Genomic DNA, 230,686 nt, shown 5'->3' with positions numbered 1-230,686 from the left:
GACAAGCTGCTCTTCATTGTTATGGTGGTCATTGAGATAAGTCATGAGATCAGCGTAAAACTGGCGTTTGTATGGAAACTTGGTCTCATGGTTAATATTGTCACCCTGAGGGAAATAACCGTTGAGAATGGTAACTGGCTGCCCATTATCGTCTTCAATCGTGACCATGATCATGCGTTTTTGATTATCGTCACTGTCTGTCGGAAAGCCTTTCTGAACGGATAAAGGTTCTTTTTTGCATAACATTGCAACGCCATAGTGCGCCTTTTGACCATGGAAGTAGACTTTGTAACCCATGGCTTCAACATCTTCTAATGGAAATGCTTCATCGTGAACTTTAATCTCTTGGAGACCAATGACATCCGGCTGATGTTTGTCGATAACTGCTTGGAGTTGATGCAGGCGGGCACGAAGTCCGTTGATGTTGAAGGAAATGACTTTCATTTAATTGAATTCCTCTTGGTATTCCTTACTATGCCTTGCTTTATAAGAGGTTGGTCAAATGTGCAAAGCGTATAAATATTGATGGATACTGACTTTTACTGGCGAATGTCGCCACTTTGTCGCCACTAAATGGCGAGGTTTGCAATAGGGTTTAGAGTCACAACCGACGCTAGATGATGCGGTGAAAAGTGCGCATATGTCATCGTTTGTTCAATTTTTGTATGTCCTAAAGCTTCTTTCAGATCCAAGATGTTACCACCTCTTCGTATAAACTCTGTAGCGAACGTATGCCTTAGTACATGAGTCGCTTGTCCACTGGGTAATTCGGGCAAAGCTTTAGTTAGCCATTTGTGCGCTGTGCCGTAACCAACCGTGAAAAGCCTCCCGCTTGATGTAGGGTTGAGCTCTTTGTAAAGGTCTTCTGATATTGGCAATGTTCGGTTTCGTTTGCCTTTGGTGTTTACAAACGTAATTTTTTTATCAAAAACGTGTTCACCTTTAAGTTGCACCGCTTCGTTAATCCTTGCGCCAGTGGCCAAACAAATTTTATAAATCAGCCTAAGCTCTTTATGTGCCCAGCTACCCTTGATGACCGCAAACAGTTTCACTATTTGGGATTCTCTTAGAAAGGTAAGATCCGTTTCGGGAAGCTTAAGCATATCGACTTGAGAGAGTGGGTTAGGGAGTGCCCATTCATTTAGCTTGATTAACTTATTGAACATCGATTTGAACGTGGCCAGATCTCGATTATTAGAAGAGGGGGCAATGGACTTTCCACTCCGCCCACGACCTTGGTTCTCTCTGTTTGCTCGATAGTAGGCAAATTCTTTTGAGGTGAGGTGAGAGGCGATTGGGTTACCCAGAGAATCACAGATTAAACCCAAACGGTGCTTAGAATGTAAACCAGACTTAAGGTGTTGCCCGTGCAATTGGTACCACAGTTCGATTAAGTCGCTTAACCTGCGGTGGTCAGGTCTCTCTCCTAGCCATGGCTTATCGTCTACTTCTCTCATCAAGTAGAGTTCATAAGCGCTAGCTTCACCTTTAGTCGCAAAACGTTTACGGACGCGCTTACCGCTGCGTCCGTTTGGGTAACACTCACATAACCAAGGCATTTTGCTGCCATCTTTTAAGTTCCGAATGCTCATTGAAAATCTATCGCTTCAATCCAGATAGAGTTATTTTCATTTTTGAACACAACTGAATGACTTTTGCCACTTTTCTTAGATCTTGTTGTCTTTGAAGAGATTCAAAGTCATCGCTAGTTGCAGTTTCGTAGAGGTCATTGATAAACTGCGTAATTTCATTTTCAATCTCTACTTTTGAAGATGCTGGGGATAGAGAAATTCGAAACGGAACCTGTTTCACTAAGCGGTTTTTGTAATGTTCCAGCATTGCAATATCGTGGTTTATCCTGATTTCTTGGAGGTTGTTTTTAACTTTATGCCGTTTATTGTAAGGGTGTAGCCAATACTCTGTAATAATGCGTTCGAGTGAGACAATCATCGTTTCTATCTCGACAATAGCTGAAACTAGTCGTTTTTCTCTGTTTACGATTTTCCAATAGACTAAGTTGAAGATAAATGCAGCAATAACAGAGGAAAGTGCCCCTACAAGTGCAAGGATATATGAGCCGTCTGGAAGTGAACCAATGTTGTCACTGATGTTACTCAGTTGGGACGTAAGAACTTCAATCCATTGAGATTGACTGTAGTTGCTAATCTCCATTGCTGAGCAACTGTCCACCTCTATTGTAGGAGGTAGACAATGGGGGAGCTCTACTTCAACTATTGATATTCTAGGTTCTAACGGTGTCATTAAACCAACTTATATTTACGATCTGGTTTAAACGACTCCAAATGTAAGACATTCGATGGTAAATGACACTCGCTAACTTCTTTAGGCGATGATTTAGGTGATTGTTCATAAATTTCGTATTCGTATATAGATTTGTCTATGAACGAACGAACGCGTTTTGCGTAGAATCCAAATATCGGATTGGAATACGCGAGGAAAAACCTGGTTTGTAAATCAACGGCACGGATGTATCCATATTTCACTAGTCCGGCGAAGCTTTCAGTCAAAAAAGATGAACCGTAGCCCTCCACATCATCATCTAGGATAAAGACGATTGGAGTATTAGTATAATGTGTTACGAGTAAAGGCTTTAAGACTCTTTCTCGAAACACTTCGGCGCTACGTTCATGAGTGTCCGTGAAGTAACGACTCGCAGGCTCATCATTAAATTGTTTGCCAATATTATACATTTTCATTTATTACCCTTTATAAAGTAATGCGCCATACAATGAGAGTTCCCTGCATTTGTAAAGAAAGAGCTGAGGTGGTTTTTTTCTCTTTTTGGTTTTCTATAGTAAGTCGGTAAAAGCCATGACTACTATAAATGCTTAACTCACCATTCCCTGTTTGCCGGATGAACTCCAGTAAATCAGGTAACCCATTTCCTCGGTCAGGCTCCCCAGTACTTGTCCTACCGACTTCTATTGAAGCCTCTAATAGAGCTCTCTCTAGTTGTCTCTTGTCTTTAGTTACGATTTTTGAGACATAATACTGCACTTTTTCTTTTAGTTTAGATGTTTCAAGAGTGTTTGGGATCCCAACACCTTGGTCGAAAAACGCTACTTTGAGTTCTTTAGATTTCAGGTCGTAAGACCCAGTTAAGTACCAGCATTTTTCTCTAGGTCTATGCTCACAGTTTTCTGGGTAAGCATGATGACCAACGTTTGTCATAGCCTCTTCTAACCCACTGTGAAGAAAAGTCCACGTGTCGATATCGCTTCCAATTAGTTCATGAAGACTACTCTTTAATGTTTTCGTAACTCCTTTAGGGGTACAGCTTTCTTTTTGATATTTAACTAGTCTTTTGTCAGAAGCGTGTTGGTTCACCGCTGGCTTTTTGTCAGGTTTGTTTTCAAAGAGATCAAAAAAACCAAGGTCATGAAACTGACTGTAAACAGCATCATTCCATTTTTTAATTGAAGGGCGTAGTTTGTTTCTGATGCTATCTTCCCAGTTTGATATCTCTGCTGTTAAAGCTAGAGCCGCTTCTGTTGAAATACTCCTAAGAGAGTCGAAGTTAACACTAGCTAAATTATATGCACCTCTAGGTAGTACTTTACCACCGTTTTTGTTTATCAACGATACAAGCTTGCCTATTGCATTGATATGTAAAACCGTTGAGTAGTAGTTCTGCTCAAAGTCCATGACCTCGGGAAGATAAATAATAACACCGTTTTTCCTATTGTTTTGGTGTTGGAGTCTTAAACCACCACTATTTGTGGCTTTGTCTATGAATGCATTGACAGGTTTGTACTCAGTTTTGGTAATTTTATGAGCAGGGCTCCCATTGTAGGGCTTTCTGGACTTTTTAGGTTGAGTTCGATGTTTAAAACTCCTATCAATATCGCGAAGTCGCTGTCTACTAGTTACTATTTTCACCAATTAAGCCTATATATTGTGGTTGTTATGATGTTTATTGGTTTGACCTAAATATCACTTCAAGCCTCTAACTCACCATCAAACGTGTGGTAAGTTAAAGTGATCTCGCCAAAATCTTTGTTCTTCTTTAGTTAGATTACTGGTTCTAATAAATTCTACCCAGTTCACAGAGTCTTCTAGGTGCTGTGCTAATGTAGCTTTTAAGCCTGAGGTTTCTGCTAATTGTTCAAACATTGCAAGTTCCTTTGCTCTACTGTCTAGATGTTTGTTCCTCTCTATCTGCTTTGTTACTAACGCTTTCTGAAGCACCATTAATGTTTTTAGCCAGCGAGATCGCATCTTGCATATTTTTTAAAAAATCAGGAACGTTGCTAACATCTGATTTTCCATCATGAAAAGTGAAGAAGTTTCTCGCAAGCTCTCTTTTAAGCTCCGAACGTTCTTGGACGGATAGCTCTGCTAGATAAGCGCCTATGCTTGATAGTTGGGTTCCACGTTGTCTGTATAGGTTTTCTTTAGTTCGGTGGCTTGCTGACTCTTTAAGCAGATAAACGAATGGGGCTGTTAATAACGTAATGGTCAAAAAGCGAACTAAAAACCATTGCGTTGATAACTGCTGATCCGTTGTGGTGACTTCACCGAAAAAGCCTAGATAGCTGTTAAACAGATACAGTGAGAACGCTATGACCGCCATTAGTCCCCAAACACCATATCTACGCAACTTATCTGCGGCTTCCTTTTCTTCATCTGCTTGATTTCGGTTAGCATTCGATTGGTGTGCGTTGCTGATATCTCCGAGAATTTGTTCAATTTCGTTTTTCTTGCTCTCAAAGTGCGCGATTTCACTTTCGATTCTCGAGTTTATACTCGTGACCTGAGCATCAACTTGTTTGTGAAATGTATTAGCTGCATCCCGAGAGGAACTCTGAATATCTGAAATGCTGGTTCTGGTTTGTTTAGATATTTCGTCAAAGTGTATATTCTTTTGGGCCGAGAAGTGCTTGTCAAAGTTCTCAATTAACTCTCTAGATACATCATTCAACCTCTCAAGTTCAACAGAGCTTGTCTTGCTAAGTTCTTCTATCCTTTGATCCAGACTGCGAGCCTTAATATCAATTCGATTGAAAATTTCTTTTTCATGTTCTGAAAGTAAAACTTTTGCGTCACTTAGAGCTTGTTTTGCTTCAGTTTGCAGTTGCTTAGTAAGAACGTCTTCTTGCTGGGTTAACTCATGTAAAATACTCAGATTTAAGTAAGAATGGCACTCATCAAGTAAATCTATACAATGTGAAATTAGTGACATTAGAGCATCAACTTTATCAACAGCCTCTTTCAATAGTAGCCGTTCTGTGTCACTTATAGCTGTGTCGTTCTGTTGATTGCTACTGCAGAATTTACGTGTTTTTATAGCGAGTTTTTCGTGGTTGTATAGAGTCCTAATACTTCTGTCGACCATCTTCAGCAAATCTATTGATGGCCTAGACTCAAGCTCATGGTTGAATTCATAGAGCGTGTTTGGGAACGAAAAGGTAGGCACAGCCTGTATGTTTTCGTCAGCCATCCTATATGCAGTTAGCACAGCTGTGTCATTAGCGAAAAGAAGAAACTCAGGGAGCTTTTCTTGAACTTTTTCTAAGACAGTTAATGCAGCTCGACGGTACTTGTTAGTAGTATCTTCAGCCATGCTTCAACTCCACCGCTACACGCCCTACAACTTTAATATCGTCTTCTGCGACTTCTACAGTTGTATCATCAAACACTACCGCAAGCTTTTTACCTGGTAAGCGTTGAATTCGGTTGAGTGAATACATTCCATCTATATCAATCAAATATTTTCCAGAAACAGGGTTTATTGATCCTTGGTCAACAAGGTAAATCGCCTCGTTCGTTTCAACTTCAATCAATTGAGCTGGATTGAGTTTAAAACTGTTTATTCTGCGAATGGCGTATGGCACTTCACCAGTGTTAAGCAATTTCCCTTCAGACAAAGTGAAACTCTCTAGAATAACCGTGCCTCTTTGAGGGTGAGTTAGATGTGCTGGTGTATGGGTACTGAAATAGGGGCGAGTAGTGCCATGTTTGTCTTTAACAGCTTGCTGTTCTTCTAGCGTCAAAGCAATTTCTTCAATAGGCACGCCAAGGGTCAAATGAAGTCGAACCATGAGTTCGTGTGAAGTTCTGTCGAATTTACTCCATGTGCTGAATGTTGACTTGGGTATGTCGAGAACATCTGATAGTTCCTGGTGTGAACGACAGTCTAATAGTTCTTTTAACTTGTCGACAAAAGGTGTGCCAGTTAGATAAGGCAATGCTGGAATTTGATTTTTTGGTTTCATATAGACGTAAAAGCCCTATCGGATCACAAAAAAAGCGAGATTGAGTTATTTTGAACTTGCTTTGCGTTCATTTGCGATCAATAATCTTTTTGCGGTCGGGTCAGTGCGAATGATGCCGACCGCAACGAAATGTTCATTGATTCAACCACGCAGGATATCACTATGTTGTCATATAGCCCAGTAGTACCCGTACCATTTGTGACCTTTGAAGAATACTCGCGTGCAACAGGCATCCCATTGCGCACCATTCAAGACTATGTCCGTAAGGGCCGGATAATCATAAAGAAAAAGGATCTGGGCAAAGAGAAGCCACTGATCAACTTGGTGGCAATGACTGAGCTAGCGACTCGAGAAGCCGTTGAGTTGTTGGGGTGAGTCATGAGCCTTTCCTCTCTAATTCCTACTAAAGACTATTGCCCGTTATGGCTGAACGTATTCGGCTGGGCGTGCGTCTTTTTTCCGCTGTTTGTTCAATAAGGATTGTTAAACATGGACGGAAATATCGCTATGTGCAGTTTACGTGAAGCCAAACAAAACGCGTTTGATGATGCCTGTTGTGCATTTGCAACCAGACACAACATGGCAAAAGTCGCTCGCGATATGGAAATGAGCGAAACCATGCTGCGCAATAAACTGAATCCGGCGCAGCCGCACAAGCTGTATGCGAACGAACTTGCGTGGCTTTGCTATCACTCAGGTGATTACTCCATTCATAACACTCTGTTCGGTGACTTAGGCACAGTGACCATCGCTTTGCCAAAAGACAACGAGCAAAAGAGCTTTATTGAACGAACTCTATTAAACAATTCGCTTTCTGGTGAGCTGTCTGGCGATGCAATGCAAATGTGTAATGCAGACCGCTTACCCCGAACCCGAAAAAACAAAACCCTTGCCAAAGCCCACGCGGCGTTAGGCAACTTGGTTTTGATGATTTCCGACTTAGAAAACCGCACCACAGGTATGACGCCACTGCTAAGCATGGGCGTCGACTTTATGGCCAGTGGCGTACCTGGCATCGCCTAAGGAGTCACAGTATGAGTCAGTTGGCAGAACAAACTGTTATCAATCAAATACCCAGTGCGCAAGAGAGCATTGCAAATGCCAAAGCACTATTTAACGGGCAAGCAATCCGCTGCAAGTTAGAGAAAACCTTCAACGAACTTCCAGATAAAACCCGAGGCTTGGTGCTTATCGCAGGGGGCCTACCAGCTAAAGATTATCAACGATCGTTCAATTCGTTCGATGACATAGAGCTTCAGAAAATTCGTATGGGCCTTAGCTATGTTAAGCAGATGGTCGTCGATTTAGACAATGCTCTGGGTGATGTTCGTCGACTCAAGCATTACCAGTTCAGCAGTACCCATTAAACCTAGCCAACCTTTGCCCCCGCGGTATTCCTAGCGAATGGGGGCTTTTTTTTCGTCTTAGCGTAGGAGCCCAAAAAGATGAAGAGCACCGTAGCAAAAGTCGCGATCAAACGCGCGATTCTTTCGACCATCAACAGCTTGTATGCATTAGCCATGGATAGTGCTGACGTTATCAGTATTCGAATTGAGTACTCATCCAAAATGAAACTAATGAACATTGTTGTTTTCTCTGACCACACCACACACAAGGCATACAACCTAGTGCTTCTGGATAACGATAAAGCACTCGAAGATTTGTTGGCCGTGGAAGACCAAATTATCGAAAGCGTTGCGCAGCTTCGCGACGAGCAAGAAGCGGAGGAAATAGTATGAGCAATGTTTACCAAGAACTATTCAACCAGTCTGTTGAACAGATTGCAGCCCGCTTTGAAAAAGGCAGCATAGCGCAGCAAGAAGAAATCGTGATCCAGCTTGATGCTATTGCTCAAAAGCTGACTCCTGTTCAAACCCATCGTCCGCTAAAAGACGTTCTCGCTGACATCAAACGGGCAATGCAAGGTGATCGTGCAAGCGTGTTCTTTGCTCATACCTATGTGAGCTGGTACCGCTCTCATCAAAACGAGAACGCCAAGCCTCAGCTCCACCATTGGTCACAGCTAGATATGAAAAATCGCAGCCTGTTTATTGAAATGCTGGCCTTGCGTGATCTTGGTCGTTGGGACGATGAAGCATTGTTTCAATTCGAACAGTACTGCTTGTCAGTCATTGATAAGTAAGGACTCTTTATGCAATACGCAGCAATAGCCCTTTGCCCAGATGGCGGAGTTATCCGCCATGAAGACACACAAGAAGTCGCCAACGTCCTGATTGGTGACTTTGAATCAATGACCGATGCCGTCAACCAAGCCTGCCGTACTTTAGACTGTTCGGTGATGCATCCAGTAGAGAAGGGCATTATAAGCAAGGGCCGCGGCAAAGGCGGGTACATGTTGGTGACAACTCAAGAGTTGGAGGCGGCATGAGTGAACCATTAATTACCTTGGATGATTTGATTGAAAGCTTTGAGCAGGAATGCAGCCGCGAATTTGGAAACCTGAATTTGGTAAAAGAGTTTATGACAGAAGTGGGCAATAGCTGGAAACTAAATAATTGGGGTTATTTTGCATGTTTAAAAGCCACCGTGTTATCCGATGGCTCTTTAAATGATGCTATCAGAATATATCGTCTTCATCGTCATCAAGCGGCTCAGGCTCGAAACCGTAGATTGCAGCGTATGGAGAAGTTATCGGCAAGCCTTCCTGAAGGTTAACCAGTCCCCAATCTTCTAATTCTTCGTTCAGGTTTTCCAAGGCTTCCTGACCGAAGACTGTGATAGAGCGGTACTGGCTTTGGGCTTTATCAGATATCAACGCAACTTTTAGTTCTGGTAGGTGCTCATTTGACTCATAGCTATCAACGAAAGAAACAATTGAATCGTCAAAGTCTAGTTTAAGTTCCGGTTTAAACAATTTTGTTTTCATAAAGCAACTCAATAGTTAAAAGTGATTCTGAGATTAACACATTGAAATCATTAATCGAACCAACTGAGATTGAACTGTGCAGTTTTGATAAGTACGGTTTCACTCAAGAACAAAACCGGGCAGCTTCTCTAGCGTGTCAACGTTGGGGAAGCTTGCACGTATATCCACAAAGGCCAAATCAGATTGACGACATTGTGTTGTCTAATCGAAGCAACGCAGAAAAGCCAGAGCCAGAAGACCTCAGCGTACTAGAACGCAAACTATTTGAAGCGAACCCAGACGACTTTGAATGGGCGAAATCAAAAATAGAAAAGCTACCAGACTACTTAACTAAGTACTTTGTTAATCGCTATATCTCTGCTTATAAAAAGAAGGGCCGTAAAGAGGCGAATACCTTCCTGCGTGAGCGACTTGGCCCTGCAGCTGATCGCGCCATTATGGTATTGCGCAAATACAAAAAGTTACCGACAACCCAAAAGGTTGCTTTGCTCAGTGAAGATAATGAAAGCACTGACCAAAGCGACTTAGCTAACAACAACCAAGCGTACTTTGACTTTGAACAAGCAGAAGCAAACCGCAAGCCAGTCAAAAATCGATTGTTGGCAGAGCTTGAGCAATCAGAACTCCGCGACATGGCTTTCAATATCTCTAATATTGTTGACCGCTTTAGATTGATAGAAGCGAGTAAGTATCATGCAAAAACAGCGCTAGGTACTGAAATGGCGGCTGTGTTCACCTATGAGCAAGTAGCTGAATTTGTAGCTAGCTCTTTTGGAGTGAAGCCACCTAGAAAGTACAAAGATCAATCTGAGCTATCAGCACTACAAGACATTTCAAAGATGATTAGCGAGAAGTGGTGGTGTAATCGCTTAAAGAAGATTCGCAAAATCATGCGTGAGCACCTAGCGATTGCAATGGGGCAAGTCTCTTCAAAAGCGTCTCCTTATGCTTCATGGGATTGTGTACGCGAGCACAAAGAGCAGCAGACCCAAAACTGGGAGTTCATTAAGCAGTGTGAATTGTTCGATGAAGCAACCGAAGAAGTGGCTGATCTGGCTCCAATGGTACTAAAAAGCGTATCTAACCCTGCCATTCGTCGCCACGAACTTATGACACGTTGCCGAGGTTGTGAAGACATTGGTAACGAACTTGGTTTGCAAGGGCTATTCCTTACGCTAACTACCCCATCCAAGTATCATAACTCATACAAGAAAGGCGGCTTTATTGGTCACTGGAATGGTGCAAGTCCACGTGATGCCCAAACATACTTAAACAATGTCTGGCAAAGAATCCGCGCTAAGTTAGGACGAAAAGACATCCGTTGGTTTGGTGTTCGTGTGGCTGAACCTCATCACGATGGCACACCACACTGGCATTTGTTGATTTGGGTTAAGCCTGAACACAAAGAGTTAGTTACAGAGATCTTTGTTGATTACGCAACTAGAGAAGACAAAGACGAGCTATTTGATAAACAAGGCAAGTTTGATCACTCGCCTCGTTGTGATGTGGGGGAGATTGACCCAGAGCTAGGCACCGCGACGGGCTATATCGCTAAGTACATTTCCAAGAACATTGATGGATATGCCATGGATGATGAAGTGTCAGACGAAACGGGCGAGTCAGTTAAAGATATGGCTAAGAATGTAAGTGCTTGGAAGAGCCGTTGGAACATTCGCCAGTTTCAGTTCTTTGGTGGTGCGCCCGTTACCACTTACCGCGAGCTACGCCGTTTTGCGAGCCAAAACAAAAAAGCCTTTATGGAATACCTCTTCATGCAAGAGCGTGTCGACCTACTCACTATTTACTCAATGCTGCAACGTGATCTTGTAGGACCAATCAAACCTAGCAAGCTGATCACCAATGAAGAGTTAATGAAAGTCATTGGTGACAGCTACCAGTCACGCATGAAGACCGAAGACGCAAACATCACAGACACTTTAAAAGCTGCTGACCATGGTAACTGGCAAGGTTACATCATGGGGCAGGGTGGCCCATTCGTTAAGCGTGATGATTTGCTGATCGTGAACTCTTATCAGGTTCTACCTTTCGCCTCGCCACATGGCGAAGACGTTCGCAAGATTGAAGGTTTCACCACACCCGAAGAAACCGTCAAAACACGCACCAAAGTTTGGACAATCATCAAAAAGTCAAAAGTTAACGAAGATGCTGAAGCGGGGGCTCTTGCTCTTTCTGGAGCCTCTGGCTCCTCTCGGAGTTCTGTCAATAACTGTACGGAGCCTCATCAAGTACAGGTCTGCGATCAGCTAACCCGCTTATTCGAACCAAGCAATAAAGAGGTGGATTCACCACCCAATATTGATGATGCAGCGCTAGCTGCTCTGCTAAAAGGCAGCTCAATTCGAATTGATGATGAAAGAATTATCCAAATTCGCCCAGCGGAGGTAGACGAACGCGGCAACACAAGACCAGCGCAGCTAGTCGAAGTCAGCCGTAAGCCTAAAGACAACCTAAGTTGGATGGATTTTGAAGGTTGGGACCAGGTATTAGCCAAACCAGAACAAGAAGAGTATCAACAACCCGACCTGTCGATTTTTCCAGATCGGGTCGATTGGCCGTTGGTGTGAATTTGGAAATTTATGTGGGTGTTAGATTTGCAAATTTTTGGTTTAACTTGCAATAGGTGGTTCAGAATCACACTGATCTAAATCATTCAGGATATCATCTTCATTTTCTGCTGCGATATCTAAAAAACTGTCTACGTCTTCTGAAGTGTAGTTTTTGTGTGCATCGAAGTTTTCAGGATTATTGGCATTTTCAGCAGTTAGAAATTCGATGATTACAAAGATGTAAGTATTATCAGGTGTAATGAAGCCTGAATAAACAATGCTTTCGTTGCTAGTACAATACCATTGCTTCGTATGCGGTTTCCAAACAGCTTTGGTATCAACGTGAACTTTGGTTAATCGATATCTATGAATGTCGGTTATTAGAGACTCAGGTCTTTCAAACTCTGTGTCTCGTCCAAAAGATGGGTGATCTGATGGGTAATTCATTTGGTCGCCCACTGAAGGCGTGATGAAGTTCTTTGGGTTTTGAGCTAAGCTCAATCGCTTGTAGGTTTCAAATTCGTCTCTAAGAATGGTTTGCTGCTGATTTAATGGTAGTAAGTCTCTATCAACGACAACCTTGAGCTTCATTTGAACCTGTATCCCTTTTTCTGCGAGGTGATCTCTCACGGCGTGCGCGAGATTGCTCTAATGTGTTGAAAGCCAGCATACGTTCAGCATCCGTAAAGACGATACGTCTTGGCGACTTACTTGCAGATTTCATTTGGCATTTCCTTGCAGCATTGGCTGCGTTATGTGTGGATAGGTACGCAGTGCGTACTTTCACTAACAATTGTTAACCAAATAGGTTAATCAGTCAATCCTATAAGTACAATATGTACTGTAAAGACTCGTAAATACCCGCAACAACCCGCAGTATTCAGAATTGGCTATGTCACTACTACCAATATAGCCATTGGAAATGGTTCTCAAGTATTGCGCCTTGTGTAATGCAAAAGCGGCCTATTTTTGATGACGTGATCCGATTCGCGAATCCAATCCTTGCAAAAAACACCTGCTTACCACTGTATTAATATACAGTAACATTTCATCGAAGTTGGTAAGGGTATTGATATGTCTGAAGAAAAACAAAGGGACAACGTACTGGCTGCGCTAGAGCTTATTGTCGATGGTGCGGCCTCTAGTGAGGCAACAGCGCTATCAAAACAAGCGGCAGCCTATTTAGCAGGGTTGGTATTGGCTGATCAGAAAGGGTTGATAGATGCAGAAAAAACAAAAGCCATCTTGAGTATTGTCGAGATGGCTTCTGAATCGGATTCTCCGAGTTTTAAGTGCTAGATCTATAGCATTGAAAGTTGTTGTTGTAGCTCGGCGCGTTGTTCTGGTGCTAGGGCTTTCGCCATATTAAACGCAAGTTGAGAAGTGGTTTTAGCACTTGGGCTAAGGGTGTGGCTGTAAGACAAGTTCATAACAAAGGAATGACCACACTCAGGGTCGCTACACGAGCAATACAAATCGGCGTATTTAGTACTCATCCTATTCGATTTTTGAATGCGACTTTTCTCGCCACATTCGGGGCAAAATACTCTCATAACATTGACCTAGCTGGCTGTGACTGACTTCGATATAGTATATGTTTAATATGTTTTTTTATACAGCGTTGTAGGTTTCGATAGATGATAGAAACAGTTATGAATATAGGTGTTGCTGAGTGGGCATCAATCTTAGCAATTGGTATTGGGCTGGCGCAGGTTTATAGAGTTTCTAGTAACTTTTTCAGTAAATTGCGTATGAATAGGATTAATAGCCACAAACTAGCACTTGAGAGCGGATTATTTACTTCATTCGAAAAAAGAGCAGTAGAAGAGTCATATGCGCAGGAGAGCTTTAGGCTTGTATTTGGTTTGTTAGCTCATCGAAAAATGAGGACTGCTCTATGTCAGTTCATCGAACAATCTAATGGTGCTGTAAACACTTTCCACATAAAAAAAGTTTACCCGGAAATTACTCTTGTGGACGACAGGTTACGCATTAGATGTTCAGTTGGTTTGTTATTGAGTACAGCATATGCAGTATTTGCGGCTGTTTCTTTGGGGGTTCTTGGTTCACTGTTGGTTTCCCATGCTTATCTTGACCACATTGAAGAAGGTAAGCAACTGAGCGCGTTTACTGTTGGAGTTCTTTTTATCTTTGTTTCAGCCTCGTTTGGAGTAGACGTAAATAAATATTCGATAGTGAAAAAGTTGCAAAAGGAACTGGCTAGACAGCAGTCACAATAGCAAAATGCTAGCTATTAGCTATAGAAGCCCTCTCTTGAGGGCTTTGTAAACATCTAGATCTCTAAAACCATCAAATCAAACTTCATGTGTAATTGCTTAGGCACTTCTGGGTCGCTATTCACCGCTCGCTCAAACACCTTACACACCGGAACAACCTCATACTTATCGTACATCTGGCTCACTTTGATTGGGTCGGGCATGTTCGCGCCAATTTGCGGCATCATCCCACCCATCCCCGCAGGAAAGCGGTGCCCGGTGAAAATATCTTGGGTAGAAATGTTCTTCACCCGCTCAAAATCGTCTTTAGTGGCGATGTCACCAACTGGAATGATCTGAACCCCTTTCTCTTTGCCGTTCGGAATATTGATATACATCGAGCGGAAGTTACCTGGGCCTTTTGCGCCTTGAAGGGCTTCTTGCAAACGTTGATCGTCTTCATCACTCAGGTTTGGGTCACTGGTGTAAAAAATGTAGCCCATATGGGCGCCGTTCTTGTAGTAAGCGCGTCTGAACAAGGTGGCATCTTTATTGAGCAGTGCACTTTGCAAACTGCCCAAGTAATCCGGTAAACCATAGATTTGTTGTTGCGGGTCATACTGGCCTGCAAAAATCACATCTTTAGCCTTATAGACCTTCTTCTTGTCATCCCTAAGCAGTTGCACAAAATCACCGTTCTTACGTTTACGTATGTGCATCATGGGCAAGGGAGTTAAGCCAATCACCTTTTTAAAGTGGTTTCTTAGCTTTAAAAAGCCAAAGTGACCAAACCCAAAGTAGTCCCAACTGGCGCGATTAAGCTCATCAGGCGACATACCGCCACCTTGAATAAATCGTCCACTCACATAGTTAGAACGTGCCTTTAGCAAAGAGCCATGGTGACCATTAGCGTTGGCAATATCCGCTAGTCCCTTTAGTGAAACAGGCGGTTCCCAGTAATCATCCATATCGTTGTAGAACAACTCACAGTAGTTGGTCATCCAAGAGTTAGAATCAACGGGCTGCGCGTTATCAAACGAAAAACAAGAAATGTTCTTCTCGCTTGAAGGGCTAGATTGTTCTGTGATCATTTGTTCTTTCATGCTGCATTGGCCATTACATATTTAGATTTAATCGGGGAGGAGTGATCGAGAGGTTCATTAATCACCGCGTGAGAAATAGCCCAAAACGCATCGGCGTGACCAACCAGCTCACTGCGGTCGGCCTTAAAAGTCATATTGTTGCCTGAATTGGTCGCTACGCGCTTAATCGCCATAAACGCCATCGCCATATCTTTGTGCTCTTCATCGAACTGAAGACGGTTCGCATCAATCACATCTATCATCTTCATCACAAGGCGATTCTTGTTCTCGTTCGAGTAGTGAATCGCGATCGCTTCACGCGGGTGCTGTTTGCTGAGTAGGTCATAAACCCCTGCACCAATACCCGTCACATCAATGCCGAGATAGGTCACGTTGTAGCGCTTAAATACTTCACCAATTTGTTTTGCCTGATACTGAAAGTTGAGCCCTTTCCAATAATGCTTCTCGAGCACACGAAACTTTTCACCAGGCAGAGCTGGCGGGGATACCACAACCAAACAGGCATTGTCTCGGGTTCGTGATGGGTCATAGCCTAACCAGACCTCACGTGCACCAAATGGGCGATTGGCTTTCGGGTCAAAGTCTTGCCACTGCTTGCTATCGACCATGCAGCGCATGACTTTGTTAAACTCGAATATAGAGGCTGCACCATCCACGAAAATACACATAAACAAGTTCTTAAACTCGTTGTCGCTGTACTCGTCGCGTAGTTCGTTTATATCAACAAGGTCGAACCCGAGCGCAACCGTATCTTCCATCGTAATGACATAGCGCCACTGTTTATCGGGGCAAAGTCGACCGCCATCGCGGTACTCATCAAAGGTAGGGAACTCGATGTTCTTGCGCGTTTCTTTGCCTTGGCGCCATTCATCACCCGTCCAAAACGGGTAGGCAGGGTGGGTTTTACTCGATGGCGTAGAAAAGTAAGTTCGTCGCCACTTCTTATGGGTTGCAATCGCAGACGAGACCTTCTTAACCTCGGCAAACTGACCAATCCAAAAATACTCATCGGTATAGAGGTGGCCTGAGTAGGATTGAGCGGTTTTGCCGTTGGTCGAGAGAAAGCGTAGGTGTGCCCCGTTTGATAGCACAATCGGGTTGCCGGTTAAGTCGATATCCCAAAACTCTTTGGCAATACGAATTATGTATGTACGAAATACTTCAGCCTGAGCGCGAGAGGCGGAAAGGAAGAGTTGATCGTCGCCAGTTAAAATCGCGTTTTCTAGCGCTTCACCAGAAAAGTAGTAAGTGGCGCCAATCTGGCGAGATTTAAGAATATTCCGAATACGTTGGTGAAGGTTTTCACGCATCACCTTCTGGAAGGCATAGAGCGAGTTGTGCCAATCGGTAAAGCTATCTTCAGTCAGTTCGCTGATGTCGTTTTTAACTTTGCGCCCGCGCTTCTTACTTTTTTGATTCCCATTACTAGATTTACCGCTATGGGTAGGTTGTCGCTCCGAGCTGGCTTGCGCGGCTCTCTCCATCTTAGCTTTGGCATCGGCATTCGCTTTGAGCAATTTCACATGATGCTCAATCAACTTATCCATCTCTTTAAGCTGCTGATCGGATTTTTCTGGTAAATCAATCAGCACTGCCAAACGGCGATTCACCATTTGTTCGACAGAGAGTTCATCAAGTAACAACGCCCAGCCGAATTTCTCCGCCCAGGTATAAACGATACGGTCGCTATTTAGCTCTAATTGCGCCGCGATTTGTTTAGGAGGAACGCCGCGAATATATAGCTGCTTCGCGTCTTCCTTTATCTGTTTTGAATAAGCCATAAGCGCATCATACGCCTGCTTAACATGCTCATTCACAAGCAAAAATTCGGACGAGTTCGGATATGGCGCGTATCCGAATTGTTCAGAATTTAAGTGGCTGAAACGCCCCATTCAAAGGCGTATTGTTAGCTCAAATCGAGTGGTTATTAACGAATTTGAGTACGAGAAATGCCAAAAGCAAGTGACTGGAAAATCATCGCAACTGAAGGGCCAACTGTAGACGGGCGCAAAATCACTCGTGAGTGGATTGAGCAAATGGCTGCAAGTTACTCAACAGATGAATACACCGCACTGATTTGGCCAGAGCACCGTCGCTTTTATGGTTACGGTGAAAACTGGGGAAAAGTCTTAGAGCTTAAAGCTGAAGAGAAAGACGGCAAAATGCGCCTATTCGCCAAGCTTGAGCCAAACGAATACATGCTTGTAGCCAACCGTAAAAAGCAAAAGCTGTTTACCTCGATTGAACCAAACCCTGATTACAAAGGTGAAGGGCGTTGTTATCTGATGGGCCTAGCTGCGACTGACTCTCCTGCATCCACAGGCACATCGCTCCTTCAGTTCTCGCGTAAACAGGGTGAAACCACCGAACTTGAATGCAGCGCATTAGAAGAAATCGACTTCTCATCCTGCTTTACCAAAAAAGACCGCTTCTTTGCGGCATTCAATGAATTTTTCTCTTCTGGCGATGAAGAGCCAGAAACGCCTAACGATCCCCAGAACGAGGATGAAGAAATGACCAAAGAGCAATTCGCTCAATTGATGGGAAAGCTTGAAGGTATTGAAACCAAACAGGCCGACCTTGAAAAACAGCAAAACGAGTTTAGTAAGCAACTAAACCCTGAGCCTGAAGCCGAAGTTAAACCAGAAGAGATCGAGAAAGGTGTTAGCGCCGAGCAGTTCTCTCAACTGAACGAAAAGTTAGACGGCATCATCACCCAACAAGCAGAGCTTGATAAGCAGTTCAAAGCTCTGTCTGAAGAAACCCCAGACCAGCGTCCAGACCCTTCTGGTCATGATGGTCAATCAATGGAGGTTGTTTAAATGCTGAATGCAACTTCAACCAAATACCTAGAAATGTACTGTCAGCAACTTGCCAAAGATAACGAAGTCGCTGATGTTTCGAAGCAATTTAATATTGCTCCACCGATGGAAACTAAATTGCGCCAAGGCATCCTGCAATCCGTTGGATTCTTGGGAATGCTCGCAGCAATGCCTGTTGACCAAATCAAAGGTCAGGTGGTTGATGTGGGTAACAGCGGATTAATCACGGGTCGCAAAACCAATGACCGCTTTTATGCAGAGCTTGGTCAAGGCGGTCATACCTACGAGCTTACCGAAACAGACTCAGGTGTGTTCATTACATGGGAAATGATGACCCAGTGGGCTAACTCAGGCAGTAAGAATGAGTGGGCGAAGCTAATGAATAATGCCATTACTCGCAACCTTGGCCTCGATACGCTGCGTATTGGCTTTCATGGTACTCACATTGCGACTGGTGATACCAATCCGACAACGTATCCATTGGGTCAAGATGTAAATAAAGGCTGGCTCACCATCGTCAAAGAGAAGGCTCCGGCACAAGTATTGGCCACAGCTACGCTAGACCCAACAGGTCAAGCGGCAGGTTCATACAAAAACCTTGATTCGTTAGCAAATGATCTAGAGAACACAGTGATTCATGAAGTGTTTCAAGGTGATGATGAGCTAGTGATCTTAGTTGGTCGTGATCTTGTCGCCGCAGAGCAGCACCGTTTGCTCGAATCGGCTGATAAGCCAACAGAACACAAAGCAGCCCAAAGCCTGGCGAAAACCATCAATGGTCGCAAGGTCTATACACCACCGTTTTTCCCACCAAAATCGATGTGGATTACGACGCTGAAAAACCTGCAAGTGCTCACGCAAAAAGGCACTCAATGGCGTAAGTCGCGCAATGAAGAAGACCGTAAGCGTTTTGAAACGTCTTATCTACGTATGGAAGGCTATGGTGTAGGCCGTTTTGAGAAATTCGCCGCGATAGAACAGGTCGATATTGTAGACCCTAATCCAGCACCATAAGGACTAGCCCATGGTAAGCCCACTCAAGAAACAACGTGACGCGATTTTACTGCGCGTCAAACGAAACGATGCCACAGCAAGCGGAACGGCTTCAACTGAGGCCGGAAGTTATGCGCTTTTGGCATCAAAAGATAGCCTACACATCAAACTGGTTGAGTTCGAGCAGGACAAACTCGTACTGAAAGAGTTTGCTTCAATCGATAAAAAGGTTGAGCACAAACGCAACGTGCTTATCCCCAAGTACAAACCAATGGTCGAAGCTTACTTAGAAGCAGGTGAAGCGTATCAAAACCCTATCTTCACTGATTTGATTGTGTGGTTGTTTGATGCAGAAGACCTCGATACGGCAATCAGTTGGTGTATCCAAGCAATTGAGCAAGGCTTACCAACACCAGAAAACTTGAAGTGCAACTGGCCGACCTTCGCTGTTCGTAGCGTACTTGAGTGGTCTGAAGCACAAGCTAGAAACGGCAACTCATTTGAGCCGTACTACGGCCGAATCAATGAGCAGCTACTGGAAGACGAATGGGATGTCCCAAATCAGCTACATGCTCAATGGCTCAAATTCGCTGCTTATGCATTGCTGACAGATGACGATAGAAAAGTAAAACCAAGCAGCATTGGCAACGTCGAACATCTTGAGCGCGCTTTGGCACTGATGGAACAAGCTGAAGACAAGCACAACAAGATTGGTGTTGCTACCAAAGTTAAAGAAGTGAAATCGCGACTCAAAGCGATTCAAGAGGGCACTAACCTCTAAAGCTCCTACGCCGCCGCGCCTCGGCTGGCGAGGTAACAATAACCCTTATGGTTCATTGTCATACCGTCGACCCAGTGGCTAGAGGCGCACCTATTTTGAACAAGGAATTGCAATGCTTACAGGCGGAAACAACGGCTATCAAAACACCACCATTACCAATAATGGTTTCTGGCCAGACATCAACGCAGGCGATTTTGAACGCCGACGTGGTACACCGCCAGCGCAGGATGCTGAGCGTATTGCTTTTGCGTTAGCCAATGCTGTTTCTGCCTGTAATTTAGAGTTAGCTAGCCTTGAAGCCAAGTACCAGGCAGAGGGGATTGTCAAAGCCGTCGATGTTCAATCCTTTCCGGTCGTGTCTGGAAAGAACAACGTAGTGATCCAGTATGAAGCGGCGGTGTTTGCTCGCGCTAAAGCCGATTTACTACCTGACTTCAGTACCGTTCACCAAAAGAAAGAAGGTGATCATCTATCTGAGCGAAGTGCTGAAACTAAAAACGAACTGCTGGCCGAGTGTGCGCGCATCATCCGCGCTATGAACGGCAAAACTAGAGCAACGGTAAGTTTGATATGAGCGAACAGTACCAAGCAGGCTACAAACTGCGTGATTTGAAAGCATTTATTGAAGCGCGAGTAGGGACCAAAGTCGCCAAGCGTATGAGCGCTGAAATGCAAGACATTGAACTGAAGTTGACGCCAAAGTTTATGGGGAATGGCAGTTCTCAGATGATGCTTCAGCGCTACAAAGCCGAGTTTTACTTTGATCGCTTCCCATACCAAGAGCAAAGTCCTGCTGTCCTGTTTGCCAATATTGGCGCCTGGTTGATGGATAACGATGAAGACCGTGAGCAGCAGTTGTCTGAGCTAAGCGACCCATACATCGAAGTCGTGATAGAAGACGCTAGCAGTGCTGAACTCATCATCGAAGTGATGTTCGAAGAGCCAGTCAAAGTGATTGAAGACCCACAGGGGCCAATTTACTGGGGCGGCAAACAATACCGACTTGAAGACTACGACATTTGGACGGCAACCAAGCTGCGAGACGTGGTGATAAACAGTGCTCCAGATTAAAGCTGACGAACGCAGCTTTTTGCGAGCCAAAGAGCAAATTGAAGTGCTCATGCTCGACAGAAAAACCAGAACCAGATTGCTGAAAAAATTGGGTGCTCAGTTAGCTAAACAAGCCAAAAAGAACATCAGAACCCAAAGCAATCCTGATGGCACAAAGTGGAAAGGTCGAAAGAAAGGGCGCAAAAAAATGCTGATGGGGTTCACCCGCAAAGTGAAGCACTTTCAGCGCAACAGTAATAAAACCTTGTTCGTCGGCTGGCCGACTGCTCGTGGAAAGGTCGCTTATCAACACCACCATGGGTTGGCTGAAGAAAGCGGATTAACCAAGCGAAAGCGTCAGGCAAAAAAGGACAAAGAGCCGAGCAAAGATGATAACGCCACTCGCGAGCAAGCCAAACATCTCCGTGATCTTGGTTTCAGGCTCAAACCACAAGGTAGGCAAAAGCGCGGTAAGAAACCAACTCTCAAGTGGATAACTGAAAACATGACTCTTGGGGAAGCGGCAAAAACCATTCAAGAGTTGGAGAACAAAACTCCCGCTAGAGATTGGCAAGTAGGAAGACCAGAACGACAGCTGATCGGCATTAGTCCTAAACGTATGGCAATGATGATTAAGCGAGAACTCAAACGCAATAGGAGTAAGTAACCATGGCATGGCCTACCGTTACCATCATTATTCAAAACCTTATGCAAGGGCCTATCGCCACTGTAGACAATCACTTCCTATTTGTGGGTTACGGGACTGTCACGGGCGAGGAGCGTCCACTCTATATGGTTGACTCGACCAGTGATCTCGATGATGTGCTTGAACAAGCAAGTGAAGAGTATCTGGCTAACCTCAAAGCGGCGCAGCTTAACGCCAAACAGAACTGGACAGCAGGTGTGCTCATTTTAGACCAAGGTGACAATTGGCAAGATGCGGTGAAAAAAGCCAACGAAGTCTCAAGTTTTGAAGCCACAGCGGTTCATATTCCTGCGGTCGATAAAGCCTTTATTGAATCGGCTATCACTCTGCGTACTGAACTTAAAGCCTCATTAGGTCGTGAGACCTTTGTGATTTGTCGCCTTCCTGCCATCAACAATGATGTCACCACGGGGAAAGCTTGGGAACAGTACATTGTAGACTGCACCGCGATAGTGACCAATATCGCCAGTGAGTACGTCACAGTGATCCCAACCTTGCATAAAGACCTCGACACTTTTGGTAAAGGCGTGGGACGCATGGCCAACGGGGAAGTTTCTATTGCGGACTCACCGGCTCGCGTGATGACTGGCTCCGTGGTCGGCAACACTGAGTTCTTAACCGATAAGAACGGTGACAGTTTACAGCTCGCTCACCTTAAAACATTGGAATCGAATCGCCTATCAGTGCCGATGTGGTACCCAGACTATCCAGGTCAATACTGGACAACAGGTAATACTCTCGATGTGCCTGGGGGCGACTATCAAGATATTCGTCATATCCGTGTAGCAATGAAAGCGGCGCGCTTTGTTCGCATTCGTGCCATTGCACGAATCGCCGACCGTAAGTTCAATTCAACGCCATCGGCCACCGAAGCAGCGAAAATCTACTTCACCCAAGACTTGCGACGTATGGCACGCACGGGCGATCCAGGTGAAATCCTGCCGCCACAAGAAGACGACATTCGCATTAAGTGGGTCACCAATGAAGAAGTTGAAATTTACATGCAGGTTCAGCCTTATGACTGCCCAGTAAAAATCACTGTCTACATCAGCGTTAAGAAAGGGGAGGTTGCCTAATGAGTCGCCGAATTTCTACCCGTAGTTTTGATACAAACTTATTTGGTGAGTTTATCCATGTGGAGAGCCTTACTGCCACGATTAGCGATTCGTCTGAAGTGGCGAAAAGTGGCGGTATTCCTGATGGTTACACTGACGGTGAAGTGAGCTGTGAAATCGAGCTTGAGCTTGATGCTAAGTATTTCAAAGTCGTTCACAGCGCAGCCAAGGCTGCAGGCAGCTACCGCAACTTACCGCTCGATGATTTGATGTGCTACGCCAACACAGGTGAAGAAGAGCAGAAAGTCGAGTTCTTTGGTGTGAAATGGTTGATTGAAGACATTCTCAACATCGATCCATCCAGCTCAGATAAGCACAAGCGCAAGCTTAAAGGGTTAGTGACCAGCCCTCTGTTCGTCAAGATTGATGGGGTGCCATACCTCAGCGAAGACGATACGCGCTACGTGCTGTAGGTGAAGGGTAAGCCAATGACGGATGTGATTGATCATGCAAGCGGAACAGAAACCCAATTCACCAAAGTGGCATTGGCTAACCAGTTGTTACGGTCTAGCCAGAATGCCCAAAAAGAGAGCGCGTTGGATTGCGAAGAGTGTGGCGAACCAATCCCAGAAGCGCGAAGAAAAGCAAGCAAGGGCTGTCAATTCTGCATTAATTGTCAGTCGCTTATAGAGCGGAGGTAACACTCCTTTATGTTGAAAGAATGGTTCGACAAGTTCACTAGTGGCCTAGCGTATCTCATGTCATTGCTAGGAATGGGCATCAGCAAAATGACCTATGAACATTGGTACTTTACGGGGTCGCTTGTCATCGGCGTGCTCGCACTCATTTTGAACTATTGGCACAAGCGCGAAATGCAGCGCATTGCCACAGAGAAAGGAGTTACGGTCAGTGAAACTGAGTAAAAAAATCACCTGCTCTGTACTGGGTGCCATTGCTCTAATTACAGGTGGTGTTGCGATTGAGACCACTCAGCCTGTTGGTCCGGTTGTAATTCAGCAGCAAGAACTGGGTGAGTTGCGTGTTAGCTCTGCTGCTCTTGAGCTGATTGGTAACGCAGAAGGATGTCGACAAGACCCATATCGCTGCCCTGCAGGTTTAGCCACTAACGGAATTGGTAACACACATGATGTGTCGAGTACTGCGGTGTCGTTAGAGCAAGTGGCCAAAGATTGGGTAAAGAATGTTCAAAGCGCCGAGCAGTGTGTGAGCAACGCAGAACACATTTCGGGTAAGGCAATGACTCAGGGTCAGTTCGATGCCTTCACGAGTTTCGTTTTTAACACGGGATGCACCAAGTTCCGGCGTAATGCCAATGGCACGTTAACTCAAATCTATAAACACATTATGCAGGGTAACTACCCCAAAGCGTGTGAACAGCTCAAGCGATGGGTGTTCAGCGGAGGTAAAAAATACAACGGACTGATCACGCGAAGAGGGCTCGAATATGCTCGGTGTACCCAAGTGGATTAAATGGCTATCAGTGGCGGTGGGATTAGTGGCAATGGTGTCCATGTGGTTATTGCTCAAGGCAAGTAAGGCTGAACAAGCCGCACTAAGGGCAAGGTTTGATGCGCTCAAAGCGGTGAACCAGACCAGTGAGTTAACCATCAATACGCTAAGGCATGACCAAGAATACATGAACACGTTATTGGTCAGTCGCACTCAAAAACAGCAGCAAGATAAAAGGCAGTTAGATGAACAAATCAGCGAACTGGAATCTCAACTGGAAAATGTGGAGTGCCACATTCCTGATAGTGTTACTCAGCGGCTGCAGCAGCCGTACTGATGCCATCCAAACTCGAGTCATTGTTCAACTACCGCCTGCGGGGCTGATTGTCCCGTGTGAAAAACCAATCGTTAAAGGTACATGGCCTGAAATCGTGATCGAAGATATTCCGCGGTTGAAAGATGCGTTTGGGCAATGTGCTGACCAAACACAAGAATATTTAAACTGGCGAGCCGAGCAACTAGCCAAGCAGCCAACCAACAAAGGATAACTCTATGTCTAATCAACCTACGTTCGCGCTGAAACCTGTTGTTGTCACGGTGGGTGAAACAGATTTTACCTTCACACCGACAGTGGCTGATGCCAACAACTACTCGAATGAAGTGATGCCAAGTAACAAGGTGGTGCCTGCCTATCATTATTTAATTCGTAGCGTTGAACCTAAGCAAAAAGATGAACTGAAAGCCTATTTAGATGCGGTACCTGGTTTGACGATGCAGCTATTCGCAACGGTCAGTGATGCTGCAAAAGGTGGCATTACCATCGCGTTAAAAAACTAACTGAGCGGGTTGAGCGCATCGAGCAAAACGGCATCGAACAAGCGCTCACCCTGCGTCGATTCTACTTACCCCATGAAGGGGACGATGAACAAAACCTCGCCAGAGCCATGTGGCTAGAAAAGCGAGAAAGGCAACGAATAGAGGCGGCAGTGCAAACGGCTATCGCCAATCTGTTCAATAGCAGGTAAGTATGGACGAAAAGCTATTAATGCAAATGGTCTTAGATGACCAAATTTCCAAACCCTTGCAAGGCATCACCCAAGAGATGACCGCCGCAACGGAATTGGGCAAGCAAGGCCTACAGAACGTTGCCACAGGTACCGCAGGTATTGTGGCGGCTGGCTTCGCTGTGCAAAACGCATTAATGCCGGCTATTGAAATGGATAGAAAACTCGGTGAAGTGGCTTCGCTTGGGGTTCAAGAAGATGCACTCAAGCAACTTTCTGCCACAGCTTTGGAGTTCTCCGCAGAATATGGCAAGTCTGCCACTGACTTTGTGGCCGCGTCTTATGACATTCAATCTGCTATCGCGGGTTTAGATGGTAATGAACTATCTCAGTTTACTAAAGCCTCGGGTGTTTTGGCCGCTGCCACTAAAGCCGATACCACAACCATTACCAGTTACATGGGCACCATGTACGGCATCTTTAAAAACCAAGCGGCCGAAATGGGTAAAGGCGAGTGGGTTGAGTTAGTCGCAGGTCAAACCGCCAGTGCGGTGCAGATGTTTAAAACCACGGGTTCAGAGATGAGCTCTGCATTCACGAGTGTTGGTGCCAATGCGACATCGGCTGGAATAGCTATGTCAGAGCAGATGGCGATTCTAGGTACTTTGCAAGCCACAATGAGTGGTAGTGAAGCGGGTACCAAATACAAAGCGTTCTTAGCTGGGGTGGCAAATGCTCAAGACAGGCTGGATTTATCGTTTACTGATAGCCAAGGGCAAATGCTGCCTATGTTGGATATTCTCGATAAGTTGAAAGGCCAATACGGAGAGACGTTAAGTGTCGCTGAAGCTGCCGATTTGAAGAAAGCATTTGGCTCAGAAGAAGCCGTCAGCATGATTAAGTTACTGATGGCGGATACTGATGGATTGGCATCAAGCATCGAAACACTTGGTAGTGTGCAAGGGATGTCGAAAGCCGAAGAGATGGCTTCAAAAATGACTGATCAATGGGAGCGACTTGAATCTTCTTGGTTTGCCGTTCGTGCTGCCGTCTTCGGTGTGATTTTACCTTCTATCAACGCCGTCGTGGGTTCGCTTGCTGATGGCATTGTGTGGATTACGGGTTGGACCGACGAATTCCCTTGGCTAGCAGAACTGTTTGGTTATGCCGCGATTGCTGCACTCTCTTTAGGTGGCGTAGTCGCAGGGCTGTCTCTTGCCATGGGAATAGGCCAGATGATGAGTGGTGGTTGGGCGGTCACTATGGGGGCACTCAATGGGGTATTGAAACTGCTGCGTATTAGCACTATCGCAATGACCGCAGCCACCTGGTTATTCAATACGGCACTATGGGCTAACCCGATGACATGGGTAGTCGCAGGTATTGTCGGTCTTATCGCCGTAGTGGGCGCCATGATTTATTGGTGGGATGACCTCAAAGCCTCATTTGGTGATACCGCAGTGTTCAAGTTCCTGTCTGACACCATCGATTGGGTGATCGAAAAGCTCAACATGATACCGGGTATCGATATTGACTTGAGTAGCTCTGGCAGCCCAGAGATTCAAGCTGCAACCGTGGCCGAAAATACTGAGCGGAAGCCAATTCCAACACTGGAAGATTTTGCGCCAAACGCGAATGTTCAAAGCAACGCTCAGTTACCCCCACAGATGGTAAAGAACATCACCGCTCAAAGGCCAACAGCGATGGCAGGAAATCAAACCCACATTGGCGAGGTGAACATCACTACTGAAGGGGGATTCACTCCAGAACAGATGGAAGAGTGGGAGGCGTTATCCAATGGCTGACAAAAAGTTTATCGATATTAAGGTGATACAAGGTGGTTGGAACGTCGACGCAGGTCAACAGCCTGAGCAAGCCAGTGATCTCTACAGCATCGCTCAAGATGTGAAACACCGCATCATGGAATCAGGACTCGCACGAAAGCTACTGGCAGAGCGCAACCCAACGTTACGTGCCGATGTCTTAGTGCAAATCGAACAAACTGCAGAGCAGGATGAGCGAATTATACCCGGTAGCGCGTATGCCAATGAAACCCAAATAGGCATCGTAGAGCTGACCGCTAAAGCGTTCGACTTTTCAGACGTGATTGACATTGAGGTGAAGCAATGAACAGACCAACGGTAGACTTTGTCGACGTCCTTGAACAAGAAGGCATCCCGACAACAGAGGCGGCCATTACTGAGCAGCTCGAAAAAGACGTAAAAGGTGCCGGAAGCCAAATCTCGAATGACTCTGAAATGAGTCCGTTTTGGCGTTGGGTTAAAGCGGCTGTTGTTTCACCTGTTTATTGGCTCATCACTACACTTTTGGCTAAACATATAATGCCGAGCCTGTTCGTTGCCACGGCGCAGCGTTGGGCGCTCGACTTAAAAGCTTGGGAGCTGGATGTTGAGCCTAAACCTGCCGTCAAAATGCAGGGCAATATTACTTTGACGAAAGCCAATAGTGCTGAAGAAAGCACTATAGTGGCAGGGGCGATTATCCAAAGCCCTTTGATAGACGGTGTGGTCTATCGCCTGTTTGTTACCCGTGACACTGTGATTGCAGCCGGTGAAGCGACAGGTGATGTTTTGTGTGAGGCGGAATTCGAAGGCCAAGCGTTCAATTTGTCTGCCGGTTACTACAGCATCATCCCAGAAGAAATCAGTGGCATTGTCTCAGCAGAGAACAAACCCGATTACATCACCACATTAGGCGCCGATATTGAATCTGACGACGAACTGGCCTTGCGCCTACAAAACGCTTTTACCAGTTCGGGCGCGTGGCATATCGATGATGTGTATCGCTCTATCATCACTGATGTGGCAGGCATTCGAAGTGATAATGTCTTTTTTAAGAATACGGGGGAGGTTGAGCCAGGAACAGCGACGGCTTATATCTTGATGGAAGTTGGCCAGGCACCACAAAACATTCTCGACCAGTTGAACACCCATATTATGACCGATGGACATCACGGCCATGGCGATACCTGACAAGAACGTCAATGTCGTGACAGAAGTGGTGTTCGCGGCCAACTTAGATGCGGATACGAAAACTAGCGAGAACCAGCAAATAGAGGACCGTATTCGCGCGGCATTTCGGGAGTCGGATGCGCATAAGAACATCACCCGAGCAGCTCCCAAGAGTCGTTTCTCTTTGTCTCGATTAGGCAAGGAAATCCACGAGGATTTAAACAGAGTCGAATCGGTGAGATTTATCGTCGATGGTGAAGTGCAAAAAGACATTGTTTCATCACTGGAGCAGCCACGTCTGCAAAGCTTAACCATTAGCGAGGTGACCCAATGAACATCCCAGAGATGATCAAGATTGTTCTGCCTTGGTGGCAAGATGGCGAATCCATCCCGAAAGAGAAAATTGAACCTTACTGGTTAACCCAAGGGGTGAAGCGGTTTTGGCTTCGCGTGTATGACTGGCTCACTTATCCAGTCAACCAACTTGATGCACTGACTTGTAGTGAAAAAGTGTTAGAGCTGATGGCGTGGGACAGAGACATCACCCGTTTTGATGGCGAGCCGCTGAGCCTGTTTCGTAAGCGCGTGAAATACGCCTTCGTTAATGCGAAAGACGCAGGCAGCGTAACTGGATTCAAACGCATTTTTGAACGATTAGGTATTGGCATTGTGGCGTTCAAAGAACGTGAAAGCGCGGTGGAGTGGGATGTGTGCACCATCGAACTGACGGATGGTGATATCTCAAACAACACCAAACTGATTCAAACCCTGATCGAACAATACGGCCGAACGTGTCGCCGTTATCGTTTTCAGGTGACGTTCCCAACAACGTTAACCATTGCCAGTGGCGAGTTCTCGCATAACTTCAGCCTGTTTTCAGCTCAGTCGAAACTGGCGGTAGAAATTAGCGTGAAGCCACAATCGATTGACCATCAACAACAGTTATTTATCGCCAGTCTATAACGGCTGACAATAGGGGAGGTTCCCAATGAGCCAAACGGCTATCCCGCTCGAATTTGAGCGTTATTTGCAAAATCAAATCAGTGTTGGCAAAGCGCCAGATATGAATGAGATGATTTTTGCCTACATCCCAGGTTTAGACCCCAGCCAGCCTATCGACCGAAGCCAAGGCTTGCCAGATGTTGCGCTATGGGTGCATCAGCAAGACATCGACCAAGTGGGTAAAATTGGTGAGAACGCACTGGCGTATTCAGTAGTGATTCCTAGTGCCATTGCTGAGTTCACTTTTAATGCGATTTATCTACGTGACAAGAATGTGCCAAATTCTTGCGGAATGGTGGTACACAAAGCCGAAGAAACCAAAGAAAACGGTATGGCGAGCACTAAATCATTGGTGCAAGCCTATGACGGAGCCGCGCAAATCGCCGGAATTACTGTTGATGCTTCGACTTGGCAGATTGACTACCAAGCACGTTTGAAAGGAATCGAAGAAGACCACCGTTTAGCTTGTCTAGATAACTACGGCCACACCGCCTTTGTTGATGGTTTTGATGTAATCCAACAAGCTGACCCAGATAAATACAAGGTTACACCCGGAGTCGTGTACGTCGGCGGTTTACGTGGTGTGTTGTCTGGTGAAGTGCTGCAAACCATCACCACCAAACCCAATGGTTTATATGTCGATGTCGTTCGCCAAGGTAGCGCACTGTCCGTGTGGCAAAATATCGTCACTATCACCGCTTCAGAAACGGACCTTTCTGACTACGTAGACAGCAACGGCAATCAACACTATGTAGCCAAGCTAGTGAGTATTAATGCCGATGGTTCCGTGGTTGATTGGCGGGTGAAAGGTGGTTTGGAAGGGCATGTATCATCCAATAACCCTCACTCTCAATATACAAAACTAGAACATTTAATTGGCTTAATTGGTGAGTTTCATAATGCAGGTACTATGGCTGGGTGGGTCGACTTACAAGGTGGTGAGTTATCGAGAACTACCGATAAGTTACTTTGGGACTATGCTGTGGCTGCAGGAATGATAGTAGCGCAAGAAATAAAAGACGCTGATCCTATGACTCACGCTATGAAATTTGGTGATGGTGACGGAGCAACAACCTTTACCTTGCCAAATCATCATTTGGGACATTTTGTCCGCGGCAACCCTTCTGGTATTAGTCATGGTGAAACGCAAGGAGACGCTATTAGAAATATCTCTGGTTCCTTTACAACAAACAACGGTTGGATGTTTAGTGGGGCATCTGGAGCTATTGCTCGTACAGGTGGTACAGCAGTGTTTGCCAATGCAACAACCTCTGCGGGAGCTTCTTCAGTATCTCCATCTATTCAGCTTGATGCATCTAGACAAGTTCCAACAGCACCTGAGAACCGCCCTTACACTGCAAACCTTTCTATTAAAATTCACCGAGGTTGGATGTAATGAAATTAGCCTATCACTACGATTACGAAAGCCACGCTTTTACGGGTACAAGTCAAATTCAGAAGGTGGCTGGATACGATGAATACATTGTACCGCAGTTCGCTACTTGGAATACGACTCCAGAGTTTGATGAAGAAACTGAACAGGCCAAGTTTGATGTGAAAAATCAGAAATGGTTCGTTGAATTTAAGCCCGTTGTAGTGACGGGTTACCATAAACAAACTCACCAACTAAAAGTGTTTGATGATGCATCTTTAGTCACGGACGAATATACGTTAGAAAAGCCGTCAACAAGATGGGACGAATGGACCAATGGTGCTTGGGTAACCAATCTAAGAAAAATATATATTTCTGATTACGCTCAAGTTGACGCTACTCGCGAATCTCTTTATCGAGCACAAACGGATCCGCTGGAAAATGAAGCGAGGCGTTTAGAGCGAAGTGGTGCAACGGCGCAAGAGCTGCAGGTTTACTATGACCGCATTGATGATTTGGTAGCCAAAATCAAAGCCGACAATCCATGGCCGGTAAACCCAGAGGTTTAGACTATGACTAACCTCACTTGGCCAAGCGCCGCCCAAACCATTCAAACCAGTGCTGAACAGGTAACTGACCAAATCGGCACAAACATGAATGAGGCGGTCAACCGCTTAACACTGCTTGAAAGTGACGCCAATTACGGGCGTCACTCTTTAAGTGCAGAGGCCGAAGCATTACTCGGTTTGCGCGGTGATCTTGAATCACTCATCGAGCAGGGCACAATTATCTCGGCAACGCCTTATCAATATGATGTCGGTCAGCAGTTAGAGTCAGGCTGTGTGCTCACGCCTCAACAAGCCAGAAATACCCTAGCACTCAAACTGCAAGACCAAATCGACACCCACAGGCCAAACACCAGTACTCACTGTATCGTGGTGATGGTCAGCGCGTCGAACCTAGCCAGCTTTGCCAGTCTACTAGACAGCGTAACTTCAGTGCTGTGCTTTCCGGATTGGATGCAAACCGCAAGGCAGGCTAAAGCGTTAACCACTAACGAGCAAAGCAAAATGCACGTGCCTGCGGCTATTATTCAGCCACGCTTCAAACCAAAAGCTACTGTCAACGCTCAGCCACTTTATGAGTACGAACAACATCAGGCAGGACAAATCGCCACACTAGAATCACTCGCCAGTGACGTCACTAATGTGATTGGTAAACTTGGTGCGCTAGCGGCTAAACGTAGCGCGAAAATGGATGAACTCAAAGAACAAATCAATGCGCTCAAAGCACTGAAAGGCAATGTGTGGTCAGCTAAATTCTCAGGCTCACTTGATAGCATGGCAAGCCAACTGAAAAACACTGATGTGTCTACCAATCACCAATACACCATCATGAGCCTGTTGCTCAGCGATAAGCCTCTAACCTTTTTTGAGGAACTGTTGAATGCTTAGTTTAGATGGCAAGCTACTACCAATCGACAACATGAAAGTGAGTTGCTCAAAGCAATACAAAGATAAAGATATGAGCGGCCAGTCGTCCTCGACCCACTCTTCTGAACAGGGCGATAAAGGTGTGGTGATTTCAGTCACCGGTACTATTCCATTTAAGCGCGAGAAGGACCTAACTGATCTCTACGATACCTTCTCGATGAAAGACGAAAGCGGTAATCGTAAAGTGTTTCGTATTGGTAACCGAGATGCGCGTTTATATCGCGTACGTGAAGCTAAGTTCTTTGGCAAATTATCGTCTTCTGAACATACGTCACTTCGAGCATGGGAAATCAGCTTCTCGATGCGTGAGTACAATTCGGCCTCAGAGAAAATCGAGCAACGTACCAAAAGCAAAAAACCATCCACGCAACAGCAAAACACCCAGCATCAACAAGCATTACTTGAAAGTGAAGAGGCGTTAAAATGAAGTTAGAGAAACGCCTATTTGTGGCAGGTAATGAAGTGAGGTTATCGCAAAACAGCGTAAGCCTTCATCACTCGTTGGGTAGCAGTGCCATCTTTATTTATCAACACGACATAGCGCCTAGTCGCTTTGATCATGTTCAGCTTGATATTGGTTACGACCAAAACACCAAATTGTGGTTTGAAGGTACCATCGAAAAGGTGTTTCCTACCGCCAATGGTAGCCATAAAGTCTTGGTTAAAGAGCATAGCTGCATTCTAAACAAATCGTGGCCTGTAGCGATTGAACACGCCACCATGCGCCAGGTACTCAGTGCGTTAAGTGACAAAATTGGCTTGCAGTTCGCACTGCCAGAGAACGCCGACTATACCGACAAGCCTATTCCTAACTTTACCAGTCAAGGGACGGGCTACCAGTGCTTACAAGCTATTGGCAAAGCGTTCAATATTCCAGACTTCATCTGGTACCAGAAAACAGACCAAACCCTCTACATTGGTGCGTTTGAGCATTGCCATTACTTTGGTAAGAACGTTACGCTCAGAAATGAGTTAGCTATCAAACAATCTGCGAATAGTATCAGCATCGCACCTTTGCCGTTGATTCGACCTGGCGCTATCGTCAATGATCAACGGGTTAAGCGAGTTGACCTGATTGCCGATGAGATGACCATCCATTGGGAAGAGAGCAAAGCGGAAGTTCCACCAAAGAAGCAAGAGGCGCTCAAAAACTTCCCTGAGCTTGCTGCCGGTCATCACCTGCCAAGGTTCGGACAAATCAAAGCGGTGCGTGATGAATCGCAATCAGGTGATATCAGTGACCCATTTCGTCCTCGTTATGCGGTTGATGTTCACTTGCTGACGGAAAACATGCAAATCGACACCAGTGTACCGCTGTATAAATCTATCCCTCTGCCTATCACTATGACTGGGCATGAGTCAGGCTTAATGGGCTATCCACTCGAAGGAACCATCGTTGAAATTGCCTTTGCTTACGGTCGAAATGATCTACCCATTATTCGAGCTGTATATGGTCGTGATTTCGCGTTGCCAACCATTGAGCCTGGTGAGCAGTTACAACAGCAACGTGAAGAAGTCAGCAAGCGAGTTGACGCGGCCGGCAACACCACTGAGCAAACCGACCAACAGCAATACCAGAAAGCCTATCGTAAACACGATGAAGCCACCCATTATCAAGCGGACCTTGGTACGTACACACTCAATGTTGACCAACACAGCTTGGAGCACATCATAGGCAAAAAGGTCGTTGAGACGTTGGGTGCCATCGAGCTTTTAGCCGGTGATAACCTAGAGCTTGGTTCACTGGGTAACATGCATATAGCCACAGCAGGTGAGCTTGTTGAGACAATTGGCAAACACCGCCGAAGCATCGTCGCAGACCACCAATGGCTACAAGCGCCAAAAACATGGGTAGGCTCAAAACAAGAAAACGTATTGATACTGCTCTCTGAACTTATGCAAGTGGTCAAAGAACTGGCCGACACCTTAGCCAATCATACCCACAGTGGTGTAGTACCAGGGTCTGGTAGTTCACAGGCCCCAATCCAATCTGAAGCAATTGCTGGCTATGGCAGTGATAGCAGGGTATTAAAAGCGAGGTTGGTTCCAATTACAAAAATGTGATTCTAGTTCAGTAGTATAATGGATTAATCCACTACATTTGTGTGGGAATAGTTGGCAAGGAGAACGGCATGAACACAAATGTAAAACCAGAATCTGTATTGATTGAAGACGAAGTGAAGAAGAGTTTAGCAGTAGCCCAAAAAAATGGTGATGACGAAACTGCTCAAATTCTGAAAAACTGGCTTGTAATACTCCCAACTTTCGGACCATTAGTAGGTCAGGTAGGACCTGTTATTTACTCTCCTGAAGAGCTAGAAGATCTATTTATTAAGCTTACGAGAGAGTATAGGGCGCAGTTCCTCAATGAGAAAAGTGCTGGTAGAAAAATCACAGCAGCTATAACAGCAGGAGCCATTTTACTAAATGCAGTAGGGCCTTATATTGCAATGATGTAAAGTAAGGGGATGATTAGAGTGCAGCCAATTGGCTGCACTTTTTTCATGCCTGCTATAAACGCCCATGCAAACTATTCACCAAATCGAGCTCTCGACCCACCTAATCCGCGCTCCTCTACACCCGCCTGCGAGGTTTTTGTACCACTTTTTTCGCACTTTTGGAGAGGCGCAATTCCACAGCCCTACAAGATAGCCATATCAGCGTTGCAAGCCTTATGTAGCAAGGGAGCGAGCAGCTAACTTAGTGGAGGGGAATGCGCATATAATCGTTGCATATTGAATTTCAGTAATTGATCAAAATTGAAAAAAGATCGCGTTTAACGATCGGGTGGAGTTTTTGTTGTTGTTTTAAATCGTTGATAAATAGATTTTTTTATAGATTTGGTCACAAATTTATTGAACTGGTGATCTGTTTCGACGATCTGGTGTGGTTTGGGCAAAGCCTCATACCATAAGGGCTCTGAGTGAATATAACGGGAACATAATTTTTTCAAATTTGAAAAAATAATAAAACGAGGTAGATGCACGGAGTACTATATTTGTTGAAGGTGTGCACTACCTCCTAGGATGGTTATTTTTTATAAGTACCCATATCGTCAAGGACTTCTTGTGGGTACAGCTCGCGACATAAATCAAAAACAGCACGAGAATAGTTGGATCGTATTTGTGCTTCTAATGGCTCACTGAGGCTAAGAAGAAGATTGCAGTGGTCAGGGCTTAAAACGACTTTTACCATTTCATTGTCGACGACTCCTGTTTGGTGTAACCGCTGTAATTTTGCAAACACACCGATAAATGCCCTTCTTGCAGTATCAATCATTTCGAACTTTAATGATTCTTCAGATGTGAGGGAGCTATCATTACGTTTTTTAAGTAAATCGCCGTACACTTTAGCGAAGTTCTCTTCACCTTCAGTTCGTCGAAACATAGTTAAGCTAATAATGGTTTCTCTCATTGTTGGTGACATAATTTCATTCATGAATGGGAGAATAATTTCCAAACACACCGCTTTTCGTTGTTGTTCAGCCATTTCAGTATGTGCTTTGGTGGCTCTCGCCATTTCTTTCCTGCTTTCGATAAGCTCTTCATTTTGCAGATTAAGGGCTTTTTCTTGCATCCTTAAAGCTTGGTTTTGAAGCTGAATACTAATAATTACCGCGATAAGAGCGAAACCTGAAAAGAATGCGTCCGCAGCACCAAACATGCCGCCATATGGAGCGACTCGGACTATTTCGTCTCCACTTATGACACCAAATAGATGCAAAAAATAAGGTATTGAACCAAAACAAGCCCATAAAATCATGGCTGCGATAAAAACACCTACCCAAGATATCTTGCTTTTCATTCTGTTCCTACAATTCTAAAGTGCTGAATAACCAAGTATTTCACCATGTTTTCAGTAGTTTGAAAACAAAGTGAAGTTCTGAGTTTTGGTTATTGAGATATCTAGCCACTATTGATGATTAAAAAGAGGGGGGGAGTCAAAGGTAATGATTGTTCCCTATATAGCTTAAGCGGCGGTATTCAGGCTACTTTGGTCTGCTACTCAGCGAAACTCACCTAAACTATTAGTTTAACGTAAGGAGGGGGTGAGAAATGTGTGGCAGGTTAAATGTAATTGATAATCCGCTTTGTCGTATCGTCTGCGAACAGGTCGGTGTCAACTTCCAAACAACCACCAACCATGACCTAAGGCCGACCCAATATGTATCTACAGTTGGCATACATAACAACGAACTGGTTCAGCTTGATTTGTTATGGGGTATCAAGCCTTCATGGGCTAATCGCATCATAATTAACGCACAAGCAGAAACGGTTGCGGTTAAACCTACGTTTGCACAGGCTTTTGAATTTAATCGTGTAATTGTTCCATGTTCTGGCTGGTATGAATGGCGAGAAGAGCAGGGCAAAAAGGTGAAGTACCTCTTTAGCAGTGAAAACCATGAGCCATTCTATATGGCGGGAATTGCACTAGAAGGTGGTAGCAAACTAGTAACTTTAACAACTAAACCCAACGAACAGTGCAATGGATACCATCACCGTATGCCGCTTTTCATCCCCAAAAAATTTGTAGTAAATTGGGTCAGTGGACCCAATACGTTAGCCAAAAAACTTCTAAATAGTGAGTTTGATCATGGGCTATCCATCAAGAGAGCTTAAACACTTGTCGCCACTCTATCGCCATGGCGGCAAATGAATGGCTATAACCTATTGATTTTTAAATGGAAGAATTGGATGTAAATCTTAAAGGAAATGACTTTCATTGAGTTCCCTTTTTGGCTATTTGAATTCTTGTCTGGCCAATACTAGCATCAAATAGACGAACGGTGGAAAGCCGATAAAGTTACTTGGTGTTTATTTAACATATTTTTAAACTTTCGTTTTATAACCGATTCAAATGTGGTGTAATTCGTCTGTGCCTTTGGGCTAATTAACCCTCTTCAAAACACCGAGTTTGCTAAAAGGATGTATTATGCGAACGTTATCAGTGCAGTGGAAAATCACGCTCTTAGCGGGTTTCTGCCTTCTTATCACATCTCTTTCATTGATCGGCTTTTCTGTCTATAACGCTGTATCAAATCAGCAGCAAATTAAGCAGCAAAGTTCTCAATCTGTGATTAATAAGTCCGAACAGATTGTTGAGACACGCGCCTTGCTCAATGCCACAGAAGTTACTCAGTTTTTGAACGAAGCTCTCTACCGTGCAGAAATGCTGGCATCCAGTGCTATGTTTCAAAAGACGTTAAGTGAAGAGAATTTCGGTGACAGTGAAGAGCTGCGAACCGCTTTAGATGAGATGGTGCGCCGTTCTGTATTGAATTTTGAGACCATTCAGGGTGCCTACCTAGTATTTCGACCAAATATGCTCGATAACGAAGACAGCAATTACGAGAATGCTGAGTATGTCGGTTCCAATGAAATTGGTCGCTTTGCTCCTTACTGGCTAACATCGCAAAATGGTGAAAACGTTGTGGCTAATGTGCTGTCAGAAGCGGTATTGGCTGATGCGATCAATAGTGAACGCTTTTATTGTCCTATGGCGTCCAGCACCGCGTGTGTGACCACTCCGAGGTTAATTAGCCAAGATGGGACTACTTTCTTAACCAGTTCAATTTCTGTCCCGCTCATGCTCGACGATACTCCCGTCGGTTTTTTTGGTATCGATTTGCGTCTTGATAGCCTAACAAATATCGTTGCGGAGTCTGACCAACTGCTTTTCTCTGGCACGGGTTCGATTAATTTAGTTAGCCTCGACGGTTCTTTAATTGCGAGCGATGATGTGACTCAAACCGTTGGTCAGCCTTATAACAGTGATATTCTCTCAAGCGACCAATTGACCGATTTGTTGTTTGGCCAAGAGGTGAAAACTCAGTGGAGTAGTGATGGTAACTGGCTGAATGTTTTTGCGCCAATCATGGTGGCTAACCAGACATGGGGTGTGTTGTTTGATATGCCGCGTGAGAGTGTATTGGCTGATGCGGAAGCACTGGATACCATTATTAGTGAACAAGTGGCTTCGAGTGTAAAAACTGAAGTGATTGCTGGTGCCGCTTTGATGCTGATCGGTCTTGCTACTATCGCGGTCACGGCGTCACGTTTAGTGAAACCTATCCGAGAAGTGGTGGTACGCTTGAATGACATCGCTTCTGGTGAAGGCGACTTGACGCAACGATTGGAAGTTAAATCTCAAGATGAGATTGGCCAATTAGCGATTGGGTTTAATCAATTCCTTGATAAATTACAGTCAATCATCAGTGATGTGGTGGACACGACGCTTCAGATCGGTACGACCACACACCAGTCTCGTGTAGCCGCACAGCAAACTCGAACCAGTAGCGATTCACAGTTTAAAGAAGTTGACCTCGTGGCGACTGCTTCTGAAGAGATGACTCAAACCGCTAGCCTAGTGGTTCAAAATGCTGAAGTCGCCGTGAGGGCAGCAGAGCAGGCTAATGAAGCCGCTGCAACGGGGCAACGTGTTATTGAGCTGTCTCAGACGGAAATGGTTAGATTAGTTGATCGTATGACAGCTGCGGTACCTGTTGTGGAAGAGTTAGCAGCAAACAATGCGAATATTACGGACATTCTATCGGTTATAGAGGGTATTTCTGAACAGACTAACTTGCTTGCTCTCAATGCCGCTATTGAAGCCGCTCGAGCGGGGGAACAAGGGCGGGGTTTTGCGGTTGTAGCGGATGAGGTCAGAAACCTAGCCAGCCGTACTCAAGAGTCAGTGGGTGAAATCCGTAAAGTGATAGAGAACGTGCAAAATGGTACGCGGGACGTGGTTAAGGCAATCCAAGACGGAAATGACTTAGCGAACGACTCAGCTCAGCAAGTTCAGAATGCGGCAGCAGAACTTAACCAAATTTTTGAAGCAATCGCGTCAATCAATGATATGAACTCGCAAATTGTCAAAGCGGCTGAAGAGCAGCAATCTGTTTCCGCGGAGGTCAATCAAAGCGTGAGTAATATTCGTGATTTAAGTGCTCAAATCTTAACTCAAGCCGAAGAGTCGGAGATGGTAAGCAGGCAAATTGGTGACTTGTCTGATAAACAGCAGCAGTTGGTCAATCAATTTAAAGTGTAGCGCTGAACCTTGATTCAGATAAATGCGAGAAGGGCTTCGAATCATCGAAGCCCTTTGTTCATTGTTTGTCGCAAGATCAGCTTATCCAATCGGTATTGGTCTCATCGCCCTTAATCTGCGTGAGTTTGTCGTAATCTCTTCTCAATATCCGATTGAACAATTTGCAGAGCTTTTAAAGCGATAGTTGGATCTACTTCGTTGCTTTCTAAGAGGTAAATAAGATCAACCGCCAGTTTGATTTCATCCGGAGCGTTTTCAAGTCCTTGATTGGTCGACGACATTATTGGTTCCTTTCACGATAGGTTATCTGCTTTTCAACTTTCAGTTTGGCTTCTTGGCAGCGTTTAAGTCTCTGCTCGGTAGCAATCAAAGCTTGCTGGGCCGCTTGCTGTTGAAACGGAGGGGCATATTGTAGAGCCAGCTCCTTGTCTCGAACCATCTCAAGTAAGCGACGCTCCCACTCCTGATGCTGAGCAAGATTTTGATATAACTCGTTGATTGGTTTTTGAAAGTAGCTTTTATGCTTAGGCTCTTGTTTACGAATTTTTGTGGTTGCGAGTTCTCGTTGTAGCGCGCTTACTTGTGAAAGCAAACGCTCCGTTAGATATTCCGCTCGCAGTGCCGTTAGTTTGCCGGCGGCCTGTTCTCTAATGATGCTTTCAAGAGTCCCTTGAGTCTCTTTAACACATGGAACGAGCAATTTGGAACGACTTTGGAACAGTCGTTCGTCAAATAGTGGCTGGTGGTGCTCGCCCCTTTTGCGGTCGAGTGCAGCAGCATCGACAGCAAGCTGCTCTAAGGTTGATTGAAGCTGATTGAATTTGCTCATGGCGTTCTCAACTATAGATTAACAAACCAAGCTTCGTAGGCCAGTTTGACGGCTAAGATACTTACGACTGTAACAAAAACTGGTCGGATAAACTTGGCTCCGAATCGTATTGCTGAATGTGCGCCGACGAAAGCTCCTGCCATGAGACAGAGACCCATAGTCAATCCGAGTACCCAATCGATATGCCCCAGAATTGCGAAAGTAATTAGAGAAGTAAAATTACTTGTGAAATTCATTGCTTTGGCTAGCCCCGAAGCAAGAAGAATATTGAGACGATACAGGGCCATTGAACTGACTGTCCAAAACGCGCCAGTACCAGGGCCTGCAACACCGTCGTAGAAACCTAAAGTCAAACCTTGGGCGTACTGTTTTTTGTTAAGTACTGGACAAGGCTGAGGTGTATCGTTCTTTACCGTGCTAGGGGTTTTATGCCAAATGGTATAAATAGCCGCGGCGAGGATCACCAATGGCAGGATTTTTTCCAACCACTGTGTACTAATGAGGTCTACCACCAAGGTGCCGATAATTGCTCCGATTAAAGTCGAGAAGAAAGCACGTTTCCAGCAACTTGGCTTAAATAGCTTCTTACGGTAGTAGGTAAAAGCCGCGGTTGATGATGCAAAGGTGGCGGCTAATTTATTCGTTCCTAACGCAATATGGGGTGGTAAACCTAATGACAGCAATGCAGGGACGGTCAGCATACCACCCCCACCAGCAACAGCATCGATAAACCCAGCAAGGAAAGCAACCAGTGCCAACACCAACAGCATGGTTGGCTCAAACAATTCCATAAAATAGTTCTTCTTATATAAATACGGATACTTATTCGATGATCCGCTTGAATGGTGGCAGTGAATCGAGTAAGGCGCTGCCATAGCGTTTGGTGATCACGCGACGATCGAGAATGATGACTTTACCAGAATCCCTCTCTTTACGCAGCAAGCGTCCGACAGACTGAATTAATTTTTTACTCGCTTCAGGAACCGTGATCTGCATGAAAGGATTTCCCCCTCGACTTTCTATGTATTCAGCGTGTGCCTGCTCTACTGGTGAAGTAGGTACAGCGAAAGGGATTTTGGTAATGATCAAGTTCTCTAGTAGTTCACCAGGTAAATCTAATCCTTCAGAAAAACTGCCAGTGCCAAATAAAACGCTGGTCTTTTGGCATTGAACTAAGGTTTTATGTTTTTTGAGTATTTCTGAGCGTGACTCCTTGCCCTGAACTTGCAGTGCCCAGCCTCTTTTTACGAAATCTGTTGAGAGGGCTTCTGCGACTTGATTCATCTGCCAGTATGAAGAAAACAGGACTAAATTGGCTTTTTTGTCTTCAATTAAATCAGGCAGTTTTTCAATCAAGTGTTCAGTGAATTGTGGTGCTTGCGGCTCATATGCCATTTTAGGGACATAGAGCTCAGCTTGATTCTGATAGTCAAAAGGCGATGCTAAAGCCAAAAATCGCACACCATCTTCGCTCTTTTCACTGATGCCTGCTTGGCGACAGAAAAAGCTAAACGAGTTTAAAGCACGCATGGTGGCAGAAGTGAGTACCGCGCCAATGCAACGACTCCAAAGTTGCTGGTCAAGTTGCCAGCCTACTTCTAAAGGTGAAACGTTGACGATGAAGTCACCTTCACGCTCGGGGCTAACTTCCAACCAGCGAGCTAACGGCGCACCTTTTTCCCTTTGTGGTTCGGCCATTAGGTTCCATACCTGAGCGAGATTATCCATACGTTGGATATAGAATCCCAGTTCAGCAAGAGCTGGCTCTGCCAATCGATTTGAAAGTTCACCCTCTTTAACTCGTTCGGCAATCAGATCTGAAATTTTTGCGACTGCTAGCGAACCTTTGTGGCTGAGTTTTTTGAGTTCTTTAGATTCCTCTGTGAGCCACTGAGGCAACTCGCCATTCTCAAAACGATAAATATTTTCTTCAAAATGGGCGGGATCAAAGCGAGTTGCTAGCTGAGTTAACGATGGGATCAGTTGCTGAATTGAGTCTTGTAGCTCGTTTCGAAATCGAGCGACACGTTTTTCGTCTGCCATATTGGCAAATTTTGTCACCGCTTGGTTAAGGCGCTCTAGCCAGCTAGCCGCGCCCTTCAGGCTCGCTGCGGCAGAAGAGTGATCTCTGGCTACGTGCGGTAGGTGATGTGCTTCATCAAAAACATAAATAGTATTTTCTGGTTCAGGAAGAATGACACCACCACCAAGGCCCGCATCAGCCATGACTAAGCTATGGTTGGCGATGATGACATCTGCTTTATCCATTTCAGAGCGCGCTTTTTGAAACGGACAGTTGCGATGCGCCGGCATACTATTGTTGCAGCTATGTTTATCGCTAACGATTAACTGCCAAATATCATCGGCTATTGGTTTAGGCCATGAGTCTCTATCGCCATCCCACTTATTTTGCGCTAGCGAACGGTACATCGTTTCGAGTTGTTCGATATCTTTCTTCTTAGGTTTTGTCTCGAACATGGCTAACTGACCACCATCAACGCCGCTGGCGGTTGCAAGTTTCTCGGCACAACAATAGCGCTGACGTCCTTTCGCTAAAATAAAAGAGAACTCACGATCAGTCAGGCGGCGATATAAAGGTAAATCCTTATTAACCAGCTGTTCTTGCAAAGCCACTGTCGCAGTAGAAATGACCACTTTTCTATTGTTATGGATAGCGACAGGGATGGTCGCCATTAAATAGGAGAGGGACTTACCAATTCCAGTCCCCGCTTCTGCAACGAGCATACGGGTAGATTTGTGATACTCGCCACATAATGTTTTCGCTATCTCCGCAACGAGGTAATTCTGAGCTCGACGAGGCACAAAGTTTTCAAGCTGAGATTGGAGGTTTTGATAACTCGTACGAATGGATTGTTGGATTTTACTGGTATTCATATTGTGACCTGTATTGCGGGTAGCGCATCATAGCACAGTTTGCTAAACGCTACTTAGTTCACGAAATAGAATCCTTAATAACGAAATGTGGATCTTCTTCACAAAAAAAAACTGAACCTTCAGATACTTACAATTAATTCTAAATGTAAAAAATATATCACGCCAAACTTAGGATTTGGCTGGAATAATATTCTAATTTTTATGTTTTGATACGTTATTTTAGGTTTTATATGCTGTATTGATGGTTTGTTAAGTTTTCGCTACAGCGAGGGTGAAAGTTATGAAGTCGCTCGAAAATTGCTCACGAATTTATGTAACTGGTTGATTTTAAATAAATAAATGTTTTTTTATTTCCTGCTTTTAGAATATTTGACACGCCGAATAATCTTTTGCAATCTAGACCTCGAAATTTAGTGACGTTGATATCCAACCCATTAGAGGAAGGAATCATCATCAAAAAACATAAAGGGAACCGGATAAGGATTTCCCATTCTATAGAAAAGGCAGTGGATTATTATGAAAAAGACTCTAGTAGCTCTAGCTGTGTTAGCAGCAGCTTCTGCAAACGCGGGTAACCTATACGAAAACGAAGCAACTTCAGTTAAAGTTTCTGGTGAAGTTGATACAGTTATCAAAACTCTTAAAACTAAATCTGCAGGCGCAACAGTAACTGACGAAGATGCACAAGTTTACGCTTGGGCAAACGTTCAGTTTGATGTTGACCACAAACTTTCTGATTCTGTTACAGCTTTCGGTTCTTTCGAAATGGAAGCAGACAACGGCAAGGAAGTTAAAGTTGACGACGCTAAAATCGGTTTCAAAGGCAACTTTGGTAAAGTAACTTTTGGTGAAACTGGTTCTTCTTACGCAGTTCTAGAGAAAGCTGAACTAACTAACGAAGGCGCTGACGTAGACGTAGTTTACAACAGCTCTGAGTCAGATGGTCACGGTATCCGCTACGAAATCACAGTTGCTGATGCTCTAAGCCTATCTGCGGATCTTCAAACAAACAAAGACCAAAACACTGATAACGACTGGGCAGTTTCTGCAGACTACGCAATTGCTGATTTCACAATCGGTGCTGCATACCTACAAGCTAACGAGAAGAACAAAGGTTACGACCGCAACTCAATGGGTCTATCTGTTTCTTACGAAGCGAACGGTCTTTACGTAGCAGCTACGTACACTCAGTACGAAGGTCAAGGTGACGTAAACGTTGAAGGTGGTGATTCTACATACGAACTACCAGATCACGACGGTAACACTTACGCTCTAGCAGCTTCTTACTCTTGGGATGCTTACAAAGTATACGGTGCTTACCAAGTACTTTCTGCTGACAAAGCAACTTCAGGTGCTAGCCTAGACGCAGACCTAGACAACTACTACGTTGGTTTCGAGTACGCAGTAATGTCTAACCTAACAGCATTCGTTGAATACAACGTAGCTGAACTATCTGGTGGCAGCGTTGCTAACAAGCAAGAAGCTGACTTCGCAGCTGCAGGTCTATACCTAACTTTCTAATCGAAAGTCAATGACCTACAATGAAAACCAGCGCTTAGGCGCTGGTTTTGTTTTATTTAAGGATGGTTACAAATATGAAGTCAATTGTTATTTTTTTAATGGTACTAATGTCAAGTGCAGTTCAGGCGGCTCAGCTATCTGCAGAACGCGGATTTAAAGTCCATACTATCAATGGTCAAGTCATCGAGGATAGTGCTAAGAGCCCTTACGCACTGCATTCTGGTGAGAACCAAATTGTCTTCTCTTATTCTGGAAACCTTTCTACAGGTACAAGTTCTGAACTTCTAGATACTAAACCTTATATTCTTACAATAGATGCTGATAAGAACAGTGCGATTGAAATTGAACTCATTAGCCGTAAACACAAACGTGTAGCAAGTGCGATCGAGAAAGATGCGCCTTGGTTTGTTGTGTATGATCAAGACAAAGAAGTTGAAACGTTCAAGTTGGATCTTCTGCCATCTAAGAAAGGCTTTTTCCCTTACGCGGATATCCCAGGTCTAGTGGTTGCCTACAATAAAGAAAACAAGATTTACTTCTCGGAAGGTAAATTGGTGGATTATGATCAGTTAGAGAAAGCGACCAACTCTAAGTTTATTAAGCTTCAGTCGCTTTACCTAGAAGCATCTCCAGAAGAGCGCAAACAGTTCCGTAAATGGATCATTGATATTGAGTAATAGTTAGAAAGCTCCCTAAGGGAGCTTTTTTATTGGAAACATTTCGAATGATTCAACGCACATTCAACCGCGTCTACTAATGCTTCTATATGCTCAGGTTCACTAATGAACGGCGGCATCATATAAATCAGTTTGCCAAATGGGCGGATCCAAACCCCTTTCTCGACAAACAGTGCTTGAATCGCTTCCATATTGACTGGCGTTGTGGTTTCAACCACGCCGATGGCACCAAGCCAGCGAACGTCTTCAACCAACTTGTGCTGCTTTAATTTAGGCAGTAACTCAGAGAAAAGTTGCTCAATTTGCTTTGTCTGCTGTTGCCATTCATTTTGCTCTAGCAGCTCCATGCTGGCAGTTGCGACTGCGCAGGCCAACGGGTTGGCCATAAAAGTAGGGCCATGCATAAAGCAACCTGCATCTCCGCCACATACAGTATCCGCTACGTCGCTTGAGGCTAGCGTTGCTGATAACGTCATGTAGCCACTCGTTAATGCTTTACCTACACATAGAATGTCAGGGGATATCTGAGCGTGCTCACAGGCAAACATTTTCCCGGTACGACCAAACCCTGTAGCAATTTCATCTAGAATCAACAGAACGTCAAACTCATCACATAATGCTCTAACACCTTTAAGAAATTGAGGATGATAGATTCGCATTCCGCCAGCTCCCTGAACGATAGGTTCTAGGATCACAGCCGCTATTTGAGAATGGTTTTGAGCGAGTTTGTGCTTAAAGTCTGCTAAATCAGCTTCATCCCACTCCTCCCAGAAGCCGGTCTTTGGAGAAGAGGCGAAGATGTGTTCAGGCAGAAATCCTTTATACAAAGAATGCATCGAATTGTTAGGGTCTGTCACCGACATTGCAGCAAACGTATCACCATGATAGCCATCTCTGAGTGTTAGAAACTTCGGTCGCACTTGACCTTTTGCATGCCAATACTGCAACGCCATTTTCAAGCTGACTTCCACCGCGACTGAACCCGAATCGGCCAAAAAGACATGCTGAAGATTGTTCGGTGCAAATGAGAGCAGCTTTTTACACAGGTTGATAGCTGGATCATGAGTGATACCGCCAAACATAACGTGTGACATTTTATCGATCTGGCTATGCGCTGCGGCATTTAGGTGAGGGTGATTGTATCCATGAATCGCAGACCACCATGATGACATGCCATCAATTAGCTGCTCACCACTCTCTAATTGCAGCATGACGCCTTTGGCGGAAACAACTGGGTAGCAGGTCAGAGGTGTCAGCGTTGAAGTATAGGGATGCCAGATATGACGGCGGTCGAAAGCGAGATCCATGTTCAGTTCCTGAAATCTTGATGATTAAAAAGTAATCAAGTGTAAACTTTTGAAATTGCTGGGTGTTGACAGTCTACCTTGTGTCAGTAGACTAGCCAAGTATTCGAACTGACAATAATTAAAGGAAGCCCCGTGGAAGTACGTCACAACTGGACAGTTGCTCAAGTTAGAGAACTTATGGATAAGCCATTCATGGATCTTCTATTAGAAGCGCAACTGGTGCATCGTCAATATCAGCAGCACAATCATGTCCAAGTCAGCACCTTGCTTTCGATAAAAACAGGCGCTTGTCCTGAAGACTGTAAATATTGCCCCCAGAGCGCAAGATATACGACGGACGTAGAGAAAGAGCGTCTGATGGAAGTCGAGCGTGTTTTAGATGCAGCGCAGAAGGCTAAGAATGCAGGTTCGACCCGCTTCTGTATGGGAGCCGCATGGAAAAATCCAAAAGAACGCGATATGCCGCATCTGACCGATATGATTAAGGGTGTCAAAGGAATGGGGTTAGAAACCTGTATGACGCTGGGCATGCTGACTTCGGATCAAGCGAAAGCTTTAGCCGACGCGGGGCTAGACTACTACAACCACAACTTAGACACTTCGCCTGAATTCTACGGCAACATTATTACTACTCGTACTTATCAGGACCGCCTAGATACACTTTCTCACGTTCGTGATGCAGGCATGAAGATATGTTCTGGCGGTATCATCGGTATGGGTGAAAATGCCAATGATCGTGCAGGCCTGCTTGTTGAGCTGGCAAACTTACCAACTCACCCAGAGAGTGTGCCAATCAACATGTTGGTGAAAGTGAAGGGTACCCCACTAGAGAAGGTGGAAGATGTTGAACCATTCGATTTTATCCGTCTGATAGCGATTGCTCGAATCATGATGCCGAAGTCTGCGGTACGCCTGTCTGCTGGTCGTGAGAACATGAATGAGCAGATGCAAGCGCTTTGCTTTATGGCGGGTGCTAACTCCGTATTCTATGGTTGCAAACTGCTGACAACACCAAACCCTTCTGAAGACAAAGATATGCTTCTGTTCGATAAGCTTGGCATTAATAGCCAGCAAGTGTCTCAGAAGCCCGATGAAATCGAAGAGAATGATCTTCTTGATCGAGTTGTGGAACGAGTGGCTGCGCGCCCGACGAAAGACGACTTATTCTACGATGCAGGCGTTTAATACTCGAATTGCTAAAGCCCTCGAGCAACGTAAAACTCAGGGGCTAAGCCGTACTTTACTCAATATAGAACAAGGTAATCGTACCCTATTAGTTCACGAAGGTAACCGTTACCTTAATTTTTCGAGTAACGATTATCTTGGCTTGGCCGCGGATAAAGAGCTAACCAAAGCGTGGCAGCTCGGCCTAGAGCGATATGGCAACGGTAGTGGGGCATCGCCATTGGTGACGGGTCATAGCTCTGCTCATCGCGATCTAGAACAGAGTTTATGCCAATGGCTGGGGTTTGAAAGGGCGATATTGTTCAGCTCGGGATTTTCTGCCAATCAAGCCATGCTATTTGCATTATTAGAGAAAGATGATCTGCTATTACAAGATAAGCTCAATCACGCCTCACTGATCGAAGCCGGTATGTTGTCGGCTGCGAAGATGAAGCGTTTTAGACACAACGATGTCGACCACCTTTGCTATTCCATTGATGGCAATACTTTGGTCGTCACAGAAGGTGTTTTTAGCATGGATGGTGATTTATCACCATTGGCAGATATCTATTCAGTGACACGTAAAAAAGCCTGGCTCGCGGTTGATGATGCTCATGGTATTGGTGTGCTTGGTAAAGATGGTCGTGGCAGTTGCAATCATGCGGGGATTCAGCCTGATTTGTTGGTAGTGACCTTTGGTAAAGCATTTGGTCTATCTGGAGCTGCAATTATGTGTAGCCGTGAGGTGGGGGACTATTTAACTCAGTTTGCACGACATCATGTCTATTCCACCGCGATGCCCCCTGCACAGGCTGTGGCATTAACTCAAGCTATCGATATGATTCAACATCAGTCATGGCGAAGAGAAAAATTGTTAGAACTCTCTGAGTATTACCATTCTCTGTTAGGGAATGAACAAGGTTACTGCGCAACTCAAACTCCGATTAAGCCATTTATTCTTGGTAGTAGTGAAAAGGCCATCAATATCGCATCACAGCTCAAAGCTAATGGCATCTGGGTGACGGCGATCCGTCCACCTACAGTTGCTGTTGGTAGTGCTCGACTGCGCGTGACTCTCACGGCTAGCCATGAAAAAACACACATACGCGCATTGGCAAATCAGCTAAAAACAGCTTTGAAGGAAGTGGATTAATGGAACAAGCGGTATTGATTGCTCCTGAACGTGTTAACGACAAAGCAGCGATTGCTGATGCATTCGGCAGAGCAGCCAAAACGTACGATCAACATGCAGAGTTTCAGCGTGATGTGGGCTTACGTTTGTTGGCAAAAATGCCCCAAGATCTTACTGGCAAAACGGTATTGGATTTGGGATGTGGAACCGGCTATTTCTCATTAGAACTGATAAAACGTGGTGCGACGGTGATCTGTTTTGACCTGTCACAACAGATGCTCGACACCGCTAAACAGCGATGTGGTGAGATTGCTAAGTACTTGCAAGGAGATGCAGAAGCGCTGCCATTTGAAAATCACAGCATTGATTTTGCGTTTTCCAGCTTAGCGCTACAGTGGTGTGATGACTTATCCGTCCCACTTCGTGAGCTGCGTCGAGTGATAAAACCGTTGGGTTCAATCTATTTTTCGACTTTACTCGACGGTTCTCTAAACGAGCTAAAGCAAGCGTGGAGCAAAATTGATTCATATCAACACGTGAATCAATTTATCTCAGTCAATCAGGTAAAAATTGCGTTAGCGCAATCTGAATGCCATACGCATCAACTAGACTTACCGACCATTACGGTTTGGTACGAGACGGCATTTTCTTTAATGCGTGATCTTAAGGGCATTGGAGCAACGCATGTGGGCGGCAGGGCAAATGGCTTGACTGGTCGCCAAGCGTTACAACGTGTCGAACAAGAGTATCAAACAAACCGAAATCATCAGGGTCTTCTACCTGCAACATATCAGGTCTGTTTAGGGGTTATTCATCTATGATTGATGCATTTTTTATTGCGGGTACGGATACCGATGTTGGAAAAACAGTTGCGTCTAAAGCGATTTTAAACGCGCTAGCGGAAAAGGATTTAAAAACCATAGGCTATAAGCCTGTCGCCGCGGGTTGCGAAAAAACGGAACTTGGATTGCGAAATTCGGACGCGCTCTATCTGCAAAAAGCCGCAACGTTGGAAGTGGCGTATGATGACGTCAATCCATACGCACTAGAGTTGCCAGCGTCACCACATATTGCAGCTAAGCGAGAAGGTGTCGTCATCGATTACTCCGTACTGAGTGATAAGCTGTCACAGCACAAGAAAAATGCGGATATCGTGTTAGTTGAAGGCGCTGGCGGTTGGCGCGTACCTGTATCAGACTCTGATTGTTTGTCAACGTGGGTGCAGCAGGAAAAACTACCGGTTGTACTTGTGGTCGGTATTAAACTTGGCTGTCTTAGCCATGCAATGTTGACGCTCGATGCAATCAAAGCGGACGGTTTACAAGTCATCGGTTGGGTTGCAAACCGAATCAACCCAGGCACAGAGCACTATGCTGATATCATTGAGATGCTAGAGCAAAAAATTGATGCGCCTAAAATTGGTGAAATACCTTACGTTCCAAGCGTGAAGCGCCAAGGGCTTGCAAAGTATATTGATGTGACGCCTCTGCTAAAGGGCGAGTGTTAGAGATATTAAAAGGGCTGCCATTGGCAGCCCTTTTTGCATTTGGTCAACAGCATTATCGCTCTTGATTAAGCCCCATCAGCGCACTTTGAGTCTCTGCAATACGTTTTTGTGTTTGATTGTCTACAGAGATACCTAACTGCTGCTTTGCCTCATCTTCTGAGATACCTAAGTGGCAGCACAACAGATCAATAGCCATTTGATAGTCGTTAGTTTCAACCATGATTTTATCCCTTTGTCCCATAGAATGGATCTGTAGTAAATCTAGCATGTTTCATTTGACTCTCAATACGACCAAAGTCTAACGCCTGGTGGTGTTGAGAAAGCTGACGATATATTAGGGCGCTAATCCATTGATTGTAATGAGATTGAGAAATTTGCTGCATCCAGAAATCAAATGTTTCAATTTGCTGCTTAACCTTGATATTAAAAGGGATAGACTATATCTATTAGGTAAAGAACAAGCTGGTCGTGATTTGAATGCACCAGCGCATATAAAAAGCTTCCGTTTTTGGAGAAAAGTAATGAAGCGAGTAATGTTATTCCTTGTAACCAACTTAGCTGTTGTACTGGTATTAAGTGTTGTTCTCAACATTGTGTATGCAGTGACAGGCATGCAACCAGGCAGCCTTTCTGGGTTACTGGTGATGGCCGCGGTATTTGGTTTTGGTGGTTCGTTTATCTCATTGCTAATGTCAAAGAGTATGGCATTGCGCTCAGTGGGAGGCATGGTTATTGAGAGTCCGCGTAACGAAACAGAACATTGGCTGCTAGAAACTGTGCGTCGTCAATCTGAGCAAGTGGGTATTGGCATGCCAACGGTAGCTATCTATGATTCAGCGGATATCAATGCTTTTGCAACAGGTGCGAAACGAGATGACTCTTTGGTTGCGGTTTCGACGGGTCTATTGCACAACATGACTCGTGATGAAGCAGAAGCGGTGCTTGCGCACGAAGTCAGCCATATTGCCAATGGTGATATGGTTACCATGACCCTGATGCAAGGTGTTGTAAATACCTTCGTTATCTTCTTGTCTCGTTTTATCGCTAACATTGTTGCGTCGAACGACAATGAAGAAGAAGGCGGTAGTAATATGATGGTCTACTTTGGTGTCAGTATGGTACTAGAACTCATCTTCGGCTTCCTAGCGAGCTTTATTACCATGTGGTACAGCCGTCATCGTGAATTCCACGCAGATTCAGGTGCCGCACAGTTGGTTGGTAAGCACAAGATGATCGCAGCGCTAGAACGTCTTAAAGTAAGTCATGAATCACAACTAGAAGGCTCTATGATGGCATTTGGCATCAATGGTAAGCGTTCAATGACAGAACTACTAATGAGCCACCCTCCGCTAGACAAACGTATTGCTGCACTGCGCAATTCTTAATCTGCCGCTATAATTATTTGAAAAGGCTTGGTTTATAACCAAGCCTTTTTTTGATCCGTTTGAAAAATCCTACGTACAAAAGCCATAAGTTATACAAAATCATTTTTGTACAACTTTAATTCGTCATCTATGATTTGCATGTTATACAAATAAATTTAATGTATAGCTTTTAGGGAGTGACATATGGATGTCCAATCTGTAAGCAAGGTTTATCAACAACTGAACAAGGAGAATCTTCACCTTCTGTCGGATGTTTATCATCAAGAAGTGGTGTTTGAAGATGCAGCCCACCGCTTGGAAGGTTGGGATGCGCTTGAACGCTATTTTGAGACGCTCTACAAAAACGTGACACGTTGTGATTTTGAGATTCAGGAGCATCAGCAAACGGATGATAGTGGGTTTCTCACCTGGCGAATGGCATTAGAGCATCCAAAATTATCAAAAGGAACGGTGATTTATGTCAATGGCGTTAGCCATATTAAGTTTTCTGAAGGGCGAGTCATCTACCACAGAGACTATTTTGATTTGGGTGAAATGTTGTATGAGAACCTACCGTTACTTGGCTCAATTATAAAAAGCATCAAGCAGAGGTTAGGCAAATGAACTGCGTTCTGATTACAGGTGCGACATCCGGTATTGGCTATCAGTTAGCCAAAGATTACGCTGAAAATGGCTGGCATGTTATTGCTTGTGGACGCAATACTGCCGTTCTCAATGAAATGGTCCAGACGTCAACGTCGATCTCTTCACTAACCTTTGATCAAACAAACCTTGAGCAGACCAAAACGGCTTTGTCTCATTTGCCGATTACGCCCCAGCTATGGATATTCAATGCGGGTGATTGTGAGTACATCGAAGATGGGCAGTTGGACGCTGAACTCATTAAGAGAGTTTTCGATATCAATGTGATTGGTCTGTCGAATGCTATCCACGCGTGTCAGCCGCATTTCAGCGCGGGGCATAGGGTGGCGATTATTGGCTCTATCGCCAGTGAAGTCGCATTACCTAGAGCGGAAGCCTATGGTGCGTCAAAAGCTGCGGTCAGCTACCTCGCTAGAACTTTACAGCTGGACTTAAAACCACAGGGCATTGATGTTTCGATCGTCTACCCTGGCTTTGTGAAAACACCACTCACAGATAAGAACACCTTTGATATGCCAATGTTGGTGTCTGCGCAACAAGCATCCCAACAGATTCGTAATGGTTTAGCGAAGGGTAAAGGCCATATTTATTTTCCAACTAAATTTACATCAATTTTGCGATTGATTGGTGCATTGCCATACCGTTGGCAAAATGCTCTGACTGCAAAGTTGCTCGCCCAGGGATAGAGGTAAAGATATGAAAATCGCAATTATAGGCAGTGGAATTTCTGGATTAACGTGTGGTTATTATCTTAGTCGTGACCACGATATAACCTTGTTTGAAGCGAATGATTATATTGGTGGGCATACCGCGACGGTTGACGTCGAACTTGAGGGGAGTCGCTATTCCGTTGATACGGGCTTTATTGTTTATAACGATCGAACCTACCCGAACTTCATCGCCTTGATGAATGAGATTGGCGTGGAAGGAAGACCAAGCCAAATGAGCTTCAGCGTCCGAAATGACAGTAATGGGCTTGAGTATAATGGTCACACACTAACCACCTTATTTGCACAGAAGAGAAACTGGTTAAATCCTAAGTTTTACTCATTTATATTTGAAATATTGAGATTTAACCGACTAGTCAAAGAGTGTGTTGATCAAACAACGGGCGAGAACACCTTAGGTGATTTCTTGACCTCTCACCGTTTTAGCGATTACTTCTGTGACAACTATATTCTCCCAATGGGGGCGGCCATTTGGTCTTCAACTCTCGCAGATATGAGAGCGTTTCCGCTTCAGTTTTTTGCGCGTTTTTTCTTAAATCATGGACTGCTTGATGTGACAAACAGACCTCAATGGTATGTGATTAAAGGTGGCTCTAGAGAGTACATCAAGCCATTGACGAAAGGGTTTGCGGACAAGATTCGACTCAATAGCTCGGTGGAGTCAGTGAGTCGTGATCAAGCTGGGGTTACGGTGAGAGTTAATGGTCAAACCGAACGTTTTGACCAAGTGATTTTTGCTTGCCACAGCGATCAAGCAAAGCATTTGTTGGCTGATATCAGTTCAGTAGAGAGCGAAATCTTATCCGATTTAGCCTATCAGCCAAACGAAGTAGTTCTTCACACGGATGAATCTTTGCTGCCAAAACGAAAAGCGGCATGGGCATCATGGAACTATTGGTTGGATGGTGGTGAGCAGGAGCAATCTCGACCACCTACGTTGACCTACAATATGAACATCCTACAGCACATCCAAGCGCCAAAAACGTTTTGCGTATCCTTAAACAGCAGCGATCAGATAGACAAAGACAAAATACTGAAAAGTTTTGTTTACCACCATCCAGTGTTTAGCCGCGATTCTATGGCCGCTCAGGCAAGACGCAATGAAATCAACGGGTTGTCTCGGACATGGTTTTGTGGCGCCTATTGGTACAACGGGTTCCATGAAGATGGCGTTCGAAGCGGATTGGATGTGGTGAGAGGAATACGATTAGTCAGTGAAACCCTTCAATCTCAGGGAGCGGCTTAAGATGTCATTGGAACAGCGTAACCATTTGCTGGTTGGAAATGTCCGGCATCGACGTTTTACTCCCATTGAACATGCGCTGAACTATCATCTATTTATGCCTTGTCTTGATCTGGATGATCTCGACTCTCTGCAACAGAGAGTGTGGGGTTTTGGTCAGAGATGGTGGCATTGGGCGAGATTTAAGCGTCAAGACTATCTCGGTAGTGGGGACTTAAAACAAGCGGTATTGAGTAAGGTACAACAGTTGGGTGGAGAACCAATTCAAGGAACCGTGAAAGCGGTTATCCATCTTCGATACTTTGGGATTTACTTCAGTCCGGTGAACTTTTACTACATTTACGACCAACAAGGCCACTGGAGATACTTGCTTGCGGAAGTCAGTAATACTCCTTGGAATGAGCGCCATTACTATTTGCTCGATGCCGATGATCAGAATACTTGGACTCACAGCAAAGCATTTCATGTCTCGCCATTTAATCCGCTTGAACAGCAATACCATTGGAAAATTAAACCACTGGGCGACAAGTTATCTGTTCACTTGGCTTGTCACCGAGAGAGTAAGGAGTTTGATGCTACGCTTAAAATGAACAAACATCCTTTTAATTCAAAAGTATTACTCAAGCACCTGATCGTTACACCCATAATGGCAGTAAAAGTGATGACAGGGATTTATTGGCACGCTTTAAAGCTCTGGATTAAAGGTGCACCGTTTTACTCTCATCCTAAATATCAACAGGGGCGGGACAGTTCAACGGATAACAGCGGCGCGGAACTAAAAAAATAACAAAGGAACCGATGACATGATTAACTCACAGACACTGGCTTTGCCTGTTCAGTTAAGTTCAGTACAAAAAACAGCCCGAAATATCGCATTTTCTTGTCTCTGTAAGCTACAAGTTGGTTCTCTAACTGTGATTGAATCATTTAGTGATGAACCAGCACTGCGCGTAAGAGAGCAGTTTGGCAAGCCTAAAGAAGGTCAACCCAGCGCTATCATAGAAGTAAAAAATCCGGCCTTTTATGCCCGCTTGCTCAAGGGGGGCAGTATAGCTGCGGGTGAGGCATACATGGATGGTTGGTGGGATAGCCCTAACCTTACTCAACTGATGGAGTTGATGGCTCTCAACTTGTCAGCGTTAGACTCTATAGAGAGCCGTTCTAGTTTGTTGTCCAAGCTTGCTTATCAAGTCAGCCATTGGTTAAACAGAAATACGGTGGCCAATTCAGCCAAAAACATCGAAGCGCACTATGACCTGAGTAACGACCTTTATCAGACATTTCTTGACCCAAGAATGCTTTACTCGTCGGCGGTGTTTAACGATGACAGTGACTCATTAGAGCAAGCGCAAATCAACAAGATGGAACGTTTGTGTCAGCAACTCAAGTTGACTGCGAACGATAGCGTGATCGAAATCGGCACGGGTTGGGGAGCAATGGCGATCTATATGGCGGAAACCTATGGCTGTCATGTTACGACAACGACGATTTCTGAGCAGCAATACCAATACACGAAACAGGCCATAGAAGAGAAAGGCTTGACTGATAGAATCACATTACTTAAGAAAGACTATCGCCTGCTTGAAGGTGAGTTTGACAAACTGGTCTCGATCGAAATGATTGAAGCGGTTGGTAAACAGTTTTTGACGTCGTACATCCAAAAGTGTCAATCGTTACTCAAACCTGGTGGTCTGATGGCGATACAAGCAATTACTATCGCAGATCAACGTTATGACTACTACAGCGCCAACGTTGATTTTATCCAGAAGTATATCTTTCCGGGTGGTTTTCTTCCTTCAATCACGGCTTTAACTCAAGCCACCACTAAGCATAGTGACTTGGTACTAAGAGATCTGTTTGACATCGGACAGGATTACGCACGCACGCTTAGTCACTGGTATGAGCGTTTCAATATTGCACAAGAACAGGTCTATAAACTCGGATTTGATGAACGTTTCATTCGCATGTGGAACTATTACTTCTGTTATTGTGAAGGCGGATTCCGAGCAAAATCGATCAGTACAGTGCATATGACGTTCCAACGTCCTTAACAAAGAGAGTGAGCTAATGAAGCGTCTCATACTCATCTCGACTTGGTTTCAGATTATCTGGTTCGTTGCTGTTATTGGGCAAACACCATGGCAGTGGCTAACGTTGTTGTTAGTCACCTTAACTCTCTTAATCACCGCTTTGCGTAGCGAATTTGCTTGGAAAAAGCTCGCGGTGATTGTGGCGGTGGGCATCAGCGTAGACTTGGTTAATATGGCGTTAGGACTCTTGAATTTTGAGCAAGGGTACCTACCGTTATGGTTAGTCTCTCTATGGGTGATTTTTGCCTGGTACAGCTATTTTTTATATCCGGTATTGAGCCAATACCCATCCGCTATCGTATCAGTTATAGGTGGAATTGGTGGAGCACTCAGTTACAGTGCCGGTGAGAAGCTTAACGCGGTGACTTTCGGATTGCCGATAGTGTTAACAGCCTGCATTTTGTTAATTGAGTGGACCATTTTGATCTTATTGATTTTTAAGGTGCACGGATATGAAAATCATCCTGATACTCGTAACTTATCTAGTAGTGACAGCTAGTGCGTTAGCTTCTGTTGTCTCTGACAGGGTGGAACAAGACTGGCGCAATTGGTCAAAGGTAGGACAAGCGCAACTTACTATGCTTTTCTTTGATATTTACCACTCTCAGCTTCTTACACCGAGTGGGCGATATACACTTGATCCTGATATTACCCCGCATCCTTTGGCACTATCTATTACCTATCAAAGAGACATCTCGCAGCAGCAATTGATCGATGCGACGCTAGAACAATGGCAAAAGCTCGGCTATCCAGCAACACAAACCCAGCACTGGGCAGAGCATTTAGCGAGGATCTTCCCGAATATCAAGAAGGGACACAGTTTGACATACGTAACAGATGGCGTTCAGGGACAGTTCTATTTCTCTGAGCAGCAAGCGAGCATTAAGCTCATAGGTGTGATAGAGGAAGAACAGCTCAATGATGCATTTTTGGCTATTTGGCTCTCGCCCGATACTGAATATCCTAGCTTGAGAGAGCGCTTGATTGGGAGAGCACAATGATAACTAAGCTACGTGCGGCAATCGCCACTCTGGTCATTCTGTTTTTGCTAGGCTGTGCGGCGGAATTGGATGATTACCAATCTACTCAACCTAAATTTGACCTGTTCGAGTATTTTCAGGGAGAGTCAACAGCTTGGGGAATGGTGCAGGACTACTCCAGTAAACAGACACGGCGTTTCGAAGTTAACATCAAAGGGAGCGTAGCAGGCAATGTGTTGACCTTAGTTGAAGATTTCGTGTTTGATGACGGAGAGACATCGCAGAGAATATGGACAATCGAGCGGGTTGGTGGTGGTCAATACCAAGGGCGTGCCGACGACATTATTGGTGTTGCCACTGGACGAGAAGTTGGGAATGCTTTGCAATGGCAGTATGATTTTGAATTGAAGATGGAACAATCCACGGTGGTGGTTGCCTTTGATGATTGGTTATACAGACAAGATGAAAAACATGTGTTTAATCTTACCAAAATCAAAAAGTTTGGCATTGAGGTAGGGACGATCACCCTGTTTTTTCAGAAGCAATAAAGAGAACACTTCGCTGTTGGTAAGCGAGCGCGGTATCGGCACGAGTGTAGATTTACAAACAGAGTCAGTGAGTACCTTCCTCGCCCTTAGCACCAACACAACAGAAATAAAAAAGGGTTGACGTATCAACGTCAACCCTAAATCTATTCGACTCTCGATTCTTACAGCTTGTCTGTCAGCTCAATCGCTTGACCGATGTAGTTTGCTGGCGTCATCTCTTTAAGACGTGCTTTCTCGTGCTCAGGAAGTTCAAGACCATCGATAAAGCTACGCATTGCTTCACCGTCTACACGTTTACCACGAGTTAACTCTTTAAGCTTCTCGTATGGTTTTTCGATACCGTAGCGACGCATTACAGTTTGTACAGGTTCTGCTAGAACTTCCCAGTTCTTGTCCAGTTCTGCCAGTAGTGCTTCACGGTTAACTTCGAGTTTGCTGATGCCTTTTAGGGTAGAAGTGTAAGCGATGATTGCGTAGCCAACACCAACACCTAGGTTACGTAGTACGGTTGAGTCCGTTAGGTCACGCTGCCAGCGAGAGATAGGCAGTTTTTGTGCTAGGTGACCGAATACAGCATTCGCTAGGCCAAGGTTGCCTTCAGAGTTTTCAAAGTCAATTGGGTTAACTTTGTGTGGCATCGTTGAAGAACCAATCTCACCAGCAACGGTTTTTTGCTTGAAGTGACCGAGTGCGATGTAGCCCCATACGTCACGATCGAAGTCGATTAGGATGGTGTTAAAACGTGCAACCGCATCAAACAGTTCAGCGATGTAATCGTGTGGCTCGATCTGAGTTGTGTAAGGGTTCCAAGTCACACCTAGCGACTCAGTGATGAACTCTTCAGAGAATGTGTGCCAATCTAGTTCTGGGTAAGCTGATAGGTGAGCGTTGTAGTTGCCGACAGCACCGTTGATTTTCGCTAGGATTTCAACGTTAGCGATCTGCTTGTATTGACGTTCCATACGGTACGCAACGTTTGCCATCTCTTTACCCATTGTTGATGGAGAAGCTGGCTGACCGTGTGTACGTGACAGTAGTGGAATATCGCGGTATTCAACAGCAAGAGCTTTAATCGCGTCGATGATGTTTTTGATTTCAGGAAGAATAACTTCGTCGCGAGCTTCTTTCAGCATTAGAGCATGAGAGGTGTTGTTGATATCTTCTGATGTACATGCAAAGTGAATGAACTCATTTACTGCGTGTAGCTCAGGAACGCCAGCAACTTTCTCTTTCAGAAAGTATTCAACGGCTTTAACGTCATGGTTTGTTGTGCGTTCGATCTCTTTGATACGAGCTGCATCTTCTTCAGAGAAATTTGCGGCTAGGTCATCTAGGAACTGATTGGCTTCTGCACTGAATGCAGGGACTTCTGCGATGGCATCTGTAGCTGCTAGCTTTTGTAACCAGCGGATTTCAACGATAGAGCGGTACTTTAGTAGACCAAACTCACTAAAGATGCTGCGAAGTGCAATAGTTTTACTTCCGTAACGACCGTCTACTGGTGAAACAGCAGTCAATGCTGACAGTTCCATGATGTTCTCCTGAATTGAGTTTCGAAATTTTGTGAGCTTTATACCAGCATCTTAGCGATTTGTCACGAACATTGCGCAAACGTTTGCGTGAGGTTTATGTTGGTATAAAGAAACAGCTCGCGCTAAGGCACGAGCTGGGAATTAATTATGACATTCTAGCAAGTAGGATCTGTGCTTGTTCGACCATCTTTTTTCGTCCAAAGATGAGGTGACGGCGCTTACCGCCCACTTGTCGCCACAGTACCGCGCTGCGAATGCCAGACAACAACAGAGCTCGAACTTTATGTTGATTTGTGGTCTGTTGCAGCACAGAAGGTGTCCCCGTTACTTGAATGCGAGGCCCCACTGGGCTAATGACGTCAAGATAGACGCTGGCAAGGTTACTCAGCATCTGTTCGTCGAGTAAATCAAAGTGATCGAGCTGGCGTTCGAGCATTTGGATACGGTCGCCAAGCTGTGACATCGCATCGTTACGGCTTTGAAGTTTACGCTCTAATGCCATCAAACTAATGATGTAACGGGTAATCTCACTGCCAGCAGGGGTGCTATCGATTCCTTTGACCAAACATTCTAGCCCCAGCTTCAAATCGACTTCACGACCATAAACACTGACCGTATTTGCAGGGTTGGTGTTTAAGATCGCTTTTAAAGAAGTTTCAAACGCGTCAGAGTCACAGTGACCGTTTTTAGCGACTTGTTGTACCAAAGCAACAGCTTGGCAGATTCCAGCAAATGCGATAGTGCGGTCATAAAGTGTGTTAGCCACGTAATTCTACTCCAATAGTTACGATTAAATTAAATTCGCTCTTCGATGATGCCGCCACCTAAGCAGACTTCACCTTGATAGAAAACAGCAGATTGTCCCGGTGTCACCGCAATTTGCGGCTCGTCAAATATGACTTTGATGTTCTCATCATCAATAGGGATGATAGTACATGGGATATCTGTTTGACGGTAGCGAGTTTTCACAGTGCATTGTAACGGTTCTTTAATCGCTTCACGATCAACCCAGTGCAATTGGGACGCGATAAGTCCTTGAGATTTCAACATTGGGTGATCTTTACCCTGCACCGCGATAAGAACGTTGCGTTTGAGATCTTTTTCACCAACGAACCATGGGTCTTCATTACCGCCGCCGCCTTTCTGGCCACCAATGTGCAGACCTTTACGCTGACCAAGTGTGTGATACATCAGGCCATTGTGCTTGCCAATCACTTTGCCTTCTGGTGTTTCTATATCGCCTGGTTGAGCAGGCAAGTAACGACCTAGGAAATCGGTAAACTTACGTTCACCAATGAAACAGATACCCGTGGAATCTTTTTTCTTCGCGGTGATCAGATCTTGTTCTTCTGCAATACGGCGAACTTTAGGCTTTTCTAGCTCACCAACAGGGAATAGGCTTCGTGCCACTTGGTCACTGCTTAGAGTATAGAGGAAGTAACTTTGATCTTTATTGCTGTCTAGACCGCGCAGCATTTTAGGTTTTTCACCTGCAGCAAGCTCTTCAGCAGTCGGGAACGTACGGCGAACGTAATGACCCATAGCGATGTAATCAGCATCAAGAACTTCATCAGCAAATTCGAGGAATGCTTTGAATTTGATCTCTTTGTTACACAAGATATCAGGGTTTGGCGTACGGCCTGCTTTGTATTCAGCAAGGAAATACTCAAACACGTTGTCCCAGTATTCTGCTGCAAAGTTAATGGTGTGTAGGTGGATGCCCAGTTTGTCGCACACTGCTTGCGCGTCTGCAAGGTCTTCAGCTGCTGTACAGTACTCTTCGTTGTCATCCTCTTCCCAGTTTTTCATGAATAGGCCTTCAACTTGATAGCCCTGTTGCTTGAGAAGATAAGCAGATACGGATGAATCCACACCGCCGGACATGCCAACGATGACTTTCTTTTGACTGTTATCAGTACAGTTGTCAGACATTACTAAACACCACTTAAATAAACTGGAGGCAGATTTTATCAGAAAGCATAGCAAGGGGACAGATCCGAGATCGATCTCACACTTCGATTTTGGTCAATTTCCCCTCAATCACTGACAGAAACCTGCGAATAATTGAGTATAGAGAATCTATATATGGCATAGTTGCAGAAATTCAAGTTACACAGAGCAACTGAAATGAGCGACCAGAACCAAATCATCGAAGAGCAACAATTGATTGAGGTGATTGAAAATCAGCTAGAGGATGGAAACCCAATTAAAGTCAAAGAGACTTTGATGCGTTTGATGATGACGGGCACCTCCCGTGAAGACGCCATTGCCATGATGGCTTGTGCCGTGGCTATTGAAATTTATGATGTCATGAAAAACGACGGTGAGTTCAACCTAAAGCGTTACTCTGAAAATCTAGAAAGTTTACCGGATCTAAGCTTTATGGAAGGCGAGTAATCCGTCATATCACACTTGATCAGGTCTCAGTGAAATTGAATCTGAGATCTGACATTCTGTTTGGGAACGCAGAGCGTATGTGCTTCGAATGAGTCACGAGACTAAGCCACTTTGTTGATGAAAATCCCTTCTTATTTAATAGGTACTAAATCGCCTCAGATTTAATTACGATTGCAAACGTTTGCTATAATTCCTCTAGTTGCCGCGCTAAAAAGGGCGAGGTAGAATCCGGCATCCTTTCATCCCTTATTCAGAATCATCAATATGAAATTTCCTGGTCAACGCAAATCGAAGCATTACTTTCCTGTTCACGCTCGCGATCCGCTTGTGACTCAATCACAAGAAAGCAAAAAAATGTCGCGCACGCACATTATTGGTATCGACCAAACCTTGGTAGATATTGAAGCGAAAGTAAACAGCGAGTTGATTGATAAATATAAGCTGAGTAAGGGACACTCACTGGTTATTGATGATGAGACAGCAGAAGCGTTATATAACGAGTTGAAAGAAAGACAACTCATCACCAATGAATACGCTGGTGGTACCATCGGTAATACGCTTCATAACTACTCAGTATTAGCGGACGATCGTTCGACTCTTCTGGGTGTAATGAGCCAAGATATTAAAATTGGTAGTTATGGCTACCGCTACCTATGTAACACCTCTAGCCGAATGGATCTCAATTATCTGCAAGGTGTTGATGGTGCAATTGGCCGCTGTTTTGCTCTTATTACCGAAGATGGTGAACGCACATTCGCAATCAGCGAAGGGCAAATGAACCAGCTTCACCCTGACAATATTCCAGAGAAAATATTCAAGAACGCATCGGCTCTAGTACTAACGGCTTACTTGGTTCGTTGTAAAGAGGGCGATCCGATGCCTGAAGCGACTATGAGAGCGATTGAGTACGCTAAGAAATATGACGTGCCGGTCGTACTAACACTTGGAACTAAGTTTGTGATTCAAGACGATCCTCAATTCTGGCAGGATTTCTTACGTGATCACGTTAGTGTCGTAGCAATGAATGAAGATGAAGCGGAAGCGTTAACGGGTGAGTCAGATCCTCTAGCGGCGTCCGATAAAACTCTGGAATGGGTTGATTTAGTATTATGTACTGCGGGTCCTGTTGGTCTATTTATGGCTGGTTACACGGAGGATTCAGCAAAACGTGAAACGTCTTTGCCTCTTCTTCCTGGTAGTATTGCAGAATTCAACCGTTATGAATTTAGCCGACCAGCTTCAAAAGACTTATGTGAGAATCCAATTAGAGTTTACTCTCATATTTCGCCATATATGGGTGGCCCGGAAAAAATCAAAAATACCAACGGAGCGGGTGATGCAGCACTATCGGCGTTATTGCATGATATGGCGGCAAATAAGTACCACAAAGAAAACGTGCCTAACTCAAGTAAACATGCGTACTCATATTTGACTTACTCATCTTTCTCACAAGTTTGTAAGTATTCTAACCGAGCGAGCTATGAAGTTTTAGTTCAGCATTCACCACGTTTGTCTCGTGGTTTACCTGAGCGTGAAGATAGCTTGGAAGAAGCGTATTGGGAACGTTAATCAATGAATAAATAACAAACCTCACTCGAGTGAGGTTTGTTAGATATAAAAAAGCGCCCAATGGGCGCTTTTTTTAATTGATTGCAACAAACGTTGACTGATTAGATAAGGAAATCGTCTAGAGATTTACCTGCGTCTAATAGCTCTTGAATTGCAGAAGGCGTACGACCTTGACCTGTCCATGTTTTCTCTTGGCCAGTGCTGTCAGTGTACTTATATTTTGCAGGACGAGGAGCGCGCTTAGATTTCGCTTTGCCTTTAGTTTCACCGGCAAGTGCAGAAATTAATGCTTCAACGTCGATACCGTCGCTTGCAATTTGCTCTGCAATTGCTGCTAGCTTCGCTTCTTGTTCAGCAGCTTGAGCGCGTTCAGCTTCTTCTGCTTCTTTACGTTCACTAACAACAGTCGTTAATTTATCTAGTGCTTCTTCAAGCTGCTCTAGCGTAAGTTCACGTGCGAAAGCACGTAGGCTACGGATGTTTAATAGTGTTTTAGTTAGTTCCGACATTAATTCGTCTCTTCGTATATAAGTTGTCGATAAATGAATCATAAACTTCAAATTTAAATAATACAATCTTCTGCAATAAAAAATATAAAAAACAGTGGATATTTTGGTGTTGCTGTCTCAATGAATTAAAAATCGAAGAGCGAAATAGAGTCGTAAATCTGATTAATTAAATAACGACAGAGTTACTGTTATTACAGTTTCATATCATTATGGGAAGAGCTATATATCAATGCTATTAATTGTAGGGTTTTTACTGTTTTAACTCTAAGACATTTATACACATTGTAAATGTGGGGATGTTAACCAGAGTCAATAAACGCCATATAGAGTTAGCTTGTTTTCCCTGTGCATCTATTCTTAGCCCTGTAAGTATATTTACTGCAAGATAGTAATGACTATTAAACTGGATGACTATTCATCCGTCATGGAATCTTAGTCAGTCGCTTCGAAGGGGGACAAATTAACAATAAAATCGAATAATATGTTGAATCGACTCTCAGGTTAAGTACAATGGCTGGAACCTAATGCGATTGTCGGGTTAAATTATTGTTAAATTGACTTTTCGGTAGTTTAATATTTTACACATCGCGGTAGAGGCGCGGAATAAATCAGTAATGTTTGTTGGGGTGATGCCAATGAACAAACAGGAAAGGTTATTTCGCCGAAGTGAGTATTCATATCAACGATACTTGCTGGGGTTGCACCCGAAAGGGGTAACACTGCCATAGTCTATAATTTGTAAAACTATGGAGCGCTACTGTAGGGCTGGGTTAAGCATTCGCTTGCTCGTCGCTAATTTCACTTAATTGTTAGGAAATGATTTCCTTCAATTAGTCTGCAGTAGATCTCTAACCATTTATTACTGGTTTTTGAAGATCATGAATTTAATTGATTTTGCATCATCTCCTATTTCTCTTTTGCCACCATTAGTGGCTTTGAGTCTTGCTATCGTAACGCGCCGCGTTTTGGTATCACTCGGTGTCGGTATTGTACTTGGCGCTATCTTACTAAATGACTATTCTGCATCAAATACACTGGGTTACGTCGGCTCAACAGTATCTAGTGTTTTTGTTGAAGATGGTGGTTTAAACGTTTGGAATATGAGCATTGTTGGTTTCCTTATCCTGTTGGGTATGATGACTGCATTGCTGACGCTTTCCGGCGGAACTCGCGCTTTTGCTGAGTGGGCACAAACACGCGTGAAGAGTAAACGTGGCTCAAAATTACTGGCTGCTTTTTTAGGCGTTTTCATTTTTGTTGATGATTACTTTAACAGCTTGGCGGTCGGTGCCATCTCTCGCCCTGTGACGGACCGTTTTTACGTATCACGTGCGAAACTGGCATACATCCTCGATTCAACCGCAGCACCTATGTGTGTGATCATGCCAGCTTCGAGTTGGGGTGCCTACATCATGACGATCATCGGCGGCATTCTTGTTTCTCATGGCATCACTGAATACTCTGCGCTTGGTGCATATGTTCGTCTGATCCCAATGAACTTCTACGCGATTTTTGCACTACTAATGGTGTTTGCGGTAGCTTGGTTTGGCTTAGACATTGGTAAAATGCGTGAGCATGAGATTGCAGCATCGCGTGGTCATGGGTTTAGCGCAGAACAAGCTGAAGATAGCCAAGAAGCGCATGAATTGAATGAAGAACTGGATATTCGTGAGAGCGAAGGCGGTAAAGTATCAGATTTGATCCTGCCGATTGTGTTCCTGATCATCGCAACCGTTGCCTCTATGCTTTACACCGGTGGACAAGCTTTGGCTGCCGATGGTGTCGAGTTTAACCTGCTGGGTGCGTTTGAGAATACCGATGTTGGTACGTCTCTTATCTACGGTGGTTTAGTCGGGCTTGCGTTTGCACTGTTCACAGTGGTTAAGCAGGGCATTGCGATGGGCGAAATCTCACGTACGCTTTGGATTGGCGCGAAATCTATGTTTGGTGCAATCCTTATTCTAGTGTTTGCGTGGACGATTGGTTCTGTTATTGGTGATATGAACACGGGTAAGTACCTATCGACTCTTGCACAAGGCAATATCAACCCACATTGGTTACCAGTGATCTTGTTCCTGCTGTCAGGCTTAATGGCATTCTCGACAGGGACCTCATGGGGTACATTCGGTATCATGCTTCCAATTGCGGGTGATATGGCTGGTGCAACGGATCTGGCGCTGATGCTTCCAATGCTAAGTGCAGTACTCGCTGGTTCGGTATTTGGTGACCACTGTTCTCCAATCTCCGATACCACAATTCTGTCGTCTACCGGTGCGCGTTGTAACCATATCGATCACGTATCCACTCAGCTACCTTATGCACTGGCGGTGGCCGCGGTCTCGTGTATTGGCTTCGTGACCTTAGGTATGACCGCTTCAGTTGGACTTTCATTTGCGGTTTCTTCGATTGCTTTCGTCGCGATTTGTGTGCTTCTTTCGGTATTGTCTAAATCGAAAATGGCAAATTGCCAGAACGCATAACCGCATCATTTGAAAGAAAAATTTAAAGGGGGCCTCGGCTCCCTTTTTATTTGTATATGACAAAATTAAAAAAGTTTAAATAAATGGTTGAAAAATGTTGATAGCTTAGTTAGTGTGGATAGCAACAAAGCGAAACAGAAGAGCTTATTAAGTATGCGTAATTTAGTCATGAATATTCATCATCACCATCACCCAGTCTAGTCTTTCGGGAGATGCACGCATACCCGGGAGACAGGAAACTCCCGGAGGCTAATATCGCAAACTACAAGATTTAGAACCCTCGGGAGACCAACTCTTCCGAGGGTTTTTTAGTTTTACAGTCTTGAAAAGTTTATCGATTTCAAATATTTGCACAGGGAAAATGTCATGCAAACACAACGCCTAAGAATCGCAATCCAAAAGAAAGGTCGCCTAAGTAAAGAGTGTCAGACTCTACTCAAAACGTGCGGCGTTAAATTCAATATCATGGGTGAGCGTCTAGTGGTTCACTCACTAAATATGCCGATTGACCTGTTGCTTGTTCGTGACGATGACATTCCTGGTCTTATTATGGACGGTGTGGTTGATCTTGGTTTTATCGGTGAAAACGAACTGGAAGAAGTGCGTCTTGACCGTAAAGCGCTGGGTGAACCATGTGACTTCGTCCAGCTTCGTCGCTTAGACTTTGGTGGCTGCCGCCTATCTATCGCCATCGACAAAGATGCTCAGTACAACGGTCCACAAGATCTAGCGGGCAAACGCATCGCGACCACATACCCACAATTGCTTAAAGCCTACATGGACGAGCAGGGCGTGCCTTTTTCAACGTGTATGCTGACTGGCTCTGTTGAGGTAGCGCCACGAGCGGGTTTGGCTGACGCGATTGCCGACTTGGTATCGACAGGTGCGACGTTGGAAGCCAATGGTCTCAAAGAAGCAGAAATTATTTTCAAATCTAAAGCGACGCTTATCCAACGCGTTGGTGAGTTTGATGCTGAAAAGCAAGCACTTATTGAAAAGCTGCTCACTCGTATGCAAGGTGTTCAGCAGGCAAAAGAGTCTAAGTACATCATGCTGCACGCGCCGACAGACAAACTCGATAAAATTAAAGCGCTACTTCCTGGTGCGGAAGATCCAACAGTACTACCACTATCAAGCGAGATAAACAAAGTTGCCGTTCACCTTGTAAGCACAGAGAATTTGTTCTGGGAAACAATGGAACAGCTAAAAGAGCTGGGTGCGAGCTCAATCCTTGTCCTTCCAATCGAAAAAATGATGGGGTAACAACCATGAGAACAGTTGTCTGGCAATCGCTAAGTGAATCTCAGCAGGACTCGATTTTAGAGCGCCCCGCGATTACTGAAGGTGCAAACATTACTGCCGCCGTCTCTGATGTGATTGCAAAGGTTCGTACAGGTGGCGACGCAGCCTTGGTCGAATTGACCGAGAAATTTGATGGCGTTAAGCCCGCGTCTATTCGTGTGTCTGAGCAAGAAATTGAAGCAGCATGTGATCGACTAACTGACGCGATGAAGCAAGCTCTGAATCAAGCTTATTCTAATATTGCCAAGTTCCACAAAGCGCAAAAGCCGCAACCGATTAAAGTTGAAACTCAACCTGGTGTATTGTGTGAACAAGTCACTCGTCCAATCCAGAAGGTCGGCTTATACATCCCAGGTGGAAGTGCGCCACTCCCTTCTACGGTATTAATGCTCGGTGTTCCGTCAAAGATCGCTGGTTGTCGAAAGGTGGTCTTATGTTCACCGCCGCCAATTGCTGACGAGATCCTCTATGTCGCAAGACTGTGTGGCATTGATGAGGTGTATAACGTTGGTGGTGGTCAAGCCATCGCAGCGATGGCCTACGGCACTGAATCCGTGTCTAAAGTAGACAAGATTTTTGGCCCAGGTAATGCTTACGTGACCGAAGCGAAGCGCCAAGTAAGCAACGATTTCCGTGGCGCAGCGATTGATATGCCTGCTGGACCATCAGAAGTACTGGTCATTGCAGATGACACGGCTGAGCCTGATTTTATCGCAGCCGATCTGCTCAGTCAGGCTGAACACGGTCCAGATTCTCAAGTGGTTCTTGTTACACCATCACCGGTAATCGCCGATCAAGTCATCGATGCGGTACAACGTCAGTTGAAGCAGCTGTCGCGTGCCGACATTGCAGAAAAAGCCTTAGCTTCAAGCTTGGTTATTATTGCGGACTCGATTACTCAGGCGGTATCGATTTCAAATTACTACGGCCCAGAGCACTTAATCGTACAAACCAAACAGCCGAGAGAACTGCTGCCATTACTTGACAATGCAGGCTCTATTTTCTTGGGTAATTGGTCACCAGAATCGGCGGGCGATTATGCCTCTGGTACTAACCACGTATTACCGACTTACGGTTACACACGTACTTATTCTAGTCTCGGCTTGGCGGACTTTTCTAAGCGCATGACAGTGCAAGAGCTGTCTGCTGAAGGATTAATGAATCTTGCTCCAACCGTTGTGACTATGGCTGAAGCCGAAGGGCTAGATGCTCACAAAAGAGCGGTGACAATTCGCGTAGAAAAATTGGCAAAGGCGTAACAAGGTAGAGACGATGGAAAAGCTAGCACGTAAACAGATTCAACAACTCACTCCTTATCTCTCTGCACGTCGCATTGGCGGGACAGGGGATGTATGGCTGAATGCCAATGAGTCACCGTTTAATAATGAATACAAAACGGATTTCGCTCGCCTAAACCGGTACAGCGAATGTCAGCCAAAAGAACTGATTGAAGCTTATGCCGCATACGCAGGTGTGAAACCAGAGCAAACACTCACATCTCGTGGTGCCGATGAAGGTATCGAATTGCTCGTTAGAGCGTTTTGTGAACCGGGCGAGGATGCGATCCTCTATTGCCCTCCAACCTATGGCATGTATTCAATCAGTGCTGAAACTATCGGTGTTGAGCGCAAAACAGTCCCACTGACACAGGATTGGCAGCTTGATTTACAAGGTATCGAACAAAACCTTGAAAACGTTAAGCTGGTGTTCGTATGTAGCCCGAATAACCCGACTGGCAACCTAGTCAAACGTGAAGATATCATCACTTTACTTGAAATGACGAAAGACAAAGCCATCGTGGTTATGGACGAAGCGTATATCGATTTTTGTCCAGAGGCATCCACTGTCGGACTGCTAGAGCAATACCCGAACTTGGCGATTTTACGCACTTTGTCTAAAGCGTTTGCTTTAGCTGGGCTTCGCTGTGGTTTTACACTCGCTAACGAAGAACTGATTAATGTGTTACTCAAGGTCATCGCGCCTTATCCAGTGCCAATTCCTGTCGCTGAAATCGCTACTCAGGCTCTGTCCGAAGCTGGCCTAGCACGCGCTAAGTTTCAGGTATTGGACCTCAATGCCAACCGCGCATACTTGCAGGTTGGTTTGTCGATGATCAATGGTCTTGAAATATTCGAAGGTTGGGGTAACTACTTACTAGTGAAATTCCCTGATGGTGATGCGCTATTTAAAGCTGCTTGGGACCGAGGCATTATTTTACGTAATTCGCCAATTGAAAATTGTGTCCGAATCAGCATCGGTAGCCGTGATGAGTGTGAAAAGACACTCGGATTTATCAGAAATTATTACAACTAAAGCATCATTGGCAGCGGCTGATTGCGGCTGCCAACCATTTTGAAATAAGGAAGTTCCCGTGAGTAAACAGCAAAAAATCCTTTTTATTGATCGTGATGGCACCTTAATTGTTGAGCCGCCGGTTGATTTCCAAGTGGATCGTTTAGACAAATTGAAGCTTGAACCCTTTGTTATTCCTAGTCTGCTGTCGCTACAAGAAGCTGGCTACCGCTTAGTCATGGTGACTAACCAAGACGGGCTAGGGACAGACAGCTACCCGCAACAAGATTTCGATGCACCGCACAATATGATGATGGACATTTTCGAGTCGCAAGGTGTCAAGTTTGACGACGTTCTTATCTGCCCTCACTTCGAAGAAGACAACTGTTCATGTCGTAAGCCTAAGCTAGGCATGGTTAAAGAGTATTTGCAGGGCGGTAAAGTTGATTTCCAGAACTCCGTTGTTATTGGCGATCGTCACACAGACCTGCAATTAGCAGAAAACATGGCGATTCGCGGTATTCAATACAACCCAGAAACGATGGGCTGGAAGGAGATCCTCAAGGACTTGACAGTAAAAGCTCGTGTCGCAGAAGTGGTTCGTACGACGAAGGAAACAGATATCAAGGTTAAAGTGAACCTTGATGAGCAAGGTGGAAACCAGATTTCTACTGGATTAGGTTTCTTCGATCATATGCTGGATCAAATCGCTACACACGGCGGTTTCCAAATGAGCTGTCAGGTTGAAGGCGATCTGCATATTGATGATCACCACACCATTGAAGATACCGCTTTAGCTTTAGGACAGGCGCTGAAAGATGCTCTGGGTGATAAACGTGGTATTGGCCGTTTTGGGTTTAGTTTACCAATGGACGAATGTTTAGCTCAATGTGCTCTGGACTTATCGGGTCGTCCATATCTTAAATTTGATGCCCAGTTTAGCCGTGAGCAGGTTGGTGATTTATCGACAGAGATGGTCGTTCACTTCTTCCGTTCACTGACTGACACATTAGCTTGTACTTTGCACCTTTCGTCAGCCGGTGACAACGACCACCACATCATTGAGAGTCTGTTTAAAGCCTTTGGTCGTACGCTTCGTCAAGCGATTAAGGTAGAAGGAACAGAATTACCAAGCAGCAAAGGCGTACTGTAAGGATAAAGTTATGACAGATCAGAAAGTTGTCATTATTGATACCGGTTGTGCCAACGTTTCTTCAGTGAGATTTGCCATTGAACGTCTCGGCTACCAAGTGAGTATATCGAAAGATCCTCAAGTCGTTTTGGCCGCCGATAAGCTGTTTCTGCCAGGTGTAGGTACGGCGAGCGAAGCAATGAAAAACCTTGAAGAGCGGAACTTAATTGAGCTGGTTAAGCAGGTAGAAAAGCCTCTGCTCGGTATTTGCTTAGGGATGCAGCTTTTAGGTAAGTTCTCGCAAGAAAAAGGTCAAAAAGCAGACGAAATCGTTGAGTGTCTTGGCCTTTGTCAAGGTGAAGTCCGACTGATGGACACTGGTGAACTGCCACTGCCTCATATGGGCTGGAACACGGTGAAAGCCAAACCAGATCACCCACTATTTAAAGGTATCGAAGAAGGAGAATACTTTTACTTCGTCCATAGTTTCGCCATGCCTGTTGGTGATTACACCATCGCACAATGTGATTACGGTAATCCGTTTACCGCTGCGGTTCAAAGTGGCAATTACTATGGTGTGCAGTTCCACCCAGAACGCTCATCTAAAGCCGGTTCGAAGCTTATTCAGAACTTTTTAGAGCTGTAATTTAAAGAATCAAAGGGAAATAGTTTAGTGATTATTCCAGCATTAGATTTAATTGAAGGGCAGGTAGTTCGCTTATATCAAGGGGATTACGGCCAAGTAACAGAATACAAAGTCGATCCGGCCGAACAGTTCAACCTCTATCACCAGGCAGGAGCGGATTGGCTTCACCTTGTTGACTTGACTGGTGCGAAAGATACTACAGCACGCCAACTGGATTTGATTGCCAGATTACTGGCTAGTACGCCAGCTAGCATCCAGATTGGCGGTGGCGTGCGCAGTGAGCAGGATGTGGTTGATCTGCTGGAAGCAGGCGCACAACGCGTTGTCGTTGGTTCAACCGCGGTTAAACAGCCTGAACTGGTAAAGGGTTGGATGGAAAAGTACGGCGCGGAGAAAATTGTTCTAGCACTCGACATCAATATTGACGAACAAGGTGTACGTAAGGTCGCGATTTCTGGTTGGCAAGAAGACTCAGGTGTAACGATTGAAGCGCTTATCGATGACTATCTAACCGTTGGGCTAAAACACGTGCTTTGTACCGATATCTCGCGTGATGGCACGTTAGAAGGTTCGAATGTAGAACTCTACGTTGATCTATGTAAGCAGTATCCTCAGGTTCAATTCCAGTCATCTGGTGGTATTGGTTCTCTGGCAGATATTGAAGCTCTGAAAGGCAGCGGTGTGGCAGGCGTGATTGTTGGTCGAGCACTGCTTGATGGTAAGTTTACGGCAAAGGAGGCATTTGCATGTTGGCAAAGCGAATAATTCCGTGTCTTGATGTGCGCGACGGGCAAGTCGTAAAGGGCGTGCAGTTTCGTAACCACGAAATCATCGGCGACATTGTACCGCTTGCTCAGCGTTATGCTGAAGAGGGTGCAGACGAACTTGTTTTTTATGACATTACTGCTTCGAGCGATGGTCGTGTCGTAGACAAGAGTTGGGTTAAACGAGTGGCTGAAGTGATTGACATTCCTTTCTGTGTCGCTGGTGGTATTAAGTCCGCCGAAGATGCCGCTCGCATTTTAGAGTTTGGCGCAGATAAGGTATCTATCAACTCACCGGCGTTAGCGAATCCACAGCTAATTACCGATCTCGCGGATAAGTTTGGCGTACAGTGCATTGTCGTTGGTATCGACTCTTACTTTGACCAAGCGTCAGGCAAGTATCAGGTTTATCAGTTCACGGGTGATGAGGCGCGTACGAAAGCGACTCAATGGGAAACACGCGATTGGGTACAAGAAGTACAAAAGCGTGGTGCTGGTGAAATCGTGTTGAATATGATGAACCAAGATGGCGTCCGCAACGGGTACGATTTGGAGCAACTCAATATGGTACGTGCAGTTTGCAAAGTACCACTGATTGCCTCCGGCGGTGCAGGTGCAATGGAGCACTTCGCAGAGGCCTACCAAAAAACGAATGTAGATGGTGCGCTGGCGGCTTCGGTATTCCACAAACAGGTCATCAACATTGGTGAGCTAAAACAGTATCTGAAACAACAAGGTGTAGAGGTGCGTTTATGAGTTTTACCGCAGCGGAAGTGAATACACTGGCAGAGAGAATTGATTGGGACAAGGTGGATGGATTAGTTCCAGCAATTGTCCAGGACTTTCAGTCTAGCCAAGTCCTTATGATGGGCTACATGAACCAAGATGCGTTGGCTAAAACGGGTGAAACGGGACAGGTGACGTTTTTCTCTCGAACTAAAGAGCGTCTATGGACCAAAGGCGAAACGTCCGGAAATGTTCTGCAACTAAAGAATATTGCCCTTGATTGTGACAACGATACGCTACTGGTTAAAGTCGATCCTATAGGTCCAACTTGTCACACGGGAACCACAACGTGTTGGGATGCGGATAAGCAAGAAGAGACTCAGATGGTGTGGCTTCATCAACTTGAGCAGCTATTGGCTGCCCGCAAGGACGCCGACCCTGAGTCTTCTTATACTGCACACTTATATTCCCGTGGCACCAAGCGTATTTCGCAAAAAGTGGGCGAAGAAGGCGTTGAAGTCGCGCTTGCGGCGACGTCGGGCGATAAGGCGGAGTTAATCTGTGAGTCCGCAGATCTCATTTATCACTTGATGGTTCTGCTTCAAGATCAGGGCTTGTCGATGAATGACGTAATCAACAAATTAAAGGAACGTCATAAGTAGATTCAGTGACATAGACGTGCCGAAAAAAGTCAAAGAAAAAGCCGCAGTTTGAACTAGCGGCTTTCTCTTTTTGTCATCGAGGATATATTTCGCGATTCATCGATAACGTAATAGGTGCGCCCTCTAGTGGGGCGCTATTTGGGTCTTATGACCTAGCCTTAGACACTGATAGTGCTAAATTTCGAATAGAAAATAGTAGCCGTAACCGACGATAAATGCCGGAATCGCTGAATAAACGGTCGCCACTAGTGCTGCCTTGGGAGCGAGTGCGATAGCAGGAAAGAGCGCATCTCCATCGTTAGATATCGCATTGGCTAGTTGAGCAGACAGTGGCGCCACTCCCGCAATATAGAGACTGGTTACCAGAATTTGCGGCCCACATCCTGGCAGTAACCCAACAGCAAGACCAATTAGGGGCATCCATACGCCTAAACCAGCGAAGCTCGTCGATATATCGATTTGTCCGAAGAAGCTAAACAGTTCAAACGCCATAAACGCAATAATCACCCAAGCTGTAACAAAGTTGGTATCTTGCGCCGCCTTCTGAATAGGATGCGATGAGACCTGCTTAGTATCTTCTGCCACGGTAGATTCGTAGTCCTTTATCTCTTTAGTGAGAGACCAGAGCAGAGTACTACTGATGATCAATGCCGTTCCTATCCACTCAATAGTCATGGTTGGCAAACTGAGTATTTGATTGATGTCGAGTTGAAAAGATCCCATAAAGGCGATGGCAGTTGCTGGAACCAATAGCCACTTCCAAAACACACCTTGTAAATTGATGGCATGCAGTTCTACGCGTCTGGTCGCCTTGCGACACACATCTACGCTAGGGGTGATTCGTTGCGTGTCTGGTCGTAAAAAGTCGTCGGCATGGATCTCGTTAACCATCCAACCAGAAACACAGCCCACCATTACACCAAGGCCGATAATCGCAAAACCGATGTCTGGTTTACTGGCGAGGAGAAGGAACGCCGCATCTCCCATTGTCGAGGTAAGTACCGCAACGATTGCGCCAAATCCAACCCGTCCGCTGACAAACTGAGTGGTGACGATAATCGCACCACCACAACCTGGCAAAGCGCCAAGTAGTGCGGCAAACAAAACCTGATGATTTCGTGAGTTTTGATAGAGGTTAACAATGCGATTGTCTTGACTGAAAAAGCCCGATAGATAGTGATAAATCGCGAGTGTAACGGCAACGTAGCTCGATACGGCCCAGAAGGCGTCTGATAGGGTGTTGACAGTAACTAGCCTAGTGGTTGGGTTAACCACAAGCACAATTAAAGCAACGGGCAGCAGCAAGCGTTTGTAAGCTGGGGCGAATTGCGCCAGTGTTAGCCAGTTCGGCAAGGTTTGTAAAAGGCGTGAGTGACTCATAGATATCGAACCTTAATGCGAATTATTATCAATAATATGCTAATGAGAATTATTTTCAATAAGGATTTTTAATTTTCCTTGATGACGGGGGTTAGCAAGGTGATGCGTATTTCAGACCAGAGGGGGGTTGACGCTTAAACCACGAAAGAGTGTGATAAGTGCTAAACTTAAATGTAGAGTGGTGTGCAATGAATCGAATAGTCATTGCTTATGCCGAAATATTCTCGCCTAGGCGATGACAAATTATCAGAATCAGGTAAAATATTGCCCTCGTGAGTAATGACCCATCGTATGGGAAGAAATTTAGTCAGATAGGAAAAAAGATGATTCTAGTTGTAGGTCACAAGAACCCTGATAGCGATAGTATCTGTAGTGCGTTGGTAGCGACAGAGCTACTGAAAGCTCGTGGTGTTGAAGCTATGCCGATTCGCCAAGGTGAGATTAACCGTGAAACCCAACATATTCTTGAAGTTGCGGGTGCAGAAGTTCCTGAACTACGTACTTCGGTAGCGGGTGAAAAAATCTGGTTAGTAGACTACTCAGATCTAGCACAAGCGCCGGATGATGTGGCTGAAGCAGAAATTCTTGGTATCGTTGACCACCACCGTCTAGGTGATGTGATGACAGTGAACCCAATGGAAGCTTGGATCTGGCCTGTTGGTTGTACTAACACTGTACTGTTCAACATGTTTAAGATTGAAGGTCATGAGATTAAGCCTCAAATTGCTAAGCTTATGATGTCAGCTATCCTATCTGATACAGTAGGTTTCGCTTCTCCAACATGCACTCAGAAAGATAAAGATGCAGTTGAAGAGTTAGCAAAAATCGCTGATGTATGTGACGTTGATGCATTCATTAAAGATCTACTGATCGCTAAAACAGATATCGAAGGTCTTTCTGCTGCACAACTTGTAGAAAAAGATCTAAAAGGTTACCCATTCAACGGTCGTGACGTTGTGGTTGGTCAGGTTGAACTTGCGACACTAGAGCAAGTAGACGGCATGATCGATGCACTAGAAGCTGACCTAGAGCGTCGTTGTTCTGAAGAAGGTCTAGCGTTTGCAGCAGTAATGCTAACCGACATCACAACAGCGCAAACTCGCCTACTTTATAAGGGTGAGTGGGCAGAGAAGCTTGTTAAGCATGAGAAAGATGGCATGCTTATGATGGAAAACACTCTAAGCCGTAAGAAACAAGGCTGGCCTTGGCTTCAAACTGAACTGGCTTAATTTCCAGCTCAATGAATTTTAAACGCCCATGGCTTTCGCCGTGGGCGTTTTATTTAGAGGAACAAAAATGTCACTATCTAAAGAGCAGTTAGAAACCGTTAGCAAGATGCGTCCTGATGAGCGATTTAATTACTGTATTAAAGAGATCGCGAAACATCGTCAAGTGTGGATTCTGACCGATGAACATGGCTGCGTAATGCTCAATACAGAAGATGAAGACTGTGTCCCAGTTTGGCCTCACGAGGAGTTCGCAACTCAATGGGCAACGGGTGAGTGGGAACATTGCAAAGCTGAATCAATATCGACTGCAAAATGGTTCAGCCGTTGGACGCATGGTCTGGAAGATGATGAGTTGTCGGTTGTTGTTTTCCCGAATGACAACGAAGAAGGGGTCGTACTTTACCCTGATGAATTCGAATTTGAACTAAAAAAGCGCGCTAATTAGTAGCCAATGAGCTGAAATAGTTCGCCACTTTTAGCATCAGAAACGGCTCGTTCAAGCGTGCCGTTTTTTTTGTATCTACGCAAAATGTTAGCAACGACTGGCTTTGCTTCCTGTTCGCTCATTCCCGCCTTTAATTCGGGTTCATAGAGTAACTTGAGCAGTATAACATCCAGTGGAGAAAGCAGATCTTCAGGGGTTTGGTCGTTGAAAATAGAGGGGTATGCACTTTCTGAATCATTAGGTAATCCCATGACCTGAGTGATTTCTTCAACAATACAAGCGAGCAATTTGCCGTGTTCTCTTGCTTGGTCGACAGGAATAATGACTGCGGCACCAGACATAGAACTATCGGGATTGAGCCGATATCCCGCTTTACAAATAGCGCCATAAACATTGTCCAAGGCAGGCTTGCCAAGCTCACGTTCAATGTCCTTACGCCACTGAGATTCCTGAGTAAAAATCCAGATAATGTTGGCCTGTTCACGTGATGAAACTCGGGTAATGGAGTGGCCAGTGATCGCGGCAAGATGATGAATGTGAGCATTGGTTAACTCATCATGCAGTTCGCTGTCAGGAACCCTATGGTCGACCCAGATGCGCACTGGCTTGTTCCACTTCACTAGCGGCTTTTTACCTGCGGAATACTCGTTGCGCAAAGCGACATTGACAAATGCATTCTCGACAAAGCGAGTATCCAGCCAAGTCTGTTGATTGGAATAAGCGAGCGCCGCAGAAGGCAGCGTAAAAGAGAGTAGACTGATTAACGCTATCCTTAGCATCTCGTATCCTATTTGAAGCAGGTTGCCTTGTTAAAGTGGCTCTCTACCAATCTTTGAGTGATAGGGTGTTCGGGGTAAGAGAGTACCTGATGCGTCTCTCCACTTTCTACCACTTCGCCTTCGTGCATCACCATCACTTTATCGGTAATGTGTTTTACTACGCCGATATGCTGCGATACATAGATGAAGGACACCCCCATTTCTTCCTGCAATTCCAAAAACAGGTTAATGATTTGAGAACGCATCGCCATGTCGAGACCGTTTAGGGCTTCATCTGCGACTATGATGGATGGTTGCAATATCAGCGCCCGAGCAAGACAGACACGCTGCTTTTGACCAGTCGCGAGCATTTGTGGATAGAAGTAAGCGTGTTCAGGCAACAGGCCGACACGCAGTAACGTCTCTTTGACACGTTTGATTCGCGCTTCAGGAGGCATGCTGGTATTTCGTTTCAAAGGCCCTTCCAGAATGCGACCAATTTGGATACGCGGGTTCAATGAGGTATTTGGGTCTTGGAAAATCATTCGGATCAGTTTACAGCGTGTCGAGTAATCTTCATGCTCTAAGCGTTCACCATTAACTCTTATTTCGCCCGATGTTGGTTCGACTACGCCGGATAGCATACGTGCTAAGGTCGATTTTCCTGAACCATTCTGTCCGATAAAGCCAATGGTTTGCCCTGCCTCAAGACTAAAGCTGACAGGTTTCACTGCCTCGTGAACTTTTTTACGAAAGAGTCCGGCACGAGTGACAAAGGTTTTTGATAAGTCGGTGACTTCTAATAGGGCACTCATGCTTTTTTCTTCTCCATGTTGAGCGGGAAGTGGCAGGCAAACTTGTGATTCTTGATTCTTCGAGTCATAGGTATTTCTACACATTGGCGCTGAGCATACGGGCAACGCGGACCAAGTCGGCATCCAATTGGCAAGTGCTGCAACGGAGGAATGGTTCCTGGCAACGATTGCAGTTTCTCTTTGTGTGGGATCCAATCACTAAAGTCAGGCATGGCTTTCAGTAGCGCGACGGTATAAGGGTGCTTCGGCTTGCTAAGTATCTTTTTGGTATCGGCTGACTCAACTGACTGACCACAGTACATAACAGTGATTCGAGTTGCCCACTGAGTAATAGTGGTTAAGTCGTGACCAATCAATAGGATAGAGGTATTGTGAATCTGGTTCATCCGACTCAACAGACGCAAAATTTGCGACTGAGTAATTGGATCCAAATCGTTCGTTGGCTCATCGGCGATCAGCAGTTTTGGCTTGGCAGCAATTGCCATTGCAATCATGATCTTCTGGCATTCACCGTCTGTCAGCTCATATGGGTAGCTGCGCATGATCTGTTGGTGATTCTTAATCCCCACTTTATGCAGTAACGCAGTCGCCTGTTTTTTACGCCATTTAAAGCGTTCCCACCACTTTCCTTCAAATGAACGAGAAGGAATCGCTTCAATAAGCTGTTTTCCTACCTCTTCTGATGGATCGAGACAGGTTGATGGCTCTTGGAAAATCATAGCGATGTCGCGTGCGATGACCCGGCGACGTTCTTTTGGCGTGAGTTGCAACAAGTCAACGTTGCCGAGACGCATTCGGTCCGCGGTCACTTTCCAGTTGTCTTTACAGACACCGACGATCGCTTTTGCGACCAAGCTTTTACCTGAACCTGATTCACCTACCAAACCACGAATCTCGCCTTCATTCATGGTTAGGCTCATTCGGTCTACGGCTTTCATCATGCCTTGAGGTGTTTCGATCTCAATAGTGAGGTGGCGAATATCTAACAACGGCATTATTCGATCCCCGCATTTAGCGCTTGGCGAACACCTTCACCAACGAGGTTAATTACAATGACAGTAAACATGATGGCTAGACCAGGAAGTGTCACCGTCCAAGGGGCCAAGTAGATCAACTCGACAGAGTCACCTAATACCGCGCCCCATTCGGTGCTTGGGGCTTGCGCACCCAGACCTAAGAATCCAAGCGCTGTAATATCTAAAATGGCAATAGACCATGCCAAGGTTACTTCACTGGCGACCACAACAAGTACGTTAGGTAAGATCGAGTTCCAGAGCAGATAGAAGTCGTTCGCACCGTCTAACCTTGCCGCCATGATGTAATCTTTTTCGACTTCTGTGTGGACGGCAATATAGACAGAGCGAATAAAGCGAGGGATCAGAGCTAAACAGATCGCAAGTAAGATATTGAATTCGCCAAAACCAAGAAATGCGACGAAGATGATCGCAAGCAGCAGCGACGGAATCGACATCACTGTATCCAGTAGATGGTTTAGCGTACTTGATAACAAACCCTTTGTCATACCCGCGAGAACGCCGATAACACAACCCACAACAGTGGCGATAATAGTGACAAGGAATGCGGCACCGAAGGTGAATCTTGATCCTTCAATCAGGCGGGACAATATGTCACGGCCTAGGTCGTCTGTGCCAAGGAAATATTCAACAGTCCCCGCTGGATTCCATGAAGGCGGGATCAGAAGCTCACCAGTTTGAGCTTGTGGATCATGAGGCGTGATCCAAGGTGACAACAGAGTGATGACAATGATGAATAACAGGCACCACAGTCCGAACATCGCTAAATTGTTAGCGCGGAAGCTACGCCAGAATCGCTCGAATTGGGTTGGGATATGTTCTTCTTGATAGACGTTATCGGTTAGCATACCACTCTTTCCTTACTAGCGGGTTGATCATAGCGCCAATCAAATCCGACAAGATGTTTGCGGTCAGCACGAAGGTAGCAACAACAATCACCCCTGCTTGAATAGAGACATAGTCTTGTTGAGAAAGTGCATCAAGAAGCCAGCGACCGATGCCAGGCCAGTTAAAAATCGATTCAGTGATGATCGCCAGAGTGAGCATACTAGACAGCTGAACACCAATCTTTGGAATGATCGGTGGGATAGCATTACGCAGTACATGTTGAGTGACAATCTCATGGGTAGAGAGACCTTTTATGCGCGCAGCACGAATATAGTTTTGGCTCATCACTTCAGCTACCGATGTTCGCATCAAACCGATTACCTGTGTTGTTGGAGCCAGTGCTAGGACTAAACAAGGTAAAATGAGATGCTCTATGACACTTTGCAATGCGTGAGCACGATAAGCACCATTGGCAAAGAAGGCATCGATGATGGCAAACCCTGTGACATGATCGATTTGATAGAGCAGATCGTAACGACCCGCAACAGGGAAGACTTCAAAATGTAGGGAAAACACCATGATCATCAGAAGTGCAATCCAGAATAGCGGAGCCGAATAACCTGACATTGAAGTAAACGAGATTGCCGTATCGATCCACTTACCTTGTTTCATACCCGCCAGAGTGCCGATGGGAATGCCAATAAACAGAGAGATAGAAAAGGCAATCAAACACAGTTCTAACGTCGCGGGGAAGACGGTTTTCAACTCATCAATGATAGCCACGCCGGTTTTACTGACGCCGAAATTAAGTTGCATTAACTCGCCGAGGTAGGTTAGCCAACCACTCCAAAAATCTTGTAGCGCCCACGCAGAGTTAGGCTCTAGGCGTAAGATGCTAAAGCCAACCATGGTCAGGATCAGCAAAGTAATGATAAACAGGTTGAGTCGTCGAACAGCATAGAGCAGCATTAGCGAATCCTCTCGACGGTATCAAATGGCTGAGCGTTAAACGGACTCACTTTAAATCCTTTCAATGAACTATCATGCGCTTGCAACTGCATTCCATGGTTGAGTGGAATGACAGGGAATTCTTCATTTAAAATATTTTGCGCTTGTTTATACAGATTCTTTCGGTAACGAAGTTTGTCGACCTCAAGCGCTAGGTCGAGTAAGAAATCGAAGTCTGGGTTACACCAACTGGATACATTAAGGCCGACACGATCTGAATCACACGACAGCAGCGGGCGTAGAAAATTGTCAGGGTCGCCAGTATTCGCAATCCAACCCGTTAAGTACAGGTCAATATTGGCGTTGCTCTCCACATCACTACGACTGTAGCGGTCATTGGTGAGAAGGTTGAGTTTTATGCCAACATCGGCGAAGTTTGCTTGGATTAATTCGGCCGTTTTTCTAGGGCTAGGGTTGTAAGCACGTGGCTCTAGAGGCACTGACATTGTCAGCTCTAACCCTTTGCTGTAGCCCGCTTCGCGTAGCAACGCGATGGCGTAGTTACGGTCGTAACGAATCTGGATTGTGTCTTTCTGATATGCCCAAGACGAGGGAGGTAAGACAGAATATGCCTGACTGCCGGTGCCATAGTAGACGGAATCGAGAATGTTCTGTCGGTTTATCGCGTAATTCAGAGCTTTGCGCACGCGAGCATCATTCAACGCTGGGTGAGAGGTGTTTACGGCAACGAAAGAGATATTCATTGCAGGTTTTGCTGTCAGCTTAACGCCTTCACTCTGTTCAATGATTGGTAACTGGCTTGAGAGTGGCGAATTGAGCACATCACACTCTTTGCGTAATAGTTTCGCCAACGTTCCTGTCCCACGCTGTGAAATATCGAATACTACTTGTTCCATCTTTGGCTGTGATTTCCAATAGCCTTTGTGTTTCTTCAAGCGGATCAAATCGTTAACCTGATATTCAGCCAAATAGAAGGGGCCAGTACCAACGGGATGAGAGTCGATCATGCCTTTATCATCACGCAGCTCTAACTGACTGGCATACTCTTTTGAAAGAATAACGGCATGGCTAGTGGCGATGTTAGAGAGAAAACTATTATCGGGGCGGCTAAGAGTAAACTTGACGCGGTACTCGGAAAGGGCAGTAACATCAATCACAAGGTTATTGAAGTCGATACCACTAAACCAAGGGTAGAGGCCGCTGCCCACATAATGAAATGGGCTGGTGCTATCTATGATTCGATGGAAGCTGAAGACAACGTCATCGGCATTCATGGTGCGTGAAGGCGTAAACCAAGCGGTCGTTTGAAACTGTACGCCTTTACGTAAGTCAAAGGTGTACTCAGTCCCTTGCTTGTTTACTTGCCAACCAGTAGCGAGACTGGCAACGGGCTGGTAATTATCATTATCTAGGGTCAGCAGAGTGTTATAGATCTGAGGACTCAAGGTTTCTGATGTAATACCGCTGTCTACCAACTGCGGGTTGAATGTCGTTGGGCCGCCTTGACCACAATAAACAAAACCTTTTTGACGAATTTTGCTGTGATCAATTTCTTCACCGCAGCCAGCTAAGAGGCTGAGGCTAAATAACCCTAATGTAAACTGTATGAATGCTTTCATAGAAAGAACAATTGTCTGGGACAAAGCATAATGGAACTCATCATTATGCCTTAAGATCCTAATAATTTACCACTAAATACAATCAGTAACCAAAGCAAAACCACAGTTTTGGTTGGTTAATTGAGGTTTGTGAGGTCGTACTTACGAACCATCCCTCTCAATTGATGGTAGCTCAGCCCGAGCATTTCTGCGGCTTTACGTTGATTGAACTGACTCTGTTTCAATGCTTCAGTCAGAATGAGCTGATCTTGTTGCTCTTGCCACAGTTTGTAGTCGAGCGGAAACGTAAACGTGTGAGCCGGAGAGATATCGTCATCTTGCACACTAGAATCTGTCGCTTGCCAGCCAGATTGAAACGGGTCGAAGATAAGCGTGTCGATCGGTTCTTGTTGCTGACCATGCTGGTATACCGCTCGTTCAATGACATTTTTCAGTTCACGAACATTACCTGGCCAATGGTACTGGTGAAGGCTTTTCTCTGCTTGAGCGGAAAAGCCAACAAAGTACTCATAGCCCAATTCGCGACACATCTTAATCGCATAATATTCTGCCAGTAGTAAGATATCTTCTTGCCTTTCTCGCAGAGGAGGCAAATGAATGACATCAAACGCGAGTCTGTCGAGTAAGTCAGCACGAAAATCACCACTCTCTGCCATTTGAGGAAGGTTAGCATTGGTTGCACAAACTAAACGCACATTAGCGTTAAGCAACTGATGTCCACCGACACGTTCATACTGCCCATACTCAATAACACGTAAGAGTTTTTCCTGCACCAGTAGTGGAGCGGTGGCGAGTTCATCAAGAAATAGTGTCCCATTTTCTGCGCGTTCAAATCGTCCTTTATGCCTGCCTTTTGAACCGGTAAATGAGCCCTGTTCATGACCAAATAGCTCTGAATCGATGAGACCTTCGCTAAGTGTCGAACAGTTGAGTGAGATAAGTGGCTGGTCCCAACGTTTAGACAAATAGTGTAGGCGCTGCGCAATCAGCTCTTTACCCGTACCTCGCTCGCCAATAATTAATACTGGTCGTTCTATGGCGGCTAGCTTCGAGACTTTGTCGAGTACCGATAGAAAAGCAGGGGATTCCCCGATGAGATTTTGCTGCATGCTGCGACTCCGTGGCGAAATTTACCAATAGTTGGTTAAATTCAGCATACATCGATATGGTATGTAATGGTATTTTTTTATAAATAACTGATTTGTAATGCTTATTTTTTTGGCATGTAATTTGTTATAGAGAACTAGAACCAAGATATTTTGTCGAGCCGATGAAAATCGGTTCTCGCTAACTGTAATAAGGAGCCTAGCTATGGGTATTTTCTCTCGATTCGCAGACATCGTAAATTCAAACATCAGTGCTCTATTGGATAAAGCTGAAGATCCGGAAAAGATGATTCGCCTTATCATTCAGGAAATGGAAGATACGCTCGTTGAAGTACGTACCAATTCCGCTAAAGCTATCGCTGATAAGAAAGAATTGGCGCGCAAAGTTGACTCTATTGAAGAGACGATCAATGAGTGGCAGCAAAAAGCAACGCTTGCGCTAACCAAGCAGCGTGAAGATTTAGCGAGAGCTGCACTGATTGAAAAACAGAAGCTGCAAGACCTTCTTAAAGGTCTTCACACTGAACAGACATTAGTGGAAGAGACGATTGATAAGCTGACTGGCGAAATCAGCAAACTCGAAACTAAAATTACCGAAACTCGCGCTAAGCAGCAGGCGTTAGCGATTCGCAGCCAAACGGCTTCAAATCGTCGTGATGTGCAAAAGCATCTTCAGACGGCACGTACAAGTGAAGCAATGGCCAAGTTTGAACAGTACTCACGCAAAATTGATGAGATGGAAGCCGAAGCGGATCTCTATGCTAAAACGGGCAATGCCAAATCCTTGGATCAAGAGTTTGCTGAGCTACAAGCCGAAGACGAAATTGAGAAAGAGCTACAAAAACTCAAGCAGCAGATGGAAGAGAAAAAGTAATTCTCGGTTTGTTTTGTTAATTTAAATAGGCAGATAGTCTGGTTTGTTCCAACCATCTGCCTTTACTAAGGAGTTATTGTATGTCGTCATTTCTCATTGCTGGGCCGTTGATTGTTTTTCTGATTTTTGTCGCACCTTTGTGGCTATTTCTTCATTACCGCAGCAAGAAGAATGCAAGCACAGGATTGTCGAGTGAAGACCTTCAGCGTCTAGAACAACTCTCGGATAAAGCAGAAAAAATGCACAAACGGGTCGAAACGCTAGAACGCATTTTAGATGCAGAGTCTCCAACTTGGAGGCGTCGTTATGAGTAGCAAAGAATTATATCGTGATACGGTAAATGGCAAAATTACAGGGGTATGTGCGGGTCTCGCCAACTATTTTTCGTTGGAAGTATGGTTGGTGCGTATTCTGGTCATTTCTGCGGCGCTGCTTGGCGGGAGTTTTTTAGTGTTGCTCGCCTATGTCGCGATGACATTAATGATAGAAAAGCAACCCGCGAACTATGTTGAGACAATAAAGGCTCAACAAGAGCATAAGTTAAAAAATAAACCATGGCAGCAAGGGCAAACGCCGGATTCTTTGCTCAATACCATTGATAAGGATTTGTCTCAGCTCGAAACACAAATCCGTGACATCGAAGCGTATGTCACTTCAGATGCCTTCAAAGTCGACAGAGAGTTTAAGGCTTTATAGTTTCATTGTTCAAAAGTGCGACTCCATACTCATATCAAGGCAAATTATTAATTTTCATAATAATTTACCTCAAGTGCTGTGGAAGTCGCGTTATCATTCATCTATCTTTGTAACTAATAGCTACAAACGGATGATTGACTCATGCATAAATCTTTGTTGTTGCTTGCCATAACCTCTGTACTCAGCGGTTGTGGTAAGGAACTCCCTCCTGTCCCTGAACCAGAATCCAGACCTGCTAAATTATTCACTGTTTCTGTCGGCAATGCCCAATTTGAACGTAATTTTCCTGCCACGTCAGAAGCCGGTGATAAAGCAGTGCTGGCGTTTAGAGTGCCCGGTCAAATGCAATCCATCGATGTCCTAGCGGGGCAGATGGTGAAAAAAGGGGATGTACTGGCATCACTCAATCCAGATGAGTACACATTACTCGCCAAGCAGGCCGAAGCCCAGTTTCGTTTAGCGGATGTTCAATATCAGCGTTATAAAAAGCTGCGTGAAGATAAAGTCGTTTCAGAGCAAGACTTTGATCAAGCCAAAGCTAACCATAATTCTGCTAAAGCTACGTTAGAGCAGGCTCGTGCAAATCTCAGATACACCAAGCTGGTTGCACCTTATGATGGCACAATCTCGATTATTCCCGCGGAAAATCATGAGTATATGGCCGCCAAACAGGGTGTAATGAATGTTCAGACCAATCAGCTAATGAAGGTGATTTTCCAATTACCCGATCACTTACTCAATAAGTTTGCTAGTGGGGTAAATTTAACCGCTACCATGACCTTCGATGCCTTCCCCAATAATCAGTATGACTTAGTATTTCAGGAAGTGGATACCGAAGCTGATTCCAAAACGGGATCATATAAAGTCACTATGGTGATGGAACGACCTGAGGATGTGGGTATTCTGCCAGGTATGGCAGGCTCAGTGCACGTCGCTGTTGAATCGACCGGCGCCACTCAAATACCTCAATCCGCGTTAATGGAGCAAGACGGAAAAACGTATGTTTGGCGTGTTGATTCACAAGGTATCGTTTCTCAAGCCCAAGTCGAGCTAAACGACAAACTTCAGGTGCAAAGTGGCCTCAGTGAAGGTGACCAAATTATTGTGTCTGGTGTCAGTGGTATTGAGGCGGGTATCAAAGTCCGCGAATGGATTAAAGAGCGAGGGTTGTAAGATGAAACAGTGGTTATGTCTCGGTCCTCTTGCATCTTTAGTCATGTTGGCTGGATGTGGTGGTGAACCGCAGTATGTCGATTTTGGTACACCTAAAGTGAAAGTCGTTGATCTGTCTAGTCAGTCAGTTGTTGAGGATAGACTCTACTTTCCAGCGGTCGCCAATGCGGCTGAGCGTTCACATCTCAGTTTTCGCGTCGCGGGTGAAATTAGTCGGCTCTATGTTAAAGAAGGTGACCAATTAAAGCAGGGTGACTTAATTGCAGAGTTAGACCCAACGGATTACCAACTTGCAGTCGACAATGCTTCGGCGCGTTATAGCGTAGTGGATAGTCAATACAAGCGTTCTAAACCGTTAGTTGATAAGGGCTTGTTAGCTAAGTCGCAGTTCGATGAAATAGCGGCAAATCGTCAAATCGCTTACGCAGAACTTGAACTTGCAAAACTACGCTTGTCCTTTACCAAGCTCCATGCTCCGGTGGATGGTATCATCTCTCGTGTCAATGCCGATCAGTTTGAAAACATTCAAGTTGGGCAGCAAGTGGTCAACATCCATAGTATCGACAGTGTTGAAGTGTTGATTCAGTTGCCAGATCGCCTTTATACGAATCAGCCGAATCAGGCTACCTTGTCAAAGATTCAGGCGGTCGTAAAAGTACCAAGTGGTAATCAATATTCAGCTCGGATCAAAGAGTTCACCACTGAGCCAGATCCTGCCACTGGCACTTTCACGGTGACATTATCAATGCCAATGCCGGAACAGGAGTACATTCTTGATGGTATGCCTGTGGAAGTGACATCGAAAGGTGAGGATGTCGGTCTAAAGCTCAACCTCGGGGTTCAAATTCCAATTGAAGCCATTTTCAATGGGGATGGCGACGATCTGGATAAAGAGAACAAATATGTATGGCGCTTAAATTCGGATAGCACAGTGACCAAACAGCAAGTGATTGTAGGTAAGGCTAGTAAGGATCTCGTCCAGATCTTAGATGGTTTAAGCCAAGATCAAACTGTTGTGGTTGCGGGTCTGTCGAGATTGAGAGAAGGAATGCAAGTTCAAGTGATTAAACAGGAGGCAGGCAATGAGTGAAGTGAATAATAACTTGCCTCAGGATGATGACAAGATTACCGGCATAGCGGCGTACTTTATTCGCAACCGTGTTATCAGTTGGATGATATCACTGATATTTCTGATTGGTGGTACAGCGGCATTTTTTGGATTGGGGCAGTTAGAAGATCCTGCTTTTACTATTAAAGATGCCATGGTTGTCACCTCATATCCGGGCGCGACACCTCAGCAAGTTGAAGAAGAAGTCACTTATCCCATAGAGAAAGCCATTCAGCAACTCACCTATGTCGATGAAGTAAATTCTATATCGAGCCGAGGGTTGTCGCAGATCACCGTGACAATGAAAAACAACTATGGTCCTGATGATTTGCCTCAGATTTGGGATGAACTGCGCCGTAAAGTGAATGACTTGAAAGTGCAACTACCACCAGGCGTCAATGCTCCGCAAGTCATCGATGATTTTGGAGACGTTTATGGCATTTTGCTGGCCGTAACAGGAGATGGATATAGCTATAAAGAGCTGCTCGATTATGTCGACTATCTAAGACGAGATTTGGAACTTATCGATGGTGTGAGCAAGATTTCCGTTTCAGGACAACAGCAAGAGCAAGTATTCATCGAAATCTCGATGAAACGAATGAGCCGGCTTGGTTTGTCTCCTAATACGGTGTTCAACTTACTCGCGACGCAAAACGTCGTATCAGATGCAGGTGCGATCCGAATTGGTGATGAGTACATTCGTATTCATCCGACCGGTGAGTTCCAGAATGTCGATCAGTTGGGCGATTTAATTCTGACTGAAAGTGGCGCTCAAGGTTTGATTTACTTGAAAGACGTGGCGGATATCAAACGTGGTTATGTCGAAGTGCCAAGTAATATTATTACCTTTAACGGTAAGTTGGCGCTGAACCTTGGAGTCTCTTTTGCTCAAGGGGTGAATGTAGTCGAAGTCGGTAAGCGCTTTGACCGCCGTTTAGCGGAGCTAAAATATCAGCAGCCTGTGGGTGTCGATATTTCGGAGATATACAGTCAGCCAAAAGAAGTCGACAAATCGGTCAGTGGATTTGTTGTGAGTCTTGGTCAAGCAGTAGCGATTGTCATTATCGTGCTACTTTTCTTCATGGGGCTGCGCTCAGGTCTGTTGATCGGATTGATTCTGTTGTTGACGGTACTTGGCACCTTTATCTTCATGAAGTACTTCGCGATTGATTTACAAAGGATTTCTCTTGGTGCGCTGGTTATCGCTTTGGGTATGCTGGTGGACAATGCCATTGTGGTGGTCGAAGGGATATTGATAGGAACCCAGAAAGGGCGAACGAGGCTGCAAGCGGCAACCGATATTGTAACTCAAACTAAGTGGCCACTATTGGGGGCTACGGTTATTGCGGTGACAGCTTTCGCTCCAATCGGTTTATCTGAAGATGCAACAGGTGAATACTGTGGCACTTTGTTTACCGTACTGTTGATCTCGTTGATGCTAAGCTGGTTTACCGCAATCTCATTAACACCATTCTTTGCTGATATCTTCTTCAAGGGACAAAAGTTCAAGCAAGAAGGTGAAGAGAGCGATCCATACAACGGCATGATCTTTGTGATGTACAAGGGCTTCCTTGAGTTCTGTATGAAGCGAGCATGGTTGACCGTTGGGGTTCTAATACTTGGATTGGCTGCGAGCATCGCAGGATTTACTCAAGTTAAGCAATCATTCTTCCCATCGTCGACGACGCCAATCTTCCAAGCCGATGTTTGGTTACCTGAAGGGACAGATATTCGAGCGACTAACACCAAACTAAAAGCGTTAGAGTCATGGTTATCGAGTCAAGATGGCGTTGAGCACGTTACGACGACAGCGGGTAAAGGCTTACAGCGCTTTATGCTGACCTACGCACCTGAAAAGAGCTACGCAGGCTATGGCGAGATTACAACTCGGGTCGCCAGCTATGAGCAGTTAGCAAATTTGATGACGCACTTTAGACAGCACCTTGAAGATAACTTCCCAGAGATTAACTACAAGTTGAAGCAAATTGAGTTAGGTCCTGGTGGTGGTGCAAAAATTGAAGCAAGAATCATTGGCTCTGACCCGACCGTATTGCGTGGTATTGCGAAGCAAGTTTCGGACATCATGCATGCAGACCCAGGTGCGACGAACATTCGTCATGACTGGCGAGAGCGTACTAAGGTACTTGAACCTCAGTTTAACGAAAGTCAGGCACGACGTTACGGTATCACTAAATCGGAAGTGGATGAATTCCTCGCAATGTCGTTCTCGGGTAAATCGATAGGTGTCTATCGAGACGGAACAACGCTAATGCCGATCGTGGCACGTTTACCTGAAGATGAACGTATCGATATCCGTAATATTGAAGGAATGAAGATATGGAGCCCTGCACTCAGTGAGTACATCCCATTACAACAAGTCACTATGGGTTATGACTTACGCTGGGAAGACCCGATTATTGTACGTAAGAATCGTAAACGTATGCTGACGGTAATGGCAGACCCAGACATATTAGGCGAAGAGACAGCAGCAACGTTGCAGAAGCGTTTGATGCCGCAGATAGAAGCTATTGAATTACCACCAGGTTATTCGTTGGAATGGGGCGGTGAATACGAGTCTTCTGGTGAAGCGCAGGCATCTTTGTTCACTACCATGCCAATGGGCTACTTGTTTATGTTCTTGGTCACTGTGTTCCTATTTAACTCGGTCAAAGAACCACTGATAGTGTGGTTGACGGTACCGTTAGCGATTATTGGGGTAACAACAGGCTTACTGGCGCTCAATACTCCGTTTGGCTTTATGGCCTTGCTGGGTTTCCTCAGTCTGTCAGGCATGTTGCTGAAAAACGGTATCGTCTTGCTTGACCAAATTGAGATAGAGATGCATTCGGGTAAAGACCCATATGTAGCGGTTGTAGATGCGGCACTTAGCCGTGTACGACCTGTATGTATGGCGGCGATTACCACGATATTGGGTATGATTCCTCTTTTACCTGATATCTTCTTTAAGCCGATGGCAGTGACGATTATGTTTGGTTTAGGATTTGCAACTGTACTGACACTTATTGTCGTACCTGTGTTGTATCGTCTATTCCACAAAGTCAAAGTGCCAAACTAACGGGTAGAGTACATAAGCGCCCCTGACTCTGTTGGGGGCGTTTGTTTTTTTAAGGAGAAAGGAATGAGCAAGGAGACAACCTGTGCATGGGCGATGAACCATGAACTTGAGCGTAATTATCATGACGCTGAGTGGGGAGTGCCTGTTTACGACGACACCGTGTTATTTGAGTTCATCACTTTAGAAGGGGCGCAAGCCGGCCTAAGTTGGATTACGATTCTCAAAAAGAGGGAAGGGTACCTCGCCGCCTTTGAAGGCTATGATCTCGATATACTTGCGCGTTATGATGAGTCTGATGTGGAACGAATCATTCAACAATTCGACGTGGTTAAACACAGAGGAAAGGTGCTTTCAGTGTTTAGCAACGCGCGTGCTGCACAGGCTCTACAGCAGGAGTATGGCAGCCTATCAAATGCATTATGGCAGTTCGTTGATGGCAAACCAATGGTTAACCAATGGACAAGTATGGACGAAGTCCCCGCCTCTACCGAGCAATCTAAAGCAATGAGCAAATTCCTCAAGAAAAAGGGGTTTAAGTTTGTTGGTGAGACGATCTGTTATGCCTTCATGCAGGCTGTCGGAATGGTGGATGACCATCTGGTTAACTGTCCAAAAAAATCCCGTTAGCAACGGTTCCTCTATTGCTGTTGATCGTGAATCCTTTCAAGTGCCTGAACCCGTTTCAGTTGAATAGGGTCGAAGCTCTGCTTTCTAAGGAGGGCGATCTGTTCGACTCTATCCTGTTCTGAAACGGAGGAAGATGTCAGTATTTCTTCCCTTTGCTGCAAATAGGAATCTAGCGTTGTTTGGAATGTTTCACGTTCTAAATCGAGCGCGTCAAGACGAGCGGCCGCTTCTGAACCGACTCGCTCGACACGGGCTAGATGCTTTGTTTGGGTATCGAGCGCTGACATTGAAGCAAGGTCTGCGATCAGTTGGTTGTTTATTTCTGCCGTCTGTATGTACTCTGGCATATCTGCAAGTTGTTGTTCAATTATGCTCAATTGTTGTTGGCTATCTAAATCGTCATGAAGGAGTTTCATCTTGTTGATTGCCAATTCACGCAGAAGATTTTCCTCAGAGAACAATTGTCCAATTTGTGATTGAGAAAAAAATTGCTGTTGCAGCTCGAGAATACGCAGGTGCAATTGTTCAAAATCGATCGCGGTAATCGATTCTGATTCTAACGGTTCAAGCTCAGTGAGTGCCTGTTTGTATTCTAGGTAGAGTGAGAATAGTGCCTGTTGCTGAGTGGACTCCAACTCTGTGGAGGCATTCTGACTGACTCTTTGTGTGATTTCCTCAAGGTTTTGTTCGCCTAAGCTGCTCAATGAATAATCGAAGAAGTGTTTTGTCGTGGCAGTATCAGCGGCGACATCTTGCTGGGACGGTGCGTCTGAGATCTTGGGTTGCTGATTCGGGGATGGATAAAAGACCGCTCCTACCCCAACAGAAGTCATAATGATAATGGTAAAGAGAGCGGCCTTTTTCATGAAGTATTCCTTATAACCCTTGTTGTTTCAGACGATTCGCGTGTTGACGATATAGAGTGACCGGGTCGGTCTCAAATAGATGGTGAATCCCTAAAAGCCCATTGATTTCATCGAGATGGTTCATTCGATAATCATCGCGAATCACCTTGCCTAAATGAGTACTGCACGTACCCACCAGACCGTCATTTGCTTCATTAAAAGCCCAGCCAAGGACGACTAACGCTCCGTCAGTAGGATCTAAAAGATTGGTAAAAGTGGAAGATCCAGTCCAAGAGTAGTAGTAAACCCCATTGTCAGCGAGTAAGTCACCATTGCCACATTCAGTGGTTGGTATCCCGTATGGGTGATTTTGGTTGAACGCCAGCGAGCCTTCAGTGGTTAATGCTTCGAGTGACGCCAAAGGATCTTGGTCTAAATCTGTTCCACCAGAAAGCAGATTAATCAGTGTGGTTAGCCCTCCGGCGAGCTTTACCGCCAAACCTTCTAATCCTGAGTCTTCAGGAACGGTTCCCCTAACTAAATCTGCGACTTTAGAGCCTTTATTCACTCCACCAATGCTGGTTACGGAGGCGACGAGGTCAGGTCGCACTGACGCCACATAACGAGCGGTTGGACCTCCGTGACTGTGGCCAATTAGATTGACCTTGGCTGCACCTGTCGCCGCTAAAACAGTTTCTACCTGACTGAGTAGTTGTTCACCTCTTACTTCGGTGCTGTTAGTCGCGGAAACCTGTGCGACGTAGACAGTGGCACCATCTCGGGTTAACGCGTGAGGTATGCCGTAGAAATAATCGACTCCGGCGAGAGAATCGAAACCAAATAGCCCATGAACAAGCACAATGGGGTACTGAGTTTGAGTGTAACCGCTCGCGTGCGCGAGATTGGTTAGCATGGGATGTCCAACTGCTAACGTGCAGCTAAGGACTAGGGAGTAGAGCAGTTTCAAGTTTATCTCCTTCTGGTATGACCTCTGATGAGATATTTAACCGTAGAAGAAAATAGTGATAATACGAAAAGAGAATGGTTAACAAGATGTTAAATCGTGATGGCGAACTAAAAAACAACAGTTTCGATGCACAACGAGTGAGTTGCGAAGTATTTAAGTTAATTGTCAATAAAATCAGGGTATTAAAAAGCCTCGCGAGCGAGGCTTAAAAATAGATGCGGATTATTCGAAATTAAGCAGTCGCTTCTTTCTCAAGAATTAAAGCATTGTAACGTTCGAAACCTGCTTCAAGGTCTGCAATAAGATCGTCAACATTTTCTAGACCAATATGCACGCGTATTAGCGTGCCAGCAAAATTAGGATTGGCAACGGTACGAAGGCTCTCAAAGCTCTTTGGTTCGTTGGCGAGAATCAAACTCTCAAATCCACCCCAAGAGTAGCCCATACTAAAATGTTGCATACCATCAAGTAATGCGGTAGTTGCACGTGGATAGCTGGTTTTTAGAACAAACGAAAACAGGCCGTTACCGCCGGTAAAATCACGGTTAAAGAATTCGTGGCCCGGGCAAGAATCCAAGGCAGGATGACGCACGTGGTCAACTTCAGGTCTTGTTTGGAGCCACTGTGCTACTTTGAGGCTGTTTTCTGCGTGTTGGCGCATGCGAACGTCGAGTGTTCTTATACCACGTAGCCCGAGGTACGCGTCATCCGGAGAAACACACTGACCCATCAAGTAGCTTTGTTCGCGAAGTTGGTCCCAATGCTTCTCGTTGGCTACCGCTGTTCCAAGCATCACGTCTGAGTGACCGACAATGTATTTCGTCGCCGCTTGAATAGAAATATCGACGCCGTGATCAAACGGTGAAAAGTTCACTCCCGCTGCCCATGTATTGTCGAGCATGACAACCATCTCATTTTCATGAGCGATACGCGCTAGGGTAGGGACATCTTGAACTTCCATCGTGATAGAACCTGGAGACTCTAAAAACAGGACCTTGGTATTGGGTTTGATGAGGCCGCGAATCTCTTCACCTATGGTAGGTTCATAGTAGGTGGTCTCGATTCCCATCTTCTTGAGGATTTTGTCACAGTAGTCGCGTGTTGGCTCATAACAGGTGTCAACCATCAAAATATGGTCTCCTGTTTCGACGAATGACAGAATAGCATTAGCAATCGCAGCTGTACCGCATGGGTATAACGCACAGCCAGCACCGCCTTCGATTTCTGTCATGGCGTCTTGAAAAGCAAAATGCGTATTGGTACCACGGCGACCGTAGAAGAGAGTTTTGTTCGCTCGGTTGATGGTTGCATGGTGTTTTTCCGCAACGGTATCGAAGACCACGGTTGAAGCGCGCTGAACGGGTGGGTTGACAACACCATTCGTCCATTTTTTGTCGCGGCCCGCCGTAACATACTTGGTCTGTTTGCTTTCTGACATTGGAAGTCCTTATCTATTAACGCATTGCCATATTTAAACCATGGCAAGGCGTCAATATCAAGCACGGATCAGAGTAGAGGGTTAAACAGGTAAAAAACGCGTTCCAAAAAGCGCGAATAAAGAGTGCGTTTTTGCCACTGTTCGATGTCGACCTGATGAGATTCGTTGATGTAGCTTTGCTGAAGCCACAACATCTCTTTGGTAAAGGCTTCATCGTCAATTGCTAATGTTAGTTCGAAGTTTAGCCATAGACTACGCATGTCCATATTAACGGTGCCCACTAAGCAGAACTGTTCATCGATCACGACGGACTTAGTGTGGAGTAGACCACCATAGAACTCGTAAATTTCGACCCCAGCACTAAGTAGTTCACTATAGAAGGCTCGAGAGGCCCACTGAACCATGATGGAGTCATTCTTATGCGGAATGATCAACTCGACTTTAATGCCCCTTTGTGCGGTCATTTTGAGCGTTTCTAGTAAGTCGGAACTTGGCACAAAATAGGGTGTGGTAATTCGAACGGAATGATTGGCCTGATTGATTGCTAAGGTGAGCACCTGAGATATTAAGTGCTCAGGCATCCCTGGACCAGAAGGAACGACTTGAATAGGGTGCTGTGGTTCGTCCGGGTTAATGCGACATTCTGGTAACTGAGGAAAACGACGAGAGCCAGTTTCCACTTCCCAATCCCAGCAGTGAATTGCTGATAGGACATTGACGGTAGGGCCTGTTATACGCACCATGATATCAATCCACTGACCGACACCAGAATCCTGCTTGAAGTACGCCGGATCAACCATGTTCATTGAGCCCGTATAGGCGATTTTTTCATCAATAACGATGATTTTTCTATGCTGACGTAAATCGAGACGGCGTAAGAATATACGCCATGGACTGACTTCTAGAGCTTGAACGACTTCGATACCAGCGTTGTTCATCATCTTTAACCACTCGCTGCGGAAAAAGCGTGGACTGCCAGCGGAATCAAGCAGTAGCTTCACGTTTACACCACGTTTGGCTGCTCTGATTAAGGCAGATGCTACGGAGTCGGCTAATCCACCCGGATGCCAAATATAGAAAACCATTCGAATACTTGATTGCGCATTTTCGATATCGTCGATGACCGAATGGAGGATTTGTTCGGGCGAGCTTTGTAGCGACAAGGAGTTGCCAGACAATGCAGGCAAGCCTAATCGGTTATTACACAATTCGTCGATACGGTAAATATGTCGGCCAAAACTCTCGGGTGAGTGAGCGTGGCAGTCATTGAGTTTGGCGAACCACTGCGCAAAGGGAGACAGCATCTCCTTTGCTCTCTCTGCCCGTTTACGGCCGAGGTTGAGTTCACCAAATAGGAAATAGCAAGCGACACCTACAATCGGAATGATGTAGATAACCATTAACCAGGCAAGAGACACACTCACCGCTCGACGCTTTAGTACAACACGTATGGTTACACCAGCAACGAGTATCCAGTAAAAGACAATGCCAGCGAGTGTCAGGAAGTGATAAAACTTTTCCATTCAGATACCTAGGTAATATATAGCACTCCAATATTAGAACTCACGGCGCACTAGGACAAGTCACAAATTAGTGATGGCAGAAACTATATGGAATGAATGTTGAAAAGCACAAATATGTTATGTGAATGTAAAATTTGGTGTTTGGCGGGTGTTATAGGCGAAAAAAACAGCATTTAAACACAATCTTTACATTTATGATGGAAAAATATACTGTTCGGGCTTCCAATTTTAATCTTAAACTGTTTTACTTGCTACAACGTTAGCGTCACTGATAATTTTAATAAGTGTAAAAAAAATTATACAACCACTTTTAAAGACGCCTAGCAGAAGCAAACACAACTTAAAACATGATTTAATGGAGTAACCATGGCTACAAGTACAAGTGCACAGCCCCGTGATACATGGGGGTCTAAACTAGGCTTCGTCATGGCCGCAGCAGGTTCTGCTGTTGGTTTGGGCAACATATGGAAATTTCCTTACACAGCGGGTGAGAGTGGCGGCGGTGCGTTCGTTGCAATTTACCTAATCTTTGTAATTTTTATCGGCTTTAGCGTAATGCTTACAGAATTCGCTATTGGTCGTAAGACAGGTCTATCAGCAGTAGGTGCGTTCAAATCGACTGACCGTCGTTGGACCTTTACTGGGGTGATGGGGGTACTAAGTGGCCTATTGATCATGGGTTTCTACCCTGTCGTAGGTGGTTGGGCTCTCGCATACATCTTCAAAGTGGGTGGTGGTCTACTAAGCACACCTGAAGCAATCGGTGATAGCTTCGGTAGCTTTATCTCAGATCCTGTTCAGCCACTGATGTGGATGGGTATCTATCTAGCTTTCAACATCATTATCGTAATGAAGGGTATTTCAGGCGGTATCGAGAAAGCAGGTAAGATTCTAATGCCGCTTCTATTCCTAATTCTGATCGTTGTATCGGTAAAAGGTTTGATGCTCCCAGGTGCAATGGCAGGTCTAGAATTCCTGTTCATGCCTGACTTTTCAAAAGTAGACAGTAATGTTGTTCTAGCTGCGCTAGGTCAGGCATTCTTCTCACTAAGTCTTGGTATGGGCTGTATGATGACCTACGGTTCTTACCTGAAGAAGAAAGAGAACTTAGTTCAGACGACAGGTATGGTAACGGCTATGGATACGGGTGTTGCGATCCTAGCAGGTGTCGCGATGTTCCCAGCAATGTTCGCGTTCGGTATGGAACCAGCAGCAGGTCCAGGCTTGGTGTTCGTGGTTGTACCTCAGCTATTCGCTGAAATGGGTGGCGTAATCGGTCTACTATTCGCTCTAATGTTCTTCATCGCACTAACGGTAGCAGCACTAACATCTTCAGTTTCTCTTCTTGAAGTTGTTGTATCGTACCTAATCGATGAAAAAGGAATGAAGCGTTCTACTGCAGTACTTAGCTCAAGCGTAGTAATGGCTGCACTATGTGTATTCGCTTCACTATCTCTAGGTGGCGTAGGTCCGACATTATTTGGTACAGGTGCATTCGATATCTTTGACTTGCTAACAGATAAGATCTTCCTAGCAGTTGGCGGTATGTTGGTGTGTATCTTTGCGGGCTGGCGTCTATCTCGTGCAGACCTTGAGAAAGAAATCACTAACGATGGCGAAGTATCATTCCCACTATTCGGTCTATGGTACAACTTGGTTAAATACGTGATTCCAGTTGCTATCGCTATTGTTGCCTTCATGGGTGTCAAGTCTGGCTTCGACAGTGGCAAAGGTGAAATCATGCTGTTAGGTCTTGGTATCATCGCACTCACAGCGGTTTTCTCTAAAAAGCTGTAATCGGATTACCCATCCTTAAAAAAACCTCCGAAAGGAGGTTTTTTTTTGCTTCAACTTTAGCGCAAGGCTTGCAGCGTGGTTGGTTAGACTGGTTTTCACGATGAGAACGGGTATACTCATGCGTCCAAAGTGGAGCCCGATATATGTTTGATATTTTATATACCCACCCCGATTTTATCGTCATCAATAAACATCCTAATGTTTCAGTACACAAAGATGACGGCGATACCATGTTGCTTGCAGAAGTCGCCAAACTAACGGGTGATGACAAACTGTATTTGATCCACCGCCTAGATAAGATGACCTCCGGAATCCTGCTATTAGGGCGCAACAGTTGTGCGGCGAGTGAACTGAGTAAACAGTTTGCTGACCGTCGGGTGGAAAAGTTCTATCTGGCGATTGGGTGTAATAAACCAAAGAAGAAGCAAGGGCTTATTAGCGGTGATATGCAACGTTCACGGCGTTCGGCTTGGAAACTGGTCAACACGCAGGATAATCCTGCTATTACACAGTTTTTTTCTCTGGCGGGCATGCCGGGGGAGAGGTTGTTCCTATGTCGGCCACACACGGGAAAGACCCATCAGATTCGGGTGGCGCTAAAGTCATTAGGGTCTGCGATTGCCGGTGATCCTATTTATAACGCTAGCCACAGTGCTGATCGTGGCTATCTCCATGCTTATGCCCTTCGTTTTGACTATCAGCAGCAAGCCTATCAGTTTGTATGCGATCCACGAAACAGAGCCGAATGTGGCGAAAAATGGAATCAACACATGACCAGTCAAGGTATCGAATCTTGGCTTACACCATGGGAGTTAACATGGCCGAAGATAAACAAATAACACCAATTGCAATGCAGGCTGAGCACTTACCGTGTTTCTTTGCACAACTGACCGCACAGCTAGAGATGGTGCCGAATGAAGTAAGACGTCTTTTCCATGGCCGTGGGCGTCGTTTTGATGGCTTAGAACAGTTAACGTGTGATTGGATTCAAGGCCAGTTAATTGTCAGTATCTTCAAAACTGTTGATGATCAATTCTTAGCAGCGCTGAAAGCGGGTTTGATGGAGATTGCTCAGTCTGCTCTCTGGAGTGAGAAACAAGGGCAGGCAATAGTCATTCAGCACCGATATGCGGAAGGTGCGCCTTCTGAAGTGCTGCTTGGCGATTTAAACAGTCGTCCAGTTGTTGTTGAGTCGCAGTTGAAATACCAGCTTGATATCGGACGCAACCAGAACACGGGTCTGTTTTTGGATATGCGTTATGGACGTGACTGGGTTAAGGCAAACGCCAAACATAAAAATGTCCTCAACTTATTTGCTTACACGTGCGGTTTCTCCGTGGCAGCCATTGAGGGTGGGGCTGATCAAGTGGTTAACGTTGACATGTCGAAAGGTTCACTTGCGAAAGGAAGAGAGAACCACAAACTCAACGGTCACAATATTAATCAGGTAAAGTTTCTCGGCTACGACATTTTCCGCTCATGGGGAAAAATCAAAAAAATGGGTCGTTACGACCTTATTATTATTGATCCGCCGTCATTCCAAAAGGGTAGCTTTGCTTTAACTAAAGACTACAAACGTATCTTAAGAAAACTTCCTGAACTATTGGCAGAGGATGGACAAGTGCTCGCGTGTGTAAACTCACCGCAAGTGACGTGTGATTTCTTGATCGATGGCATGAAGGAAGAAGCCCCAACATTGAGTTTTGTTGAGCGTCTTGAGAATCCACCAGAATTCGAAGATGTGGACAGTGAAGCGTCATTAAAAGTTATGTTGTTTAAATAAAAAAAACGCCTTTAAAGGGCGTTTTTTTTACCTAAATTTAGCCTTGCGTTAAGCCTGATCACGGCTCTGTTTTAAAGTAATAAAACCCGAATAAATTCGAGTTAGAGTTGTAAACCAGCATGCTGCACCAAACAGGTAGGCAATCAATGCAAAGTGGTTAGGAAGTAAGCAGAATAAGATAAAGCACACAATGGTTTCAGTCCCTTCCGTCAGACCACTCATGTAGTAAAGAGATTTGTGCTGATAGACTGGATTTTCAATGCCTCGTTTTCCTGCCATGACTGCGAAGGCCAAAAAGCTGCTGCCGGTACCGATAAACGAGAAAATCAAAAATGCGCCCGCAACGGCATTTTGCTCAGGGTTTGCCAATACGAACCCAAAAGGAATAAGTGAATAGAACAGAAAGTCGAGGCTAATATCTAGAAAGCCGCCCGCATCTGTGATTCCTTGAATGCGCGCCAGAGCGCCATCCAGACCATCGCAGATTCTATTAGCGATGATGAGTAGCAATGCCAGAGTATATTGCTCAAAAATCAACGCTGGAAAGGCGACGCAGCCAAGCGCAAAACCAAAAATCGTGGTTTGGTTGGCGGTGATACCACATCGGTCTAAGAGGTTTGCTGATTGTGCTAATGGCCAGCGAATAACTTTGATACTCAAACGATCAAGCATGAGCTGTCTCCCATGGCCAAGATAGGCAACGGCTATTGTCGGGAATATCGGTTTCATCATGAGTGACCATAAGCGCAGGGATATCTGCTTTTTTGAGTTGTTCTACAACCCATTGGCGAAACTGAACTCGCAACTCTTTATCCAGCTTACTAAATGGCTCATCAAGCAAGGCCAGATTAGGCTTAGCGAGTAGCATGCGAGTTAGGCTAATTCGCGCACGTTGCCCACCTGAAATCTGGTCGGGAAAAGAGTCCGCCAAGTTGGAGAGTGAAATGTTTTTCAGTGCTTTCATCGCCTGCTCTTTACGCGCAGCGCCTTTGACTTCATTTGGCAAGGCAAACGCGAGGTTCTCCCATACAGAAAGGTGTGGAAACAGTAAATCATCTTGGAACAAAATACCGACCTGACGTTGATGCGCTGGCAACGAGTCAATCGGCTTTTGATTCAAAGAGATTTGACCTTGGTAGGTGAAGTCACTGCTTAGGTGTCCGGCAATCGCATCAAGCAAAGTTGATTTACCGCAGCCACTTGGTCCCATTAGCGTGACAATTTCTCCGTTATTGATTTGAAGGTTCAGTGCGTCAAACAGTACCTCACCACTTTTGTTACAGATGACGAGGTTTTTGAGACAAAGGCTCATTGGGTAGCAATCCTTTAATAGACAATCTACGGTATTTAACCTGAAGTCGGCTGAGTACCATAGCGATAGAGAAGAAAATGAGTGGCAACAATGCTTGCCACAACGCATAAATTGCGGTGACACGACGGTCAAAACCACTCGAAAGCGCCACAGCTTCAGTCGTTATCGTGCTTATTCTCCCCGCGCCTAATACTAGCGTAGGTAAGTATTGTGCCAAGCTGACACTAATACCGATAGCCCAAGCAAAAAGCACCGCGGGCAACAATATCGGTAACTTAATCTGCCACCAAACCTGAATTGGGCTTTTACCCAAACTTAGGCCGACACGGGTCAAGCCATTGTCGAAGCTGCGCCAAGGACCATCCAGTGAGAGGTAAACGTAAGGAAAGGCAAAGAATACGTGTGCCCAGCAAACCCAGAATAGGTACGCACTACTGTTTAGGTAGAGCGTGACTATCTGAATACCAAATAGAATCGAAAGTTGCGGGATTAACATTGGAATCGCAATGACGTATCCAGGTATCTGTCGATGATGTCGTTGGTGGTACTCGTGAGCCGCTAACGCAAGCAACAGAGCAATACTGGCACTGACTAATGCGATTAAAAGGCTTTGGTTGAGTGCGCTAAAAATACCCGCCCACTCATATTGCCAGAAGCGCAAACTAAACTGAGTAGGAAGTAGGTCTGGGAATCGCCATCTCTGAGCAAAGCTCCATAAAACCAAGATGGGTGCTATAGCCAGACTTAAAACTAGCACAATGCTGAAGGCGGATTTACCGGGCAGCTCCATTCCTGAACGCCCTGAATATTGCCAATGCTTGATCCCTTTTGTGACCACCCATTCGACGATTCTGGCGAATAGAATCAGTACGCTGGCGATAAGAAACAGTAATGTCGCACCCGATGCAGCGCGAGGAAGTTGAGCTAAATCTGGTTCGTTAAACCACTGCCAAATTAAAACAGCAAAGGTTGGAGGATTCGTTGGTCCGATAATCAAGGCGACATCAACCACTGAAAGGCTGTAGGCAATCACAGCCAGCATCGGAAAGCGAAGTTTGGCAAACCATTGTGGAAAGATGCATTTCCACCAAGTCTGAGCCCTAGAATAACCCAGTGATTGGGTTACTTTTTCGGTTTGTGCCACTTTTAGCTGCTGTAGAATCGGGATGCTCATCAGCAATAGGAAGGGAATTTCCTTTATAGCCAGCATGAGAACCAGTCCTATTGCATAAGGATCTTTGATCAGAAAGGCGAGATCAGAGACAGATTGCGCATTTGGATCATAGCCAAACAGGTGGTACGACGATCGAGCCACCAATCCGGTTGGAGAAAAAAGAAAGGCAAAACCAATAGCAAAAGCGACGTGCGGCATAGCGAGTAAAGGGGATAACGTCAGTTCGATTTTACGCCAAAATGGATGATGCCAACTGGTAAGCAGAATCGCAAAGGTCGCTAAGCAGGCGAGATAGCTACTAGCAAGAGTTGAAAAGAGAGTGAGACTAACTGACTGTCCGATGCCCTGCCAAGAGAAAACTGACTCAAAGCCATTTAATGAAAATGACTCAAGTCCAATGGGCGGAATATAACCAAACGCAGCCACTACCACTCCGGCAAGTCCCGGAATGGTAGGCAAGATGCAAATTAGAATAATAGAAAAGTAGATTGCGCGTAACATCGAATCACTTCTAGTTTCCGTAACGTTTAAGCCATTCTTGCTCTAACGCATTTTGCCAACTTGGGTGAGGCTCGGCGATAGATTTGAACTGTTGAGTATTTTTGGCCGTTCCAGTGAGATATTGGCTACTCAATACGGACGGATCGCCCCAAATCTTAGTATCCCCCTTGCGTGACTGGGCATCAGGGCTTAACAAAAAGTTGATGGCGACTTGTGCCCCTGCGCTAGCGTTGGCATTCCATGGAATCGCTAAGAAGTGAATGTTCGATAGCGCACCGTTATCCATCGCGTAGGCTTGGGTTGAGTTTGCAAGGTTGCCATTTGCTTGGGCGGAATACACAGCATTAGGGTTGAAGGTGATAGCGAGATCGATCTGGCCATCATCGAGCAATTGAATTGACTCCGTTGTACCTGATGGAAATTGTTTACCCCCACGCCAAGCCACTTTGTGGAACTCATCCAAATATTGCCATAAAGGTTGAGTAATGATGGCAAAACTCTTCTCATCTACTGGCCGCATTAACGAAGCGTCGTTGTTGGTCAGTTCAATCAGCAGCGCTTTTAGAAAACTAGTGCCATGGAATTCTGGCGGGCGAGGGTAGCTTAGGCGGTTTGGAAAGGCGTTCGCATAGCTTAACATCTCAGTAAACGAAGTAGGTGGGTTATTGAGTTTCAACTTGTCATGAATAAACACCAGTTGCCCCACACCCCAAGGTGCTTCTAAGCCTTCTGTAGGTTCAGAAAAATCAACGTCTATCGGCAATGTTTTGTCGACATATTGCCAGTTAGGTAGTCGGGTTGTAAACGGACCAAACAGTAATTGATTGTCTTTCATTGATTTGAAGTTTTCGCCATTGATCCAAACCATATCAACGCTACCACCGCTGTTTTTTCCTGCGGCTTTTTCAGCAATTAGGCGGCTGGTGGTTTCAGCAATATCCGTAACTTTAACGTGTTGCAGTGTGACGCCGTATTGAGATTGAAGCTGGCTATTCGCCCATTGGATATAGCGGTTAATTTCTTGGCTGCCTCCCCACGCGTGGAAGTATACCGTTTGTCCTTTTGCTTGTTCGATCGTTTGCTGCCAAGTATCAGTTGCGAATGATGAAAAAGACACGATTAATGTTGATAGTAAAGTGATCAGCCTTGTCATAATGGTCCTTGTTAGTTGGTTGTTGCTATCGGCCATTGAGTTAGACCGGAACAATTCACTTATTCGTTCATTATGACTGAAAAAAGATAGGTTTCTTATATATTTGAGGTAAAAGTAGATGGATTGTGTAAAAAGTGAGTAGCAAAAAGTAAAAAAGCAGCCCGAAAGGCTGCTTCTAAAATAGGATGACTTGACGCGTCGAATTAGTTTTTCCAATCGCTCAGTTTGAACGTAAGCGTGTGAACGTCGTTTTTCAGTACCATTGAATCATTGGTCAATGTCATGTCACTCCAGTCAGAGAGTGTTTGAGAAAATGCTTGTTCAACGTCCATCACATCACCGACACACATTTTCATTGTCATGCCCATCTTTTCAATGCGGAACTGGTTGTCTTTTAGTTCAGCTTGACCAAAGAAGTTGTTACAGCCAGCGTTACCATTGGCTGTCATCTTTTCGCCAACCTCTAGGCGAGGAGCTTGTTGGCGGCCTTCTAGTACAATATCTTTACCGTCAATGCTAACCAACTCCCAGTTGTGGTGTTGGAGATCCTGAGCTGTAATTTGTTTCACATCGTCACCATTGCTTGCACATGCGGTCACTACAACAGGTAGGGTAATTGCTGCAAGTAACATTTTTGGACTAAGCTTCATAATAAATCAACTCCAATAAGTAGATAATAAGCCTTTTAGCTTCGGCTTTGATGGTTTCAGTATAATTAATAAAACACTGTTTTTGTCAGAGGAGAGTCATAGTTTGGTCTAAATCACATATTGGAACTTATTGATAAACATCCAATTATAGATACCGTAGAGTGTAATTTGTGCTTTTTAGCAAATGGGTGACCGTTTGGAACAGTTAGAGTTTTTTGTCGTACCAAGTCCTTGCGTAGGCGTATGCACAGTAGATGAAAAAGGCTACTGCAAAGGGTGTATGCGTAAAAGAGAAGAGCGCTTTAATTGGCTAACCATGACCCCCGCCCAGCAACTGCATGTCATCAAGCTATGCCGACAGCGATACCTGAGAAAAATGAAACGAGATTCAGTAGCTCGTATCGATCAAGATAGTACGGATAGCCCTCAACAAGATCTTTTTTAAAATCAAATACTTTACAGTCTTATTCTTTGCCGCTATACCTTTAGTATCGTGTACTGTATTTAAAGGTGTAGTATGGATATACGAAATCAAATACCCAACCCTTGTATAGGGTACTGCCAAGTTGACTCAAAAGGCCTCTGCTTGGGCTGTGGCAGAAGCCGCGAAGAACGTTATCTTTGGTATCAACTGACCGAGACAGAACAAAGAGAGATTTTACAAAGAGTGTGCGTACAATCTCTCTATCCCGTTAAATAGCATCCAGCTTACTTTAAACCCCATCGGTCGCTAACCCATCCTCCGGCGTGCTCATCAAAATGGCTACCAGAGAAACGATGATTAGCTTCGGTATGCTTTTCACACGAGGGTTGATCGTCGATCAAATGCTGAATATAACTTGCCATTGGATCACCGCTTTTCAGCCGGTCTTGCCTGGTGGCAACTTCTTTAATCAACTGAAGACGGTATGAGTTACTAGCACGTTTCATGCGGTGATCCTCCTTGGTTATGACACTAATATGAAAAGTTAGAAGTGGATGTTTCCAGCGTCAATCTAATTTGATTATTTTTTGTTCTATTTTAGTTTTTAAGAACTCTGTTTCAGTCATGAAACCATGATCAAAATGGGCTATTGCCTTGAAATTAGAAGGGGAGTTGAAGGGAGACAAAAGAGCGGCAGTGAAATAAAAAATTCACACAAATTTATTGCTACTTTACTTTGTGATCATTTGCTACTAAGGCCTATCAGGGGAATAAAAAAACCAGTCGTGTATTACGACTGGTTTGATATGAACATTGGAGCGTTACTTACTTAGCGAAGTTCACGATTGGGAAGCAAGGTAGGAAGCCGTTGTCAGCACAGTTGATTAGGCCGATTTGAACCCCTTCAATTTTACTTGTCTTGTTGAACACGCCTACTTGCACGGTTGACTCGCTCGACAGGTTAACCGCACCTACGTCGACCATAGTGTCGCCTTCAGAGTAGTTAACAAAACTAACGTTTGCGCCATTAACGTTGTTAGTAATGTTAACCGCACCAAGGTTAACCCCGGTAGTTAACCCTTCGTTCCAGTTGAATAGACCAAGAGAAGCGCCGGTCATTTCTTGATTCACTTTTGAAGCGCCTAAAAAGAGGCCAAAGTTAACACCTGTTGTTGTATTGGTCTCAGACATACCGACAATCGCAAAGTCGACACCTTTCACTTGGTCTACTTTACCGTGTAGGGCTGCGAGACGAACGCCAGAAACTTGTGAGTTATCTGGTGCATTAAAATCGTTGATAGAAGAGAACATCACTGGGGATGAAGCAACAGCGAAAGAAGAGGCGAACGCTGTAGAGATAGCCACTGCAGTAAGAATTTTTTTCATAATAACTCCAAGTATTAGCTGTATATCCAGATTAAAGACCAATGTGTATCCGCATTAGCCTACTTTGTAAGCATAGTCAGTATGTTAAGACTGCGTGAAATATGATCTGTGTGACTATATTCTTGATCTTGTTGAACAGCAAGTAGTTGAGTATCTGGAAAATAAAAAACCTCGCATAAGCGAGGCTTTGAATTGGTATACACAAGTGTGGTTAGCGTTTGGCGTTCAAACAGCGTTCATGCGTGACTATCTCGTCTGCAATCAACTGGCCTCGGCTGTTACGCATTTTAATCCGATAACTCAAACCAACCTCTAAGTTAGCTTTGGTGTCGGCATTAGTACAGTATGTGTTGATGCTGTTGTTGATGACCTGCGTGGCAGGCTTTGCACCGAGGGCATCAGCGTTATAAACCATCATAATCTCAACGGTTGAACCATTAGAACTTGCACGCATTATTGAAAGCGGCCCTGCTTCTAGCGGCAACTTAGACGCCAGTAGATTGGCACGAGTATTCGCCAACAGCGTGAGTTGACGCTCTTTCTCGGCTGAAGCAGAAGAGCATCCAGCAACAATCAGCGCGACGGTTAAGATCGAGAGAGTTTTAAACGCAGACGGCATAATTAGAAGACTTTCTTAAATGGTTTAACAATAACCTTTTCGTATACACCCGCTTCGATGTACGGATCGGCATCTGCCCACTCTTGCGCTTGTTGCAAAGAATCAAACTCTGCAATCACGGTGGAACCAGTAAAACCAGCTTCACCAGGGTTGTCAGAATCAATGGCAGGCATTGGCCCTGCCGTTAGCAAACGACCTTCATCTTGCAGTGCCTGCAAACGCTCTAGGTGAGCTGGGCGGACACTAAGGCGTTTTTCTAATGAGTTCTCTACGTCTTGTGAGAAGATGACATACCACATGTACAGATATCCTTATATCGATGATGTAACCGTTGGTGGTTACTCTACCTTAAATACGGGTTTTTTAAAGTATTGATTTGGTGTTATTTCGTCTATGCCATGAACTTATTGTACTGGACGAGGTTTGCCATCTGCGTCAATGGCGACATAGTTAAACGTGGCGTCACAAACCATGAAGCGATCTTCAAGACCGTGCTCTTTTACTGGCTTCACCCACACCTCTAAGTCGATACTCATCGATGTGCGACCAATACGTGTACATTCACCGTAACAGCAAACTACATCTCCAACACGAACAGGTTTCTTAAAAGTGATGCTAGAGACGGACACTGTCACGATTCGACCTGAGGAAATCTCCTTGGCGAGAATCCCTCCAGCAAGGTCAAGTTGAGACATAATCCAACCGCCGAAAATATCGCCATTGGCATTGGTATCGGCTGGCATGGCGAGGGTTCTAAGTAGGAGCTGACCTTTTGGTGTATTAATTTCTTGGCTCATTTTGACATCCACTACAAACGACGCAGCGACCAAAGTGGTCGCTGCAAAAGAGGCATTGTAACAAAACTATTCACTTATTCGCCAGCGCTTGCCTCGTTGTTCTCTTTTGGTAAATGCTTGTAGATATAGAGCCCAGTTACTAGGGTGAACGCAAACGTGGCAGTGAGTAAGCCAAACACCTTGAAGTTTACCCAGATATCCAATGGTAGCTGAAATGCGACGTAGATGTTTAAAGCGGCACAGAAAGAGAAAAAGGCAACCCACGCCCAAGTGACCTTAGCCCAGACAGGTTCAGGAAGAGAAATTTCTTTGCCCAGCATCCCTTTAATCGCAGATTTGCCTAAGAGGTGGCTGACGGCCAGACCGATAGCAAACACCATGTAGACAATGGTCACTTTCCACTTAATGAAATTGTCATCGTGCAAGAAAATTGTCATTCCACCGAATACGGCAACCATCAAGAAGGTGATTAGCTGCATTTTCTCGATTTTCTTATAGATCATATAGGTCAATGCAATTTGAACCGCGGAAGCAATGATCAGCGCCCCTGTTGCGACGTAAATATCAAACAGCTTATACAAAGCGAAAAAGATAATTAGGGGGATGAAGTCGATGAGTTGTTTCATTGGTATGGTCTTTTGTGTAACAAGAAGCCCTCAGTCTAACCAAATCTTTGGTTAAGACAAAGGGCTTAATGGCAAACTCAGATTTCTCTGCTAACAGCAAGGTAGGGAGATTAGGCGATGTAACGCTTGTAATCTTCGAGATAACCTTCGCTACGCAAACTGTCTACCGTAAACTGCAACTCTTCGTCACTCATAGCAAAACAACTGGATTTGCCTGTCATGCCGTTGAGATATTCGTGGTACTCAAGCTCGGTAAAGTGGCCAATACGGTCAACGAGCAGAGTCTTGATTCCGTGATGAATCAGACGATAGTAGGTGTGACGCTGAACTTCCATAACAGTACCTCTTACATCTGCGCAAAGACGAATCTTTGCCGCTTTTACTTCGTTGTACGAAAGGAAGCATAATCGGTGCCACTTGATGTTCAAATTAATCACAACAAGATGATTGGTGCGGTTGGCCGTTAATTGTTAACAGAGATGGATACCACTGCTGAAAACTCACTCGCGGTACGGTTTCAGATAAGCAAAATGCGAGTCGAATTGAGAGCAGAATTGCCAATTGTTTGACAGGCGCATCTGCTCTCTTGATATACAGCGGCTACGAGTGAACCTCTTGTCCTAGAGTCGACTTCAGAATGGTATCGAGTGCGTCTTTGGTTGTTGGTTTTGATAGGCGTCCATCCATAAGCTCGCTCATCCTTTGCACATCTTTTTCTCCGGATTCACCAGAAAGAGCAATGATAGGGATAGCTGGATATGACTGACGTATAATGCTCGCCGCTTCAAAACCATCCATAACTGGCATCTGAATATCCATAAACACCAGATCAATGGGATTGCTTTGGATGATCTCGATTGCGACTTTACCGTTGTTGGCAAGCACAACACCATAGCCAAGCTGCTCCAAATAGAGCTTAACGAGTGTCCGCTGAATCTCTTTGTCATCGACGACCAAAATCATATGTGATGACTTAGTAACAAAACCTAGCTCACCTTTTGCCACTTCAGGATTAATTGGTGGGGCAAAATCGATCGCCGTTGGTGCGATAGGTGAAGTCTTTATTTCATCAAGTCGTACGCTAGAAGAAGGGAAGGTCAGAGTAAATTCTGTAAACTCACCAGGTATAGAATGACAACTTATGCCACCCCCAAAGGAAGTCATGACGCGTTGACAGTAGCCTAAACCTAGCCCACTACCACCACTCTTATTGTGGCTGAAAAAGTCATCGAAAATGCGTGAGAGTAAAACCTGAGGAATACCAGGGCCAGAGTCTCGGAAGATGACATGATTTTCATACAGGCCGACTTCAGTACGGATTTCGATCCTGCTTTTTGGGTACGAATCAAAATAGTAGATAGCGTTGCGTAATAGGTTGAACAGGACAAAATTAAACAGGGTATCGTTGATCTTAACGACAAAGTCATTCTCAAGGTTCAGCTCTATACGATTAAATTCATCTTCGCTCTCAAAGCCATATTGATTGATCGCACTATGAATGGCGTTACGAATAGAGGTCGCTTCCGAAGGCTCTTGATCGAGAGATGAGCTATTCACCTCTCGCAGAATGATGTCAATCAGTTGTCTGCCACGACGAATCGCTTGCTTGCCACTATGAACATGACGAAACAGATCATTCTGGTCTTTGATGTTATTCAGTTTGCTTTCCAGAGATTCAAACTCATATTGTACTTGGGCGAGAGGATTTCTCATCTCATGGGCAATAGAGTTAGCAAGAGCCTGTGACTGTCTAACTTTACGCTCATAGTTTATGTGCACTTGAACTTTTTTCAGTACCCTCTCCAGCGCTCGCAACTCTTCGAATGAGAAATTAACGCCACCTTGTTTATGACTTGAGACTAAAACGTGAGAGAGTTTGTTCTTACCTTCGTAAATCGGCAAGACTAGTGCTGAATCCATCTGATTCATATTGGTATGCAAATTGGAAAGCTCGGCGTCACTGGTTTGCTCAATTGCGTCTTCCAACTCGTCGATCACCAAAGGTGTCGAATGATTTTCAAAGTACGTGCGATAGAGACTTGCCCCTTGATAGTCATCGAGTAATTTCAGCTTGTCACTTGGCACTCCAAGATAGCTCGCCAATGCTTCGATCGCTTTCGATGGTGAGTTTTGGAACTCTTCTTCTAAATAGGCAATTTTATCTGTAGGGGGCGTAGATGAACCGTACAGGACGAAGCTGAGACAACTTCTCATTACTTGAGATGCGTATGGCCATGATATACCTATAGTGATCAGCAAAGTAATTACCGTAGCGGTGCTGAGATAGTCGAGGGGCTTAAACAGCGCGATAACTCCGGTGTAAGCCGCAGCAGTAAGCAATAGAGAGCAAGCAACCAAACACAGGTAGCGAAAACTGTAAAAGCGAGAGGCCAGTATCGCATAGCCCATAAATAGCATTTCACTGACTGACAATGCGGGTGGCAGCCAAGTTAAGGAGAAGTCATTAAAGAAGTAAGTGAAACCCAACTGTATGACCGCGGTAGAGGCCATGAAAATCGTCATACCGAGGATCATGTAGTTAATCCGAGTACGACGGATGCGGTTACTCGATTGCTTGATGGATAAAAGATTGGCAAACGTAAGAGCAAACAGCAGAGTCAAACCAATGAAGAATGGTTGAGTATAATCGCCAAATTCAAGTACAAATCGGCTTGGCCCCTCAATCGTCACACTTAAGATAGTCAACCCAGGAATAAGGTTTACCACAGTACACATCACAATGATTGTGATGGCAAAAGCGAGCTGCCACAGACTGGTATGGCTGTCAGTGTAATGTGCTCTCAGTTTTGCGGAGAAAAAGTAGGCAGAGCCAAAGGCCAGCAGCGCTGACAAGTTAGCAATAACGGCCATTGTAATGGCACTTTTTGCTCCCCAATCGGGCAACAAGCCAGTATGAAAATAGGCGTTGCTGCAAATCCAGACAAACAAGCCCAATGTGTAGGACACATAGTAGAGATACTGCTTGATGCTAGAAAAGCCATGTTTTTTTGCCAGCGTTGAACAGAAATAGCCTGCCCAGACAAAAACCAGCAGTGCCGTTAGTATTAACACCACTGCCTTTGGATAAAGTAGATGAGTGGTTAAGTAACTAAGCATAGTGAGGTTTGTGTCCATGATTTCGATATTTTTTTAACTGACTGATGGTGAGTTTTTTGTAGCTTTTATAGCTCGCTCTCGCTAGCTCTTGATTGAGTGGTTGGATAAACCACAGTCCTTTATAGGTGGCAAACTCTGAACTAGAAACGTGGCTCGTACTGAGCTGACTGAACACCGTTTCGCCTAAGCTCAAATAGTACTGAATCATTAGAGGTTGCTCAATCACAACAAATGCAATTTTATAACGTAGTGAGAACAACTGTTCCATTAAGCGCTTCTGAGCCAAATAGAGATAGAAAATCATCTGTGATTGATTACCGCTAACGGTAAGACGGATGATTTCACAACACTGTTGGTGTGACACGATTTTCTGCCACAACGAGTTTTCAAAATGGGCGGATGAATGCCTTGGAATGTCTTGATTGTCTAACAAACCGTGGTCCGAAAGTTGGTCGACAGTTTTTTTTGTTGCAAGCAAGTGCCAGCTATCGGTTTGAAAAAATGGGGAAAAGTAGAGCCACTGTTCAGCGTGTGTATGGTGATTTATTTTGGCGCTGGCGACGATCAGTGCGGTATCTGAATCTGCTACTTGAGTAGCCAGAATGAAATGCGTCCCGTAGGTTGATTGGTTGATCTCATAAAGCATTTCATACCATTTGTGTTGCCAGACAAAGGTCGAAAGGTTGATCAATACAATGGCATCGGGCAGTGTAAGAGCGTGTTGGCAGTGCAAGGTATAATAGTGTTTACTGTGATGCTCGATACCGTCGATCACACTGTCAAAATAGTCCGCTTCGCTGAGAGAGAGACTACCTTGGCTCTGGTCAAGAGCAGAGTCATTTAGCGAATGGTAGCCTTTTTTGAGTTTCCAAATTTTATATCCGCACCAAGCCTGTGCCCAGTCATCAAACAGAAAAAGTGCATCTTGCTCAATTTGATGCCACTCTTTTGTACCAATACTCAGTGGGTGCTTAAGCTCTGCGTAATAAAATGGAGACATCAGCTTTGCTGCGATGTTTTTGTTCTTCAATGTCGGATCACATTCGCAGACTAGACGTAGGCGTTCATTCAGGATTTGTTGGAAAAACAGGTCACTGTTATCGCCAAATAATCGATCTATTTGCGTAAATAAAGCGCATGCGTCGTCCGCGACTCCTGATGAGGCAGGAGCTGGGGTGTTTGTGTTAGCCATAGACGTTTGTCGTATATTTTTGTTTTTAGATGGCTAGTATTAATACAGATGAATATGTGTGCAACCAAATTGGTATAAATAATTCATATTTAACATGATAATTAATCAAATCGGTGATGTTGAGCACATAAGTATTAGGCTAAATAGAAAGCTAATGAGGCTGAACAGGCTCAGTTAAAACACCCTATAACGCGGCATATTGTATGGTAACAAGGCTCATTCTCTAGACTTGTAGGACTTTAAGACCGATTACACCATTTTTCTTATCCACATCAATGCTTTATTTGCAATAATAATTTCATTTAGAGGATTGTACTGACTAAAATGTCAATATTGAGTTAATGTACTGAAGTAAAAGATAATTTTGCCGAGCTATTTACTGTTAATTCTGTTGATGATGGAGACTATGTCGTTGTTTTTTACGGTTAAACTCTGTTCATTGAAGAAAAAAGTTGGCGTAAATCATGAGCTTGGCATACACTTTCCAAGGTAAAGCCGATAGGTTGTTGATTGGCTTGGTTAAAAGTTTTGGCGCTGCCTTTGGGTGGCAATGTTTAACACAGCTTTGAGGAAAGTTTTATGGCGCTCACAAAGGCCGATTTGGCTGAGAACCTGTTTGAAAAGCTTGGATACAGTAAACGGGATGCCAAGGAAACGGTTGAGGCGTTTTTCGAAGAAATTCGTAAGGCACTCGAAAGTGGCGAGCAGGTAAAACTGTCTGGATTTGGTAATTTTGATCTTCGTGACAAGAATGAACGTCCAGGTCGAAACCCAAAGACAGGTGAAGACATTCCTATCAGTGCTCGTCGCGTAGTAACCTTCCGCCCAGGGCAGAAATTAAAAGCCCGCGTTGAAAATATTAAGGTTGATGACTAAGCCTCTGATAAGTTTCGGATTATCCTGCTTGATAGGTTAGGCATTGAGCGTATGATTACACGCTCCTAGGTCTCAATAACAAAACACCCCAGCCAAGGCTAGGGTGTTTTTGTTTGTGCGCTAAGTCTAGTCACGTTTCCAAAGAGCGTGGCAAAACTTGTGTTCAGGATCACGACTAATCAAAAGTCGTGCAAAAACATCATCAAGCACATCGTCTTCTTCGTTTACGAGACCAATACGCACTTCAGCATAAACTTCTTTGTCGACGTCAAAGCCAACATGCTCTGCCCAGTCATCACCTGTTTCAACTAACTCCGCAGCACCACGGTCATCAAATTGCGCGGTGAATAGGATCACATCAGCTGGCTCAAGATTATCAGGGGCCATTTCCAAGAAGATGTCGTAAGCGGTATCAATCGCGTCGTCGTAAGACATTAATTCAGCCATGACTATGCGCGGCTCATGTATTTACGTTCAGTCGTGTTGATCACGATGCGGTCGCCAGTAGCAATGTACTCTGGTACTTGAACAGTAAGACCTGTAGAAAAACGAGCAGGTTTAGTACGAGCAGAAGCTGATGCGCCTTTGATAGACGGGTCTGTTTCTTCGATAACGAGCTCTACTGATGCTGGAAGTTCCAGACCAACCGCATTGCCATTAACAAGAATGATATGTAGACCTTGGATCTCTTCAGTTACAAATAGCAACTCGTCCTCAATCTCTTCTTTCTTGAATGTGTATTGAGTGTAGTCTTCGTTATCCATAAAGATGTATTCATCGCCATCTACGTATGAGAAAGAAGAAGCACGTTTGAACATGTCGACAGTTTCTAGAACGTCATCTGATTTGTAGCGTTCGTCAACGCGAGCACCTGTTGTTAGGTCTGTACAGCGCAGTTTGTAGATTTTTGCGCCGCCACGACCACCAGGAGTGGTTACTTCGATGTCTTTAATTAACAATGTTTTACCATTAGATTCGATAGCAAAACCTTTTTTAAGCTCACTTGCCTTTGGCATGAACAATATTCCTTAGTATGTTAGGTAGTGGCAGCATTATATACTGACCCTGTTAAGGAAGGAATATCTTGATTCATCCATCGTGGTGAGCGAACATTAAGGCATTGAGTTCGATTATTTTGTTATCAATCAAATGCATTTATCCACTATTGACCCAAAACAAGCCTTTCAGCCTAAATATCAACCCGCCATTGATGATTTGGTGAGCTTTTTAACCAGTGGGCTAGGGGATAACCTTCACAGCGTCTACTTGTATGGTAGTGTGGCGCGTAAAACCGCCAAACCAAATCAATCGAATATCGATGTGGTTGTGGTGACTCACCGTGGATTCTCCGATCTCAGAACAACCCTATTTAACTCAATCAAATGGCGCTTTCAGAAAACTCATCCCCATATTACCGAAATTTCATTTAAAACCGCACTGGCACAAGATGTTGCAAGTCTTGACAGTATTTTCTCGTGGGGATTCTTATTACGCCACTGTTCGGTGTGTGTGTATGGTGAAGATTTATCTGAGTGTTTTGGTGATTACGAACCTAGCTGGGAGATTGCCAAACACTGGAATATGGACGTAGAAGATTGGGTAGCCGTATATCGTAACCGTATTGCTCGAGCGGATAAGCCAGAAGAACAGGTCAAAGCACAGAGAATCATCGCGAAAAAGTTATTGCGAGCAAGCTATTCTTTGGTGATGTACAAAGACAAGCAGTGGTTCGACGATCCGATTGAATGTGGTCAGCAGTTTTTACGTTATTATCCTGACAAACAGGTCGAGATTGAAAGATTGGGTATTCTGTTGTCAGGAAGGTTGATTGCGAAGCGCTCCGTCATTGGCATTCTTGATGGTTTTGGTGACTGGCTAGCAAAGCAGTATAAAAAGACCGAGTTTAGAATCGGCTAAAGAGATATCGAGAAAAGCCTTCTTATCCGTTTAATTGTGCTAGCTTTTATATGTATGGACATATTGAGGTTAGCATGTACCAAGGAACGGATAACCGCCAATTAAATGGTGTTTCTAATCACTCTCTTTATCACCGATTTGTTATCCCTTCTTTGCAGGCCATTAGAGAGGGAATGGTTTGGCTTATTCCCTGTTTAATGCTGTCATCTTTTGCGCTTTTCTTTGCCAGTATTGGTGAGTTTATATTAGAAGGGCGCAATGTTTGGATATCCCAACTGTACGATTTGCATGATGCTATCGCTCGGTTTTTTCCATTCTTAATGACGGCCACCATCTCCTATGTTTTAGCAATGCAGTGGCGTTTGCCAAGACCGCCAATCGCACTTTTGATGATTACATTGCTATTAATCATTGAGCAGACCATTCCCGATAGCAAAGTACTGCTCACCTTCCACATAATCTTAGCGATTCTAACGCCGTTGTACGCGGTTCCGTTGTTAGCTTATTTACTCCGCTTTGAGATATTCAAACTGACAAGAACTGAGTCGGCAGGACAGATTGTCAAAGAATCGTTGAATATGGTGATTCCTGCTTTCATCACGGCTTTGTTGGTGGTGGTCATTAACTACATTCTTGTGCTCGGTCTATCGGCGGTTGCTTACTCTTCGGTGTTGACGACGGACTATGCCAACGAGCCAACCACCTTTGGTGTACTCTTCGCGACACTCAATTCGATATTGTGGTTTTTAGGTATTCATGGGTACTACGCATTACTTCCATTAGTTGATTTGCTAGAAGAAGCGAGCAACCTGAACTATTCCACTGTACTGGCAGGAGGCGACGCTCATTATTTGATGAATTTGTCTTTTATGGGCGCGTTTGTGTTTATTGGTGGGAGTGGGGCAACATTGTCGCTGGTGATTGCGTTGTTGCTGTGTTCCAAACAACATGGCTTTAAGCTGATTGCGTTAGCGAGTATTCCAATCGGCTTGCTCAATATCAATGAGATCTTATTGTTCGGTCTGCCGATTATTTTCAACCCTAGGTTATTTGTGCCGTTTCTCTTGGCGCCAGTGACCAACGTTGTCGTCAGCATGGCTGCCGTATCGAGTGGATTGGTGATGACGCCCTCAGTCTCTGTGCCGTTTAATAGCCCAATATTGTTAAATGCCTGGATGGCGACACAAGGTGATTGGGCGGCGGTTGTGCTTCAGCTCGTCAATATCGCCATTGGTGTCGTGATATATCTTCCGACGGTTAGGGCACTAAATCAGAGTGTAAGCGAGAAGAAAATATCGTTGCCTGTATTTGATACCTTTTATGCTCGGCGTCAAGAAGAAGCGCGTACGTTAATGGATGACCCCATTATGCAGGCTGTCGATAGGGAAAAAGGCACCATTTTTATTGAACATCAGCTTGAACAACTGAGTTCGCGCGACTTCTGTATCGAGTATCAGCCACAAGTGACGCGTGATGGCGAGATGACAGTTGGCTGTGAAGCGCTCATTCGTTCAATCGATAAAGATGGCAAACTCCAATATCCGAACTCTTTCATTCCGTGGCTGGAAAAGGCCAATTTGATGAAAGATGTCGATCTCTGGGTTTTTAAGCAGGTGATTAAAGATATCCGGCGGATGCAGAAATCGGGTCTATTCATTCCTGTCAGTGTAAACATTACTCCTCAAACATTAGTTGACCCGAGTTACATTGATGAATTAGAGAAAATCATTCAGCACCATGCACAGTATATCCATATTGAAATTACAGAAGAGTCATTACTTGAGGATGAACATGCACTGGTTGTTGCGTTTAACCGCCTACATAACCTGGGCGCGAAGATCCACATCGATGATTTTGGAACTGGCTTTTCGTCTCTAAGCTATCTCAATAAATTTGAGGTCGACTATCTAAAGATCGATCGCTCATTTGTACTGGCACTGAGTACTCTAAAAGGCAAAAAAGTATTCGGCAGCATTTTGTCGATTGCGAAGCAATTGGATCTAAAGGTGATTGTCGAAGGCGTCGAGACCAAAGAGCAGCTCGACCATATTTGGCGTGACTCTGATATATCTGTGCAGGGTTGGTACTACGCTAAATCACTGCCTTTAGACAAATTCATCGATTATGCTTCAAAATAGCCCAAGTTGAGGTTCACTGAGTGAGCTAAAGTCTATACCAATAAAGGGCAATATCGCTTCGCCAACAGGTTTAAGCTGTTTATCGATATAGTGTTGGTAATCGATCGGATTTTTTTGATACTCCTTGGGTTCAGGTCCTGCGAGTGTAATGACGTACTCAATTTGCCCTTTGTTCTGGTATTGCAAAGGTCTACCAAGCTGGGCATTAATCTCATCTGCCATTCTGGCGGCTCTTACCTGAGGCGGAACGTTTTTCTGATACTCATGCAGCCTTCGTCTCAAGCGCTTTTGATAGGTCAGTTTGTCATCGAACTTTCCGGCTTTGGTTTGCTCAACAAATTCACGGACATAGTCACTTGGGTTTTCGCCATGAAAAATCATCGAGTATAAGGTCTGCTGAAACTCTTGCGCGAGTGGCGTCCAGTCGGTTCGAGCGCTCTCTAAGCCTTTAAAAATGATCCGTTCACTGTCGCCTTCTCCAATCAGCCCTGCGTAGCGTTTCTTCGATCCCGTCTCCTGTCCCCGGATGGTTGGCATTAAGAATTTCTTGTAATGAGTTTCGTACTCCAGTTCTAGCATTGAATCGAGCTGATACTCTTGCGCTAAATGTGTCGTCCACCACTGGTTGATATAGTTGACCAGTTCGAACCCAATCTCATCCGCTTGTTGCTGGCTGAACTGGCCGTTTAAGGAGACGAAGGTTGAATCCGTATCACCGTAGATGACCTGATAACCTTTATCTTCGATAAGCTTTTTGGTTTGTTTCATGATCTCATGACCACGCATAGTGATGCTCGAAGCAAGGCGAGTATCAAAGAAGCGGCAGCCTGAAGAACCCAATACACCATAGAAAGAGTTCATGATGATCTTTATAGCTTGGGAGAACGCCTTTTCGTTGTTCTTTTTTGCGACATCACGGGCGGCCCAGAGATTTTCGATCATCTCTGGTAGAAAGTGTCGAGTGCGGTGAAACTGGCCACCACGAAATCCTGGCACTGCTTGAGTAGCTTTGCGTCCGACTTCGAGTTGAAGACCTTCAATCAGTCCTATTGGATCGATCAAGAAGCTACGAATAATCGATGGGTAAAGACTTTTGAAGTCGAGCACCAACACAGAGTCATACAAGTTTGGAATCGAATCCATGACGTATCCGCCAGGACTCGCCAGCCAGTTCTCAGGCTGAAGATTAGGTGCAACATAGCCAGCTCGGTGAATTTGCGGCAAGTAAAGGTTAGTAAAGGCGGCGACCGAACCGCCCACTCGGTCGAGTTCGACGCCAGTGAGCCTAGAGCGTTCGATGGCAAACTCGAGTAGATGCGTGTGAGCAAATATCTTGTTGACCAGGACACAATCCTGCAAGTTGTATTTCGCTAATGATGGCTTGTCACGACGGAACATTTGATTGATTTCATCCATTCGGTCATGAACATTATGGATCTGCTTTCCCTCCCCAAGCAGCTCTTGCGATACCGATTCTAGTGACCAGCGACGGAAATGGTAGGTCGCAGTTTTGAGCGTATCGATGCCATCCATAATGACGCGTCCGGGAACAGAGACGAAGGCTTGCTGGGTGGTATTGGAGGTTCGAAAAAAACTCGCTTGACGACCACGGCCTATCATCAATTTGACTTGATTCCATTCTGCCCGTTTGTGTAATAGTCGAAAATCGAAGTCAATAACATTCCAGCCAATGACCACATCTGGGTCATACTTTTGGAACCAGCTAACGAGAGCGTTTAGCAGTGCTTTCTCATCTTTCACCCACTCAATAGGGGTGTCGGCGGGCTGCTTATCGCCAATCATGATCACACGGCTATCCATCGGACTATCAAGTCCAATGGAATAGAGAATGCCTTTTTCAGAACACTCTATATCGAGGGAGACGACTTTCAGATCGGGCGTGTAGTCCCCCTGACGACACTTGACTGATGTGTATCGTCGGCTTTGAGGGTCCAGTTGCTCAATACCGCTAAACTCAACCCCGCCTTTAATAAAACGTTCCATCAAATAACGGTCAGCCAAACGAATATCGTCTTCGAGTACCGTAACATCTGCCAGTTGTAATGCTCGGCTAAGCTGTTGAGAGTGCTTGATAGTCGTGGTGTAACAAGCGGCGAGTGGCTCCAGATCAAAACTGGTCAATTCCAGTGGACGCCACTCTGCGTAAAGATTCTCTTGTTTAGCGATAGACTTGCATTGTTCTAACTGACTCTGTGCAACAAAGAAAACGGGCTTCTCACCTCGAATGATGAGTTGAGAGGGGCCTTGAGGCGTTGATAGCCACAGCTCGATTTGAGTTTGGCCACTGACATCACGTGCCTGCCGAGTGAGTAAGAAACCGTTATGAATCATTGTGCGTAATAGGGTGGTTAAATTGAAGCGAGATCAAGACCGTAGGGCTAGAGTATCACATGCAGAAAAAGTTAAATACAAAGGTAAGAAATAGACCCAATATCTAAGGCGAAATTGGTAGAAAAATAACCAATAAACTGACCTAAGCGATTGATTAATAGATTAATAACAATTTAAGTATCAGATCTGAAAATTACTACTTGCTAAAGTTTGCGTTTAAGCACATATTCAGAGTAAGCAAAATTTTAATTTTAAGTTAGACTAGGCAGCAATGCTGTAATCCACACTATGTGGGTGCAGAGCCAAGTAAAAAGTGTGGAGATACAAGTTTGATAAATGTTTTCCTTGTAGATGATCACGAGCTGGTTCGCACAGGGATACGACGTATTATTGAAGACGTCCGTGGGATGAACGTAGCAGGGGAAGCTGACAGCGGTGAAGAAGCAGTAAAATGGTGTCGAAGCAACCATGCTGACGTCATTTTGATGGATATGAATATGCCTGGTATCGGTGGTCTTGAGGCTACCAAGAAGATCCTGCGATTTAATCCTGATGTGAAAATCATCGTTTTAACTGTTCATACGGAAAATCCGTTTCCAACTAAAGTGATGCAAGCAGGAGCCGCAGGCTACCTGACTAAAGGCGCTGGCCCTGATGAAATGGTCAACGCAATTCGTATGGTTAATAGTGGACAACGCTATATATCACCAGAGATTGCTCAACAAATGGCTCTTAGCCAATTTTCTCCGGCATCGGAAAACCCATTTGCTGATTTGTCTGAGCGTGAACTGCAAATCATGATGATGATTACTAAAGGGCAAAAAGTCACTGACATATCTGAGCAGTTGAATCTTAGTCCTAAGACAGTAAACAGTTACCGTTATCGCTTGTTTAACAAGCTTGATATTAGCGGTGATGTTGAGTTGACTCACTTAGCAATTCGACACGGAATGATTGATACCGAGACACTATAAGGTGCCAATACCATCAGTGATTTTAATCTTCAGCTAATGGTATTGGTATGAGCCAATTCGATTCAGCCGCCTTTCTTAAAACAGTAACAAACCAGCCCGGCGTTTATCGTATGTATAACGCCGAGTCTGTTGTTATCTATGTAGGAAAGGCGAAAGATCTCAAAAAACGCCTCTCTAGCTACTTCCGTAGCAAAGTTGATAGTGAAAAGACCCGTGCTTTAGTCAGTAACATCGCCAAGATTGATGTGACGGTGACGCATACCGAAACGGAAGCCTTGATCTTAGAGCACAACTACATCAAACAGTACCTACCCAAATACAACGTACTGTTGCGTGACGATAAATCCTATCCCTATATCTTTATTAGTGGACACAAACACCCGCGTTTGTCGATGCATCGAGGGGCGAAAAAGCGTAAAGGCGAATACTTTGGACCTTACCCAGATTCAGGCGCTGTCCGTGAAACCTTGCATCTAATTCAAAAGATATTTCCGGTGCGACAGTGTGAAGATACTGTCTACAGCAATCGAACTCGGCCTTGTCTGATGTACCAAATCGGTCGTTGTGCTGCGCCGTGCGTGAGTAGTGTCATTTCTGAACAGGATTACGCTGAGCTGGTTGGTTACGTAAGACTGTTTTTGCAGGGCAAAGATCAGCAAGTGCTTGCCTCTCTTGTCGAAAAGATGGAGGTGGCGAGTCAAGAACTACGCTTCGAACAGGCCGCCAAATTTCGTGATCAAATTCAGGCTATTCGTCGTGTCCAAGAGCAACAGTTTGTCTCGGAAGATTCGATGGATGATATGGACGTACTTGGTTTCGCTCAAGAAAATGGCATTGCTTGCATTCATATTCTTATGATTCGTCAGGGTAAAGTTCTGGGAAGTCGAAGCCACTTTCCGAAAATACCCAACAATACTACTCAGCAAGAAGTGTTTTATAGCTTCCTGAGCCAGTATTACCTGAGTCACAATGAAGCGCGAACTATTCCGACGCGTATCATACTCAACTCGGGTTTAATTGATGAATCACAGCCCTTGGAAGAGGCTTTAACGAGCTTAGCGGGACGTCGAGTTCACTTCCATGTCAATCCGACCAGCACTCGAGGGCGTTATCTTAAACTGGCCAACACCAATGCGTTGACGGCGATTACGACTAAGATCAATCACAAGATGACGATATCTCAACGTTTCAAAGCGTTGAGAGAGTTGCTTGATATGGAAAGCATTACGCGAATGGAATGTTTTGATATCTCACACACCATGGGGGAGAGCACCATTGCCTCTTGTGTGGTGTTTAATCAGGAAGGTCCCGTCAAGCAAGAGTATCGTCGTTACAATATCACAGGGATCACGGGTGGTGATGATTACGCAGCAATGGGGCAGGCACTCGAACGCCGTTACTCAAAGCAGCTCGATATAGAAAAAATCCCTGATATTGTTTTTATCGACGGTGGTAAAGGTCAATTGAACAGGGCTCATGAGATCATCGCTCGCTATTGGGATGATTGGCCAAAACGTCCGCATTTGATTGGTATTGCCAAGGGTGTCACGCGTAAACCTGGTCTCGAAACTTTGATCACCGTCGAAGGTGATGAATTTAATTTACCTAGTGACGCACCAGCACTGCATTTAATGCAGCACATTCGTGATGAGAGCCATAATCATGCGATTGCTGGTCATAGGGCAAAACGAGGAAAAACCCGTAGAACCAGTGCTTTAGAGGGCATTGAAGGCGTAGGACCAAAGCGTCGTCAAGCTCTGTTAAAATACATGGGTGGTTTGCAAGAATTGAAACGAGCGAGTGTAGAAGAAATCGCCAAAGTGCCAGGGATTAGTATTTCTTTAGCAGAAAACATTTATCAAGCATTGAAACAATAGCAAAAATCCCGCACCATAAGGCGCTGTTTGAAATATCAAATAGAGCCATACGCAAACAAAAAGAGCCTTTTAAAAATATGCGTTTAAATATCCCTAACATCTTGTCTTTGTTGCGACTTTTCTTGATTCCAGTATTTGTCGTCGTTTTTTATCTACCTTATAGCTGGTCTCCTTTTGCTGCAGCAATGGTGTTCTGGGTCGCAGGGTTTACTGATTGGCTCGACGGTATGTTGGCGCGAAAACTAGGTCAAACCTCTCGTTTTGGGGCTTTTATTGACCCAGTCGCTGATAAAGTATTGGTTGCTACCGCACTCATTTTGATAACAGAGCACTACCACACTATTTGGGTAACGATTCCCGCAGTCACTATGATAGCTCGTGAAATTATCATCTCTGCACTGCGCGAATGGATGGCGGAAATTGGTAAACGAGCGAGTGTGGCGGTATCTTGGGTAGGTAAGGTTAAGACCGTCAGCCAAATGTTCGCCTTATGGGTACTGATCTGGCGTTACGACGATTGGATGGTTTGGGTTGGCTTTGCTGCACTGTATGTTGCCACTGTACTGACATACTGGTCGATGGCCCAATATCTGATGGCTGCCAAAGATGATTTGCTCAACGAAGAGCACCACTGATTAGAAAGCAGGCGATGGCCTGCTTTTTTTGTCCCTGCCTTTTCGCATTAACACAATTAACTCCGTGGATTTGCTAAAAAAGTTGCTAGCAAACTAACCAAATTAGCTTGTTTTGGCGGTTAAATAGGCAAACGATTTAAAATTTCAAAAATAGTGTTGACTCATTAGTTCGAATCCGTAGAATGCATCCCGTACCCAAGAGGAATTGAGCGTTTAACTCTTCCACTTGGTGTGACAGAGGCGCGTTGGCAGAGTGGCTATGCAGCGGATTGCAAATCCGTGGACCTCGGTTCGACTCCGGGACGCGCCTCCATTTGCGACACTAGCTCAGTTGGTAGAGCGCAACCTTGCCAAGGTTGAGGTCACGAGTTCGAACCTCGTGTGTCGCTCCAAATTATTTTGGTAGCGGTTTTTACATCGATATCATAGATGGTGTCTCCATCACAAATTTAGATTTGTGTGCCCTGGTGGTGGAATTGGTAGACACAAGGGATTTAAAATCCCTCGGCGTTCGCGCTGTGCCGGTTCAAGTCCGGCCCGGGGCACCATCTAACGCATTACGCGACACTAGCTCAGTTGGTAGAGCGCAACCTTGCCAAGGTTGAGGTCACGAGTTCGAACCTCGTGTGTCGCTCCAAATTTAAGGCCCTAGCAGAAATGCTGGGGCTTTTTGGTTTCTATACACTGCTACTTGCGCCTGATTGATGACGTCAATTAATGAGCAAATAATCATCATTAGGTATGTGAATTTTTCGACGGATCGCATAAAATTACAACTTTATCAGTAGAGAACGTATGCAAGTTCAACTGATAAGACTATAGCTGGTAATTTTTTGTGAGCTAATGATGTAAGGATCATCCTCTTCACAGCTCAAGGCAATCACTTTTAGGTAGTGTGATAGTGACAAATGCTCCCAGAAGGCTGTGCTCTAAGCTTTCTATCAATCAAATGTTGGTGCTTTCGCACGTCTTACTGGTGATGATCCTTATCTCTGGGTTCAGTTACACTCGTTATCATAGTGAGTGGAATCGACATGTCGAATATTCTGCATCGTTGGCGAAACTGACGCTCGCTCCACATATCCCTTTTCTTTCTACGTCAGTAGCCGGAATCAATTACTCAAATCTCACCGCCTCCGCGACAGGGCAAGTGTTTTCGTCCATCGATGATCTTGAATATCTAGAAGTAACAGGTAAGTCAGATTTTTCAGCGCAAGATGTCCATATCCGCTTTTTTAAGCGTTTTGAATATCTATGGCGTGCTGATGTGAAGCTCGAAGAGTTTGAGCAGCTTGAGACCAAATTGGCAGCGATGAATGAGTCAATTGATTCAGTCAATGTCGATAACCCTATACGTAAAAAGAAGTTACTGTTTATTAAAAGTCGCCTCATGCGCGAACATGAGTCGATGGCGAAAAGTTTAGATATTGAAAAAGATCTCTTTGTGCCGTGGACGAAACCTGCAACCTTAGGTGAAGGTTACTATCTCGATGAAGAGCTGTGTGCGCTGAATGTCGTCATTCCTTTGACCAACGCAATGGGAGGGGAGATATGGGCGGTGTTTGATGCTAGTGAATTGACCAATCTGCAACGTTCTTTGGTTGAAGAGATTGTTGCAGAGGCAATTGTCGCACTTGCGATCTCCTTGGTGTTAATTGGTTGGGTGTCTCACTGGATTGTTTCGCCTCTTAAATCTTTGGCAGCGCATATGCGTTCTGATACGACCCACGCCAATATTGCACACTTTCGTGAGCTGAATCGAAGTGATGAAATCGGCCAATTGGCACAAGCTTACCATAGCTTATTGATTAAATTAGACAATCAACTCAGCATCTTACGTGCTAAATCAGATACCGACCCACTGACGGGCTTGGGATCACGTTACAAGTATTCGCGAGCAGCAATACCATTCTTTAAGCGTCAACTGAGCAATGGGCAGTATGTTGCGACCTTGGTCTGTGATGTTGATAACTTTAAAGCGTTCAATGACATCTATGGGCATACGGCTGGTGATAATGCATTGTCCGAAGTAGGGGCCGTCATCAATAAGGTGGCGCGTGAGAGTGATCTTGCCTTTCGCTACGGAGGTGAAGAGTTTGTCATCCTTTTTGCTAGATCCGATGAGGCAGAACTGGTTCAGTTTAGTGAGCGAATGAGGAAGGCGGTAGAGGCATTGAATATCGTCCATGAAGGCAATCAGCCATACGGACGAGTGACCGTATCGATAGGTGGTGCCCTCGCGAGTGAGCAAGACTTTGAACAACGCTACATGTCTCACCAAGCAATGCAGACAGCGTTATTTAATCTCGCCGATAAAGCGTTATATCGAAGTAAACAGAGCGGTCGTAACCAAACCTCTTGGGCAGATAGATAAACGTCGTTAAGCTAATTCTGCTCGTCTACCAAACGATAGATTTTGCCACTGTCGGTACTGAATATGATCTCTCCATTAGGAAGCGCTTCGATATCACGTATCCTTTCACCTAATTCTGTAAGGATTCGCTCTTCTTCCATTGCTTGATTGTTGTCTATCTTGACCACATTAATATGGGTCAACTTCAATGCTCCCGCTAATAGTTTTCCTGATAACTGAGGATATATACTGCCACGGTATAGCAGTAATGAGCTGGGTGCTATCGAAGGTATATACACTTTAGTTGGCGAAACTATCCCTTCTTTCTCTGTCGCCTCTCCGACAGCGACAGGCCCCCAATATTCCTTACCATGAGAAGTTATAGGCCACCCATAATTCGCCCCCTTAACGATCTGGTTTATCTCATCACCACCACGAGGACCGTGTTCAATAGACCACAAGGTTGTACTCTGACGATCATAGTAAAGTCCTTGAGGATTGCGATGACCATAGCTCCATATCTCACCTCGAGCGCCTTTGACATTAGTAAATGGATTGTCTGGTGGAATCGTACCGTCGGGTAACACTCTAAGAATACTTCCTGCATGGGTCGCCAGATTTTGTCCATTGTCTCGTTCACCGCGATCTCCGACAGAGAAATAGACGTAGTGGGTATCGAAAGCAATCCGACTACCAAAGTGTCGTCCGGTATCAGAGCCGGATTGCGTCACGACCAAATCTGTCCAGTCAGAGAGTGTGCCATCTTTGTAGTTGGCACGAGCAAGCGTGGTTTCGATGGCAGAGCCCACCACCTTTGAATAAGTAAAATAGAAGTGATGCTTGTTAAACGGTGAGTGTGCAACATCGAGCAATCCGCCTTGTCCGTGCGCTTGTGACTGGACGAGCTTTGTGATGGCGTTGTAATTGCCTGTAGAGAGAGTCACAACACCTATTTCGCCGTTTTGTTGTGTCACCATTACTTGGTCATCATTAAACGCGCTCATTCCCCATGGCACATTAAGACCAGATACTATGATGTCTGCTTGCCAAGCATGGGTTGGAAGCGATGCGGTGAGAGATAATAGGGTGGCTGTCCAAGCATTGAAAGCACTCATCGTCATATGTTCCTTTTAAAACGACTGTTACCTAATCTTAGCAGTGAGAATCAATCATCACTGCCATAAATATTTTATTTAAAAGCGCTTGCAATGATCAATAAATGCACTATTATGACGATGTGTCAAAAATGACGATGCGTCATAAAAGTGATTTATCACGCTTTCGTTATTCGTGTTACAATTAAGACATTAAGGAGTAATGGACAGATACGGATTGATGAATCATGTTTGGCTTTGGTTGTAGTAAAAGTGACAAAAAAGAAAGTTCTGGGTGCAGTTTTGGGCGTTCCAAAAAGCAGCAGGCTATCGCAGATAGAGAAGTTGAGTTAACCCTTCTTGCCAAGTCTTTGGTTCAGGAACAGGGCTGGAGTAACTTAACTATGGATAAGTTGACCGCTGCGAGTGCCTACTCAAAAGGAACTATCTATAACCATTTTTGCAGCAAAGAAGACGTGATTTTAGCGCTTTGCATTCACTCGCTGAGAAGCGAAGGTATTTTGTTTGCAAGGGCGGCTGAGTTTGATGGAAGCACCCGTGAAAAAGTGATGGCGATGCATGTAGGTTATCGTATATATGCACGTATGGAGCCTGTACTTTCAACATGTGCAATCATGGCGAAGAGTCCATGGGTTCTTGAGAAAGCTTCACCAGAACGGGTTAAAGTGCTTAATGAGCTTGAAGAGCAAGTAATCAGTAATGCTGATCAACTGGTCAATTTTGCCGTTGAGCAGGGGGATTTAAAGTTTTCTCCCGGTATCGGTTCTGATGCGATTGTTTTTGCCAACTGGTCAATCGCTTTCGGCTCCAATGCCCTAGCTCAAAATGCGTCAAACAGCCACTGTATCAAACGTATTCAAGATCCATTCTCTGTGTTACATAACGCGAATATGCTGCTGGATGGTCTTAACTGGAAACCCCTCTCTAGTGAGTGGGATTATCGAAAGACCTGGCAACGAGTTGAGCAAGAGTTGTTTGCTCAAGAGATCGAATATCTCAACTCAGTTGGCCGATAGATCACTTATTTAAAAGCCCAAGTGGGCTTTTAAAATTGCCCTTAGTGACGAATCGTCAAAAAATGACACTCAAAATCAGGTGATAGCGCTTGATAAGAGTTTTATTACTTAAATACCAGCCAATGCTGGTTTTTAAATAATAATTTTTGACGAAACGTCACAAACGGAGAGTGTGATGACAGCACAACAGCCAACCCCAAAACAACCACCGAATTGGTTAACCTTACCCACTCGTATGAGCTGGTGGGTATTACTGGTTACTCTAGCTTTGCTCGTAACCGCGACCATAGGCGCCAAGAACCTCTATTTTAGAGGTGACTACAATATCTTTTTCGACGGTCAGAACGCTCAGTTGCGAGCGTTTGACGAAATTCAGACCACATTTGCTAAGTCCGACAACCTTGCGATCGTTATTGCGCCACACAGTGGCAATGTGTTCGAGGAAAGAACTTTAACTCTTGTTCAACAGCTGACCAAAGATGCTTGGCAAGTCCCTTATTCTAGCCGCGTAGATTCTCTGGCTAACTACCAACATACGGAAGCAGAAGACGACGATCTAATTGTTGAAGATCTGCTGTTGGAAGAGTATCCACTGACGGAGCAGAGAATTGAAAAGATTAAAACTATTGCGCTATCAGAGCCCGTCGTTAAGCACTCTTTAATCTCTGAAAAGGGCGATGTTACGGTCGTTAATATAACGGTACAGCTACCGGATATCGAAAAAACGGGAGAGGTTCTTGAGGTTGTAGACTACGCAAATCAATTGATAGCGGAATATCAGCAACAGTATCCAGATATCGAGTTTCACAAGGCCGGTATTATCGCAATGAACCACGCGTTTATGACAGCAGCACAGCAGGACAGCTCGACCTTAGTGCCCACTATGTTACTGGTCATCCTTGTTTTTCTAACGGTTATGCTTCGCTCGCCATTGAGTGTTATCGCGACTTTAGTCGTTATCATCGGTGCAGTGACTTCGACCATGGGGCTGTCTGGATGGGCTGGAATGTTCTTGAGCACGGCGACAGTGAACATACCTACGTTGGTGATGACATTGGCGGTTGCTGATTGTGTTCACGTCATCGCAACAATGCGTCAGAACATGAAGAAAGGGTACAGTAAATCCTACGCTATTGATCAGAGCATCGCGATTAACTTTGTGCCCATCTTGATTACTTCTGTTACGACGGCGATTGGCTTTTTGATGATGAACATGTCTGACTCCCCCGTATTGCGCGATTTCGGCAATCTTGCTGCGCTGGGTGTGATGATCGCCTGCTTTTTATCGGTCACTTTATTACCCGCACTGCTAAAGGTGATGCCTCTGCGTATAAAAGCAGATCACGCGGATCAGCCTAAATCTTCGGACTTTATGGATAAATTGGGTGATTGGGTCGTAAAAAACCGCAAAGCGTTATTACCAGTATCCGCACTCGTCATTGCAGTATCGGCGACGTTACTGCCGCTAAATAAAGTGAATGATGAATCGGTGAAGTATTTCGGCACAGGAAGTGAGTTCAGACAAGCTGCGGACTTTATGGAACAACGAATTAGCGGTATGACGAACATCAGTATCGCAATCAAAACCAATCAGTCGCAAGGCATCGCTGACCCGCTTTTTCTGCAATCGATAGGTGACTTTTCACGTTGGTTACGAGATCAGCCAGAGACGGATCATGTGGCAACCTTGTCCGACGTTTATAAACGCCTAAATAAGAACATGCATGGTGACGACGATTTCTACTACACCTTGCCACTGGATCGTGAGCTGGCAGCGCAGTATTTGTTGCTTTATGAAATGTCTCTGCCTTATGGCTTAGATCTCAATAACCAAATCAATGTCGACAAGTCTTCGATCAAAATGGTCGTGACCGTCGATAACTTAGGCAGCGTAGAACTGGTTGAGCTAGAAAATCGCATTTACGACTGGTTTGCAGCTCACGCGCCTCAGTATCAGGTTGTCGCTTCGAGTCCTTCACTAATGTTTGCGCATATAGGTGAAACAAACATGGCGAGTATGCTATCGACGTTGCCTATCACGTTGATATTAATCTCGGCATTGATGATTTTCGCCCTTCGTTCGGTAAGGTTGGGATTGATTAGCGTCGTACCCAATATGGCTCCGGCAATCATCGGTTTTGGATTATGGGGAGTGACGTCTGGTGAGATTAACTTAGGTCTATCCGTTGTTGTGACTTTGACGTTAGGAATCGTCGTCGATGACTCAGTGCATTTCCTCGCTAAATATCAGCGAGCCCGTCGCCAAGGTCAGTCCGCCGAACAGGCCGTGCGTTACGCTTTTCACACCGTTGGTCGAGCACTATGGATCACCACCGTTGTTCTCGTCGCGGGCTTCTCTGTACTGGCTATGTCGAGCTTTAGACTTAATGCGGATATGGGGCAGCTCAGTGCAATGGTTATCTTTATCGCGCTCGTCGTAGACTTTATTTTCCTACCGGCATTATTGATGCGTTTCGATACAGCAAGCTATCTCGAAAAAGACTTAGAAACAGAGAATCAACATCGTTCACCAGTGACACAAACGACAAGTTATTAAGGAAATCAACATGAAACGAACCTCTATTGCAATGATTAAGACGGTCACTTTGATGACATTACTTGCCGTGAGTAGCCAAAGCTTGGCGACACCAGAGCGTGGGTTGGAAATCGCCACAGAGCGCAAAGCCCGTGATGAGGGTTGGCAAGACTCGGTTGCGACGATGGAAATGATATTGAAAAACGCTCAGGGTGAGAGTAGTACGCGCGCAATGCGCCTAAAGTCGTTCGAAGTCGCGGATGATGGAGACAAAGGACTGACTATATTTGATCAACCCCGTGACGTGAAAGGTACGGCATTTTTGAACCACTCACACAGCGTAGAAGCCGATGATCAATGGCTCTATCTACCGGCGCTAAAACGAGTGAAGCGTATATCATCTCGCAATAAATCGGGTCCATTTATGGGGAGTGAGTTTGCCTATGAGGATTTGAGCTCATTTGAGCTGGAGAAGTATAGCTTTAACTATCTAGGTGATCAGGTCATTGATGATACGCAAGTCTATCTATTGGAACAGACGCCAACAGATCAAAACTCCGGTTACACCAAGCAGTTGGTTTGGTTGGATAAGCAGCACTATCGACCATTAAAAGTAGAGTTTTATGACCGTAAAGGCTCACTGCTTAAAACATTGGCATTCACAGATTACAAGCAGTACCTCGATAAGTTCTGGCGAGCACACACAATGGCGATGGTTAATCATCAAACGGGTAAAAGTACAATCTTAACCACCAGTAGTATGGCGTTTAAGACTGGACTGACGGAAAAGGATTTCGAGAAAAACATCCTCAATCGTATTAAGTGAGGGGATTTATGAAGCAAATACTAACGAATGCTGGTCAATTGTTGGCCAGCGGATTACTGACTGTGATTGCGTTACAATGTCACGCGGTTGAGTTGTCCGGACAAATCAACATAGAGCACCGACAGTTTTTCTCAAATGGCCTACAAGGACAAAACAAAGCACAGAGCTCAATCGTTGCTGAGCCGGAGTTTTATTGGCAAGTGAGTGATAACTCGGACTTTACCTTTGTACCGTTTTACCGTGCCGATAGCCTTGATAGTGAAAGGACTCATGGCGATATCCGCGAAGCGCTCTACTTAACTTATTGGGATGACTATGAGCTGCGAGTTGGGATTGGTAAAGTTTTTTGGGGCGTCACGGAATCGGCGCATCTGGTGGACATCGTTAACCAAACGGATGCGGTTGAATCTGTAGAAGGGGAAGATAAGTTGGGTCAGCCAATGGTACACCTCACGTCGATTAAGGAGTGGGGAACCCTAGACGCAATGGTGTTGCCCTATTTTAGAGAGCGCACATTTGCCGGCGAAGATGGACGACTTAGACCGACCATTCCAGTCTCAAATTCAGCGAATTATGAGTCTTCCCGCCAAGAGCAACATATCGATTATGCGTTAAGGTATTCGAAGATGTACGGTGATTGGGACGTAGGTTTGAGCTATTTTCAAGGCACCAATCGAGATCCCTATTATCAACTCGAACAAAGGCAACTTAAGCCTTATTACGCACAAGCGAAACAGATAGGTCTCGATATTCAGGGGATCGTCGGTGATTGGCTGTGGAAAATGGAAAGCATCTACCGAGATAGCCTAGACCACCACACTGGTCTAGTGTCTGGCTTTGAATACACCATCGTTGGACCATTCGAAACAAACTGGGATGTCGGCCTGATCGCTGAGTATCTCTATGATAGCCGTGGTAACAATGCGCAGAACATTGGTCAGAACGATCTGTTTCTTGGTACGCGTTTTGCGCTAAATGATGAAGATAGTACGGAAGTATTGGTGGGTTTGACGCAGGATTTAGATCATAGTGATGTGTACAATGCCAAGCTAGAGGCATCGAGTCGTTTGACCAATCATCTCTCATGGAACGTCAATGCTTGGCTGTTCGCCAATGAAAGTCCGAACGATTTGCTCTATTTTGCCCGCAAGGATGACTTGATCGAATTTTCGCTAGAGTATTACTTCTAAAGCGTGCCTATATCACCCTTTTTAAGTGTGATATTGATTCCATTAATATAGGGAGCTGATCAAGTTCCCTTTTTTTGATGCAGACCCCTTAGCCGTCAGTTAAAAGCATGTATTATCCCCCCTAATCAGTTAAGGTTATTATGTTATTGCCCTTATTGGTAAGGGGAATGAATGATTTGTAAGGCTAGGTTGAATGAAATCATTTGAATGGGATAGCTGTTATGAAACAGGGTTGGATGATGTCGATGAACAGCATCAATACTTGGTCGAAATCATTAACCGCTATGGTGCTCTGATCGCACAGAACAACATCTCTATGCAAGATATACGCTTAGCGTTGTTTGAGCTATCGCGATACGCCGAGTTCCACTTTAAGGAAGAAGAAAACTTGATGCGCACCGCTGGTGTATATCAAAAGCATGTTGAAGAGCATATCAAGATACACCGAGCGTTTATGGCTGATATTTTGAGTATGCAAGCGTTTATCAATGAAGGAAATAAAAAGGCCTCTGAGCATCTACTCAACTTTCTTATCCATTGGTTGGCTTACCACATACTTGGCATTGATCAAAATATGTCTCGTCAGGTGAAGCAGATTGAAGCGGGGGTTGATCCTAAGATCGCTTGGGAAACAGAAGAGAAAAAGCAAGACTCCTCCACCGAGCCGTTGCTAAAAGCTCTGAATGGACTGTTTGAGCAGGTGTCAGAGCGAAATAAAGAGCTACTGGAGCTTAACCAGTGCCTAGAAGACAAGGTTTTAGAGCGTACCCAGCAGTTGTCGAGGGTCAACAAGCAGCTTGAAGAATTGTCACTGACGGATTCTTTGACTAAGTTGCCAAACCGCCGTTGTGCTATTCGCAAACTCAAAACTTACTGGCATGAATCGATACACAACAAAGAACCACTGGTTTGTATCATGATCGATGTCGATTACTTTAAACAAGTGAACGATACCGCAGGCCATGACGCGGGCGACCGATTGTTAGTTGAGCTTGCTCAAACGTTGGCTGACTCGTTCAGAAGTGACGATCTTGTTTGTCGCTTAGGTGGAGACGAATTCTTTGTGATTTGTCCAAACACGGATCTAGCGGGTGGTATGCACATTGCTGAACTGACTCGAAACAAAGTGAATCAAATGCTAGTCCCAGTGGGGCAAAGTGTTTGGAGAGGAAGTATTAGCGTTGGTGTAGGGGAGCGTACTTCTGCAATGAACGACTTCAATGATTTGATCAAAGAAGCCGACAACGCGGTGTATCGCTCGAAATCCGAAGGCCGCAATCGCGTGTCGAGTGCGGCAGATATATCGATGGAGCTATAACTTCTTTAGCATCCAGACATCACATGAACTATGTTCTGTACCATCTAGCGGTTGCTCAAGATGTGTAAATCCCAGCTTTTCATACAGTGAAATAGCGGACTTCATCGAAGTGAGTGTATCTAAATAGCACTCACTGAAGCCTTGCTGCGTCGCGAACTCCAAACAGAGTTCAGTTAGCTGTTTACCAAGGCCTAGACCGCGACTTTCTGGTAACAAGAACAGTTTTTTCAACTCACAGGTTTGCTGCGAGTGATTAAAGGGGGCTAATCCACAGCCTCCGACGATCTTGCCATCAATGGTCGCAACGAGATACAGACTCTTTTTATCCAGTGTGTAGCTTTGGCTCATCGCATCCACTTCAGGGTCTGATGGGCCAAATCCTTCACCAATGGCGCCAAATTCTGCGCCAACCGCTTTAATGATTGCACGAATCTCACTGTCATCAGTTGGTTGGATTGGATTGATGATTACTGTCATTGTGACTCCTTTCTATACTTCTCATGCCAAATAACTGGGTATGAAAAACACTTTTATCAAGCGTTGAGGTGAATTTTTGCCCAAAGGCAGTAAATAAGCAGATTTCAGTTTGGATTTGCATCAGTCATTCGTTACTATGTATAGCTATTTATAGACCCAAAATCCCTGTCGGGTATGAGTATATAATTGCTCTACCTAAAATGGACACTACCACTTATGCCTATGACTTGCATATAGGTGTAGGTAGATGAGGAAACGATGCAACATCTAGAAGAGATCATTGCTAACGCGAACGCGGCAATTGAAGCTGCAGATTCGTTAGTCGCACTTGATGAAGTGCGTGTTCAGTATCTAGGTAAAAAAGGTGAACTGACTGTTCAACTTCAAAGCCTAGGTAAACTACCACCAGAAGAACGCCGTGAAGCTGGTCAAGAGATCAACAAAGCGAAAGGCGTTGTTCAGCAAGCGATTGCTGCGCGTAAAGATGCACTTCAAAGTGCAGAGCTTGAAGCTAAGCTAGCTGCTGAAACGATCGACGTAACGCTACCAGGTCGTCGTATTGAGAACGGTGGTTTGCACCCTGTTACTCGTACTGTAGAGCGTATCGAGCAGTTCTTTGGTGAGTTAGGCTTTAACACTGAGTCTGGTCCTGAGATTGAAGATGCATTCCACAACTTTGATGCGCTAAACATCGCAGAAGATCACCCAGCTCGTACTGATCACGACACCTTCTTCTTCAATCCAGATCTAATGCTGCGTACCCATACGTCAGGCGTTCAGATCCGTACGATGGAAAATGGTAAACCACCATTCCGTTTCATCGCACCAGGCCGTGTTTACCGTAATGACTACGACCAAACGCACACGCCAATGTTCCACCAAGTGGAAGGTATGCTTGTTGATGAGAACGTTAACTTCGCTCAGCTAAAAGGCATCCTGCATGACTTCCTATGTAACTTCTTTGAAGAGGAAGTTGAAGTTCGTTTCCGTCCGTCTTACTTCCCATTCACTGAGCCTTCAGCAGAAGTGGATGTAAAAGGTAAAAACGGCAAATGGCTAGAAGTTCTAGGTTGTGGCATGGTTCATCCGAACGTACTGCGCAGCGTAGGAATTGACCCTGAGAAATACTCTGGTTTTGCATTTGGTATGGGTGTTGAACGTCTAACTATGCTTCGTTACGGCGTAAACGACCTACGTGCGTTCTTCGAGAACGATCTTCGTTTCCTAAAACAGTTCAAGTAATCCAGGGGATACATCACTATGAAATTCAGCGAATCATGGCTTCGTGAGTGGGTAAACCCTGCGGTATCCACTGACGAACTAACGCACCAAATCACTATGGCGGGTCTAGAAGTAGACGACGTCCTACCGGTAGCGGGTTCTTTCACTGGCGTTAAAGTTGGTCAAGTGGTTGAGTGCGGTCAGCACCCAGACGCAGACAAGCTACGTGTTACTAAAGTCGATGTTGGTGCAGAAGAACTGTTGGACATCGTTTGTGGCGCGTCTAACTGTCGTCAAGGCATCAAGGTTGCAGTTGCAACGGTTGGTGCTGTGCTACCAGGTGATTTCAAAATCAAGAAAGCCAAACTACGTGGTCAACCATCACATGGCATGCTGTGCTCATTCTCTGAGCTAGGCATTGACGTAGAATCAGATGGCATTATGGAACTGGCGGAAGATGCGGTAATTGGTACTGATTTCCGTGAATTCCTAGCACTAGATGACGTGACAGTAGACGTTGACCTAACGGCAAACCGAGCGGACTGTTTCAGCATTCGTGGTATGGCTCGTGAAGTGGGCGTTCTTAACCGTGCTGATGTCACTGAGCCAGCAGTAAACCCTGTTGCTCCAGTTATCGACGATCAAGTTTCTATCGAAGTGAAAGCGCCAGCGGCGTGTCCTCGTTACCTAGGTCGTGTGATTAAAAACGTAAACGTGCAAGCGGAAACGCCACTTTGGATGCAAGAAAAACTGCGTCGTTGTGGCATCCGTTCTATTGATCCAGTGGTCGATATCACTAACTTTGTTCTTCTAGAGCAAGGTCAACCGATGCACGCATTCGATCTTGCTAAGATCGACGGCGGTATCGTGGTTCGTTTGGCGGAACAGGGCGAGAAGCTAACGCTTCTAGACGGCACTGAAGCTGAACTTAACGCCGATACTCTTGTTGTCGCTGACCACAACAAAGCGCTAGCGATTGCTGGCATCTTTGGTGGTGAACAATCTGGTGTGACGTCTGAAACCAAAGACGTGCTGCTAGAGTGTGCGTTCTTCGCTCCAGATCACATCCGTGGTCGCGCGCGTAGCTACGGTCTGCACACGGATTCTTCAATGCGTTTTGAGCGCGGTGTGGATTATGCTCTACAAGCAAGCGCAATGGAGCGTGCAACAGAGTTACTTGTTGAGATCTGTGGTGGTGAAGTTGCTCCAGTGGTTGCAGTTGAGTCGCAAGCGGACCTGCCTAAGGCAAATACAGTAGCGTTGCGTCGTACCAAACTAGACAGTCTATTAGGCCACCACATCGCTGACAGTGATGTTGTTGAAATTCTAGAGCGCCTAGGCCTAACAGTGGCAACTACTGAATCTGGTTGGACGGCAACAGCTCCAACTTGGCGTTTTGACATTGCCATTGAGCAAGATTTGGTTGAAGAAGTGGGTCGTATCTACGGTTACGACAACATCCCTAACCAAAATCCAGTGGCGGCACTTAAGATGCACGATCACGTTGAAGCAAACATTCCGCTAAAACGCGTTCGTAATCTACTGGTTGATCGTGGTTACCAAGAAGCGATTACCTATAGCTTCGTTGAGCCAGAGCAGCAGAAACTTATCGTTCCGGGTATTGAACCATTAATCCTGCCTTTCCCTATTTCAGCGGATATGTCAGCGATGCGTCTAGGTCTCATTCAAGGCCTTCTGAACACTGTTGTTCATAACCAGAAACGCCAACAACCACGTGTTCGCTTGTTTGAATACGGTCTGCGTTTCATTCCATGTGAATCTGCTGAAAATGGTATGCGTCAGGAGCCAATGCTGGCTGGTGTTATTGCGGGTACTCGCAGCGAAGAGCACTGGGATATCGCGACCAACACTGTTGATTTCTTCGACCTGAAAGGCGATCTAGAAGCTGTACTTGAGCTAACTGCTAACCAAAGCATTTACTCTTTTGCTGCGCTATCAGCTGAAGATAAAGCTGCGAATCCAGCGCTTCACCCAGGTCAGTCTGCGGCGATCATTGTTGATGGCAAGCAAATTGGTGTTATCGGTACTGTTCACCCAGAGCTAGAGCGTAAGTTTGGTCTAAACGGCCGCACTATTGTGTTCGAAGTAGAATGGAATGCAATTAGCACTAAAGTGATCCCAGAAGCGGTTCAGCTTTCAAAGTTCCCATCAAACCGCCGCGACATCGCTGTTGTTGTTGACGAAGCGATCGCTTCTGGTGACATCGTTGCAGCCTGTCTAGAGCAGGGTGGTGAATTCCTGAAAGATGCTCGTCTGTTTGACGTTTACGTCGGTAAAGGCGTAGAAGAAGGCAAGAAGAGCCTAGCTATTGCGCTTACACTACAATCTGTAGAACGCACACTAGAAGATGCGGACATTGCAGGCGCAGTTGACACAATCGTTGCTCACGTATCAGAGAAATTTGGCGCAACACTGCGCGATTAATCTCCTTATAGTGAAGTAATAAAAAATGCCACTAGCGTAAGCCAGTGGCATTTTTTTATGTTGCTACAGTAGAAAGAGAGCGCAAATCGAACCAACGAAAATGCCCCACGGTTAAGTGGGGCGGAGCCAAAAACAAGCTTTGGCTACAGGGGGACCGCGTAAAGCCGTTTATGCAGTTGCAGTGTTTGCTGACTTGATCCGTTCGCGAGCACCAAGCACCAGAGTGAGACCGAATGCAACCACAAATGAGATAGCCATACCCGCAATGTAGTAGCCTAGTTTGTCAGGGACGATAGAGATAACACCAGGTAGACCCGCTGCACCTAACGCTTGAGCCTTGACATTGAAAAGAGTGATAAAGGCACTAGCACATGCAGCACCTAGAATAGCGGCAATAAATGGATAACGCAGTTTCAGGTTAACGCCGAACATCGCGGGTTCAGTAATGCCAAGTAAAGCCGTCACACCTGACGGCATCGCAATGCCTTTCAACTTAATGTCTTTGGTGGTGAAGCCTACGGCCAGTGCGGCTGCGCCTTGAGCAATGTTAGACATAGCAGCAATTGGGAAGATAAAGGTACCGCCAGTCACTGCAATATCGGCGAGAAGCTGTGTTTCGATGGCGATAAAGCTATGGTGCATCCCTGTGATGACAAATGGAGCGTAGATAAATCCAAATAGTGCACCACCGATGAAGCCTGCTGAATCATAAAGCCAGTTTAATCCATCACCAAGAAGGAAGCCGATATCACGTGTGATAGGGCCAACGAGTGTAAATGTAAGGAAGCCAGTGATGAAAATCGCAAGCATGGGGGTAAGCAGGTTGTCGAGAACCGAAGGAATAACTTTACGTAGCCCATTTTCCACTTTTGCTAGAATGAATGCGGAGACAAGTACAGGCAATACGGACCCTTGGTAACCGACTTTTTGGATCTCGAAACCAAAAATATTCCAAGTAGGGATTGTTCCCGCTACGCTGGCACCACCAAAGCCCCAGCCATTGAGCAGGTCAGGGTGTACCATTAACATACCCAGTGCGGCACCAAGGAACGGGTTGCCACCGAACTTTTTGCTGGCAGAGAAAGCTAACAGAACAGGAAGATAGACAAAAGGAGCGTTAGCGAAGGTATTGATCATACTTGCAAGATCGGCGAGACCAGGATTGGCTTCAATCAGAGATTGACCTTCGATGAAGAGTCCTTGCGCAGTGAGCAAGTTGAAAATACCCATTAACAGACCACCAGCAACAATGGCAGGAATGATGGGTACGAAGATATCGGATAAACCTTTGACCGCGCGCTGAACAATGTTCTGCTTTTGAGCTCCAGCACTGGCGACGTCATTCGTTGACATCTCGGTCATTCCTGTAAGCTTAGCCATTTCAGCGTAAACTTGATTGACGATACCAGAACCGAAAATGATCTGATATTGGCCAGCAACCTTAAACTGGCCTTTAACACCATCTAAGTTACTGATCTTTTCTTCATTAATGAGCGATTCGTCTTTGAGTGCTAAACGAAGGCGTGTCGCACAGTGGGCGAGCGCTTGAAGGTTGTCTTTACCGCCAAGCAGTTCCAGCAGCTCTTTTGTAATTATTGGATAGTTCATTCCAAACCCCGAATATTATCTGTAGCTTATGTATTTAATCGTTCACAAGAGCGAGAATGACTCTTTTGGGAACGTTTGCAAAAGTGATTCTTTTCGATCAATCTCATTCAGTCAAAGTATAGTGTGGCTTTATGTGAACTAGATCTGCTAAATTATTTTGCTAAACCGTTTGGGCAAAGTGGATTTTGTGCCAAAATCTGCTAGTTTTTGCAAACAATCCCAATAACTTATTAAGGCTTTCTTTCATGGCAAGTTTACATGACGTCGCAAAATTGGCTGGAGTCTCAAAATCTACCGTATCTCGGGTCATTAATAACGAGTATGGAGTAAAAAAAGCCACCAAAGTTAAGGTGATGAAAGCGGTGGAAGAGGTAGGTTATGTCGTCAACCAAGTCGCTAAAGATCTAAAATCGCAAAAAACGAACCTAGTGGGTGTGATTGTTCCTCGGGTATCTTCAAACGCCACCGCTCAGGGCGTCGATGGCTTAAGTCGTATATTTGAGCAAGCTGGAAAGCAGGTTTTACTTGCCAGTACCCAACAGTCTGGTGATAAAGAAATTGAATACATTCAATTGTTTAATCAAAAAAGGGTAGAAGGCATTGTCCTCTATGCTACTCATATTGATCAGCAGTTGGTTATGGCGATTAATCAGTCAAAATCACCCGTAGTACTGGTTGGTCAGGATGGTTCTCTGTTCAATATTCCCAGTGTCGTTCACGATGATCTACGTGTAGGGTTTGAAGCGGGTAATCGCCTACTGGCTGCGGGTTGTAAGAATATCGGCTTTATTGGTGTGCCTGATACTGACCTTGCAGTCGACAAACTTCGTTCTGAAGGCTTAAAACAAGCTTTGGCAATGAGTCAGGCGAATGAGCTACTGTTTCACTGCCATGGCGAATTTAGCATTGAGTCTGGTTACGCCAATATGAAGCAGCTTATCCACGAGTATCCAACAATGGATGGCGTATTCTGTGCGACTGACCGAATCGCCGTAGGGGCTATCAAGGCGCTTAAAGAGGCAGATATTGACGTCGGCAAGGAAGTGAAAGTACTCGGGGTGGGGAATGATGAGTTGGGCTATATCAACTCTCCAAGTCTTTCAACGTTTAACTATGCTTTTGATAAAGCTGGAGAAAGTGGAGCAAAGATGCTACTTGAGTTAATTGATGGTGCACCACAAGTGATGAGTAAGGTTGTGCTAACTTTCCAAAATATCTCTCGTGATACCTGTAAGTAACTTAACGAGGCCATATACTTAAACCTAGCTTGAGCTAGGTTTTTTTGTGCCTGTGATCACAGAGAATCCGCATTGAGACCGTAATGTATCTTGTAGTTTGGTTGTTGATAATGTAGTTTTGCAAACGTTCCCAATTTTTTAGGTAAGTTTTGATGTCCATTGCGCACTATTTCTCCCTATGCGGAGGCAAAAACAACATAACTCGGGTACTGGCTCCTGAGGACAAGCTGATTTTCTCTGTCGCTGAAATAGATTTGATCACTCTAGGTGAATACCCCTACGAGGTGACGAATGTATTGGGTGAGTATCAACTGGTATTCGATAGACCAGAGTCAATAAGTCGTAACGAGCTGCTCGAAATTGGCCAGGTAATTGCTGATCGTCAGCAGAGCCGCTTAACTAAGCGTACGATACCTACTGAGTGTCCTTACCGGCCTGAGTGGCACATTTCACCGCCAAGCGGGCTTCTCAATGACCCCAATGGTTTCCTCTATCATAACGGTGAGTATCATTTGTTTTATCAGTGGTACCCGCATGCTTGCCAGCACAAGGATAAGCATTGGGTTCATCTAACCAGCACGGATTTGATCAATTGGAGTTGGCAGTCCGTTGTTCTTACTCCTTCGGATTGGTTTGATTCTCATGGCGTATTTTCTGGCCATGCTGTTAGCCACAATGAACAACTGATGCTGTTTTATACCGGCAATACTCGCATTGGTCAGCAACGTGACCGGCATACGACGCAGTGCGTTGCGGTTTCAAGCGACGGACGTAACTTCGTAAAACGTGGTCCGGTTATTTCTGAACTACCTGATGGTGTCACGCCACATATCCGCGATCCTAAAATCATCCGTTACAACCAAGAGTGGCTAATGTTACTCGGTGCGCAGACAACGGAGTTAAAAGGCCGCATCGCGCTGTATCGCTCGAATGATCTGGAAAATTGGCAATTTGATGGTCTGTATGGTGCAGAGTTGGGTGACTTCGGTTATATGTGGGAATGCCCAGATATGTTCATACTCGATGAACAACACTATCTCATTATCGGGCCACAAGGCATTCAATCATTGTCGCCGCATAATACGGTTCCTCACCACAATGGGATTGTGAAAGCGAACTGGAACAATCAACAAGGTATCGATTTTGGGGAATTTGCCTATCTGGATTATGGTTTCGACTTTTACGCTCCCCAAACCATGCTAACGCCTGACGGCCGTCGGATTTTGTGTGCTTGGATGGGATTACCAGATGAGGTGGATCAGCCTAGTGTAGAGAATGGTTGGATACACCAGCTCACTGCAATGAGAGAGTTAAGCGTCAAAGAGGGCAAGTTAATCCAGTGGCCGATAGGCGAACTTGATCGTTTAGTGGCGTCCAAGTGCAGAATTGAGCTCACAAACGAACCTTATGATCTCAAGACCAAATCGTATGATCTGAGTATCGAGTTGGAATGGGGGGCGACTTTGAATCTATTTGAGGGCAGTGAGCATAAGCTGATTGTGCATGCTGATATGGAAAAGTCGCGTTTGATTCTAGATCGTTCGAACACACTTAACCGAGCTCAGGATACTATCCGAGAACTCCCAGTGCAGTCTGAGCGCATAAATCTGAGGATCTTGGCAGATAACTCTTCGGTTGAGATATTTGTTAACCACGGTGACGCGGTGATGACATCTCGTGTCTTTACTGCCTCTGATGCCACGAGCATTTCTCTCCATGGCGCATGTTCACCAGTGACCATTAAGAAGCTCAATCCGAGCGCGGCACCATTTAAGGTTGTGTGTTAATCGATAGCAATAAAACCCCAAATTTATCATTTGGGGTTTTATAAGGCTTGCTAGATATAGTCGAGCAGTTGTTGCTGTGTGGGTAGAGCCGTCATAGCGCCTTTTTGAGTTGTCGCTAACGCACCGCAACCATTTGCCCAAACAACCGCTGAATCAATGGTTTCTTGCGTCGCCCAATCACTGCTTTGAGAAAGTTTTGCCAGTAAGCCACCAACGAAAGCGTCGCCAGCGCCGGTGGTATCAATCGGTGTAACTGCCTGACCAGCCAGTAAACGCTGGTGACCGTTAAATACGACTAAAGCGCCTTTCGCGCCTTGGGTAACCAACACTAGAGTATTGTTGTAGCTTTCAATTGCTTTCAATCCAGCCTCTAGTGAATCGGTATCGGTCAGGTAGAGCAACTCATCATCAGAGAATTTGACCACATCGGCTAGGGCAATGGCTTGATTGACGATCGGTTTCATCTCATCTGGGTTCGCCCACACTTCTTCGCGCAGATTAGGATCAAAGCTGACAAAACCACCGACCGATTTAATCTGACGCATGGCAGACAAAGTCGTGCTTCGGCTTGGCTCATTGGCTAAAGCGATAGAGCAGACGTGCAGCCATTCTCCTGATTTAAATGTAGGAACATCATTTGGCTGCAAGAACTGATCAGCACTGGGTTTAACCATAAAGGTAAAGCTGCGTTCACCCGAATCGTCGAGATCAACAATGACTGTTGAGGTACGTTGATCGCTATCTAGTATCAGAAACTCAGTGTCGACATTTTCGCGTGCCAGGGTCTGTTGCATAAAGCGCCCGAGAGGATCTTGACCGACTCGACCGAAAAAGGCAGGTAGACCATTCAGTCGTGCGATGGCGACAGCGACATTGGCCGGAGCGCCACCGGGGCATTTTAAATAGGTCGTATCTGTATCTGGAATAAGGTCTACAACCGCATCGCCAGTCAACCAAACTCTGTTCATTAGTATTACCTCAGATTGTCAAATGATGTAGAGCTAATTATATAGCTAAAACGGTTTAGCTATGTAGGTAAAATGACTATACTTACGACATTGTGAGAGAATTTGTGATCGTAAACGATCTTTTTTCCGATCAGCAGAAGTGTCAGTATGGGTGAGCAGGAATTGGTAGTATGCTTGGCGCTTGGATAGGTAGTCAGATGGTATTCATTGAAAGGATGGGCTGAACAATCATGACCAACAAAAAACTCAAATTGGCCGACATCGCAAAGTTGGCGGGAGTGTCGAAATCGACGGTCAGTTTCGTCCTTAATGGGCATGCAAAAAAGCACCGTATCAATCAGGCTACGGTTGAAAAGGTAGAGCAAATTGCTCAGGCGAATAACTATACGCCGAGCATCTATGCCAGAGCGCTCAAATCACAAAAGACCTTTACTGCCGGCTTGGTGATTCCTGATTTAGCGAATATGGGTTTTGCGCGAATTGCGAAGAGTCTTGAACAACTTTGTCGTGCCAGCGGTTATCAGTTACTGATTGCCTCATCTGAAGATGACCCTCAGTTGGAGAAAGCAGCGGTAGAGAGTTTGGTTGACCGCCAAGTTGATTTGCTGTTGATTGCAACTTCTATGGTGGATGACACCGTGTTACAGCAAGTCCGTCAAACAACACCTGTTATCTTATTTGACCGTGTATTAAATCAAAGTCCCTTCACCAAGATTAAAACCGATGCGAAAGGTGCCACTGAGCAGCTTGTTGAACGCTTAGTTGAAGGCGTAAACGAATGCGTTTACATCGGTGGTCAGCTAGAACTCTCGCCAAGTAAAGAGCGTTTTGCAGGCTTTCAATCTGGATTGGCGAAAGCCGGAGTTCATTTTGTGGCTGAGCATGTGTTTAGCAAAGACTATCAGCCAAGATCGGGTTATGAGATGTTTGAGCAAGCGATGATTCAGTTGGGACGGCCTCCAAAGGCGGTATTTACCGCGTCTTATTCACTGCTCGAAGGGGTATTACGTTATCTGACTCAACATAAACTGCTTGATAGTGGTATTCGTATTGCGACTTTCGATAACGATGACATTCTTGATTGTCTGCCAATCAAAATTGATTCAATAGAGCAGGATTGCACTGCGATTGCATCTGCTTTGTTTGAGGCAGGCAAGTCTTTGCTTAGTGACCCACATTTGGGGGCACAAGATGTTATTTTACCAGCGAAAATTCATTTTCGGCGCGTGAGTGATTGATCGTTATGTTCACTGCCTCCAAGCGTGCTTGCCATGGGCGGTGCTTATCTCGATACCACTCGATAGGCATGGCATTTTGTAAGCGTGCCTTTTTAAGAGCTTGTTGCTCTGAACGAGTGATAACAACGTAATGCAGCAAGCTATCCAGTAGTCGTTGTAACGTCGATGGCGTGAGTTCACCATCGCGCCAATAACGTTTTATTTCGCCAACAATAACCGCGAGAGGGACAGCGGGCTCAACCACCGATTCGCTTAAAGACGAAAACTTATTTGAACGGGGAGAGTTCGCACGCAATTGTTCCCAGTCTGGCTTACCTTGTTTGCTGGTAAAGTCGTGCTGATAGCAGTAGTAGCTTAGCAAAAATCGCTCTATTTGCTGCCAACGCTCAGCGCGGACTTCCAAATAAATATGCTCAAATTCTAACTCTAGGTCGGTCATTACGTTGCTCTGTGGGAATGAGCGTTAAGTGTAGCGTTTAGCTCATTGCCATCGCAAGAGGTTCGGATGAGCGCTGTTTTCGAATCGCCATAAGCAGTTGAACAAGCAACAATACACCAGTGACGCCAAGGCCGATACCAATTCCTCCCCAAATGCCAGCGAGCTGATGCTCTGGCATCAGTAACCAAGCCGCAGGCAGTCCGAACAACCAGTAACCGATAGCCGTCATAATGGTTGGTGCAACGACAATTTTCATTCCACGCAGCAGATTGATTGCGAGCAACTGCCAAGCATCCACAATAAATGACAATGCAACCACCCAAAGTACCATGGTCAGCAATTGAGTCAGCTCAGCATCTAGGTTAAACATGGCGGCAATCGCTTCAGGCCAAAGCATAAAGCCTCCCGCAAGTACGATACTCAAAATCGTGGTTAGGCCAAAGCTACGCAGCACGGTGCGCTTGATACCATCATAATTCTCTGCTCCGAAGTCTTGACCAACCAAAATCGCCGCTGCCTGAGAAAAACCAAAGTTGATATTCCAAGTAAAACTAAGACATTGCAGCAGTATTTGATGCAGCGCTAAAGCGGCAATGCTTATGGTACCTGCCATTAATGTCCCGCCATAAATTAACCCGTGCTCCAGTAGAGCCGCTAACGCAATAGGTAAGCCCATTGCGAGAAGAGGGGTTAGCAGCGATAAGGAGTACTCATGGCGATTGAGCCAAGGGGCAAAAGAGGCGAACTCTGGGCGTTTGAATACCCAACGACCATAGACGATCATGACAATAACTGCCGCTAGAGCTGTACCCGCTCCAAGGCCAGCCAGTCCCAGATCAAAAGTGAAGGCGAGTAAGTAGCTGATAGGCACATTCAGTATGACCGTCAGTAGAGACATCACCATGATCGAACGGACATTGCCAAAAGCACTGGTGAGGCCGCGCAGTACCAGAAGCAATAGTGATGGAAGCATTGCCCATTTGAGGGTATCGACATATTGCATCGCTAGATCGGATAACTCTGCTGGTTGGTTAGCGAGCGATAATAGCTGAGGTACAAAAGCAAAACTCACCGTGAGAACAACACTTAGAACCAGCGAAAGCAGTACAGCACCTTTCACCGCAAGGCGAATTTGCTGATTACCAAATTCAGGACGTGCAACGCGCTGCCCATAAGCAATGGCCACTAGGTTAGCGACACAACCTACAGTGCTACCGGCAACAATGAAGACAAAAGAGTAGATAGACGCGCCTAATCCTCCTGCGGCAATCGCGGATACACTTAATCGCGACATCATCCAAACATCGGTTAGAACCAATGCCATTGATATCATCTGCGAAATAATCAGTGGTATCGCTAGGGAGAGTATTTTTTTCATGGTGCGCCTCGTGATCGGTATCACATAAAGGTAATGATTATCCAACTGGCATTCAAATGACATTTATGTCACTCTGGCATGAGTTCAGATCATGGGAAAAGTGATGACACCTTATTCAAATCTTCCTTACTCACACAATGCACTAAAGGTGTTCGAAGTGGTGGCTCGTTTGATGAGTTTTACCAGAGCAGCGGATGAGCTCAACGTAACTCAAAGTGCTGTCAGCCGGCAGATAAAACAGCTTGAAGAGGAGCTGACGGTTTCGCTGTTGATTCGTAAACATCGCTCGATCGAATTAACTGAACAGGGCCGAGATCTTTATCAGATACTGAGTAATAACTTCCATCAGTTAGACTCCCTGATTGCACAGTGGAAAGCACCGACAAAAAAACGCATCGTCATAAAGAGTGCCCTTAGCTATGCCACGCGTGTTTTGATGCCCAATGTTGCTCTGCTCAACGAAAAATATCCTGAACATGAGATAGTTATCATCCCCTCAATTGAAGAAGATCCGATACTTGAACATGAAGATTGCGATCTATTAATCATCAATAGCCGCAAGCGTGAACGCTATATTGGCAAGCCAGGTGTGAGCTTCTTGCGAGCGGAATATATGGCACCTGTATACGCTGAATTATTATCAGATAAGAGCATTCAGATTGAAGATGTGCTTAAACTCCCTCATCTACATGCCACGCTTGATCACCAAGACTGGAAACTGTGGCTTGCTAATGCGGATCTGAAAGGCAAAAAGCAGGGACGCGATACCGTCTTTTTTAGTTTAGATTTGGCGTTAAGTGCATGTCTATCTGGACAGGGCGTGACTGTGACGGATCTGCTATTGGTATTACCTGAACTCAAACGAAAGTTTCTCAAATGCCCAGAGGCGATTGCTTTACAGCATAGTGACTGGCAATACTATTGTTATCAAAAAAATTATACCCCAATTGCCAATGAAATTTTGGACTGGTTGGTGTCACAAACCGCATCTGAAGTGGCAGAGCTTAAACAATTGTGTACCAAGTTTCGCTGGAGTACTGGCAAAGTTGACCTTTAAATAATACCGAGAATTATGCAAAAATTGCATATTTTTCAAATAATTACTCTCATTTTAATTTGTTATTAATGTGACGAGTGAAAGAAAATTCCCACCTAATGCTAAGTACACTCAGTTCCTATTACGACAATAAAAATACCTGCAAATACAACTGACGTGAACTTAGGTTCTATCTCGTTTCATATGCGGAGAATTAAGATGAAAACATGGTCTGTGTCTTTTCTAGCAACGGCTGTCGCTGTCGCATTAAGTGGTAATGCAATTGCCTGTACTGGTCTTATCGTCGGCAAAGGAGCTTCTAGCGATGGCAGTATAATGATTGCGCGTAACGAAGACTTCGGTGTCAACAACTGGAATAAATACCTAGAGTATCGACCAGCGCAAGATAACCAAGAAGGCGATTGGAAACTCGGCAATGGCTTGGTTGTGCCGATGCCGAAGCACTTTTATGCCTACTCTGCGATCCCTGACTGGGATGCGAAAACCGTCGATAGTGATGGCAAGTTCTATGAAGAGCGTGGTATCAATGAGCACAATGTCGCTATCTCCGCGACGACAAGCGCTGAGGTAAACGATACGGTCGCCAAAGTGGATCCTCTGGTTGAGAAGGGGGTTATTGAAGCGATTATTCCTACATTAATTCTTCCTCAAGCGGAGAATGCCAAGCAAGCAGTCGAGCTGCTTGGTCAGTATATTGAAACCTATGGCGCAGGTGAGGGCAACAGCCTCTACATCGCTGACATCAACGAAGCTTGGTTGTTTGAAATCGGTTCAGGTCACCACTGGATAGCGGTAAAAGTACCGGATGATAGCTATGCGATGATCGCTAATGGTCTGCGCATACACGGTGTGAACTTAGACAATAAAGATGTTTTACATTCAAAAGGTATCTTCGAGTTTGTTGAGCAGCATAAGCTTCTAGATAAGGCTGACAAAAAGTCGTTCAATTTCGCCAAAGCCTTTGGTGTGATAGGGGATGAGTACAATATTGACCGCGAATGGTTAGGACAAAAGATGCTCACTCCGTCTAAGTACCAACAAAGTCGACTTGCACAGTACCCGCTGTTTATGAAGCCTGACGAGAAAATCTCGGTGAAAGATGTCGCGGAAGTGTTGAGCGCGACTTTCGATGGGACGGCGCTAGAGGGCAAGGCGGAACGACCAATTCGGGTCGAACGTCAGCTAGAGTCGCATATTATTCAATTGCGACCAAATATGCCGGATGAACTGCAAGGGGTAATTTGGCAGAGCTTTGGTGTGTTACCTGAATCAGTTTTAGTGCCGCTATATTCCACATTGCACCAGTACCCTAAAGCGTTCAAAGTGGGTGATGATACATATAGTGATGATTCTGCCTATTGGCAGTTCCGAAGCTTAACGGCATTAGCGTCTGCCAATCCAGATAAGTATCTACCGATCTTAAAAGCGACATGGGACGAAGAGGAAAATCAGCTCTATAAACAAGTGAATCATTTAGATCAAACGCTGACTAGCATGTACAAAACCGACAAACAAGCGGCGCTGAACATGGCCTCAGATTACTCTTATGGGCAGCTTAAGCGTACGTTAAGTATGGCGACTGAACTTAGATATAAGATGATGACAGACTTAACCAAGAGCACTGAGAAGAAGTATTCTGAAGAAGAGTTCAAAAAAATTATGAGCTTATAAGACGTGAAAAAACAAAAACGGAGCGTAATGCTCCGTTTTTATTAACGCCTCGCGATCAGCTTGCTTTATCGAATGTAGACTCAAGCCCAAAACTCTGCTTTAACTCGGCAAGAAAGACAGGATCTTCACACATCGCTTTTTCAGGTTCATCACTGATTTTTGCCACTGGAGCACCATTGCATTGAGCCATCTTCACTACCATAGAGAGAGGTTGATAGCGACCTTCTTGATCCTCCCAGTCTCCCATATCGTTAGCCAGAAACGTTCCTATGCCAAAACTGACATTTGCTCGTCCAGCAAAGTACTGGCATATCTCAAGCGCACGCTCAAAATCGAGACCATCGGTGAAAATGAGCAGCTTAGATTTCGGGTCGATCCCCAGTGACTGGTAGTGAGCAATCATTTTGTCACCCCAATCAAAAGGGTTACCAGAGTCATGACGCACACCAGCGTAGGCATTGGCGCGTGGCAAAGTAAAATCTTGCAGGAATGCGTTGATGCCAATGGTGTCGGTCAGGGCAATCCCTAAACTACCATTAAAGGCTTGTTGCCATAGATCGAGGGCAACTCTTTGTGACTCCCCAGGTTTTGCAAGCTGCTGATGAGCCATAAACCACTCATGGGCAACCGTACCGATAGGGGTTAGCGAAAATTGTTTTGCCAAATGGTAGTTACTGGTGCCTGACATCAAATCAGGGACATGCTGGCGCAGGTAATCAACCACATCGTGCTGTATCTGAGCACTGAAACGTCGTCGGCTACCCATTTCAGAAAAGGTAAAATTATCGATCTTGCGCTGGTCTAGCTCGATTTTAAGCTTCGCGACTTTTTCCGCCAGAACATTACGGAACTGTTGATAAGGGATATGGCTCCAGCGACTTCGGTTGCGGAGTTCTGAGATAATACTCATCACTAGCGTTTCATAGAGGATGGTCTCATGCCAGAGACCAGTAACAGATACTTTTAGCTGGGGCTTTCCGCTTTCTGTTGAGGTGGTCACAGACACCTGCTGAGCAGGTTTAAAGCGAAAGTCGCTCAAATACTCAATAAAGCAGGATTCTAAATAGGGAGCCTGACTCGCTAAGTAGCTGAGTTCTTGTTGAGATAAATAACAGTGCGCGAGTTTCGCTATCTCACTTTCTACTTGCGGCGCAAGATAGGAAAGGTCTTCATCTGAACGAACAATGAGCTCATAGCGTACCGTCGTGGTTGGATAGTACTTATGAGCAGCGTGCATCATATTGATCTTATAAACGTCGAGATCGAGAGCACTTTGAATGATACGGTCATTGAAAAGCTTGGTGGTCATTCAACCATCCTATCGGTTAATCAGGCTAATTGTTCCACCAAACTTTAAAGTAGCCCATTAGGTTTGTCAAATTGTGTTATTAACTACTTTAGTCTAACAGCTATTTCCCTAAATGAATTATTGCTCATAGCCAAAAGCCTTTGCAGGGCATGGAAACTAAATTGATGTAGTTAATCACAAAACGTTACTTTCTTGTTGACCTGCTGCATTCCAGTGGTAAGGTGTTTGCTGAATTAAGGATGTAGGAAATTCACCATGATTGTCACTATCGACATGATCTGCCTCAGATTAGGAGAGAGCGGGTTAGAAGTATTGCTGATTAAGCGCAACAACCCTGACCGACCTCAACATGGTATGTGGTCGATTCCGGGTGGTTTTGTGTTTGAGCAAGATCTGACCAATCAAGGTGGACAGCCAGCGGATGAAGATTTTGACGCAGCACGTCGCCGTATTTGTCGGCAGAAGATTCATACCTATCCTAACTACATTAGCCAACCAATGGTTGAAGGTAATCCGAAGCGTGATCCTGAAGGGTGGAGTGTGACCATTGCCCATTACGCGTTACTTAATAACGCGAATGTTGAACAGATCGAGAACAGCGGGTTGTGTCGCGAACAGCTAAGATGGTTTGGGCTCAATGAAGTGCTCGATAACCAAGTGGCGTTAGCGTTTGACCATGCTCAACTGATTACCTTGGCTTGGCACAAATTGCGTGCCGCGATCGAATACACCTCTGTTGCCTTATTTGCTCTTGATAAGGAGTTTTTGGTGTCAGACATTATCGCGGCATACGAAAAGTTCGGTGTTGAGGTGAATCGGATGACGGTGAAACGACGTCTTATTGATACTGGTGTGATCGTTAGTGCCAACAAAATGGCTTCAACAAACAGAGGCAAAGGCGGAAAGCCAGCTCAGGTATATAGCCTCAGCGAGAAGAGTGTGACTTATTTTCAAACTTGTTTACGTTGATATCAAGAAGGAGCTAGAGATGCGCATCCAACGTGTAGAAATCGAGAAGAACAAAACCGCTTGTATCGACGTCGACCCGCAGCAAGGGTTTAGTGAACTGTGTCCAAACGAACTGCCAGTCGCGGGTGCGTTACAGATAGTTGATGAGCTTATGCTCAATCATGGTAAAGCAAGTTTAAAACTAGTATCACGTGATATGCATCCACCGGGTGCCGCTTGGGAAGCGGAAAGTCCGGATAGGATGCTTGAGCCAGTCGGCCTACCGGAAGTGGATATCAAGTGGAACCCTCACTGTGTCGTTGGCACTCAAGGGGTAGAACTCTTGCCGGGTTTACCATCAGTACGTGAGTATGATTTTCAGATTAATAAAGGCATTGATCCTGATGCTCACCCGTACGGTGCGTTTTACCACGATCAGGCAGACACACTGTCGACTGGTGGCATCGAATTTCTTCGCAGCAATCAGATTGATACCGTCATCGTTGGAGGCTTAGCTCTCGACTTTTGCGTTAAGAAATCGGTCGAGCAGTTAGTTGGAGCTGGGTTTAAAGTCATCGTTAACCTTGCCTCAACTCGAGCGGTGTTTCCTGACAACGCCGAGAATGTCGTCCGTGAGTTAGAGCAAAAAGGGGTGGTGATGGTTGAAAACGCCGCCGCGATTAGCGCATAACAATCCCAACAGAAAAGGCAAAGGAGCGTTATATCGCTCCTTTTTTAATATCAGTTTCACTGTATCAAAGTTAATAAGTGTCACTTTTTAATCAACTTTTGTGACTAACAAAACAACGATGACCGATCATCTGCGTTAGTCTGGAACAATCGTCGCAGCAGCGCTTATCCCGATAGCGAAGGATCAAGGTGGAACATGATTAAAAAATGGCTCTCTTTATCTCTGTTGATTTCTTCGGCGTGCTGGGCTCAGTTAGACGCGACTGAAATAGTTGCGCGCTCTGATGCGCAAATGCGTGGTGACTCTAGCTATTCTACCGCAACCATGAACATCATCCGCCCTGATTGGACGCGCAGCATGAGTATGAAAAGCTGGACCAAAGGGAAAGATCTGTCGCTGGTGTTGATTACCGCGCCTGCAAAAGATAAAGGCAGCGCATCTCTAAAGCGACAACGAGAGATGTGGAATTGGATCCCCAACATTGAACGAGTCATTAAGATTGCGCCTTCGATGCTTGGACAGTCTTGGATGGGCTCTGACTTCACCAATGATGACTTGATCAATCAGTCCTCGATTGTTGTCGACTACAACCATAGCTTGATTGGTGAAGCGCTAATAGATGGCGAAATGACCTACGTGATAGATGCCGTAGCAAAGCCAGATGCGCCAGTGGTATGGAGTAAAGTGACGCTCTGGATTTCTCAACAGCATTACTTACAGCGCAAAGCCGAGTTTTATGATGAGTTTGATGAGCTGGTGAATACCTTAACGACGTACGATGTTCGCTCAATAGGTGGACGTATGTTGGCGACACGGATGCAGATGGAGCCAAGGGATAAACCGGGGCATAAAACTGAGCTCATTACTCATGATGCACAGTTTAACTTTGATATCGAGGATGATTTCTTCTCACAGGCTCAGATGAAATCTCTTAGAGATTGAGGGGATGCTATGTTGTTCAAATTGGCATGGCGAAACTTATGGCGACAAAAGCGCCGAACCTTGCTGACGGCCTCAGCCCTTTCACTGGCGTTAATTCTCTCTTTGGCGATGCGTTCGCTGCAAGAGGGGACGTACGCGAGTAATATCGACAATAGTGCTCGATTTTATACTGGACTGATTCAGCTCCAACATATCGATTTCTCTAATAGTCACAGCATTGATGACTTATTGCCAGCCAGTCGCGACTTTATCGCCCCAGTGGTCAATGAGCCTAAGATTACATATGTGATTCCAAGGCTTGAATCTTTTGCCCTTGCTGCGGCAGGAGATAAATCAAAAGGAGTCATGGTTCTGGGTATCGACCCCGTCAAAGAAGACCAATACTCAGGGCTATCAGAGAAAATTACCCAAGGCGATTATCTAACCTCTGGCGAGGCTCAAGTCCTTGTTGGAGCAAGCCTTGCACGTACGATGAAGCTGACTCTTGGTGATGAGCTTGTGCTGTACGGTCAAGGGTTTCGAGGTCAGACCGCTGCTGGACTCTACACGGTTAAAGGAATTATCAGCTTTCCGCTCCCTCAGTTAGAGAGCCAGCTGGTTTACTTACCTTTAGGCGAAGCTCAGCAGCTATTTAGTACCGGCGAACAGGTGACGAACTGGGTACTTCATACTGACAAATTGTCTGATGTCGAGGATGTGGTTGAACAACTAAAGGCCATTTATCCAGAGAGCGTCAGCGTCCAAGACTGGCAACAGCTCTCTCCAGAAACGGCACAGCAAATTCAGATGGACAAAGTCGGCGGTATCTTTCTGATGTACATTCTTTATGGTGTGGTTGGCTTCGGACTATTTGCGACCATCATGATGATGACATTAGAGCGACAGCGCGAGTTTGGCGTCATGTTGGCAACGGGAATGCAACGGGGGCGATTGTTGCTGTTAGTGTCGATTGAGTCGTTATTGATAGCGATGCTGGGAATCGTCATCGGCATGCTGGTGGTCACTCCGGTATTAACTTATCTGCTTTATCATCCCATCCAATTGACAGGGGAGACAGCCAAGTTAATGGTTGATGCGGGATTTGAACCGATCCTTCCGGTAATGATGGCCCCTAGCTTATATCTCAACCAGATCGCAATCGTGTTGCTAATGCTAGTGCTGTGCCTCATCTATCCCATGATTCGAATAGGCCGACTTAACCTCGTTGACGCGCTAAAAGGAGGGGCTCATGCTGGTTAAATTAGCATGGCGAAACCTGTGGCGTAATAAGCTTCGAACATCGATTATGCTGGGCGCGATAGTGTTTGGTTTAGTAGGAGTCGTAGCCATGATGGCTTTCATGACGGGTTTGATAAACAGCATGCTGACCAACGCCATTGCGTGGCAAACCAGTCATATCCAAATTCATGGTAAGGCATATATTGATGATCCCGACATTAAAGAACGGATTGTGGACTCAGAGACACTCATGGCACTGCTCGATAAGCAAGACACCATCGCCCATTACTCGGCCCGCTTTATCACTCACGGCATGATAGCTTCTGCAAGAAGTACTCGCGGTGTGCGTATCAACGGTATCGACTTATCGCAAGAACAAAGTGTTACTCCGTTAGCACAACACATGACACAAGGTGAATGGCTAGATTACCAAGGTCGTAATCCGGTGTTGGTTTCGGAAAAAACCGCGCAGCAACTCAAACTCAGTGTAGGTGCAAAAGTGGTGCTCACCTTCAGTGATCTTAATGGTGATGTTGCAGGTGCTGCTTTTCGTGTTCGTGGCGTATTCAAAACGCCTTCAACCGCCTTTGATGAAGGTAATGTTTACGTGAGAAAATCCGACCTGACATCGCTGGCGGGTGGGGAAGGCGTGCATGAGATTGCAATCGTAGTTAAGGATACAGCTCAGTTACCTACGACAGTAAAAAGCTTACCGGATATCGCAGGGGAAGCGAATCAAGTACGTAGTTGGGAGCAAGTTCAGCCACTGCTCGCTTCAATGACTAACTCGATGCAAACCAGTAACAACATCATGTTAGGTATATTTGTTATTGCGATGGCTTTTGGCATCGTCAACATCATGTTGATGTCGGTGTTTGAGCGCAGTCAGGAACTGGGAGTATTGCTCGCGGTTGGTATGCAAAAACACAAGGTTTTCCTGCTCATCACCTTAGAGTCAACCTTGCTGGGCGTTTGTGGCAGCACGATCGGGATATTGGTATGCCTTCTGTTGGTTAGTATTTTCGAACGTACGGGTATATCGCTGAGTTCGTTATCCGAAGGGCTGGGGACTTATGGCATTGATACCGTGCTTTATCCTCAGGTGGAAGCGTCACAGTATCTGACCATATTTATCACTGTTCTTTGTGCCAGCACATTAGCGGCATTTTATCCTGCCCGACAGATATTAAAGCTTCGTCCGGCACAAGCGATGGCGGAGAAACATTAGTATGACGATCTCAATCAAATCACTACGTAAAGTCTACAACCCTGATTCTGAATTTCCGGTACATGCTATCCATAACCTAAATCTGACCATAGAGCAGGGTGAATTTGTCGCTATCATGGGGCCATCAGGTTCTGGAAAAACGACGTTGCTCAATATGTTAGGGGGAATCGATACACCTACATCGGGACAAGTGTTTATTGATGGTACTGATATCTGCGGACTGTCGGAAAAAGAGTTAATCGGTTTTCGACGAGATAATATTGGATTTATTTTTCAGGACTACAGTTTACTTCCTGTGCTGACGGCATTGGAAAATGTGGAATTCGTCATGCAGCTACAAGGAAGAAAGCAGCATGAGTGCCAACAGCGAGCGGAGCAGTTGTTACAACAGGTAGGACTTATCGATCAGATCAATAAGGTGCCGCCAAAGTTATCCGGTGGTCAGCAACAGCGTGTTGCGGTAGCACGCGCTTTAGCGCCGAATCCACGTTTTGTTATGGCCGATGAACCTACGGCTAACCTTGATGCTCAAAGTACCGCTGAACTGCTCGACATAATGCAACAGCTCAACGAACAAGAGGGGACAACCTTTATCTTTTCTACGCACGATCCCAGAGTGATCAAACGCGCTCGCAGGGTGATAGTGTTTGAAGACGGACGACTAAAATCCGATCAACAGCAAGTGCCTCAACTGGATACAGTGGTGTAGTTTTGTTGGAGATCAGAGTGCCAAGCGTCATCTTTAAAGCGAGCGTTATTGGTTTAATCTCGTGCCCAATTATGGCTCAGATCCCCGGTATGGCTGCGCAAAAAAATTATGACTTCGGTGGCTATATTAAATATATGGCGAGTGCAAATCTGGTCGAGAGTGACAAGGACTATTATGATCATCTGATCCATCAGCGGCTTAACTTTGAATATCGTTTTGAACAGGGTTTCAGAGTGAATCTCTCGATGCGTAACAGATTGTTATGGGGAGACAGCGTTGAACTCCCCGCTTACCGCTCCATTATTGGTTCAGACACAGGATACTGGGACTTAACCACCAATTGGTTGGAGGGAGGTTCAGTGATTGGGACTAGCCAGTTTGACCGAGCGTATGTTCAGTGGAGCGACACCGACTGGCAGTTAAGGGCAGGGCGAGCACGCATCAATTGGTCAATGAACATGATTTGGAACCCCAATGATGTGTTTAATGCATATTCCATTTATGACTTTGACTACGAAGAGCGAGGTGGAACTGACGCCGTTAGTGTGACTCGGAAACTTAATTTTGCCAGTAGCGTCGATTTGGTTTTTAGCCCAAATGAGAGCCGCGATTTAACCAGTTATGCTGCCCGTTATCTATACAACTATCGAGGCTGGGATATGCAGGTTATCGGTGGTAAATCCTACCTCGACCGAGTTCTTGGTGGTGGTATTGCGGGAGATCTTTTTGGCGCGGGATTACGCGCTGAAATGAGCAGATTTGAGCCGACAAAGGACCGTTGGAATGACGTAGTTCTTACCTCGAACACCGTTGCTAGCATCGAGTCTGATTACAGCTTTGCTTCCCAACGCAACTGGGTGGGACGCCTTGCCTACCTTTATATTAGTGAACCTCAGTCAGCGGAATCTGCGGCTAAATACCTAAAGCTTCCCCTCAGTGCCAAAACATTAAGTTTTACCCAAAACACTTACTATGCTGATTTGGGATTTGATATCAGCCCGTTATGGCGTGCCACGTTTTCTACGGTTTATTACCAAGATCACTCCTATTATTTGGCCATCAACAGTCAGTATTCAGTTAGCGACAATGTTCAGCTTATTGGGGTGATTCAGATGTTTGATGGCCGCAAGGACAGCTTGTTTGGCGAGACACCCGCGACTTTGCTGTTTGGCCAAGTAAAATGGAGTTTTTAGTGCTGTTTAACAGAGTGACATTGATATATCGGGATGTGAGGGGATTAATGGTATTTTGTCACATGATTCGCCCATAGAGGCGAATACCACAAGGAGGAAAAATAATGATTAACAAAGTGGGCAATACAGAAATCAAGCTTAAGCATAAAGCTAGCTGTCACTGTGGCAGTGTAGTGCTTGAACTGACCTTACCGAATGGTATAGAAAATCCACGCCGCTGTGACTGTTCGATATGCCGTCGTAAGGGAGCAATTGTTGGCTCAGTTGACCTAAGTGGTATTCGCATTGTGGAAGGAGAAGATGTTCTTAAACTCTATCAGTTCAATACCAAAACAGCGAAACACTACTTTTGTTCAAACTGTGGTATTTACACCCACCATCAACGTCGTTCCAACCCCAATGAATATGGGTTTAACATTGGTTGTCTGGAAGGGGTGAACCCTTTCGACTTAGGGGATGTAGTCACTAATGACGGCGTTAATCATCCTGCCGACAAACTTAAAGATTAAAGGAAAACATGAAATCAAAACAGGTAGTGGAAGCCTTTTGGGATGCGATGAAAAGCAACGATTTTTCTCAAGTTGGTCAATGGCTAAGTGATGACTTTATATGCTTGTGGCCTCAATCAGGTGAACAAATTGTCGGGAGAGACAATTTTATCGCCATTAACTCATCTTATCCTGCTCATGGTCGTTGGCTATTCGATATTCATTCGATAGTCTGCGATGGTGATACCGTAGTCACCGATGTCTCTGTGACCGATGGTGTCCAGAAAGCACGCGCTATTACGTTTCATACGGTTGAAAATGGTCTGATTCGTCATCAAAAAGAGTTTTGGCCAGACCCAATGCAAGCTCAATCATGGCGCTCTCAATGGGTAGAATTAGTGGTTGAATAAGTTATCAGGGCAGGTGAGGTGTCCGATCCGCGATGCTGATAAATGTAGATGACTTCAACTCGAAATAAAAAAGCGGGCTGCCAAGTTTTCCCCCGATAAACTTAGCAGCCCGCAAAACTAACTGGCTAAAGTTAGCGAGCGAGTAGTTGATGTTTAGGTAGCAGTACCTTTATTTTCTTGATTTTGTTATCTCTTGTGAACAGATGTTCACTGAGTGTTGAACTCAGTACTAGTCCATCGATCTGCTCGCTGCTGCCATCGGTGAAGCAGCATGTGATGCTGGCACTCTCAGACAACTGATAGATAAAGGGTACTTGGCAGTAGGTAAATGCCAACTGATTGGCTTCAACTTTATAGCTACAGCGTTCACCTAAAACACTCAGACAGTTAAATTGACTATCTTGGGATAAAAACTCCTGTTCAGATAGCAGTGATGGATTGATGCCGATTTGTCCATCTTTCACTTCGATTCCCAGTTCAGTGAATCGGGTAATTACCTCTTCTTTTACCTGTCCGGTCATACCCGGCTGTTGGGCTCCCGCTTGTTTTGGCGTGTGTGAATACGGGTCGGTAGGAAAAGCCCCGTAATTATCGGGTGTCTTGTTGAACCCGATCCCAGCGCGAACTTTGTAGTAGTAGTCAGCCAGCTTAGTTGTCTCCGTGCTGGTTGGGTCTAAGTCGCGTGCCGCTAGATAGTTTTCCTGTACGGCTAGAAGCAACTTGGAAACCATATGCCAGTAGATACAGCCAAGACCTTCATAACCGAACATGGTTCCTGAGCGTCCGGTAAACGCTTTGTGGTTGAACACTTGTTCGTATAAGGCATGAATCGATTCGATAGCTTCGTCAGTTAACTGTTTGTACTCATCACGGTCTAGCGCTGATAACGCCGATGAAAGGTAATCTGCGTTTTCGAAAGCAGGATTAAAATGAACACATCCCATCGCATCTTGATTGATGATTCGGTTATCTCCTGCTTCTAACATGGCAGAAAGAAGCGGAGATTGGGCAATGAGTTCACTCGCTATTTGGTTCTTATCGACAAAACTTGGTAGCTCACGGTCAGGGTAGAGCATAAAGCTCTGTTGATCTTCACGGAACATTTCACTCGCAAATAGGTTGTCGAGTAGAGTGACTGCTTGGCGAGGTGTCAGTACGCCCGAGCTCAGTGCGGCTACCTGACCTTCTAACATCGGGTAGAGTTGTTCGATATTGAGGCTCTCACCTGAGTAGGTAACGATATTGTAAGCGTTGTACAGACCGTCCTGACGCAAGTTATTGCTGATGCTGGAATCAAGCACATCCAAGCTGGTCGCCAGCATTTGCTTAATGGCAGACAGTTCAACTTGCGTTTTTCCTGAGAAGCCTTTCATGCGGTAGACGCGATTACGGTATAGTTCGAATGCCTTTTCCAACTGAGTCAGAATTGCCTTGCGAGTTTGGCGAGTGACCGTCTCTTGGCGAATTTCTTTGTTCGCATCTTGCAGTACCTTGTGGATAGACAGCATCCAGTCAAAGACCTCTTTCGAGATAGAAATAGTGTCTGGGGCATTATTCAATAACTCTAGGGCGAACGAGACATAGCGACGCATGTAATAGAGCGTGACCATGGATAAACCGTTACCGACGATTGCGTTATTGGCGTCGTTCCATTCTGGACGTTGGGTATTCAACCAAATGCCGCCATCTAGGACCAAGTTACTCAGTTTTGAAAGCAGTGGAACGAGAATTTTCTCTGTTAGGTTGACCATGTAAACCTGATTTCCGCCTTCTACCAATAGGCGACCATCGCTGCCTAATTCCTCGACACGTTGTTCGATTTCCTGTTGCAATTGCTGGTCAAAGGCAACGGTGTCTTTAGGGTTGGCAAACAGCTGTTCAACAGAGCACAGTTTGTAAGGTACGTTTGCGTAGCTGTAGATATCGTTGGTGAGTTGCTGAGTTAACTCTTCACCTTGATACTGCTTAGCTAATTCTAAGAACTTGAGTAAGTAGATGATCTGGTGATCACCCCAGTAACCAATATTGCTCCAAGGATCGTCAGGTTCTAGCAGTTCCCAGTCGATTCCATCTTTGGTAATACGGTAAGGGTTGTAGCCATCTATGGTTGATGCATTGACAAACTTAGCGATGAAAGATTGGATAAAACCAGGGTAGCTTAGTGCAATGGCTTCCCAGTTCTGGAATATGTCTCGCCAGTTGCCTTGGTAAGAGAGCAGACGCTCACCGTTTTCATCTTTGAGTTTGATTTCGTAGTGGTTCCACGGACGGCTTGGGTCACCATGACGACGGCCAAAAGTGAGCGGTAAGTATTCATAGCTAAGGCGCACTAACTGTGGGTCTTGGCTATGGTTTGCTGCTTTGATTAGCTCTGCGTGGGTGAAAGTGTCTGGCAGATCCGCAAAGAATGCGCGGTGTTTATCCGCGACATTTTTATTGGCGTTACGCAGGGTTTTTATCACGTCAGATTTATCTAGATGGTAGTTGTTTTCAATCACACCACCACGCATGTTATTAAAGAGCACATTAGCGTAGTGATGAACGCTGGTGTTCTCTTGATTGGTTAGCTGCCATGCGTCTGCCCCTGACATCAGCTTGATCAAGTCGTTTTGGTTGTCGGCGATGGTTTGCTCTACGTTGAGGCGAAGTTCAGCGGGTTTGCTAAGCAGTTGCGTCAGCTCACAAATCTCTTTATGGCTTTTGTCGATGTCAGCAACAATTAGCCAGCCTTGGGATTCTCCGCTAGCAAGCGATACGGTTTTGTGAATCAAATAGCTACCGCGAACCCCCTTGGTGAGTGGTTCGCTGTTCATTGGCAGACCTCGGCGGAAGGCACCGAGTTGCTCACTGCTTAGCAGCAGTTGGTGTTCCCCTTGTTCAACCGCAAAAACCGCTGTTGCAAGTAGGGACTCCGCAGGCTCTGCGCGATCAGAGAGCTTGGCATACATGGTGTAAAGTGCCAGTGACGAAGAGTCAACCTGTTCGTTCCACTTATAGGCGTCGACAAGCGCACTGCGTGTTTGTAGAGCCGCTAGTGGCGCGCCAGATGGTAGTAAGTTCTGGATACCATCTACCACTTCAAGGTGACATTCTTGTGCGCTCAAGTTTGTGAACTGACAGTGGCGAACAAAACCATAGCGTTCGCTCGTTTTCCAACTGTAGCTAAATTTAAGCTGGAGAGTGTGGTTGATTTCTTCAAAGACAAGTTTGTCCCCAACCGTATTCTTATAGAGATTTCGTTCAGTATGATAAAGACCATTGTGATGCAGGTTGAACGGTTCCCAAAGTACCACACCGTCGTCTTTTTGAACTCGGACTATGGTTTTAGAACCGGTATTGTCGGCACTCTCATGAATATGATCGACAGAACGATAAGGAAATAGGGCGTTTTCTGGTCGAATACGACCTGCCGACAAGCTGCCTGTTGATGAGATAAACAGCCAATGGTCGCTGGCGGATACAACGCTGATGAAAAATGGTTTCATCTGATCTACGTTGCTAATTTTGTAGAATCGTTCGCCTTCTAAATCGACGAACTCTCCTGCAACAGGTAACTGTGATTGGTACTCAAAAGTCATAATATTGTTCCTTGCTATCACATTTCGCCAGATTTTAGGCAAAGTAAGCCCTAGCTAGGTTGACAGAGAGATTTTCTCTGTCAGCCCAGAGCGAAATATGTATTTGAATTTATTTACTAATTACAAGTGATGGCAGCGCGCATAATGGTCTTCACCCACCTTGGTCGGCTCGGGAACAGACTGAGTGCATACCGCGCTGGCTTTAAGACAGCGACTCGCAAACGGACAACCGACACTGCTTGGTCTCCAAAGCGGAATTTCACCTTTTTTCGCGGTCAACTCACGTTTGCCTGCGTTGCCTACTTCAGGTACGGCAGAAAGGAGCAACTGAGAGTAGGGGTGCTGTGGATTTTGCGTCACGCTGTCACTGTTACCCCATTCCACCATGTGACCGACGTACATAACGGCAGTCTTCTCAGCAAAGTAGCGAGCTGTGGCGATATCGTGGGTGATGTACATGAAAGAGATGCCATGTTTATCTTTGAGATCTGACATCAGGTTGAGGATCCCAAGGCGAACCGACACATCCAGCATTGAAATGGGTTCATCAGCCAGAATCACGTCAGGGTCCACTGCAATCGCACGAGCGATAGCGACACGTTGACGTTGACCACCACTTAATTCGTGTGGGAACTTTTCGGCGGTCTCTTTCACAGGTGACAGACCAACCAGTTCCAGTAGCTCATACACCAATTGTGGAATCGCTTCTTTATCAGCTCGGTTATGAATCATTAGTGGTCGAGCGATATGGTGATAAATGGTATGAACAGGGTTTAAAGATCCAAATGGGTCTTGGAATATCATTTGTACCTGACGCGCATATTCCAATTCACCGTGTTGCTTGATGTATTCACCGAGTTCTTGTCCCTTAAACTCAACCTGTCCATCGGTTTTGTCATAGATGCGAGTCAGTACTCGAGCTCCGGTACTTTTACCTGAACCAGATTCGCCAACAATAGCCAATGCTTCACCTTTGCGTAACTCAAATGACACATCGTTGACGGCACGCATAAGATTGCTCTTCGCTGACTGACCAAGAGGGAAGTCCTTGACGAGATTTTTAACTGAGAGAATGACCTCAGGATTTATTGTGTTGTCCATCTTTCTCTCCTGTTATACAAGGTGGCATGAGACTAAATTGCCATTCTCAACGTGTGTGAGTGTTGGCTCTGCTTGTTTGCACTGAGCAAAACAGACGTTGCAGCGTTCCTGAAAATTACAGCCTTGTGGGATCTGCAATAAATTCACTGGGTTTCCAGGTATTCCGTACAAACGCTCTTTCGGTCCGTGAATGGTTGGGAACGAAGAGATCAGCCCTTTGGTATATGGGTGTTGCGGATCACCGAATACTTTCTGCGCCTCGCCAAGTTCGATGAGATTGCCCGCATACATCACACCAATACGATCGGCAATCTCACCCATCAAGCTCAAATCGTGACTGATGAACAGGATCGAGAATCCAAACTTGCTTTTCAGCTCATACAGTTCATTCAGGATTTCTCGTTCAACGACCACATCGAGCGCCGTAGTAGGTTCATCCATAATGATTAGCTTTGGTTCAAGTGCTAAGGCGACCGCGATGACGACACGTTGGCGCATACCGCCACTTAACTGGTGGGGAAAACTCGCCATACGGTCAGCATGGATGCCAACGATATTAAGCAATTCGACCGCACGTTCGTAAGCTTGCTTGTAGGGAATTTTTCGATGAGCGAGGATCACGTCAGTCAACTGCTCACCAATGGTAATGACCGGGTTCAGTGAATTCATGGCACTTTGAAAGACCACTGAGACATCGTTCCAGCGGAAATTACGCAACTGGCGGTCATTCATTTTCAACACGTCCTGACCGTTGTAGATGATCTCACCTTCAGAAATTAGTGCAGGCGCTTTATGTAGGCGAGAGATGGCAAATGCCAGTGTGCTTTTACCACAACCCGATTCACCCGCAATGCCCAATGTCTCGCCTGGTGCGATGGACAGGCTAACGTTATTGACCGCGCGCGCTACGCCGTTAGGAGAAACATAGTCTACGCATAGGTTATTGATTTCTAGTAACTTACTCATCTTAGACCTCGGCGTTTATCTGCTTCTTTTTTCAGTTTGTGCCACAACTTCATGTGTGGGCCAGTACGTAGTTTCGGGTTACTCACTTGGTCAATAGACATGTTAATGAGTGCCAGAGCACCACCAGTGATCGCGAGAGCCATAGCCGGTACCAGCATCTCCCACCATGCACCAGTGTAAAGTGCCGAAGAGGTTTGAGCCCAGTACAGCATCGAGCCCCAGCTGACTTCAGTTGCATCACCTAAACCAAGAATACCGAGTCCAGCCTCTGAACCCATAGCGTAGATAACTGTCCCTAAGAAGCCACCGAACACAATCGAAACAAGGTTAGGTAAGATCTCAACTAGGATGATGCGTATCTTTGACTCGCCCATCACTTCAGCAGAGATGATGAACTCCTTGTTGCGAATCGCCATGGTTTGAGAACGTATTACCCGCGCACCCCAGGGCCAGGAGGTTATCCCGAGGAGTATGGTGATCACCAGCGACCCAACCTGTCCCAAAAAGGCGGCGAGCACGATTAGCAGTGGTAACTGCGGAAAGACCAGAAAAACGTTAGTCAGGAAGTTAAGACGATCATCAATTTTTCCGCCAAAGTAACCTGAAGAGACACCAATGATGACCGCAAGGCTCATGGCAATGATACCTGCGGATATGGCGACAGTAAGTGACTTACGCGCTCCGTAAAGCACCTGACTATATACATCACGCCCGCTACGAGTCGTGCCTAGTACATGTTCTGCATTCGGCGCAACGTGAGGTCTTGCAACACGCTTTTCTGGGTTATGAGTTGCAAGTACAGGGGCAAACAACGCACCGGCCAGTACGATAGTAAGTAATAGGCCTCCGATAATCGCTGGTGGGTTACCGTAAAAGAACGCATAGAGTTTGCTAAGAGATTTTTTTACTCGTTGCCACGAGAACTTTGATTCACGTTGGGTCAAAGCATGGGCAGAAGACGAGGTTGTGTTAATGAGTTTGTCCATGATGCACCTTAATTCGAAATACGTGGATCGAGCCAAACGTAAAGCAGGTCGGCAATGAAGTTAGCTGTCAAAACAGCAGAGACTAAAATCAGAAGAATGGCTTGGATCAGTGGGTAGTCACGAGCCACAATGCCTTTAAGTAGGATGTTGCCTAATCCTTGGTAGTTAAACACTACTTCGGTCATGATCGAGCCAGCAAATGAGAAACCTATCGCCATTGCAATCGCTGTTGCGACAGGGAGAATCGCGTTTCGACCGGCATAGCGAGACATCACACGATAGCTACTCAGTCCTTTCGCTTCTGCCATGGTGACGTAATCTTCGCCCAACACGTTAATCATGGCGTTACGCATGTTAAAGACCCAAGTCGAGATACCAACAATCACCATGGAGCCAACAGGCAGTACAGCGTGCTTAGCTACGCTTGAGATAAACTCCCAGTTAAACGCAGGATCCAGTGACGGGTCGTAGGTGTAGGCGAGCGGCAGCATCTCGAGCTTCAGACCGAAGAAATAGAACAACAGCAGCGCAGTTACTATGTATGGGAAGTTACTGATAAATGCCAGTACCGGTGGTACTACCTGACCGAAAAATCCTTCGCGGCGGTATGAGGCATATGTACCTATGCTGACACCGATGATGAGTGCCACAATCAGTGAACCCAGTGCCAGAAACATAGTCCAAGGTAGGGCGTTGGCGATCACTTCAGAAACACTGACAGGGAACATCAGCACAGAAGGGCCAAGATCGAGGGTAAATACACTCTTTATGTAGGCGATGTACTGTTCGAAGATATTGCCATCAACGAAGCCATACATTTCACGAACTGCGTCCATTTGAGCCGGGTCCATTCGACCTTGAGCCGCAGCAAAAAGTGCGTCTACAGGGTCTCCAGGCATCAGTCGAGGCAACATAAAGTTGAAAGATATCGCAATAAGAAATGCGGTAAAATAAAAGCCAAATCGGCGAACTAAAAACGACATAACGAACCTTTTTAATCAAGGAGCCCAAAGCGAGTTGGGCTCCGTATAGTTGCTAGAGAGAAAGATTATTTAAGGTGTAGGTTGTTTAGAATGATCACGCGCTTACCGCCGTCGTACCATACTGGCTGTACGTATGGGTCCTTTTCATTCGGCCAGCCAACGACTTTCTTGGTGCTGTACTGGAACCAAGTTGGGTTCGAGAACAGTGGAATGAATGGCATGTTTTGCGCTGTAAACTCTTGCAGCTCAGAGATAACGGCTTCTTGCTCTTGCGCGTTGCCGATCTTGCCAAAGCTATCGATAAGGTTGTCGATTTCTGGCGAGTTGACGCCGTGGCCTGCATGCCAAGTCTTACCAATGCGAGATGTTGAGAAGTACTCTTGGTAAGCAAGAATTGGGTTCGTCGCGACCATCGACCAGTTGATCGACATGGTATAGTTGCTTTCTTTAAGGTTCTTATCGTAAACCGCCCAGTCAACTGTTTTGACATTCGCTTTAATGCCTACTTCCTCGAAGTACTCAGTGACCATCTGGACAACTTGAATCCAGTCTGTCCAGCCGTTGACGACTTCAATATCGAAAGAAATATTTGAACCATCGGCATTATCACGGTAACCGTCGCCGTTCTTATCCACTAAACCCGCTTCATCAAGTAGTGATTTCGCTTTCTCTGCATCGTATTGAGTCAGGTAACCGTATTTTTGGTTCACGCTTTGATCGATGTGAGTTTTGTATAGCTCCGCGATACCGCCTGGATTGTAGTTTGCCGTCGGGTAACCATAGGCTGCGATATCAACGATAGCTTCACGATCGAGAGCCATAGACAGAGCTTGTCGCACACGAAGGTCATCGAAAGGCTTCTGTTTGGTGTTCACATATAGGTGAATGGCATCGTTTGCTGGGTACCAGAAATGGTTGTTTGCCTTGTCTTGAGCAACGAAAGTCGACTCAACATCGGCAATAAAGTTTGAACCCCAGTCGATTTCGCCTTTGATCAGTGCAGGCTGTATCTGTGAGTTATCGTTGTATGAACGGAAGTTAACACAATCTAAGTAAGGTCTACCTTCAAGGTAGTAATTTGGGTTGCGGCACAACTCCATCTGTTGAGGTTTTAGGTATTTCACCACTGTCATTGGACCGCTACCCACTGGGTTTGGGTTAGTGAAAGTGGTGAGGTCATTCACTTTTGACCAAACATGCTTAGGTACAATGTGGTAGCGCTCTAGATTCCAAGCAAAGGTAGAGTCCGCTTTCTCTAATTGGAAGACGACGGTGGTTTCGTCTGTCGACGTAATAGTCTGTAGATTTTTGCCTGACCAAATGCCTTTTTGGTCAAATGCTGGTGCTTCTTTTGTCAGCATAAAACTGTACACAACATCTTCCGCAGTCAGTGGAGTACCATCCGACCATTTCAAGCCAGGCTTGAGTTTTAACGTGATGGTTTTTAGGTCGTCTGAATAGGCATAAGATTCTGCAAGACGGAAGTCTGTTTCACCCGTCATGTTGTTAAAGACCATTAGTGGTTCAAACATGATGCCGTGGTATAGGTCTTTCGTTGTGTAAGGGTTGAAGTTCTCAACAAAGCCTGTGTTGATAATTGGCACCGTTAAGGTACCACCTTGCTTGATGTCTTCCGCTTGAGCGGCTGTAGAAAGCAGCATACCAGCAGCAATGGTCGCGAGCAGAGTTTTCTTATGCATCACATTGTCCTTATTTAATTATTAAGTTTTGATTCATCCCCGGAAGCACTTACAAAAGAAAGCGCTTTCTTTTGTGTGTTTTAGTCTTATCGATAGCAGAGTTCAAACTTTTGTCTTCAAAACAGACCTTAGATCACAGAACCAGACTCACATTTCGATTCATTGATATTGAGTGGGTTCGTTGTGTAAATTGTTGTTTTATAAGTTTTTATTTTCCAATTTGTCGCGTGGAAAGGTGTTTTCTATGTGCTAGTAAAACAGGGCGGTTACAGAGGTTTTACGTCAAAATGCCTTTAATTTTTGACATGGCTCACTGTTTTTTTCTCGTTAAATTTGCACGAAATCACAAAAACCATCAAAACAAAAGAAACCGCTTTCTTTGATGGTTGTGAAGAGTAAAGTCGACGTCATAAACCAATATAAATTTTTAAGGTACCTCATGATCAAATTCTGGAACGGAAACAAATCAGCCGCTCGGCAAAGCTATGAGTATCAGCTGTTACAATGCTTGGTAGAAGGCTCGCAACTGGCTGATAGTATTGAAAATGATTTGACCGATTATCCATTGGCGGTAGATGAAAGAGAGATATTGGATAAGGGGACGGATCTGTTGGTTACGGTCGCTGGAAACAAAAAATTCTCAGGTAAGCCGCTGATAGAATTAAAACATCCTCTTTGCAATGGGTTGCTTGGTTGGCGTTTGTGTATCGTTGCCGATCATAGAGTGAAGGAGTTTCAATCACTGTCATTATCGCAACTCAGAGAGAAAAAGGTCGGGGTGCCTGCGACTTGGGTAGATGCGGATCTATTCCGCGCCAACGGTTTCACTGTTGTTGAGCAAGGTAGTTTAGATGACATGCTCAATTGGGTGGCAGATGGCAGCGTAGATTTTATTACCCTTGGCGCAAACGAAGCCCATGATATCCTGCAACAGAAACCGCATCTAAGTGCGAAGCTTGCTATCGAGCCAACTTTAGCGATCTACTACCCATTTCCTTTGGTCTTTTATCTCAACCACAATAGAGAAGACCTTGCTAATCTACTTGAGCAACAATTACTGAAGAAAGAAAAGCAAATGACACAATTGTTTGAGCAACACTATGGTGTCGTTGTAAGACAATCAAACCTCTCTGCACGTACAAAAATTGTATTGGATAACCCTTTGCTACCCAGAGAATATCTACCGTTGCTTGAGCGGTATGAGCAGGGATATTGTTCGTGTGTGAGTGAAGAGTGCTAGCGAATCGGCTAGAGGATTGGTAATAAAAAAGAGCGGAAACAATCCGCTCTTATATTTTGGTATAACGTCGGCTTAAAGCGTACCTACCGAGTCTCGAATAATCAGTTCAGGCTGGAGTTGTTGCTTGATGTCGACTTTTTGATCTTGAACGATAGCCAGTACCCCTTTCGCAGCCTCAATTCCCATCTCTTCGACTGGAAAGTTAACTGTGGTTAAGCGTGGCCTGATGTGAGCACTGTGGTAGTCGTTGTCGAAGCCGACGACGGAGAGATCTTTACCGATCACAATATCCCTTTCGACAGCCACATCGTAGACCGCCAACGCAATATTATCATTCTGACAAAATATTGCGGTTATCTCAGGGGCGCGATCCAGCAGCCGGCGAGCTCGTTCATGGTTGCCGTCATGGTCAAAGCGACCTTCAATCACATAGGATGGGTTGTACTGTATGCCAGCTTCTGCAAGGGCTAAACGATAGCCTTGCAGGCGATCGCGACTGTCGCCTTTACTCAACTGACCAGTAATACAGGCGATATTTTTATGTCCGTGATCCAGTAAGTGTTTGGTCGCTAGGTAACCACCATATTCGTTATCAATGTAAATACAGTTATTGGCGATATCTGGGATGTAACGGTTGAGTATGATGGTCGCTGGCGTCTCTTTGACCACGTCGATCAGCTCATCATCGGAGAGTTTATCTGAATGGAGAATAAACCCATCCACACGTTTCGAACGAAGAAAGTCGATTGAATCTTTCTCTTTGCTATGGGATTCCTGGCCACTAGTCACGATGAGATGGTTGTTGTTCTGGCGAATCGTATCTTCAGTATGATGCATTAAAGGTCCGTAAAACGGACCATCTAACGATCCGACCAACATTCCGATACTGTTTGAGCGGCTTGAAGCAAGTGCTTGAGCAAACGCATTCGGTTTGTAGCCAAGTTGCTCAATCGCAGCATAGACCTTTTCCCGGTTTGCTTCTTTTACAGTTGGATGATTGTTAATTGCGCGAGAAACAGTAGCTTGCGATACCTTTGCCAACTCAGCGACTTCTTTAATAGTAATCAAGGCATTAACTCATTTTAAACGTGTGGAGGTAGAGCACCTAGCGAGCGTGTTGTTGTTTTACTATTTACTCGCTTTCGTAATAGGACTCTACATTTATCTCCATTTTAACGTATAAATGTGATTACAAACCAAAGAAAGCGCTTTCTTTTTTGATTGAGGTCTCATACTGTAGGGGTGTTTGGTTGGCAATATCATCACATTGTTGAGTATTAGCCTGGTCAAATCTCATCTTAATCCTCGTTGAACCGCTTGGATTGACGGATGTTCTGCTGGTCAATGTCACTCGAATTCACCGCAACGTCTTTCTAATACTCCTGATAAATAAGGTTAGGTCATACATCGTGAGACTTAGCCTGCCATCGTTAAAACAAGGACTACTATGTTGAACTACACACTGAGATCTCGGTTGATTTTTTCCGCCTTAGCCGGAGCAATAATTGCTGGATGTTCGAGTAATGAGCAGAGCCAAAATTCCGCTTTTGTTACGGCTAAAAAGCCAGTCGAACTGAAACAGCAACCCATCGTACCGAGCGATAAATGGCAGCTTGCTTGGCAGGATGAATTTGAAGGAGAGCGGATTAACCCACGCTTTTGGACCTTAGAACAAAACTGTTGGGGAGGGGGCAACAATGAACAGCAGTGCTATACCGACCGACAAGAAAACGCGTTTGTGAAAGATGGATTACTGCATATCGTCGCGAGAAAAGAGTCATTCACTGGCTCTGACCATCCTGAAGGTCTAGAAGGGGTGGGGAACCAAACCTTGCCTTATACTTCTGCTCGATTAAGGAGTAAAGGTAAGCGTGATCAGAAATATGGTCGTTTTGAAGTTAGAGCGAAACTGCCTTCTGGCCAGGGAACGTGGCCTGCTATTTGGATGCTCCCTACCGACAATAAATATGGTACGTGGGCGGCCTCCGGTGAGATTGATATCGTTGAAGCGGTTAACTTAAAAGCGCAGTCGGATGCGCCTGCAACGGAGGCCGGCGAAATTGAAAACCGTATTCACGGCACCTTACATTATGGAAAAGCTTGGCCTGATAATGTTCATAGCGGTATTGGAGTCACTCTGCCTGATGGCGTTAACCCTGCCGATGACTTTCATACTTATGCGATTGAGTGGGAAGAGGGCGAAATACGTTGGTATGTCGATAATATTCACTATGCCACCCAAACTCACGCGGGCTGGTACTCGCAATATAAGCAAGAAGGACAACTGGTCAATGCTGATAGCCTTGCGCCATTCAATGAGAAGTTCCATCTGTTATTAAATGTCGCAGTGGGTGGCGCATGGGCGGCTAATGCAAATGAACAGGGTATTAACCCAGATATTTTTCCTCAGACGATGTTAGTCGACTATGTGAAGGTGTATCGCTGTGCGGCTGACCGCTGGAAAGGCAAGGGATGTGGTGTTTCATCGGATCAGGCTGTGCTCATCGAAGGACATCAGCCTCCTGCCATTCTGGGGGAAGATGATAGTTATGCTGATGGTACTGAGATTGAGGTGTTTGTTGATGCACTCAATAGCAGCCTAGCATACGGCAGTTATGATCCGACTAATATCGTAGAGCACCAAGAGATAGAAGAGTCGGGCAGAGGCAAAGTTCTATCGATCAGCAAACAGAATGGGGGAGGTAATGTCTATTTCCGTTCCCCTAAGACGGATCTTTCTGAGTGGCTTGAAAACGGCAAACTGACTTTTGATATCAAGGTCGAGAAAATCGCAGCGGATGTTGAGTTGCTAGTGAAATTGGATAGTGGTTGGCCAGCAACCAGTGATATTACGGTTGAACTCGCGGATACAGCACAGTGGCAGACGGTATCTATTGCTCTCTCTGATATTGTTGCAGGGGGTAATCGCTACGTATCTGGTCAGGTTGATCCTAAAAATATCAATAATTTACTTGTCTTTGAGCCGACGGGAGAAATGGTGTTTGCATTGGATAATATCCGCATTAGCAGCCAATAAACGCCCAATCTCTGCTTGAATGTGACCTATACCGCGCTTTTATGCGCGGTATTTTTTTGTGTCGTCCTGATGAATGATTTCTGTGATCGAGCTTTAAAGAAAGCGTTTTCTTTGTGATCTAATTAACTTTTTGTATGGGCTGTTGGTGAGTATTCTGTCTTCAATCCAAATGTGATTGGCAAATCAGTCATCATATGAGCCCTTTCGGCCCGTTTGATTACCCTACGCTATAGAATGCTGCTTATTTTTGGATTTTTTATATCACAATAAAGAAAGCGCTTTCTTTAGCGCATAATAACATGGAGTTACTATGAAACTGTCAAAGCTTACCCTTGCTTGCATCATTGCGACCGCTGGCGCGACTTCACTTCCTGCATTTGCAGAGAAATCTGAAGGGTTCGAATTTCACGGCTATTTTCGAGCTGGGGCTTTATATAGTCAAAACGACGATTTTAAACGAGCTAAGTTTCCTGCATCTAAAGAGCGCCTAGGCCGTTTAGGTGTTGAATCAGACAACCACTTTGAGCTTGCGCTTCAAAAGAACTTTGAAAATGATGCGGGCCAGAAAATTCGCATTAAAACCCGTGCCGCAGCGGACAACTCGCAGAATGCAATGAACCAGTTAGGTGCAAATGCTGACGCGACAAACAGCGAAATTGGCATGGCAGAAACCTTCGTTGAGTTCGAAGGGGTATCGGAAACAGGGGTTGTTTGGGGTGGTAAGCGTTTTTACGGTAAAGACAATTACATCTTTATGACCGACTTCTTCTACACAGATATGTCTGGTACTGGTGTGGGTATTGAAGGTGTTGAGCTTGGTGGCAACAAATGGGACTTCGCTTATATCGCAAGTGACAACGCAGGCGATACGAGCTTCTGGGGTGATAGCAATAACGTGATGCATGCGCTTCACGCCGGTGTCAATTTTGGCAGCGTCGAGTTGCATGCACTGGCGAAGTTTATGCCAGACAATATGGTCGACTTAGGTAACGGTGCTGGCCTAGAAGCGTTTGCGGATAACGGTTTTGAGATGACTGCTATCGTTCATACTGACTCAGTGTTTGGTCTATCAGATAAAGGCTTTACCAAATACATTGCTCAAGCAGGTAAAGGACTAGGTTCTGGCAACCTACTCGGTGGTACGCTAACCACTTACAATACTTACAAGCCTGGTAGTGATTACCAAAGTTGGTTAACAACAGGTACAGCTTGTGGAACTTCATGCTTGAAAGCGGTTGATGAAGACGATATGTCAGTACGCGCTCTCGCTTGGGGTGGATACTTCTTCGAGAACGGAGTCAGCGTATTCCACTCTATTCAAACTCAGTACAATGACTTTGATAACGGCGCTAAGGATGGTTGGGTGTCTGCCATGGTTCGTCCAACGTTCCCAATTTCAGAAAACTTCTTTGTTGCGACAGAAGCGGGCTACATGTTCAATTACGAAGAGCGAAATGGCGTCAAAGCGGACTCATATGACTACAAGCTAACCGTGGCTCCTACCATGGTTGTGCATTCTGGCTTTGGTCCAAGTCCAGAAATCCGCTTACTGGCCTCTTACCTAGACGGTGAAGATCGTAACGGTAATGGCAAAGATGGTGATTTTATCGTCGGTATTCAAGCGGACATGTGGTGGTAATTGCCTAAACTGTCCACATTGAAGGCATCTAACTGCCAAGTGTTGATGCCTTCCTTTTTCATTATATCCTTTTAGTGTTGGCTCCTTGGGGACACTCTGTTTTCAGCTACGCGACTTGCTCCTAAGTATCGCTTTAGCCGCTCATCGTAGCGGCTTTTTTTATATCTTCTCTTGGCGTGATCAGGAAACGCTGCTTATAGCATTTAGAAAAATAGTTACTATCACTGAATCCACACGATTCGGATATTTTTTGCACAGAGTGAAGTTTCTCATCATGGATAAGGGTGTGGGCATAGTTTAGCTGAAGCTGTCTCAGATAGTGGTTGGGTGACGTATTCAGATAGTGTTTGAATAGCCTTTCTAATTGACGTTGACTGATGAATGCCGCTTGTGCGATTTGCTCTGGTATCAAATCTGAACGCGTGTAATTTTGCTCGATAAACACCATTGCTCGGCTTAATGCTAAGGTTGTTTTCGGGGCGTCGTGTTGCTGCTGTGCGTAGATCCTCGCTAGGGTGATGATTAGCTGCTGCATCAAGCTGCTGATCATCACTTCAAATCCTGGTAAAGCTCCTTGATATTCACTTCGAATCGATTCCAACATCTGTTCAATAAAAATGAGTTGCTGATGATCGAGTGTCAGTTTTGCTCTGTATTCTGTTGTTTGTCTGACTAACGGTTCGATTTTAAACAGAGTTTGATATCCGGGTAGCACTCGCATTGAAGGTAACTCAAAGAAGGGGGCAGAGGCGTCAAACATTAGGTTGATGAGTTTGAGTCCGCAAACATCTTTAAAACCATGCTCGGTTTCACCATTAATGACAAACACATCTCCAGCATTTAAGGGATACTCGAAGCCTGCGACTAAGTGTTTTCCACTCCCTTCTACAACCAAAAACAATTCTGAAAAATCATGTTTGTGCAAAGCAAAGTCGGTCTGATGATCGCCATCGACAAAGGCAAAGTTGAGATGTTGATGGCGCTGGTGTGAGCTGAGTCGATACCGAGTAGTCATGTCGCTAATATCCTTTTTTGTGTCGCTATATTCGGAGAATAGCGAACCCGATAAGCTTACTATCTTTTGCAATACAAACACAGAGTGGATGTGAAGTGCGCTGCTGTGATGGTCATAACCAAACTGGAAGATGTGGTTGATTATGCAAAATAGTCCAATTTCTCAAGCTCAAGCGAAACTCGTTCCTGTCAGTCGTCAAGCAGCGGTTGAAGGTATCGTTCTGCTCAAAAATGAACAGCAAGCTCTCCCTCTGGTATCCGCGGATTGCGTGTCGCTGTTTGGCCGTTGCCAAATAAATACTTATCGTAGTGGTACAGGGTCTGGAGGGGCGGTAAATGTACCTTATGCGATTAGCGCCCTTGATGGAATCATATCGAACCAAAAGATTTCCTATAACAAGCCATTGGCGGAGATCTATCGTAACTGGGTTGCTGAACATCCATTTGACGATGGTGGCGGTGGTTGGGCTGCGGAACCTTGGTTTCAGTCGGAGATGCCCCTTGATGAAGAGATCGTGCGCTCGGCAGCAAGTCAGTCAAACAAAGCCATTGTTTTTATCGGTCGCACCGCCGGAGAAGATCAAGACAATCAAGATTTAGCAGGTAGCTATCGCCTAACCGAACTCGAACAACAAATGATGATTAAGGTTTGTCGTCATTTTGAATGCGTGATCGTGGTAATGAACGTGACCAATATTGTTGATATGTCATGGATAGAATATATTGAGGGGCACACTTCGATCAAAGCGGTGATGTATAGTTGGGCTGCTGGGATGGAAGCAGGATCGGCGTTGGCTGATGTCCTTTCAGGGGTTGAATCACCGAGTGGCCGTTTGTCTGACACGATTGCCTACCGCATTGAGGATTACCCTTCTTCAGCGAACTTCGGTGATCGAAAGCGCAACCTCTATCAAGAAGATATTTACGTCGGATATCGTTACTTCGAAACCTTCGCACCGGAGCAGGTGCAATTCGAATTTGGCTCCGGTTTGTCTTATACCCAGTTTAGCCAGCAGTTGATCGGTTATCGAGTTGAGGGCAAGGACAAAGAGACGCAAATCTCATTCGATGTTGAGGTGACTAATGTCGGATCTACGTTCGCAAGTAAAGAGGTGGTACAACTCTATGTTCAGGCGCCGCAAGGCTTACTCGGCAAACCAAAACGAACCCTGATTGCGTTTGGTAAAACCCGCAAGTTGTTACCCAGTGAATCACAGATAGTGACGCTGACCGTTGCAGTGTCAGGTTTGGCGAGCTATGACGATAGCGGTATCACTGGCTACCGAAATTGTTATCTGCTTGAGCAAGGTGACTACCACTTCTATCTAGGTGGGAGCGTTCGTCAAGCTCAGCTTTTAGCACCATGCTGGACGTTGGACAGCTTACTGGTCATTGATCAGTTACATGAAGTGTGTGCGCCAATGGTTGAGTTTGAAAGAATCAAACCTATTGCGATAGGCGGAAAAGACCACTACCAGATCGGTTACGAAATGACACCGCAGCGCACGATAGATATGCAAATACGCTTGGCTTCTTTTATACCACAACCGCTCCAATACACAGGGGATATTGGTTTAAAGCTGTCGGACGTTAAATCAGGACATGCAAGTTTAGAGTCCTTTGTTGCTCAGATGACTCCGCATCAAATGGCGACGTTAGTTCGTGGTGAAGGGATGTGCAGTCCTAAGGTGACACCTGGGACGGCTGCCGCTTTTGGTGGTGTCTCCGACAGCTTGTTCAATTTGGGTATCCCTGCGGTCGCAGCGGCTGATGGGCCCTCTGGCATACGTATGGACAGTGGCCACAAAGCAACTCAAGTTCCTATTGGCACATTACTGGGTTGCACTTGGAACGGTGAGCTAAACCAAGAATTGTTCTTCCTCATAGGCGAAGAGCTTAGAGCCAATCAGATTGATACCTTACTTGGCCCAGGTATCAATGTTCATCGCCACCCACTCAATGGACGCAACTTCGAGTACTTTTCAGAAGATCCTTATTTGACAGGTATTATCGCGTCTGCCCAGACACGCGGACTTAAAAGCGCTGGCGTGTCAGGAACCATAAAACACTATGCTGCCAACGATCAGGAAACCGCTCGGGTGGATGTAGACAGTGTCATGTCACAGCGAGCATTGCGCGAAGTCCATGTTAAACCGTTTGAAATGTTAGTTAAACAGGGCGAGGCGACCACCATCATGACCTCGTATAACCCGGTTAACGGACATTGGGCCGCATCTAATTTTGATTTGAATACGATGCTGCTGCGCAAGGAATGGGGGTTTAAAGGGATTGTTATGACGGATTGGTGGGCGAAGATGAATGACCCTATCTACGCTGGCAAAGAGGACAAAACGTCTACCTCCCACATGTTACGATCACAAAATGACCTCTACATGGTAGTGGAGAATGATGGCGCGGAAAGCAACGCGATGCAGGATGATACCTTAATCGCGTTAGAGGAGGGGAGGCTCAATCTGGCTGAACTACAGCGCAGTGCTATCAATATATGTCGCTTCATCATGGATACGCCAGCGATGGCGAGACCCTTGCAGGCGTATCAGCCAATAAAGCCGTTTATTGCTCGAAAGACAACCGGCACTGATCGGGTTTATATGACTGACTCTGCTATCACGCTTAATACATCAGTCAACGTATCGTTTGATATTGAGGTGGAAACAGAGGGGGTATACCAGTGCCAAGCTCTTATGAGTTATGAACGGGATTCTACGGCTCAATCTTCCTGTAGCCTTGCGATAAATGATCAGTTCAGTATGAGTTTTTCAACCCATGGTACACAAGGAGAGCTCGTGTCGGTTGATGGTCTTAAAGTTAAGTTGGAGAAAGGTTTCTATACCCTGTCTGTGGATTTTGTAAAGGCAGGCGCGAAAATCGAGACTTTCTATATCAGGCAGCAATCGTCTGCAATTGAGTGAGGGGTTAGATAGGATTCATAGCTTGGCGAATAGGCTGAGCTATGAACTCCAGAATGCGGCGCATTGAATCAATTTTAATCGTGATCTAGCAAGTCAAAATCGCACACATGGTGATGGAAGTTGCCGCACTCATTACAATCTTTTTTATACTGTTTGTTTTTGATTGCTAAATAGGCTTTTTCATTGATAAACAGACTAACCAAATCCCCGTTCAACTGTTCTTTTTCTGCTTCGTTATAGAGAATTTTGAAGGCTACATCATCGGGAAGAGCACTTTTATAGGGTCTGTCCGAAGCTGTCAGGGCATCATAGATATCGCATATGGTCATGATCTGCGAAGCTAAGGGGATTTGTTGCCCACTCAATCCTCTTGGATAACCACTTCCATCGATTTTCTCATGGTGAGCACCTGCGATAGTAGGGATGTCTTGCAAGTCCTGAGTCCAAGGTATTTGCTTGAGGAAAGTTTCAGTATGAATCACATGAGAACGAATCTCTTCCATTTCATCCAATGTTAGGCTGCCTTTTGGTATTGATAGTGCCAACAGCTCTTGTTTGTTAATAAGAGGTGTGAGTAAACCATTGTCATCAATGGCATGGTAAGCATGAATTTTCTGGAGATTATCTGAGACAGACTCGGGTAGAACAGAGGGTTCATTGGCTTGTAAAATATCGAGCCAAAACTGTTCTAATTGAGAAATTTGCTGTTGGATGTTGTCTAATTTAGTCAGTTTAGATTGAGACTTAACGCTCGATTGGCTGAATATCGAAAGTTCAATTTCTGCTCGCTGGCGCAGCAAAGACTGCTGTGTAAGACGAATGCGATATTTAATCGTATCTAATTGATGAACAGTGAGTTTCTTTGCCTTAGTGAGGACAGACTCCTTCACACCGACCTTGCCAAAGTCATGCAGTAGCGCAGCATATTTGAGTTGCCTAAGATCTTTTTTGTTAAGTTTTCGATGCTCATACTGTTTGAGCTTAGAGTTGTTCAAGCAGCTCGCCAAGGCAATGGATAGATCTGCAACGCGAAATGAGTGACCACTGGTGGTCGGGTCTCGCTGCTCAATGGCGGTGACAGAGGCTTGAACAAAGCCTTCAAAGAGTCGATTAATACTTTCAATAAGGCGTCTGTTTTCAATGGCGATCGCTGATTGGCTTGCAAGGGCGCGGAGTAACGGACAGATCTCTTGCTCAAATGGGATCACGTTCTCTTTAGTAACTGAGTGGGAAGAGAGTAGAACGCCAGCTTGCTTGGTGTGGTTGATGAACTGCAACACGCCGATGACTTCCTGCTGGTAATTGAATATCGGTAGGGCCAATAAGGATTGGCATCGGTAGCCGGTAACATGATCAAAAATAGGATTGAATTGATAGGCTTTGTCTTGAATATCATAGACATCAGCAATATTTACCTCGTGACCATGGATCGCAACGTAACCGGAAATACTGCGGTCGTTCAGTTCGAAGCGTTGCTCCTCGAAGTCGAATTCAATCGATGCATTTTGAGTTAACTTGAGCACTAAGTGACGATGAGCCTTATCTTGGTTATCAAGCAGAAACAGAGATGCAGCGTCACAAACGGCGAGCTTTCTGCCTTCATCTAAGATTCGGTTAAGGAGCGCACTCAAACTCTTTTCCGCTGAAAGTGCAATGCCAATTTCGGTCAGTCGAGTTAAGCTATTTGATTTACGGTTTAGCAACTGAGTCAATTCAGTCTGGTGTATACGCTGAGAATGAAGCAAAAGAGCGGATTCGATATGTTTGAAAGTGATACGTTTAGTGAAACCACAGGGAACATAGAGGTCTGCATCAACATTGAGATGCTGTTCCGCAATCACGACCACAAATTGGTTTTCACGCCAACGCTCAATAGTCGAGCACGTTAGCCGTTCGAGCAGAGGCTGATCCAAGATCAATAAAGTAGGCGATAACTCTATGACGTCTTGTTCGCTCGCCACTTCAACGCAAGCGAGCCCCTGCTGGCGTAACTGATGCGGTAAATGAGTCGAGGCAAACGCTTGACCGTACGCTATCAGCAGTTGGCTAAGTGAATTGTTATCATCGCTTAACTTCATGACCACTCCCATTTGAACATCTTTAGAATAGTTCAGTTTTGCCATCTGGGCTGGTTTGACGTGCAGCTACGGCGGAGAAGCGCGTTTCAAGTCTTTGATTAGAGGATTGATTAGAGGATTGATTAGGAGACTTGATAAACTCTAGTCGGTTCGTTGAAGCCTTTAAATAGTCTCTCTCCAAACTCATGAAACAGCAGTTCAGGATCGGAACAGCTTTGGCGTACCAGATCAACGACTAAGATCTGATCGGACTCCGTTGCATCACAGACTCGTGAAGCCATCTGAACAGCTGTGCCAAACAGATCATTGTTTTCTTCAACAGGTTCCCCAGCACTCAGCCCAATGCGAACATGCATGCTTTGATCAGGACGAGTGGTGTTATGCTCCTTAAATGCCTGTTGAATGCTTTTGGCACAACGAACTGCATCGTCTGCAGACGTGAAAGAGACCATAAAACCGTCGCCAGTGTGTTTAACTTCTCGTCCGTTGTGCATTTTGATCGCGTTGCGGGTGATGGCGTTGTGGATACGCAATAGATGCATAGACTTCTGGTCACCGAGTTTAGTAGTCATTGCCGTCGAACCGGCAAGGTCGGTAAACATGATGATGCGAAACGCACTGTCTATCTGAGCTTGTTCATCTTGCTCTGTCGTGATCGGGTCTTCGATGCGACCTAAGAAAAGCTTAACAATATCGCGGTCAACGGGGATGATTTCTCCGGGGATATCGCCGTGTGCTTCTTGGTGTACTTTCCTGATGATAGATTCGCTTTCCGCTTCGACCAAACAGAAGGTAGTTCCTCGGGTTTCGTCAAACCAATACGTAACGAACTTGACGCCATACTTCTCTTGAATATCTAAATCTTTTCGATGAGCGAGTTCTATTGCTTCTCGGGTGGGATTTTCGGAAAAATGACGATCCATGAATAGAGGCATAATGGCGAACTCTCCGTACTAATAGCTCAATTAAACATAGCATAAGTATTTATCTTGTGATGAGTTTGCCCGTGTTATACGTCCGACACTATTACCGTTTTATCCGAATGTTTTTCAGCCGTTTGCGACTGTCCGTAATCAAGGCGATTAATGCGCACATGATAAACAAGTAAGTGGGAACTTCTTGCAGGGTTATGGTACTGCCAATCAATAAACCAACGATAAAGATAAAGGTCGGTTCAACATAGCCAAGCAGGCCAAAAAGAGACACTGGAAGCTTAGTGTAGGCATAGAGGTAGAGCAGCATAGGTGTTACAGAAACCGCCGCTAAACCGAAGTAGTAGAGATGCGTGCTGGTTGGCAATTCAGTGATGTACTGTGCTGGATAGAGATAGAACATCGCCAGCATAGCAAACGGAAACAAGATGATGTGGTCTACCGCCAGTCCGATATCCGCGGGAAGCTGGATAGATTTTCGATTGATAAAGTAAAACGGGTATCCAAGAGCGACAACCATAACGACCCACGACACGCCCGAAGAGAGAGCATATGCCCAGATAGTGCCGAATAGAGCAAATAAACAGGCGACTTTTTGCAGGCGTGTGAGGCTCTCTTTATAGACAAACCGCCCAACCAACACCATGACTATCGGCAGTGTAAAGTAACCGAGAGCGAGGTTAAGCGTTTCGCCATTTGCTGGAGCCCAGACAAATAGCCAATATTGAGGCGCGACTAAAACAGCGGATAACAGGTAATTTAACCACATTCTTCGTACTTTTAATGCCGAGATAAGCAGTGGTAATCGCTTGGTAAATAACAGCAATAGAGCAAACAACAGTGTGCTCCAAATGATTCGCTGAACCGCTAGCCAGTGGCTCTCTCCTCCAGAGATTAAACTCGTAGCCATTTCCGGTTGCAGTTGGACGTAAGCAGGGATGGTTGCAAACAGCAAAGAAGATAAGACGGATGCTGAAACGCCTTTCGTTTGTTCGGAAGCCAAATGATTGTATTTATTAAACATGACGCTGAAATTTGCTGTTTGAACTATCTGCCGCTACTTTGGCTGTATTACTTAAAATTGGCAAGTAAAAACAGCACCTTATGAGAAAATAGAAGGTGTTATTTTTCGGAGAGTAGATAGATAGTCAAACTAATCATGGCAGTGATGATATCGCAGTGATATGTTGAGTACTTACTGAACAAGGAGGTTAAAATGGCGAAAGAAATAACGGGCGGCTGCTGCTGCAAAAGTGTCGCGTTTAAGCTAAAAGATGAGTTTTCAAAGTTCTTCTTCTGTCACTGTGAGCAGTGCCGAAAGTTAACCGGGTCAGCACACGCATCCAATCTGTTTACCGCACCGGATAATATAGAGTGGCTGAAGGGAGAAGATAAGATAAAGCGCTACGAACATCAGACTCGTTCATTTGCCAAAGTTTTTTGTACGGAGTGTGGCTCCGGCTTACCGTATGTATCGCAAAGTGGCAGGTTTCTTATTGTTCCAGCAGGTTGTTTGGATCAGGAACCCTCCAAGTCACTTGATGCTCAGATTTTTTGTGAAGAGCAAACTGAGTGGCATAAGGTGGGCTTAACAGCGCCGCTAGTCGAAGGCTTTGCTAAGTAGCGCTCCGACCAAAAGTATAACGATGCACAAGCGTTGGTTCGCATACCAACTAACCACTTAACGGATTATGACAAGGAGTGTGGATTGAATATTACCGTTTTGGATGACTATCAGGATGTGGTCAAAAGCTTAGAGTGTTTCCAACTCCTTGCTGAGCATGATGTAACCGTCTTTAGTCAGAGTTACTCCGAAGATGAACTGGCGGTCAAGCTAGCAGATACTCAGGTGTTAGTCTTAATTCGAGAGCGAACGGTTATCAGCGAGTCTTTGCTGGCGAAATTGCCCAATCTCAGCGTAATTAGCCAAACCGGGAAAGTGAGCAATCATATTGATGTCGGGCTATGTGAAAAATATGGTGTCAAAGTCCTAGAGGGGCGTGGTTCGCCTATCGCCCCGTCGGAATTGTGCTGGGCACTTCTTATGGCGGCGAGTCGTTATATTCCTATTTACTCCAACAATCTACAAAATGGTCAATGGCAGAGCTCCGGAGAGCTTGGTTTAGGTCGCACGCTTAGTGGCTTAACCCTAGGTATCTGGGGATACGGAAACATCGGTCAAAAGATAGCACGGTATGCTGAAGCATTCGGCATGCAAGTGATGGTGTGGGGCAGTGAAGCTTCACGTAAGTTGGCGGTTGAGCATGGTTTTAGTGCATCATCCTCTAAGCAGGATTTCTTTACACAATCCGATATTGTCTCTTTGCATTTGAGGCTGAATGACGCCACTAGAGCCTGTGTCACAGCCGATGATCTTGCACGGATGAAATCAGATTCTTTGTTGGTGAATACGAGCCGCGCGGAGCTGATAGAGAAGTCTGCTCTGTTCCAAGAGCTAGTTAGGGTTCCCACCAAGAGGGCGGCGCTAGATGTGTTTGATGTTGAGCCAGCAAACCAAGAGAATGAGCCTTTGCTTAGTCTACCTAATGTGATTGCCACACCCCACCTCGGTTACGTAGAACAAAACAGCTATGAGCTCTATTTCCGAATCGCGTTTGAGAACATTGTGAGCTATTTACAGCAAAACGGAAGGTAATGCTATGAACTGTAGCCGTATCTGAAGGGTAGCATTGCGGCTAGGATACGGCGCCCACTTCCATCTAGGTCTAGAATCTAGATAGTGGGGTGTCAAATGAACCGAGATAATGAAAGTAACAGTGGCGGATCGACAATCGCTTGTCCATGCATTCGCCACTGTTGTCTTGATGAGGAAGAGATCTGTTTAGGTTGTTTTCGAACTCTAGACGAGATCCTAAATTGGTCAGCTGCCTCTAACGAGGAAAAGCAAGCGATTCTGATTCGTTGCCAAACCCGCAAAAGTAAAAGACGCGGGCGTGTGTCGTGGAGTGGAAAAACGTAATAAAGTTGACTGATATTTGCTAGACTCTCGTTTTACTCCTCGACATCGTCGGAACACTATTCAATGAGTCAGCAACAGCCGAACAATCCATTACATGGTATTACGTTAGAGCAACTTCTTACCCGCCTGCATGAGCATTACGGCTGGGAAGGACTTGACGCAGAAATCCAGATCAACTGTTTCTACAATAACCCATCGATAAAATCATCTCTGAAGTTTTTACGCCGCACACCATGGGCTCGAGAAAAAGTTGAAGCCCTGTACATATCGACATTTTGTCAGTCAGAGGATTAGTCTGTGGTTGACATAAGAGGGGCTGTTAGCCTCTCTTATGCTTATATAATGCAAAACATATGGTAACTTCATATTATTTGACACTCTATACTGTTATTAGCCCTTAGTAATAGTATTAGTAGTGATATTAATATTCCGTAGTCCCATCCCTCGTTGAGTGTAGGAAAATGCTTATTTGTAGGTTTTATAGAAATTCGATGAGCATTGGATTACAGAGTTTTGAACTTATTTTATAGGATTGTTCTCGTTTTTACGCTAATTAGATTTATCAGCAATATTCTGTGTTAACTTAGCGAGGTCAAAATAAGAAGCAAAGGAATTTAGGGAGTAATTCTATTTATTAGCAAATGTTTAAAGTATAGGAAAACTTCGAATGAAGTGGTTGTGGAAGTCGGTATGATTGTTACAGCGGTAGAAAATGATAGTAAAGAGCCTATCGAAATGGGTTCAATACTAGCATTAACTACAGCTTGTGATTCAAATGACTAAGTCTATAGATAGGTCACATGAACGATGTCACCAATATGTTTGACTGTAATGCCATCATCTTCTGTATCATAAATCGCTTCATATACAGGTTGTTCGAAGGGGACACAGCTATCTTCGATTAATTTCTTTGTATGATTTTCTGACTGTATAGGGCAGGGGCGTTCGACGACGCTTGCCGAAAAACTGACAGTATGTTCACCAGCCATAGAGAAAAAAGAGGCTGACACGAGTAGTGCTAAATAGTGATATTTACGCATAGTGAAGTCCTTTTTTTAGTTAATTCTTTCCGATAATAAAGTCCATTTATTACACTTTTTTTTCAATGTGAATTAACCGTTCAGTTCTTGGTTTGGTGTCAAGATGACATGTAACACCATGTAACCAATAATTTAGTATATAGCAGCAAATTATCGTTGATTGAAGCCGTAATTTATTTATGGGATGAGCTTATTAATTTTCATATTTGGTAAGCGGCAAAATGTTGGTTTCCAGAATGGGGTTCAATTTAATAAATGAAAATACTTTTCGAGTTGCATTATAAATCTATTCAATAAATAGAATTTAAGTGGGTGCTATCGATGACCGTGGGGATCTTGTTGTAAGGGATAGATCTGTCAATTGAAAGTAAAGGCAAAGGATAATGAATCCTTTGCCTAATTCATTTTGGATTATTTACTAAGGATGATGGATATCGAGACTGGCACGGACGTGGAAATCGAGATATTACCTACGGTTTCCGCTAGTTTTTTCAAGTTCTCTTCAGGGATTGCAAAGTCTAGCGCATTGATGATCATTGGCTGACTAGTTGAAACAGATAAAATGTCATTGGTCTTTATGACATTGACACTTGTCGTTATTTCCTTTGTTGCTCCCATTAACGTTATTGACAGTGGGATACTCAATCGTGAGATGTACTGATCACTGGTGAGTACTTCCGCTGGTATTTTGGCGATGACTTCGGCATTTGGATAAGCGTCGGTTTTGAAAAATAATTGATTCAAACGCTCATCTCGAATAGGGATGCCAGTGTTGATCTGAGCCAAAGGAACCGTTGCTTTAAGCGTTCCTGTTTCATCAATCATACCTTGTATGTGGTTGATGACTGCTGACTCAGCAATATATTGTTTTTTAATCGTAGCAAAACCAACGGTGGAGAGTGTTTCATCGATTTTATAAAGTTGTTCAGCTTGTGAATTGAACGCCAAGGCGAGTAAGGTAAGGCCGTACACAAAGTTTTTCATTATTACTTCCTTCTATCAGATAGTTTTCTATTTTTGATTAACTATCAGACGATTAGCAATAATCGAAATGTCAGTGTTTGCCGAATTAATACTAAGTATTTTCTCTTACTGTAAGTTTGGATAAAAGGCTTAGAGTTTCTGCGCAAGGCTATGTCTCGGTAGCCAACCGGGCAGCCCAGCGTGGGCTGCCCGAGATGATTTACAGGTAACGACTTCTTAAATGAGCTTGGAAATGCTGGGCGTTTAAGGTTTCCCCTGTGGCCTGTTTTACTAGCTCGTCAGTCGTCAACAAGCTTCCCTTACTCCAAATGTTGTCTGATAGCCAAGTAAAGATTGGAGTCAGATCTCCTGAACCGATTGCACTATCCACATTAACAGTTTTCTGCATTGCGGCCATAAACTGTGCGGCATACATCGCCCCTAGCGTATAGCTAGGGAAGTAACCGAATGCGCCGTCTGTCCAGTGAATGTCCTGCATACAGCCATTCTTATAATTGTTCTCTGTTGAGAGACCAAGATACTGCTGCATCTTCTGATTCCATAGCTCAGGCACATCGGTATGTTTGATGTTACCGTTTATTAGGTCACGTTCAATTTCGTATCGAAGAATAACGTGAGCAGGGTAGGTTAGTTCATCAGCATCAACACGGATAAAGTCCTTTTTCACACGCGTGTAGAGCTTATGGAAGTTCTCCTGAGTGAATAGCGCGGCATCATGGCCAAGGAAGTGTTTAGCAGCCAATTTCGACAAATGGGCGATAAAGGGTTCGCTTCGTCCAACTTGCATTTCAAAGAACAGCGATTGAGATTCATGAATACCCATTGAACGCGCTTCACCTGAAGGTAAACCAGCAAGCGTTTTTGGCAAGCTTTGTTCATATCGAGCATGGCCAGTTTCATGAACAATTCCCATCAGTGATTGGACAAACTCACTTTGATCATAGCGAGTCGTAATGCGTACGTCGCTTGGAACACCACCACAGAATGGATGAACGCTTTCATCGAGTCGACCATGGTTGAAGTCAAATTGCAGCAGTGACATTACTTCTAACCCCAACGCTTTTTGCTGGTGGGTGTCAAAGTGCCCATGCGGTTGGATGAACTGCTCCGTTGATTGTTTCTCGATGACTTGATTGATCAGATCAGGTAGCCATGTTTTAACATCGCTAAATAATTGGTCGAGAGAAGCGGAACTGGTGCCTGGTTCGTAGATATCTAGCATCGCATCGTAAGGAGAAAGCCCGTTCGCCTCGGCGCGGATTTGTGCCTCTTCTTGAGATAGTTTTACGACTTCTGCCCAGTTTTTCTCAAAACCATTCCAATCGTTTTCACCTCTTTGGCTACGCCAAGCATGTTCACACTTTGAACCGGCTAATGACTTCGCTTGAACCAAGGCTTCCGGCAAGACGTTGGCTTGCTGCCACTGACGTTTAAGTTCACGTAAGGTAGCGGATTGCTGAGCATCTAATGCTTCATTTTCCGCGTCAGAGAACCACTCTTCGAGCTGTGGTTGAGTATGCAGGCCATGAATATGAACTGACAGCTCCGCCATGGCTTCAGAACGTGCTTGGTTACCCCCACTGGGCATCATTGCTGCCTGATCCCAACCGCAGATAGCGGCTAAGTGGTTAAAATGAGAAATCTTTTTAGAATGTTGGACTAACTTATTGAATGCACTCATTGAAATGCCTTCCTTGACCTTGGAAATAGAACGCCAGTTTACCAACCATTAACAGCGATACCAAGCAGTGTTCATGTTAGATATTTTCGATATCAATACTATTCTCTGGCAAATTAGAACAGAAATAGGTAGTTTGAAGACAAATATTTAGGAGGATGGATCCTGTGTTTATTGAAAACTTTGAAGCGTTTGTCATCGCTATCACCATATTGACACTCACACCGGGTTTGGATACTGCTCTGGTTATCCGCAATACCTCGCGCGCAGGATTTGTGGATGGCTCGATAACCAGCGTTGGTATCTGTAGTGGTTTGTTTGTACACGCGGTTTTTTCAGCGGTTGGGATCTCTGCGTTATTAGCTCAATCCGCGGAGTTGTTTGGTTTCATCAAAATGTTAGGTGCAGCATATTTAATATGGCTGGGGATCAGTAGCTTAAAGACGGTTCTGGGTAAACAACAGGGTATGGAGTTTAAAGAGGGTAAGGATCACTCCCTCAGTATTCGTCGTTCACTGCGTGAAGGTTTTTTGTCCAATGTCCTTAACCCAAAAACGGCGGTTTTTTATCTGGCTTTTCTACCACAGTTTATCGATCCGCAAGGCTCGCCATTGCTGCAATCACTATTCATGGCAAGCATCCATTTTGTCATCGCCATGTGCTGGCAATGTGGATTAGCTGGGGCATTAACCAGTGCTAAAACGTTGTTAAAAAGCCCTCGTTTTATGAAGTGGATGGAAGGTACGACGGGTGCTGTGCTTATCCTATTAGGGGCAAAACTGATTGTTGAGGATACAACACTTTAGTTTTGCCTAATTGCTGGTGTAGGTGTTGTTGATGTTCAATGCCACGTCAATGTTGTCCAGTAGAGTATCGACTACGTGGGCATCTAAGTGACTACCCCGACAGCGCTTTAGTTCTGTGATAACGTCGTCTATCGGCCAAGCCGGCTTGTAACAGCGTTCATGGGTTAATGCGTCAAAGACATCTGCAACAGCAATGATCCTTGCCTCTATGCTAATTTCATCGCCTTTTAACCCTTGAGGATAACCACTCCCGTCGACTTTTTCGTGGTGTTGATGGGCGATAGTCGCAGCAGTTTGAAGAATCTTCCTTTTTGATCCAGCGAGTATGTTGTGTCCGATCGCTGAGTGAGTTTTCATCACTTGCCATTCTTCGCTATTGAGCTTTCCGGGTTTGAGTAAAACAGAATCTGGAATGGCAATTTTACCGATGTCGTGCATTGGCGCAGCTTGGCGTAATAAGTTGGCTTTTTCTTCTGAATAACCCAGTAATAGGCACAATTCATAACTGAGCTCCGACATTCTCCTTACGTGATTTCCTGCTTCTTGCGAGCGCGACTCAACCACATCACCAAGGCGGTAAATCAGTTCTCCTTGCGTATCAATGATCTCCTGACTCAGAGAGAGATTTTCGAAAGCGAGGCTGACGCTGTAAGAAAAAAGAGTCAGCAACTGACTTTCCAGTTCAGTGATTTTTCTGGCGCCTTTTAGATAGAGTAGGCTCACTGCTCCTGAGCTGGTAGAGAAATAACCAACGAATACATCACCATCGATAATACTGGCTTGTTTTTCAATAGCACTATTCAAATAGCGACGAATGGTTGGGTCTAATTCTTCCTTTTTATCACCAACTTGAGCCAAGATTTTATATTGATTATTTGATTGGCACAGTGTGGTTAGCCCGCGTACTGAGACCAGCATGCTTTGGTCATTCATACGCAGTAAAGAGAGTACTTGCTGTAAAATTCCACTCGAGAAGGTTTGTAAAGTATGCTGTTGAAATATAACAGAAGTGGACTGAATGACGCGCTCTAGCCCCATGCGATAGTTCACTTCCATCTGTTTTGCATTTTCGATAGTAACGATATCTCGATAGGAACGAATGGCAGTCAGTACCGTGGTAAATAGCTTTTGGCTGGTCAGTTCAGTTTTTTCTTTATAGTCATTGATATCGTAGTTAGCGACCACCGATTGCTCAGGTGCTTGTCCTGGCTGACCAGTACGTAAAACGATGCGTGTTTTGTGATTTCCTAAGTCTTCACGAGTCCAACGTGCGACTTCAAGGCCAGCATCATCGGTTTCCATCACAACGTCGAGAAATATCAAGGCGATGTCGTCATAGGTAGAAAGTTTTTCTTTTGCCTCTGCTCCAGAATACGCATGGATGAATTCAAGTGGTCGGTTATCAAGTTTAAAACGTTTTAGCACCAATACGGTTACTTGATGAATATCAGCCTCATCGTCAACAATCAACACTTTCCAAGCAGGTAGTGTGGGTTCATCCATTTCCCTGAGTAGTTCTAGTGGCATATCAGCTTCCTTGCTAATTTTAAACGTTTTTGGCGCCTGTTAACTATGACGGTTCCTCTTATGGGTATAGGCAATAAAAGAACCAAATACAAGTTGAGTTAGGGGGTTGCTGCATTGGCATTTTTCGGGAAATCAATGATATAGCGCAGTCCTTCTCCTAGCTTAGTTTCCACTGAAACACTCCCCCCAAGTTTGCGTGTAATAAGGTTATGAATAAGATGCGCCCCTAGGCCGCTACCGCCTTGGTTACGTTTTGTCGTGAAGAAAGGATCGAACAACCGCTGAGCGTCTTCTTCACTCAGGCCTTTCCCATTATCTGAGTAAATGAAATGGATACGGTTATCGGACTCACTGACGCGAATCTCAATGCTTCCTTTTTCGCCATCGTCAAACGCATGGATAAGACTATTCATGATTAGGTTAGTGACAATTTGAGCCAATGAGCCCGCGTAGACACGACATGTCACCTTTTCTGGGCAGTGAATCGTTATTTGATGAGGTGACTTTTTTAATCTAGGACGCATTGAGACAAGGATCTCGTCCAGATATTGGCGAAGATTGAACTCTCTCAATTCGTCTGATGATTGGTCGACCGCGATTTGCTTGAAACTTCGTATCAGTTCAGACGCTCGTTGGTTGTTGTTATGGATTATCATCGCTGACTCTTCGCAGATATCCAAAAACTCCAAAAGATTTTCTTCACTCAATTTTTTGTTTTCATAGTCTCGTCTGAGCTCTCGGATTTCATGCTGAAGGTTGGAAGAGGCGGTGACGCAGATGCCAATCGGGGTGTTAACTTCATGAGCAATGCCAGCAACGAGCATACCCAGTGATGCTTGTTGCTCGTTTTGAACCAGCAGCTCATTAATATCCTCTAACCGTTTTAGTGCAGATTTAAGTTCTCCATCTTGCGCTGTGAGCTGTGATTTCAATCCAGAATAGTGTGAATTAGCATAAATTACGGCAACGATAGCCAGTAAAAGCAGAGCGAGAAGTCCAAGCATGGCTAACTGACCTCAATCATAGGAGAAATGAGGTAGGGAGGCCTTAAGAGTTCACGCGGAGAGTTTTGGCTGTACATTTCCTTGAACCTGATGCGATGACTAGTACAAGCATAGAACATCAGGCGAAAGTTTAGGGGTAAGCCAATCATTGTTGTCTATTTAGCAGTGACGACAGCGGACTTCAGTGAGCGATGCTAAAAAGGGACAAGCCGATTGGCGACTTGTCCCATGTACGAAAGGTTAAACGACGTGTTGAGGCTTTTGAACGAGGTTGATTGCGGAGTCAAAGTAACGTTTGGTCTCTTCAATCACAACCTGACGCAGCGCGATCAGTCCGATCAAATTTGGAATCGCCATCAGGCCGTTGACGATGTCTGCGATTATCCAGATCATGTCGAGCTGCAAGAAGGCACCTGACGCCACTAAGCAGACGAAAACAATCTTGTATGGCCATACTGCTTTGGTACCAAAGAGGTATACGACACAGCGCTCTCCGTAGTAGTTCCAGCCTAAAATAGTCGTGAAAGCGAAGAACATTAAGCCAATAGAAACCAGCATTGGGCCAAAAGTTTGTGAATTCAGACCGACGGCAAAAGCGTGTGTTGTCATCGCCGCACCCGCGAAGTCACTTTGCCATGCTCCCGTAAGAATCAACGCCAGACCTGTCATCGTACAGATGATGATTGTGTCGAAGAAGGTACCTGTCATTGAGATCAGACCTTGCTTTACACAAGAGTCAGTTCTTGCCGCCGCTGCCGCCATGGGGGCGCTACCAAGGCCAGACTCATTAGAGAACACACCACGAGCGATTCCAGATTGAATTGCCAGCATGATGCTTGCGCCTAGGAAGCCTCCCGTTGCAGCCGTTGAAGTAAAGGCAGAAACGAGCACGAGTTCGATCGCATCAAGCAATTTATCTGCATTGGTGACAATCACACTTAAACAGGCAACAACGTAGAAAAGTGCCATCGCAGGGACGACTTTACCCGCGACGCTAGCGATAGATTTGATGCCGCCGATGGTCACAAATGCTACTAATAAAGTCAGTAGGCTCGCGGATATTTCGCGCGAAACGCCAAACGATAATTCACTTGCGTCAAGAATGGCATTGACTTGTGGGAAGGTGCCAATACCAAAACAAGCAACACCAAGTGCAAATACCGCGAACAAAACTGCCAGAGTTTTAGAGCCAACGCCGTACTGTAAGTAGTACATCGGGCCACCAATCATCTGTCCTTTGTCGTCTGTTTGGCGGTATTTTACGGCGAGTAAACATTCTGCGTACTTGGTTGCCATACCAAATAGAGCCGCAAGCCACATCCAAAATAGCGCGCCAGGCCCGCCAAGTTTGATTGCGGTGGCGACACCAACGATATTACCTGTGCCGATTGTTGCCGAAAGAGCTGTACATAAAGCTGCAAAACTAGAGACGTCGCCCTGTTTGCCAGAGTCATCTTTGCTAAAAACAAGTTTCAAAGCGGTTGGAAGGTGTCGAAACTGTAGTAAGCCGAGGCGAAAAGTGAAGTATATCCCAGTACCAACCAGCAAGATTAAAAGCGGTGGGCCCCAGACAAAATTGTCGATTGTTTTTAGTAAAGATTGCAGGTTATCCATGATTTCCCCTTAAGTGATAATGCTTATTTAAGGAGAAGAGGGAAAGCACAGAGATCAGGGATCTCTGATTAACTACAGGCAGAAAAGCGGTGTAGTAGGTTAGATCTTTCCACTCCTCTGTCCTTTTGCCTGAGAGTTTCACTTTACTTGCGTAAAGCTTGCTCCTTCGGCGACCGATTTAACGGTTCTCTCCAGAGGTTCCTCCAACTACAGTCCTCGCTACCTAAATAGCACCTGAAAGATTTACTTCTTCGGTAGGTTATTTTCCTCAAATGTTAACATTTGGTAAATAACCGCTCTCCTGCAGTCTTCATCGGAACAATTGCTCAATTTAAGAGCAAAAGTTGGTCGATAGCACTGTGCGCTGTCGACGTGTGAACTTTATCATTATTTTGATGTAATTCAATAACAGAATTGCATGTTTTTGATCGATTTTATTGTCGAGATGAGTTCGGGTTTTAATGAATTTGTTGAGTCATATTGACACTATTTTTGTGATGTCAATATGACTTTATTTTTTGGGGTGGATTTTCATTAATGCCATGATTTTATTGAATTAAAAATCATGGCAAGAGAAATGCAGTGTGGAGCTTGAATTACTATAAGATGATCCAAGTGAGGTCGATATGTTTGCTCAACCAAGCCAAATTACATTCAAAAAATTACTAACATTTTCCAATGCCGCTCTGACGCTTACCTTTGTGGCGCTGATATTGAGTGTCCTGATTTCCTATCCATATGCGGACCACTTCACTTTGAGTGAACAAATCGCCGCCCATATTAGTACGATAGTTATTGCTGCATTGTTAAAGGTAAGTTACGTGACACGCTGCTTAGCGCAGTACAATCTAGGAATGGAAGTTAGATAAGACCAATAGAAAAATAGCGCCGTTTGAGGCGCTATAATCGAGATTAGAAGTAGTTTGCGTCTACGAGTTCACTCACTTTCACCGCTTTCACTTCTTCACGTGCTTCTAACCATGCTAAAACTTGTGCTTGATGCTCTTCAGTCGCATCAGCATAGCGTTGGTTACAGCATAGGAAGCCTTCGAATAGTTCCAAGCCGCCACCACCAAAGCAGAGACCTAGTCCATCGATGTAGTCGATGAAGTCATCAACAAATGCATCGTATCGATCAAAATCATTGATGTTTGTTTCGCAACTCAGTTCAAAACCTTTCATTGCAAACTCGCCTAGGAAAAGTTTCTTTTGAATACGGCGCTTTTTATTGTCTAATTTGTATGGTTTCATCATTTTGGTCCCATGGTTTTATTACGGTTCTTTATACCTCATTCTCAGTGTCACACCAAATAAAATGCTGATATACAAATAAAAGTGACGCCTTTTCATCCAGATTTAGTCACAACGTATTTAAAGTAACCAATTGAAATAATTTATTTAATACTGTGGGTGGCGAAAACAACCTGACTCTGACTATTTAGGCACAAAAAATGGTATAAAGTAATCAGTATAGGATCTGCCCAAGGAGAGGTTATGACAAGGTTACTTGCCATCGCGTTTTTGATTGTTATCGCGTTTGTACTGATCCGATATCGTACGAGCGAGAAGTTGCAGAAATACGTCGTAATAACGTTGGTTTCCAGCTTTATTATCTATACAGCAACAATCATGGTTACAGAACTAATTCGCTAGGCTTTAGGAGCAATAAGTGAACGAACAAAACGATATACAAGAGAATGATGACGTTGTTGTGATTGAGGAGAGAGACAAGCGTGCTCGCCTCTATATTGTCATCGCTGGTGTGCTGGGTCTCGCCTTAGGTGGTTTGGTGGGTTCAACACTCACGGCACAAAAGTGGGAATCGACCTACCAATCTCTTGAACAACAATATCAAACGCTAGTGGCTGACAAACAACAAATGGCAACTCAAGTGGAGCAGAGAGTTGCCAAGGTTGATGACGAGGTTGAAGAGAAGCTGCAATTGGCGATTAATGCTCAGCAAGAAGAGCATAAGCTGGCTGTGGATGCGCTTCAGTCACAGGTCAACGAACTACAAACCGAAAATACGACCTTGAAAGAACAGATTGCGCAGCAAAAACAGCAATTAACCACGGTTAATAGCCAGAATACTCAGCTCAACCGACAGGCCGATATGCAGGCAACAATGTTTGAGCGTTCACGAGAGTTGTTCCAGCAAGAACTGAAAGTCTCTCAGGAGCTAGAAGCCCTAGAGAAAGAACGTGAAGAACTTGCGCCCAAAATCGTCGCATTGAAAAAACAGTGTGATATCTATTTGGAAGGCACCTCTTGGGACGCCAAATCAGATGCGTGTGATAAGCAAGACGAAGCACAATCAAGGTTAAGTCAAGTTGAACAAATGATTCGTGTTCATCAGATGGATTTAAAACAAATGAAGGCTTTATCGCAAGAGCTCGGTCTTTAATCTGTATATGCCGTTGCACTAACAGCGCCTCTATCTTAGAGGCGTTTTTATTATCTGTCTCAGGATAGAGGCACTGATTTCATAACTAGTAAAGCGATTTGCAGAAAATGCGCTACGTTTAAAGTAATTGCTAGGGAAATGAAGGCTCAGGATGCGGCTGTTTAAACTCAATGAAAGCGTGCAGGTTATAGGCTATATCGCCTATATTGCTGCAGTGGGCGTTATGTCCCATGCACTTTTATCTGATCCACATCCGTGGGAGGTGCCGTTTTACCTATTTCCTGCGTTACTACTTTTTGCGTTATACACGCAAGTACTTGCACTCAAACACCTTTGTGCGTTTGCTGCTGTGGCGATATTTATTGCCGGAGGTTTAGTGCAGCACTTCGGTCTTGATGAGATCAAGGTGTGTCTCTTTGCGCTTCCTTTATGCTACGTGGTGTTATTCCCCGGAACGTTATGGCCGATTGCTGTTTGTGCAGCGTTGATCAATGGCTACCTATATCAACTGTCACTCACTGAGTTTGATGCCTTTATCGATGTGTCGATCGAAATGACAGCGAGTAGTGTGTTCGCAACATTGATGACCTATTCCTATATGAAGACCAAGCAGCAAGCCCTTGCCTTTAAAACAGAAAGTCAAACTGATTACCTCACAAAACTGCCTAATATCAATGCGTATCGGGAGGACATAACCCGAATCGATGAGAGTAACGCCAAGAACTTTGGGCTGATCCACATTGGGTTAGAAGGGTTTAAAAATGTCAATGACAGGCTTGGTTATCGCCATGGAGATGATCTTCTCGTTGCGTTTGCCAAGCATATGAAAGATTTGGTCGGCGATGATGGAAAGGTTTATCGGTTTGGTGGTGACGAATTTCTCGTCGTTGTCGAGCAAAAGGACATTGTAGAAAAGCTCAACGATCTGGTTGATAAACTGAGCCGTCATCAACGAGTGATGTTCAATGTCGACAATACATCCCATCGCTTGTCTTACTGTATTGGCGTTGCGATGGCGGGAGATGCTCTTGGCAGCATCGAAGTATGGGAAAAAAACGCAGATTTTGCACTGTATAAAGCACGCTCAGAAGGTGCGGGAGCGGTGTGCTGGTTTGACGATGAACTACTTGGCGAGACAATTAGGCAGCATCAGATTGAAACGGAAATTAAGTCGGCACTACTAAGCGATCAATTTATGTTGATGTACCAGCCCAAAGTGGAAATTGAAACCGCACGTATTGTTGGCGCTGAAGCGTTGTTGCGCTGGAACCATCCTCAGCTTGGGCCTATTTCCCCAGGTGAATTTATCCCTATTGCGGAAAAAACGACGCAGATCGTGCCTGTCGGCCAGTGGATAATCATAGAAGCATGCCGTCAAGCAAAACGATACCATGATCAAGGGCTATCTATCTGTATTGCCGTCAATGTCTCAACGGTTCAGTTTGCTCATGCTGATCTGTTCGAGGTGGTATGCCACGCATTAAAAGAGACACAACTGCCATCGCATCTATTGCAGATGGAGATTACAGAGTCGACCTTAATGAGTGACCCAGAAAACATTACCGATATCTGTCGTCAGTTGAGAGCCATTGGAGTTTCTGTCGCGATTGATGATTTTGGTGTCGAATATTCTAGCCTTAAATATCTCAAACAGTTACCGACGGATGTAATTAAGATCGATAAATGTTTCGTCGATGATTGCGCCGTTAGCCACTCGGACCGAGTACTTGTTCGAACCATCATTCAGATGGGGCATAGTTTAGGCATTAAGCTGGTGGCTGAAGGGGTTGAGTATCAGGAGCAGCTTGATGTTTTGCGTCAAGAAGGATGTGACCAGTACCAAGGTTACTTGTTTTCTCAGCCACTGTCCTTTGAAGAGTTCGGTTCGATGATGAAACAAGAGGTGCGCGAAGCGCGGCTGGTCAAATTAACCAGAGAATAAAAAAGCCGCGATTGCGGCTTTTTTACGGTTAGTGTGTCAGGTAGTGTTGAACAAACTCACTCACTTTGACCATATCGTCAACGGCGATAAACTCTTCTGTGGTATGTACTTTTGCCATACCTGTTGAGATATTTACAGTGGTTAATCCTTTCGCATTGAAGTTATTTGCGTCACTGCCCCCGCCAGTTCCTTTGGTGTAAGGCTTAGCACCAATCGCCTCAAATGATGCTTTAACCGCTTCGATATGAGGGTGGTCATCAGCAATGACAAATGCGTTGTATGCGCGAGTTGAATCAATCTCAACTTGAGCACCATGCTTATCCGCCGCTGCCTGAAACGTCTCAATCATATGCGATACTTGCTGGGAGAGTTTTTCATCATTTAGTGATCGCGCTTCTGCGACCACCTTGAGAGAAGGCATAACGATGTTGGTTGCATTACCGCCTTGTACAATCCCGATATTGGCCGTTGTTTCGTGATCGATGCGCAGTAGCTTCATTTGAGTGATAGCATCTGCTGCGACTTGAATTGCGCTAATGCCTTCTTCTGGCGCTAAACCGGCGTGTGCAGGACGACCGATAAAGTTGGCGACAATTTTTTGCTGACCCGGAGCGGCATTGACTATGGTGCCAATCGGACCCCCTGTATCGAGTACGATCGCTTTGTCTGACTGGATGTAAGACATGTCAAAGTGCTGAGAGCCAAATAGTCCGCCTTCTTCATGAACAGTGAAAGCTATCTCGATGGTCTTGTGAGCTTGGTTAGCCGCTTGAATACAACGAACTGCTTCCATGATCGCTGCGATACCCGACTTATCATCACCGCCAAGGATGGTATTCCCCTTAGAGCGGATGATGCCATTTTCGATGATAGGCTCAATACCAATTCCTGGGGTTACGGTATCCATGTGACAACTAAGTACGACGCTGTCGGTAAGTTCACCTTCCAAGCGAGCGTAGACGTTAAAGCCATTAGAGACATCTTGCGGGACAGGTAACTTATGTACGGTAAAGCCAAGCTCGCCAAGCTGCTCTGCTAGCGTTTCAGCAATTTGCTTTTCGTTGCGAGATTCACTGTCAATTTTGACAAGTTGAATAAAGTGTTCGACCAGACGTTCACGATTAATTTGAGTCATTGTTATACCTCGTTAGGAACAGAGGGGACTACCATATCTTGCTCAGCCGCGTCGCAAACTGCGCTACGTCAATCTATCGGTGAGTCTAACTTGCTTTTTATTGTCAGGTATCTGTTGAGCTTATACATGTTTAGGTGATTATTTGCTCGTTTTATCAAACACTAATGGCACGCACTCTTGGGTTCAGATGTCGATGTGGGCAAAGCTGAAAAATTCCTCGTTACAGCAGTCGATGCTTCAAATGTAAAATAAATGTTACTATGTAAAGTTGTTTTAAGTTATTGGTTTTAAAGGTTAATGTCGTTTTCAAAATTCGTCTTTTACAGTTTTTGATTACATTTGCGTAACCTTGAAATTACGTGCAAAGGTTCATTTTTTCCTCGTGATAAGCCAATTTATTGATAGATACATGGTAGTTACTATTAAACGAGGGACATCAAATGAACGAAGCGTACAACCCATTAGGCACTGATGGTTTTGAGTTTGTCGAATACACAGCGGCAGATGAGAAAGGTATTCAAGACCTAAAGCAGTTGTTTAACTCACTTGGGTTTGCAGAAGTCGCAAAACACCGTTCTAAAGAGGCTTGGCTCTACCGTCAAGGTGACGTGAACTTTATCGTAAATGCTCAGCCACACAGTCAAGCTCATGCGTTTGCTAAGGTACATGGTCCTTCAGTTTGTGGCATGGCCTTCCGAGTGAAAGATTCTTCGGTTGCGATGAGACAAGCGCTAGACAATGGTGCGAAAGAGTACATCACTGAGATCGGTCCAATGGAACTTAGCATTCCAGCGATTTATGGTATTGGTGAGAGTCTGCTTTACTTTGTTGATCGCTACCAAGATGGCAGTATTTACGAAGTCGATTTCCGTTTTTATGACGATGCCAAGCAACGTTTAGAAAAGATGGATGTCGGCTTGTTCGAGATCGACCACCTGACCCATAACGTTAAGCAAGGCAATATGGATCTGTGGTCTGGATTTTACGAGCGTATCGGTAACTTCAGAGAAATCCGCTACTTTGATATCGAAGGCAAGCTGACTGGCCTTGTCAGCCGTGCGATGACCGCGCCTTGTGGCAAGATCCGTATTCCAATCAACGAATCCTCTGACGACAAATCACAAATAGAAGAGTTTATCCGTGAATACAACGGTGAAGGTATTCAACATATCGCCCTAACGACGGATAACATCTATCAAACGGTACAGACACTTCGTGATCGTGGCATGGAGTTTATGCCGACACCTGACACCTACTATGAAAAGATCGATGGTCGTGTGGAAGGTCACAGTGAAGACGTCGAGAAGTTACGTGATCTGCGGATTCTCATCGATGGTGCGCCAATGAAGGATGGTATTTTGCTTCAAATATTCACCCAGACGGTTATTGGTCCGGTGTTCTTTGAAATTATTCAGCGTAAAGGTAATGAAGGCTTTGGTGAAGGTAACTTCAAAGCCTTGTTTGAATCGATTGAAGAAGATCAAATTCGTCGCGGAGTACTAAACGATGCATAAATGGATAACATTCCCTCATCGGGAGGGAGTGTGCTCCAAGCAGGCGCACGCTGACTTCCCGGAACAAGCGATTTATGAACGTGAAGCGGGCCGCAGTGGTTTCTTTGGCCCAGCCGCTCACTTCCATCACCAGCATGCCCCTACAGGCTGGAGTGATTGGCAGGGTGAGCTAAAACCTCGTGCGTTCAATTTCAACCAAGTGGAAGCTGCGATTCAGAACTCTCCATGGTCGGTGCCTCACCTTCTGCATAACGCTAACTGTAAGGTTCGTATCTGGAAGATCGATAGTGCGATGGAACACCTAGCGCGCAACGCAGACGGCGATGAACTCTTGTTCATTCATCAGGGCAAAGCCGATCTGTTTTGTGACTATGGACACCTTGAAGTGGTTGAAGGGGATTACGTGATGATCCCTCGCTCGACCACTTGGCGCCTTGAACCCCATGAGCCGATGTTCATTCTGATGATTGAAAACACGGATGCCGCTTATACGTTGCCTGAAAAAGGCATGGTTGGTAATCACGCTGTTTTTGACCCAGCAGTGCTCGACGTTCCGAAAATTGATCAGGCCTTTAAAGATCAGTATTCAGAACAGTCAACACAAGTTCATATTAAACGTCATGAACAGGTGAGTGTCGTCACTTATCCGTTTAATCCGCTAGATGCGATTGGCTGGCATGGTGACCTTTCTGTGGTCCGAGTGAACTGGCGTGATATCAGGCCGCTTATGTCGCACCGTTATCATTTGCCACCGTCAGCGCATACGACATTTGTGGGCCAAGGATTCGTTATTTGCACATTTGTACCAAGACCTATTGAAAGTGATCCTGGGGCGTTAAAGGTGCCGTTTTACCACAACAATGATGATTACGATGAAGTGCTGTTCTACCACGCAGGGGATTTCTTTAGTCGTGACAACATTGAGGCGGGAATGGTGACCTTCCATCCCGCTGGATTTGCTCACGGCCCACATCCCAAGGCCTTTAAAGCAGGGCAGGAGTATAAGAAGAAATTCACCGATGAAGTGGCAGTGATGATCGATACCCGTCATGCACTTGAGTTTAGCGAGCACGCACGTCAGGTTGAAAACGAACAGTATATCGATAGCTGGAAAGAACAAAAATAAGGGCAAATAGAATGAAGTTAGCAAGCCTAAAAAATGGCAGCCGAGATGGCTTATTGGTTGTTGTGAACAAATCACTCACTCATTGTGTCGCGGTGCCAGAAATCGCACAGACAATGCAGCAAGCGCTGGATGACTGGCAGCGTGTTGAGCCACAGTTAAATGAAATGTACATCGCATTGAATAACGGCGAATTGACCAACGAAATGGTTTTCTCGACTCTGCAGTGCGAATCACCGTTACCAAGAGCCTACCAGTGGGCTGATGGCTCAGCTTATGTAAATCATGTTGAATTGGTGCGTAAAGCGCGTGGTGCGGAAATGCCGCCAAGTTTCTGGACCGATCCTTTAATGTATCAAGGTGGGTCGGATGCCTTTATTGGCCCGTGTGATGATATTCCGGTGGTTGATGAAGCATGGGGCATCGATTTTGAAGGTGAGGTTGCCGTTATCACTGGTGATGTACCAATGGGAGTCAGTGTTGAAGAGGCTGCTCAGTCAATCAAACTTGTCATGCTCGTCAATGATGTTTCATTGCGCGGTTTGATTCCAAATGAGTTAGCAAAAGGATTTGGTTTCTTCCAATCTAAACCTTCATCTGTTTTTTCTCCGGTTGCGGTCACGCCTGATGAATTGGGCAGTGACTGGGATGGTGGCAAGGTCAATCTGCCGCTACTAAGTTTCTACAACAATGAGCCGTTTGGCTGCCCTAACGCTGGTGTGGATATGACATTTGAGTTTCCACAGCTCATTGCGCATGCGGCGATGAGTCGTCCACTGTCTGCGGGTGCGATTATCGGTTCGGGGACGGTGTCAAACAAACAGGGGACAGAACATGGTACCGCCATTGCCGAAGGTGGCGTGGGTTACTCGTGCATTGCAGAAGTGCGGATGATAGAGACGATTCGTGATGGTTCACCTTCTACTGGGTTCATGCAGTTTGGTGACCGTATCAAAATAGAAATGCTTGATAACAATGGGCAGTCGATTTTTGGCGCAATTGACCAACAAGTGGTTAAGTATGAGTGATCGTATTTTATATGGTTACTGGCGCTCATCTGCCGCCTATCGAGTTCGAATTGCCCTCAATCTAAAGGGGCTCGACTATCAGCAGCGATCCATTCATTTGATTAAAAATGGTGGAGAGCAGCACTCGACCGATTTTAAACGTCTCAACCCCAATCAATTGGTACCCGTTTTTATCGATGGTGAGATGCGGCTTAATCAGTCCCTAGCAATTATCGACTATCTCGATGAGACCTATCCGGAAGTGTTGTTGACGCCAACGGACAGAGCATTACGTTATCAGGTTAAGGCGATGGCTCATGATATTGCGATTGATGTCCATCCGCTCAATAACTTGCGCGTTTTACAGTATCTTTCTGAAACACTTAACGTCACAGACGAAGAGAAAGCATCATGGTATGCCCATTGGATAATGAAAGGGTTTGATGCTCTAGAGCAGAGGCTAAAACTGACACGCGGACGCTACTGTGTCGGAGACGATGTTTCCTTGGTTGATGTCTGTCTCGTTCCACAGGTTTACAATGCAAAGCGGTTTAAGGTTGATCTCTCGGCGTATCCGAATATCACCCAGGTGACAGCGTCACTTAACAAGCTGGCGGCGTTTGAACAAGCCGCTCCTGAGTTACAACCGGATGCAAGTTAGCCGTCAGTTACTTAGGGACTAAAAATACAAAAGCCACCGTCATTCGGTGGCTTATTTACATCGCTGGAGACACAATGCTGATTAGCGTAGAGCGCTAAGTTGTCGCTCTCTGTGTTGTAACTCTTCAATGTTAAACTGACGAACATCAAGAGTCGCTAGGTCATTGCACTCTTTACATGAATGGTGACATTTTCCGTCGACGTAATCATGTTTGGTTAGCATGTTTGGTTTCTTACACCAGTCGCACACGCCTTCAATAGTAAACATATACTCTCCCCACCTTAATTTTTTAGGTGCTATTTTCGCGGTGGAGTATGACACAAACTACGTGGTTTAGTTAAGCATTTGTTACGTGTATTGGGAAGGTGATCGATTGCGCAGCCTTGTGTTTTAAACGCTGCGAAGGTAAGTGAAAGATTTTTAAATTGAAATGTAACTATTTATTAACACTTGAAAGAATTATTTTCAACGCTTGATTCAAACGCTTCATTTCTTCTTCACTGCCTTTCAAATCTGGGTGGTAGATTTTACAGAGTTGCTTGTATCTTAACTTGATCTCTTTTTCAGCGGGTATCTTGCTTGGGTTAAAGCCAAAAAGGGCACACGCTAGCGTTAAGGGCTTCTCACTGTGACTCTCTGTGACTGCCGGCTTGGTATTTTCTTGCTGCTTTTTGATATGGCGATACATGACTTCCATTTGTCGTTTTTGCTGCTTGAGAATCTCTTCTTTGCGCTTTAGCTCTCGTTCAAGTTTGAGCTGCTGTCGTTGCGTGTCTGACTCGCTGGTATTGGTGGCTTTTCTGAGGGTTTGGTTCTTTCGCCATAACCAGCCGACAAGAGTGAGACTCACCAATAGCAATGCGGATAGGGCATATACCAGACTGTTCCCCGCCTGTTGGCTTTGCGATACGGACTTTGCTGTTGGACTCAATTCGATTTCTTGGTGATCAAATGCAACTTCAAGCTGATCAATAGCGGCCACTTGTTTCGCTCGGCGGGCATTAAACTGCTCTTCTAGAATACGAGCATAGGCGTTTTCTGCGTTGGGATCGTTCTTAGCGGCTTCGAGATACCAGATCTCAGCGAGGTCCAAATTATTGGGTGGCAGCTCCAAGTTTTCGTATAGCTCACCGAGAAGACGAGGCGCTTGGGGATCTCCCTCAAACGCGGCTTTATTTAACCAAAAAATCGCCTTTTCAACATCGGGATTCGTTCCAACGCCGTTAAGGTAAGCACGCCCTAGATGAATCGCAGCAGATGAGTTGCCACTTTCTCCCGCTTGCTGATACCAATAAAATGCCTCTGAGTCTGAGCGTTCGATACCATTACCTTGGCTATACATCTCAGCCAGCTCAAGCTGAGCGTGGACATTGTTGTTTTGCGCACTTTTGATCAGCTCTTCTACCGTTTGGGCATAGCTAAAGGCGGACAATGCTAGCAATAGAAGGGGAAGGATGCGCAAATTAACCTCTGGACACAATTGGCAAGCGGGCAGTATTTGCTAAGTATATCAATTACTCAGTAAAAATTGATAACAATTGAACATATTTGAGGTGATGGATATAAAATTGGCTTCCGGAGAAGCCAATAGTAATTATCACGTTGAGAAATGCAGATTACTTAAGAGGTAGGATCTGGATCTCTACACGGCGGTTACAAGCTCGGCCTTCCGCAGTGCTATTCGAACACAGAGGGTAGCGCTCACCATTACCACGTGCGATTGCACGACCCGCAGCAACACCTTGAGATACTAGGTAAGAGCGAACAGATTCAGCGCGACGTTCAGACAGAACTTGGTTTGTAGTGTCACTACCTGTGCTGTCCGTATGGCCGTCAATGACTAGGCTTGTATCTGGGTATTCAACCAGAATTTGCGCAACGCCGCGTAGCGTGTTGTGGATGCTTGGGTCTAGTTGGTAAGAGCTAGACTGGAAGCCGATGCCGTTTTCAAGGCGAAGCAGAAGTTGGTTTTCACCAACACGTTCAACTTGAACACCAGAATTGAGAAGCTGTTTGCGTAGTGCGGCTTCTTGCTGGTCGAAGTAGTAGCCCACACCACCACCAACCGCTGCACCACCCGCAGCGCCAATTAGCGCATGTTTACGACGTTCTTTTGCATCATCGCCGGTCGCAAGACCAACTGCTGCGCCTGCGATGGCACCAATCAATGCCCCTTTGGTCGCAGAGTTAGTCTCTGATTCACCGGTAGTGGCATTTTGGCGTTGAGTTGCCTGACAGCCAGAAAGTGCGATAGCTACTGCTAGAGCAAGCGTGATTTTTTTCACGATAACATCTCCGTGTATCATTATATTTTGAACCAGACTTGTGTCTGGTTTTTTGGATGACAGTGAATAAACCTGATGCCATTTATTATGTCAATTATATCGAGATTAATTGACTGAAGATTAACGATAGCTGAACGAAGATTACTCTATCTGAGCATTTTCGGCGCTTGTGCTCCGTTGATTGGACGATTGACTGACACCGTGCGACCTTTCTTAAGACCGACTTCGTAATCTTCAGTAAGGTTTTTCATCGCTTCCCTAAGTTGCTGTTTAAAGGTCTCTCGATCGATGTTTTTAAACTCTTTATCAATATAGTCATCGATCTTCTTTGCAGACTCTTCATCTGGGCTAATGATAGGAAGCTTTTCCAGTGCGCCTTCAACCCAACCTGATAGGAATGAGTTAACTCGGCGAGTGACTTCACTGGCGGGTGTCCCTGTTCCTGCAAAACCATTGCGGAAGCGGCCAGTTTGTTCGTTCATCTCTCGATAAATAATATCAAACGCGAAGGCAGCAAAGATAGCGCGGTCAGCTTCACCGATAAACTCTACACGTTTGAGGCCTTTATGGTTAAGCAGTACTGCTTCGACGCCAAACTTAGTGTTGATGCCACGAATGATGCGTAACAAGTTTGAAGCGACACTGGCTGGAAGTAAGTGGGTCGATTGTGTTTTGCCCATTTTAATAAACTCGATATCGTCTTTATCGAGGCCATATTTGAGCATCAGACGATGAGCCATCTTGATCGCATTGGCTGCTTCGTTGACGTTGGCAGAGTTACCAAGCTCTAAACATTTGGCAATTTTTTTGAGGGCTTTTTGCTTATCCATCGACCGCTTTACGTTTCACTCATTTAGAAAAGTCGAACATTTTAACGTTTTCTGAATAAAAACGGAAATACGTTGTAGTTATAAACGTTGTGAGGTGGGGGATGTGCAACCACGCCTCCGGGATTCAGGGCGTGGTTGAATTGGATCGGAGTGATGTTGTGAACTTAGATTCCTAGTTCATCGAGTAAGTCATTCGCATTGCTTGATTGATTAGAAGCCGCTTTGTTCTCTTGACTCGCTTTCATCTTAAGCTGTGTTTGTTCTAGGATCGTATCTGGACATTCATCCTCAGCTACGTCAAATTCTTCAAGTTGAATGAACTCAGTTTTGTCCATTGCCAACTCTAAGTAAAAAATGTTGCCCTGCTCAGTTGAGAAGGTAACACGGCGTGCTTGTGGGCGATCAAGATTGGTATCGACAGACAAATTCACTTGCTTGTTTAAAGAGAGCATCTTCGGCTGGTTTTGAGTAATGTGTGTTTGCAGGTCTTTGCGCACTTGGTTGGTAAAGTGACCAACCAGTTGGTTCATCAATTCACCCAGAACATCTGCTACTTCATCTGACGTATGCAGCACAGCAAGTTCTTCGTCGGGCATTCCCATGTTTCGCATATAGTTTGTGTAGACTTCGAGTGCCGCTTTTGCAGTGAAGTTAATCACGACTAACCCTGAGAATCCTCCGTCAAACAGTACAAAACAGCCAAAGTCAGGTTTGAGGCTGGTTTTGGTAATTTTCTGCACCATTGCGGAGTAAGTAACATTGGAGCTCGTTGCAGAAGTTAGAACACCTGAAACGGACTGACATAACTTTAATAGAATGTCTTCGGTGGTGACGATTTTATTTTTTTTCATGGATGATTCGCTCATAGAAACACTTTAAATTGGATCAATTATTTATAAGTGTGGGAAAAAAATGCGATAACTTCCATTCTGACACTGCATTTCTGTTTTGATCACCCTTTTAAATGTTGTAAAGTGACCTGATTCAAATAATAGTTTTTTACACTTTAGCGAACCCAGTGCTGATAGGATCGGCGTCGTAGGGGGGCAGGAAGCAAATGTTACCAAGATTAGATTCTCAATCGGATGTGGATCCGATCGTACTCACCTTTCTCGAACAACTCAAAGCGAATGGTTTTAGTGGCGATATTGAATGCCAGTATTCAAGCCGACTAGCCGTATCTACCGATAACAGTGTTTATCAGCAGTTACCTCAGGCAGTTGTTCATCCTAAAACAACTCAAGACGTTGCGTTAATTGGTAAGTTAGCCACTCAGTCTCAGTATGAACGGGTCACCTTTTCTCCGCGTGGTGGTGGTACAGGCACCAATGGTCAATCCTTGACGAAGGGGATTGTGGTGGATTTGTCTCGCCATATGAATAAGGTACTGGAGATTAACGAAGCGGAAGGCTGGGTTCGCGTACAAACAGGTGTTGTTAAAGACCAACTGAATGATGCTGTACGTCCTTATGGATACTTTTTCTCTCCAGACTTATCAACCAGTAACCGAGCGACGCTAGGCGGTATGATTAACACCGACGCTTCGGGTCAGGGTTCCCTTAAATACGGCAAAACGTCGGATCATGTATTGTCTGTGCAAGCCGTATTTGCAGACGGTTCATGTTTGGAGTCGGATCTGTCACATGGTATGCCTACAGAAGGTGAGTATGCCTACGAAGCTTACAACACGACGGAGCGAATTTGTCGTGAAAAACGCCAACAGATCGAAGAGAAGTTTCCACCACTCAACCGTTTTCTAACAGGTTATGACCTGAAAAATGCGTTAGATACCGAGACGGATCAATTCAACTTTACTCGTGTGTTATGTGGTGCAGAAGGTTCATTAGCCTTCATCACTGAAGCGAAACTTAACTTAACGCCAATTCCGAAAGCTCGCACTCTAGTCAACATCAAGTACAGCAGTTTTGATTCTGCATTACGTAACGCACCATTTATGGTGGAAGCAAAGGCGCTTTCGGTTGAAACGGTTGACTCGCGAGTTCTTAACCTGGCTAAACAAGACATTGTTTGGCATACAGTTAGTGATCTATTGACGGATGTTCCTGGCAAAGACATGCAGGGCATAAACATGGTTGAGTTCGCAGGGCAAGATGTTGAGGAAGTTGAGCAGCAGGTGAAGGCCTTATGTCAACGACTCGATGACATGCTTGTGAATGAAGACGCGGGCATTATTGGCTATCAAGTGTGTGATGATGTGGCGAGTATTGGCCGTATCTACAACATGCGTAAAAAAGCAGTTGGCTTACTTGGTGCGGCGAAAGGAAGAGCAAAACCGGTCGCCTTTGCTGAGGATACCTGTGTGCCACCAGAAAATCTTGCGGACTTTATCGTTGAGTTTCGTGAATTGCTGGATGCCAAGTCCCTGAATTACGGCATGTTTGGTCACGTTGACGCCGGTGTGTTGCACGTTCGACCTGCGCTGGATTTGTGCGATCCGAAGCAAGAAGCATTGATGCATCAAGTCTCTGACGAAGTCGTCAAGCTGGTGGCTAAGTATGGTGGTTTGATGTGGGGTGAACACGGTAAAGGTTATCGCTCTGAATACGGACCAGAATTCTTCGGCGAAGAATTGTTTACTGAGCTACGCCGTGTCAAAGCGGCTTTTGACCCACACAACAAGATGAACCCGGGCAAAATTTGTACACCGATTGATAGCAATGAAGAGCTGGTTAAGGTGACGGATGTTAAGCGTGGTTACTTCGATCGCCAGATCGACGTAGAGGTACGCGATAGCTTCAAGCAAGCGATGGAATGTAACGGTAACGGGTTATGCTTCAATTACGATACCTCATCGCCGATGTGTCCTTCGATGAAAGTGACCGCGGATCGTCGCCATTCACCAAAAGGTCGTGCGGGAATGGTACGAGAGTGGTTGCGACAGCTAACAGAGCAAGGGGTTGATATTCTTGATCTCGAAAAGCAGACCCTAGAAGATAACTCAACCATCAAGACGATGATTGAAAGGGTACGCAACACCCTCAATAAGCGTCATGAGTATGATTTCTCTCATGAAGTTTATGAAGCGATGAATGGTTGTCTCGCGTGTAAAGCGTGTGCGAGTCAATGCCCGATCAAGGTTGATGTACCTAGCTTCCGCTCACGCTTCCTCAACATTTACTACTCTCGTTACCAGCGTCCAGTGAAGGATTACCTAGTTGCGAACATCGAAACCATGTTGCCAGTTTTGGCTAAAGCGCCAAAGCTCGTCAATGGCGCGCTGAAACAGCAGTGGGTTCAAGATTTAACTGCTAAATCGGTAGGCTATGTTGACTCGCCACTCTTGTCTGTTCCTACTTTGGCGCAGCGCACATCGGCACTCAAAGCTTTTGACCTTCAACAACTTGCCGCGATGTCCAAAGAGGATAAAGCAAACCACGTTGTTATCGTTCAAGACCCATTTACCAGTTATTACGACGCGCAAGTGGTCGAAGATTTTGCTTCATTGGTCGCGAAGCTGGGTAAGACACCAGTGCTATTACCGTTTAAACCAAATGGTAAAGCACAGCACGTTAAAGGTTTCCTTAAACGTTTCGCTCAGAGTGCTTCGAGCACCGCTGCGTTTCTTCAGCAAGTGGCGGATGTTGGCGTACCACTCGTGGGTGTCGATCCGGCGTTGGTGCTTTGCTATCGAGATGAATATCAGGAAGTGTTGGGTGATCAGCGAGGTGATTTCCAAGTACTGACTGTTCACGAATGGTTGGAACCAAAACTGGTTGAATTTGAACAACGTCCGGCGAGTGAAGAGCAGCCGTGGTATCTGTTTGCTCATTGTACTGAAAAGACAAAAATGCCTAACGCTGAAAAAGAGTGGGGGGCGATTTTTGCTCACTTTGGCGCTAAGTTAAACACCGTGGCGGTTGGATGTTGTGGTATGGCTGGAACGTTCGGGCATGAGGTCGACAAGCTGCAAATGTCGAAGGATATCTATGGGTTGAGTTGGAAGCCTCGCTTGCAGGATTTACCAAAAGATCGCTGTCTGATCACGGGTTACTCATGCCGCAGTCAGGTTAAGCGATTTGAACAGGTCAAAACGCAGCACCCTTTGCAAGCTCTGTTGCAGATTGTTTAAATCGAATAGCTCAGCACCAAACGCTGAGCTATTTTTATTCTATACGATCATACCTCTAGGGAGATTCCATGGACAAATTGGAACGTAAAATTCCACCTGTCGCACTGTTTGTACTGTTTATTGTCGCGATTAACCAGTTGAGTCATGAATTTCTCACTTTTCAGGTAAACCTTCCACTCGGTGGCTTGCTGTTTGCTCTCTGCTTTTTCGCGGCTGGGTTTGTTGGTTTAGCGGGCATTTACGAGTTTCGCCGTGCTCAGACAACCGTCAATCCGATAAAGGTCGACGATGCATCGACGGTTGTGGACTCTGGGATTTATTCTTATACGCGCAACCCAATGTATTTAGGGTTGTTTGTCCTGTTGTTTGGTTATGCATATTGGCAACAAAATCTGCTCGCGATCGTGTTTAGCTTCGGCTTTATTGTGTACATGAATCGCTTTCAAATCTTGCCCGAAGAGAGAGCGCTAGAAGCACTGTTTGGTTCACAGTATCTGGACTACAAGCAACGAGTAAGGCGTTGGATATAAAGGTTTGTTTACCCTAAAAACGATAAAAGCCCCTACTTATACAACAAGTAGGGGCTTTATTTTTACCCTAAGTCCTTAAGCAATACTTGGTAGAATCGCTTCTGGCATTAGGTGATTGTGAACCGCCATCATAAGCAGTGTGTTTGCCGCTTCAATATCTGGAGCGAAGTAGCGATCTTTATCGTAGAAGCTAACTTTCTCACGTAGGATCTGTTTCGCCTCTTCAATTCTCGCTGATGATTTGTTTGGTGCGCGGAAATCTAATCCTTGCGCAGCCGATAAGTATTCAACCGCTAAGATACCACGTGTATTTTCGGCCATATCGCGTAGTCGACGACCAGCAAATGTCGCCATCGAAACATGGTCTTCTTGGTTTGCTGATGTCGGCAAACTGTCTACTGAAGCAGGGTGAGCCAAGGTTTTGTTTTCGCTAGCAAGCGCCGCAGAAGTTACTTGAGCGATCATAAAACCAGAGTTAACCCCGCCATTGTCAACAAGGAATGGTGGCAGTTTACTCAACGCACTGTCGATGAGCAGCGCCATGCGACGCTCAGATAGGCTGCCGATTTCTGCAATCGCTAGAGCGAGGTTATCGGCTGCCATCGCGACAGGCTCTGCGTGGAAGTTACCACCCGAAATAATGTCACCATCATCTGCGAATACCAACGGGTTATCCGATACAGAGTTCGCCTCAGTCTGAAGAATATCTGCTGAATTACGGATCTGCTGTAAACATGCGCCCATAACTTGTGGCTGACAACGTAGTGAGTAAGGATCTTGTACCTTTTCGCAGCAAGTATGCGATTCACCTATCTCACTCGTATTGTCAAGCAGATGGCGGTATGCGGTTGCTGCATCCATCTGACCACGATGACCACGTACGCGGTGGATTCGTGGATCAAATGGACGACGGCTGCCGAGTGCCGCTTCAACAGACATAGCACCGCACACAGTTGCTGAGGCGAAAAGGTCTTCTGCCGCAAATAGACCTTCAAGCGCAAAGGCTGTTGATGCCTGAGTGCCGTTGAGCAGGGCAAGACCTTCTTTCGGTGCAAGCGTAATCGGCTCTAGACCTGCAATTTTCAATGCTTCGATACCAGAGATGATTTTGCCGTTGTGACGAGCTTGCCCTTCACCCAACAAGACGGTGCTCATGTGTGCAAGGGGAGCAAGGTCACCAGAAGCGCCAACCGAGCCTTTTTGCGGCACACATGGATAGACTTGAGAGTTGACCAAATCGATCAATGCCTGAATAACTTTTAGGCGGATACCCGAGTAGCCACGTGAAAGGCTGTTGATCTTAAGAACCATCATCAAACGAACGGTTTCGTCAGACATAAACTCACCGATGCCAGCGGCATGTGAAAGCACGATACTTTTTTGTAGTGTTTCCAAGTCTTCCGGAGCGATGCGTGTGTTCGCCAGTAGGCCAAAACCTGTATTGATACCGTAAACAGTGCGATCTTCCGCAATCACCTGTTCTACCACTTTGGTACTCTCGTCTATGGCAGGGATTGCCTCTGGGTCAAGAGTCAGGTTGATTGGTGAACGGCTGATTTTACGTAGCACTGGTAGGCTAAGTTGTCCCGGCTTAAGCGTTAGATTCAACATCTTCATCATCCTTATTTAAGCTTCTTTAGTTCTTCGTTAAGCATTGGCAAATCAAGCCCTTGATCTGCGGCACATTGTTTTGCAATCTCGTAACCCGCGTCTGCGTGGCGCATTACGCCCGTTGCAGGGTCGTTGTGCAATACGCGTGCGATACGCTCTGATGCGTCCTGACTGCCGTCACAACAGATCACCATACCTGAGTGTTGAGAGAAGCCCATACCAACCCCACCACCGTGGTGAAGTGAAACCCAAGTTGCTCCCCCTGCAGTGTTCAGCAGAGCGTTAAGCAGTGGCCAATCCGATACGGCGTCTGAACCGTCCATCATGCCTTCTGTTTCACGGTTCGGACTCGCTACTGAACCAGAGTCTAGATGGTCGCGGCCAATGACGATAGGGGCTTTAAGCTCGCCATTCTTAACCATTTCGTTGAATGCTTGACCTAGACGCTCTCGATCTTTCAGACCTACCCAACAAATTCGCGCAGGAAGACCTTGGAACTGAATACGTTCTCTCGCCATATCGAGCCAGTTGTGAAGATGAGGATTATCTGGGATCAACTCTTTTACTTTTTGATCTGTTTTGTAGATATCTTCAGGGTCACCAGAAAGTGCTGCCCAACGGAAAGGACCAATACCTTCACAGAATAGAGGGCGAATGTATGCCGGTACGAAACCAGGGAAATCAAAGGCATTCTCTACACCATTTTCCAATGCCATTTGGCGGATATTGTTCCCGTAGTCGAGTGTTGCTGCGCCGCGTTCTTGAAGCGTCAACATGGCTTTAACTTGAATCGCCATTGATTCTTTGGCTGCGTTGACCACTGCGGCTTCATCTTTTAGACGCATTTCAGCAGCATGTTCCATAGACCAACCAATCGGTAAGTAGCCATTCAATGGATCGTGAGCAGAGGTTTGGTCAGTAACAACATCTGGTGTGATATTACGTTCCACCAACTCAGGGAAGATGTCGGCAGCGTTGCCTAGTAGGCCGACTGATACAGGGGTATCCGACTCATAGATGATAGCAAGCGCTTCATCCAGACTTGTTGCTTTTTTATCAACGTAACCAGTACGCAGACGGTAGTCGATACGTGACTCGTCGCATTCCACGGCAATCATTGAGAAACCTGCCATAGTCGCCGCTAGCGGTTGAGCACCACCCATACCGCCAAGACCACCAGTCAGAACCCAGCGACCGTTTGCGTTACCGTCAAAGTGTTTTTTAGCAACGGCGACAAAAGTCTCATAAGTACCTTGAACAATGCCTTGTGAACCGATGTAGATCCAGCTGCCAGCGGTCATCTGACCGTACATCATCAGACCTTGTTTATCTAGCTCGTTAAAATGTTCCCAGTTCGCCCAATGAGGCACTAAGTTTGAGTTAGCGATTAACACGCGTGGCGCATTTTTATGAGTCGGGAACACGCCGACAGGTTTGCCTGATTGAACGACTAGAGTTTGATCTTCCTCTAGGCGTTCAAGCACTTCAACGATTTTATCGTAACACTCCCAGTTGCGCGCCGCGCGACCAATACCACCATACACGACTAAAGAATGCGGATGCTCGGCAACGTCTGGATCTAAGTTGTTCATCAGCATTCGAAGCGGGGCTTCTGTTAGCCAAGATTTTGCTCTCAATGTCGTGCCGTGTGGCGCGCGAATGGTTCTATTCGTATCGAGACGCTTATCTTCTACTTGGCGTTCCGTCATGGTAAGACTCCTTGTGGTTCACGTTATTCAGGCAAAAAGGGGGCTAGGGCGCTTATGCACCGTTAACGCTAGCCTCTGCCTGATGGGTTATTATTTTTCGGAAAAAGCGTTTGCTATGTCCCAGCAGAGTCGAGCCGCTAGACGTGCTGTCTGGCTGTCGACATCATAAGTTGGGTTGTATTCGGCAATATCCGCTATGACCAGTTTTTGCTTATAATGCAGAATTCGTTCAATAAATGGCGCAAGCATATCGATACTGACTCCTCGCGCTGCTGGTGCACTCACCCCAGGGGCCGTCGCCGCAGGGAAGACATCCAGATCTATGGTCAGGTAGATGTAGTCACACTTATCGATAAAATGCTGTAACTGAGTTAGGTGATAGACGTGGTTTAAATGAGCCAGATCTTTATCCTCGACGTACCACACATCCAGCTCATCCGCTCGTTTAAATAGTGCTTCGGTGTTGCTCGCGCGGCTAACACCTAAACATGCGTAATGAAACGGCCAATCGTGAGTCGCACAGTAGCGCTGGATTTGATTAAACGGGGTACCTGAACTCGGCTTAACTTCGGCGTGTTCACTTTCGAAAGCACGAAGATCGAAGTGAGCGTCGAAGTTGATGATGCCGATTTTGGGTGGTTTGGCTGGGTTTAGATATTCAAAGTACTTCGCCAGCCCCTGAAATGAAGCCCACGCGACTTCGTGCCCCCCGCCTAAAGTGATCACAGGCGTTGATTTTAAAGCTGTGGCGATTATGTCAGCACATTGGGCCTGACTTTGCTCGAGTAAGTCGTCGTCACAAATGACATTGCCTAAGTCGATTAAGGCACTCTGTTTGTGCCATGCCATATTTGCTAGGGCTCGACGAATGAGATCTGGAGCCTTACGTGCGCCAATACGGCCTTTATTGCGAGCGACGCCGGCATCACTACAAAAGCCTAACAAACTTACAGCATTGTGATACGGTTCGAGCTCATCAACTCTGAGCTGTTTAATCACATGATGCACACGCTTACCGAGTGCTCCATCTTCCGCATCGTGGCGACCTTGCCAATGGAAATCTTGGTTGGTAACGACATGATTAGACATGATCTAACTCTCCGGCAACAAGACGCGCGGACAATCTCGGTGCGCCTTGGAAATAGCTAAACTCGGCAGGATGTTCAACATCCCAGATCGACAAGTCCGCATCAAAACCTGGGGCAATTTGACCTCTGCTTTCACCGTAGCCCAGCGCTTGAGCAGCATTCGCTGTTACTCCACGCAAGGTTTCTTCTGGTGTCAGGCCAAATAGTGTACAGCCCATATTCATCATCATCGTCAAATCTGCAAAAGGTGACGTACCTGGATTCAAATCCGTAGCAATCGCCATCGGCACGTTATGTTGACGAAGAAGCTCGATAGGCGGTAGCTGGGTCTCTTTTAGGAAGTAAAAAGCACCCGGCAGTAAGGTTGCAACCGTGTTTGATTGTGCCATCGCGGCGACACCTTTCGAGTCGAGAAATTCAATGTGATCAGCAGACAGGCCGCCATATTTGGCAGTTAACTCAGTACCACCAAGATTGGATAGTTGTTCGGTATGGCCTTTGATTTTTAGGCCATGTTCAATGGCTGTGACAAACACGCGTTCAGTCTGCTGTAGGTTGAACCCAATGGACTCACAAAATACGTCTACACTCGTCGCCAACTTTTCTTCGGCTACTTGAGGAATGATCTCTTGGCACACGAACTCGATATAGTCGTCCGCACGTCCACTAAATTCAGGCGGCAAGGCATGCGCGGCAAGTAATGTGGTCGAAACACGAATTTTGCGGTGAGCTTCGAGAGCACGCGCAGCGCGCAACATTTTGATTTCGTCTTCTATGGTCAATCCATAGCCTGACTTCACTTCGACAGACGTCACGCCGCTAGCAATCAGACCATCTAAACGGGGCAATGCCAGCTCCGTCAATTGATCAACACTCGCTGCGCGGGTGGCACGCACAGTGGACAGAATACCACCACCTTGTTTCGCGATTTCTTGGTATGGAACGCCTTTAAGACGCTGTTCGAACTCGTCTGCACGGCTACCAGCAAACACAAGATGAGTGTGACAGTCGATAAATCCCGGCGTGACCAGTTTCCCTTCGCAATCATATGTATTGATCTCAGGAGAGATAGCCGATTCGCTTAACGATAGGATTTGGCCTTGTTTGATATGAATATTGCTCAGAGGCGAAACGGCATAGCCACGGCTCCCCTGAGTCATAGTGACCACTCTAGCGTTGGTTAAGATGATTTCATCAACAGAAGACTTCATAGTAATACTCATAATCAAATGTATATACAAATACTGATTCAAGTTTGCTAAATGATCAAGTGCAATGTTGCAAAAATGTGATCAGTCAAAAAGTATGAAATGCTCTAAGGAAGGAGAACTTTAGAGCTTAATTTGTATCTCGTGCCAGGATGATAGAGTAATGCAGTGCTGACGAGTTTTTCTTGGCTCCATGTTCTGCGGTTAAGCAGCAGACAAGGCTCATTAATCGCAAGGCGAAGAGCTGCGCGCACGCTTTCGTCAGCAACGATAGCTTCAACCGTATGCTCTATCGCGCTGAGAGGACAGTTTTCTGATAAATATTGGTTGGGCGTGATCTGCGTAAAGTCTTGTTCTAAATAGTTGGGCGCATAACTTGCGTTCACCCAGCGCAACTCAAGTTGTATGGGAGATTTGTCTTCAAAGTGAATGATTTCACTGTAGAAAACATCACTTCCTAACATGACGCCTAGCTTCATGGCGACGACATCATCGGCGGTTAATGCCAGTTGTTTAACCACTTTACTGCTGTATGCTTTACCACGCTGTTCAACTTCTTTAGCGATGTTACGAATATCGAGTAACGGTGATTCCGCTTTGTCGTCAGGAGCACAAACAAACGTACCGAGGCGAGGGCGTCTGACTAAACGTCCTTCTGATACAAGGTCTCGTATCGCTTTGTTTACCGTCATACGACTGACGTCAAACTGCTTCGTCAGTTCAAGCTCAGTGGTAATACGATGGCCGACAGGCCAATATCCTTGATCAATTTGCTCGACAATATACCGTTTGATCTGGAGATAAAGGGGAGAATTGCTCATAATATTAAACTTTATAATTGACTATACAAATGGTTATACATTTGTGCCTAGATTGCAAGTATCGACCCCATTTAAGCCAATGAATTGGCTTCGAGCGCACGTTTTCTCACATCATTAGTGAAGAAACGACTTGATATCAGTCATTGAGCGCGTTAGATCAGTAACGGCAACAAAATCACAAGGATTTACTATGTTTGGAAAGTTAAAAGCTTCGTTGGGTATTGGCGCGGCCAAAGTGGATACAGTGCTAGAGAGTATGTCAGTCATGCAAGGTGACACACTAAAAGGCACGGTTCATATTAAAGGCGGGGACGTTGAGCAGCAAATTGACGCCATTAATCTTAAACTGTGTACTGAAGTAAAGGTCGAAAGTGAAGACAGTACCAGTTATCAGGAATTTATTTTAGCCAAACTTCAAGCGGTACAACCATTTGTCATTCAGCCAAATGAGTACAAGCAGGTCCCTTTTGAAATGCGTCTTGATGAAGAAACGCCAATCACGGCGCTCAATGCATTAAAAAATCAGTGTCATGTTTGGGTAGAAACCACTCTGGATATCGATTTTGCTATCGATCCAAAGGATAGGGACTTTGTCGAAGTGAGACCTTTACCTGTGGTGGCAAAAATCCTTTCTGCAATTGAGCAAGCGGGTTTTGGAATGGTAAAAGCAGATGTAGAAAAAGGCTTCTTACGTGGCGGAAACTTTAGCTCAAAATCGGGTTGTTATCAGGAAATTGAGTTTCGCAATAGTGGTTTTATAAGTAGCAAAGAGATTGAGCTTTCGTTTGTATTAGAAGGCGCAACAGTGCATTGCTTAGCGGAAGTGGACCGCTCTTTGAGTATCCGTGGTGATCAATATCTCTCATTTTCTCTCCAGCGCCAAGCTTCTGATGCCGAAATTGCTGCGGCGGTGAACCGTATTCTCGCTGTCTAACTGGTCTGCCCGCCGAAACGATATCGGAAGGCAATGCCAAACGCGATGTCAGTGCTGTTGTCAGCGTTAAACATATTTTCTACCGCAGTGATCTCTACTGCGGTGTTTTTTAGCGTATAACGATAGCCGATGGTAAATTCGGTTGAAGGTTTTGAAAACTCTCCATTGTCTGCAGTGATCCCTTGGTGGATATTAATTTGGCCTATAAAAGCATGGTGTTCAAACATCTGATACTGATAACTGCTGCCCATTGACCAAGTGGTACTGCGATAGGGCATTTGAGCAAAGACAGTCGGCGTATTGCGAAATGTTAACGCTAACGTGGTGTCTAAAGCGTGTTTATCTCTTCGGTAGCCGTAGTTGGCCTGTATCGCTTGTTCGAACTCTGAGGAGCTAAAAATGCCGTGTTTGGTATCGTTGTAATAAAGCGATGCCCCCACAGATAAACCGTGATGCTCTTGGGTAAACAACTGATACTGCAAATAACCAGTGATAGCGTGACTGAGGGTTTCGCCGCGAAAATCTTCCAGTTCGATACCATACTCAGGCATATTGATAACAAAGCGATTGTTATTAACCTCTTTTCTACCGTTCTGTTCCAGTGAAAACCAGTCATGAAAAGCGATGGTTAGGCCGTCAAGGTGATTGTTTCCAGCGTAATTCCATCGGTAATGTAGATCGAGTTGCCACAGTGGGTCGAGTTGCCACTTAGCACCAAACGCGAGTTGATTTTGATAGTAATCGAGTTCGTAGCTAGAGGTAACGGCCCAAATGCTGGAAATGGTACCGGAAGTGTAGATCTCGCTTTGATCATCTTGCAGTGAGAAACCAGAGCGTAACTGAGGCGAAAGGCTGTTGGTATGAAATGGAGACTGGGTATAACTTTGTAGAGGGCCATAGCCATCATTACCGTAGGAAAGAATGCTGGTAAACAGGCTGAAAACAAGAGTGAGTTGCCAGACAGGAAACCGCATACTAAGCCTCCACCTATTATTGTTATGTTTATGATAACAATATAGTTTAAAACATGAGGCTTTGCTAAATAACGCAAAGAACTTGTCCCAGACGGGACAAGTTCTTAGTCATTAAGCGGCTCTTAGGTGAGTTGTGATGTAGGGTTGCCACGCATTTTGGTAGAGCTCTTTCGATTGGTGGCGCATGGTACGAATTTGTGCCTGTTCAATTTCGTTCATTTGGCGAGATTCCACCGCCGCTAATCGTTCTATCTTTTGGATCTGTTCGTAAAATTTATGTTCAGGACCATTCTTTACATCGGCGATAGCTTTAAGGTGAAGTTGCACCTCTGCAATTAGGTTCGTTTTTGGTAGTTTGACTAAAAGGTTGAGGTCGCGGTAACCCGAAGCAGCGGGTTTCTTAAAACGGTTTTTCACCTTAACCACAGTCGTTTCGCGGTTGAGTACTTCATAAGCCGCCATAAGACTTTCAATATCGTCGGCGACGATTGTTGCACGTGCGAGGTCGGTAATGCGCTGTGGCTGACCATCAAGCTCATAAGCGATCTTCTCTTTTGCTCTTTGCGCAGATTTTACTCCCGCGAAATAAGATTCAGTGGACGTTAATAGAGCGGTGCTTTTAACTAGAGTTTCGAGTTCAGCTTGAGCTTGATGGGCTTTGCTGTAAAGCACGTCGAAATCAGAATAGGGTTGAAGTGGCGTTGCTGACATTGACTGAATGCCGTAAAGGCCACTCAAGTTATGTCTAAATGCCTTGGAACACACTTCGTTCTGGTTGGTAGAACGATTTTCCTCGTTAGCTGGTGCGGTTGGAATAGCGGCAAATGCTGGGGCACGGCTGAGCATTAAAAGCATCAGGGCCGTAGTTCGCAAAAATAGGCTCATTCACTCTCCTTAGATGTGTCGGCTTAGCTAAAAGGTGTCGAAAAAGATTCAATCACTAAGTCCACTCATCTCTACATAGTAATGGGGGGTAGATTTCGCGTTTCCAATCGCTTGCTGAACCATAATGACAAAAGTTTGAACAGCATCTCATATCCTATGTAACTGTTTAGAGTACCGAGGTTTTTAAAGGTTCAGCGCGACTATGTAACCAAGTATAAACAGACTATATGAACTTAATCTGAATGAACTTTTCAGCTAAGAGCATTTGGCTATACCACTTCTTGATGCTTTCAGATAGGCTATGCGCTAGTAAGTCAGCAACAGAGAATGACAATGAGAGATCCCGAGTTTTGGCATGGCAAATGGGCCGCGAATCAGATTGGTTTTCATCTTGAAGATGTGAACCCATTACTTATTGAATATTGGCAGCACACGAAACCAAACCATGAGGATACGGTGCTAGTGCCTTTATGCGGAAAGTCTGAAGATTTGGTGTGGCTAGCGACGAAACATGCCGATGTGCAGGGCGTGGAGCTAAGCAACATTGCGGTGCGAGCTTTCTTCGCTGAACATTTCTATACGCCGATGGTGATGCCTATCAACGGTCAGCACGAACTGTTCCAGTTTGATGAGTTGTCCATTTACACCGGAGACTTCTTTACTGCCCCCCTCAAGCCTGTCGATATCGTCTACGATCGCGCTTCACTGGTGGCGCTGCCAGAAGAGATGCGAGTGGAATATGTTGCTAGGATTAAGTCGCTGCTCAAACCTGGCGGCAGAATTTTACTGGTGAGCCTTGATTATCCACAGGATGAGATGGCTGGCCCTCCGTTCTCGGTTGCTGAACAAGAGATTCGTGCGTTATTTTCTGAATTCAAAGTAACGCGACTCTACCGAGATGAAGCGGGCGAAGATCACCCTAAGATTGCCAAGAAGGGGTTAACTCTTTTTGCCGAGGAAGTCTATTTAATCGAAAGTGAATAGATGAAAAAGGCTTGGTTCAACCAAGCCTTTTCCTTTTGTGCGATGTTAGTAAAGTATGTTTACTTTGCTCGCACTCTCTACGGCGTCTTTAATCGCGGTTTCAATATCTTCGCGACGAGTGATTGCGACACCAAGACGGCGACGACCATCGATGTCTGGTTTGCCAAACAAACGAACTTGCGTTAAAGGCTGAGCTAAAGCATCAGCAACGCCTTCAAAACGAATGTTTGTCGAGGTTCCCTGACCTAAGATCACCGCTGAAGCTGCTGGGCCATATTGAGTAATGGCAGATATTGGCAACCCTGTAAATGCCCGAACGTGCAGAGCAAACTCAGAGCTATCTTGTGACATAAGAGTCACTAAGCCCGTATCGTGTGGGCGAGGGGAGACCTCATTAAAGATCACTGTGTCACCTTTGATAAACAGTTCGACACCAAAAATACCAAAGCCACCGAGTGCGTTGACGACTTTACCCGCTGCATCTTGAGCGGCTTCAAGCGCTGCATCTGACATCACTTGGGGCTGCCAAGATTCACGGTAGTCTCCATCTTCCTGACGATGACCAATCGGAGCGCAGAAATGAGTACCATCGACAGCGCGAACGGTTAACAGAGTGATTTCGTAGTCAAAGTCAATAAAGCCCTCTACGATGACTCGTCCAGCTCCGGTTCTGCCACCTTCCTGAGCGTAGTTCCATGCTTTTTCCACATCTTCGGCGTTTTTAATTACGCTCTGGCCTTTGCCTGAAGAACTCATAACGGGCTTACAAACACACGGAATACCGACTGCATCAACCGCTGACTTAAACTCTTGATAGGTATCAGCGAAGCGATAAGGAGAAGTGGTCAGTTGTAGCTCTTCAGCTGCGAGACGGCGAATACCTTCACGGTTCATTGTCAGCTTGGTTGCTTTTGCGGTAGGGACAACGTTAAGCCCTTTTGCCTCAAGTGCGACTAAAGTGTCAGTCGCAATGGCTTCAATTTCAGGTACAACGTAGTCAGGTTGCTCTTTGTCGATAATTGCCTGAAGGGCATCACCATCAAGCATGTCTAATGTATAGCTGCGGTGAGCGACTTGCATCGCAGGCGCATTTTCGTAGCGATCACACGCAATCACTTCAAGCCCTAGTCGCTGACATTCAATCGCGACTTCTTTGCCGAGTTCACCTGAACCAAGAAGCATCACACGGGTTGCATTTTTTGCTGTTGCTGTACCAAACATAATTAACCTTAAACTCTACGAGGATTAGCTGAATGGAGGCAATCATACTGATTGTGAAATAAAAAGCAAACGTTTGCGTAAGGTTTGCTGTAGTAAAATGGTCGTAAAGAACGGCAAGCGCTACTCGCGATTAAATTAAGTCGTATAAGGAATAGCTGATGGGGAAAATACTCGAGATCGCAATGGATCTTAAAGCGAATAACAGGATTATAAAAGGCGCTAGATTAGCGCCTTCGAGATGAATTAAAGTTCCAAATAACTCATTGGAATATCTGGATTAATTGCTTCCAGAGTGGATTGTGTATTCGCCAGATGGCTAATCGTACCACCTTCAGCTTCGACCAGTGCTGCCGAATCAATTTCCGAGAGATCTTGGCGGTCTAGTAGCAGTTGTACTAGGGCAACCTGAAGTGGAGGTAGGCTAGGGTTAAATGCCGCGTTTTCAGCGTAAGCCCCTTGGTAAACTTTGCCATTGTTCATCTTGATCGCAACACCACTCAAGTTATGAGTGTATGGAGCATGGCTGCGGTTAAGAGCGTCAATCGCTGCTTGAACCAGCTCATCTTGCTCATCACAGCTCTTGCCGTGATCGACGTTGGTCATTAGTGCTGATTTGATACCAAGGTCTGCTGGGCCAAACGATTCAGGGAGATATTCTTGTAGTGATTTACTGTCGCGCTCTGGTAACTGAATTCTCAGTTTATCTGCGGTCGAAAGCTCGTTCATAAATTGGCGACAATGGCCACATGGGCTAAAGTTGATGGTGATATCGGCAACGCCTTGTTCACCTTTCATCCATGCGTGGCTGATTGCTGATTGCTCAGCGTGTACAGTTTGGCCTAACTGCACGCCTGAGAACTCGACGTTTGCGCCAAAGTAAAGCTTACCAGAAAGACCACGGACAATGGCACCAACATAAAAGTTTGAAAGGGGTGCATAAGAGTAGGCCGCAGCGAATGGAAGCAGTGCTACACGTAGGTCAGCATCTTCCATTCCGGAAATAGTCAGTAACTGTTCAAACTGCTCGGCAGTGAGTGTCGCGTCAAAATCGTCAGCGAGAAGAATAGGCGATAAGAAATCTGCTACGTTTTTTGGCGCTTCTGACAGCGCTTGTTCAATGCGGCTTCTCATAGTGAATCCTTGTTTCAGCGTAATTGATATCTTTGAGCTTAGTCGTCAAAAGGGAAGAATAAACTCTGATATTGGTATTACATTTTATGTGAGACTCAAAAATGTTCAGAGATCTAAGTCACAATATTGTTTGTAATGAGATTTGTCGTTACATAATTAGAGTGAGCTCACACATGATAACGATTGCACGATTAAATTTTATGAAGTGTGTCGTAGCACGAAAGAGACGTAGGGCAAACGAGACGTCATCAGCTTAAATCCTAACGGTCATTTGGTTGCTCTACATCTGTACGTTGCCAGAAAGTATGGATTTTTTCCTGAACATCACGGTTTCCTAGAATACTGGTGTGGTTTTCATCAACCCCGAACAAAACATCAGCTTGGTTAATGGCTTCTAGGCGTAGTTGACTACTTAACAAAATAGAGCCGTCGCTACTGGCACCTCTTGAGGTTGGGTTCTTCTGATACGCAAAAACCAACAAATGTGGTGGTCTTTGGGTTTTACTTTGACTTGGAAAGAGAGATTGAATAGCCATTCCGTTCGGTGCCAAGTCTTTCCATGAAGGCATGACAACAGGTGAGTATTTTACGCCAGCTTCAGCAGATGAAACGCCACCAAACGGCGAGGCGATAGAGGTAAAAGAACGCACTAGCTCACAACGATTGCTGGCGCTACAAACGTTAAGATACCTTTGCGCGATGACACCCCCCATGCTGTGAGCGACAATATGGATCGGTTGATAGTGATACTCCTGGTGCAACTGGCGCATAATGCCGGCAATGGAATGCGAAAGAAGGGTATGAGAGAGCGCTGTTGGATAATTGATCACCCAAGGCTGATATCTTTCTTTGTCGAGTGAGGCGATCATTTGCTCGAAGTCTCGTCCACTTCCGCCCATGCCGTGAATATAGAGAACGGGAATTTTATCCTCGTGGTAGGGTTCCAAAAAGAAAAGCCCGACGTAATCATTATCAATAAACTGAAGGGGTTGCCACATCCCCATTTTTTTCGCTTGATCTGAGAAAGCTTCATTTTCCCAGCCTACCACTCTGCCAATTCGTTCGGGTTTTACTTCGAACTCAAGATAGGGCGTCGTTGCAAAACCATCGAGTTCAGCAACTCCGTCAGTAATCAAATTCGCGTGGTGAACAGTAAACTGATCGTCTGCAAGCTCTGTTTTGTAAAACAGATAGCTGGGCTCGTTATTTTGGTATATGAAATCTGAATTAACGTCTTCAAATACCAGTACAAACTTAGTCAGGTTGAAGAATGAAGGGAACGTTGCTTTGCTATTGCTCGGAATGGAATGAGCAGTAAGAACCCCATTTTGGTCAAGTGACTCTAATTGAAGAATAATGAACCGACTCTCTTCAGCGGTTTGCGGTGTGCTAATCGAGAACTCTTGATAGAGCTTATCTTTCTGTTCCAGATCAGATTGCAATGTCATTAAAGATCCACAGCCGTTGAGCAAGGTAATTAGACCAAGGCTAACTAAGCGTTTTGCATTCAATTTCTCACTCCTGCTGATATTCAAGCTCGAATCCAATCTGACTGTAATCTACTGTTTAATGGTCTTGAGATTATCAAAATATGATTGAATAATTTGGTGTAAATGCTGATTGAGAGGGTAGCCTCGCTTGGATTGCAAGTAACCGCCGCAAATCCGGATTTTTTGCATCTGTTTAGGTATCTCCGGTAGAGGGTAGGCTTGAAGACGATCATCAAGCAACGTCATATAACGACTACCGTACATGATTGCATCGGAAGTGCAGAGCTTATTGTTCAATACTCGAATACTGTGGGTGACAAGCGAAACTCTCGGTCGAAACCCTTTGGCAATGTACAGCTCTTCAACGGGGGCGCGTTTGGAATTAATACCGTCGATGATAACCCGTGCAAGAGGCAATGTGTGGATCGCATCCCAGTCAGAACTTACGCTGAGCACCGGATGGTCTTTACGCGCGATAACGCAAAGTTCAACTTCTTCTAAAGTGTGGCTATAAATTTCTTGTGGCAAAGGATAGCCTTCAAAGTGAATCAAATAGTCGATACCGCCATTTAACACTTCGGATAGCGATTGTTCTTGCCAGTAGACCATGCTGAAATTTGCCTGTGGAAAGACCTGACTCAGCGCATTGAAAATTCCATCTCCATGTAGTTCGAGAAAAAAGATATTCATGGCGATTTTTATCTGTCCATCGAAGGTTTTAGGCTCGAAGTTCTGGTAAGACTCTACCACTTTCATCAACGGTGTGAGCATCAGGTCGCTCGCTTCGGCCAGTCTCTCAGCCAACTCCGACGGTTCAACACCGTGCGCTTTTCGAATGAAAAGTTGTTCTCCAAACACATCACGAAGTTTAGCAAGTCCTCGGCTGACACTGGTTTGTGAGATCCCCAACCGATCGGCTGCCGCATGGGTGTTACGGGTTTCTACGACAACTTTTAACAGCTTTAACAAGTTTAAATCGAGGTCTTGTAGTTTGTTTTTCATGTTGTTTTATATGTTTCCAGTCTATGTACGTTGGGAGCTGATCTGATTTGGTTGGAGATGTTCATTTTGAGCTACGGCTAGCCCGTTGATTACTTTACAGTGAACGCTCGCTAAATGGGGAACGAGTACTCAAGAACATATCCCTAGGTCTCATTTTTAATCGTAGCAAATAACTACTATTGTATTGAGTCGCGGAGATAATTTGATGGATAAAGGTAGAAAACAGGCCACATAAGTGGCCTGTTTTTCTCTTAAGCTGACAACCAAACCGCTAGGGTAAAGAAGGAAGGCGCTAGTATTGAAGTGATAACCCCGCATACGACTAGGGCGAGAGAACTAAACGCAGCGTCTTGCGGATCTTTCTCCGCGCAGGTCGCAGTGCCAAGTGCGTGAGAGACGGTTCCCATCGTCAAGCCTTTTGCTATCGGGTGAGTGATATTCAGTAGGTTGTAGATTGGGTAGGCCATGATGGCGCCAAACAAACCCACAATCAGCACTAAGATAGCGGCAATAGCCGGTTCACCACCTAAGTGGCTAGAGACTTCCATAGCGATTGGTGTGGTTACCGATTTACCCAGTAAGCTCGCAATCAAAGAGATATCCGCTTTTAGGTAGACGGCAATCATACTGGCTGTAAACATCGACATGACACTGCCGACACCACAGGCAAGCATGATGATTCGCCAGTTAGCTCGGATTTGAGGTAATTGTTCGTATAGTGGGTAGGCGAGCGCAACAACAGCGGGTTGTAGCAGATAGTTGATCCAATGGTTGTCTGCGTAATAAGTCTCAAACGGGACTTTTAGATACGTGAGCAAAGGGATCAATACCGCGAGACTGACCAACAACGGGTTCATAAACGGGCTATTGAATTTTTGACATAACCAACGTGCTGAGAAGAAGACCGCAATAGTAACAAGTAACCACATTACTTTTGTCCTCCTTTAAGCATTCGGTCTAGCATCAAACCAAGCAGTACCAAGACGATAAAAGTACCACCGACAGCACTCGCTAAAATCGGCAGTGCATTGGCTATTAGCATATCGAAATGTTCCATCAATCCCACACTGATGGGGACGAACAGTAACACCATATAACGGATAAACATGGTTGCGCCGGGACGAACCCAGTGCGCAGGTACGAGCCCGCTAGCAAGCAGACTAAATAAAATCAGCATTCCAATAATGCTACCGGGGATAGAAATGTCGAGTAGGTGCTGAATGTTAATGCCGGCAACTAGGCACAAGAAGATCAGCCCCATAGACACAACAAAATGAAGCAAAGTTTTCGCCATAATCTAGTATTGTCCAACTGAAGAGCCTTAAACAGGGGGATAAGGCTCAATAAATTTTTATTTAGGCCCAATCCCAACTTCTATTGGTTATTTTGGTGATTGAGCGATCTTGTAGGGTGCAGGACTTGGTAACTATTATAATTTTTGACTACTAGGATACTCGCTTTTGCACGTATTGGTAGATGGATTTTAAGATTGCAATTTTCTTTTGGTCACTTTCATGCTCGTGAACCAAGTTCTCGAGATTTAGCATGTACTCTTCAATACGACTTTCAAAGTAATCTCGGCAGTGCGAAGCCCAGCGTTGTTGTTCTACTTCATCCAATGTCCACGGAAAGTTTCTAGCGCGGTAACGGAATAGCAGCGGTGCAATGCGTTGGTCGCTGAAGGCGATATCGAGTGCGGCGAGATTATTAGGATCCGTTTCTCGAATAATATCCATCGCAGCTTTGTCAGCAGGAGAGAAGAAACCATCGTAAAGCATGCCGTCTACGTCCGTGCTTTTTTCGTACTCTCGCTCAATCGCGTAAATACCAATGAGCTTTTCTCGAACTTCAGGATGCTGTCGCAATAGTGCTAGGTTTTCTAGGCATTTTTCGCGGTTGATACCAATTTTTTCTGCGTTGTCTGCTGTCAATGTTTTCGCGGGCGCTAGGATCGGACACTTGTTGAGGTGAACCAGCTTAACTGGCACAGGCAACTCATCTGGCGCTAAGTCCGAATGCCTAGTGTAAAGACGTTGGTTGAGCTGTTCGGTATCCAGATCGAGCAACACCTGCGGATCTTTGGCCAAATCAACGCAGATTACCGCGTTCTGGTTAGTTGGATGCCAAGCGACAGGTACGATCCAGCTAGTGTAATTACACTCTTTACCTAACATGCCTGATACGTGCATCAGGGGCGTCATGTTAACGATATCGATAAGTTCATTGAGTTTACGCTTGTGGCGCATACTTAAAAAGTAATCGAACAGCTTTGGTTGTGCCGCTTTAACTTTCTTTGCCATCTCGATTGTTGCGATCACGTCTGCCATCGCATCGTGTGCATTCTCGTGTTCGATGCCGTTCGCTTTAGATAAGTGCTCAAGCTTAAAGCTAATAAAGCCCTCTTCATTCTCAGGCCATTGAATACCTTCAGGGCGCAGGGCATAACACGCTCGCATCACATCAAGCAAATCCCAGCGAGAGTTGCCGTTCTGCCAGCTCCAAGCATAAGGATCGATGAAGTTGCGGTAGCAGGTGTAACGAGTCACTTCGTCATCAAAGCGGATACTGTTGTAGCCGAGGCTTATGGTATTTGGTGTGGCTAACTGTTGGTGAATCTTTGCAATGAATTCAGGTTCACTCAGCCCTTTAGTTTCAGCTGTTTGAGGGGTGATGCCCGTTATCAGCGCCGCTTCAGGGGAAGGCAGGTAGTCAGCGGGTGGTTGGCAATAGATAACCAGTGGTTCACCGATGATATTGAAGTCCATATCGGTGCGAACGCCTGCAAACTGACACGGACGATCTTTAGCAGGGCTGGTTCCCCACGTTTCGTAGTCGAAGAAGAAAAACGTAGGCTGATGCTCTTGTTGCATTATCTGATTACCAAGTGTTTAAAATTCACCGTGGTATTAGACCATTGCAACAAGGTCAAGGCAATCGGGTTAAGTCGATATCAGGTTGAGTGGTAGAAAAATGGCCGATCTTTGCAAACGGATCACTGATACTGATGGATCAGTCGGCGCATGTCGCTGCTGTCGAGTATCTCCAATGATTTACTTGAATGTGCAAATAATTGGTACTGCATCGCTTGGGCGACTTCAGCCGCGTCGATTGGAATGAGTTTGGACAACGGGCCGAGCATGAGTGGTTTTAGAAAGGTCATCATCGTTTGAATCACCACCTCGTCTTTACGTGGGATCTCACGTAAGCCTTTTAATGGTCCTGGTCGTACAAATACTACTCGTTCAAATCCCATTCGTTCTATGGCGAACTCCATTCGTCCCTTGCAACGTAGATAATGAGAAAATGAACGTACCGAAGCACCATAGCTAGAGACGACCGCAAGTTGTTTCACGCCGAGCAGTTTCATCTCCTGAGCGACATCACAGACCAACTCATAATCGACTTTTTCAAGCGCTTGCTTCGAGCCTGCCTGCTTTAGGGTTGTTCCTAAGCAAATAAAACCAAACTCAGGCTGTGGCTTTTCGTCATCCCAGTTTTGGATTCGAAGTTCGGGGTGCTGGATCACTTCGAGTTTGGGATGGAAAAAAGGGAGCTCTCGTCGACTCAGAGCGTAGATGTGATCGATAGGAGTCTGATCTAACATCTGCTTAATGAGTTCGTTGCCAATCAAGCCAGTAGAACCAGCAATTATTATGGTGAGGGAGTTAGCTTGTTCCAAAGCCTACGTACCTTGTCCGTTGATGTGATTTACCACGCGTCATCGCATAGCTTGAGACAAGCAAGCATCTAACAAAGCGGTAATAATTTCTGTGATCGGATCTTGGGATTGGCCAATAGTCCCTAGAGTGGTAGGGGGGAATGGCTGAAATGGGAGTGACTTGGCGTATTGGGCTTTATCGACCTCGCCCGAATGGCGAGGTCTGTTCGTAACGTCAGGTTAATGACAAAGGTACTTTCTTTTGGTTACGTTGTTGTGGCTTGTTTTGTTTCTGTTTTTTTGACTGTTGATTGGCAAACATACAACCTCCTTGCACATCAAGTGGGAGAAAACAGTGATACGGCTAGATCAATGCACACTTTGTGCCGTTATAAATGCACTCCCTAAACTAAAAGATAGGACTTTTGGGTGAAAAATTGCACTTTTGGACGCAATCTCAGAATCTTTTTGACAGTTCATCGAGTTTTTGGGAGTCGGTTAGGGGTGTTAACTGTATGATTTCACGTTACACTCAGCGCAAAGGATTCGGCACTGAAGGACAATCGATGAATATTGAGCTAAGCACTCTAGCACCTACCCAAATTTACCACTTAATGACTCAGACCATTATCCCAAGGCCGATCGCTTGGGTATTAACTGACTCCGACCAAGGTCGTTACAATCTAGCGCCATTTTCCTATTTTACGCCGGTATCCAGTAATCCACCGCTGCTGATGGTTTCTGTGGGTAAAAAGCCAACAGGCGAAGTGAAGGACACGACGCGAAATGTATTAGAAACGGGGCGTCTTGTTGTTCACATAGCGCAGCAATCACAGGCCGAAGAGGTGACTCAAACTGCGGCAACCTTACCCCATGGTGAATCAGAAATTGAAGCGACTGGCCTAGACTTGGTTGATTTCGACGGCTTTGAACTGCCGCGAGTCAAAGGCTGTCCTATTGCGTTTGCATGTAAGTTAGTTGAAGTGAAAGAGATCGGTGAAACACCACAAAGTCTGATTTTTGTGGAGATCGAAAAGGTGTATGTGGACCCAAAAGTCATCGGTGAGCGCAGTGATCGCTTGGTTGTGGATGCTCTTAAAGTCAATCCGCTTTCCCGTCTTGGTGGTAGTCAGTATGCCACTATTGATAACGTGTTTTCAGTAGCGAGGCCAGAATAAGCGTTATGTTAGACCACAGTTATTCACAATCTATTTGGCATCGCATCAATCAGAAAACAAAACCGCTTGGTGCTTTAGGGCAGCTAGAGACATTGGCGCACCAATTGGCGCTGATCCAAAGTAATACAAAGGGTGACGTTGTCACTGATATTAAAATTACCCAACCGACAGCGGTTGTGTTTGCCGGCGACCATGGAATAGCAGATGAAGGTGTGAGTATTGCCCCCAGCGCGGTGACTCAGCAGATGGTGTTGAACTTTCTTGCTGGTGGGGCAGCGATTAACTGTTTTTGTCGCACCAATCAGGTGGCGTTAAAAGTGGTCGATTGTGGCATCTTAATACCTGTCGTCCATGATTCAGATGCCTTTATCGTCCAACGCCTTGGCGAGAGAACGAATAATTTGGCGCGTCAGGCGGCCATGACGCCAGAACAAGCAAAACAGGGTATAGAACTTGGTAAACAGGTGGTCAGTAAGATCATTGATTCAGGTTCGAACCTAGTGATGTTTGGTGAAATGGGAATAGGTAACACCAGCAGTGCCGCTGCGATTCTTTCAGCACTTAGTGGCCTGCCTGTTAGCCAATGTGTCGGTCGTGGGACGGGTATCACGGATGAACAGTGGCAAAAGAAAGTCGACTTGGTGGGTCAAGGTGTGAGTCGTTGTGAAGGGCTTGAAGTTATCGATGTCTTGTCGGAAGTTGGAGGCTTTGAAATTGTTCAGATGGTGGGTGGATTCTTAGCTGCGGCAGAAAGCAAAACGCCGGTATTGGTTGATGGTTTTATTGTCTCGGCAGCAGCCTATGCTGCTAGTTTGCTCAACCCAGATTGTCGAGAAATCATGATTTTTGCGCACCAGTCACACGAGGCTGGACATCAGTACTTATTGCAACAGCTAGACGCACAACCCTTATTAGATCTTTCTCTGCGACTGGGGGAAGGCACAGGTGCAGTACTGGCAATGCCATTGGTGCGTGCAGCTGCCGAGTTTTACAACAATATGGCGAGTTTTGAGCAAGCAGGAGTGGTCGTCGACTAATGTCTGCAATCAAGTATCAGTACCAGCTGTTTATGCTCGCATTAGGGTTCTTTTCTCGAATCCCCGTACCCGTATCTATTCCCTATAGCCCTGAGCGAATGAATCAGGCTGGGCGGTATTTTGCCCTTGTTGGATTGCTGCTAGGGGCC

The 230,686-nt window shown here is 45.2% G+C and carries 229 protein-coding genes, 4 tRNA genes, 3 riboswitches and 1 other annotated feature (2 of these 237 running past the window's edge); of the genes, 133 read left to right on the top strand and 100 right to left on the bottom strand.

What is annotated here, in order from left to right; genetic code table 11:
* The 8 genes from xthA to ACQEXP_RS02130 all read right to left on the bottom strand — a co-directional run.
* Positions 1-444, bottom strand: the 5' portion of a protein-coding gene (gene xthA / locus ACQEXP_RS02165; RefSeq protein WP_426967875.1) for an exodeoxyribonuclease III. Its footprint begins 363 nt before the window's first position; 444 of the gene's 807 nt are visible here — the first part of the coding sequence; its start codon is at positions 442-444; its stop codon lies beyond the left edge, outside the window.
* Between the two features lie 125 nt (positions 445-569).
* The gene (locus ACQEXP_RS02160) at positions 570-1,592 is read right to left on the bottom strand and encodes a phage integrase (protein ID WP_426967873.1); all 1,023 of its coding nucleotides are present in this window, start codon (positions 1,590-1,592) and stop codon (positions 570-572) included.
* Positions 1,593-1,599: 7 nt separating this feature from the next.
* The gene (locus tag ACQEXP_RS02155; RefSeq protein WP_426967872.1) at positions 1,600-2,172 is read right to left on the bottom strand and encodes a hypothetical protein; all 573 of its coding nucleotides are present in this window, start codon (positions 2,170-2,172) and stop codon (positions 1,600-1,602) included.
* A gap of 89 nt (positions 2,173-2,261) precedes the next feature.
* Positions 2,262-2,717: an STAS-like domain-containing protein gene (locus ACQEXP_RS02150; RefSeq protein ID WP_426967870.1), complete on the bottom strand. Its 456-nt coding sequence runs from the start codon at positions 2,715-2,717 to the stop codon at positions 2,262-2,264.
* Between the two features lie 10 nt (positions 2,718-2,727).
* The gene (locus tag ACQEXP_RS02145) at positions 2,728-3,900 is read right to left on the bottom strand and encodes a hypothetical protein (RefSeq protein ID WP_426967868.1); all 1,173 of its coding nucleotides are present in this window, start codon (positions 3,898-3,900) and stop codon (positions 2,728-2,730) included.
* Between the two features lie 78 nt (positions 3,901-3,978).
* Positions 3,979-4,134, bottom strand: a complete 156-nt coding sequence (locus ACQEXP_RS02140; RefSeq protein WP_426967867.1) for a hypothetical protein — start codon at positions 4,132-4,134, stop codon at positions 3,979-3,981.
* Between the two features lie 16 nt (positions 4,135-4,150).
* Entirely contained in the window at positions 4,151-5,584 is a 1,434-nt protein-coding gene (locus tag ACQEXP_RS02135) for a hypothetical protein (RefSeq protein WP_426967865.1), read from the bottom strand.
* Positions 5,577-6,236 (bottom strand): phage repressor protein CI, encoded by a 660-nt coding sequence (locus ACQEXP_RS02130; RefSeq protein ID WP_426967863.1) that lies wholly within the window; start codon positions 6,234-6,236, stop codon positions 5,577-5,579. The genes ACQEXP_RS02135 and ACQEXP_RS02130 overlap by 8 nt, the downstream gene beginning before the upstream one ends.
* A gap of 162 nt (positions 6,237-6,398) precedes the next feature.
* Here ACQEXP_RS02130 and ACQEXP_RS02125 point away from each other — a divergent pair, with 162 nt between their 5' ends.
* From ACQEXP_RS02125 to ACQEXP_RS02100, 6 genes are all read left to right on the top strand, one after another.
* Positions 6,399-6,611 carry a hypothetical protein gene (locus tag ACQEXP_RS02125; RefSeq protein WP_239943015.1) on the top strand — a complete coding sequence of 71 codons (213 nt, stop codon included), beginning with the start codon at positions 6,399-6,401 and terminating at the stop codon, positions 6,609-6,611.
* A gap of 114 nt (positions 6,612-6,725) precedes the next feature.
* Complete coding sequence (locus ACQEXP_RS02120; protein WP_426967860.1) at positions 6,726-7,259, top strand: phage regulatory CII family protein; 534 nt, start codon at positions 6,726-6,728, stop codon at positions 7,257-7,259.
* 11 nt (positions 7,260-7,270) lie between these two features.
* Positions 7,271-7,603, top strand: a complete 333-nt coding sequence (locus ACQEXP_RS02115) for a hypothetical protein (RefSeq protein WP_426967859.1) — start codon at positions 7,271-7,273, stop codon at positions 7,601-7,603.
* 78 nt (positions 7,604-7,681) lie between these two features.
* Positions 7,682-7,975, top strand: coding sequence for a hypothetical protein (locus ACQEXP_RS02110; RefSeq protein ID WP_426967857.1), 294 nt, complete (start codon positions 7,682-7,684; stop codon positions 7,973-7,975).
* Positions 7,972-8,379, top strand: coding sequence for a hypothetical protein (locus tag ACQEXP_RS02105; protein ID WP_426967856.1), 408 nt, complete (start codon positions 7,972-7,974; stop codon positions 8,377-8,379). The genes ACQEXP_RS02110 and ACQEXP_RS02105 overlap by 4 nt, the downstream gene beginning before the upstream one ends.
* Before the next feature lie 9 nt (positions 8,380-8,388).
* Entirely contained in the window at positions 8,389-8,625 is a 237-nt protein-coding gene (locus ACQEXP_RS02100; protein WP_426967854.1) for a hypothetical protein, read from the top strand.
* A 189-nt stretch (positions 8,626-8,814) separates the two neighbouring features.
* On the opposite strand, the gene ACQEXP_RS02095 is transcribed toward ACQEXP_RS02100, so the two are convergent.
* On the bottom strand, positions 8,815-9,123 hold the full coding sequence (locus ACQEXP_RS02095; protein ID WP_426967853.1) for a hypothetical protein: 309 nt from the start codon (positions 9,121-9,123) through the stop codon (positions 8,815-8,817).
* A 41-nt stretch (positions 9,124-9,164) separates the two neighbouring features.
* Here ACQEXP_RS02095 and ACQEXP_RS02090 point away from each other — a divergent pair, with 41 nt between their 5' ends.
* Complete coding sequence (locus ACQEXP_RS02090) at positions 9,165-11,708, top strand: replication endonuclease (RefSeq protein ID WP_426967851.1); 2,544 nt, start codon at positions 9,165-9,167, stop codon at positions 11,706-11,708.
* A 42-nt stretch (positions 11,709-11,750) separates the two neighbouring features.
* Here ACQEXP_RS02090 and ACQEXP_RS02085 read toward each other — a convergent pair whose 3' ends face one another.
* Positions 11,751-12,281: a type II toxin-antitoxin system YafO family toxin gene (locus ACQEXP_RS02085; protein ID WP_426967850.1), complete on the bottom strand. Its 531-nt coding sequence runs from the start codon at positions 12,279-12,281 to the stop codon at positions 11,751-11,753.
* Positions 12,259-12,414 (bottom strand): hypothetical protein, encoded by a 156-nt coding sequence (locus ACQEXP_RS02080; protein WP_426967848.1) that lies wholly within the window; start codon positions 12,412-12,414, stop codon positions 12,259-12,261. The genes ACQEXP_RS02085 and ACQEXP_RS02080 overlap by 23 nt, the downstream gene beginning before the upstream one ends.
* Positions 12,415-12,764: 350 nt before the next feature.
* Between ACQEXP_RS02080 and ACQEXP_RS02075 the strand changes: the two genes are divergently transcribed.
* A complete protein-coding gene (locus tag ACQEXP_RS02075; protein WP_426967847.1) occupies positions 12,765-12,989 on the top strand; it encodes a hypothetical protein in 225 nt (74 codons plus the stop codon).
* Positions 12,990-12,991: 2 nt separating this feature from the next.
* On the opposite strand, the gene ACQEXP_RS02070 is transcribed toward ACQEXP_RS02075, so the two are convergent.
* The gene (locus tag ACQEXP_RS02070; protein ID WP_426967846.1) at positions 12,992-13,243 is read right to left on the bottom strand and encodes an ogr/Delta-like zinc finger family protein; all 252 of its coding nucleotides are present in this window, start codon (positions 13,241-13,243) and stop codon (positions 12,992-12,994) included.
* An 84-nt stretch (positions 13,244-13,327) separates the two neighbouring features.
* Between ACQEXP_RS02070 and ACQEXP_RS02065 the strand changes: the two genes are divergently transcribed.
* Positions 13,328-13,930, top strand: coding sequence for a hypothetical protein (locus ACQEXP_RS02065; protein ID WP_426967844.1), 603 nt, complete (start codon positions 13,328-13,330; stop codon positions 13,928-13,930).
* 53 nt (positions 13,931-13,983) lie between these two features.
* Here ACQEXP_RS02065 and ACQEXP_RS02060 read toward each other — a convergent pair whose 3' ends face one another.
* Positions 13,984-15,009, bottom strand: coding sequence for a phage portal protein (locus ACQEXP_RS02060; protein WP_426967842.1), 1,026 nt, complete (start codon positions 15,007-15,009; stop codon positions 13,984-13,986).
* A complete protein-coding gene (locus tag ACQEXP_RS02055) occupies positions 15,006-16,790 on the bottom strand; it encodes a terminase large subunit domain-containing protein (RefSeq protein WP_426967840.1) in 1,785 nt (594 codons plus the stop codon). Before ACQEXP_RS02055 ends, ACQEXP_RS02060 begins: the two co-directional genes overlap by 4 nt.
* Before the next feature lie 168 nt (positions 16,791-16,958).
* Between ACQEXP_RS02055 and ACQEXP_RS02050 the strand changes: the two genes are divergently transcribed.
* The 26 genes from ACQEXP_RS02050 (at position 16,959) to ACQEXP_RS01925 (ending at position 34,188) form a co-directional block, all read left to right on the top strand.
* Entirely contained in the window at positions 16,959-17,831 is an 873-nt protein-coding gene (locus ACQEXP_RS02050) for a GPO family capsid scaffolding protein (protein ID WP_426967838.1), read from the top strand.
* Positions 17,832-18,845: a phage major capsid protein, P2 family gene (locus tag ACQEXP_RS02045; RefSeq protein WP_426967836.1), complete on the top strand. Its 1,014-nt coding sequence runs from the start codon at positions 17,832-17,834 to the stop codon at positions 18,843-18,845. It abuts the gene before it with no gap.
* A gap of 10 nt (positions 18,846-18,855) precedes the next feature.
* On the top strand, positions 18,856-19,605 hold the full coding sequence (gene gpM, locus ACQEXP_RS02040) for a phage terminase small subunit (RefSeq protein ID WP_426967834.1): 750 nt from the start codon (positions 18,856-18,858) through the stop codon (positions 19,603-19,605).
* A 112-nt stretch (positions 19,606-19,717) separates the two neighbouring features.
* Positions 19,718-20,179 carry a head completion/stabilization protein gene (locus ACQEXP_RS02035; protein ID WP_426967832.1) on the top strand — a complete coding sequence of 154 codons (462 nt, stop codon included), beginning with the start codon at positions 19,718-19,720 and terminating at the stop codon, positions 20,177-20,179.
* A complete protein-coding gene (locus ACQEXP_RS02030) occupies positions 20,176-20,676 on the top strand; it encodes a phage tail protein (protein ID WP_426967830.1) in 501 nt (166 codons plus the stop codon). The genes ACQEXP_RS02035 and ACQEXP_RS02030 overlap by 4 nt, the downstream gene beginning before the upstream one ends.
* Entirely contained in the window at positions 20,663-21,322 is a 660-nt protein-coding gene (locus tag ACQEXP_RS02025; RefSeq protein ID WP_426967828.1) for a phage virion morphogenesis protein, read from the top strand. The genes ACQEXP_RS02030 and ACQEXP_RS02025 overlap by 14 nt, the downstream gene beginning before the upstream one ends.
* 2 nt (positions 21,323-21,324) lie before the next feature.
* Complete coding sequence (locus tag ACQEXP_RS02020) at positions 21,325-22,437, top strand: DUF2586 domain-containing protein (protein ID WP_426967827.1); 1,113 nt, start codon at positions 21,325-21,327, stop codon at positions 22,435-22,437.
* Positions 22,437-22,889 (top strand): phage protein, encoded by a 453-nt coding sequence (locus tag ACQEXP_RS02015; protein WP_426967825.1) that lies wholly within the window; start codon positions 22,437-22,439, stop codon positions 22,887-22,889. Before ACQEXP_RS02020 ends, ACQEXP_RS02015 begins: the two co-directional genes overlap by 1 nt.
* A 15-nt stretch (positions 22,890-22,904) precedes the next feature.
* Positions 22,905-23,117 (top strand): TraR/DksA C4-type zinc finger protein, encoded by a 213-nt coding sequence (locus tag ACQEXP_RS02010; RefSeq protein ID WP_426968038.1) that lies wholly within the window; start codon positions 22,905-22,907, stop codon positions 23,115-23,117.
* Positions 23,118-23,126: 9 nt separating this feature from the next.
* Entirely contained in the window at positions 23,127-23,339 is a 213-nt protein-coding gene (locus ACQEXP_RS02005; RefSeq protein WP_426967824.1) for a hypothetical protein, read from the top strand.
* Positions 23,326-23,907, top strand: coding sequence for a lysozyme (locus ACQEXP_RS02000; RefSeq protein ID WP_426967822.1), 582 nt, complete (start codon positions 23,326-23,328; stop codon positions 23,905-23,907). The genes ACQEXP_RS02005 and ACQEXP_RS02000 overlap by 14 nt, the downstream gene beginning before the upstream one ends.
* A 31-nt stretch (positions 23,908-23,938) precedes the next feature.
* Positions 23,939-24,223: a hypothetical protein gene (locus tag ACQEXP_RS01995; RefSeq protein ID WP_426967820.1), complete on the top strand. Its 285-nt coding sequence runs from the start codon at positions 23,939-23,941 to the stop codon at positions 24,221-24,223.
* On the top strand, positions 24,132-24,434 hold the full coding sequence (gene lysC / locus ACQEXP_RS01990; protein WP_426967819.1) for an Rz1-like lysis system protein LysC: 303 nt from the start codon (positions 24,132-24,134) through the stop codon (positions 24,432-24,434). The genes ACQEXP_RS01995 and lysC overlap by 92 nt, the downstream gene beginning before the upstream one ends.
* 4 nt (positions 24,435-24,438) lie before the next feature.
* Positions 24,439-24,723 carry a putative phage tail assembly chaperone gene (locus ACQEXP_RS01985; RefSeq protein ID WP_426967817.1) on the top strand — a complete coding sequence of 95 codons (285 nt, stop codon included), beginning with the start codon at positions 24,439-24,441 and terminating at the stop codon, positions 24,721-24,723.
* Positions 24,724-24,740: 17 nt separating this feature from the next.
* The gene (locus ACQEXP_RS01980) at positions 24,741-24,911 is read left to right on the top strand and encodes a DUF6890 family protein (protein WP_426968036.1); all 171 of its coding nucleotides are present in this window, start codon (positions 24,741-24,743) and stop codon (positions 24,909-24,911) included.
* Positions 24,912-24,913: 2 nt separating this feature from the next.
* Entirely contained in the window at positions 24,914-26,695 is a 1,782-nt protein-coding gene (locus ACQEXP_RS01975) for a phage tail tape measure protein (protein ID WP_426967815.1), read from the top strand.
* Positions 26,688-27,020: a DUF2590 family protein gene (locus tag ACQEXP_RS01970; RefSeq protein WP_426967813.1), complete on the top strand. Its 333-nt coding sequence runs from the start codon at positions 26,688-26,690 to the stop codon at positions 27,018-27,020. The genes ACQEXP_RS01975 and ACQEXP_RS01970 overlap by 8 nt, the downstream gene beginning before the upstream one ends.
* Positions 27,017-27,883: a baseplate J/gp47 family protein gene (locus tag ACQEXP_RS01965; protein ID WP_426967811.1), complete on the top strand. Its 867-nt coding sequence runs from the start codon at positions 27,017-27,019 to the stop codon at positions 27,881-27,883. The genes ACQEXP_RS01970 and ACQEXP_RS01965 overlap by 4 nt, the downstream gene beginning before the upstream one ends.
* On the top strand, positions 27,870-28,196 hold the full coding sequence (locus ACQEXP_RS01960; protein WP_426967809.1) for a hypothetical protein: 327 nt from the start codon (positions 27,870-27,872) through the stop codon (positions 28,194-28,196). The genes ACQEXP_RS01965 and ACQEXP_RS01960 overlap by 14 nt, the downstream gene beginning before the upstream one ends.
* Positions 28,193-28,825: a phage tail protein gene (locus tag ACQEXP_RS01955; protein WP_426967807.1), complete on the top strand. Its 633-nt coding sequence runs from the start codon at positions 28,193-28,195 to the stop codon at positions 28,823-28,825. Before ACQEXP_RS01960 ends, ACQEXP_RS01955 begins: the two co-directional genes overlap by 4 nt.
* Before the next feature lie 25 nt (positions 28,826-28,850).
* Positions 28,851-30,260 (top strand): phage tail protein, encoded by a 1,410-nt coding sequence (locus ACQEXP_RS01950; protein ID WP_426967806.1) that lies wholly within the window; start codon positions 28,851-28,853, stop codon positions 30,258-30,260.
* Complete coding sequence (locus tag ACQEXP_RS01945) at positions 30,260-30,805, top strand: hypothetical protein (RefSeq protein ID WP_426967804.1); 546 nt, start codon at positions 30,260-30,262, stop codon at positions 30,803-30,805. Before ACQEXP_RS01950 ends, ACQEXP_RS01945 begins: the two co-directional genes overlap by 1 nt.
* A 3-nt stretch (positions 30,806-30,808) precedes the next feature.
* Positions 30,809-31,690, top strand: a complete 882-nt coding sequence (locus tag ACQEXP_RS01940; RefSeq protein ID WP_426967803.1) for a hypothetical protein — start codon at positions 30,809-30,811, stop codon at positions 31,688-31,690.
* Entirely contained in the window at positions 31,683-32,156 is a 474-nt protein-coding gene (locus ACQEXP_RS01935) for a DNA-binding protein (protein WP_426967801.1), read from the top strand. Before ACQEXP_RS01940 ends, ACQEXP_RS01935 begins: the two co-directional genes overlap by 8 nt.
* Positions 32,153-33,793, top strand: coding sequence for a hypothetical protein (locus ACQEXP_RS01930; protein WP_426967799.1), 1,641 nt, complete (start codon positions 32,153-32,155; stop codon positions 33,791-33,793). Before ACQEXP_RS01935 ends, ACQEXP_RS01930 begins: the two co-directional genes overlap by 4 nt.
* A 68-nt stretch (positions 33,794-33,861) precedes the next feature.
* Entirely contained in the window at positions 33,862-34,188 is a 327-nt protein-coding gene (locus tag ACQEXP_RS01925) for a hypothetical protein (RefSeq protein ID WP_426967797.1), read from the top strand.
* Between the two features lie 571 nt (positions 34,189-34,759).
* Here the strand turns inward: ACQEXP_RS01925 and ACQEXP_RS01920 are convergent.
* Entirely contained in the window at positions 34,760-35,533 is a 774-nt protein-coding gene (locus tag ACQEXP_RS01920) for a hypothetical protein (RefSeq protein WP_239943025.1), read from the bottom strand.
* Between the two features lie 251 nt (positions 35,534-35,784).
* On the opposite strand from ACQEXP_RS01920, the gene ACQEXP_RS01915 reads away from it, so the two are divergent.
* Both ACQEXP_RS01915 and ACQEXP_RS01910 read left to right on the top strand, forming a co-directional pair.
* Positions 35,785-36,348, top strand: coding sequence for an SOS response-associated peptidase (locus ACQEXP_RS01915; RefSeq protein ID WP_426967794.1), 564 nt, complete (start codon positions 35,785-35,787; stop codon positions 36,346-36,348).
* A gap of 313 nt (positions 36,349-36,661) precedes the next feature.
* Positions 36,662-38,779 (top strand): methyl-accepting chemotaxis protein, encoded by a 2,118-nt coding sequence (locus ACQEXP_RS01910; protein ID WP_426967792.1) that lies wholly within the window; start codon positions 36,662-36,664, stop codon positions 38,777-38,779.
* Positions 38,780-38,889: 110 nt separating this feature from the next.
* On the opposite strand, the gene rsmS is transcribed toward ACQEXP_RS01910, so the two are convergent.
* From rsmS to dinG, 4 genes are read right to left on the bottom strand one after another with little or no spacing between them, the layout of a single operon-like run.
* Complete coding sequence (rsmS, locus tag ACQEXP_RS01905; RefSeq protein ID WP_426967790.1) at positions 38,890-39,060, bottom strand: pleiotropic regulatory protein RsmS; 171 nt, start codon at positions 39,058-39,060, stop codon at positions 38,890-38,892.
* Entirely contained in the window at positions 39,060-39,608 is a 549-nt protein-coding gene (locus tag ACQEXP_RS01900; protein ID WP_269377258.1) for a primosomal replication protein, read from the bottom strand. Before ACQEXP_RS01900 ends, rsmS begins: the two co-directional genes overlap by 1 nt.
* Positions 39,609-39,619: 11 nt before the next feature.
* Positions 39,620-40,399 carry a sulfite exporter TauE/SafE family protein gene (locus tag ACQEXP_RS01895; protein WP_426967788.1) on the bottom strand — a complete coding sequence of 260 codons (780 nt, stop codon included), beginning with the start codon at positions 40,397-40,399 and terminating at the stop codon, positions 39,620-39,622.
* A gap of 31 nt (positions 40,400-40,430) precedes the next feature.
* Positions 40,431-42,503, bottom strand: coding sequence for an ATP-dependent DNA helicase DinG (dinG, locus tag ACQEXP_RS01890; RefSeq protein WP_426967786.1), 2,073 nt, complete (start codon positions 42,501-42,503; stop codon positions 40,431-40,433).
* 516 nt (positions 42,504-43,019) lie between these two features.
* On the opposite strand from dinG, the gene ACQEXP_RS01885 reads away from it, so the two are divergent.
* Positions 43,020-44,024, top strand: a complete 1,005-nt coding sequence (locus tag ACQEXP_RS01885) for a porin (RefSeq protein ID WP_426967784.1) — start codon at positions 43,020-43,022, stop codon at positions 44,022-44,024.
* 74 nt (positions 44,025-44,098) lie between these two features.
* Positions 44,099-44,701, top strand: a complete 603-nt coding sequence (locus ACQEXP_RS01880; RefSeq protein ID WP_426967782.1) for a DUF2057 family protein — start codon at positions 44,099-44,101, stop codon at positions 44,699-44,701.
* Between the two features lie 29 nt (positions 44,702-44,730).
* Here ACQEXP_RS01880 and bioA read toward each other — a convergent pair whose 3' ends face one another.
* Positions 44,731-46,008 carry an adenosylmethionine--8-amino-7-oxononanoate transaminase gene (bioA, locus tag ACQEXP_RS01875; protein ID WP_426967780.1) on the bottom strand — a complete coding sequence of 426 codons (1,278 nt, stop codon included), beginning with the start codon at positions 46,006-46,008 and terminating at the stop codon, positions 44,731-44,733.
* A 132-nt stretch (positions 46,009-46,140) separates the two neighbouring features.
* Between bioA and bioB the strand changes: the two genes are divergently transcribed.
* The 4 genes from bioB to bioD are packed head-to-tail and all read left to right on the top strand — an operon-like array spanning position 46,141 to position 49,811.
* On the top strand, positions 46,141-47,193 hold the full coding sequence (gene bioB / locus ACQEXP_RS01870; RefSeq protein ID WP_426967778.1) for a biotin synthase BioB: 1,053 nt from the start codon (positions 46,141-46,143) through the stop codon (positions 47,191-47,193).
* The gene (gene bioF, locus ACQEXP_RS01865) at positions 47,180-48,325 is read left to right on the top strand and encodes an 8-amino-7-oxononanoate synthase (protein ID WP_426968034.1); all 1,146 of its coding nucleotides are present in this window, start codon (positions 47,180-47,182) and stop codon (positions 48,323-48,325) included. Before bioB ends, bioF begins: the two co-directional genes overlap by 14 nt.
* Positions 48,325-49,125: a malonyl-ACP O-methyltransferase BioC gene (gene bioC / locus ACQEXP_RS01860; protein ID WP_426967777.1), complete on the top strand. Its 801-nt coding sequence runs from the start codon at positions 48,325-48,327 to the stop codon at positions 49,123-49,125. Before bioF ends, bioC begins: the two co-directional genes overlap by 1 nt.
* Positions 49,122-49,811, top strand: a complete 690-nt coding sequence (gene bioD, locus ACQEXP_RS01855) for a dethiobiotin synthase (RefSeq protein WP_269377265.1) — start codon at positions 49,122-49,124, stop codon at positions 49,809-49,811. Before bioC ends, bioD begins: the two co-directional genes overlap by 4 nt.
* A gap of 52 nt (positions 49,812-49,863) precedes the next feature.
* Here the strand turns inward: bioD and ACQEXP_RS01850 are convergent, their stop codons facing one another.
* On the bottom strand, positions 49,864-50,031 hold the full coding sequence (locus ACQEXP_RS01850; RefSeq protein WP_269377266.1) for a hypothetical protein: 168 nt from the start codon (positions 50,029-50,031) through the stop codon (positions 49,864-49,866).
* 301 nt (positions 50,032-50,332) lie between these two features.
* Between ACQEXP_RS01850 and htpX the strand changes: the two genes are divergently transcribed.
* The 9 genes from htpX to ACQEXP_RS01805 all read left to right on the top strand — a co-directional run bounded on the left by htpX (position 50,333) and on the right by ACQEXP_RS01805 (position 57,427).
* Positions 50,333-51,196: a protease HtpX gene (htpX, locus tag ACQEXP_RS01845; protein ID WP_426967774.1), complete on the top strand. Its 864-nt coding sequence runs from the start codon at positions 50,333-50,335 to the stop codon at positions 51,194-51,196.
* 183 nt (positions 51,197-51,379) lie between these two features.
* Positions 51,380-51,799 (top strand): nuclear transport factor 2 family protein, encoded by a 420-nt coding sequence (locus ACQEXP_RS01840; protein WP_138970293.1) that lies wholly within the window; start codon positions 51,380-51,382, stop codon positions 51,797-51,799.
* Entirely contained in the window at positions 51,796-52,524 is a 729-nt protein-coding gene (locus ACQEXP_RS01835; protein ID WP_426967772.1) for an SDR family oxidoreductase, read from the top strand. Before ACQEXP_RS01840 ends, ACQEXP_RS01835 begins: the two co-directional genes overlap by 4 nt.
* 10 nt (positions 52,525-52,534) lie before the next feature.
* Positions 52,535-53,812 carry an NAD(P)/FAD-dependent oxidoreductase gene (locus ACQEXP_RS01830; RefSeq protein ID WP_426967770.1) on the top strand — a complete coding sequence of 426 codons (1,278 nt, stop codon included), beginning with the start codon at positions 52,535-52,537 and terminating at the stop codon, positions 53,810-53,812.
* 1 nt (position 53,813) lies between these two features.
* Positions 53,814-54,596, top strand: coding sequence for a DUF1365 domain-containing protein (locus tag ACQEXP_RS01825; protein ID WP_426967768.1), 783 nt, complete (start codon positions 53,814-53,816; stop codon positions 54,594-54,596).
* Between the two features lie 16 nt (positions 54,597-54,612).
* Positions 54,613-55,860, top strand: coding sequence for a class I SAM-dependent methyltransferase (locus ACQEXP_RS01820; RefSeq protein WP_426967766.1), 1,248 nt, complete (start codon positions 54,613-54,615; stop codon positions 55,858-55,860).
* Between the two features lie 16 nt (positions 55,861-55,876).
* A complete protein-coding gene (locus tag ACQEXP_RS01815; protein WP_426967764.1) occupies positions 55,877-56,398 on the top strand; it encodes a DUF2878 domain-containing protein in 522 nt (173 codons plus the stop codon).
* The gene (locus tag ACQEXP_RS01810; RefSeq protein ID WP_426967762.1) at positions 56,352-56,900 is read left to right on the top strand and encodes a chalcone isomerase family protein; all 549 of its coding nucleotides are present in this window, start codon (positions 56,352-56,354) and stop codon (positions 56,898-56,900) included. The genes ACQEXP_RS01815 and ACQEXP_RS01810 overlap by 47 nt, the downstream gene beginning before the upstream one ends.
* The gene (locus ACQEXP_RS01805) at positions 56,897-57,427 is read left to right on the top strand and encodes a DUF3833 domain-containing protein (protein WP_426967760.1); all 531 of its coding nucleotides are present in this window, start codon (positions 56,897-56,899) and stop codon (positions 57,425-57,427) included. Before ACQEXP_RS01810 ends, ACQEXP_RS01805 begins: the two co-directional genes overlap by 4 nt.
* Before the next feature lie 161 nt (positions 57,428-57,588).
* Here the strand turns inward: ACQEXP_RS01805 and purB are convergent, their stop codons facing one another.
* The 3 genes from purB to mnmA all read right to left on the bottom strand — a co-directional run bounded on the left by purB (position 57,589) and on the right by mnmA (position 60,891).
* Positions 57,589-58,959 carry an adenylosuccinate lyase gene (gene purB, locus ACQEXP_RS01800; RefSeq protein ID WP_269377275.1) on the bottom strand — a complete coding sequence of 457 codons (1,371 nt, stop codon included), beginning with the start codon at positions 58,957-58,959 and terminating at the stop codon, positions 57,589-57,591.
* 145 nt (positions 58,960-59,104) lie between these two features.
* Positions 59,105-59,725: a high frequency lysogenization protein HflD gene (gene hflD, locus ACQEXP_RS01795; protein ID WP_269377276.1), complete on the bottom strand. Its 621-nt coding sequence runs from the start codon at positions 59,723-59,725 to the stop codon at positions 59,105-59,107.
* Positions 59,726-59,754: 29 nt separating this feature from the next.
* A complete protein-coding gene (gene mnmA, locus ACQEXP_RS01790) occupies positions 59,755-60,891 on the bottom strand; it encodes a tRNA 2-thiouridine(34) synthase MnmA (protein ID WP_426967758.1) in 1,137 nt (378 codons plus the stop codon).
* Between the two features lie 195 nt (positions 60,892-61,086).
* On the opposite strand from mnmA, the gene ACQEXP_RS01785 reads away from it, so the two are divergent.
* Positions 61,087-61,356: a hypothetical protein gene (locus tag ACQEXP_RS01785; RefSeq protein ID WP_269377278.1), complete on the top strand. Its 270-nt coding sequence runs from the start codon at positions 61,087-61,089 to the stop codon at positions 61,354-61,356.
* 264 nt (positions 61,357-61,620) lie between these two features.
* Entirely contained in the window at positions 61,621-62,925 is a 1,305-nt protein-coding gene (locus ACQEXP_RS01780) for an inosine/guanosine kinase (RefSeq protein ID WP_269377279.1), read from the top strand.
* 101 nt (positions 62,926-63,026) lie between these two features.
* On the opposite strand, the gene ACQEXP_RS01775 is transcribed toward ACQEXP_RS01780, so the two are convergent.
* Positions 63,027-63,434, bottom strand: coding sequence for an H-NS family nucleoid-associated regulatory protein (locus tag ACQEXP_RS01775; protein WP_269377281.1), 408 nt, complete (start codon positions 63,432-63,434; stop codon positions 63,027-63,029).
* 583 nt (positions 63,435-64,017) lie between these two features.
* Positions 64,018-64,199, top strand: a riboswitch (Lysine riboswitch).
* Positions 64,200-64,312: 113 nt separating this feature from the next.
* Between ACQEXP_RS01775 and ACQEXP_RS01770 the strand changes: the two genes are divergently transcribed.
* From ACQEXP_RS01770 to hisIE, 9 genes are all read left to right on the top strand, one after another.
* Positions 64,313-65,914, top strand: a complete 1,602-nt coding sequence (locus ACQEXP_RS01770) for a Na+/H+ antiporter NhaC family protein (protein ID WP_269377282.1) — start codon at positions 64,313-64,315, stop codon at positions 65,912-65,914.
* A 176-nt stretch (positions 65,915-66,090) separates the two neighbouring features.
* Positions 66,091-66,227, top strand: a sequence feature (His leader region).
* A 53-nt stretch (positions 66,228-66,280) separates the two neighbouring features.
* A complete protein-coding gene (gene hisG / locus ACQEXP_RS01765) occupies positions 66,281-67,177 on the top strand; it encodes an ATP phosphoribosyltransferase (protein ID WP_138970308.1) in 897 nt (298 codons plus the stop codon).
* A gap of 5 nt (positions 67,178-67,182) precedes the next feature.
* Complete coding sequence (gene hisD / locus ACQEXP_RS01760) at positions 67,183-68,475, top strand: histidinol dehydrogenase (protein WP_426967755.1); 1,293 nt, start codon at positions 67,183-67,185, stop codon at positions 68,473-68,475.
* A 13-nt stretch (positions 68,476-68,488) separates the two neighbouring features.
* Positions 68,489-69,529: a histidinol-phosphate transaminase gene (gene hisC / locus ACQEXP_RS01755; protein ID WP_269377284.1), complete on the top strand. Its 1,041-nt coding sequence runs from the start codon at positions 68,489-68,491 to the stop codon at positions 69,527-69,529.
* Positions 69,530-69,587: 58 nt separating this feature from the next.
* Positions 69,588-70,661 (top strand): bifunctional histidinol-phosphatase/imidazoleglycerol-phosphate dehydratase HisB, encoded by a 1,074-nt coding sequence (gene hisB, locus ACQEXP_RS01750; RefSeq protein ID WP_426967752.1) that lies wholly within the window; start codon positions 69,588-69,590, stop codon positions 70,659-70,661.
* 10 nt (positions 70,662-70,671) lie between these two features.
* Complete coding sequence (gene hisH, locus ACQEXP_RS01745) at positions 70,672-71,286, top strand: imidazole glycerol phosphate synthase subunit HisH (protein ID WP_269377286.1); 615 nt, start codon at positions 70,672-70,674, stop codon at positions 71,284-71,286.
* Between the two features lie 27 nt (positions 71,287-71,313).
* Positions 71,314-72,051: a 1-(5-phosphoribosyl)-5-[(5-phosphoribosylamino)methylideneamino]imidazole-4-carboxamide isomerase gene (hisA, locus tag ACQEXP_RS01740; RefSeq protein WP_269377287.1), complete on the top strand. Its 738-nt coding sequence runs from the start codon at positions 71,314-71,316 to the stop codon at positions 72,049-72,051.
* Entirely contained in the window at positions 72,033-72,806 is a 774-nt protein-coding gene (gene hisF / locus ACQEXP_RS01735; RefSeq protein ID WP_269377288.1) for an imidazole glycerol phosphate synthase subunit HisF, read from the top strand. The genes hisA and hisF overlap by 19 nt, the downstream gene beginning before the upstream one ends.
* Positions 72,803-73,438, top strand: coding sequence for a bifunctional phosphoribosyl-AMP cyclohydrolase/phosphoribosyl-ATP diphosphatase HisIE (gene hisIE, locus ACQEXP_RS01730; RefSeq protein WP_269377289.1), 636 nt, complete (start codon positions 72,803-72,805; stop codon positions 73,436-73,438). Before hisF ends, hisIE begins: the two co-directional genes overlap by 4 nt.
* Before the next feature lie 174 nt (positions 73,439-73,612).
* Here hisIE and ACQEXP_RS01725 read toward each other — a convergent pair whose 3' ends face one another.
* A complete protein-coding gene (locus ACQEXP_RS01725; RefSeq protein WP_426967750.1) occupies positions 73,613-74,818 on the bottom strand; it encodes a putative manganese transporter in 1,206 nt (401 codons plus the stop codon).
* 323 nt (positions 74,819-75,141) lie between these two features.
* Between ACQEXP_RS01725 and ACQEXP_RS01720 the strand changes: the two genes are divergently transcribed.
* Together ACQEXP_RS01720 and ACQEXP_RS01715 are read left to right on the top strand one after the other, a co-directional pair.
* On the top strand, positions 75,142-76,047 hold the full coding sequence (locus tag ACQEXP_RS01720; RefSeq protein WP_269377291.1) for a manganese-dependent inorganic pyrophosphatase: 906 nt from the start codon (positions 75,142-75,144) through the stop codon (positions 76,045-76,047).
* Positions 76,048-76,114: 67 nt separating this feature from the next.
* Positions 76,115-76,492 carry a DUF2750 domain-containing protein gene (locus ACQEXP_RS01715; RefSeq protein ID WP_426967749.1) on the top strand — a complete coding sequence of 126 codons (378 nt, stop codon included), beginning with the start codon at positions 76,115-76,117 and terminating at the stop codon, positions 76,490-76,492.
* On the opposite strand, the gene ACQEXP_RS01710 is transcribed toward ACQEXP_RS01715, so the two are convergent.
* The 7 genes from ACQEXP_RS01710 to pspF all read right to left on the bottom strand — a co-directional run bounded on the left by ACQEXP_RS01710 (position 76,489) and on the right by pspF (position 83,624).
* Positions 76,489-77,271 carry a DUF2927 domain-containing protein gene (locus tag ACQEXP_RS01710; RefSeq protein ID WP_426967747.1) on the bottom strand — a complete coding sequence of 261 codons (783 nt, stop codon included), beginning with the start codon at positions 77,269-77,271 and terminating at the stop codon, positions 76,489-76,491. The genes ACQEXP_RS01715 and ACQEXP_RS01710 overlap by 4 nt on opposite strands.
* An 8-nt stretch (positions 77,272-77,279) precedes the next feature.
* A complete protein-coding gene (locus ACQEXP_RS01705; protein WP_138970320.1) occupies positions 77,280-78,065 on the bottom strand; it encodes an ATP-binding cassette domain-containing protein in 786 nt (261 codons plus the stop codon).
* The gene (locus tag ACQEXP_RS01700) at positions 78,062-79,060 is read right to left on the bottom strand and encodes an oligopeptide/dipeptide ABC transporter ATP-binding protein (protein WP_426967746.1); all 999 of its coding nucleotides are present in this window, start codon (positions 79,058-79,060) and stop codon (positions 78,062-78,064) included. The genes ACQEXP_RS01705 and ACQEXP_RS01700 overlap by 4 nt, the downstream gene beginning before the upstream one ends.
* Entirely contained in the window at positions 79,060-79,947 is an 888-nt protein-coding gene (sapC, locus tag ACQEXP_RS01695) for a putrescine export ABC transporter permease SapC (RefSeq protein WP_138970322.1), read from the bottom strand. Before sapC ends, ACQEXP_RS01700 begins: the two co-directional genes overlap by 1 nt.
* Positions 79,934-80,896 carry an ABC transporter permease gene (locus ACQEXP_RS01690; protein ID WP_269377296.1) on the bottom strand — a complete coding sequence of 321 codons (963 nt, stop codon included), beginning with the start codon at positions 80,894-80,896 and terminating at the stop codon, positions 79,934-79,936. Before ACQEXP_RS01690 ends, sapC begins: the two co-directional genes overlap by 14 nt.
* Positions 80,896-82,515 (bottom strand): ABC transporter substrate-binding protein SapA, encoded by a 1,620-nt coding sequence (gene sapA / locus ACQEXP_RS01685; RefSeq protein ID WP_426967744.1) that lies wholly within the window; start codon positions 82,513-82,515, stop codon positions 80,896-80,898. Before sapA ends, ACQEXP_RS01690 begins: the two co-directional genes overlap by 1 nt.
* Before the next feature lie 116 nt (positions 82,516-82,631).
* Positions 82,632-83,624: a phage shock protein operon transcriptional activator gene (gene pspF, locus ACQEXP_RS01680; protein ID WP_426967742.1), complete on the bottom strand. Its 993-nt coding sequence runs from the start codon at positions 83,622-83,624 to the stop codon at positions 82,632-82,634.
* A gap of 202 nt (positions 83,625-83,826) precedes the next feature.
* Here pspF and pspA point away from each other — a divergent pair, with 202 nt between their 5' ends.
* The 7 genes from pspA (at position 83,827) to ACQEXP_RS01645 (ending at position 91,175) form a co-directional block, all read left to right on the top strand.
* Positions 83,827-84,495 carry a phage shock protein PspA gene (gene pspA, locus ACQEXP_RS01675; RefSeq protein WP_426967741.1) on the top strand — a complete coding sequence of 223 codons (669 nt, stop codon included), beginning with the start codon at positions 83,827-83,829 and terminating at the stop codon, positions 84,493-84,495.
* Between the two features lie 80 nt (positions 84,496-84,575).
* Positions 84,576-84,809, top strand: a complete 234-nt coding sequence (gene pspB / locus ACQEXP_RS01670) for an envelope stress response membrane protein PspB (protein ID WP_138970327.1) — start codon at positions 84,576-84,578, stop codon at positions 84,807-84,809.
* A complete protein-coding gene (pspC, locus tag ACQEXP_RS01665) occupies positions 84,772-85,191 on the top strand; it encodes an envelope stress response membrane protein PspC (protein ID WP_426967739.1) in 420 nt (139 codons plus the stop codon). The genes pspB and pspC overlap by 38 nt, the downstream gene beginning before the upstream one ends.
* Before the next feature lie 141 nt (positions 85,192-85,332).
* Positions 85,333-86,364, top strand: a complete 1,032-nt coding sequence (locus ACQEXP_RS01660) for an efflux RND transporter periplasmic adaptor subunit (protein WP_426967738.1) — start codon at positions 85,333-85,335, stop codon at positions 86,362-86,364.
* A 1-nt stretch (position 86,365) separates the two neighbouring features.
* Entirely contained in the window at positions 86,366-87,454 is a 1,089-nt protein-coding gene (locus ACQEXP_RS01655) for an efflux RND transporter periplasmic adaptor subunit (protein WP_426967736.1), read from the top strand.
* Positions 87,447-90,548, top strand: a complete 3,102-nt coding sequence (locus ACQEXP_RS01650; RefSeq protein WP_269377304.1) for an efflux RND transporter permease subunit — start codon at positions 87,447-87,449, stop codon at positions 90,546-90,548. Before ACQEXP_RS01655 ends, ACQEXP_RS01650 begins: the two co-directional genes overlap by 8 nt.
* A gap of 63 nt (positions 90,549-90,611) precedes the next feature.
* The gene (locus ACQEXP_RS01645; RefSeq protein WP_426967735.1) at positions 90,612-91,175 is read left to right on the top strand and encodes a DNA-3-methyladenine glycosylase I; all 564 of its coding nucleotides are present in this window, start codon (positions 90,612-90,614) and stop codon (positions 91,173-91,175) included.
* A gap of 11 nt (positions 91,176-91,186) precedes the next feature.
* On the opposite strand, the gene ACQEXP_RS01640 is transcribed toward ACQEXP_RS01645, so the two are convergent.
* The 4 genes from ACQEXP_RS01640 to cls all read right to left on the bottom strand — a co-directional run bounded on the left by ACQEXP_RS01640 (position 91,187) and on the right by cls (position 95,948).
* Positions 91,187-92,041 carry a lipase secretion chaperone gene (locus ACQEXP_RS01640; protein ID WP_426967733.1) on the bottom strand — a complete coding sequence of 285 codons (855 nt, stop codon included), beginning with the start codon at positions 92,039-92,041 and terminating at the stop codon, positions 91,187-91,189.
* Between the two features lie 10 nt (positions 92,042-92,051).
* Positions 92,052-92,987 carry a lipase family alpha/beta hydrolase gene (locus ACQEXP_RS01635; protein WP_426967731.1) on the bottom strand — a complete coding sequence of 312 codons (936 nt, stop codon included), beginning with the start codon at positions 92,985-92,987 and terminating at the stop codon, positions 92,052-92,054.
* 232 nt (positions 92,988-93,219) lie between these two features.
* Entirely contained in the window at positions 93,220-94,425 is a 1,206-nt protein-coding gene (locus ACQEXP_RS01630) for a cystathionine beta-lyase (RefSeq protein WP_426967729.1), read from the bottom strand.
* Between the two features lie 68 nt (positions 94,426-94,493).
* A complete protein-coding gene (gene cls / locus ACQEXP_RS01625) occupies positions 94,494-95,948 on the bottom strand; it encodes a cardiolipin synthase (RefSeq protein ID WP_269377324.1) in 1,455 nt (484 codons plus the stop codon).
* 366 nt (positions 95,949-96,314) lie between these two features.
* Here cls and ACQEXP_RS01620 point away from each other — a divergent pair, with 366 nt between their 5' ends.
* The 3 genes from ACQEXP_RS01620 (at position 96,315) to ACQEXP_RS01610 (ending at position 99,528) form a co-directional block, all read left to right on the top strand.
* Positions 96,315-97,745, top strand: coding sequence for a sodium-dependent transporter (locus ACQEXP_RS01620; RefSeq protein WP_269377325.1), 1,431 nt, complete (start codon positions 96,315-96,317; stop codon positions 97,743-97,745).
* A gap of 143 nt (positions 97,746-97,888) precedes the next feature.
* A complete protein-coding gene (locus ACQEXP_RS01615) occupies positions 97,889-98,584 on the top strand; it encodes a TIGR01621 family pseudouridine synthase (protein WP_426967726.1) in 696 nt (231 codons plus the stop codon).
* Between the two features lie 11 nt (positions 98,585-98,595).
* A complete protein-coding gene (locus ACQEXP_RS01610; protein ID WP_426968032.1) occupies positions 98,596-99,528 on the top strand; it encodes a class I SAM-dependent methyltransferase in 933 nt (310 codons plus the stop codon).
* A gap of 48 nt (positions 99,529-99,576) precedes the next feature.
* Here the strand turns inward: ACQEXP_RS01610 and ACQEXP_RS01605 are convergent, their stop codons facing one another.
* The 5 genes from ACQEXP_RS01605 to ACQEXP_RS01585 form a co-directional block, all read right to left on the bottom strand.
* On the bottom strand, positions 99,577-100,200 hold the full coding sequence (locus tag ACQEXP_RS01605) for a CDP-alcohol phosphatidyltransferase family protein (protein WP_426967724.1): 624 nt from the start codon (positions 100,198-100,200) through the stop codon (positions 99,577-99,579).
* On the bottom strand, positions 100,193-100,840 hold the full coding sequence (locus ACQEXP_RS01600; RefSeq protein WP_426967723.1) for an ATP-binding cassette domain-containing protein: 648 nt from the start codon (positions 100,838-100,840) through the stop codon (positions 100,193-100,195). Before ACQEXP_RS01600 ends, ACQEXP_RS01605 begins: the two co-directional genes overlap by 8 nt.
* Positions 100,806-102,515 (bottom strand): ABC transporter permease, encoded by a 1,710-nt coding sequence (locus ACQEXP_RS01595; protein WP_426967721.1) that lies wholly within the window; start codon positions 102,513-102,515, stop codon positions 100,806-100,808. The genes ACQEXP_RS01600 and ACQEXP_RS01595 overlap by 35 nt, the downstream gene beginning before the upstream one ends.
* 10 nt (positions 102,516-102,525) lie before the next feature.
* On the bottom strand, positions 102,526-103,668 hold the full coding sequence (locus ACQEXP_RS01590; RefSeq protein ID WP_426967719.1) for an ABC transporter substrate-binding protein: 1,143 nt from the start codon (positions 103,666-103,668) through the stop codon (positions 102,526-102,528).
* Positions 103,669-103,871: 203 nt separating this feature from the next.
* Entirely contained in the window at positions 103,872-104,318 is a 447-nt protein-coding gene (locus tag ACQEXP_RS01585; RefSeq protein ID WP_269377331.1) for an META domain-containing protein, read from the bottom strand.
* A gap of 196 nt (positions 104,319-104,514) precedes the next feature.
* On the opposite strand from ACQEXP_RS01585, the gene ACQEXP_RS01580 reads away from it, so the two are divergent.
* Together ACQEXP_RS01580 and ACQEXP_RS01575 are read left to right on the top strand one after the other, a co-directional pair.
* Positions 104,515-104,763: a DUF1289 domain-containing protein gene (locus ACQEXP_RS01580; protein ID WP_269377332.1), complete on the top strand. Its 249-nt coding sequence runs from the start codon at positions 104,515-104,517 to the stop codon at positions 104,761-104,763.
* A gap of 72 nt (positions 104,764-104,835) precedes the next feature.
* On the top strand, positions 104,836-105,018 hold the full coding sequence (locus ACQEXP_RS01575) for a DUF1289 domain-containing protein (RefSeq protein ID WP_269377333.1): 183 nt from the start codon (positions 104,836-104,838) through the stop codon (positions 105,016-105,018).
* A gap of 8 nt (positions 105,019-105,026) precedes the next feature.
* Here ACQEXP_RS01575 and ACQEXP_RS01570 read toward each other — a convergent pair whose 3' ends face one another.
* From ACQEXP_RS01570 to ACQEXP_RS01530, 9 genes are all read right to left on the bottom strand, one after another.
* Positions 105,027-105,248: a hypothetical protein gene (locus ACQEXP_RS01570; RefSeq protein WP_269377334.1), complete on the bottom strand. Its 222-nt coding sequence runs from the start codon at positions 105,246-105,248 to the stop codon at positions 105,027-105,029.
* 319 nt (positions 105,249-105,567) lie between these two features.
* Complete coding sequence (locus ACQEXP_RS01565; protein WP_269377335.1) at positions 105,568-106,128, bottom strand: VC2662 family protein; 561 nt, start codon at positions 106,126-106,128, stop codon at positions 105,568-105,570.
* Between the two features lie 211 nt (positions 106,129-106,339).
* Positions 106,340-106,747: a GspS/AspS pilotin family protein gene (locus tag ACQEXP_RS01560; protein WP_426967717.1), complete on the bottom strand. Its 408-nt coding sequence runs from the start codon at positions 106,745-106,747 to the stop codon at positions 106,340-106,342.
* Between the two features lie 2 nt (positions 106,748-106,749).
* Complete coding sequence (locus tag ACQEXP_RS01555) at positions 106,750-107,046, bottom strand: YciI family protein (protein WP_004746701.1); 297 nt, start codon at positions 107,044-107,046, stop codon at positions 106,750-106,752.
* A gap of 105 nt (positions 107,047-107,151) precedes the next feature.
* Positions 107,152-107,544, bottom strand: coding sequence for an acyl-CoA thioester hydrolase YciA (yciA, locus tag ACQEXP_RS01550; RefSeq protein WP_269377338.1), 393 nt, complete (start codon positions 107,542-107,544; stop codon positions 107,152-107,154).
* Positions 107,545-107,618: 74 nt separating this feature from the next.
* Positions 107,619-108,170, bottom strand: a complete 552-nt coding sequence (locus tag ACQEXP_RS01545; RefSeq protein WP_426967715.1) for a septation protein A — start codon at positions 108,168-108,170, stop codon at positions 107,619-107,621.
* A gap of 110 nt (positions 108,171-108,280) precedes the next feature.
* Positions 108,281-108,505, bottom strand: a complete 225-nt coding sequence (locus ACQEXP_RS01540) for a hypothetical protein (protein ID WP_138970393.1) — start codon at positions 108,503-108,505, stop codon at positions 108,281-108,283.
* A 265-nt stretch (positions 108,506-108,770) separates the two neighbouring features.
* Positions 108,771-111,287: a response regulator gene (locus ACQEXP_RS01535; RefSeq protein WP_426968030.1), complete on the bottom strand. Its 2,517-nt coding sequence runs from the start codon at positions 111,285-111,287 to the stop codon at positions 108,771-108,773.
* A complete protein-coding gene (locus tag ACQEXP_RS01530; protein WP_426967713.1) occupies positions 111,280-112,479 on the bottom strand; it encodes an acyl-homoserine-lactone synthase in 1,200 nt (399 codons plus the stop codon). The genes ACQEXP_RS01535 and ACQEXP_RS01530 overlap by 8 nt, the downstream gene beginning before the upstream one ends.
* 579 nt (positions 112,480-113,058) lie before the next feature.
* On the opposite strand from ACQEXP_RS01530, the gene ihfA reads away from it, so the two are divergent.
* Positions 113,059-113,355 (top strand): integration host factor subunit alpha, encoded by a 297-nt coding sequence (gene ihfA / locus ACQEXP_RS01525; RefSeq protein ID WP_006879539.1) that lies wholly within the window; start codon positions 113,059-113,061, stop codon positions 113,353-113,355.
* Positions 113,356-113,481: 126 nt separating this feature from the next.
* Here the strand turns inward: ihfA and ACQEXP_RS01520 are convergent, their stop codons facing one another.
* Both ACQEXP_RS01520 and yeiP read right to left on the bottom strand, forming a co-directional pair.
* On the bottom strand, positions 113,482-113,802 hold the full coding sequence (locus ACQEXP_RS01520) for an HI1450 family dsDNA-mimic protein (RefSeq protein ID WP_138970360.1): 321 nt from the start codon (positions 113,800-113,802) through the stop codon (positions 113,482-113,484).
* Between the two features lie 2 nt (positions 113,803-113,804).
* On the bottom strand, positions 113,805-114,371 hold the full coding sequence (gene yeiP, locus ACQEXP_RS01515) for an elongation factor P-like protein YeiP (RefSeq protein ID WP_138970361.1): 567 nt from the start codon (positions 114,369-114,371) through the stop codon (positions 113,805-113,807).
* A 133-nt stretch (positions 114,372-114,504) separates the two neighbouring features.
* Between yeiP and ACQEXP_RS01510 the strand changes: the two genes are divergently transcribed.
* Complete coding sequence (locus ACQEXP_RS01510; RefSeq protein ID WP_426967711.1) at positions 114,505-115,272, top strand: nucleotidyltransferase domain-containing protein; 768 nt, start codon at positions 114,505-114,507, stop codon at positions 115,270-115,272.
* 74 nt (positions 115,273-115,346) lie between these two features.
* Positions 115,347-117,410: a PTS sugar transporter subunit IIC/EAL domain-containing protein gene (locus tag ACQEXP_RS01505; protein WP_426967709.1), complete on the top strand. Its 2,064-nt coding sequence runs from the start codon at positions 115,347-115,349 to the stop codon at positions 117,408-117,410.
* Here the strand turns inward: ACQEXP_RS01505 and ACQEXP_RS01500 are convergent.
* A complete protein-coding gene (locus ACQEXP_RS01500) occupies positions 117,402-119,762 on the bottom strand; it encodes a DNA polymerase II (RefSeq protein WP_426967707.1) in 2,361 nt (786 codons plus the stop codon). The genes ACQEXP_RS01505 and ACQEXP_RS01500 overlap by 9 nt on opposite strands.
* A 329-nt stretch (positions 119,763-120,091) precedes the next feature.
* Between ACQEXP_RS01500 and uvrY the strand changes: the two genes are divergently transcribed.
* The 8 genes from uvrY to ACQEXP_RS01460 all read left to right on the top strand — a co-directional run bounded on the left by uvrY (position 120,092) and on the right by ACQEXP_RS01460 (position 125,622).
* The gene (gene uvrY, locus ACQEXP_RS01495) at positions 120,092-120,736 is read left to right on the top strand and encodes a UvrY/SirA/GacA family response regulator transcription factor (protein ID WP_138970365.1); all 645 of its coding nucleotides are present in this window, start codon (positions 120,092-120,094) and stop codon (positions 120,734-120,736) included.
* A 47-nt stretch (positions 120,737-120,783) separates the two neighbouring features.
* Positions 120,784-122,613 (top strand): excinuclease ABC subunit UvrC, encoded by a 1,830-nt coding sequence (uvrC, locus tag ACQEXP_RS01490; RefSeq protein ID WP_269377345.1) that lies wholly within the window; start codon positions 120,784-120,786, stop codon positions 122,611-122,613.
* A 77-nt stretch (positions 122,614-122,690) separates the two neighbouring features.
* Positions 122,691-123,248, top strand: coding sequence for a CDP-diacylglycerol--glycerol-3-phosphate 3-phosphatidyltransferase (gene pgsA / locus ACQEXP_RS01485; protein WP_138970367.1), 558 nt, complete (start codon positions 122,691-122,693; stop codon positions 123,246-123,248).
* 239 nt (positions 123,249-123,487) lie between these two features.
* Positions 123,488-123,561 (top strand) — tRNA-Cys (locus ACQEXP_RS01480).
* A gap of 3 nt (positions 123,562-123,564) precedes the next feature.
* Positions 123,565-123,640 (top strand) — tRNA-Gly (locus tag ACQEXP_RS01475).
* A gap of 69 nt (positions 123,641-123,709) precedes the next feature.
* A tRNA-Leu gene (locus ACQEXP_RS01470) sits at positions 123,710-123,796 on the top strand.
* A 13-nt stretch (positions 123,797-123,809) separates the two neighbouring features.
* A tRNA-Gly gene (locus tag ACQEXP_RS01465) sits at positions 123,810-123,885 on the top strand.
* 312 nt (positions 123,886-124,197) lie between these two features.
* On the top strand, positions 124,198-125,622 hold the full coding sequence (locus ACQEXP_RS01460) for a diguanylate cyclase (protein ID WP_426968028.1): 1,425 nt from the start codon (positions 124,198-124,200) through the stop codon (positions 125,620-125,622).
* A gap of 11 nt (positions 125,623-125,633) precedes the next feature.
* Here ACQEXP_RS01460 and ACQEXP_RS01455 read toward each other — a convergent pair whose 3' ends face one another.
* Entirely contained in the window at positions 125,634-126,716 is a 1,083-nt protein-coding gene (locus ACQEXP_RS01455; RefSeq protein ID WP_426967704.1) for a PQQ-dependent sugar dehydrogenase, read from the bottom strand.
* A 227-nt stretch (positions 126,717-126,943) separates the two neighbouring features.
* Here ACQEXP_RS01455 and ACQEXP_RS01450 point away from each other — a divergent pair, with 227 nt between their 5' ends.
* The 5 genes from ACQEXP_RS01450 (at position 126,944) to ACQEXP_RS01430 (ending at position 133,602) form a co-directional block, all read left to right on the top strand.
* Complete coding sequence (locus ACQEXP_RS01450) at positions 126,944-127,732, top strand: TetR/AcrR family transcriptional regulator (protein ID WP_269376933.1); 789 nt, start codon at positions 126,944-126,946, stop codon at positions 127,730-127,732.
* Between the two features lie 175 nt (positions 127,733-127,907).
* Complete coding sequence (locus tag ACQEXP_RS01445; protein WP_426967702.1) at positions 127,908-130,289, top strand: efflux RND transporter permease subunit; 2,382 nt, start codon at positions 127,908-127,910, stop codon at positions 130,287-130,289.
* A gap of 52 nt (positions 130,290-130,341) precedes the next feature.
* On the top strand, positions 130,342-131,094 hold the full coding sequence (locus ACQEXP_RS01440; protein ID WP_426968026.1) for an outer membrane lipoprotein-sorting protein: 753 nt from the start codon (positions 130,342-130,344) through the stop codon (positions 131,092-131,094).
* Positions 131,095-131,102: 8 nt separating this feature from the next.
* Entirely contained in the window at positions 131,103-132,284 is a 1,182-nt protein-coding gene (locus ACQEXP_RS01435; protein WP_426967700.1) for a hypothetical protein, read from the top strand.
* 193 nt (positions 132,285-132,477) lie between these two features.
* Positions 132,478-133,602 carry a GGDEF domain-containing protein gene (locus ACQEXP_RS01430; protein WP_269376930.1) on the top strand — a complete coding sequence of 375 codons (1,125 nt, stop codon included), beginning with the start codon at positions 132,478-132,480 and terminating at the stop codon, positions 133,600-133,602.
* Here ACQEXP_RS01430 and ACQEXP_RS01425 read toward each other — a convergent pair.
* Positions 133,597-134,079, bottom strand: a complete 483-nt coding sequence (locus ACQEXP_RS01425) for a GNAT family N-acetyltransferase (protein ID WP_426967698.1) — start codon at positions 134,077-134,079, stop codon at positions 133,597-133,599. The two genes, ACQEXP_RS01430 and ACQEXP_RS01425, sit on opposite strands and share 6 nt — an antisense overlap.
* Before the next feature lie 258 nt (positions 134,080-134,337).
* Here ACQEXP_RS01425 and pheS point away from each other — a divergent pair, with 258 nt between their 5' ends.
* Together pheS and pheT are read left to right on the top strand one after the other, a co-directional pair.
* Positions 134,338-135,321 (top strand): phenylalanine--tRNA ligase subunit alpha, encoded by a 984-nt coding sequence (gene pheS, locus ACQEXP_RS01420; protein ID WP_138970371.1) that lies wholly within the window; start codon positions 134,338-134,340, stop codon positions 135,319-135,321.
* An 18-nt stretch (positions 135,322-135,339) separates the two neighbouring features.
* Positions 135,340-137,745 carry a phenylalanine--tRNA ligase subunit beta gene (gene pheT, locus ACQEXP_RS01415; protein WP_426967696.1) on the top strand — a complete coding sequence of 802 codons (2,406 nt, stop codon included), beginning with the start codon at positions 135,340-135,342 and terminating at the stop codon, positions 137,743-137,745.
* Between the two features lie 168 nt (positions 137,746-137,913).
* Here the strand turns inward: pheT and ACQEXP_RS01410 are convergent, their stop codons facing one another.
* Positions 137,914-139,353, bottom strand: a complete 1,440-nt coding sequence (locus ACQEXP_RS01410) for a sucrose-specific PTS transporter subunit IIBC (protein ID WP_426967695.1) — start codon at positions 139,351-139,353, stop codon at positions 137,914-137,916.
* 245 nt (positions 139,354-139,598) lie between these two features.
* Here ACQEXP_RS01410 and ACQEXP_RS01405 point away from each other — a divergent pair, with 245 nt between their 5' ends.
* On the top strand, positions 139,599-140,591 hold the full coding sequence (locus ACQEXP_RS01405) for a LacI family DNA-binding transcriptional regulator (RefSeq protein ID WP_426967693.1): 993 nt from the start codon (positions 139,599-139,601) through the stop codon (positions 140,589-140,591).
* Between the two features lie 152 nt (positions 140,592-140,743).
* Positions 140,744-142,378 carry a glycoside hydrolase family 32 protein gene (locus tag ACQEXP_RS01400; RefSeq protein WP_426967691.1) on the top strand — a complete coding sequence of 545 codons (1,635 nt, stop codon included), beginning with the start codon at positions 140,744-140,746 and terminating at the stop codon, positions 142,376-142,378.
* 50 nt (positions 142,379-142,428) lie between these two features.
* On the opposite strand, the gene ACQEXP_RS01395 is transcribed toward ACQEXP_RS01400, so the two are convergent.
* Complete coding sequence (locus tag ACQEXP_RS01395; protein ID WP_426967689.1) at positions 142,429-143,346, bottom strand: aminoimidazole riboside kinase; 918 nt, start codon at positions 143,344-143,346, stop codon at positions 142,429-142,431.
* A 230-nt stretch (positions 143,347-143,576) separates the two neighbouring features.
* Between ACQEXP_RS01395 and ACQEXP_RS01390 the strand changes: the two genes are divergently transcribed.
* Positions 143,577-144,584, top strand: a complete 1,008-nt coding sequence (locus tag ACQEXP_RS01390; RefSeq protein WP_426967687.1) for a substrate-binding domain-containing protein — start codon at positions 143,577-143,579, stop codon at positions 144,582-144,584.
* On the opposite strand, the gene ACQEXP_RS01385 is transcribed toward ACQEXP_RS01390, so the two are convergent.
* Both ACQEXP_RS01385 and ACQEXP_RS01380 read right to left on the bottom strand, forming a co-directional pair.
* Positions 144,541-145,023, bottom strand: a complete 483-nt coding sequence (locus ACQEXP_RS01385) for a hypothetical protein (RefSeq protein WP_426967685.1) — start codon at positions 145,021-145,023, stop codon at positions 144,541-144,543. The genes ACQEXP_RS01390 and ACQEXP_RS01385 overlap by 44 nt on opposite strands.
* Positions 145,024-145,060: 37 nt before the next feature.
* Complete coding sequence (locus ACQEXP_RS01380; RefSeq protein ID WP_426967683.1) at positions 145,061-146,401, bottom strand: MATE family efflux transporter; 1,341 nt, start codon at positions 146,399-146,401, stop codon at positions 145,061-145,063.
* A 103-nt stretch (positions 146,402-146,504) separates the two neighbouring features.
* On the opposite strand from ACQEXP_RS01380, the gene ACQEXP_RS01375 reads away from it, so the two are divergent.
* Both ACQEXP_RS01375 and ACQEXP_RS01370 read left to right on the top strand, forming a co-directional pair.
* Positions 146,505-147,458: a LysR family transcriptional regulator gene (locus tag ACQEXP_RS01375; RefSeq protein WP_269376942.1), complete on the top strand. Its 954-nt coding sequence runs from the start codon at positions 146,505-146,507 to the stop codon at positions 147,456-147,458.
* A 198-nt stretch (positions 147,459-147,656) separates the two neighbouring features.
* The gene (locus tag ACQEXP_RS01370) at positions 147,657-149,129 is read left to right on the top strand and encodes a C69 family dipeptidase (RefSeq protein ID WP_269376919.1); all 1,473 of its coding nucleotides are present in this window, start codon (positions 147,657-147,659) and stop codon (positions 149,127-149,129) included.
* A gap of 55 nt (positions 149,130-149,184) precedes the next feature.
* Here ACQEXP_RS01370 and pncB read toward each other — a convergent pair whose 3' ends face one another.
* Positions 149,185-150,438, bottom strand: a complete 1,254-nt coding sequence (gene pncB, locus ACQEXP_RS01365) for a nicotinate phosphoribosyltransferase (protein WP_426967681.1) — start codon at positions 150,436-150,438, stop codon at positions 149,185-149,187.
* A 255-nt stretch (positions 150,439-150,693) separates the two neighbouring features.
* Here pncB and ACQEXP_RS01360 point away from each other — a divergent pair, with 255 nt between their 5' ends.
* The 9 genes from ACQEXP_RS01360 (at position 150,694) to ACQEXP_RS01320 (ending at position 158,265) form a co-directional block, all read left to right on the top strand.
* Positions 150,694-151,407 (top strand): NUDIX domain-containing protein, encoded by a 714-nt coding sequence (locus ACQEXP_RS01360; RefSeq protein ID WP_269376916.1) that lies wholly within the window; start codon positions 150,694-150,696, stop codon positions 151,405-151,407.
* 19 nt (positions 151,408-151,426) lie between these two features.
* Positions 151,427-152,077: an isochorismatase family protein gene (locus ACQEXP_RS01355; RefSeq protein ID WP_269376914.1), complete on the top strand. Its 651-nt coding sequence runs from the start codon at positions 151,427-151,429 to the stop codon at positions 152,075-152,077.
* Positions 152,078-152,272: 195 nt separating this feature from the next.
* Positions 152,273-153,019 carry an outer membrane lipoprotein-sorting protein gene (locus tag ACQEXP_RS01350; protein WP_426967679.1) on the top strand — a complete coding sequence of 249 codons (747 nt, stop codon included), beginning with the start codon at positions 152,273-152,275 and terminating at the stop codon, positions 153,017-153,019.
* 9 nt (positions 153,020-153,028) lie between these two features.
* Entirely contained in the window at positions 153,029-154,258 is a 1,230-nt protein-coding gene (locus ACQEXP_RS01345; protein WP_426967677.1) for an ABC transporter permease, read from the top strand.
* Positions 154,248-155,465, top strand: coding sequence for an ABC transporter permease (locus tag ACQEXP_RS01340; RefSeq protein WP_426967675.1), 1,218 nt, complete (start codon positions 154,248-154,250; stop codon positions 155,463-155,465). The genes ACQEXP_RS01345 and ACQEXP_RS01340 overlap by 11 nt, the downstream gene beginning before the upstream one ends.
* Position 155,466: 1 nt before the next feature.
* A complete protein-coding gene (locus tag ACQEXP_RS01335) occupies positions 155,467-156,174 on the top strand; it encodes an ABC transporter ATP-binding protein (RefSeq protein ID WP_426967673.1) in 708 nt (235 codons plus the stop codon).
* Between the two features lie 71 nt (positions 156,175-156,245).
* Positions 156,246-157,367, top strand: a complete 1,122-nt coding sequence (locus ACQEXP_RS01330) for a hypothetical protein (protein WP_426968025.1) — start codon at positions 156,246-156,248, stop codon at positions 157,365-157,367.
* Between the two features lie 104 nt (positions 157,368-157,471).
* Positions 157,472-157,876, top strand: coding sequence for a GFA family protein (locus ACQEXP_RS01325; RefSeq protein WP_426967671.1), 405 nt, complete (start codon positions 157,472-157,474; stop codon positions 157,874-157,876).
* An 8-nt stretch (positions 157,877-157,884) separates the two neighbouring features.
* Positions 157,885-158,265: a nuclear transport factor 2 family protein gene (locus tag ACQEXP_RS01320; protein WP_269376908.1), complete on the top strand. Its 381-nt coding sequence runs from the start codon at positions 157,885-157,887 to the stop codon at positions 158,263-158,265.
* A 131-nt stretch (positions 158,266-158,396) separates the two neighbouring features.
* Here the strand turns inward: ACQEXP_RS01320 and ACQEXP_RS01315 are convergent, their stop codons facing one another.
* The 6 genes from ACQEXP_RS01315 to ACQEXP_RS01290 form a co-directional block, all read right to left on the bottom strand.
* Complete coding sequence (locus tag ACQEXP_RS01315; protein WP_426967669.1) at positions 158,397-161,843, bottom strand: hypothetical protein; 3,447 nt, start codon at positions 161,841-161,843, stop codon at positions 158,397-158,399.
* Between the two features lie 120 nt (positions 161,844-161,963).
* Positions 161,964-162,944 (bottom strand): ABC transporter ATP-binding protein, encoded by a 981-nt coding sequence (locus tag ACQEXP_RS01310; protein ID WP_426967668.1) that lies wholly within the window; start codon positions 162,942-162,944, stop codon positions 161,964-161,966.
* A gap of 12 nt (positions 162,945-162,956) precedes the next feature.
* Positions 162,957-163,910: an ABC transporter ATP-binding protein gene (locus ACQEXP_RS01305; RefSeq protein ID WP_331418416.1), complete on the bottom strand. Its 954-nt coding sequence runs from the start codon at positions 163,908-163,910 to the stop codon at positions 162,957-162,959.
* Complete coding sequence (locus ACQEXP_RS01300) at positions 163,907-164,896, bottom strand: ABC transporter permease (protein WP_426967667.1); 990 nt, start codon at positions 164,894-164,896, stop codon at positions 163,907-163,909. The genes ACQEXP_RS01305 and ACQEXP_RS01300 overlap by 4 nt, the downstream gene beginning before the upstream one ends.
* An 8-nt stretch (positions 164,897-164,904) precedes the next feature.
* Positions 164,905-165,879 carry an ABC transporter permease gene (locus ACQEXP_RS01295; protein ID WP_269376903.1) on the bottom strand — a complete coding sequence of 325 codons (975 nt, stop codon included), beginning with the start codon at positions 165,877-165,879 and terminating at the stop codon, positions 164,905-164,907.
* A 65-nt stretch (positions 165,880-165,944) separates the two neighbouring features.
* The gene (locus tag ACQEXP_RS01290; RefSeq protein ID WP_269376902.1) at positions 165,945-167,579 is read right to left on the bottom strand and encodes an ABC transporter substrate-binding protein; all 1,635 of its coding nucleotides are present in this window, start codon (positions 167,577-167,579) and stop codon (positions 165,945-165,947) included.
* Positions 167,580-168,018: 439 nt separating this feature from the next.
* Here ACQEXP_RS01290 and ACQEXP_RS01285 point away from each other — a divergent pair, with 439 nt between their 5' ends.
* Positions 168,019-168,819: a hypothetical protein gene (locus ACQEXP_RS01285; RefSeq protein ID WP_426967665.1), complete on the top strand. Its 801-nt coding sequence runs from the start codon at positions 168,019-168,021 to the stop codon at positions 168,817-168,819.
* 72 nt (positions 168,820-168,891) lie between these two features.
* Here the strand turns inward: ACQEXP_RS01285 and ACQEXP_RS01280 are convergent, their stop codons facing one another.
* Complete coding sequence (locus ACQEXP_RS01280) at positions 168,892-169,887, bottom strand: LacI family DNA-binding transcriptional regulator (protein WP_269376900.1); 996 nt, start codon at positions 169,885-169,887, stop codon at positions 168,892-168,894.
* Between the two features lie 379 nt (positions 169,888-170,266).
* On the opposite strand from ACQEXP_RS01280, the gene ACQEXP_RS01275 reads away from it, so the two are divergent.
* Positions 170,267-171,856: a family 16 glycosylhydrolase gene (locus ACQEXP_RS01275; RefSeq protein ID WP_426967663.1), complete on the top strand. Its 1,590-nt coding sequence runs from the start codon at positions 170,267-170,269 to the stop codon at positions 171,854-171,856.
* Between the two features lie 310 nt (positions 171,857-172,166).
* Positions 172,167-173,495: a carbohydrate porin gene (locus tag ACQEXP_RS01270; RefSeq protein ID WP_426967661.1), complete on the top strand. Its 1,329-nt coding sequence runs from the start codon at positions 172,167-172,169 to the stop codon at positions 173,493-173,495.
* Positions 173,496-173,628: 133 nt separating this feature from the next.
* On the opposite strand, the gene ACQEXP_RS01265 is transcribed toward ACQEXP_RS01270, so the two are convergent.
* Positions 173,629-174,510 carry a helix-turn-helix domain-containing protein gene (locus ACQEXP_RS01265; protein WP_426967660.1) on the bottom strand — a complete coding sequence of 294 codons (882 nt, stop codon included), beginning with the start codon at positions 174,508-174,510 and terminating at the stop codon, positions 173,629-173,631.
* A gap of 142 nt (positions 174,511-174,652) precedes the next feature.
* Between ACQEXP_RS01265 and ACQEXP_RS01260 the strand changes: the two genes are divergently transcribed.
* A complete protein-coding gene (locus tag ACQEXP_RS01260; RefSeq protein WP_426967658.1) occupies positions 174,653-177,442 on the top strand; it encodes a glycoside hydrolase family 3 protein in 2,790 nt (929 codons plus the stop codon).
* 74 nt (positions 177,443-177,516) lie between these two features.
* Here the strand turns inward: ACQEXP_RS01260 and ACQEXP_RS01255 are convergent, their stop codons facing one another.
* From ACQEXP_RS01255 to rarD, 3 genes are all read right to left on the bottom strand, one after another.
* Entirely contained in the window at positions 177,517-179,520 is a 2,004-nt protein-coding gene (locus ACQEXP_RS01255) for an HD domain-containing phosphohydrolase (RefSeq protein ID WP_426967656.1), read from the bottom strand.
* A gap of 122 nt (positions 179,521-179,642) precedes the next feature.
* Entirely contained in the window at positions 179,643-180,455 is an 813-nt protein-coding gene (locus ACQEXP_RS01250; RefSeq protein ID WP_426967654.1) for a nickel-binding protein, read from the bottom strand.
* A gap of 91 nt (positions 180,456-180,546) precedes the next feature.
* Positions 180,547-181,476, bottom strand: a complete 930-nt coding sequence (rarD, locus tag ACQEXP_RS01245) for an EamA family transporter RarD (RefSeq protein ID WP_426967653.1) — start codon at positions 181,474-181,476, stop codon at positions 180,547-180,549.
* A gap of 192 nt (positions 181,477-181,668) precedes the next feature.
* Between rarD and ACQEXP_RS01240 the strand changes: the two genes are divergently transcribed.
* The 4 genes from ACQEXP_RS01240 (at position 181,669) to ACQEXP_RS01225 (ending at position 183,726) form a co-directional block, all read left to right on the top strand.
* On the top strand, positions 181,669-182,076 hold the full coding sequence (locus ACQEXP_RS01240) for a GFA family protein (RefSeq protein ID WP_426967651.1): 408 nt from the start codon (positions 181,669-181,671) through the stop codon (positions 182,074-182,076).
* A gap of 84 nt (positions 182,077-182,160) precedes the next feature.
* Positions 182,161-183,108: a D-2-hydroxyacid dehydrogenase family protein gene (locus tag ACQEXP_RS01235; RefSeq protein ID WP_426967650.1), complete on the top strand. Its 948-nt coding sequence runs from the start codon at positions 182,161-182,163 to the stop codon at positions 183,106-183,108.
* Positions 183,109-183,204: 96 nt separating this feature from the next.
* The gene (locus ACQEXP_RS01230; RefSeq protein WP_426967648.1) at positions 183,205-183,432 is read left to right on the top strand and encodes a DUF1289 domain-containing protein; all 228 of its coding nucleotides are present in this window, start codon (positions 183,205-183,207) and stop codon (positions 183,430-183,432) included.
* Between the two features lie 63 nt (positions 183,433-183,495).
* A complete protein-coding gene (locus ACQEXP_RS01225; RefSeq protein ID WP_269376889.1) occupies positions 183,496-183,726 on the top strand; it encodes a VF530 family protein in 231 nt (76 codons plus the stop codon).
* A gap of 491 nt (positions 183,727-184,217) precedes the next feature.
* Here the strand turns inward: ACQEXP_RS01225 and ACQEXP_RS01220 are convergent, their stop codons facing one another.
* The 3 genes from ACQEXP_RS01220 to ACQEXP_RS01210 all read right to left on the bottom strand — a co-directional run bounded on the left by ACQEXP_RS01220 (position 184,218) and on the right by ACQEXP_RS01210 (position 187,137).
* A complete protein-coding gene (locus ACQEXP_RS01220; RefSeq protein ID WP_426967647.1) occupies positions 184,218-184,472 on the bottom strand; it encodes a hypothetical protein in 255 nt (84 codons plus the stop codon).
* A gap of 411 nt (positions 184,473-184,883) precedes the next feature.
* On the bottom strand, positions 184,884-185,456 hold the full coding sequence (locus ACQEXP_RS01215; protein WP_426967646.1) for a YceI family protein: 573 nt from the start codon (positions 185,454-185,456) through the stop codon (positions 184,884-184,886).
* 199 nt (positions 185,457-185,655) lie between these two features.
* Entirely contained in the window at positions 185,656-187,137 is a 1,482-nt protein-coding gene (locus ACQEXP_RS01210) for a carboxypeptidase M32 (protein ID WP_426967644.1), read from the bottom strand.
* Between the two features lie 164 nt (positions 187,138-187,301).
* On the opposite strand from ACQEXP_RS01210, the gene ACQEXP_RS01205 reads away from it, so the two are divergent.
* Positions 187,302-187,940, top strand: coding sequence for a LysE family translocator (locus tag ACQEXP_RS01205; RefSeq protein WP_269376885.1), 639 nt, complete (start codon positions 187,302-187,304; stop codon positions 187,938-187,940).
* Between the two features lie 6 nt (positions 187,941-187,946).
* Here ACQEXP_RS01205 and ACQEXP_RS01200 read toward each other — a convergent pair whose 3' ends face one another.
* The 3 genes from ACQEXP_RS01200 to ACQEXP_RS01190 all read right to left on the bottom strand — a co-directional run bounded on the left by ACQEXP_RS01200 (position 187,947) and on the right by ACQEXP_RS01190 (position 192,085).
* On the bottom strand, positions 187,947-189,467 hold the full coding sequence (locus ACQEXP_RS01200; RefSeq protein WP_426967642.1) for an HD domain-containing phosphohydrolase: 1,521 nt from the start codon (positions 189,465-189,467) through the stop codon (positions 187,947-187,949).
* A gap of 98 nt (positions 189,468-189,565) precedes the next feature.
* Positions 189,566-190,471: a sensor histidine kinase gene (locus tag ACQEXP_RS01195; RefSeq protein WP_426967640.1), complete on the bottom strand. Its 906-nt coding sequence runs from the start codon at positions 190,469-190,471 to the stop codon at positions 189,566-189,568.
* Positions 190,472-190,711: 240 nt separating this feature from the next.
* Entirely contained in the window at positions 190,712-192,085 is a 1,374-nt protein-coding gene (locus ACQEXP_RS01190; RefSeq protein WP_426967638.1) for an alanine/glycine:cation symporter family protein, read from the bottom strand.
* 114 nt (positions 192,086-192,199) lie between these two features.
* Positions 192,200-192,283: riboswitch (glycine riboswitch) on the bottom strand.
* A 2-nt stretch (positions 192,284-192,285) separates the two neighbouring features.
* Positions 192,286-192,399: riboswitch (glycine riboswitch) on the bottom strand.
* A gap of 312 nt (positions 192,400-192,711) precedes the next feature.
* On the opposite strand from ACQEXP_RS01190, the gene ACQEXP_RS01185 reads away from it, so the two are divergent.
* A complete protein-coding gene (locus ACQEXP_RS01185; RefSeq protein WP_426967636.1) occupies positions 192,712-192,954 on the top strand; it encodes a hypothetical protein in 243 nt (80 codons plus the stop codon).
* A gap of 43 nt (positions 192,955-192,997) precedes the next feature.
* On the opposite strand, the gene ACQEXP_RS01180 is transcribed toward ACQEXP_RS01185, so the two are convergent.
* Positions 192,998-193,336, bottom strand: coding sequence for a 50S ribosome-binding protein YggL (locus ACQEXP_RS01180; RefSeq protein WP_269376940.1), 339 nt, complete (start codon positions 193,334-193,336; stop codon positions 192,998-193,000).
* 243 nt (positions 193,337-193,579) lie between these two features.
* Here ACQEXP_RS01180 and ACQEXP_RS01175 point away from each other — a divergent pair, with 243 nt between their 5' ends.
* From ACQEXP_RS01175 to ACQEXP_RS01165, 3 genes are all read left to right on the top strand, one after another.
* Positions 193,580-193,738 (top strand): hypothetical protein, encoded by a 159-nt coding sequence (locus tag ACQEXP_RS01175; RefSeq protein WP_171052208.1) that lies wholly within the window; start codon positions 193,580-193,582, stop codon positions 193,736-193,738.
* Between the two features lie 16 nt (positions 193,739-193,754).
* Entirely contained in the window at positions 193,755-194,489 is a 735-nt protein-coding gene (locus tag ACQEXP_RS01170) for a chromosome partitioning protein ParA (protein WP_426967634.1), read from the top strand.
* 151 nt (positions 194,490-194,640) lie between these two features.
* Positions 194,641-196,431: a putative bifunctional diguanylate cyclase/phosphodiesterase gene (locus ACQEXP_RS01165; protein ID WP_426967632.1), complete on the top strand. Its 1,791-nt coding sequence runs from the start codon at positions 194,641-194,643 to the stop codon at positions 196,429-196,431.
* A gap of 28 nt (positions 196,432-196,459) precedes the next feature.
* On the opposite strand, the gene ACQEXP_RS01160 is transcribed toward ACQEXP_RS01165, so the two are convergent.
* Positions 196,460-197,566: a M20/M25/M40 family metallo-hydrolase gene (locus ACQEXP_RS01160; protein ID WP_426967631.1), complete on the bottom strand. Its 1,107-nt coding sequence runs from the start codon at positions 197,564-197,566 to the stop codon at positions 196,460-196,462.
* Positions 197,567-198,006: 440 nt separating this feature from the next.
* On the opposite strand from ACQEXP_RS01160, the gene hppD reads away from it, so the two are divergent.
* The 4 genes from hppD to maiA are packed head-to-tail and all read left to right on the top strand — an operon-like array spanning position 198,007 to position 201,871.
* Positions 198,007-199,080 (top strand): 4-hydroxyphenylpyruvate dioxygenase, encoded by a 1,074-nt coding sequence (hppD, locus tag ACQEXP_RS01155; RefSeq protein ID WP_269376877.1) that lies wholly within the window; start codon positions 198,007-198,009, stop codon positions 199,078-199,080.
* Complete coding sequence (locus tag ACQEXP_RS01150; protein WP_426967629.1) at positions 199,073-200,206, top strand: homogentisate 1,2-dioxygenase; 1,134 nt, start codon at positions 199,073-199,075, stop codon at positions 200,204-200,206. The genes hppD and ACQEXP_RS01150 overlap by 8 nt, the downstream gene beginning before the upstream one ends.
* Positions 200,207-200,217: 11 nt before the next feature.
* Positions 200,218-201,231: a fumarylacetoacetate hydrolase family protein gene (locus tag ACQEXP_RS01145; RefSeq protein WP_426967627.1), complete on the top strand. Its 1,014-nt coding sequence runs from the start codon at positions 200,218-200,220 to the stop codon at positions 201,229-201,231.
* Positions 201,224-201,871 (top strand): maleylacetoacetate isomerase, encoded by a 648-nt coding sequence (gene maiA / locus ACQEXP_RS01140; RefSeq protein WP_426967625.1) that lies wholly within the window; start codon positions 201,224-201,226, stop codon positions 201,869-201,871. The genes ACQEXP_RS01145 and maiA overlap by 8 nt, the downstream gene beginning before the upstream one ends.
* Before the next feature lie 81 nt (positions 201,872-201,952).
* Here the strand turns inward: maiA and ACQEXP_RS01135 are convergent, their stop codons facing one another.
* From ACQEXP_RS01135 to ACQEXP_RS01115, 5 genes are all read right to left on the bottom strand, one after another.
* Entirely contained in the window at positions 201,953-202,138 is a 186-nt protein-coding gene (locus ACQEXP_RS01135; protein WP_269376873.1) for a hypothetical protein, read from the bottom strand.
* Positions 202,139-202,307: 169 nt separating this feature from the next.
* On the bottom strand, positions 202,308-203,333 hold the full coding sequence (locus ACQEXP_RS01130; RefSeq protein WP_269376872.1) for a tetratricopeptide repeat protein: 1,026 nt from the start codon (positions 203,331-203,333) through the stop codon (positions 202,308-202,310).
* A 154-nt stretch (positions 203,334-203,487) separates the two neighbouring features.
* The gene (locus ACQEXP_RS01125; protein WP_269376871.1) at positions 203,488-204,156 is read right to left on the bottom strand and encodes an OmpA family protein; all 669 of its coding nucleotides are present in this window, start codon (positions 204,154-204,156) and stop codon (positions 203,488-203,490) included.
* 146 nt (positions 204,157-204,302) lie between these two features.
* Entirely contained in the window at positions 204,303-204,986 is a 684-nt protein-coding gene (locus tag ACQEXP_RS01120) for a DUF2786 domain-containing protein (RefSeq protein WP_269376870.1), read from the bottom strand.
* Positions 204,987-205,150: 164 nt separating this feature from the next.
* A complete protein-coding gene (locus ACQEXP_RS01115; protein ID WP_426967623.1) occupies positions 205,151-205,837 on the bottom strand; it encodes a DUF3334 family protein in 687 nt (228 codons plus the stop codon).
* 206 nt (positions 205,838-206,043) lie between these two features.
* Here ACQEXP_RS01115 and ydiJ point away from each other — a divergent pair, with 206 nt between their 5' ends.
* Together ydiJ and ACQEXP_RS01105 are read left to right on the top strand one after the other, a co-directional pair.
* A complete protein-coding gene (gene ydiJ / locus ACQEXP_RS01110; protein WP_426967621.1) occupies positions 206,044-209,076 on the top strand; it encodes a D-2-hydroxyglutarate dehydrogenase YdiJ in 3,033 nt (1,010 codons plus the stop codon).
* A 68-nt stretch (positions 209,077-209,144) separates the two neighbouring features.
* Positions 209,145-209,606: a methyltransferase family protein gene (locus tag ACQEXP_RS01105; RefSeq protein ID WP_426967619.1), complete on the top strand. Its 462-nt coding sequence runs from the start codon at positions 209,145-209,147 to the stop codon at positions 209,604-209,606.
* A 75-nt stretch (positions 209,607-209,681) separates the two neighbouring features.
* On the opposite strand, the gene hutH is transcribed toward ACQEXP_RS01105, so the two are convergent.
* The 5 genes from hutH to hutC all read right to left on the bottom strand — a co-directional run bounded on the left by hutH (position 209,682) and on the right by hutC (position 216,043).
* Positions 209,682-211,217, bottom strand: coding sequence for a histidine ammonia-lyase (gene hutH / locus ACQEXP_RS01100; RefSeq protein ID WP_269376867.1), 1,536 nt, complete (start codon positions 211,215-211,217; stop codon positions 209,682-209,684).
* 11 nt (positions 211,218-211,228) lie between these two features.
* Positions 211,229-212,926: a urocanate hydratase gene (gene hutU, locus ACQEXP_RS01095; RefSeq protein ID WP_426967617.1), complete on the bottom strand. Its 1,698-nt coding sequence runs from the start codon at positions 212,924-212,926 to the stop codon at positions 211,229-211,231.
* 90 nt (positions 212,927-213,016) lie between these two features.
* Positions 213,017-214,015: a formimidoylglutamase gene (gene hutG, locus ACQEXP_RS01090; RefSeq protein WP_426967616.1), complete on the bottom strand. Its 999-nt coding sequence runs from the start codon at positions 214,013-214,015 to the stop codon at positions 213,017-213,019.
* Positions 214,008-215,225: an imidazolonepropionase gene (gene hutI, locus ACQEXP_RS01085; protein WP_426967614.1), complete on the bottom strand. Its 1,218-nt coding sequence runs from the start codon at positions 215,223-215,225 to the stop codon at positions 214,008-214,010. Before hutI ends, hutG begins: the two co-directional genes overlap by 8 nt.
* Before the next feature lie 104 nt (positions 215,226-215,329).
* Complete coding sequence (hutC, locus tag ACQEXP_RS01080) at positions 215,330-216,043, bottom strand: histidine utilization repressor (protein ID WP_269376863.1); 714 nt, start codon at positions 216,041-216,043, stop codon at positions 215,330-215,332.
* A gap of 190 nt (positions 216,044-216,233) precedes the next feature.
* Here hutC and ACQEXP_RS01075 point away from each other — a divergent pair, with 190 nt between their 5' ends.
* Entirely contained in the window at positions 216,234-216,977 is a 744-nt protein-coding gene (locus ACQEXP_RS01075; protein ID WP_426967612.1) for a sporulation protein, read from the top strand.
* On the opposite strand, the gene ACQEXP_RS01070 is transcribed toward ACQEXP_RS01075, so the two are convergent.
* Together ACQEXP_RS01070 and ACQEXP_RS01065 are read right to left on the bottom strand one after the other, a co-directional pair.
* On the bottom strand, positions 216,974-217,951 hold the full coding sequence (locus ACQEXP_RS01070) for a DUF3187 family protein (protein ID WP_426967610.1): 978 nt from the start codon (positions 217,949-217,951) through the stop codon (positions 216,974-216,976). The two genes, ACQEXP_RS01075 and ACQEXP_RS01070, sit on opposite strands and share 4 nt — an antisense overlap.
* 111 nt (positions 217,952-218,062) lie before the next feature.
* Entirely contained in the window at positions 218,063-218,836 is a 774-nt protein-coding gene (locus tag ACQEXP_RS01065; RefSeq protein WP_426967608.1) for a RelA/SpoT domain-containing protein, read from the bottom strand.
* Between the two features lie 333 nt (positions 218,837-219,169).
* Between ACQEXP_RS01065 and ACQEXP_RS01060 the strand changes: the two genes are divergently transcribed.
* Positions 219,170-219,820 (top strand): thiopurine S-methyltransferase, encoded by a 651-nt coding sequence (locus tag ACQEXP_RS01060; RefSeq protein ID WP_426968023.1) that lies wholly within the window; start codon positions 219,170-219,172, stop codon positions 219,818-219,820.
* Positions 219,821-219,865: 45 nt separating this feature from the next.
* Here the strand turns inward: ACQEXP_RS01060 and purT are convergent, their stop codons facing one another.
* The 8 genes from purT to ACQEXP_RS01020 all read right to left on the bottom strand — a co-directional run bounded on the left by purT (position 219,866) and on the right by ACQEXP_RS01020 (position 228,268).
* On the bottom strand, positions 219,866-221,041 hold the full coding sequence (gene purT / locus ACQEXP_RS01055; protein ID WP_269376858.1) for a formate-dependent phosphoribosylglycinamide formyltransferase: 1,176 nt from the start codon (positions 221,039-221,041) through the stop codon (positions 219,866-219,868).
* Positions 221,042-221,284: 243 nt separating this feature from the next.
* Positions 221,285-222,172, bottom strand: a complete 888-nt coding sequence (gene cdd / locus ACQEXP_RS01050) for a cytidine deaminase (protein WP_426967606.1) — start codon at positions 222,170-222,172, stop codon at positions 221,285-221,287.
* Positions 222,173-222,432: 260 nt separating this feature from the next.
* Positions 222,433-223,683, bottom strand: a complete 1,251-nt coding sequence (locus ACQEXP_RS01045) for a lipase family alpha/beta hydrolase (protein WP_426967604.1) — start codon at positions 223,681-223,683, stop codon at positions 222,433-222,435.
* Positions 223,684-223,731: 48 nt separating this feature from the next.
* Entirely contained in the window at positions 223,732-224,664 is a 933-nt protein-coding gene (locus ACQEXP_RS01040; protein ID WP_426967603.1) for a LysR family transcriptional regulator, read from the bottom strand.
* A 251-nt stretch (positions 224,665-224,915) separates the two neighbouring features.
* The gene (locus tag ACQEXP_RS01035; protein WP_269376854.1) at positions 224,916-225,593 is read right to left on the bottom strand and encodes a CidB/LrgB family autolysis modulator; all 678 of its coding nucleotides are present in this window, start codon (positions 225,591-225,593) and stop codon (positions 224,916-224,918) included.
* The gene (locus ACQEXP_RS01030; protein ID WP_269376853.1) at positions 225,593-225,958 is read right to left on the bottom strand and encodes a CidA/LrgA family protein; all 366 of its coding nucleotides are present in this window, start codon (positions 225,956-225,958) and stop codon (positions 225,593-225,595) included. The genes ACQEXP_RS01035 and ACQEXP_RS01030 overlap by 1 nt, the downstream gene beginning before the upstream one ends.
* 151 nt (positions 225,959-226,109) lie before the next feature.
* Positions 226,110-227,534 (bottom strand): exodeoxyribonuclease I, encoded by a 1,425-nt coding sequence (gene sbcB, locus ACQEXP_RS01025; RefSeq protein ID WP_426967601.1) that lies wholly within the window; start codon positions 227,532-227,534, stop codon positions 226,110-226,112.
* A gap of 122 nt (positions 227,535-227,656) precedes the next feature.
* Entirely contained in the window at positions 227,657-228,268 is a 612-nt protein-coding gene (locus ACQEXP_RS01020) for an oxidoreductase (RefSeq protein ID WP_426968021.1), read from the bottom strand.
* A gap of 620 nt (positions 228,269-228,888) precedes the next feature.
* Here ACQEXP_RS01020 and ACQEXP_RS01015 point away from each other — a divergent pair.
* The 3 genes in view from ACQEXP_RS01015 to ACQEXP_RS01005 are tightly spaced (at most 5 nt apart) and all read left to right on the top strand, a layout consistent with a single transcriptional unit that may run on beyond the window.
* Positions 228,889-229,500, top strand: coding sequence for a flavin reductase family protein (locus tag ACQEXP_RS01015; RefSeq protein ID WP_426968019.1), 612 nt, complete (start codon positions 228,889-228,891; stop codon positions 229,498-229,500).
* Positions 229,501-229,505: 5 nt separating this feature from the next.
* Positions 229,506-230,537, top strand: coding sequence for a nicotinate-nucleotide--dimethylbenzimidazole phosphoribosyltransferase (gene cobT, locus ACQEXP_RS01010; protein ID WP_426967599.1), 1,032 nt, complete (start codon positions 229,506-229,508; stop codon positions 230,535-230,537).
* Positions 230,537-230,686: the beginning of an adenosylcobinamide-GDP ribazoletransferase gene (locus ACQEXP_RS01005; RefSeq protein WP_426967597.1), read on the top strand. Its footprint extends 627 nt past the window's final position; the window shows 150 of its 777 coding nt (coding positions 1-150); the start codon lies at positions 230,537-230,539; the stop codon falls past the right edge of the window. Before cobT ends, ACQEXP_RS01005 begins: the two co-directional genes overlap by 1 nt.

It is taken from the genome of Vibrio sp. TRT 1302 (genome assembly GCF_050113875.1).
GTDB lineage: Bacteria > Pseudomonadota > Gammaproteobacteria > Enterobacterales > Vibrionaceae > Vibrio.
This window is presented reverse-complemented; position numbering and strand designations above follow the sequence as displayed.

Coding starts and splice junctions, on each gene's coding strand:
- pspA (WP_426967741.1), top strand. CDS start 83,827: ATGGGTATTTTCTCTCGATTCGCAGACATCGTAAATTCAAACATCAGT.
- ACQEXP_RS02135 (WP_426967865.1), bottom strand. CDS start 5,584: ATGGCTGAAGATACTACTAACAAGTACCGTCGAGCTGCATTAACTGTC.
- ACQEXP_RS01880 (WP_426967782.1), top strand. CDS start 44,099: ATGAAGTCAATTGTTATTTTTTTAATGGTACTAATGTCAAGTGCAGTT.
- ACQEXP_RS01255 (WP_426967656.1), bottom strand. CDS start 179,520: ATGAAGTTAAGCGATGATAACAATTCACTTAGCCAACTGCTGATAGCG.
- lysC (WP_426967819.1), top strand. CDS start 24,132: ATGAACAAATCAGCGAACTGGAATCTCAACTGGAAAATGTGGAGTGCC.
- ACQEXP_RS01650 (WP_269377304.1), top strand. CDS start 87,447: ATGAGTGAAGTGAATAATAACTTGCCTCAGGATGATGACAAGATTACC.
- ACQEXP_RS01370 (WP_269376919.1), top strand. CDS start 147,657: ATGAAAACATGGTCTGTGTCTTTTCTAGCAACGGCTGTCGCTGTCGCA.
- ACQEXP_RS01600 (WP_426967723.1), bottom strand. CDS start 100,840: ATGAGCCTTTGTCTCAAAAACCTCGTCATCTGTAACAAAAGTGGTGAG.
- ACQEXP_RS01430 (WP_269376930.1), top strand. CDS start 132,478: ATGAAATCATTTGAATGGGATAGCTGTTATGAAACAGGGTTGGATGAT.
- purB (WP_269377275.1), bottom strand. CDS start 58,959: ATGGAACTGTCAGCATTGACTGCTGTTTCACCAGTAGACGGTCGTTAC.
- ACQEXP_RS01300 (WP_426967667.1), bottom strand. CDS start 164,896: ATGGACAAACTCATTAACACAACCTCGTCTTCTGCCCATGCTTTGACC.
- ACQEXP_RS01040 (WP_426967603.1), bottom strand. CDS start 224,664: ATGAAAAACAAACTACAAGACCTCGATTTAAACTTGTTAAAGCTGTTA.
- ACQEXP_RS01530 (WP_426967713.1), bottom strand. CDS start 112,479: ATGGCTAACACAAACACCCCAGCTCCTGCCTCATCAGGAGTCGCGGAC.
- ACQEXP_RS01700 (WP_426967746.1), bottom strand. CDS start 79,060: ATGCCGTTGTTAGATATTCGCCACCTCACTATTGAGATCGAAACACCT.
- ACQEXP_RS01690 (WP_269377296.1), bottom strand. CDS start 80,896: ATGCTGCTCTATGCTGTTCGACGACTCAACCTGTTTATCATTACTTTG.
- ACQEXP_RS01360 (WP_269376916.1), top strand. CDS start 150,694: ATGATTGTCACTATCGACATGATCTGCCTCAGATTAGGAGAGAGCGGG.
- ACQEXP_RS01200 (WP_426967642.1), bottom strand. CDS start 189,467: ATGCCACTAGAACTACTCAGGGAAATGGATGAACCCACACTACCTGCT.
- ACQEXP_RS01715 (WP_426967749.1), top strand. CDS start 76,115: ATGTCACTATCTAAAGAGCAGTTAGAAACCGTTAGCAAGATGCGTCCT.
- purT (WP_269376858.1), bottom strand. CDS start 221,041: ATGTTTGGTACAGCAACAGCAAAAAATGCAACCCGTGTGATGCTTCTT.
- uvrC (WP_269377345.1), top strand. CDS start 120,784: ATGAGCCAATTCGATTCAGCCGCCTTTCTTAAAACAGTAACAAACCAG.
- ACQEXP_RS01535 (WP_426968030.1), bottom strand. CDS start 111,287: ATGCTTAGTTACTTAACCACTCATCTACTTTATCCAAAGGCAGTGGTG.
- ACQEXP_RS01145 (WP_426967627.1), top strand. CDS start 200,218: ATGAAGTTAGCAAGCCTAAAAAATGGCAGCCGAGATGGCTTATTGGTT.
- ACQEXP_RS02115 (WP_426967859.1), top strand. CDS start 7,271: ATGAGTCAGTTGGCAGAACAAACTGTTATCAATCAAATACCCAGTGCG.
- ACQEXP_RS01400 (WP_426967691.1), top strand. CDS start 140,744: ATGTCCATTGCGCACTATTTCTCCCTATGCGGAGGCAAAAACAACATA.
- ACQEXP_RS01340 (WP_426967675.1), top strand. CDS start 154,248: ATGCTGGTTAAATTAGCATGGCGAAACCTGTGGCGTAATAAGCTTCGA.
- ACQEXP_RS02055 (WP_426967840.1), bottom strand. CDS start 16,790: ATGGCTTATTCAAAACAGATAAAGGAAGACGCGAAGCAGCTATATATT.
- ACQEXP_RS01405 (WP_426967693.1), top strand. CDS start 139,599: ATGGCAAGTTTACATGACGTCGCAAAATTGGCTGGAGTCTCAAAATCT.
- ACQEXP_RS01985 (WP_426967817.1), top strand. CDS start 24,439: ATGTCTAATCAACCTACGTTCGCGCTGAAACCTGTTGTTGTCACGGTG.
- ACQEXP_RS01945 (WP_426967804.1), top strand. CDS start 30,260: ATGAAATTAGCCTATCACTACGATTACGAAAGCCACGCTTTTACGGGT.
- ACQEXP_RS01595 (WP_426967721.1), bottom strand. CDS start 102,515: ATGTTACGCGCAATCTACTTTTCTATTATTCTAATTTGCATCTTGCCT.
- hisC (WP_269377284.1), top strand. CDS start 68,489: ATGGAAAAGCTAGCACGTAAACAGATTCAACAACTCACTCCTTATCTC.
- ACQEXP_RS01840 (WP_138970293.1), top strand. CDS start 51,380: ATGGATGTCCAATCTGTAAGCAAGGTTTATCAACAACTGAACAAGGAG.
- pspB (WP_138970327.1), top strand. CDS start 84,576: ATGTCGTCATTTCTCATTGCTGGGCCGTTGATTGTTTTTCTGATTTTT.
- ACQEXP_RS02010 (WP_426968038.1), top strand. CDS start 22,905: ATGACGGATGTGATTGATCATGCAAGCGGAACAGAAACCCAATTCACC.
- ACQEXP_RS01135 (WP_269376873.1), bottom strand. CDS start 202,138: ATGTTTACTATTGAAGGCGTGTGCGACTGGTGTAAGAAACCAAACATG.
- hppD (WP_269376877.1), top strand. CDS start 198,007: ATGAACGAAGCGTACAACCCATTAGGCACTGATGGTTTTGAGTTTGTC.
- ACQEXP_RS01350 (WP_426967679.1), top strand. CDS start 152,273: ATGATTAAAAAATGGCTCTCTTTATCTCTGTTGATTTCTTCGGCGTGC.
- ACQEXP_RS01250 (WP_426967654.1), bottom strand. CDS start 180,455: ATGCCTCTATTCATGGATCGTCATTTTTCCGAAAATCCCACCCGAGAA.
- sbcB (WP_426967601.1), bottom strand. CDS start 227,534: ATGCAACAAGAGCATCAGCCTACGTTTTTCTTCTTCGACTACGAAACG.
- ACQEXP_RS01570 (WP_269377334.1), bottom strand. CDS start 105,248: ATGAAACGTGCTAGTAACTCATACCGTCTTCAGTTGATTAAAGAAGTT.
- ACQEXP_RS01220 (WP_426967647.1), bottom strand. CDS start 184,472: ATGCGTAAATATCACTATTTAGCACTACTCGTGTCAGCCTCTTTTTTC.
- ACQEXP_RS01065 (WP_426967608.1), bottom strand. CDS start 218,836: ATGAGCCTATTTTTGCGAACTACGGCCCTGATGCTTTTAATGCTCAGC.
- ACQEXP_RS01335 (WP_426967673.1), top strand. CDS start 155,467: ATGACGATCTCAATCAAATCACTACGTAAAGTCTACAACCCTGATTCT.
- ACQEXP_RS01545 (WP_426967715.1), bottom strand. CDS start 108,170: ATGAAACAACTCATCGACTTCATCCCCCTAATTATCTTTTTCGCTTTG.
- ACQEXP_RS01375 (WP_269376942.1), top strand. CDS start 146,505: ATGACACCTTATTCAAATCTTCCTTACTCACACAATGCACTAAAGGTG.
- ACQEXP_RS01610 (WP_426968032.1), top strand. CDS start 98,596: ATGCAGGCTGAGCACTTACCGTGTTTCTTTGCACAACTGACCGCACAG.
- ACQEXP_RS02045 (WP_426967836.1), top strand. CDS start 17,832: ATGCTGAATGCAACTTCAACCAAATACCTAGAAATGTACTGTCAGCAA.
- ACQEXP_RS02070 (WP_426967846.1), bottom strand. CDS start 13,243: ATGAGAGTATTTTGCCCCGAATGTGGCGAGAAAAGTCGCATTCAAAAA.
- ACQEXP_RS01500 (WP_426967707.1), bottom strand. CDS start 119,762: ATGATTCATAACGGTTTCTTACTCACTCGGCAGGCACGTGATGTCAGT.
- sapC (WP_138970322.1), bottom strand. CDS start 79,947: ATGCTAACCGATAACGTCTATCAAGAAGAACATATCCCAACCCAATTC.
- ACQEXP_RS01850 (WP_269377266.1), bottom strand. CDS start 50,031: ATGGTTGAAACTAACGACTATCAAATGGCTATTGATCTGTTGTGCTGC.
- rsmS (WP_426967790.1), bottom strand. CDS start 39,060: ATGTCGTCGACCAATCAAGGACTTGAAAACGCTCCGGATGAAATCAAA.
- pncB (WP_426967681.1), bottom strand. CDS start 150,438: ATGACCACCAAGCTTTTCAATGACCGTATCATTCAAAGTGCTCTCGAT.
- ACQEXP_RS01775 (WP_269377281.1), bottom strand. CDS start 63,434: ATGTCGGAACTAACTAAAACACTATTAAACATCCGTAGCCTACGTGCT.
- ACQEXP_RS01260 (WP_426967658.1), top strand. CDS start 174,653: ATGCAAAATAGTCCAATTTCTCAAGCTCAAGCGAAACTCGTTCCTGTC.
- ACQEXP_RS01225 (WP_269376889.1), top strand. CDS start 183,496: ATGAGTCAGCAACAGCCGAACAATCCATTACATGGTATTACGTTAGAG.
- ACQEXP_RS01965 (WP_426967811.1), top strand. CDS start 27,017: ATGAACAGACCAACGGTAGACTTTGTCGACGTCCTTGAACAAGAAGGC.
- ACQEXP_RS01930 (WP_426967799.1), top strand. CDS start 32,153: ATGAAGTTAGAGAAACGCCTATTTGTGGCAGGTAATGAAGTGAGGTTA.
- ACQEXP_RS01285 (WP_426967665.1), top strand. CDS start 168,019: ATGATCAAATTCTGGAACGGAAACAAATCAGCCGCTCGGCAAAGCTAT.
- ACQEXP_RS01380 (WP_426967683.1), bottom strand. CDS start 146,401: ATGAAAAAAATACTCTCCCTAGCGATACCACTGATTATTTCGCAGATG.
- hisD (WP_426967755.1), top strand. CDS start 67,183: ATGAGAACAGTTGTCTGGCAATCGCTAAGTGAATCTCAGCAGGACTCG.
- ACQEXP_RS01555 (WP_004746701.1), bottom strand. CDS start 107,046: ATGTGGTATGTCATCTTCTCACAAGACGTAGAGAACTCATTAGAAAAA.
- ACQEXP_RS01445 (WP_426967702.1), top strand. CDS start 127,908: ATGACAGCACAACAGCCAACCCCAAAACAACCACCGAATTGGTTAACC.
- ACQEXP_RS01520 (WP_138970360.1), bottom strand. CDS start 113,802: ATGGCTGAATTAATGTCTTACGACGACGCGATTGATACCGCTTACGAC.
- ACQEXP_RS01120 (WP_269376870.1), bottom strand. CDS start 204,986: ATGGATAAGCAAAAAGCCCTCAAAAAAATTGCCAAATGTTTAGAGCTT.
- hutG (WP_426967616.1), bottom strand. CDS start 214,015: ATGTCTAATCATGTCGTTACCAACCAAGATTTCCATTGGCAAGGTCGC.
- gpM (WP_426967834.1), top strand. CDS start 18,856: ATGGTAAGCCCACTCAAGAAACAACGTGACGCGATTTTACTGCGCGTC.
- hisIE (WP_269377289.1), top strand. CDS start 72,803: ATGAGTTTTACCGCAGCGGAAGTGAATACACTGGCAGAGAGAATTGAT.
- ACQEXP_RS01390 (WP_426967687.1), top strand. CDS start 143,577: ATGACCAACAAAAAACTCAAATTGGCCGACATCGCAAAGTTGGCGGGA.
- ACQEXP_RS02150 (WP_426967870.1), bottom strand. CDS start 2,717: ATGAAAATGTATAATATTGGCAAACAATTTAATGATGAGCCTGCGAGT.
- ACQEXP_RS01460 (WP_426968028.1), top strand. CDS start 124,198: ATGTTGGTGCTTTCGCACGTCTTACTGGTGATGATCCTTATCTCTGGG.
- ACQEXP_RS01915 (WP_426967794.1), top strand. CDS start 35,785: ATGTGTGGCAGGTTAAATGTAATTGATAATCCGCTTTGTCGTATCGTC.
- cobT (WP_426967599.1), top strand. CDS start 229,506: ATGTTAGACCACAGTTATTCACAATCTATTTGGCATCGCATCAATCAG.
- ACQEXP_RS01355 (WP_269376914.1), top strand. CDS start 151,427: ATGCGCATCCAACGTGTAGAAATCGAGAAGAACAAAACCGCTTGTATC.
- ihfA (WP_006879539.1), top strand. CDS start 113,059: ATGGCGCTCACAAAGGCCGATTTGGCTGAGAACCTGTTTGAAAAGCTT.
- ACQEXP_RS01020 (WP_426968021.1), bottom strand. CDS start 228,268: ATGTTAGATCAGACTCCTATCGATCACATCTACGCTCTGAGTCGACGA.
- ACQEXP_RS01150 (WP_426967629.1), top strand. CDS start 199,073: ATGCATAAATGGATAACATTCCCTCATCGGGAGGGAGTGTGCTCCAAG.
- ACQEXP_RS01710 (WP_426967747.1), bottom strand. CDS start 77,271: ATGCTAAGGATAGCGTTAATCAGTCTACTCTCTTTTACGCTGCCTTCT.
- ACQEXP_RS01425 (WP_426967698.1), bottom strand. CDS start 134,079: ATGACAGTAATCATCAATCCAATCCAACCAACTGATGACAGTGAGATT.
- ACQEXP_RS01450 (WP_269376933.1), top strand. CDS start 126,944: ATGTTTGGCTTTGGTTGTAGTAAAAGTGACAAAAAAGAAAGTTCTGGG.
- ACQEXP_RS01175 (WP_171052208.1), top strand. CDS start 193,580: ATGACAAGGTTACTTGCCATCGCGTTTTTGATTGTTATCGCGTTTGTA.
- ACQEXP_RS01190 (WP_426967638.1), bottom strand. CDS start 192,085: ATGGATAACCTGCAATCTTTACTAAAAACAATCGACAATTTTGTCTGG.
- ACQEXP_RS01165 (WP_426967632.1), top strand. CDS start 194,641: ATGCGGCTGTTTAAACTCAATGAAAGCGTGCAGGTTATAGGCTATATC.
- ACQEXP_RS01105 (WP_426967619.1), top strand. CDS start 209,145: ATGGACAAATTGGAACGTAAAATTCCACCTGTCGCACTGTTTGTACTG.
- yciA (WP_269377338.1), bottom strand. CDS start 107,544: ATGAGCCAAGAAATTAATACACCAAAAGGTCAGCTCCTACTTAGAACC.
- cls (WP_269377324.1), bottom strand. CDS start 95,948: ATGGAAAAGTTTTATCACTTCCTGACACTCGCTGGCATTGTCTTTTAC.
- ACQEXP_RS01315 (WP_426967669.1), bottom strand. CDS start 161,843: ATGACTTTTGAGTACCAATCACAGTTACCTGTTGCAGGAGAGTTCGTC.
- ACQEXP_RS01720 (WP_269377291.1), top strand. CDS start 75,142: ATGATTCTAGTTGTAGGTCACAAGAACCCTGATAGCGATAGTATCTGT.
- pheS (WP_138970371.1), top strand. CDS start 134,338: ATGCAACATCTAGAAGAGATCATTGCTAACGCGAACGCGGCAATTGAA.
- ACQEXP_RS01160 (WP_426967631.1), bottom strand. CDS start 197,566: ATGACTCAAATTAATCGTGAACGTCTGGTCGAACACTTTATTCAACTT.
- ACQEXP_RS01215 (WP_426967646.1), bottom strand. CDS start 185,456: ATGAAAAACTTTGTGTACGGCCTTACCTTACTCGCCTTGGCGTTCAAT.
- hisG (WP_138970308.1), top strand. CDS start 66,281: ATGCAAACACAACGCCTAAGAATCGCAATCCAAAAGAAAGGTCGCCTA.
- ACQEXP_RS01330 (WP_426968025.1), top strand. CDS start 156,246: ATGGCTCAGATCCCCGGTATGGCTGCGCAAAAAAATTATGACTTCGGT.
- ACQEXP_RS01885 (WP_426967784.1), top strand. CDS start 43,020: ATGAAAAAGACTCTAGTAGCTCTAGCTGTGTTAGCAGCAGCTTCTGCA.
- ACQEXP_RS02005 (WP_426967824.1), top strand. CDS start 23,127: ATGTTGAAAGAATGGTTCGACAAGTTCACTAGTGGCCTAGCGTATCTC.
- pspC (WP_426967739.1), top strand. CDS start 84,772: ATGCAGAGTCTCCAACTTGGAGGCGTCGTTATGAGTAGCAAAGAATTA.
- hutH (WP_269376867.1), bottom strand. CDS start 211,217: ATGTTGAATCTAACGCTTAAGCCGGGACAACTTAGCCTACCAGTGCTA.
- ACQEXP_RS02160 (WP_426967873.1), bottom strand. CDS start 1,592: ATGAGCATTCGGAACTTAAAAGATGGCAGCAAAATGCCTTGGTTATGT.
- ACQEXP_RS01565 (WP_269377335.1), bottom strand. CDS start 106,128: ATGAAAAAAATTCTTACTGCAGTGGCTATCTCTACAGCGTTCGCCTCT.
- ACQEXP_RS02030 (WP_426967830.1), top strand. CDS start 20,176: ATGAGCGAACAGTACCAAGCAGGCTACAAACTGCGTGATTTGAAAGCA.
- bioF (WP_426968034.1), top strand. CDS start 47,180: ATGCAGGCGTTTAATACTCGAATTGCTAAAGCCCTCGAGCAACGTAAA.
- bioD (WP_269377265.1), top strand. CDS start 49,122: ATGATTGATGCATTTTTTATTGCGGGTACGGATACCGATGTTGGAAAA.
- ACQEXP_RS01070 (WP_426967610.1), bottom strand. CDS start 217,951: ATGCGGTTTCCTGTCTGGCAACTCACTCTTGTTTTCAGCCTGTTTACC.
- ACQEXP_RS01310 (WP_426967668.1), bottom strand. CDS start 162,944: ATGGACAACACAATAAATCCTGAGGTCATTCTCTCAGTTAAAAATCTC.
- ACQEXP_RS01295 (WP_269376903.1), bottom strand. CDS start 165,879: ATGTCGTTTTTAGTTCGCCGATTTGGCTTTTATTTTACCGCATTTCTT.
- ACQEXP_RS01920 (WP_239943025.1), bottom strand. CDS start 35,533: ATGAAAAGCAAGATATCTTGGGTAGGTGTTTTTATCGCAGCCATGATT.
- ACQEXP_RS01060 (WP_426968023.1), top strand. CDS start 219,170: ATGAGAGATCCCGAGTTTTGGCATGGCAAATGGGCCGCGAATCAGATT.
- ACQEXP_RS01290 (WP_269376902.1), bottom strand. CDS start 167,579: ATGCATAAGAAAACTCTGCTCGCGACCATTGCTGCTGGTATGCTGCTT.
- ACQEXP_RS01195 (WP_426967640.1), bottom strand. CDS start 190,471: ATGCTTGGACTTCTCGCTCTGCTTTTACTGGCTATCGTTGCCGTAATT.
- hutI (WP_426967614.1), bottom strand. CDS start 215,225: ATGAAGTCTTCTGTTGATGAAATCATCTTAACCAACGCTAGAGTGGTC.
- ACQEXP_RS01035 (WP_269376854.1), bottom strand. CDS start 225,593: ATGTGGTTACTTGTTACTATTGCGGTCTTCTTCTCAGCACGTTGGTTA.
- ACQEXP_RS01815 (WP_426967764.1), top strand. CDS start 55,877: ATGAAGCGTCTCATACTCATCTCGACTTGGTTTCAGATTATCTGGTTC.
- ACQEXP_RS01265 (WP_426967660.1), bottom strand. CDS start 174,510: ATGACTACTCGGTATCGACTCAGCTCACACCAGCGCCATCAACATCTC.
- ACQEXP_RS01585 (WP_269377331.1), bottom strand. CDS start 104,318: ATGAAGCTTAGTCCAAAAATGTTACTTGCAGCAATTACCCTACCTGTT.
- ACQEXP_RS02100 (WP_426967854.1), top strand. CDS start 8,389: ATGCAATACGCAGCAATAGCCCTTTGCCCAGATGGCGGAGTTATCCGC.
- ACQEXP_RS01575 (WP_269377333.1), top strand. CDS start 104,836: ATGGATATACGAAATCAAATACCCAACCCTTGTATAGGGTACTGCCAA.
- hutU (WP_426967617.1), bottom strand. CDS start 212,926: ATGACGGAACGCCAAGTAGAAGATAAGCGTCTCGATACGAATAGAACC.
- pheT (WP_426967696.1), top strand. CDS start 135,340: ATGAAATTCAGCGAATCATGGCTTCGTGAGTGGGTAAACCCTGCGGTA.
- ACQEXP_RS02140 (WP_426967867.1), bottom strand. CDS start 4,134: ATGTTTGAACAATTAGCAGAAACCTCAGGCTTAAAAGCTACATTAGCA.
- ACQEXP_RS01615 (WP_426967726.1), top strand. CDS start 97,889: ATGTTTGATATTTTATATACCCACCCCGATTTTATCGTCATCAATAAA.
- ACQEXP_RS01810 (WP_426967762.1), top strand. CDS start 56,352: ATGAAAATCATCCTGATACTCGTAACTTATCTAGTAGTGACAGCTAGT.
- ACQEXP_RS01180 (WP_269376940.1), bottom strand. CDS start 193,336: ATGAAACCATACAAATTAGACAATAAAAAGCGCCGTATTCAAAAGAAA.
- ACQEXP_RS02065 (WP_426967844.1), top strand. CDS start 13,328: ATGATAGAAACAGTTATGAATATAGGTGTTGCTGAGTGGGCATCAATC.
- ACQEXP_RS01785 (WP_269377278.1), top strand. CDS start 61,087: ATGAGCGACCAGAACCAAATCATCGAAGAGCAACAATTGATTGAGGTG.
- ACQEXP_RS01835 (WP_426967772.1), top strand. CDS start 51,796: ATGAACTGCGTTCTGATTACAGGTGCGACATCCGGTATTGGCTATCAG.
- ACQEXP_RS01895 (WP_426967788.1), bottom strand. CDS start 40,399: ATGGAATTGTTTGAGCCAACCATGCTGTTGGTGTTGGCACTGGTTGCT.
- ACQEXP_RS01540 (WP_138970393.1), bottom strand. CDS start 108,505: ATGGAAGTTCAGCGTCACACCTACTATCGTCTGATTCATCACGGAATC.
- ACQEXP_RS01345 (WP_426967677.1), top strand. CDS start 153,029: ATGTTGTTCAAATTGGCATGGCGAAACTTATGGCGACAAAAGCGCCGA.
- ACQEXP_RS01770 (WP_269377282.1), top strand. CDS start 64,313: ATGAATTTAATTGATTTTGCATCATCTCCTATTTCTCTTTTGCCACCA.
- ACQEXP_RS01645 (WP_426967735.1), top strand. CDS start 90,612: ATGAGCAAGGAGACAACCTGTGCATGGGCGATGAACCATGAACTTGAG.
- ACQEXP_RS01385 (WP_426967685.1), bottom strand. CDS start 145,023: ATGACCGACCTAGAGTTAGAATTTGAGCATATTTATTTGGAAGTCCGC.
- bioA (WP_426967780.1), bottom strand. CDS start 46,008: ATGGATCTCGCTTTCGACCGCCGTCATATCTGGCATCCCTATACTTCA.
- ACQEXP_RS01455 (WP_426967704.1), bottom strand. CDS start 126,716: ATGAGTGCTTTCAATGCTTGGACAGCCACCCTATTATCTCTCACCGCA.
- ACQEXP_RS01410 (WP_426967695.1), bottom strand. CDS start 139,353: ATGAACTATCCAATAATTACAAAAGAGCTGCTGGAACTGCTTGGCGGT.
- ACQEXP_RS01960 (WP_426967809.1), top strand. CDS start 27,870: ATGGCGATACCTGACAAGAACGTCAATGTCGTGACAGAAGTGGTGTTC.
- yeiP (WP_138970361.1), bottom strand. CDS start 114,371: ATGCCAAAGGCAAGTGAGCTTAAAAAAGGTTTTGCTATCGAATCTAAT.
- ACQEXP_RS01780 (WP_269377279.1), top strand. CDS start 61,621: ATGAAATTTCCTGGTCAACGCAAATCGAAGCATTACTTTCCTGTTCAC.
- ACQEXP_RS01830 (WP_426967770.1), top strand. CDS start 52,535: ATGAAAATCGCAATTATAGGCAGTGGAATTTCTGGATTAACGTGTGGT.
- ACQEXP_RS01510 (WP_426967711.1), top strand. CDS start 114,505: ATGCATTTATCCACTATTGACCCAAAACAAGCCTTTCAGCCTAAATAT.
- ACQEXP_RS01325 (WP_426967671.1), top strand. CDS start 157,472: ATGATTAACAAAGTGGGCAATACAGAAATCAAGCTTAAGCATAAAGCT.
- dinG (WP_426967786.1), bottom strand. CDS start 42,503: ATGAATACCAGTAAAATCCAACAATCCATTCGTACGAGTTATCAAAAC.
- ACQEXP_RS02080 (WP_426967848.1), bottom strand. CDS start 12,414: ATGAAATCTGCAAGTAAGTCGCCAAGACGTATCGTCTTTACGGATGCT.
- ACQEXP_RS01015 (WP_426968019.1), top strand. CDS start 228,889: ATGAATATTGAGCTAAGCACTCTAGCACCTACCCAAATTTACCACTTA.
- ACQEXP_RS01940 (WP_426967803.1), top strand. CDS start 30,809: ATGACTAACCTCACTTGGCCAAGCGCCGCCCAAACCATTCAAACCAGT.
- ACQEXP_RS01115 (WP_426967623.1), bottom strand. CDS start 205,837: ATGAAAAAAAATAAAATCGTCACCACCGAAGACATTCTATTAAAGTTA.
- ACQEXP_RS02075 (WP_426967847.1), top strand. CDS start 12,765: ATGTCTGAAGAAAAACAAAGGGACAACGTACTGGCTGCGCTAGAGCTT.
- ACQEXP_RS01825 (WP_426967768.1), top strand. CDS start 53,814: ATGTCATTGGAACAGCGTAACCATTTGCTGGTTGGAAATGTCCGGCAT.
- ACQEXP_RS01725 (WP_426967750.1), bottom strand. CDS start 74,818: ATGAGTCACTCACGCCTTTTACAAACCTTGCCGAACTGGCTAACACTG.
- ACQEXP_RS01440 (WP_426968026.1), top strand. CDS start 130,342: ATGACATTACTTGCCGTGAGTAGCCAAAGCTTGGCGACACCAGAGCGT.
- ACQEXP_RS01210 (WP_426967644.1), bottom strand. CDS start 187,137: ATGAGTGCATTCAATAAGTTAGTCCAACATTCTAAAAAGATTTCTCAT.
- ACQEXP_RS01075 (WP_426967612.1), top strand. CDS start 216,234: ATGTTTGGAAAGTTAAAAGCTTCGTTGGGTATTGGCGCGGCCAAAGTG.
- ACQEXP_RS02020 (WP_426967827.1), top strand. CDS start 21,325: ATGGCATGGCCTACCGTTACCATCATTATTCAAAACCTTATGCAAGGG.
- ACQEXP_RS01590 (WP_426967719.1), bottom strand. CDS start 103,668: ATGACAAGGCTGATCACTTTACTATCAACATTAATCGTGTCTTTTTCA.
- ACQEXP_RS01305 (WP_331418416.1), bottom strand. CDS start 163,910: ATGAGTAAGTTACTAGAAATCAATAACCTATGCGTAGACTATGTTTCT.
- cdd (WP_426967606.1), bottom strand. CDS start 222,172: ATGAGAAGCCGCATTGAACAAGCGCTGTCAGAAGCGCCAAAAAACGTA.
- maiA (WP_426967625.1), top strand. CDS start 201,224: ATGAGTGATCGTATTTTATATGGTTACTGGCGCTCATCTGCCGCCTAT.
- ACQEXP_RS01655 (WP_426967736.1), top strand. CDS start 86,366: ATGAAACAGTGGTTATGTCTCGGTCCTCTTGCATCTTTAGTCATGTTG.
- hutC (WP_269376863.1), bottom strand. CDS start 216,043: ATGAGCAATTCTCCCCTTTATCTCCAGATCAAACGGTATATTGTCGAG.
- ACQEXP_RS01030 (WP_269376853.1), bottom strand. CDS start 225,958: ATGGCGAAAACTTTGCTTCATTTTGTTGTGTCTATGGGGCTGATCTTC.
- ACQEXP_RS01640 (WP_426967733.1), bottom strand. CDS start 92,041: ATGAAAAAGGCCGCTCTCTTTACCATTATCATTATGACTTCTGTTGGG.
- ACQEXP_RS02130 (WP_426967863.1), bottom strand. CDS start 6,236: ATGAAACCAAAAAATCAAATTCCAGCATTGCCTTATCTAACTGGCACA.
- ACQEXP_RS01275 (WP_426967663.1), top strand. CDS start 170,267: ATGTTGAACTACACACTGAGATCTCGGTTGATTTTTTCCGCCTTAGCC.
- hisF (WP_269377288.1), top strand. CDS start 72,033: ATGTTGGCAAAGCGAATAATTCCGTGTCTTGATGTGCGCGACGGGCAA.
- ACQEXP_RS01995 (WP_426967820.1), top strand. CDS start 23,939: ATGGTGTCCATGTGGTTATTGCTCAAGGCAAGTAAGGCTGAACAAGCC.
- ACQEXP_RS02085 (WP_426967850.1), bottom strand. CDS start 12,281: ATGAAGCTCAAGGTTGTCGTTGATAGAGACTTACTACCATTAAATCAG.
- ACQEXP_RS01505 (WP_426967709.1), top strand. CDS start 115,347: ATGTACCAAGGAACGGATAACCGCCAATTAAATGGTGTTTCTAATCAC.
- ACQEXP_RS01320 (WP_269376908.1), top strand. CDS start 157,885: ATGAAATCAAAACAGGTAGTGGAAGCCTTTTGGGATGCGATGAAAAGC.
- ACQEXP_RS02125 (WP_239943015.1), top strand. CDS start 6,399: ATGTTGTCATATAGCCCAGTAGTACCCGTACCATTTGTGACCTTTGAA.
- pspF (WP_426967742.1), bottom strand. CDS start 83,624: ATGCAGCAAAATCTCATCGGGGAATCCCCTGCTTTTCTATCGGTACTC.
- ACQEXP_RS02035 (WP_426967832.1), top strand. CDS start 19,718: ATGCTTACAGGCGGAAACAACGGCTATCAAAACACCACCATTACCAAT.
- ACQEXP_RS01820 (WP_426967766.1), top strand. CDS start 54,613: ATGATTAACTCACAGACACTGGCTTTGCCTGTTCAGTTAAGTTCAGTA.
- ACQEXP_RS02110 (WP_426967857.1), top strand. CDS start 7,682: ATGAAGAGCACCGTAGCAAAAGTCGCGATCAAACGCGCGATTCTTTCG.
- ACQEXP_RS01970 (WP_426967813.1), top strand. CDS start 26,688: ATGGCTGACAAAAAGTTTATCGATATTAAGGTGATACAAGGTGGTTGG.
- ACQEXP_RS01560 (WP_426967717.1), bottom strand. CDS start 106,747: ATGCCGTCTGCGTTTAAAACTCTCTCGATCTTAACCGTCGCGCTGATT.
- ACQEXP_RS01660 (WP_426967738.1), top strand. CDS start 85,333: ATGCATAAATCTTTGTTGTTGCTTGCCATAACCTCTGTACTCAGCGGT.
- ACQEXP_RS01950 (WP_426967806.1), top strand. CDS start 28,851: ATGAGCCAAACGGCTATCCCGCTCGAATTTGAGCGTTATTTGCAAAAT.
- ACQEXP_RS01395 (WP_426967689.1), bottom strand. CDS start 143,346: ATGAACAGAGTTTGGTTGACTGGCGATGCGGTTGTAGACCTTATTCCA.
- sapA (WP_426967744.1), bottom strand. CDS start 82,515: ATGAAAGCATTCATACAGTTTACATTAGGGTTATTTAGCCTCAGCCTC.
- ACQEXP_RS02105 (WP_426967856.1), top strand. CDS start 7,972: ATGAGCAATGTTTACCAAGAACTATTCAACCAGTCTGTTGAACAGATT.
- ACQEXP_RS02155 (WP_426967872.1), bottom strand. CDS start 2,172: ATGGAGATTAGCAACTACAGTCAATCTCAATGGATTGAAGTTCTTACG.
- ACQEXP_RS01925 (WP_426967797.1), top strand. CDS start 33,862: ATGAACACAAATGTAAAACCAGAATCTGTATTGATTGAAGACGAAGTG.
- rarD (WP_426967653.1), bottom strand. CDS start 181,476: ATGTTTAATAAATACAATCATTTGGCTTCCGAACAAACGAAAGGCGTT.
- hisH (WP_269377286.1), top strand. CDS start 70,672: ATGACAGATCAGAAAGTTGTCATTATTGATACCGGTTGTGCCAACGTT.
- ACQEXP_RS01630 (WP_426967729.1), bottom strand. CDS start 94,425: ATGTCAGAAAGCAAACAGACCAAGTATGTTACGGCGGGCCGCGACAAA.
- ACQEXP_RS02120 (WP_426967860.1), top strand. CDS start 6,726: ATGGACGGAAATATCGCTATGTGCAGTTTACGTGAAGCCAAACAAAAC.
- ACQEXP_RS01240 (WP_426967651.1), top strand. CDS start 181,669: ATGGCGAAAGAAATAACGGGCGGCTGCTGCTGCAAAAGTGTCGCGTTT.
- ACQEXP_RS01605 (WP_426967724.1), bottom strand. CDS start 100,200: ATGCTTGATCGTTTGAGTATCAAAGTTATTCGCTGGCCATTAGCACAA.
- ACQEXP_RS01620 (WP_269377325.1), top strand. CDS start 96,315: ATGGCTACAAGTACAAGTGCACAGCCCCGTGATACATGGGGGTCTAAA.
- pgsA (WP_138970367.1), top strand. CDS start 122,691: ATGCGTTTAAATATCCCTAACATCTTGTCTTTGTTGCGACTTTTCTTG.
- htpX (WP_426967774.1), top strand. CDS start 50,333: ATGAAGCGAGTAATGTTATTCCTTGTAACCAACTTAGCTGTTGTACTG.
- ACQEXP_RS01975 (WP_426967815.1), top strand. CDS start 24,914: ATGGACGAAAAGCTATTAATGCAAATGGTCTTAGATGACCAAATTTCC.
- ACQEXP_RS01435 (WP_426967700.1), top strand. CDS start 131,103: ATGAAGCAAATACTAACGAATGCTGGTCAATTGTTGGCCAGCGGATTA.
- ACQEXP_RS01270 (WP_426967661.1), top strand. CDS start 172,167: ATGAAACTGTCAAAGCTTACCCTTGCTTGCATCATTGCGACCGCTGGC.
- ACQEXP_RS01955 (WP_426967807.1), top strand. CDS start 28,193: ATGAACATCCCAGAGATGATCAAGATTGTTCTGCCTTGGTGGCAAGAT.
- ACQEXP_RS01935 (WP_426967801.1), top strand. CDS start 31,683: ATGCTTAGTTTAGATGGCAAGCTACTACCAATCGACAACATGAAAGTG.
- ACQEXP_RS01900 (WP_269377258.1), bottom strand. CDS start 39,608: ATGAGCAAATTCAATCAGCTTCAATCAACCTTAGAGCAGCTTGCTGTC.
- bioC (WP_426967777.1), top strand. CDS start 48,325: ATGGAACAAGCGGTATTGATTGCTCCTGAACGTGTTAACGACAAAGCA.
- ACQEXP_RS02050 (WP_426967838.1), top strand. CDS start 16,959: ATGCCAAAAGCAAGTGACTGGAAAATCATCGCAACTGAAGGGCCAACT.
- mnmA (WP_426967758.1), bottom strand. CDS start 60,891: ATGTCTGACAACTGTACTGATAACAGTCAAAAGAAAGTCATCGTTGGC.
- ACQEXP_RS01705 (WP_138970320.1), bottom strand. CDS start 78,065: ATGAGTGCCCTATTAGAAGTCACCGACTTATCAAAAACCTTTGTCACT.
- ACQEXP_RS01805 (WP_426967760.1), top strand. CDS start 56,897: ATGATAACTAAGCTACGTGCGGCAATCGCCACTCTGGTCATTCTGTTT.
- ACQEXP_RS01230 (WP_426967648.1), top strand. CDS start 183,205: ATGAACCGAGATAATGAAAGTAACAGTGGCGGATCGACAATCGCTTGT.
- ydiJ (WP_426967621.1), top strand. CDS start 206,044: ATGTTACCAAGATTAGATTCTCAATCGGATGTGGATCCGATCGTACTC.
- ACQEXP_RS01910 (WP_426967792.1), top strand. CDS start 36,662: ATGCGAACGTTATCAGTGCAGTGGAAAATCACGCTCTTAGCGGGTTTC.
- ACQEXP_RS02095 (WP_426967853.1), bottom strand. CDS start 9,123: ATGAAAACAAAATTGTTTAAACCGGAACTTAAACTAGACTTTGACGAT.
- ACQEXP_RS01185 (WP_426967636.1), top strand. CDS start 192,712: ATGTTTGCTCAACCAAGCCAAATTACATTCAAAAAATTACTAACATTT.
- ACQEXP_RS02060 (WP_426967842.1), bottom strand. CDS start 15,009: ATGAAAGAACAAATGATCACAGAACAATCTAGCCCTTCAAGCGAGAAG.
- ACQEXP_RS02015 (WP_426967825.1), top strand. CDS start 22,437: ATGAGTCGCCGAATTTCTACCCGTAGTTTTGATACAAACTTATTTGGT.